At 69.1% G+C, this 225806-nt stretch carries 225 protein-coding genes, 1 tRNA gene, 5 pseudogenes and 1 riboswitch (2 of these 232 only partly in view); of the genes and pseudogenes, 124 read left to right on the top strand and 107 right to left on the bottom strand.

The features are described 5' to 3' along the window. Window positions 1-373, bottom strand: the beginning of a protein-coding gene (locus tag ACUZ2Y_RS17380) for an SIS domain-containing protein (RefSeq protein WP_476320074.1). Its footprint begins 650 nt before the window's first position; the window shows 373 of its 1023 coding nt (coding positions 1-373); its start codon is at window positions 371-373; its stop codon lies beyond the left edge, outside the window. Between the two features lie 137 nt (window positions 374-510). Between ACUZ2Y_RS17380 and ACUZ2Y_RS17375 the strand changes: the two genes are divergently transcribed. Both ACUZ2Y_RS17375 and ACUZ2Y_RS17370 read left to right on the top strand, forming a co-directional pair. Beyond that, window positions 511-1263, top strand: coding sequence for a GntR family transcriptional regulator (locus tag ACUZ2Y_RS17375; RefSeq protein WP_476320071.1), 753 nt, complete (start codon window positions 511-513; stop codon window positions 1261-1263). Beyond that, window positions 1260-2735 carry an MFS transporter gene (locus ACUZ2Y_RS17370; protein WP_476320068.1) on the top strand — a complete coding sequence of 492 codons (1476 nt, stop codon included), beginning with the start codon at window positions 1260-1262 and terminating at the stop codon, window positions 2733-2735. The genes ACUZ2Y_RS17375 and ACUZ2Y_RS17370 overlap by 4 nt, the downstream gene beginning before the upstream one ends. Before the next feature lie 4 nt (window positions 2736-2739). Here the strand turns inward: ACUZ2Y_RS17370 and ACUZ2Y_RS17365 are convergent, their stop codons facing one another. The 8 genes from ACUZ2Y_RS17365 to ACUZ2Y_RS17330 form a co-directional block, all read right to left on the bottom strand. Beyond that, window positions 2740-3282, bottom strand: a complete 543-nt coding sequence (locus ACUZ2Y_RS17365; RefSeq protein WP_476320066.1) for a hypothetical protein — start codon at window positions 3280-3282, stop codon at window positions 2740-2742. Window positions 3283-3284: 2 nt separating this feature from the next. Beyond that, window positions 3285-3731, bottom strand: coding sequence for a SitI3 family protein (locus tag ACUZ2Y_RS17360; RefSeq protein ID WP_476320064.1), 447 nt, complete (start codon window positions 3729-3731; stop codon window positions 3285-3287). Between the two features lie 16 nt (window positions 3732-3747). Next, window positions 3748-4443 carry a CdiA C-terminal domain-containing protein gene (locus ACUZ2Y_RS17355; protein ID WP_476320062.1) on the bottom strand — a complete coding sequence of 232 codons (696 nt, stop codon included), beginning with the start codon at window positions 4441-4443 and terminating at the stop codon, window positions 3748-3750. Window positions 4444-4449: 6 nt separating this feature from the next. Continuing rightward, window positions 4450-5151, bottom strand: coding sequence for a WXG100 family type VII secretion target (locus tag ACUZ2Y_RS17350; protein ID WP_476320060.1), 702 nt, complete (start codon window positions 5149-5151; stop codon window positions 4450-4452). Next, a complete protein-coding gene (locus ACUZ2Y_RS17345; protein WP_476320058.1) occupies window positions 5148-5465 on the bottom strand; it encodes a type VII secretion target in 318 nt (105 codons plus the stop codon). The genes ACUZ2Y_RS17350 and ACUZ2Y_RS17345 overlap by 4 nt, the downstream gene beginning before the upstream one ends. Before the next feature lie 3 nt (window positions 5466-5468). Then, complete coding sequence (locus ACUZ2Y_RS17340; RefSeq protein WP_476320055.1) at window positions 5469-5939, bottom strand: YbaB/EbfC family nucleoid-associated protein; 471 nt, start codon at window positions 5937-5939, stop codon at window positions 5469-5471. A gap of 196 nt (window positions 5940-6135) precedes the next feature. Then, window positions 6136-6813 (bottom strand): hypothetical protein, encoded by a 678-nt coding sequence (locus ACUZ2Y_RS17335; protein WP_476320053.1) that lies wholly within the window; start codon window positions 6811-6813, stop codon window positions 6136-6138. Window positions 6814-6849: 36 nt separating this feature from the next. After that, window positions 6850-7470: a metallopeptidase domain-containing protein gene (locus tag ACUZ2Y_RS17330; protein WP_476320051.1), complete on the bottom strand. Its 621-nt coding sequence runs from the start codon at window positions 7468-7470 to the stop codon at window positions 6850-6852. Between the two features lie 103 nt (window positions 7471-7573). On the opposite strand from ACUZ2Y_RS17330, the gene ACUZ2Y_RS17325 reads away from it, so the two are divergent. Further along, window positions 7574-8395 (top strand): AfsR/SARP family transcriptional regulator, encoded by an 822-nt coding sequence (locus ACUZ2Y_RS17325; protein WP_476320049.1) that lies wholly within the window; start codon window positions 7574-7576, stop codon window positions 8393-8395. Here the strand turns inward: ACUZ2Y_RS17325 and ACUZ2Y_RS17320 are convergent. The 5 genes from ACUZ2Y_RS17320 to ACUZ2Y_RS17300 all read right to left on the bottom strand — a co-directional run bounded on the left by ACUZ2Y_RS17320 (window position 8385) and on the right by ACUZ2Y_RS17300 (window position 11697). Further along, a complete protein-coding gene (locus tag ACUZ2Y_RS17320; RefSeq protein WP_476320047.1) occupies window positions 8385-9338 on the bottom strand; it encodes a threonine ammonia-lyase in 954 nt (317 codons plus the stop codon). The genes ACUZ2Y_RS17325 and ACUZ2Y_RS17320 overlap by 11 nt on opposite strands. Before the next feature lie 165 nt (window positions 9339-9503). Beyond that, a complete protein-coding gene (locus ACUZ2Y_RS17315; RefSeq protein ID WP_476320045.1) occupies window positions 9504-9911 on the bottom strand; it encodes an Imm1 family immunity protein in 408 nt (135 codons plus the stop codon). Continuing rightward, on the bottom strand, window positions 9902-10633 hold the full coding sequence (locus tag ACUZ2Y_RS17310) for a DddA-like double-stranded DNA deaminase toxin (protein WP_476320043.1): 732 nt from the start codon (window positions 10631-10633) through the stop codon (window positions 9902-9904). The genes ACUZ2Y_RS17315 and ACUZ2Y_RS17310 overlap by 10 nt, the downstream gene beginning before the upstream one ends. A gap of 19 nt (window positions 10634-10652) precedes the next feature. After that, window positions 10653-10832: a DUF397 domain-containing protein gene (locus ACUZ2Y_RS17305; RefSeq protein ID WP_476320041.1), complete on the bottom strand. Its 180-nt coding sequence runs from the start codon at window positions 10830-10832 to the stop codon at window positions 10653-10655. Beyond that, complete coding sequence (locus ACUZ2Y_RS17300) at window positions 10798-11697, bottom strand: helix-turn-helix domain-containing protein (protein WP_476320038.1); 900 nt, start codon at window positions 11695-11697, stop codon at window positions 10798-10800. Before ACUZ2Y_RS17300 ends, ACUZ2Y_RS17305 begins: the two co-directional genes overlap by 35 nt. Window positions 11698-12111: 414 nt before the next feature. Between ACUZ2Y_RS17300 and ACUZ2Y_RS17295 the strand changes: the two genes are divergently transcribed. Then, window positions 12112-13194 carry a type IV toxin-antitoxin system AbiEi family antitoxin domain-containing protein gene (locus ACUZ2Y_RS17295; RefSeq protein WP_476320036.1) on the top strand — a complete coding sequence of 361 codons (1083 nt, stop codon included), beginning with the start codon at window positions 12112-12114 and terminating at the stop codon, window positions 13192-13194. 13 nt (window positions 13195-13207) lie between these two features. Further along, complete coding sequence (locus ACUZ2Y_RS17290; protein WP_476320034.1) at window positions 13208-14125, top strand: nucleotidyl transferase AbiEii/AbiGii toxin family protein; 918 nt, start codon at window positions 13208-13210, stop codon at window positions 14123-14125. A 54-nt stretch (window positions 14126-14179) separates the two neighbouring features. Here the strand turns inward: ACUZ2Y_RS17290 and thiE are convergent, their stop codons facing one another. Continuing rightward, the gene (gene thiE, locus ACUZ2Y_RS17285) at window positions 14180-14827 is read right to left on the bottom strand and encodes a thiamine phosphate synthase (protein WP_476320032.1); all 648 of its coding nucleotides are present in this window, start codon (window positions 14825-14827) and stop codon (window positions 14180-14182) included. A gap of 28 nt (window positions 14828-14855) precedes the next feature. Then, window positions 14856-14962: riboswitch (TPP riboswitch) on the top strand. A 3-nt stretch (window positions 14963-14965) separates the two neighbouring features. Between thiE and thiO the strand changes: the two genes are divergently transcribed. Genes thiO through ACUZ2Y_RS17265 form a run of 4 tightly spaced genes read left to right on the top strand, consistent with a single transcriptional unit; the run spans window position 14966 to window position 17511 of the window. Next, window positions 14966-16081 (top strand): glycine oxidase ThiO, encoded by a 1116-nt coding sequence (gene thiO, locus ACUZ2Y_RS17280; protein WP_476320030.1) that lies wholly within the window; start codon window positions 14966-14968, stop codon window positions 16079-16081. After that, on the top strand, window positions 16078-16278 hold the full coding sequence (gene thiS / locus ACUZ2Y_RS17275; protein WP_476320028.1) for a sulfur carrier protein ThiS: 201 nt from the start codon (window positions 16078-16080) through the stop codon (window positions 16276-16278). The genes thiO and thiS overlap by 4 nt, the downstream gene beginning before the upstream one ends. A gap of 1 nt (window position 16279) precedes the next feature. Next, window positions 16280-17035, top strand: coding sequence for a thiazole synthase (gene thiG, locus ACUZ2Y_RS17270; protein ID WP_476320026.1), 756 nt, complete (start codon window positions 16280-16282; stop codon window positions 17033-17035). 29 nt (window positions 17036-17064) lie between these two features. Continuing rightward, window positions 17065-17511, top strand: a complete 447-nt coding sequence (locus tag ACUZ2Y_RS17265) for a MarR family winged helix-turn-helix transcriptional regulator (protein WP_476320024.1) — start codon at window positions 17065-17067, stop codon at window positions 17509-17511. Here the strand turns inward: ACUZ2Y_RS17265 and ACUZ2Y_RS17260 are convergent. Genes ACUZ2Y_RS17260 through thiC form a run of 3 tightly spaced genes read right to left on the bottom strand, consistent with a single transcriptional unit; the run spans window position 17508 to window position 20815 of the window. After that, window positions 17508-18317 (bottom strand): ion transporter, encoded by an 810-nt coding sequence (locus ACUZ2Y_RS17260; protein WP_476320022.1) that lies wholly within the window; start codon window positions 18315-18317, stop codon window positions 17508-17510. The two genes, ACUZ2Y_RS17265 and ACUZ2Y_RS17260, sit on opposite strands and share 4 nt — an antisense overlap. A 9-nt stretch (window positions 18318-18326) precedes the next feature. After that, window positions 18327-19160, bottom strand: coding sequence for a bifunctional hydroxymethylpyrimidine kinase/phosphomethylpyrimidine kinase (thiD, locus tag ACUZ2Y_RS17255; RefSeq protein WP_476320020.1), 834 nt, complete (start codon window positions 19158-19160; stop codon window positions 18327-18329). Next, window positions 19160-20815 carry a phosphomethylpyrimidine synthase ThiC gene (gene thiC / locus ACUZ2Y_RS17250; RefSeq protein WP_476320018.1) on the bottom strand — a complete coding sequence of 552 codons (1656 nt, stop codon included), beginning with the start codon at window positions 20813-20815 and terminating at the stop codon, window positions 19160-19162. Before thiC ends, thiD begins: the two co-directional genes overlap by 1 nt. A 310-nt stretch (window positions 20816-21125) precedes the next feature. Here thiC and ACUZ2Y_RS17245 point away from each other — a divergent pair, with 310 nt between their 5' ends. Next, window positions 21126-21644, top strand: coding sequence for a hypothetical protein (locus tag ACUZ2Y_RS17245; protein ID WP_476320016.1), 519 nt, complete (start codon window positions 21126-21128; stop codon window positions 21642-21644). On the opposite strand, the gene ACUZ2Y_RS17240 is transcribed toward ACUZ2Y_RS17245, so the two are convergent. Continuing rightward, window positions 21641-22240, bottom strand: coding sequence for a LysE family translocator (locus tag ACUZ2Y_RS17240; protein WP_476320014.1), 600 nt, complete (start codon window positions 22238-22240; stop codon window positions 21641-21643). The genes ACUZ2Y_RS17245 and ACUZ2Y_RS17240 overlap by 4 nt on opposite strands. A 307-nt stretch (window positions 22241-22547) precedes the next feature. Then, window positions 22548-23123 carry a peptide deformylase gene (locus ACUZ2Y_RS17235; protein WP_476320012.1) on the bottom strand — a complete coding sequence of 192 codons (576 nt, stop codon included), beginning with the start codon at window positions 23121-23123 and terminating at the stop codon, window positions 22548-22550. Between the two features lie 151 nt (window positions 23124-23274). On the opposite strand from ACUZ2Y_RS17235, the gene ACUZ2Y_RS17230 reads away from it, so the two are divergent. From ACUZ2Y_RS17230 to ACUZ2Y_RS17220, 3 genes are all read left to right on the top strand, one after another. Then, window positions 23275-23589: a DUF3263 domain-containing protein gene (locus ACUZ2Y_RS17230; protein ID WP_476320010.1), complete on the top strand. Its 315-nt coding sequence runs from the start codon at window positions 23275-23277 to the stop codon at window positions 23587-23589. Continuing rightward, window positions 23586-24206 (top strand): LytR C-terminal domain-containing protein, encoded by a 621-nt coding sequence (locus ACUZ2Y_RS17225; protein WP_476320008.1) that lies wholly within the window; start codon window positions 23586-23588, stop codon window positions 24204-24206. The genes ACUZ2Y_RS17230 and ACUZ2Y_RS17225 overlap by 4 nt, the downstream gene beginning before the upstream one ends. A 270-nt stretch (window positions 24207-24476) precedes the next feature. Then, entirely contained in the window at window positions 24477-24878 is a 402-nt protein-coding gene (locus ACUZ2Y_RS17220) for an SSI family serine proteinase inhibitor (RefSeq protein ID WP_476320006.1), read from the top strand. A 37-nt stretch (window positions 24879-24915) separates the two neighbouring features. Here ACUZ2Y_RS17220 and ACUZ2Y_RS17215 read toward each other — a convergent pair whose 3' ends face one another. From ACUZ2Y_RS17215 to moeA, 4 genes are all read right to left on the bottom strand, one after another. Further along, window positions 24916-27135 (bottom strand): AAA family ATPase, encoded by a 2220-nt coding sequence (locus ACUZ2Y_RS17215; RefSeq protein ID WP_476320004.1) that lies wholly within the window; start codon window positions 27133-27135, stop codon window positions 24916-24918. A gap of 32 nt (window positions 27136-27167) precedes the next feature. After that, window positions 27168-28142 carry a CDP-diacylglycerol--serine O-phosphatidyltransferase gene (gene pssA / locus ACUZ2Y_RS17210; RefSeq protein ID WP_476320002.1) on the bottom strand — a complete coding sequence of 325 codons (975 nt, stop codon included), beginning with the start codon at window positions 28140-28142 and terminating at the stop codon, window positions 27168-27170. A gap of 3 nt (window positions 28143-28145) precedes the next feature. Continuing rightward, the gene (locus ACUZ2Y_RS17205; RefSeq protein ID WP_476320000.1) at window positions 28146-28862 is read right to left on the bottom strand and encodes a phosphatidylserine decarboxylase; all 717 of its coding nucleotides are present in this window, start codon (window positions 28860-28862) and stop codon (window positions 28146-28148) included. Window positions 28863-29249: 387 nt separating this feature from the next. Beyond that, complete coding sequence (moeA, locus tag ACUZ2Y_RS17200) at window positions 29250-30446, bottom strand: molybdopterin molybdotransferase MoeA (RefSeq protein WP_476319998.1); 1197 nt, start codon at window positions 30444-30446, stop codon at window positions 29250-29252. Window positions 30447-30600: 154 nt separating this feature from the next. Here moeA and ACUZ2Y_RS17195 point away from each other — a divergent pair, with 154 nt between their 5' ends. The 4 genes from ACUZ2Y_RS17195 (at window position 30601) to ACUZ2Y_RS17180 (ending at window position 35023) form a co-directional block, all read left to right on the top strand. Then, window positions 30601-31230 (top strand): AIM24 family protein, encoded by a 630-nt coding sequence (locus tag ACUZ2Y_RS17195; RefSeq protein ID WP_476319996.1) that lies wholly within the window; start codon window positions 30601-30603, stop codon window positions 31228-31230. Window positions 31231-31285: 55 nt separating this feature from the next. After that, window positions 31286-32515, top strand: coding sequence for a serine/threonine-protein kinase (locus tag ACUZ2Y_RS17190; RefSeq protein ID WP_476319994.1), 1230 nt, complete (start codon window positions 31286-31288; stop codon window positions 32513-32515). A 170-nt stretch (window positions 32516-32685) separates the two neighbouring features. Continuing rightward, window positions 32686-34308 carry a chaperonin GroEL gene (groL, locus tag ACUZ2Y_RS17185; RefSeq protein ID WP_476319992.1) on the top strand — a complete coding sequence of 541 codons (1623 nt, stop codon included), beginning with the start codon at window positions 32686-32688 and terminating at the stop codon, window positions 34306-34308. A gap of 130 nt (window positions 34309-34438) precedes the next feature. After that, window positions 34439-35023 (top strand): Uma2 family endonuclease, encoded by a 585-nt coding sequence (locus ACUZ2Y_RS17180; protein ID WP_476319990.1) that lies wholly within the window; start codon window positions 34439-34441, stop codon window positions 35021-35023. Here ACUZ2Y_RS17180 and ACUZ2Y_RS17175 read toward each other — a convergent pair. Next, the gene (locus tag ACUZ2Y_RS17175) at window positions 35017-35964 is read right to left on the bottom strand and encodes an o-succinylbenzoate synthase (RefSeq protein ID WP_476331890.1); all 948 of its coding nucleotides are present in this window, start codon (window positions 35962-35964) and stop codon (window positions 35017-35019) included. The genes ACUZ2Y_RS17180 and ACUZ2Y_RS17175 overlap by 7 nt on opposite strands. 44 nt (window positions 35965-36008) lie before the next feature. Between ACUZ2Y_RS17175 and ligD the strand changes: the two genes are divergently transcribed. From ligD to ACUZ2Y_RS17160, 3 genes are all read left to right on the top strand, one after another. Continuing rightward, the gene (ligD, locus tag ACUZ2Y_RS17170; protein ID WP_476319988.1) at window positions 36009-36959 is read left to right on the top strand and encodes a non-homologous end-joining DNA ligase; all 951 of its coding nucleotides are present in this window, start codon (window positions 36009-36011) and stop codon (window positions 36957-36959) included. After that, on the top strand, window positions 36952-37449 hold the full coding sequence (locus ACUZ2Y_RS17165) for an NADAR family protein (RefSeq protein WP_476319987.1): 498 nt from the start codon (window positions 36952-36954) through the stop codon (window positions 37447-37449). Before ligD ends, ACUZ2Y_RS17165 begins: the two co-directional genes overlap by 8 nt. A gap of 124 nt (window positions 37450-37573) precedes the next feature. Continuing rightward, window positions 37574-38398, top strand: a complete 825-nt coding sequence (locus ACUZ2Y_RS17160; protein ID WP_476319985.1) for a serine hydrolase domain-containing protein — start codon at window positions 37574-37576, stop codon at window positions 38396-38398. On the opposite strand, the gene ACUZ2Y_RS17155 is transcribed toward ACUZ2Y_RS17160, so the two are convergent. Further along, window positions 38369-40030 carry a DNA repair helicase XPB gene (locus ACUZ2Y_RS17155; protein WP_476319983.1) on the bottom strand — a complete coding sequence of 554 codons (1662 nt, stop codon included), beginning with the start codon at window positions 40028-40030 and terminating at the stop codon, window positions 38369-38371. The two genes, ACUZ2Y_RS17160 and ACUZ2Y_RS17155, sit on opposite strands and share 30 nt — an antisense overlap. 119 nt (window positions 40031-40149) lie before the next feature. Here ACUZ2Y_RS17155 and ACUZ2Y_RS17150 point away from each other — a divergent pair, with 119 nt between their 5' ends. The 3 genes from ACUZ2Y_RS17150 (at window position 40150) to ACUZ2Y_RS17140 (ending at window position 42572) form a co-directional block, all read left to right on the top strand. Beyond that, entirely contained in the window at window positions 40150-40683 is a 534-nt protein-coding gene (locus ACUZ2Y_RS17150; RefSeq protein ID WP_476319981.1) for an LppU/SCO3897 family protein, read from the top strand. A gap of 146 nt (window positions 40684-40829) precedes the next feature. Beyond that, complete coding sequence (locus tag ACUZ2Y_RS17145; RefSeq protein WP_476319979.1) at window positions 40830-41576, top strand: LppU/SCO3897 family protein; 747 nt, start codon at window positions 40830-40832, stop codon at window positions 41574-41576. 156 nt (window positions 41577-41732) lie between these two features. After that, window positions 41733-42572: an LppU/SCO3897 family protein gene (locus ACUZ2Y_RS17140; RefSeq protein WP_476319977.1), complete on the top strand. Its 840-nt coding sequence runs from the start codon at window positions 41733-41735 to the stop codon at window positions 42570-42572. A 65-nt stretch (window positions 42573-42637) separates the two neighbouring features. On the opposite strand, the gene ACUZ2Y_RS17135 is transcribed toward ACUZ2Y_RS17140, so the two are convergent. The 4 genes from ACUZ2Y_RS17135 to ACUZ2Y_RS17120 all read right to left on the bottom strand — a co-directional run bounded on the left by ACUZ2Y_RS17135 (window position 42638) and on the right by ACUZ2Y_RS17120 (window position 46032). Beyond that, complete coding sequence (locus ACUZ2Y_RS17135; protein WP_476319975.1) at window positions 42638-43429, bottom strand: ABC transporter ATP-binding protein; 792 nt, start codon at window positions 43427-43429, stop codon at window positions 42638-42640. Further along, window positions 43426-44208, bottom strand: coding sequence for an ABC transporter permease (locus tag ACUZ2Y_RS17130; RefSeq protein ID WP_476319973.1), 783 nt, complete (start codon window positions 44206-44208; stop codon window positions 43426-43428). The genes ACUZ2Y_RS17135 and ACUZ2Y_RS17130 overlap by 4 nt, the downstream gene beginning before the upstream one ends. Further along, window positions 44205-44951, bottom strand: a complete 747-nt coding sequence (locus tag ACUZ2Y_RS17125) for an ABC transporter permease (protein WP_476319971.1) — start codon at window positions 44949-44951, stop codon at window positions 44205-44207. Before ACUZ2Y_RS17125 ends, ACUZ2Y_RS17130 begins: the two co-directional genes overlap by 4 nt. A 67-nt stretch (window positions 44952-45018) precedes the next feature. Then, window positions 45019-46032: an ABC transporter substrate-binding protein gene (locus ACUZ2Y_RS17120; RefSeq protein ID WP_476319969.1), complete on the bottom strand. Its 1014-nt coding sequence runs from the start codon at window positions 46030-46032 to the stop codon at window positions 45019-45021. 653 nt (window positions 46033-46685) lie between these two features. Here ACUZ2Y_RS17120 and ACUZ2Y_RS17115 point away from each other — a divergent pair. Genes ACUZ2Y_RS17115 through ACUZ2Y_RS17100 form a run of 4 tightly spaced genes read left to right on the top strand, consistent with a single transcriptional unit; the run spans window position 46686 to window position 51365 of the window. Further along, entirely contained in the window at window positions 46686-49640 is a 2955-nt protein-coding gene (locus ACUZ2Y_RS17115; RefSeq protein WP_476319967.1) for a sensor histidine kinase, read from the top strand. Then, window positions 49637-50062 carry a roadblock/LC7 domain-containing protein gene (locus ACUZ2Y_RS17110; RefSeq protein WP_476319965.1) on the top strand — a complete coding sequence of 142 codons (426 nt, stop codon included), beginning with the start codon at window positions 49637-49639 and terminating at the stop codon, window positions 50060-50062. Before ACUZ2Y_RS17115 ends, ACUZ2Y_RS17110 begins: the two co-directional genes overlap by 4 nt. Window positions 50063-50086: 24 nt before the next feature. After that, window positions 50087-50779, top strand: coding sequence for a DUF742 domain-containing protein (locus ACUZ2Y_RS17105; protein ID WP_476319963.1), 693 nt, complete (start codon window positions 50087-50089; stop codon window positions 50777-50779). Further along, the gene (locus tag ACUZ2Y_RS17100; RefSeq protein WP_091379336.1) at window positions 50760-51365 is read left to right on the top strand and encodes a GTP-binding protein; all 606 of its coding nucleotides are present in this window, start codon (window positions 50760-50762) and stop codon (window positions 51363-51365) included. The genes ACUZ2Y_RS17105 and ACUZ2Y_RS17100 overlap by 20 nt, the downstream gene beginning before the upstream one ends. 221 nt (window positions 51366-51586) lie before the next feature. Here ACUZ2Y_RS17100 and ACUZ2Y_RS17095 read toward each other — a convergent pair whose 3' ends face one another. Beyond that, a complete protein-coding gene (locus ACUZ2Y_RS17095; RefSeq protein ID WP_476319960.1) occupies window positions 51587-53827 on the bottom strand; it encodes a helicase-associated domain-containing protein in 2241 nt (746 codons plus the stop codon). A gap of 78 nt (window positions 53828-53905) precedes the next feature. On the opposite strand from ACUZ2Y_RS17095, the gene ACUZ2Y_RS17090 reads away from it, so the two are divergent. From ACUZ2Y_RS17090 to ACUZ2Y_RS17075, 4 genes are all read left to right on the top strand, one after another. Next, window positions 53906-54094, top strand: a complete 189-nt coding sequence (locus tag ACUZ2Y_RS17090; RefSeq protein ID WP_476319958.1) for a hypothetical protein — start codon at window positions 53906-53908, stop codon at window positions 54092-54094. A gap of 120 nt (window positions 54095-54214) precedes the next feature. Then, on the top strand, window positions 54215-55609 hold the full coding sequence (locus ACUZ2Y_RS17085; protein ID WP_476319956.1) for an NAD-dependent malic enzyme: 1395 nt from the start codon (window positions 54215-54217) through the stop codon (window positions 55607-55609). A gap of 16 nt (window positions 55610-55625) precedes the next feature. Then, window positions 55626-56105 (top strand): cyclic pyranopterin monophosphate synthase MoaC, encoded by a 480-nt coding sequence (moaC, locus tag ACUZ2Y_RS17080; RefSeq protein WP_476319954.1) that lies wholly within the window; start codon window positions 55626-55628, stop codon window positions 56103-56105. After that, complete coding sequence (locus tag ACUZ2Y_RS17075; RefSeq protein WP_476319952.1) at window positions 56102-57016, top strand: molybdenum cofactor biosynthesis protein MoaE; 915 nt, start codon at window positions 56102-56104, stop codon at window positions 57014-57016. The genes moaC and ACUZ2Y_RS17075 overlap by 4 nt, the downstream gene beginning before the upstream one ends. 107 nt (window positions 57017-57123) lie before the next feature. On the opposite strand, the gene ACUZ2Y_RS17070 is transcribed toward ACUZ2Y_RS17075, so the two are convergent. From ACUZ2Y_RS17070 to moaA, 3 genes are all read right to left on the bottom strand, one after another. Continuing rightward, on the bottom strand, window positions 57124-57777 hold the full coding sequence (locus ACUZ2Y_RS17070) for a transglycosylase family protein (protein ID WP_476319950.1): 654 nt from the start codon (window positions 57775-57777) through the stop codon (window positions 57124-57126). A 442-nt stretch (window positions 57778-58219) separates the two neighbouring features. Continuing rightward, entirely contained in the window at window positions 58220-58480 is a 261-nt protein-coding gene (locus ACUZ2Y_RS17065; RefSeq protein ID WP_476319948.1) for a MoaD/ThiS family protein, read from the bottom strand. Beyond that, a complete protein-coding gene (gene moaA / locus ACUZ2Y_RS17060) occupies window positions 58477-59532 on the bottom strand; it encodes a GTP 3',8-cyclase MoaA (protein ID WP_476319946.1) in 1056 nt (351 codons plus the stop codon). Before moaA ends, ACUZ2Y_RS17065 begins: the two co-directional genes overlap by 4 nt. Window positions 59533-59670: 138 nt before the next feature. Here moaA and ACUZ2Y_RS17055 point away from each other — a divergent pair, with 138 nt between their 5' ends. The 6 genes from ACUZ2Y_RS17055 (at window position 59671) to ACUZ2Y_RS17030 (ending at window position 64452) form a co-directional block, all read left to right on the top strand. Continuing rightward, window positions 59671-60063 (top strand): TOBE domain-containing protein, encoded by a 393-nt coding sequence (locus ACUZ2Y_RS17055; RefSeq protein ID WP_476319943.1) that lies wholly within the window; start codon window positions 59671-59673, stop codon window positions 60061-60063. Further along, on the top strand, window positions 60063-60773 hold the full coding sequence (modA, locus tag ACUZ2Y_RS17050; RefSeq protein WP_476331888.1) for a molybdate ABC transporter substrate-binding protein: 711 nt from the start codon (window positions 60063-60065) through the stop codon (window positions 60771-60773). The genes ACUZ2Y_RS17055 and modA overlap by 1 nt, the downstream gene beginning before the upstream one ends. Before the next feature lie 161 nt (window positions 60774-60934). Next, window positions 60935-61708 carry an ABC transporter permease gene (locus ACUZ2Y_RS17045; protein WP_476319941.1) on the top strand — a complete coding sequence of 258 codons (774 nt, stop codon included), beginning with the start codon at window positions 60935-60937 and terminating at the stop codon, window positions 61706-61708. Next, window positions 61705-62781: a sulfate/molybdate ABC transporter ATP-binding protein gene (locus tag ACUZ2Y_RS17040; RefSeq protein WP_476319939.1), complete on the top strand. Its 1077-nt coding sequence runs from the start codon at window positions 61705-61707 to the stop codon at window positions 62779-62781. Before ACUZ2Y_RS17045 ends, ACUZ2Y_RS17040 begins: the two co-directional genes overlap by 4 nt. A gap of 9 nt (window positions 62782-62790) precedes the next feature. Next, window positions 62791-63591 (top strand): HAD-IIA family hydrolase, encoded by an 801-nt coding sequence (locus ACUZ2Y_RS17035; protein WP_476319937.1) that lies wholly within the window; start codon window positions 62791-62793, stop codon window positions 63589-63591. Window positions 63592-63657: 66 nt separating this feature from the next. Then, the gene (locus ACUZ2Y_RS17030) at window positions 63658-64452 is read left to right on the top strand and encodes a metallophosphoesterase family protein (RefSeq protein ID WP_476331887.1); all 795 of its coding nucleotides are present in this window, start codon (window positions 63658-63660) and stop codon (window positions 64450-64452) included. Here ACUZ2Y_RS17030 and ACUZ2Y_RS17025 read toward each other — a convergent pair. Both ACUZ2Y_RS17025 and ACUZ2Y_RS17020 read right to left on the bottom strand, forming a co-directional pair. Further along, window positions 64449-64742 (bottom strand): helix-turn-helix domain-containing protein, encoded by a 294-nt coding sequence (locus ACUZ2Y_RS17025; protein WP_476319935.1) that lies wholly within the window; start codon window positions 64740-64742, stop codon window positions 64449-64451. The two genes, ACUZ2Y_RS17030 and ACUZ2Y_RS17025, sit on opposite strands and share 4 nt — an antisense overlap. 141 nt (window positions 64743-64883) lie before the next feature. Further along, window positions 64884-65258 carry a YccF domain-containing protein gene (locus tag ACUZ2Y_RS17020; protein WP_476319933.1) on the bottom strand — a complete coding sequence of 125 codons (375 nt, stop codon included), beginning with the start codon at window positions 65256-65258 and terminating at the stop codon, window positions 64884-64886. A 92-nt stretch (window positions 65259-65350) separates the two neighbouring features. On the opposite strand from ACUZ2Y_RS17020, the gene ACUZ2Y_RS17015 reads away from it, so the two are divergent. Then, entirely contained in the window at window positions 65351-66970 is a 1620-nt protein-coding gene (locus ACUZ2Y_RS17015) for an AMP-binding protein (RefSeq protein ID WP_476319930.1), read from the top strand. A gap of 103 nt (window positions 66971-67073) precedes the next feature. After that, window positions 67074-67460, top strand: coding sequence for a VOC family protein (locus ACUZ2Y_RS17010; protein WP_476319927.1), 387 nt, complete (start codon window positions 67074-67076; stop codon window positions 67458-67460). A 9-nt stretch (window positions 67461-67469) separates the two neighbouring features. Here the strand turns inward: ACUZ2Y_RS17010 and ACUZ2Y_RS17005 are convergent, their stop codons facing one another. Further along, window positions 67470-68693 carry an Nramp family divalent metal transporter gene (locus tag ACUZ2Y_RS17005; protein WP_476319925.1) on the bottom strand — a complete coding sequence of 408 codons (1224 nt, stop codon included), beginning with the start codon at window positions 68691-68693 and terminating at the stop codon, window positions 67470-67472. 154 nt (window positions 68694-68847) lie between these two features. Here ACUZ2Y_RS17005 and ACUZ2Y_RS17000 point away from each other — a divergent pair, with 154 nt between their 5' ends. Together ACUZ2Y_RS17000 and ACUZ2Y_RS16995 are read left to right on the top strand one after the other, a co-directional pair. Beyond that, window positions 68848-69453, top strand: coding sequence for a TetR/AcrR family transcriptional regulator (locus ACUZ2Y_RS17000; protein ID WP_476319923.1), 606 nt, complete (start codon window positions 68848-68850; stop codon window positions 69451-69453). Then, entirely contained in the window at window positions 69450-70067 is a 618-nt protein-coding gene (locus ACUZ2Y_RS16995) for an HAD family hydrolase (RefSeq protein ID WP_476319921.1), read from the top strand. Before ACUZ2Y_RS17000 ends, ACUZ2Y_RS16995 begins: the two co-directional genes overlap by 4 nt. On the opposite strand, the gene ACUZ2Y_RS16990 is transcribed toward ACUZ2Y_RS16995, so the two are convergent. Then, on the bottom strand, window positions 70046-70237 hold the full coding sequence (locus ACUZ2Y_RS16990; RefSeq protein WP_476319919.1) for a hypothetical protein: 192 nt from the start codon (window positions 70235-70237) through the stop codon (window positions 70046-70048). The two genes, ACUZ2Y_RS16995 and ACUZ2Y_RS16990, sit on opposite strands and share 22 nt — an antisense overlap. Before the next feature lie 187 nt (window positions 70238-70424). Between ACUZ2Y_RS16990 and ACUZ2Y_RS16985 the strand changes: the two genes are divergently transcribed. Next, window positions 70425-70811, top strand: a complete 387-nt coding sequence (locus tag ACUZ2Y_RS16985) for a cold-shock protein (RefSeq protein ID WP_091379276.1) — start codon at window positions 70425-70427, stop codon at window positions 70809-70811. Between the two features lie 5 nt (window positions 70812-70816). Here ACUZ2Y_RS16985 and ACUZ2Y_RS16980 read toward each other — a convergent pair whose 3' ends face one another. The 3 genes from ACUZ2Y_RS16980 to ACUZ2Y_RS16970 all read right to left on the bottom strand — a co-directional run bounded on the left by ACUZ2Y_RS16980 (window position 70817) and on the right by ACUZ2Y_RS16970 (window position 73854). After that, window positions 70817-71266: a DUF2771 family protein gene (locus ACUZ2Y_RS16980; RefSeq protein ID WP_476319916.1), complete on the bottom strand. Its 450-nt coding sequence runs from the start codon at window positions 71264-71266 to the stop codon at window positions 70817-70819. Between the two features lie 9 nt (window positions 71267-71275). Next, window positions 71276-72982 (bottom strand): MFS transporter, encoded by a 1707-nt coding sequence (locus ACUZ2Y_RS16975; RefSeq protein ID WP_476319913.1) that lies wholly within the window; start codon window positions 72980-72982, stop codon window positions 71276-71278. Between the two features lie 80 nt (window positions 72983-73062). Then, window positions 73063-73854 carry a glutaminyl-peptide cyclotransferase gene (locus tag ACUZ2Y_RS16970; RefSeq protein WP_476319910.1) on the bottom strand — a complete coding sequence of 264 codons (792 nt, stop codon included), beginning with the start codon at window positions 73852-73854 and terminating at the stop codon, window positions 73063-73065. Window positions 73855-73912: 58 nt separating this feature from the next. Between ACUZ2Y_RS16970 and ACUZ2Y_RS16965 the strand changes: the two genes are divergently transcribed. Together ACUZ2Y_RS16965 and ACUZ2Y_RS16960 are read left to right on the top strand one after the other, a co-directional pair. Next, window positions 73913-75616: a DUF3027 domain-containing protein gene (locus ACUZ2Y_RS16965; RefSeq protein WP_476319907.1), complete on the top strand. Its 1704-nt coding sequence runs from the start codon at window positions 73913-73915 to the stop codon at window positions 75614-75616. After that, window positions 75613-78708, top strand: coding sequence for a sacsin N-terminal ATP-binding-like domain-containing protein (locus tag ACUZ2Y_RS16960; RefSeq protein WP_476319904.1), 3096 nt, complete (start codon window positions 75613-75615; stop codon window positions 78706-78708). Before ACUZ2Y_RS16965 ends, ACUZ2Y_RS16960 begins: the two co-directional genes overlap by 4 nt. On the opposite strand, the gene ACUZ2Y_RS16955 is transcribed toward ACUZ2Y_RS16960, so the two are convergent. After that, on the bottom strand, window positions 78705-78965 hold the full coding sequence (locus ACUZ2Y_RS16955; RefSeq protein WP_476319901.1) for a DUF2530 domain-containing protein: 261 nt from the start codon (window positions 78963-78965) through the stop codon (window positions 78705-78707). The genes ACUZ2Y_RS16960 and ACUZ2Y_RS16955 overlap by 4 nt on opposite strands. 17 nt (window positions 78966-78982) lie before the next feature. On the opposite strand from ACUZ2Y_RS16955, the gene ACUZ2Y_RS16950 reads away from it, so the two are divergent. Next, window positions 78983-80473: an NCS2 family permease gene (locus ACUZ2Y_RS16950; RefSeq protein WP_476319898.1), complete on the top strand. Its 1491-nt coding sequence runs from the start codon at window positions 78983-78985 to the stop codon at window positions 80471-80473. Window positions 80474-80788: 315 nt separating this feature from the next. Next, window positions 80789-82075: an MFS transporter gene (locus tag ACUZ2Y_RS16945; RefSeq protein ID WP_476331884.1), complete on the top strand. Its 1287-nt coding sequence runs from the start codon at window positions 80789-80791 to the stop codon at window positions 82073-82075. A gap of 140 nt (window positions 82076-82215) precedes the next feature. Here ACUZ2Y_RS16945 and ACUZ2Y_RS16940 read toward each other — a convergent pair whose 3' ends face one another. Beyond that, window positions 82216-82851, bottom strand: a complete 636-nt coding sequence (locus tag ACUZ2Y_RS16940; RefSeq protein ID WP_476319896.1) for a superoxide dismutase — start codon at window positions 82849-82851, stop codon at window positions 82216-82218. Window positions 82852-82930: 79 nt separating this feature from the next. Continuing rightward, window positions 82931-84427 carry a glutamate-cysteine ligase family protein gene (locus ACUZ2Y_RS16935; RefSeq protein WP_476331883.1) on the bottom strand — a complete coding sequence of 499 codons (1497 nt, stop codon included), beginning with the start codon at window positions 84425-84427 and terminating at the stop codon, window positions 82931-82933. A 177-nt stretch (window positions 84428-84604) separates the two neighbouring features. On the opposite strand from ACUZ2Y_RS16935, the gene ACUZ2Y_RS16930 reads away from it, so the two are divergent. The 5 genes from ACUZ2Y_RS16930 (at window position 84605) to ACUZ2Y_RS16910 (ending at window position 87288) form a co-directional block, all read left to right on the top strand. Then, entirely contained in the window at window positions 84605-85435 is an 831-nt protein-coding gene (locus ACUZ2Y_RS16930) for a TrmH family RNA methyltransferase (protein WP_476331881.1), read from the top strand. Beyond that, complete coding sequence (locus ACUZ2Y_RS16925; protein WP_476319894.1) at window positions 85413-86000, top strand: DUF2537 domain-containing protein; 588 nt, start codon at window positions 85413-85415, stop codon at window positions 85998-86000. The genes ACUZ2Y_RS16930 and ACUZ2Y_RS16925 overlap by 23 nt, the downstream gene beginning before the upstream one ends. Before the next feature lie 63 nt (window positions 86001-86063). Beyond that, on the top strand, window positions 86064-86393 hold the full coding sequence (locus ACUZ2Y_RS16920; RefSeq protein WP_476319892.1) for an ArsR/SmtB family transcription factor: 330 nt from the start codon (window positions 86064-86066) through the stop codon (window positions 86391-86393). Next, window positions 86393-86872: an SRPBCC family protein gene (locus ACUZ2Y_RS16915; RefSeq protein ID WP_476319889.1), complete on the top strand. Its 480-nt coding sequence runs from the start codon at window positions 86393-86395 to the stop codon at window positions 86870-86872. The genes ACUZ2Y_RS16920 and ACUZ2Y_RS16915 overlap by 1 nt, the downstream gene beginning before the upstream one ends. 2 nt (window positions 86873-86874) lie before the next feature. Next, window positions 86875-87288 carry a VOC family protein gene (locus ACUZ2Y_RS16910; protein ID WP_476319887.1) on the top strand — a complete coding sequence of 138 codons (414 nt, stop codon included), beginning with the start codon at window positions 86875-86877 and terminating at the stop codon, window positions 87286-87288. A gap of 58 nt (window positions 87289-87346) precedes the next feature. On the opposite strand, the gene ACUZ2Y_RS16905 is transcribed toward ACUZ2Y_RS16910, so the two are convergent. The 4 genes from ACUZ2Y_RS16905 to ACUZ2Y_RS16890 all read right to left on the bottom strand — a co-directional run bounded on the left by ACUZ2Y_RS16905 (window position 87347) and on the right by ACUZ2Y_RS16890 (window position 92371). Beyond that, entirely contained in the window at window positions 87347-87922 is a 576-nt protein-coding gene (locus ACUZ2Y_RS16905; protein ID WP_476319884.1) for a dihydrofolate reductase family protein, read from the bottom strand. 117 nt (window positions 87923-88039) lie between these two features. Further along, on the bottom strand, window positions 88040-89917 hold the full coding sequence (locus ACUZ2Y_RS16900) for an ABC transporter ATP-binding protein (RefSeq protein ID WP_476319882.1): 1878 nt from the start codon (window positions 89915-89917) through the stop codon (window positions 88040-88042). Continuing rightward, window positions 89914-91680 carry an ABC transporter ATP-binding protein gene (locus ACUZ2Y_RS16895; protein ID WP_476319880.1) on the bottom strand — a complete coding sequence of 589 codons (1767 nt, stop codon included), beginning with the start codon at window positions 91678-91680 and terminating at the stop codon, window positions 89914-89916. The genes ACUZ2Y_RS16900 and ACUZ2Y_RS16895 overlap by 4 nt, the downstream gene beginning before the upstream one ends. Before the next feature lie 118 nt (window positions 91681-91798). Then, window positions 91799-92371: a dihydrofolate reductase family protein gene (locus tag ACUZ2Y_RS16890; RefSeq protein WP_476319878.1), complete on the bottom strand. Its 573-nt coding sequence runs from the start codon at window positions 92369-92371 to the stop codon at window positions 91799-91801. A 165-nt stretch (window positions 92372-92536) separates the two neighbouring features. On the opposite strand from ACUZ2Y_RS16890, the gene ACUZ2Y_RS16885 reads away from it, so the two are divergent. The 5 genes from ACUZ2Y_RS16885 to ACUZ2Y_RS16865 all read left to right on the top strand — a co-directional run bounded on the left by ACUZ2Y_RS16885 (window position 92537) and on the right by ACUZ2Y_RS16865 (window position 95116). Then, window positions 92537-92782 carry a hypothetical protein gene (locus tag ACUZ2Y_RS16885; RefSeq protein WP_476319875.1) on the top strand — a complete coding sequence of 82 codons (246 nt, stop codon included), beginning with the start codon at window positions 92537-92539 and terminating at the stop codon, window positions 92780-92782. 158 nt (window positions 92783-92940) lie between these two features. Beyond that, window positions 92941-93276: a helix-turn-helix domain-containing protein gene (locus ACUZ2Y_RS16880; RefSeq protein ID WP_476319873.1), complete on the top strand. Its 336-nt coding sequence runs from the start codon at window positions 92941-92943 to the stop codon at window positions 93274-93276. 79 nt (window positions 93277-93355) lie between these two features. Then, on the top strand, window positions 93356-94159 hold the full coding sequence (locus ACUZ2Y_RS16875; RefSeq protein WP_476319871.1) for an ImmA/IrrE family metallo-endopeptidase: 804 nt from the start codon (window positions 93356-93358) through the stop codon (window positions 94157-94159). Beyond that, on the top strand, window positions 94156-94770 hold the full coding sequence (locus tag ACUZ2Y_RS16870; protein ID WP_476319869.1) for a PIN domain-containing protein: 615 nt from the start codon (window positions 94156-94158) through the stop codon (window positions 94768-94770). Before ACUZ2Y_RS16875 ends, ACUZ2Y_RS16870 begins: the two co-directional genes overlap by 4 nt. A gap of 67 nt (window positions 94771-94837) precedes the next feature. Next, on the top strand, window positions 94838-95116 hold the full coding sequence (locus ACUZ2Y_RS16865) for a hypothetical protein (RefSeq protein ID WP_476319867.1): 279 nt from the start codon (window positions 94838-94840) through the stop codon (window positions 95114-95116). Here the strand turns inward: ACUZ2Y_RS16865 and ACUZ2Y_RS16860 are convergent. The 12 genes and pseudogenes from ACUZ2Y_RS16860 to ACUZ2Y_RS16805 all read right to left on the bottom strand — a co-directional run. Continuing rightward, a pseudogene (locus ACUZ2Y_RS16860) lies at window positions 95113-95715 on the bottom strand (MFS transporter); the annotation flags it as partial. The gene ACUZ2Y_RS16865 and the pseudogene ACUZ2Y_RS16860 overlap by 4 nt on opposite strands. 201 nt (window positions 95716-95916) lie before the next feature. Next, on the bottom strand, window positions 95917-96909 hold the full coding sequence (sepH, locus tag ACUZ2Y_RS16855) for a septation protein SepH (RefSeq protein WP_476319865.1): 993 nt from the start codon (window positions 96907-96909) through the stop codon (window positions 95917-95919). Window positions 96910-97085: 176 nt separating this feature from the next. Further along, the gene (gene serC, locus ACUZ2Y_RS16850) at window positions 97086-98222 is read right to left on the bottom strand and encodes a phosphoserine transaminase (RefSeq protein ID WP_476319863.1); all 1137 of its coding nucleotides are present in this window, start codon (window positions 98220-98222) and stop codon (window positions 97086-97088) included. A gap of 176 nt (window positions 98223-98398) precedes the next feature. Then, on the bottom strand, window positions 98399-98944 hold the full coding sequence (locus ACUZ2Y_RS16845) for a DUF8189 domain-containing protein (RefSeq protein ID WP_476319860.1): 546 nt from the start codon (window positions 98942-98944) through the stop codon (window positions 98399-98401). 112 nt (window positions 98945-99056) lie between these two features. Next, window positions 99057-100418: a serine hydrolase domain-containing protein gene (locus tag ACUZ2Y_RS16840; RefSeq protein WP_476319858.1), complete on the bottom strand. Its 1362-nt coding sequence runs from the start codon at window positions 100416-100418 to the stop codon at window positions 99057-99059. A 22-nt stretch (window positions 100419-100440) separates the two neighbouring features. Next, entirely contained in the window at window positions 100441-101058 is a 618-nt protein-coding gene (locus ACUZ2Y_RS16835) for a response regulator (protein ID WP_476319856.1), read from the bottom strand. Next, a complete protein-coding gene (locus ACUZ2Y_RS16830; RefSeq protein WP_476319854.1) occupies window positions 101055-102200 on the bottom strand; it encodes a sensor histidine kinase in 1146 nt (381 codons plus the stop codon). The genes ACUZ2Y_RS16835 and ACUZ2Y_RS16830 overlap by 4 nt, the downstream gene beginning before the upstream one ends. Continuing rightward, window positions 102197-103009, bottom strand: coding sequence for an ABC transporter permease (locus ACUZ2Y_RS16825; protein WP_476319852.1), 813 nt, complete (start codon window positions 103007-103009; stop codon window positions 102197-102199). Before ACUZ2Y_RS16825 ends, ACUZ2Y_RS16830 begins: the two co-directional genes overlap by 4 nt. Next, window positions 103006-103836, bottom strand: coding sequence for an ABC transporter ATP-binding protein (locus ACUZ2Y_RS16820; RefSeq protein WP_476319850.1), 831 nt, complete (start codon window positions 103834-103836; stop codon window positions 103006-103008). The genes ACUZ2Y_RS16825 and ACUZ2Y_RS16820 overlap by 4 nt, the downstream gene beginning before the upstream one ends. 59 nt (window positions 103837-103895) lie before the next feature. Continuing rightward, window positions 103896-104075, bottom strand: a complete 180-nt coding sequence (locus ACUZ2Y_RS16815) for a DUF397 domain-containing protein (protein ID WP_476319848.1) — start codon at window positions 104073-104075, stop codon at window positions 103896-103898. Window positions 104076-104080: 5 nt separating this feature from the next. Continuing rightward, on the bottom strand, window positions 104081-104914 hold the full coding sequence (locus tag ACUZ2Y_RS16810) for a helix-turn-helix domain-containing protein (protein WP_476319846.1): 834 nt from the start codon (window positions 104912-104914) through the stop codon (window positions 104081-104083). A 76-nt stretch (window positions 104915-104990) separates the two neighbouring features. Continuing rightward, entirely contained in the window at window positions 104991-106157 is a 1167-nt protein-coding gene (locus tag ACUZ2Y_RS16805; RefSeq protein WP_476319844.1) for a citrate synthase 2, read from the bottom strand. Window positions 106158-106479: 322 nt separating this feature from the next. Here ACUZ2Y_RS16805 and pdxH point away from each other — a divergent pair, with 322 nt between their 5' ends. The 5 genes from pdxH to ACUZ2Y_RS16780 all read left to right on the top strand — a co-directional run bounded on the left by pdxH (window position 106480) and on the right by ACUZ2Y_RS16780 (window position 112091). After that, window positions 106480-107139 (top strand): pyridoxamine 5'-phosphate oxidase, encoded by a 660-nt coding sequence (pdxH, locus tag ACUZ2Y_RS16800; RefSeq protein WP_476319841.1) that lies wholly within the window; start codon window positions 106480-106482, stop codon window positions 107137-107139. 101 nt (window positions 107140-107240) lie between these two features. Continuing rightward, a complete protein-coding gene (locus ACUZ2Y_RS16795) occupies window positions 107241-108359 on the top strand; it encodes a hypothetical protein (RefSeq protein ID WP_476319839.1) in 1119 nt (372 codons plus the stop codon). Window positions 108360-108418: 59 nt separating this feature from the next. After that, the gene (locus ACUZ2Y_RS16790) at window positions 108419-109294 is read left to right on the top strand and encodes a hypothetical protein (RefSeq protein WP_476319837.1); all 876 of its coding nucleotides are present in this window, start codon (window positions 108419-108421) and stop codon (window positions 109292-109294) included. Between the two features lie 125 nt (window positions 109295-109419). Continuing rightward, a complete protein-coding gene (locus ACUZ2Y_RS16785) occupies window positions 109420-110670 on the top strand; it encodes an MFS transporter (protein ID WP_476319835.1) in 1251 nt (416 codons plus the stop codon). A gap of 38 nt (window positions 110671-110708) precedes the next feature. Then, window positions 110709-112091: an APC family permease gene (locus ACUZ2Y_RS16780; RefSeq protein WP_476319833.1), complete on the top strand. Its 1383-nt coding sequence runs from the start codon at window positions 110709-110711 to the stop codon at window positions 112089-112091. Here the strand turns inward: ACUZ2Y_RS16780 and ACUZ2Y_RS16775 are convergent. Together ACUZ2Y_RS16775 and ACUZ2Y_RS16770 are read right to left on the bottom strand one after the other, a co-directional pair. Further along, a complete protein-coding gene (locus ACUZ2Y_RS16775; protein WP_476319831.1) occupies window positions 112080-112916 on the bottom strand; it encodes an MBL fold metallo-hydrolase in 837 nt (278 codons plus the stop codon). The genes ACUZ2Y_RS16780 and ACUZ2Y_RS16775 overlap by 12 nt on opposite strands. 2 nt (window positions 112917-112918) lie before the next feature. Further along, a complete protein-coding gene (locus ACUZ2Y_RS16770; RefSeq protein ID WP_476319829.1) occupies window positions 112919-113476 on the bottom strand; it encodes a TetR/AcrR family transcriptional regulator in 558 nt (185 codons plus the stop codon). A 55-nt stretch (window positions 113477-113531) separates the two neighbouring features. Between ACUZ2Y_RS16770 and ACUZ2Y_RS16765 the strand changes: the two genes are divergently transcribed. Next, entirely contained in the window at window positions 113532-114431 is a 900-nt protein-coding gene (locus ACUZ2Y_RS16765; RefSeq protein ID WP_476319827.1) for an aldose 1-epimerase family protein, read from the top strand. Further along, window positions 114428-115642 carry an amidohydrolase gene (locus ACUZ2Y_RS16760; RefSeq protein WP_476319825.1) on the top strand — a complete coding sequence of 405 codons (1215 nt, stop codon included), beginning with the start codon at window positions 114428-114430 and terminating at the stop codon, window positions 115640-115642. Before ACUZ2Y_RS16765 ends, ACUZ2Y_RS16760 begins: the two co-directional genes overlap by 4 nt. A gap of 214 nt (window positions 115643-115856) precedes the next feature. Here the strand turns inward: ACUZ2Y_RS16760 and ACUZ2Y_RS16755 are convergent, their stop codons facing one another. Beyond that, window positions 115857-116477: a hypothetical protein gene (locus tag ACUZ2Y_RS16755; protein ID WP_476319823.1), complete on the bottom strand. Its 621-nt coding sequence runs from the start codon at window positions 116475-116477 to the stop codon at window positions 115857-115859. 98 nt (window positions 116478-116575) lie between these two features. Next, on the bottom strand, window positions 116576-117721 hold the full coding sequence (locus ACUZ2Y_RS16750; RefSeq protein ID WP_476319821.1) for an acyl-CoA dehydrogenase family protein: 1146 nt from the start codon (window positions 117719-117721) through the stop codon (window positions 116576-116578). A gap of 83 nt (window positions 117722-117804) precedes the next feature. Between ACUZ2Y_RS16750 and ACUZ2Y_RS16745 the strand changes: the two genes are divergently transcribed. Together ACUZ2Y_RS16745 and ACUZ2Y_RS16740 are read left to right on the top strand one after the other, a co-directional pair. Beyond that, complete coding sequence (locus ACUZ2Y_RS16745; RefSeq protein ID WP_476319818.1) at window positions 117805-118392, top strand: TetR/AcrR family transcriptional regulator; 588 nt, start codon at window positions 117805-117807, stop codon at window positions 118390-118392. Between the two features lie 178 nt (window positions 118393-118570). After that, window positions 118571-119887: a citrate synthase gene (locus ACUZ2Y_RS16740; protein WP_476319816.1), complete on the top strand. Its 1317-nt coding sequence runs from the start codon at window positions 118571-118573 to the stop codon at window positions 119885-119887. On the opposite strand, the gene ACUZ2Y_RS16735 is transcribed toward ACUZ2Y_RS16740, so the two are convergent. Further along, on the bottom strand, window positions 119863-120480 hold the full coding sequence (locus tag ACUZ2Y_RS16735; RefSeq protein WP_476319813.1) for a hypothetical protein: 618 nt from the start codon (window positions 120478-120480) through the stop codon (window positions 119863-119865). The two genes, ACUZ2Y_RS16740 and ACUZ2Y_RS16735, sit on opposite strands and share 25 nt — an antisense overlap. Before the next feature lie 74 nt (window positions 120481-120554). Here ACUZ2Y_RS16735 and ACUZ2Y_RS16730 point away from each other — a divergent pair, with 74 nt between their 5' ends. Beyond that, the gene (locus ACUZ2Y_RS16730) at window positions 120555-121841 is read left to right on the top strand and encodes a cryptochrome/photolyase family protein (RefSeq protein WP_476319810.1); all 1287 of its coding nucleotides are present in this window, start codon (window positions 120555-120557) and stop codon (window positions 121839-121841) included. Here ACUZ2Y_RS16730 and ACUZ2Y_RS16725 read toward each other — a convergent pair. Together ACUZ2Y_RS16725 and ACUZ2Y_RS16720 are read right to left on the bottom strand one after the other, a co-directional pair. Next, window positions 121838-123037: an ABC transporter permease gene (locus ACUZ2Y_RS16725; RefSeq protein ID WP_476319808.1), complete on the bottom strand. Its 1200-nt coding sequence runs from the start codon at window positions 123035-123037 to the stop codon at window positions 121838-121840. The two genes, ACUZ2Y_RS16730 and ACUZ2Y_RS16725, sit on opposite strands and share 4 nt — an antisense overlap. Continuing rightward, window positions 123034-123942 (bottom strand): ABC transporter ATP-binding protein, encoded by a 909-nt coding sequence (locus ACUZ2Y_RS16720; RefSeq protein WP_476319805.1) that lies wholly within the window; start codon window positions 123940-123942, stop codon window positions 123034-123036. Before ACUZ2Y_RS16720 ends, ACUZ2Y_RS16725 begins: the two co-directional genes overlap by 4 nt. Before the next feature lie 179 nt (window positions 123943-124121). On the opposite strand from ACUZ2Y_RS16720, the gene ACUZ2Y_RS16715 reads away from it, so the two are divergent. The 4 genes from ACUZ2Y_RS16715 (at window position 124122) to ACUZ2Y_RS16700 (ending at window position 127098) form a co-directional block, all read left to right on the top strand. After that, a complete protein-coding gene (locus ACUZ2Y_RS16715) occupies window positions 124122-124559 on the top strand; it encodes a YbaB/EbfC family nucleoid-associated protein (protein WP_476319803.1) in 438 nt (145 codons plus the stop codon). Between the two features lie 15 nt (window positions 124560-124574). Next, on the top strand, window positions 124575-124880 hold the full coding sequence (locus ACUZ2Y_RS16710; protein ID WP_476319801.1) for a type VII secretion target: 306 nt from the start codon (window positions 124575-124577) through the stop codon (window positions 124878-124880). Beyond that, window positions 124877-126331: a WXG100 family type VII secretion target gene (locus ACUZ2Y_RS16705; protein WP_476319799.1), complete on the top strand. Its 1455-nt coding sequence runs from the start codon at window positions 124877-124879 to the stop codon at window positions 126329-126331. Before ACUZ2Y_RS16710 ends, ACUZ2Y_RS16705 begins: the two co-directional genes overlap by 4 nt. 140 nt (window positions 126332-126471) lie before the next feature. Further along, a complete protein-coding gene (locus ACUZ2Y_RS16700; protein WP_476319797.1) occupies window positions 126472-127098 on the top strand; it encodes a hypothetical protein in 627 nt (208 codons plus the stop codon). A gap of 1 nt (window position 127099) precedes the next feature. Here the strand turns inward: ACUZ2Y_RS16700 and ACUZ2Y_RS16695 are convergent, their stop codons facing one another. Continuing rightward, a complete protein-coding gene (locus ACUZ2Y_RS16695) occupies window positions 127100-128650 on the bottom strand; it encodes a glycerol-3-phosphate dehydrogenase/oxidase (RefSeq protein ID WP_476319795.1) in 1551 nt (516 codons plus the stop codon). Beyond that, complete coding sequence (locus tag ACUZ2Y_RS16690; RefSeq protein ID WP_476319793.1) at window positions 128647-129255, bottom strand: TetR/AcrR family transcriptional regulator; 609 nt, start codon at window positions 129253-129255, stop codon at window positions 128647-128649. Before ACUZ2Y_RS16690 ends, ACUZ2Y_RS16695 begins: the two co-directional genes overlap by 4 nt. Before the next feature lie 17 nt (window positions 129256-129272). Between ACUZ2Y_RS16690 and ACUZ2Y_RS16685 the strand changes: the two genes are divergently transcribed. Next, window positions 129273-130919: an FAD-binding oxidoreductase gene (locus tag ACUZ2Y_RS16685; RefSeq protein WP_476319792.1), complete on the top strand. Its 1647-nt coding sequence runs from the start codon at window positions 129273-129275 to the stop codon at window positions 130917-130919. Here ACUZ2Y_RS16685 and ACUZ2Y_RS16680 read toward each other — a convergent pair. The 5 genes from ACUZ2Y_RS16680 to ACUZ2Y_RS16660 all read right to left on the bottom strand — a co-directional run bounded on the left by ACUZ2Y_RS16680 (window position 130916) and on the right by ACUZ2Y_RS16660 (window position 135534). Beyond that, the gene (locus ACUZ2Y_RS16680; RefSeq protein WP_476319790.1) at window positions 130916-131281 is read right to left on the bottom strand and encodes a hypothetical protein; all 366 of its coding nucleotides are present in this window, start codon (window positions 131279-131281) and stop codon (window positions 130916-130918) included. The genes ACUZ2Y_RS16685 and ACUZ2Y_RS16680 overlap by 4 nt on opposite strands. Before the next feature lie 378 nt (window positions 131282-131659). Continuing rightward, window positions 131660-132028 carry a PRC-barrel domain-containing protein gene (locus ACUZ2Y_RS16675; RefSeq protein WP_476319788.1) on the bottom strand — a complete coding sequence of 123 codons (369 nt, stop codon included), beginning with the start codon at window positions 132026-132028 and terminating at the stop codon, window positions 131660-131662. Between the two features lie 196 nt (window positions 132029-132224). Further along, window positions 132225-133244 (bottom strand): gamma-glutamylcyclotransferase family protein, encoded by a 1020-nt coding sequence (locus tag ACUZ2Y_RS16670; RefSeq protein WP_476319786.1) that lies wholly within the window; start codon window positions 133242-133244, stop codon window positions 132225-132227. A 5-nt stretch (window positions 133245-133249) separates the two neighbouring features. Continuing rightward, the gene (locus ACUZ2Y_RS16665; RefSeq protein ID WP_476319784.1) at window positions 133250-133747 is read right to left on the bottom strand and encodes a helix-turn-helix transcriptional regulator; all 498 of its coding nucleotides are present in this window, start codon (window positions 133745-133747) and stop codon (window positions 133250-133252) included. Window positions 133748-133896: 149 nt separating this feature from the next. Next, window positions 133897-135534 carry a long-chain fatty acid--CoA ligase gene (locus tag ACUZ2Y_RS16660; protein WP_476319782.1) on the bottom strand — a complete coding sequence of 546 codons (1638 nt, stop codon included), beginning with the start codon at window positions 135532-135534 and terminating at the stop codon, window positions 133897-133899. Window positions 135535-135923: 389 nt separating this feature from the next. Here ACUZ2Y_RS16660 and mihF point away from each other — a divergent pair, with 389 nt between their 5' ends. The 6 genes from mihF to pgfA all read left to right on the top strand — a co-directional run bounded on the left by mihF (window position 135924) and on the right by pgfA (window position 142547). After that, window positions 135924-136235: an integration host factor, actinobacterial type gene (gene mihF, locus ACUZ2Y_RS16655; RefSeq protein ID WP_091379082.1), complete on the top strand. Its 312-nt coding sequence runs from the start codon at window positions 135924-135926 to the stop codon at window positions 136233-136235. A 102-nt stretch (window positions 136236-136337) separates the two neighbouring features. Next, window positions 136338-137459, top strand: coding sequence for an isochorismate synthase (locus ACUZ2Y_RS16650; RefSeq protein ID WP_476319779.1), 1122 nt, complete (start codon window positions 136338-136340; stop codon window positions 137457-137459). Window positions 137460-137597: 138 nt separating this feature from the next. Further along, on the top strand, window positions 137598-138806 hold the full coding sequence (locus tag ACUZ2Y_RS16645; protein ID WP_476319777.1) for a PucR family transcriptional regulator: 1209 nt from the start codon (window positions 137598-137600) through the stop codon (window positions 138804-138806). Between the two features lie 378 nt (window positions 138807-139184). Further along, a complete protein-coding gene (locus ACUZ2Y_RS16640; protein WP_476319776.1) occupies window positions 139185-139967 on the top strand; it encodes a dolichyl-phosphate beta-glucosyltransferase in 783 nt (260 codons plus the stop codon). Continuing rightward, window positions 139967-141364, top strand: a complete 1398-nt coding sequence (locus tag ACUZ2Y_RS16635; protein WP_476319774.1) for a glycosyltransferase family 4 protein — start codon at window positions 139967-139969, stop codon at window positions 141362-141364. Before ACUZ2Y_RS16640 ends, ACUZ2Y_RS16635 begins: the two co-directional genes overlap by 1 nt. 142 nt (window positions 141365-141506) lie before the next feature. Beyond that, window positions 141507-142547, top strand: a complete 1041-nt coding sequence (pgfA, locus tag ACUZ2Y_RS16630) for a cell envelope lipid trafficking protein PgfA (RefSeq protein ID WP_476319772.1) — start codon at window positions 141507-141509, stop codon at window positions 142545-142547. Window positions 142548-142569: 22 nt separating this feature from the next. On the opposite strand, the gene ACUZ2Y_RS16625 is transcribed toward pgfA, so the two are convergent. From ACUZ2Y_RS16625 to ACUZ2Y_RS16610, 4 genes are all read right to left on the bottom strand, one after another. After that, window positions 142570-143274, bottom strand: coding sequence for a class I SAM-dependent methyltransferase (locus ACUZ2Y_RS16625; RefSeq protein ID WP_476331879.1), 705 nt, complete (start codon window positions 143272-143274; stop codon window positions 142570-142572). 136 nt (window positions 143275-143410) lie between these two features. Continuing rightward, the gene (locus ACUZ2Y_RS16620) at window positions 143411-144424 is read right to left on the bottom strand and encodes a hypothetical protein (protein WP_476319770.1); all 1014 of its coding nucleotides are present in this window, start codon (window positions 144422-144424) and stop codon (window positions 143411-143413) included. A 3-nt stretch (window positions 144425-144427) separates the two neighbouring features. Next, window positions 144428-144601, bottom strand: a complete 174-nt coding sequence (locus ACUZ2Y_RS16615; RefSeq protein WP_476319768.1) for a DUF2613 family protein — start codon at window positions 144599-144601, stop codon at window positions 144428-144430. A 4-nt stretch (window positions 144602-144605) separates the two neighbouring features. Next, window positions 144606-146300: an MmpA family trehalose lipid delivery protein gene (locus tag ACUZ2Y_RS16610; RefSeq protein WP_476319767.1), complete on the bottom strand. Its 1695-nt coding sequence runs from the start codon at window positions 146298-146300 to the stop codon at window positions 144606-144608. A gap of 130 nt (window positions 146301-146430) precedes the next feature. On the opposite strand from ACUZ2Y_RS16610, the gene ACUZ2Y_RS16605 reads away from it, so the two are divergent. Continuing rightward, window positions 146431-147600 (top strand): lipopolysaccharide biosynthesis protein, encoded by a 1170-nt coding sequence (locus ACUZ2Y_RS16605; RefSeq protein ID WP_476319765.1) that lies wholly within the window; start codon window positions 146431-146433, stop codon window positions 147598-147600. Window positions 147601-147738: 138 nt separating this feature from the next. Here the strand turns inward: ACUZ2Y_RS16605 and ACUZ2Y_RS16600 are convergent, their stop codons facing one another. From ACUZ2Y_RS16600 to ACUZ2Y_RS16570, 7 genes are all read right to left on the bottom strand, one after another. Next, complete coding sequence (locus ACUZ2Y_RS16600) at window positions 147739-151830, bottom strand: alpha-(1->3)-arabinofuranosyltransferase (RefSeq protein ID WP_476319763.1); 4092 nt, start codon at window positions 151828-151830, stop codon at window positions 147739-147741. 28 nt (window positions 151831-151858) lie between these two features. After that, window positions 151859-152611, bottom strand: coding sequence for a class I SAM-dependent methyltransferase (locus tag ACUZ2Y_RS16595; protein ID WP_476319761.1), 753 nt, complete (start codon window positions 152609-152611; stop codon window positions 151859-151861). 10 nt (window positions 152612-152621) lie between these two features. Next, complete coding sequence (locus ACUZ2Y_RS16590; RefSeq protein ID WP_476319759.1) at window positions 152622-154313, bottom strand: substrate-binding and VWA domain-containing protein; 1692 nt, start codon at window positions 154311-154313, stop codon at window positions 152622-152624. Between the two features lie 147 nt (window positions 154314-154460). Then, window positions 154461-156272 (bottom strand): hypothetical protein, encoded by a 1812-nt coding sequence (locus ACUZ2Y_RS16585; RefSeq protein WP_476319757.1) that lies wholly within the window; start codon window positions 156270-156272, stop codon window positions 154461-154463. A 92-nt stretch (window positions 156273-156364) separates the two neighbouring features. Further along, window positions 156365-158053, bottom strand: a complete 1689-nt coding sequence (locus ACUZ2Y_RS16580; RefSeq protein ID WP_476319755.1) for a substrate-binding and VWA domain-containing protein — start codon at window positions 158051-158053, stop codon at window positions 156365-156367. A 52-nt stretch (window positions 158054-158105) separates the two neighbouring features. After that, complete coding sequence (locus ACUZ2Y_RS16575) at window positions 158106-159908, bottom strand: AMP-dependent synthetase/ligase (protein WP_476319753.1); 1803 nt, start codon at window positions 159906-159908, stop codon at window positions 158106-158108. A gap of 173 nt (window positions 159909-160081) precedes the next feature. Further along, window positions 160082-161038, bottom strand: a complete 957-nt coding sequence (locus tag ACUZ2Y_RS16570) for a helix-turn-helix domain-containing protein (RefSeq protein WP_476319751.1) — start codon at window positions 161036-161038, stop codon at window positions 160082-160084. Between the two features lie 28 nt (window positions 161039-161066). Here ACUZ2Y_RS16570 and ACUZ2Y_RS16565 point away from each other — a divergent pair, with 28 nt between their 5' ends. Continuing rightward, window positions 161067-162119 carry a saccharopine dehydrogenase NADP-binding domain-containing protein gene (locus ACUZ2Y_RS16565; protein ID WP_476331877.1) on the top strand — a complete coding sequence of 351 codons (1053 nt, stop codon included), beginning with the start codon at window positions 161067-161069 and terminating at the stop codon, window positions 162117-162119. Window positions 162120-162184: 65 nt separating this feature from the next. Here the strand turns inward: ACUZ2Y_RS16565 and ACUZ2Y_RS16560 are convergent, their stop codons facing one another. The 6 genes and pseudogenes from ACUZ2Y_RS16560 to ACUZ2Y_RS16535 all read right to left on the bottom strand — a co-directional run bounded on the left by ACUZ2Y_RS16560 (window position 162185) and on the right by ACUZ2Y_RS16535 (window position 169255). After that, the gene (locus tag ACUZ2Y_RS16560; RefSeq protein WP_476331875.1) at window positions 162185-162427 is read right to left on the bottom strand and encodes a proprotein convertase P-domain-containing protein; all 243 of its coding nucleotides are present in this window, start codon (window positions 162425-162427) and stop codon (window positions 162185-162187) included. A 138-nt stretch (window positions 162428-162565) separates the two neighbouring features. Next, a pseudogene (locus ACUZ2Y_RS16555) lies at window positions 162566-163357 on the bottom strand (S1 family peptidase); the annotation flags it as partial. Between the two features lie 196 nt (window positions 163358-163553). After that, the gene (locus tag ACUZ2Y_RS16550; RefSeq protein WP_476319749.1) at window positions 163554-164735 is read right to left on the bottom strand and encodes a trypsin-like serine protease; all 1182 of its coding nucleotides are present in this window, start codon (window positions 164733-164735) and stop codon (window positions 163554-163556) included. Window positions 164736-164901: 166 nt separating this feature from the next. Further along, on the bottom strand, window positions 164902-166575 hold the full coding sequence (locus ACUZ2Y_RS16545) for a M14 family metallopeptidase (RefSeq protein ID WP_476319746.1): 1674 nt from the start codon (window positions 166573-166575) through the stop codon (window positions 164902-164904). 209 nt (window positions 166576-166784) lie between these two features. After that, window positions 166785-168338: a succinic semialdehyde dehydrogenase gene (locus ACUZ2Y_RS16540; RefSeq protein WP_476319744.1), complete on the bottom strand. Its 1554-nt coding sequence runs from the start codon at window positions 168336-168338 to the stop codon at window positions 166785-166787. Then, entirely contained in the window at window positions 168335-169255 is a 921-nt protein-coding gene (locus ACUZ2Y_RS16535; protein WP_476319742.1) for an SDR family oxidoreductase, read from the bottom strand. Before ACUZ2Y_RS16535 ends, ACUZ2Y_RS16540 begins: the two co-directional genes overlap by 4 nt. A gap of 715 nt (window positions 169256-169970) precedes the next feature. On the opposite strand from ACUZ2Y_RS16535, the gene ACUZ2Y_RS16530 reads away from it, so the two are divergent. Next, window positions 169971-171713, top strand: coding sequence for a S8 family peptidase (locus ACUZ2Y_RS16530; RefSeq protein ID WP_476319741.1), 1743 nt, complete (start codon window positions 169971-169973; stop codon window positions 171711-171713). Between the two features lie 72 nt (window positions 171714-171785). Here the strand turns inward: ACUZ2Y_RS16530 and ACUZ2Y_RS16525 are convergent, their stop codons facing one another. Then, the gene (locus tag ACUZ2Y_RS16525) at window positions 171786-174680 is read right to left on the bottom strand and encodes a helix-turn-helix transcriptional regulator (RefSeq protein ID WP_476319739.1); all 2895 of its coding nucleotides are present in this window, start codon (window positions 174678-174680) and stop codon (window positions 171786-171788) included. Between the two features lie 340 nt (window positions 174681-175020). Between ACUZ2Y_RS16525 and ACUZ2Y_RS16520 the strand changes: the two genes are divergently transcribed. Then, entirely contained in the window at window positions 175021-176610 is a 1590-nt protein-coding gene (locus ACUZ2Y_RS16520; RefSeq protein ID WP_476319737.1) for a S8 family peptidase, read from the top strand. 100 nt (window positions 176611-176710) lie between these two features. Here ACUZ2Y_RS16520 and ACUZ2Y_RS16515 read toward each other — a convergent pair whose 3' ends face one another. After that, the gene (locus ACUZ2Y_RS16515; RefSeq protein ID WP_476319735.1) at window positions 176711-177643 is read right to left on the bottom strand and encodes a hypothetical protein; all 933 of its coding nucleotides are present in this window, start codon (window positions 177641-177643) and stop codon (window positions 176711-176713) included. An 87-nt stretch (window positions 177644-177730) separates the two neighbouring features. Then, window positions 177731-180229 (bottom strand): trypsin-like serine protease, encoded by a 2499-nt coding sequence (locus ACUZ2Y_RS16510; RefSeq protein WP_476319732.1) that lies wholly within the window; start codon window positions 180227-180229, stop codon window positions 177731-177733. A gap of 169 nt (window positions 180230-180398) precedes the next feature. Between ACUZ2Y_RS16510 and ACUZ2Y_RS16505 the strand changes: the two genes are divergently transcribed. The 3 genes from ACUZ2Y_RS16505 to ACUZ2Y_RS16495 are packed head-to-tail and all read left to right on the top strand — an operon-like array spanning window position 180399 to window position 182670. Further along, window positions 180399-181217 carry a helix-turn-helix domain-containing GNAT family N-acetyltransferase gene (locus tag ACUZ2Y_RS16505; protein WP_476319730.1) on the top strand — a complete coding sequence of 273 codons (819 nt, stop codon included), beginning with the start codon at window positions 180399-180401 and terminating at the stop codon, window positions 181215-181217. After that, window positions 181217-181633, top strand: a complete 417-nt coding sequence (locus tag ACUZ2Y_RS16500; protein ID WP_476319727.1) for a very short patch repair endonuclease — start codon at window positions 181217-181219, stop codon at window positions 181631-181633. Before ACUZ2Y_RS16505 ends, ACUZ2Y_RS16500 begins: the two co-directional genes overlap by 1 nt. A gap of 5 nt (window positions 181634-181638) precedes the next feature. After that, on the top strand, window positions 181639-182670 hold the full coding sequence (locus ACUZ2Y_RS16495; RefSeq protein ID WP_476319725.1) for a DNA cytosine methyltransferase: 1032 nt from the start codon (window positions 181639-181641) through the stop codon (window positions 182668-182670). A 504-nt stretch (window positions 182671-183174) separates the two neighbouring features. Here ACUZ2Y_RS16495 and ACUZ2Y_RS16490 read toward each other — a convergent pair. After that, a complete protein-coding gene (locus ACUZ2Y_RS16490; protein WP_476319723.1) occupies window positions 183175-183420 on the bottom strand; it encodes a maleylpyruvate isomerase mycothiol-dependent enzyme family protein in 246 nt (81 codons plus the stop codon). A gap of 150 nt (window positions 183421-183570) precedes the next feature. On the opposite strand from ACUZ2Y_RS16490, the gene ACUZ2Y_RS16485 reads away from it, so the two are divergent. The 5 genes from ACUZ2Y_RS16485 (at window position 183571) to ACUZ2Y_RS16465 (ending at window position 187956) form a co-directional block, all read left to right on the top strand. Continuing rightward, window positions 183571-184026: a MarR family winged helix-turn-helix transcriptional regulator gene (locus ACUZ2Y_RS16485; protein WP_476319721.1), complete on the top strand. Its 456-nt coding sequence runs from the start codon at window positions 183571-183573 to the stop codon at window positions 184024-184026. A gap of 50 nt (window positions 184027-184076) precedes the next feature. Beyond that, the gene (locus tag ACUZ2Y_RS16480) at window positions 184077-184631 is read left to right on the top strand and encodes a PadR family transcriptional regulator (RefSeq protein ID WP_476319719.1); all 555 of its coding nucleotides are present in this window, start codon (window positions 184077-184079) and stop codon (window positions 184629-184631) included. Continuing rightward, a complete protein-coding gene (locus ACUZ2Y_RS16475) occupies window positions 184628-186643 on the top strand; it encodes an oxidoreductase (protein WP_476319717.1) in 2016 nt (671 codons plus the stop codon). Before ACUZ2Y_RS16480 ends, ACUZ2Y_RS16475 begins: the two co-directional genes overlap by 4 nt. Before the next feature lie 219 nt (window positions 186644-186862). Further along, on the top strand, window positions 186863-187198 hold the full coding sequence (locus tag ACUZ2Y_RS16470; RefSeq protein WP_476319715.1) for a hypothetical protein: 336 nt from the start codon (window positions 186863-186865) through the stop codon (window positions 187196-187198). A gap of 212 nt (window positions 187199-187410) precedes the next feature. Next, window positions 187411-187956, top strand: coding sequence for a helix-turn-helix domain-containing protein (locus tag ACUZ2Y_RS16465; protein ID WP_476319713.1), 546 nt, complete (start codon window positions 187411-187413; stop codon window positions 187954-187956). A 1001-nt stretch (window positions 187957-188957) separates the two neighbouring features. Here the strand turns inward: ACUZ2Y_RS16465 and ACUZ2Y_RS16460 are convergent. After that, the gene (locus tag ACUZ2Y_RS16460; RefSeq protein WP_476319711.1) at window positions 188958-190169 is read right to left on the bottom strand and encodes a M12 family metallo-peptidase; all 1212 of its coding nucleotides are present in this window, start codon (window positions 190167-190169) and stop codon (window positions 188958-188960) included. 245 nt (window positions 190170-190414) lie between these two features. Between ACUZ2Y_RS16460 and ACUZ2Y_RS16455 the strand changes: the two genes are divergently transcribed. Both ACUZ2Y_RS16455 and ACUZ2Y_RS16450 read left to right on the top strand, forming a co-directional pair. Beyond that, the gene (locus tag ACUZ2Y_RS16455; protein WP_476319709.1) at window positions 190415-190960 is read left to right on the top strand and encodes a DUF4291 domain-containing protein; all 546 of its coding nucleotides are present in this window, start codon (window positions 190415-190417) and stop codon (window positions 190958-190960) included. A 933-nt stretch (window positions 190961-191893) separates the two neighbouring features. Continuing rightward, entirely contained in the window at window positions 191894-192457 is a 564-nt protein-coding gene (locus tag ACUZ2Y_RS16450) for an HD domain-containing protein (RefSeq protein WP_476319707.1), read from the top strand. Here ACUZ2Y_RS16450 and ACUZ2Y_RS16445 read toward each other — a convergent pair. Both ACUZ2Y_RS16445 and ACUZ2Y_RS16440 read right to left on the bottom strand, forming a co-directional pair. Continuing rightward, window positions 192445-192921: an NUDIX hydrolase gene (locus ACUZ2Y_RS16445; RefSeq protein WP_476319705.1), complete on the bottom strand. Its 477-nt coding sequence runs from the start codon at window positions 192919-192921 to the stop codon at window positions 192445-192447. The genes ACUZ2Y_RS16450 and ACUZ2Y_RS16445 overlap by 13 nt on opposite strands. Then, entirely contained in the window at window positions 192914-193660 is a 747-nt protein-coding gene (locus tag ACUZ2Y_RS16440) for a helix-turn-helix domain-containing protein (RefSeq protein ID WP_476319703.1), read from the bottom strand. The genes ACUZ2Y_RS16445 and ACUZ2Y_RS16440 overlap by 8 nt, the downstream gene beginning before the upstream one ends. Before the next feature lie 153 nt (window positions 193661-193813). Here ACUZ2Y_RS16440 and ACUZ2Y_RS16435 point away from each other — a divergent pair, with 153 nt between their 5' ends. The 14 genes from ACUZ2Y_RS16435 (at window position 193814) to ACUZ2Y_RS16370 (ending at window position 204350) form a co-directional block, all read left to right on the top strand. Then, window positions 193814-193993 (top strand): hypothetical protein, encoded by a 180-nt coding sequence (locus ACUZ2Y_RS16435; RefSeq protein WP_476319701.1) that lies wholly within the window; start codon window positions 193814-193816, stop codon window positions 193991-193993. Window positions 193994-194492: 499 nt separating this feature from the next. Then, window positions 194493-194723 carry a hypothetical protein gene (locus ACUZ2Y_RS16430; RefSeq protein ID WP_476319699.1) on the top strand — a complete coding sequence of 77 codons (231 nt, stop codon included), beginning with the start codon at window positions 194493-194495 and terminating at the stop codon, window positions 194721-194723. Between the two features lie 347 nt (window positions 194724-195070). Further along, on the top strand, window positions 195071-195400 hold the full coding sequence (locus ACUZ2Y_RS16425) for an HNH endonuclease family protein (RefSeq protein ID WP_476319697.1): 330 nt from the start codon (window positions 195071-195073) through the stop codon (window positions 195398-195400). Beyond that, a complete protein-coding gene (locus ACUZ2Y_RS16420) occupies window positions 195397-195696 on the top strand; it encodes a hypothetical protein (RefSeq protein WP_476319695.1) in 300 nt (99 codons plus the stop codon). Before ACUZ2Y_RS16425 ends, ACUZ2Y_RS16420 begins: the two co-directional genes overlap by 4 nt. Beyond that, window positions 195693-195995: a hypothetical protein gene (locus tag ACUZ2Y_RS16415; RefSeq protein ID WP_476319693.1), complete on the top strand. Its 303-nt coding sequence runs from the start codon at window positions 195693-195695 to the stop codon at window positions 195993-195995. The genes ACUZ2Y_RS16420 and ACUZ2Y_RS16415 overlap by 4 nt, the downstream gene beginning before the upstream one ends. A 207-nt stretch (window positions 195996-196202) precedes the next feature. Further along, the gene (locus tag ACUZ2Y_RS16410; RefSeq protein ID WP_476319691.1) at window positions 196203-196553 is read left to right on the top strand and encodes a hypothetical protein; all 351 of its coding nucleotides are present in this window, start codon (window positions 196203-196205) and stop codon (window positions 196551-196553) included. After that, window positions 196553-196714: a hypothetical protein gene (locus tag ACUZ2Y_RS16405; RefSeq protein ID WP_476319689.1), complete on the top strand. Its 162-nt coding sequence runs from the start codon at window positions 196553-196555 to the stop codon at window positions 196712-196714. Before ACUZ2Y_RS16410 ends, ACUZ2Y_RS16405 begins: the two co-directional genes overlap by 1 nt. After that, window positions 196711-197628 carry a hypothetical protein gene (locus ACUZ2Y_RS16400; RefSeq protein WP_476319687.1) on the top strand — a complete coding sequence of 306 codons (918 nt, stop codon included), beginning with the start codon at window positions 196711-196713 and terminating at the stop codon, window positions 197626-197628. Before ACUZ2Y_RS16405 ends, ACUZ2Y_RS16400 begins: the two co-directional genes overlap by 4 nt. Next, window positions 197628-199862, top strand: a complete 2235-nt coding sequence (locus ACUZ2Y_RS16395; RefSeq protein ID WP_476319685.1) for an FtsK/SpoIIIE domain-containing protein — start codon at window positions 197628-197630, stop codon at window positions 199860-199862. The genes ACUZ2Y_RS16400 and ACUZ2Y_RS16395 overlap by 1 nt, the downstream gene beginning before the upstream one ends. Window positions 199863-200076: 214 nt before the next feature. Then, entirely contained in the window at window positions 200077-200589 is a 513-nt protein-coding gene (locus tag ACUZ2Y_RS16390; RefSeq protein WP_476319683.1) for a hypothetical protein, read from the top strand. Further along, window positions 200586-201518, top strand: coding sequence for a DNA cytosine methyltransferase (locus ACUZ2Y_RS16385; protein ID WP_476319680.1), 933 nt, complete (start codon window positions 200586-200588; stop codon window positions 201516-201518). The genes ACUZ2Y_RS16390 and ACUZ2Y_RS16385 overlap by 4 nt, the downstream gene beginning before the upstream one ends. An 89-nt stretch (window positions 201519-201607) precedes the next feature. Further along, window positions 201608-202762, top strand: a complete 1155-nt coding sequence (locus ACUZ2Y_RS16380; RefSeq protein ID WP_476331873.1) for a DUF3631 domain-containing protein — start codon at window positions 201608-201610, stop codon at window positions 202760-202762. 2 nt (window positions 202763-202764) lie between these two features. Continuing rightward, window positions 202765-202950 carry a helix-turn-helix transcriptional regulator gene (locus tag ACUZ2Y_RS16375; protein WP_476319678.1) on the top strand — a complete coding sequence of 62 codons (186 nt, stop codon included), beginning with the start codon at window positions 202765-202767 and terminating at the stop codon, window positions 202948-202950. Continuing rightward, window positions 202950-204350, top strand: a complete 1401-nt coding sequence (locus tag ACUZ2Y_RS16370) for a tyrosine-type recombinase/integrase (RefSeq protein WP_476319676.1) — start codon at window positions 202950-202952, stop codon at window positions 204348-204350. Before ACUZ2Y_RS16375 ends, ACUZ2Y_RS16370 begins: the two co-directional genes overlap by 1 nt. A gap of 145 nt (window positions 204351-204495) precedes the next feature. Here the strand turns inward: ACUZ2Y_RS16370 and ACUZ2Y_RS16365 are convergent. Next, window positions 204496-204571, bottom strand: a tRNA-Arg gene (locus ACUZ2Y_RS16365). Between the two features lie 93 nt (window positions 204572-204664). Here ACUZ2Y_RS16365 and ACUZ2Y_RS16360 point away from each other — a divergent pair. The 3 genes and pseudogenes from ACUZ2Y_RS16360 to ACUZ2Y_RS16350 all read left to right on the top strand — a co-directional run bounded on the left by ACUZ2Y_RS16360 (window position 204665) and on the right by ACUZ2Y_RS16350 (window position 207499). Then, window positions 204665-205601 (top strand): annotated as a pseudogene (locus tag ACUZ2Y_RS16360) (ABC transporter ATP-binding protein). Next, entirely contained in the window at window positions 205598-206779 is a 1182-nt protein-coding gene (locus ACUZ2Y_RS16355; RefSeq protein ID WP_476319674.1) for an ABC transporter permease, read from the top strand. The pseudogene ACUZ2Y_RS16360 and the gene ACUZ2Y_RS16355 overlap by 4 nt, the downstream one beginning before the upstream one ends. Window positions 206780-206851: 72 nt before the next feature. Further along, window positions 206852-207499, top strand: a complete 648-nt coding sequence (locus tag ACUZ2Y_RS16350; protein ID WP_476319672.1) for a response regulator — start codon at window positions 206852-206854, stop codon at window positions 207497-207499. On the opposite strand, the gene ACUZ2Y_RS16345 is transcribed toward ACUZ2Y_RS16350, so the two are convergent. From ACUZ2Y_RS16345 to rpmB, 5 genes are all read right to left on the bottom strand, one after another. Continuing rightward, complete coding sequence (locus tag ACUZ2Y_RS16345) at window positions 207496-208986, bottom strand: GGDEF domain-containing protein (RefSeq protein WP_476319670.1); 1491 nt, start codon at window positions 208984-208986, stop codon at window positions 207496-207498. The genes ACUZ2Y_RS16350 and ACUZ2Y_RS16345 overlap by 4 nt on opposite strands. Before the next feature lie 109 nt (window positions 208987-209095). Beyond that, window positions 209096-209338, bottom strand: a complete 243-nt coding sequence (rpsR, locus tag ACUZ2Y_RS16340) for a 30S ribosomal protein S18 (RefSeq protein ID WP_476319668.1) — start codon at window positions 209336-209338, stop codon at window positions 209096-209098. 5 nt (window positions 209339-209343) lie between these two features. Next, a complete protein-coding gene (gene rpsN / locus ACUZ2Y_RS16335; protein WP_476319665.1) occupies window positions 209344-209649 on the bottom strand; it encodes a 30S ribosomal protein S14 in 306 nt (101 codons plus the stop codon). Beyond that, window positions 209649-209813 carry a 50S ribosomal protein L33 gene (gene rpmG / locus ACUZ2Y_RS16330; protein WP_476319663.1) on the bottom strand — a complete coding sequence of 55 codons (165 nt, stop codon included), beginning with the start codon at window positions 209811-209813 and terminating at the stop codon, window positions 209649-209651. The genes rpsN and rpmG overlap by 1 nt, the downstream gene beginning before the upstream one ends. Then, window positions 209813-210049, bottom strand: coding sequence for a 50S ribosomal protein L28 (gene rpmB / locus ACUZ2Y_RS16325; RefSeq protein WP_476319661.1), 237 nt, complete (start codon window positions 210047-210049; stop codon window positions 209813-209815). Before rpmB ends, rpmG begins: the two co-directional genes overlap by 1 nt. 95 nt (window positions 210050-210144) lie before the next feature. Here rpmB and mrf point away from each other — a divergent pair, with 95 nt between their 5' ends. From mrf to ACUZ2Y_RS16300, 5 genes and pseudogenes are all read left to right on the top strand, one after another. Then, window positions 210145-211380 (top strand): ribosome hibernation factor-recruiting GTPase MRF, encoded by a 1236-nt coding sequence (mrf, locus tag ACUZ2Y_RS16320; protein ID WP_476319659.1) that lies wholly within the window; start codon window positions 210145-210147, stop codon window positions 211378-211380. Beyond that, window positions 211377-211640 (top strand): type B 50S ribosomal protein L31, encoded by a 264-nt coding sequence (locus ACUZ2Y_RS16315; protein WP_476319656.1) that lies wholly within the window; start codon window positions 211377-211379, stop codon window positions 211638-211640. The genes mrf and ACUZ2Y_RS16315 overlap by 4 nt, the downstream gene beginning before the upstream one ends. Further along, window positions 211640-211801 carry a 50S ribosomal protein L32 gene (gene rpmF, locus ACUZ2Y_RS16310; protein WP_476319654.1) on the top strand — a complete coding sequence of 54 codons (162 nt, stop codon included), beginning with the start codon at window positions 211640-211642 and terminating at the stop codon, window positions 211799-211801. Before ACUZ2Y_RS16315 ends, rpmF begins: the two co-directional genes overlap by 1 nt. 38 nt (window positions 211802-211839) lie before the next feature. Beyond that, window positions 211840-213479 (top strand): annotated as a pseudogene (locus tag ACUZ2Y_RS16305) (helix-turn-helix transcriptional regulator). A gap of 60 nt (window positions 213480-213539) precedes the next feature. Beyond that, window positions 213540-213755 (top strand): hypothetical protein, encoded by a 216-nt coding sequence (locus tag ACUZ2Y_RS16300; RefSeq protein WP_476319652.1) that lies wholly within the window; start codon window positions 213540-213542, stop codon window positions 213753-213755. A 377-nt stretch (window positions 213756-214132) separates the two neighbouring features. On the opposite strand, the gene ACUZ2Y_RS16295 is transcribed toward ACUZ2Y_RS16300, so the two are convergent. Then, window positions 214133-214315 carry a recombinase family protein gene (locus ACUZ2Y_RS16295; protein ID WP_476331871.1) on the bottom strand — a complete coding sequence of 61 codons (183 nt, stop codon included), beginning with the start codon at window positions 214313-214315 and terminating at the stop codon, window positions 214133-214135. Between the two features lie 30 nt (window positions 214316-214345). Next, a pseudogene (locus tag ACUZ2Y_RS16290) lies at window positions 214346-214618 on the bottom strand (recombinase family protein); the annotation flags it as partial. A 79-nt stretch (window positions 214619-214697) separates the two neighbouring features. On the opposite strand from ACUZ2Y_RS16290, the gene ACUZ2Y_RS16285 reads away from it, so the two are divergent. Further along, window positions 214698-215555, top strand: a complete 858-nt coding sequence (locus tag ACUZ2Y_RS16285; protein WP_476319649.1) for an alpha/beta fold hydrolase — start codon at window positions 214698-214700, stop codon at window positions 215553-215555. Here the strand turns inward: ACUZ2Y_RS16285 and ACUZ2Y_RS16280 are convergent. Beyond that, on the bottom strand, window positions 215552-216199 hold the full coding sequence (locus ACUZ2Y_RS16280) for a histidine phosphatase family protein (protein ID WP_476319643.1): 648 nt from the start codon (window positions 216197-216199) through the stop codon (window positions 215552-215554). The genes ACUZ2Y_RS16285 and ACUZ2Y_RS16280 overlap by 4 nt on opposite strands. Window positions 216200-216263: 64 nt before the next feature. Between ACUZ2Y_RS16280 and ACUZ2Y_RS16275 the strand changes: the two genes are divergently transcribed. The 10 genes from ACUZ2Y_RS16275 to ACUZ2Y_RS16230 form a co-directional block, all read left to right on the top strand. Beyond that, window positions 216264-216587: an EthD family reductase gene (locus ACUZ2Y_RS16275; RefSeq protein WP_476319640.1), complete on the top strand. Its 324-nt coding sequence runs from the start codon at window positions 216264-216266 to the stop codon at window positions 216585-216587. A gap of 2 nt (window positions 216588-216589) precedes the next feature. Next, the gene (locus ACUZ2Y_RS16270) at window positions 216590-217429 is read left to right on the top strand and encodes a 3-hydroxyacyl-CoA dehydrogenase family protein (protein ID WP_476331869.1); all 840 of its coding nucleotides are present in this window, start codon (window positions 216590-216592) and stop codon (window positions 217427-217429) included. Next, entirely contained in the window at window positions 217426-218565 is a 1140-nt protein-coding gene (locus ACUZ2Y_RS16265; RefSeq protein WP_476319637.1) for a GNAT family N-acetyltransferase, read from the top strand. The genes ACUZ2Y_RS16270 and ACUZ2Y_RS16265 overlap by 4 nt, the downstream gene beginning before the upstream one ends. Window positions 218566-218604: 39 nt before the next feature. After that, a complete protein-coding gene (locus ACUZ2Y_RS16260; RefSeq protein ID WP_476319635.1) occupies window positions 218605-219417 on the top strand; it encodes a MerR family transcriptional regulator in 813 nt (270 codons plus the stop codon). A 327-nt stretch (window positions 219418-219744) separates the two neighbouring features. Beyond that, the gene (locus ACUZ2Y_RS16255; protein ID WP_476319633.1) at window positions 219745-220353 is read left to right on the top strand and encodes a trimeric intracellular cation channel family protein; all 609 of its coding nucleotides are present in this window, start codon (window positions 219745-219747) and stop codon (window positions 220351-220353) included. A 223-nt stretch (window positions 220354-220576) separates the two neighbouring features. Then, window positions 220577-221284 (top strand): response regulator transcription factor, encoded by a 708-nt coding sequence (locus ACUZ2Y_RS16250; protein ID WP_091378887.1) that lies wholly within the window; start codon window positions 220577-220579, stop codon window positions 221282-221284. Next, window positions 221284-222696: a sensor histidine kinase gene (locus ACUZ2Y_RS16245; protein WP_476319629.1), complete on the top strand. Its 1413-nt coding sequence runs from the start codon at window positions 221284-221286 to the stop codon at window positions 222694-222696. The genes ACUZ2Y_RS16250 and ACUZ2Y_RS16245 overlap by 1 nt, the downstream gene beginning before the upstream one ends. 41 nt (window positions 222697-222737) lie before the next feature. Next, window positions 222738-223535, top strand: coding sequence for a DeoR/GlpR family DNA-binding transcription regulator (locus tag ACUZ2Y_RS16240; protein ID WP_476319627.1), 798 nt, complete (start codon window positions 222738-222740; stop codon window positions 223533-223535). Continuing rightward, window positions 223532-224638, top strand: coding sequence for a galactose-1-phosphate uridylyltransferase (gene galT / locus ACUZ2Y_RS16235; RefSeq protein WP_476319625.1), 1107 nt, complete (start codon window positions 223532-223534; stop codon window positions 224636-224638). Before ACUZ2Y_RS16240 ends, galT begins: the two co-directional genes overlap by 4 nt. Window positions 224639-224658: 20 nt before the next feature. Beyond that, window positions 224659-225806: the 5' portion of a S1C family serine protease gene (locus ACUZ2Y_RS16230; protein WP_476319623.1), read on the top strand. It continues 565 nt past the right edge of the window; 1148 of the gene's 1713 nt are visible here — the first part of the coding sequence; its start codon is at window positions 224659-224661; its stop codon lies beyond the right edge, outside the window.

Below are 225806 nucleotides of genomic sequence, written 5' to 3'. Positions count from 1 at the left end.
TCACCGCGACGGTGAGTGCTCCCCGCGCGCGAGCGGCGAGCGTGGCCTCCACGAGATCCGGGGAGCCGCCGCTCTGGCTGACCGTCACGTAGAGCACGTCGGTGAGATCCGGCTCCGCGCGATACAACGTCGTGGTCGAGGGCGACACCAAGCCCGCGGGCAGCTTGAGCAGCACTTCTGTCAGATATTTCGCGTAGAGCGCGGCGTGGTCGCTGGACCCGCGCGCGGCGAACAACGCGAACCTGGGCCGCCGCGCGGCGATCAGTGAGCCCACTTTCGCGATGTCGCCGCGGCGGGACATGATGCCCGCGAAGACCGCGGGCTGCTGATCGATCTCCGCCCGCATCGACTCGCCCGGTCGGTGTTCCGTCATCCGCCATCCCTTCGCTAAGGTCTAGACCAATCGTAGAGAAGTGGACTCCCGAGGGCAATCCCGCGGGTGCGAGAGCGGGAACGACGTGCGACAGGGCATTCTGTAGGCGGGCTGAGTAGCGGGTAGTGGGAGGACACATGTTGGAGATGTCCGAGGCCGAGGGGCAGGACACTGTCGCGCGCGCCCAGCGGGAGCCGAAGTACTGGGGGCTCAAGCGGCACCTGCTTGACCTGCTCAACTCGCTGCCCGCAGGCTCGCCCATCCCGACCGAGCGGTCGCTGGCCACCGAGTTCGACGTCTCCCGCACGACGGTCCGCCAGGCGCTCGCCGAGCTGACCGTCGAAGGCCGCCTGCTGCGGGTCCAGGGCAAGGGCACGTTCGCCGCGGAGCCCAAGGTCGCGCAGCGGCTGCAGCTGTCCTCCTACACCGAGGACATGCGCGCCCAGGGCCGCGAGCCGTCGTCGAAGCTGCTGGAGGTCTCGGAGATCGCCGCGGAGGCCGACCTGGCCCGCCTGCTCAACATCCGCGCGGGCGCCAAGGTGCTGCGGCTGCACCGGCTGCGGCTGGCCGACGGCGAGCCGATGGCCATCGAGTCCACCCACCTGCCGCTGGGCCGGTTCCGGGGTCTGCGCCGCTACGTCGCCGACGGCGGCTCGCTCTACCAGGTGCTGCGCGAGCGGTTCGGCGTCGAGATGGGCCACGCGGAGGAGACCATCGAGACCGCGCTGTGCGGTCCGCAGGAAGCCGACCTGCTCGGGGCCGACGTCGGGATGCCCATGCTGCTGCTGTCTCGGCACTCGTTCGACACCGATGAGCAGCCCGTGGAGTGGGTGCGGTCGATCTATCGGGGCGACCGGTACAAGTTCGTGGCGACGCTTAATCGCCCGTGATCACCGACGTCCGCTGGGGCACCCCCGCCGCCCGCGGGGTGATCGCCACAACGATCCTCGGCTCCGGCATGGCGATGCTGGACGGCACGATCGTCAACGTCGCGCTGCCGCGCATCGGGGATGAACTCGACGCCTCGGTCGCCGGTCTGCAGTGGATTCTCGACGGCTACCTGCTCGCGCTGGCCTCGCTGATCCTGGTCGCGGGCGCGCTGGGGGACCGCTTCGGCAGGCGGCGGGTGTTCCTGATCGGCGTCGTCTGGTTCGGCGCCGCCTCCGTCCTCTGTGGGCTCGCGCAGAGCACGGAGATGCTGGTCGCCGCCCGGGTGCTCCAAGGTGTCGGTGGCGCGTTGCTGACGCCGGGGTCGCTGGCGATCCTGCAGTCGGTGTTCCACCGTGAGGACCGCGCCCGCGCGATCGGCGCATGGTCCGGTCTCGGCGGCATCGCGGCGGCGGCGGGTCCGCTCGTCGGCGGGCTGCTGGTGCAGGCCTGGTCGTGGCGGCTGGCGTTCCTGATCAACGTCCCGGTCGCGGTGTATTGCGTGTGGATGGCGCTCCGGTTCGTGCCGGAAACCCGCGACGAGGAGTCCGCGGGCCCGATCGACCTGTTCGGGTCGGCCCTCGGCGCGCTCGGTCTGGCTGGGCTCACCGCCGCGCTGGTAGAGGCGCCGGTCCGGGGTCTGGACTGGCTGGTGCTCAGCGCGGGGATCACCGGGTTCGTCGCCCTCGTGGCATTCGTCCAGCGCCAGCGTCGCGGCCACGACCCGCTGGTACCGCCCGCGCTCTTCGCCGACCGGACCTTCGTGATCGCCAATGGCCTCACGTTCGCGGTCTACGCCGCGCTCGGCGGTGTCTTCATGCTCATGGGGCTGCAGCTGCAGATCTCGCTTGGCTACTCGCCGGTGGCCGCGGGCGTCGCAGGCGTGCCGATCACCATCGTGATGCTGCTGCTGTCCGCCCGGTTCGGCGCGCTGGCGTCGAAGTACGGGCCGCGGTGGTTCCTCGTCAGCGGCCCGATGTTGGTCGCCGCCGCGACCCTGCTGCTGATGCGGGTCGAGCCGGGGGCGAGCTATCTCGGCGCCGTGCTGCCCGCGGTGACCCTCTTCGGGCTCGGTCTCGCGGTTGTCGTCGCCCCGGTGACCGCGACCGTGCTCGCCGCCGCGCCGGACCGATACGCCGGTGTCGCGTCGGGCGTGAACAACGCCATCGCGCGAACCGGCGGTTTGCTCGCAGTCGCGGTGTTGCCTGCTGCTGCCGGACTCACGGGCGCCGCCTACGCCGACCCGGTCGCGCTCACCGCGGGCTGGCGGACGGCCCTGCTGATCTGCGCCGGGCTCACCGTCGTCGGCGGCCTGCTCGCGCTCGGGGTCCGGGGGAACGTATTGGCCGTCGAGGAACACGCTCCCGAGGCGCCCCACCCCGGCGACTGCATGTGCTGCTCGGTGGACGCGCCTCCCACCCACATCAAGCCCTGATGTGTCAGAGCCGCTGTTCCTGTTCGGTCAGCACCAGGTTCATGTTGGCGGCTACCTTGTCGGCGCGGTGGCGGGCTTCCTCGCGGGTGGCGCACCGCAGGTCGAACTCGTCGGTGGTCATGATGACCAGCGACCGGCCGCGCCCGGCCAGGATCAGGGCGAACACGTCGAGGTAGTCACCGATGCCGAACCAGCCGGTCACGACCTCGATGAACAGCGGCAACTCGGGGACGTTCGCGCGGTTCTCCAGCGGAACCAAGCTGAGCCATTCCTCGTCGCCGCGGTTGTCCATGGCCAGGTCGGGCTCGGTGTCCCAGCGGATTTCCTCCCGCCGAACCAGCCCTCGGCAGGAGAGCCCCTCCTGGGCGTAGGACAGCGTGACGAACCCAGCGGGGGACTCCAGGACCAGGGTTCCGGGCAGCGGGATCGTGCCGTCCGCGGACACGGTCGCCAGTTGCCACAGCCCGGTCACGGTCACGCCGAGCAAAGCACGCACATAGGGCGTCAGTTCGCCGGAGGCGACGAGACCGGCTGGTTTCGCGAACAATCTCAGTTGAACGCCAACGACGCACGCTCATACGGTTGCGACAGAAGGGCTTGCTGCTGCGGTTTCCACAACTCGCCGTTGATGGTCACCCGTCCATCACGGCGGAGCAACCACACCTCGTCATGTTCGAAATGGAGCACGGCGTCACCCGATATCCTGGCCAGGACGCCGAGAACGAGGCGGAGCATGTCGGTTTCCTGAGACTCGAAGTCGCCGGACTTGCTCAGTCCGAAGTAGACGTCGATCGTCGGGGCGAACCCGAACTGCGCCTCCACTGGATCCGGCGGGTCGTACTCGGCGACCTCGACCTCGAACCACCCGCCACCGCGCAGTGACCCCTTGGCGCCCTGATGATCACCAATGGCGTCCGCGGCCGCGTCCAGCATCGCTGACACGACAGCGTTGGGGGCGACTGACGCCCCTATTTGGAGTTTGTAGGTGATGGACACGGGCTACCTCCTGTCGTTACTGAGGGAACGCATTGATGATGTTGCCGTCCTTGTCGATGATCTTGACCTCGTCAAGCCCTTTGACATGCGGGAGGAGGGCCTTCATCTCCTCCACCGTCATCGGGCTCCGCTCCAAGTTGATGACGATACTGCCTGACTGCTTTTTGGCTTTGTCCTTGAGTTCACTGCGGATGTTGTCACGGTTTCCGCTGCTCGGCGCGTAACAATCCCAGAGCTTCCCGTCGATGTTGTAGTCCGGGTCACTGGTACCGTTTCGTCCCTTTTCGCCGGTGTTCTGGCTGATCTTGTAGCCCGCCCTGGCGAGAATGGTCGCCGAGTCGTTCTCGATCCGGTGACCCTCGCGCTGTTTCGGGCTACCGACTTCTGTGTTGGTCGGCGTTCCGCCGGGCCGGGCGTTCGGGTTCGGCGCGTTGGACGGTTGGGTATGCCCCGGCTGGCTCGGTGTGGTCGATTCACCGGGCTTGCCTTGCTCACCGCCCGGTCGTCCCTGCTTGGCGATCTCGGCGGTGGTGTCCTGGGCTTTGCCCACATCACTGCTCGCGTCGACTTTGCCCGTGCGCTGCGCCGGTTTTCCGTCCCCGCTCCCTGGCTTGCCGCCGGGAGGTGGATTGGGGCCGTCACCCCCGCCGGGGTTGCGGCGGTGCAGGGCGAGTCGGACGACGAGCGCGAGGATCGCGAGGAGTCTGATCACGTCCGCCTACCCGTTGAGGAGTTTGGTGAGGTTGGTGAGGCTGGTGATCAGGCCCGTGGTGTAGACGAGGATGCGCCCGACCCACTTGACCACGGCCGCGACGATCTGGCAGGCGATCACCGGGATCGTGACGACGAAAATCGCCTCGACCGCCCAGACGATGACGCGCGCGACCAGGTCGGCGATCAGGTCGCGGACGATCTCCCGGGTCATCTCGACCAGGCCGCCCGCGCCTTCCGTGGCGGCCGCCATGGCCGCGGAGATGGCGGCGAGCCCACCGATGGCGTCGACATTGTTGACCATCATCGCGCGGTAGGCGTCCGACGCCTCGCCCTGCCAGTCGGGCATGTCGTCGGACAGGAAGGTGCCCAGTTCCGTGGACATGGCGTGGAGTTCGGTGGCCATGTTGGTCCAGGTCGCGGCGTGGGAGCTGACCAGGTCGGGTTTGCCGGTCAGCTCGTCGAGCATCTCGCGCAGCGGTTCGAAGTACTCCATGGCCCAGCCGAGGCCGTTGGCCAGCAGCGCGCTGATCGGGTCCAGCACGGTGGCGGCCACCTCGACCGCGAGCGTCGCCCCGGCGAGTGCGTCGTCAACCCAGCCTTCGCTCTTGATGGCGTCGACCAAGCCCTCGATGCTGTCGGCCAGGCCGGATCCGGTCCACACCTCGCGACTGGACTCGACCGGGGCGACCAGGGAAGGCTCGGTCACAGCAGGCCTCCGGAGGCCGAGGTGATCCTGCTGGTGTTGCTGTCCTCGATGGCCTCGTACTCCGTGGCGGTGTCACCAAGGGCCTTGACCACCAGAGCGAGGTTCTCCTCGACGTAGGCGAACAGCTCGTCCTGCCTGACGTGCTTGCCTTCCAGCACCCCGGAGATCCACCCGCACAGCAGTCCATACGCCTGGTCGTCTTGCGTTATGTGCGCGCTGGCGGACTTGACCGCGCCGAAGCGCGCCTGGATCGCCGCCACGTTCGCCGCGTGTTTACGGATCTGCTCGACGTCGACGTTGTATCCCTCGCCCACTGGTCACTCCCTCCCCAGAATGGACTGGTCACCGAAATCGTCGTCGTCGACAGCGGGCCGGGTGTTGCGCGCCGGCGGGGCCGCCGCCTGATCCGCGGCAGGCATGTCACGCAGCCTGGCAACGCTCTCGGCGATCGCCCGCGCCGCGGGCGACTCCGTTCCCACGGTCTCGGCGACGATCTCCTGGGACCGATCGGCCAACTGGGTCCGGGCCTGCCTCAGCGTGGCCATGATGGTCTGCGCCACCACCGACGGCGCCGCCCGCTGGATCCGGTCGGTCAGCCGCAGGTCCACCACCGCGCCGGTCGAGTCGACGGTGACCTCGGCCATCCCGCCGGGGTCACTGGCGGTGACCCGCACCGCCCCTAGTCGCTCGCCCATCGCCTGGGTGTCGGCGGCCAGCTTGTCGATGCGGCTCTTCCACGCGGCCAGGCGCTCCCGGGCGCCGTCCGGATCAAGAACATTGTCGTTCACGCCGTCCCCCGAATCGCCAGTGTCGGACGCTCTTGATCGTGACTATAGGCAGCGCGACACCCACACGAAGGCGAAACGAGCCATTCTCCAATGCCGGCCACGTTGATCAGCACGCGCGCGGTGGACACGCCGCCCACCCATATCAAGCCGCGACGGCCGCCGCCAGGGTTGCCCGGCGGCGGCCGTCTCAGCGTGCTCAGCCGACCGCGTTCCTGACCCGCTCACGCAGCTGGCTCATCGACTTGATCTCGGTCCACTGGCCTTCGAGTTCCTCGATGCCGCCGAGCAGCTTCCCGCCGTCCTCGAAGACGATGCCCAGGACGTCCGGGATCATCAGCTTCGCACCCGTGGGCAGGCCCTTGCCCGCGTCGCGGGACTTGGCCTTCCCGTCGTCCTCACGCAGGAAGAGCATCACCGGCGTGCCCGCGGGGATCGACTGGCGCCATTTGTCCAGCGAGTTGACCGGCGTGCCCGTGGCGTCGTTGTAGCGGCCGCCCTGCCACAGCTCGACGTAGACGAAGCCGTTCTTGACCTGGTCGGCGCCCTTGAGCTTGTCGGTGACCTTCACCCGCAGCACGACGTTCATCAGCGCGTACGGGTCGGCCTCGCTGTCGAAGGTCTCCCGGCCCTGCTCGATGCCGTCGACCGTGCCCGCGACGATCGCGTCGTGGCGGTTGGACTTCACCAGCGCCTCAGGAGTGGCCGCGGGCTCGACGTCGTTGTCCGCGCCGCGCAGGACGCTCACGTCAAGTCCGGCCTGCTGCACGGCGGCGGCTGGTCTCGCCTCGGTCGTGCTGTTGGTGGACGCGCCGCATGCCGCGGTTCCGAGCGCGGCGGCCAGCAGGATCACCGGCCCGATCAGCCTTTTCTTCACTTCGGCTCCCTTGGTGGTCGTTGTAGGCATCGGCGATCAGAACCAGGCGTTGATGTGGTCGCGGTGGTGTGCGGTCCACGTGCGGGTCCACGCGGCCGAGGACGTCCCGGTCCAGCCCGAGCGCTGGCAGCTGTCGACATACGGCGACGGGTAGTGGTCCAGGCCGAGGGTGTGGCCGAGCTCGTGGCAGGCGGTCTTGCGCCACTGGTTCGACTCGTAGGTCGAGCTTGCGTAGTAGTCGCGGACGAGCGCGCCGTTGATCTTCACGAAGTACCGGTCGCAGCGGGCTGGGGACGTGTTCGCCCAGAACACCACGCACTGCGCCGAGCCGATCCACGAGTCGCTGGTGGTGCCTTCCTCGCGCCAGACGACGTCGGTCTGGCCTGCGCCGTCGAGATCGCAAGTGGCGTGGTACTGCCGGTTCGCGTCGGTCGCGTCAGTCATGTAGACCATCGCGTTGTACATCTGGGTCTTCACCGCGTCCGACGGGTCGATCACCGAGTAGCAGTAGTTGTGGTAGCCCGTGTCCGGCCGGAAGTTGCTGTTGAACGGCCAGGTGTCGGCCGAAGCCGTGCCCGCCGTGGCGACCGCGATGAGCGGCGCGACGATCACCGCCGCCCCCGATAGCCGGGCGAGCTGCTTGAGTACCCGTCCCATTTGACCTCCATTTTCCGAATACCGATGCGGGAGCCGCGTCGGGTTTGACTCGTCGAACGGTTCCGGGGGGCGGTTGTGGAACGGTTGGAACAGGGGAGGCCGAATGGAGTACCGAGTCCTTGGCGCGCTGGAGGCGCTCGACGGGGCCCGTGTCGTGGAGCTGTCGCCGCGGTTGCGTGACCTGCTGGCGGTGCTGCTGGGCAGGGCGGGCGAACCGGTGTCGGTCGGCCGGATCGCGGAGGCGATGTGGGGTTCGGCGCCACCTAGATCGGCGGCGAAGACCATCCAGGTTTATATCCACCACCTGCGCCGCGCGCTGGGTGGGCGATTAGAGGTGGAACACCGAGGCGGCGGATACGTTCTCGCCGAACACAAGGAACTGGACGCGGAGCGGTTCGCGGACCTCTCGGCCCAGGGCTACACGGCCCTCGCCGAACACGACCACGACCGGGCCGTGCACCTCTTCCGCCGGGCGCTGTACCTGTGGCGCGGCCCAGCGTTCGACGGCCAGGAAAGCCTCCCGATCGTCCGCGAGGAGGCAGCGCGCCTGGACGCGCTGCGCCAGCGGGTGACCGAGGACCGGGTCGAGGCGGAGCTGGCCCTGGGGCACCACCGCGACCTGGTCGCCGAGCTCATGGTGGCGGTGGCGGCCAATCCGCTGCGGGAGCGGCTGCGCGCGCACCTGATGATCGCGCTGCACCGGTCGGGGCGGCGGGCGGAGGCGCTGGCGGTGTACCGGGAGGGCAGGCTGCTGCTCGCCCGTGAGCTCGGCCTCGACCCGGGAACCGACCTCCGCCGCGCCGAACACCTGATCCTGACCGACGCGGCCGAGGGCCTGACCATGCGGTGCCCGAACTGCAGCGCGTCAATCTCATTGCGCCACAACGCTTCTCGGACAGCGCGCCGGTCGAGGATCAGCGGCTGAGCAGGTCGGCGAGCAACTCGGTGTCGATGTTGCCGCCGGAGACCACGGCCACCGTGCGGCCCTTGGGCAACTCGCCCGCGCGGTAGAGATACCCGGCTGTGGCCACCGCGCCGCTGGGCTCGGCGACCAGGTTCGACTTGTGCGCCAGGAGGGCGACGGTTTCTCGGATCTCGTCTTCGGAGACGGTGACGATGCCGTCCACGAAAGCCTGCTGGTGGGCGAAAGTCAGCGGCGACGGCTGCGAGCGCAAGCCGTCGGCGATGGTCCGGTTGCGGTCGTCCACCGACCACGACACCAGCTCACCGGCGTTGAGACTCGCCGCCGTGTCGGCCGCCAGTTCTGGCTCCACGGCCCAGACCTGCGCCGTTGGTCGGAGTGCCTTGATCGCCGCCGCGACACCGGAGATCAGCCCGCCGCCACTCACCGGAACGAGAACGAGGTCGACGTCGGGCAGGTCCGCGATGATCTCCAGACCGATGGTGCCCTGGCCCGCGATGACGTCCGGGTGGTCGAACGGCGGGATCAACGTGGCACCGCGCTCGGCGACGATCTCGTCGGCGACCGCCTCCCGCTGCCCGACCTCGGAGAGGACGACGTCGGCCCCGTGGGCGCGGGTCGCGTCGACCTTGACCTGCGGGGTGTCCTTGGGCACCACGATCCACGCCTGAACCCCGAACATCTTCGCCGCGTACGCCACGGCCTGGGCGTGATTGCCGCTGGAGTAGGCGACGACGCCCTTGGCCCGCTGTTCGTCGGTGAGCTTCGCGATGGCGTTGTAGGCGCCGCGGATCTTGAAGGCGCCGATGGGCTGGAGGTTCTCCGGCTTGAGCCACAGCGGGCGGTCCGGGTCGGACCAGAGGCAGGTCAGCAGGGGTGTGCGGGTGGCAGCACCCGCGATCCGCTTCGCGGCGGCACGGATGTCGTCGATCGTCACGAGGTTCACGGCTCCAGTGTGCCTGGTCCGTGAATGTGAATTACTGGGTGAAGGGTGCAGCCAAACGGACCTATTACCGGCAGTGATCGCGCAATACCGTCACGTTATCGCCACTGGCGACGAACGTGAGGGCGCCCGTGGGCGAGCCGCCAACCCTGCTCGGCTCGCCCACACTCACGTTCGGATGATGGTGGGACGGCCACCCGTCGCCATGAACTCCCGAAGCCCGCGCCGGACGTCGGCGAGCGGAACCTCGGTATTGCCCGCGATCTCGCTGGCGCTGCCGACGTACACATAGGTCACGACGTCATCGCGACTCTGGTCGCCTCGGGTCCAGCCACCGTCGGCGGCCATGTAGAAGATGAACCCACGTTCTTGACCAAGACCGACGTGCATCGCGGGCGAAGTGGGATTACCGGCGACGCTTACTTCGATCATGGGGGGCGCGGAATGAGACCTGGTCTCCTCCAACACTCGATCCACGAAGGCGTCGAGGTCGTCCGGAGTCGCGACGACGATCGCGGGATCACCCTCGCCACGATCGTTGGCGGTATCCTGGTCGTACCAGATCTCTAGCGCCACCACGGTTTCTTGCCTCCGGTGAACGTCTGTCTGTAGCCGGGACCATGCACAGTCATGGAGTAGCCCTCGGGCAGGATAGCCGGCAACAACACCTCGCACCCGAATCGACCCGGGCAGGGCCGGTTGTTGATGACGACCTCCGTGTGTCGCTGCGAATCTCGCACCATTCGCGCGGCAAGTTTGATCTCGACGTGGGTCACTGCGACCGGCTCAGCGGGTAGCGGGATCTTGGCTTCCTGCAGTATTCGCCACGCCTCGGCAGAATCATCGTCGCGCCCGCTGACTGCTTCGCGAATGCGCCCCTCTTCATCCACCCACCGCCCGTGCGTTTTCTTGCCGGTCGGATTCGGCTTCGGCACTGCGGGTGGCAGGGCATCGCTGAGTTCGGCGACCTTCTCGGACGGTAGCGCGGGGCACGATGTCCCCACTGACGTGCTGGTCATCGAATGGGGTGCCGAGGTGACGCCTGCTCCGATGTCGGTCAGGTATTGCTCGACACGACTGTTCACGGACTCGGCGACTGCGAGTGCCTGTCGAAGTTGTTCTTCACCGTCCTGCCGTTGGGTGACCGCGCGGGGGAGCTCGGGTGCGTGGCTGCCGTGGGCTACTTGATCGAGCGCAGCGCGTGACTCTCCTAGCAAGCGGATGGCGTCATGTACGAGCGCGATGGGCAGGTCCGCGAGGGCCTTCCGAAGGGCGGCACCCAGGTCGGCGACGGACATGTCTGCCGCCTCCCGGGTGCTAGTCGCGAGCCAGATGCGTGACGAAAGTGGCCCAGGACTGGGCGGTCACGGTGACCGTGGGACCAGTGGTGTTCTTCGAATCGCGGATTCCAGCGTGATCGAGATCGAGCGAGACCTCGACGCAGGAACCTTCGGGAACATCGCTAAAGCTGCTCTTGCGCCATCTGGCTCGCGTCATCCCAGCTGCCTTCCGCCCGGTCGTACTCATCCGCCAGCTTGGCGAGGAGCACCCGGGATTCTCCCGCATCGAGCGCGAGGCCGGCTAGCTGCCGGTTGAGGGAGCGGTAGGCGCCGACATAGTCGAGGTCTTCCAGGAACAGGCCCCCGACAGGCCCGTCGAGGTAGGCGAGAGTGCGGTACTTCGGGAAGCCGAACAATTGAAACGGCCCACCAAGCGAGGCTCGGTCGCGAGCCGATGTGGGCACGATGCGGATCGAGATGTTCCATTGGTCCGCAAGGAAGAGCATCGCGAGCAATTGCTCGGTCATGATCCGGTAGGTGCCGACCTCCAACCGCAACGCCCGCTCTTGGATGAAGAAGATGAACTTGGCTGGGTTGTTGCGGAACAGGATGCGCTGCCGCTCCATCCGCGCTTGCACGCGCGCTGCGCGGTGCTCCTCCGAGATGTCGGCGCGGTCGAACAACGCGCGGGCGTAGGCCTCGGTCTGCAACAGACCAGGGATCAGCTCCGGCTCGTAGCTGACGGACTTGCTCGCGCTGCTCTCGTGGAAGATCAATGATCGCAGCGAATGGCCCATCCACTGCCCGTGCGGGCACAGCCAGTACCCGCGATCATCGTTTCTCGCCCGGCAGGCGTCGATCAGTTTCCGCACGTCCTTGTAGTGGGCGCCGCAGGCTGCCATGTAGTGCACGATTTCGGTCTCTGTGGTCGTCCCGCGATACCCGGTCTCCAACCGGTGCAAGCAGGCAGTGGAATACCCGAGCTTCGGGCTGAGTTCGCGCAGAGTCAGCCCCGCGGCCTCCCGGTAGCTCCGCAGAAGATCGCCCAGCTCACGCGCGCCCGCTCGGTTCCTCGCTCCCATTGGGCCCACGCTAGGGAAGCCGCACACCTCCGCGCGCTACTTCGCGGGGGAATCCACCCCATCGCGCTAGCCGTTTCACCCCGGGAAATCGGTGGTGTCGTCTGGCCACGCGGGTGGCCGCCGAACACCCGGACATCGACAGCGATCTCGCCGAGCGAATTGTCGATTAGGCGTTGGCGTTCCTGGCCGCGGCCGCCGTCAACCTGGGCGAGGGGTTGTCGCCCAGCAAGCTTGTCGATCTCGGCTGGCATCAGCTCATCCTGTCGACGAAGGACTACGCCTCCCTCTGTGATCGGTTATGCTCCTGGCGGCTGACCCGACTACCAATGACAGCATCGAAAATCACATGTCGAGAGCAACGTTAGTAACATCTATGGGTTACTAACGTTGCGCTTGGTATGTGATAATCGTTGTGTGGACCTGGTGAACGCGATGGAGGCGATGGCCGACCACACCACCGAACAGTGGGGTCTTATCACTGCGGCCCAGGCCAAGACGGTGGGCGTGGACGGTATGACGCTGCAGCGCGCCGTCGAGGCGGGTCTGCTCGAGAGGGTTCGCCGCGGCTGTTACCTCGCCACGGCAGCCACCATGCCTAAACACCTCCAGCCCAAGGCTGTGTGGCTCGCGCTGAACCCGACTGTCCCGGCCTGGGATCGTCCGGATCTCGACCCCGACGGCGGGGTGATCTCGCACAGCTCGGCTGCCCTGATCCACGACATCGGCGACCTTCGCGCGGACATCGTCAAGATCACGGTCCCGCGACGGCGGGTGACCCGCGAGCAGGACGTGAGTCCGCGTCGTGCGGAGCTGACCGAGGACGATGTTGAAATCGTCGACGGTCTACCCGTGACCACCGTGCCGCGCACCATCGTTGACCACCTGGCCGACCACGTCGACGGCGGTCACGTCGGCGCGATGATCTACCACGCCGCTCGCCGCGGCCTGGTCGACCTCGACCAGTTGGCTGATAGGGCAGGAACGTACGCGCGTCGATATGGCCTGGCCCGAGGTAACGGTCGGGGCCTAATCGAGTACCTGCTCGCTCAGGCTGGACGCAGCCTCGCCGATCTTGTCGCCCCCGACGGACTCGTACGCACTTCAGACCTACAGAACATCTTGGCAACGCTGCCCAGGACATCCCCGCCCATGTCGGTTATGTCGATCAATGCTGGACTCGCGCAGGTGCTGGAATCCCTTCAAGGGGCCGTTCCGGCTGCGGAGCTTCTCGGGAAGCTGTCCGGGCCGTTGTCGGGTATGGGTACGCTCGCGCGGCTGTTGGAGGCCCTACCGCAGCCGCAGTCGCAAGTCGAGGGCCTTCTCGGGTCTTTGTCGCAGCTTGAGGTGCTCCACCGGCAGGCCGATCTGCTTCGAGCGCTCGGGTTGCCGGACTCGGCGCGATCATCGAACATCATGGACGCGGCGCTAGCGGCCGCGAGCGCCGAGGCCGCGCGGTCCGCGGCGATGCCTGGCGAGGACGACGAGGACTCACCCTGATGGATTCACCCTGGTGGATTCACCCGCCGCGGCGCGGCGACGGCTCAATCACCTAGCCCAAAACCACGCCCGTACCACCGGGCAAAACAGTACGAGCTTGGTCGAGCGCTACGTCTATGACCGGCTGTTGGCCCGTCTGGCCACTCATGACGCTGATGGCTGGCTGGTCAAGGGAGGCCAAGCCCTCCTCCGTCGCTATCCGCAGGCCCGTCACACCCGAGATCTCGATCTGCTCCACCTGTCGTCGTCGAACGCCGATCTTGACGACGCCGTCGCGGTCCTTCGTGCGGGCGCCGCTCTCGACCTCGGCGACCATCTCCGCTACGTCTATCGCGACACCGCGACCGCGTCGAAAGGCGGGCAAGCTCGCCGTGTTCGATTCGTCCAGCACTACGGGCGTACCGCGCTGAACACGATCAGCGTCGACCTCGTCGTCGGCCATTCGCCGTTCGGTCAGCCCACCACCCGCTGCCTGCGGTCGTGCGTACCCGGCCTGGAAGATGGGCAATGGCCGGATGTCCATCTGTACCCGATCATCGACCACGTCGCGGACAAAATCTCCGCCATGTACGAGCGGCACGGCCCGCAGGCCATCCCGTCCTCGCGCTCACACGACCTGGTCGACCTGCTACTGATCATTCTGAGCGAGACCATCGACGGCGCCATGATGCACACTGCCCTGCACGCCGAGGTCAACCGCCGCCTGCGACGCGGCACCGTGCTGGTCCTGCCCGCTGAGTTCCATGTTCCCGGCGGCGAGACATGGCGGACAGGCTATGCCCGCGACGCCCACGGCGTCACCGGACTGGAGCACCACCAGACCCTCGACACGGCCGCCAACCTTGCCGACGCGTTCGTCACTCCTCTGCTGTCCTCAACCCCACCCGGATGCTGGACGCCGACTCATCTGCGGTGGCGTGACCTGCCATGACCCTGCGCCTGAATTGGTCGAAGGTCTTCACGAGAGCGCGGGCGACGGTGGAATCTAGGTGGTCAGACGCTTGACAAGCGCTTGCGCGGCGGCTTTCGGGTCCTCGGCCTCCGTGATCGCGCGGACGACGACAACGCGAGTCGCGCCGGCGGCTAGAACCTCCGGGAGTCGGTCGCCGTCGATGCCGCCGATGGCGAACCAAGGGCGCGCTGGACCCATCGCGGCAGTCGCGCGGACCAGGTCGAGGCCGGGGGCGGTGCGGCCGGGCTTGGTGGGGGTCGGCCAGCAGGGGCCGGTGCAGAAGTAGTCCACGCCAGGCTCCGACGCCGCCGCTGTGGCCTGTGCCACATCGTGGGTTGAGCGGCCGATCACGACGTCGTCCCCGACGATGCGGCGGGCCAGGGCGACCGGGATGTCGTCCTGACCCAGGTGCAGCACGTCCGCCTGGGCGGCCAACGCCACGTCCGCGCGGTCATTGACCGACAGCAGGGCCCCATGCGCGGCGCAGACCTCGGCGAGTTCCGCCAAGACGCGCAGCTCTGGGCCTGCTTCCAGTGACTTGTCTCGCAGTTGGACGATGTCGACGCCGCCTGCGAGGGCCGCGTCTACGAACGCCGCGAGGTCCGGGCGGTTGGGAGTGCACAGGTAGAGGCGGGCTTCCGCGAGCTTTCGCCTGATCTGGTCACCATCAAGTCCTGGCATGAAGCTGACGGTAGTGCGCTACGGTGGAGGCTGGTCGCACGGGAGTCCGGGTACGGGCTGAGAGGGAGCTGGATCGCTCCGACCGTCGAACCTGATCCGGGTCATGCCGGCGCAGGGAGCGTGATGGTGGTGAAAGACATGCGTGACGAGCGCGTCGCCGTTGTGGGCGGTGGCGTTATCGGGCTGTCCGTGGCCTGGCGGCTCGCCGAGTCCGGGTACCCGGTCGTCCTGATCGACCCCTTGCCGACGCGGGGAGCTTCCTGGGTGGCGGGCGGGATGTTGGCGCCGGTCACCGAGTCGTGGCCCGGCGAGGAAGACGTTCTCGCTCTGGGTGCCGAATCGCTCACGCAGTGGCCTGATTTCGCCCAAAAGCTGCAGCCCTTCGGCGAGATCGGTCTCCGGACCGAGGGAACCCTCGCACTGGCGCTTGACGCCGCGGATGTCGGCACGCTTGATGTTCTCGCGGACCACCTGCTCAACTTGGGCCGTGTGGTCGAGCGGCTCACCGGCCGCCAGGTGCGGGCCCTGGAGCCGACGATCGGACCACGTGTCCGAAGTGGACTATCCGTTCCTGGCGATCTTGCGGTGGACAACAGGAACCTGCTCCTCGCGCTGCGTCAAGCGGCCGCCGAGGCCGGGGTCGAGTTCGTGGCCGAGCGGGCGACGGCGGTGCGGCCGGGGCTGGTCGAACTCGGTGAGTCCTTTATGGACTGTTCGGTGGCGGTCATCGCCGCAGGCGCCTGGAGCACCGGACTGCACCCGGCCCTCGAAGCCGTGACGCGGCCGGTGAAGGGGGAGATTCTGCGGCTGCGCACCCGGCACGGCACGCTTCCCTTGCCCACGCGGACGATCCGAGCGCACGTCGAGTCTCGGCCGGTCTATCTCGTGCCCCGGGCCGACGGTGAACTCGTTCTCGGCGCGACCCAGCACGAGGTCGGCTACGACGAGGACGTGACCGTCGGCGGTGTCCGTGACCTGCTCTCCGACGCCGAGCAGGTCCTGCCGGGCATCGCCGAGTACGCGCTGACCGAATGCGCCGCCGGTCTCCGCGCCGGGAGCAAGGACAACCTGCCGCTCATCGGCTGGCTCGAACCCGGCGTGCTCGCCGCCACCGGACATCACCGCAACGGTCTGCTGCTGGCCCCGGCGACCGCCGCCGCGGTCCTCCACATCCTGCGCGACGGCGCGGCCCCCGAGTACGCACGAGCGGCCGACCCGTCCCGTTTCCGGACCACGCAAGGAAGGACGCGATGAGGATCGAACTCAACGGCAGCCCCCGCGAGGTCGCCGACGGAACCACGATCACCGACCTGCTCACCGCGCTCCAGTTGCCCGCCAACGGAATCGCGGTCGCGCTCGACGGCGCGGTGGTGCCCCGCGCCGACCACGCCCGGGCGCCGGTGTCCGAGGGCTCTGTCGTGGAGATCCTGACCGCTGTGCAGGGAGGCTGACATGGACGACCCATTGGTCATCGCCGACCGGGAGTACTCCTCCCGGCTGATCACCGGCACCGGCGGCGCCGCGAACCTCTCCGTGCTGGAGCGCGCGCTCGTCGCCTCGGGCACCGAGCTGACCACGGTGTCGCTGCGCCGAGTCGACACCGCGGGCGGGTCCGGTGTGCTGGAAGTGTTGCGGCGACTGGGAATCGACCCGCTGCCGAACACCGCGGGCTGCCGCACCGCCGCCGAGGCCGTGCTCACCGCCCGCCTGGCAAGGGAAGCGCTCGGCACGAACTGGATCAAACTCGAGGTCATCGCCGACGACAAAACCCTGCTGCCTGACCCGATCGACCTGCTCGACGCCGCGACCACCCTGGTCGACGACGGGTTCGTCGTGCTGCCCTACACCAACGACGACCCGGTTCTCGCCCTGCGGCTGGAGGAGGTCGGCTGCGCCGCGGTCATGCCGCTCGGGTCGCCGATCGGCACCGGTCTGGGCATCCGCAACCCGCACAACATCGAGCTGATCGTGGCCCGTGCCGGGGTCCCGGTGATCCTCGACGCGGGCATCGGAACCGCATCGGACGCCGCGCTCGCCATGGAGCTGGGCTGCTCGGCGGTGCTGTTGGCGACAGCCGTCACCAGGGCCACGGACCCCGAGAAGATGGCCACGGCGATGCGCTCCGCGGTCGTCGCGGGCCGCCTCGCCCGGCAGGCGGGCCGCATACCGCAGCGGTTCTGGGCCCAGGCATCGAGCCCTCCCCGATGAATCTCGGGTGGCGCGCGGCACAATGAGGTATGACATCGGACGCCGAGCAGACCGCGGGTGACGTTCCCGCGCGTCTCTACCTGGCCATCGGGCGACTGTCCCGCTCGCTGCGCCGCTCGGGCAGCCCCGGCCTCGGGCACGGCTCGATCTCCGCGCTGTCGACGCTGGTCGCCTGCGGCGAGCTCCGATTGGGCGACCTCGCGGGCAAAGAAGGCGTGGCCGCCCCCACCATGTCGCGGATCGTCGCGAGCCTGGTCGAGTCCGGCCTGGCCCGCCGCGAGCCGGACGTCGCCGACCGGCGCGCGTTCCTGGTCCAGGCGACCGAGGAAGGCGAGCGCGTCGTCTCCGGTGTCCGCTCGACGCGGGTGCACGAGCTCGGCCGAAGGCTGGAGCGGCTGCCCGCCGACCAAATGGAACGGCTGGTCGCGGCCATCCCCGTCCTCGAAGCCCTGTTGGCAGAAGAACAGAAGTCCTAACGCTCCTCGGCGAGCGTCCGCATCGCGGTGACCTCTTCGCGCAGTGCGCGGATCTCGGTGAGCAGCAGCTGGTCGGACGCGGCCTGCGCGGCGGCGTTCTTCTCCTCCGCCTCCAGCACGTCGTCGGTCATCTCCTGTTCCATGCCGCTCACGACGACGGCGATGAACAGGTTGAGCACCGCGAAGCTCGACACCAGGATGTAGACGACGAAGAAGATCCACGCCATCGGCTGCTCTTTCATCAGCTCCCGGGCGATGTCCGGCCACGCCTCACCGGTCATGACCTGGAACAGCGTGAACAACGACGTGCCGAGGTCGCCGAAGTTCTCCGGCTGGACCGGCCCGAACATCTTGGTCGCCATCACTCCGGCGACATAGAGGATCAGCGCCAGCAGCGCCATGATCGACATCATCCCCGGGATCGACCGCAGCAGGCCGCTGACGACGCGCCGCATCGCGGGGACCATCGAGATCAGCCGCAGCATCCGCAGCACGCGCATCGCGCGCAGCACCGAGAACGGGCCGCTCGCGGGGACCACGGCGATCCCGACGATGATCAGGTCGAAGACGTTCCATGGGTCGCGGAAGAACCTCAAACCGAAGGCGTAGAGCCGGAGTGCGAGTTCGACGACGAAGATCGCCAGCGCGACGCGGTCCAGAAAGGTGAGGACGGTGCCGACCTGGTCGACGACCGCTTTCGACGTCTCCAGGCCGAGCGTGACGGCGTTGAGCAGAATGACGGCGATGATGAACTGCTGAAACCGTCGGTGCGTGACGAGTACCCGGATTGCTTCGCGCGTGATCACCCGGACACCCTAGGGCGTCAGAAAATCACCGGCATCGGGCAGCCGCCACAGCGGGGACACCGGGCCGACGCCACCGCCCAGCGGGTATGCCGCGCGCACCGACCGGGTGATGAAGTCTTTGCCCGCCTTGACCGCGCTCACCATGTCGTTGCCTTTGGCGAGGGCCGCGGTGATCGATGACGCGAGCGTGTCGCCGCTGCCGTGCGTGTGCTTGACGTCGTAGCGCGGGCCGATCAGCTCGATGAAATCCGTGCCGTCGTAGAGCAAGTCCAGGCACTCGGCGTCGTCCCACATGTGGCCGCCCTTGACCAGCACCCATTGCGGGCCGAAGTCCGCCAACGCCTTCGCCGCGTCGCGTTGCTGCTCGCGGGTGCGGACGTCGAGGCCGGTGAGCAGCCGCACCTCGTCGAGATTGGGCGTGACCAGGCTGGCCCGGGGGAACAGCTCGGTGCGGATCGCGTCGAGTGCTTCCCCGGCCAGCAGTGGGTTTCCGTGCATGGACGCGGCCACCGGATCGATCACCAGCGGGGTTCCGGACCGTCCGATGTGGACTCGGTCGCAGGCGGCGGCCACCGCGGAGATGATCTCCGCGGTGGCCAGCATGCCCGTCTTCGCCGCCTGCACGCCGATGTCGGTCGCGACCGCCTCGATCTGCGCGGCCACCACCTCCGGCGGGATGGTGTGGACTCCCGTGACACCAAGGGAGTTCTGCACCGTCACCGCCGTGATCGCGGTCATCCCGTGGACCCCGCAGGCGAAGAACGTCCGCAGGTCGGCCTGGATGCCCGCGCCACCACCGGAATCGGACCCGGCGATGGTCAGGACGCGAGGCGGCGTTCGCATTACTTGGTGTCGACGACAGGCAGGTAGACCTGCTTGCCGTGGTCGACGAACTCGGTCGACATCTCCGCCATGCCCGCCTCGATGGCCTCCACAGAGGACAGACCGTGTTCCTCGGCGTACTTGCGCACGTCCTGGGTGATCTTCATCGAGCAGAACTTCGGGCCGCACATCGAGCAGAAGTGCGCCGTCTTGGCCGGTTCCGCGGGCAGCGTCTCGTCGTGGAACGAGCGCGCGGTGTCCGGGTCGAGCGAGAGGTTGAACTGGTCCTGCCAGCGGAACTCGAAACGCGCCTTGGACAGCGCGTCGTCGCGTTCCTGGGCGCGCGGGTGGCCCTTGGCGAGGTCGGCGGCGTGCGCGGCGATCTTGTAGGTGATCACGCCGACCTTCACGTCGTCGCGGTTGGGCAGGCCCAGGTGCTCCTTCGGCGTGACGTAGCAGAGCATCGCGGTGCCCAGCCAGCCGATCTGCGCCGCGCCGATGGCGGAGGTGATGTGGTCGTACCCAGGGGCAATGTCCGTCGCGAGTGGACCGAGGGTGTAGAACGGCGCCTCGCCGCAGAGTTCCTCTTCGAGGCGGACGTTCTCGGCGATCTTGTGCATCGGCACGTGGCCGGGGCCCTCGATCATCACCTGGACGTCCTTGGCGCGCGCGATGTGCGTCAGCTCGCCCAGCGTGCGCAACTCGGCGAACTGGGCCTCGTCGTTGGCGTCGGCGATCGAGCCGGGGCGCAGGCCGTCGCCGAGAGAGAAGGTGACGTCGTACTCGCGCAGGATGTCGCAGAGTTCCTCGAAGTGCGTGTAAAGGAAGCTCTCCTTGTGGTGCGCCAGGCACCACGCGGCCATGATCGACCCGCCGCGTGAGACGATGCCGGTGACCCGCTTGGCCGTCAGCGGCACGTAGCGCAGCAGCACGCCCGCGTGCACGGTCATGTAGTCGACGCCCTGCTCGCACTGCTCGATCACCGTGTCGCGGTAGATCTCCCACGTGAGCTTGGACGGGTCGCTGTCGACCTTCTCCAGCGCCTGGTAGATCGGCACGGTCCCGATCGGCACGGGCGAGTTGCGCATGATCCACTCGCGGGTCTCGTGGATCCGCTTTCCGGTCGACAGGTCCATGATCGTGTCGGCGCCCCAGCGAGCCGCCCACACCATCTTGTCGACCTCGTCCTCGATCGACGACGACACGGCGGAGTTGCCGATGTTCGCGTTGATCTTGACCAGGAAGTTCTTGCCGATGATCGCAGGCTCGGACTCGGGGTGGTTGCGATTGACCGGGATGACCGCGCGGCCGATCGCCACCTCGTCGCGGACGAACTCGGGGGTCACGCCCTCGCGCTCGGCGCAGAACCGCATCTCCTTGGTGATGATCCCGGCCTTGGCGTAGGCCAACTGCGTCACCGCGCCGTTCACCGGCTCCCGCTCGGCGATCCAGCTCTCCCGCAGCTTGTCGAGTCCATTGTGGACATCGATGGTCGCGTTCTCGTCGGTGTATGGGCCGGAGGTGTCATACAGATCCACTTGCTCACCGTTGGTGAGGTCCACGCGTCGGATCGGAATGCGCAGGCCATCGCCCACGTCCCGGTAGGCCTTGTGCGACCCGATGATCGGGCCGGTGGTCACGGTGGGCCGCACGGAACGGTCGTCAAGAGCGGTCAACGGAAATCCTCCCTACGCCGGCATTACCCGGTCAGGTTCATCGGTCGGCGGCACCGGGTCCAAGACGTGGACACCAGCCGCCCTCTCAGCCCGCCATGGCGCGAGCTCCCGCGTTCTTTTGTGCAGTTGTCCACTCGAACCTAGTCGGCGGACGCGGCGTTGCCAACCGAGCACTAATCTTCCTCACATGCCGCAGCCGTACCCGCCTGGAGCCCGGCGCCTCGGACGACCTGCCTCGGCCGTTCCCTGCACGTCATGCGGCGAACTCATAGGCCGCGGTTACCTGGTGTGCGCGACCTGCACGGAGCGTGTGGACGCCTACTGGACAGCGGACTGGGCCGCGCTGCTCGACACCGAAGGCGTCGTCGCGGGCGACCCCGAGGAGCGGGACCTGGTGGCCCGCGTCTTCGGCGCCGAACCGGGCGCCTTCCCGTGGACCTGCACCGACTGGGCGTTGCGGCTCACGGTCTGCCCGACGTGCCGGGCCGAACTGGGGACCGGCGACAGCGGCTGCCTGGCCTGCGCGGGCGCCGACCAGGCCCGATGGGCGTGGGACTACGCCGCGATGCCCACGGCGATGACGTACAACGAGCACTCCCTGCGCGTCACCATCGCCGGCCTGCGCGCCGCCCACCGCCGCCGCGACACCCAGGTGGCGTACTGGCGGTTGTCGCTGCCGTTCCTGCTCACCGGCGAGCCGATCAGCAAGGTCCAGGCCCAGCGGGTGCGCACCTTCTTGTTAGCCGACCGCGAGGACGAGCTGACATCGACCGCTTCGTACGCCGAGATGGCCGCCCTGCCCGACCTGCCGTGGCGGGCCCTGGCCTAGGTCTCCAGCGCCAGCCGGACACCCAGCGCGATCAGGACGGCCCCGGAGAACCGCTCCAGCCGCGTCCGCACCTCGGTGCGCCGCAGCCACCCCATCACGCGGGTGAGCAGGGCGATCACCAGCAGGTACCAGACGGTGTCGATCACCACCCAGAGCCCGGCGAGGGCGAGCAGCACCCAGTTCGGCGCATCGGGGGAGACGAACTGCGGGAGGAACGAGATGGCGAACACGGCGAGCTTCGGGTTCGCCAGGTTGACCAGCAGGCCCGCGCGGAAACCGGAACCGCCCGTCACCTCGGTCTCGGTGTGCTCGTGTCTGCCGAACAACGCCTTGACGCCGAACCAGACCAGCACACCGACGCCGACGATCCGCAGCCCTTGGTAGGCGATCTCGGACGCCACCAGCAGCACCGACAACCCCAGCCCGGCCGCGACCGCCCACACGGTGACGCCGACCTCCATACCCGCCATCGTCGCCAGCGCACCGCGGCGGCCGCCGCGGATCGCCTGTCGCAGCAGCATCGCGGTGCCGACCCCGGGCACCATGGCGAGCAGGAACGAGGCGATGAGGAAGGCGAGGAAACCGGACCAAGTCACCCAGGCATGGTGCGACACCCCCACCCCAGCTCGCCACACCTTTTCGCGAGTCGCCCCGCCAGGCAAACGAGTCGCCCCTTCCGGCAACCGAGTTCAACCGTCAGGCAAGTGAGTTCAACCGTCAGGCAAGTGAGTTCAACCGTCAGGCAAGTGAGTTCGACGTTCGCGCGGTCTGGCCCGTCACCGGCGTGCACACGCACTGCCTGAACGTCGAACTCACTTGCCCGACGGTTGAACTCACTTGCCCGACGGTTGAACTCGGTTGCTGGAAGGGGCGACTCGTTCGCTGGAAGGGGCGACTCGCGGGTCAGTCGTCGGCGAAGGGGTCTTCGGTGGTGGACGGGTCCCAGGACAGGCCGGGGACGCCCCACTTGTTCGCCTTCACTGCCCGCTTGGCCTCGCGCTGGTTGCGGCCGACGAGGCGGTTCAGGTAGAGGAAGCCGTCGAGGTGGTCGGTCTCGTGCTGCAGGCAGCGCGCGAAGAAGCCGGTGCCCTCGACCTCGATGGGCGACCCGTCGACGTCCTGGCCGGTGACTTTCGCCCAGTCGGCGCGGCCGGTGGGGAAGGACTCGCCGGGGACCGACAGGCAGCCCTCGTAGTCGTCGTCCGGGTCGGGCATGCCGTCGGGGATCTCCGACGTCGTCAGCACGGGGTTGACCACCGTGCCGCGGTGCCGCACGCCATCGTCGTCCGGGCAGTCGTAGACGAACACGCGCCGCGCGAACCCGATCTGGTTGGCGGCCAGGCCGACGCCGTTGGCCGCCTCCATCGTCTCGAACATGTCGGCGACCAGAGTCTTGAGTTCGTCGTCGAACCGGTCGATCGGCGTGGTCGGAGCGTGCAGGACGGGGTCGCCGACGATCCGGATCGGGTGAACTGTCATACGGGCAGGGTAGTTATTGCGCGTTGACGGACGCGCCGAGGACATGACGATCACATCGGGTGGTGACGTGGTGTAATGGCGCCTGAGGATCACACCTGTGTGATTCCGGTGCGGGAGCACGGATTCGCCAGACCGTGAGGCGAGGAGCCAGATGAACACCGCTGAGGCATCGGCCTTTTCGGACCCGCGACCCACGCGGGCGAAAGCGTCCAGCGGGCTCAGTGAGCGAGATCACACGATCTTGGCTTTCGAGCGACAGTGGTGGAAGTGCGCGGGCTCCAAGGAGCAGGCGATCCGCGAGCTGTTCGAGATGTCGAGCACCAGGTACTACCAGGTACTCAACGACCTGATCGAAAAGACCGAAGCCTTGGCCGTCGACCCGATGCTGGTGAAGCGACTGCGCCGGATGCGGTCGACCAGGTACAGCGCGCGGTCCGTGCGGAGACTGGGATTGGAATCGCGATGACCACAGACCCGTCCGTGGCGCGTCCGGGCAAGATCGCCGGTCTCGTCTTGATCGGTGTCGCCGCCGTGGCCACCGTTCTCGGTGTCGTCACACTGCTCGGCGGCAACGGCGACAGCGAGGCAGGCCAACAACCGCAGAGTTCGGCGCCCGCCGCGTCGCAGCCCTCCGTCGCGCCGCCATCGACCTCAGGGTCGTCCTCGGGCACGTCGTCGTCCTCGGCCGCGCCGACCACGACGACCGCTCCACCCGCCACGACGCCCCCGCCTGCCAGTACCGCGCCCGCGCCGGGCTCGGGTCAGCCGGGCACACCGTCCACAAAGGACCAACCGGTCCGGATCTACAACAACAGCACGATCGCCGACTTGGCCTCCCGTGCGCAAAACGATCTCTCCGGCCACGGCTGGAACGTCATCGAGACCGGGAACTACTCGCAGGGGATCATCCCGACGACGACCGTGTACTTCGTTCCCGGCACCGCCGAGGAGGCTGCCGCGCGGGCGCTGGCGGCGGAGTTCGGTATTCGCTCCGAGCCGCGTTTCGACGGCATCAAGGATTCGAGTCCTGGTCTTATCCTGATCGTCACCAAAGATTATCGCGGCGCGGCGGGCAAGGAATAACTTCCTTTGACCGGAAACGGCTTCCGATAAAGGAAGCGGTGGGCTCGGCGGTCCGTAGCGCCCCGGCCTGCAGGGCGTCCACCAGCGGCAAGGTTCTTTAACCCGGCCGCTTGCGCCATTCGGTGGGCGGCCATCGGGCGACAATTGTGCGGCCGGTCACGGGCGAAAGGAAGAATCGCGCCCGGGTTGCGATGTTTTTTCATCGGCCTACTCTCGAATTCGTTCGGTCATCGATCATGACCGCGAAACCACGAGAGGGTTGACTGACCTATGTTGCGCAAGGTCCTTATCTTCGCTTTCGCCGCCGCTACCGCGGTGGCGACGGCTCAGCCTGCTTCGGCGACGCCCACCGCGGTGGCACCGGTGGCCGCAGTGTCGTCGCTAGTCCTCACCTACCAGCACGAGGGCGACCCCATGCGGGTCGGCACGCTGCGCTGCGAGCCCGCGGGCGGGCACCACCGCAGCCCGGAGACCGCCTGCGCCCAGCTCGCCTCGGTGGCGGGCGACTTCACCGCGCTGCTGGTGCACCCGGACCGGATGTGCACGATGCACGTCGACCCGGTGCGCGTCACCGCGACCGGGACCTGGGGCGGCCGCCGCGTCTCCTACGACGAGACGTTCGGCAACGCGTGCCAGCTCTTCGTCGAGACCGGCGCTGTCTTCGCCATCTGACCGAACCGGACCGGCGGGGCGACCCCCCGCCGGTCTGTCAGGCCTTGCGGGACTCGGCGTAGGCCTCCAGGGTCGCGAGCTGCGCCGGGTCCAGCGACGGGCGCACCTTCTCCCGCGCCTGATCCAGATGTCCCGCGGTCACCTCGGCCGCGTCCAAGCTCTCGCGCATCGCGGTGAGGGCCGCCTCCCGCAGGACGGCGGCGCAGTCGGCCGCCGAGTAGCCCTCCAGCCGCTTGGCGAACTCGACCAGGTCGACGTCCGGCGCCAGCGGGATGTTGCGGGCGGTCGCCTGCAGGATGGCCGCGCGGGCCTCGGCGTCCGGCGGCGGCACGTAGATCAGCCGCTCCAGCCTGCCGGGGCGCAGCAGCGCGGGATCGACCAGCTCAGGGCGGTTCGTCGCGCCGACGACCACCACGTCGCGCAGCGGCTCCACGCCGTCGAGCTCGGTCAGCAGGGCCGCGACGACCCGGTCGGAGACGCCCGAGTCCGACGACTGGCCGCGGCGCGGCGCCAAGGCGTCGATCTCGTCGAGGAAGATCAGCGCGGGCGCGGCCTCGGCGGCGCGGCGGAACAGCTCGCGGACGGCGCGCTCGGACTCGCCGACCCACTTGTCCATGAGCTCCGCGCCCTTGACCGACAGCACGTTGAGCTGCCCGCTGCCCGCCAGCGCGCGGACCAGGAACGTCTTGCCGCCGCCGGGCGGACCGTAGAGCAGCACGCCGCGCGGCGGGGCGACGCCCAGGCGGGCGAAGGAATCCGGGTAGCGCAGCGGCCACAGCACCGCCTCGGTGAGCGCCTGCTTGGTCTCCACCATGTCGCCGACGTCTTCGAGCGCGATGTTGCCGGTGCGCAGGGTGTCCGAAGTAGACATCGAGGTCGGGCGGACGGTGTCGAGGGCGCCGAGGATGTCCGCTGACTCGATGCGCGGGTCTTCGGCGTCCTTGTGCCGCAGCGCCGCGCGGATGGCGGCCTCGCGGCGCAGTGCGATCAGGTCGGCGGCGACGAAGCCGGGGGTGCGCTCGGCGATCGCCGCGTAGTCCACATCGGACACGACCGGCACGTCGCGGAACAGCACGCGCAGCAGCTCGGTGCGGGTCTTGCCGTCGGGCAGCGTCAGCCGCAGCTCGCGGTCGATCAGCTCGACACCGCGGACCCGGGGGTCGATGGCCTCGGGGTGGGCGGTCGTCGCGACCAGCGCGACTCGCGGGATGGCGATGGCGGCGCGCAGCGAGTCCAGCACCACGGTCGCGACCGGGGGTGGGGTGGTGGCGGGCAGCAGGGCGTCGATGTCGGTGATCAGCAGGACGCCTGCCTTGCCCGCGTCGGAGTGCGCGCGGATCTCCGCGATCGCGCTGTCCACCAGGGCCGCGGTCGACCTCGCTTCCAGGACGGCGGCGGTGGGACCCGACAGTTCGACGACGGCGGCGTCCACCGAGTGGGCGACCGAGCGGACGACGGTCGACTTCCCGACCCCCTCCGGGCCGGTGACCAGCGCGCCGAGGCGAGGCGCGGCGCCGAGTTTCGCCAGCAGTTCCGGGCGGGTGAACGCCAACTCGAACCATTCGCCGAGCGCGCGGGCGGCGTCTTGGGCACCCACCAAGTCAGCGATGGGCGTTGGTGGTTCCGCAGGGACGGGTGGGGCAGGTCGGACGGGCGTCGTGGCGACCGGGGCGGGTGCGCGCTCGCCCGTGCGCGGGCCGTCCCGCCAGCCGACCACAGTGGACGGATGCACGGTGACCGCGCCCGGCGGGTCGGTCGCGGTGATCGTGAGCAGCTCGTTGGTCCACGTCATGCCGATTGCCCGCGACAGCTTGCCGCGCACCGCCGAGACGTCCGTGCCGGGCGGCGGGGACAGGTCTTGCGGCAGCAGCGACACCGCGTCGCCCGCCGTGAGGACCTTGCCGACCAGAGCCAACCGGACGGTCTCCGGGGTCAGCGAGGTCGTGGCCAGGCGCGAACCCGCGACGGTCACCGAACGCGCGGGGGCGACGTCGACCTGCGCGACGACGACCTCGGCGCCCTCGGTGACACCGAGGTTGGACATGGTCACGTCGTCGAGCAGGATCACCCCGGTCGGCCCCGCCGGGTCACCTTCGGCGGCCAGCGCGGAACTGACGCGCGCGCCGGTGAGTTGGACGGCGTCCCAGTGCCGCACGCCGAGGGCGTCGAGCACTTCCCGGTGCAGCCGCACCACCCCGCGCCGGGTGTCGAGCGCGGACGGGGAAAGCCGGGCGGTCAGCGTGATCTGTGATCCCACGCCGCGAGCCTAGAGCTTGTCGCTCTTGGACGTCAGCGCGACTGCTCGCGCCGCAGCCCCGTGCGCCGCCAGCCGCGCCTGCGGACCGGGCCCGCCACGCTCGGCTCGGGCGCCGGGGGCGCCCCCTGCTGTCCGCCGTTGCGGCTGGGCAGCCGGACCGCGCGCTTGGCCGCGCCCGCGACCCGGTGCAGCGGCGGCCGCAGCCCGATCCGGCGCTGCGTGCCGTGCTCGCGCTTGATCGCGCGACGCTCCTTCGACGGCACGTCCCACGCTTCGGGGTGGTTGGCCAGCCAGCGCTTGCGCCGCACCGCGAACGGGATGTGGACCAGGTAGAGCACCAGGGCGACGGCCAGCGCGATCATCGGGTAGGTGATCACCGCGGCGGCGAGCAGACCCACGCCCACCAGCATCGGCGCCACCGCGCGCGGCGAGACCTTGACCGACTTCACCGACAGCGTCGGGATGCGGCTGATCAGCAGTGTGGCGACGGCCACGGTCCACAGCGCGATGAACGGCTTGGACTGCCACCACACGTCGCGGGGGCCGTACTCGATGGTCAGCATCATCGGCAGCAGCGCGAGCAGACCGCCGGCGGGCGCCGGGACGCCGACGAAGAACTCCTTGGCGTACGGCGGCTGCTCGGTGTCGTCGAGCAGTGTGTTGAACCGGGCCAGGCGCAGGATCATGCACACCGCGAAGATCAGGGCGATGCCCCAGCCCAGGCGGTTGTCCGGGAACTTCCAGACGTAGATCACCAGCGCCGGCGCGACACCGAACGAGATGGCGTCGGCCAGCGAGTCCAGCTCGGCGCCCATCTTGCTGGTCGCGTCGAGGAGCCGGGCGATGCGGCCGTCGAGGCTGTCCAGGATGGCCGCGACGCCGATGGCCGCGATCACCGCGGCCCACTGACCGCGCATGGCGAAGTGGACGGCCGAGAGCCCGGCGCACATCGCCAGGACGGTTATCGCGTTGGGCAGCAGGCGCACTCCGGGTGACGCAGGCGCCATCGGTCAGCGCTCCGCGGCGGGCAGTTCGGCCAGCACGGTCTCGCCGCCGATGGTCCGCTGACCAGCTTCGACGAGCACCCGGCTGCCCGTGGGCACGTAGAGGTCCACGCGGGAGCCGAAGCGGATGAGGCCGTACGTGGTGCCGGCGTTGACCTTGTCGCCGTCGGCGACCTGGCAGATGATCCGCCGCGCGACAAGGCCGGCGATCTGCACGACGGCCAGGTCGTGGCCGTCGATGGTGTGGATGTGCAGGCTGTTGCGCTCGTTGACCTCGCTGGCCGCGTCCAGGTCGGCGGAGAGGAACTCGCCGTCCTTGTGGATCGCGCGCACGACCTGGCCGGTCGCGGGGGAGCGCTGGACGTGCACGTCGAACACCGAGAGGAACACGCTGATCCGCAGCATCGGGTTGTCGCCCAGGTCGAGCTCGGCGGGCGGAACAGCCTCGATGACGTGGGAGACGGTGCCGTCGGCGGGCGCCACCGCGATCCCCGGCCGCTGCGGGGTGACCCGCTTGGGCTCGCGGAAGAACCACGCCAGCCACGCGGTGAACACACCGCTGAGAACCCCGACCCGACGCGAACGGCGTCGGATCATCAGCGTCGCCATAAGCGCGCCGATGACAAACGGCCGACCGCCCGGGTGGACCGGCGGGATGATGCTTTTGGTCAGCTCGACCGCGTGCTTGAAGGCATCGGACGGGGGCTGCGACGGGGCGGACATCAGGTGGCTGGTTTCCTCGCGACTCGGCCGGATTTGCCCACACGCTACGCCAAGAGTCGTATAGACCGAGATCTGACCGGCCTGGAAACACAGGGCACCCGACCAGCCCGTGCGCCCCCCGACGGCGCACGGCACCGATCGGATGCCCCGTTGCGGAGCCATTCGATTCTACGCGCCCACACCCGGCTGATCAATCCGACCGGTGAGCGGACGATTACTTGCTGTCGCGATCTTACCGAAGCGTCCCGAGGCAGGCCCACGCGGTCTCCGGCGCTCACCGACAGCCCTCAGCGTTCGCCGAGTGTGTCCCGACCCACCGCGCCCTCCCTGAACGTGACCGCGTTCGGACGTGCGGAGAATGGGCCGCTCGGCCGGCGTGGGGCGGGTTTAATCGAGCAAGATCAGGTCTACCTTGTCGCCCGCTTTGACCTGTTCGATGCCCACCGGGATTTCGATCAGGCAGTTCGATGCGGCGAAAGCGGACAGTAGGTGCGATCCCGGGCCGCCGACCGGCATCACCTCCACCATTCCGTCATCGTGGCGGGCTCGTCGATATTGGGTCTTCGTGCCCGGTGACGACATATCCACCGTCGCCCGGGCCTGGGCGCGGGGGCGGTTTATGACCCGGTGCCCTAAAGCGCCCAGCAATGCGGGGCGGACGAACAGTTCGAAAGACAGGGCCGCGCTCACCGGGTTGCCCGGCAGGGTCAGTACCGGGAGGCCGAGGAAGGTCCCGAAGCCCTGGGGGCCGCCGGGTTGCATCGCGACCCGCACGAATTCGACGCCGTGGCCGGTGAGGGCGTCCTTGACGACCTCGTACGCGCCCGCGCTCACGCCGCCCGAGGTGATCAGGAGGTCGGCGCCTGGTGCGTGTTCGGCGACTACCGCGCGGAATTTGTCGACGTCGTCGGGGACGAACCGGAGGACGGTCGCGCTGCCGCCGATCTCGCGAACCGCGGCGGCGATGAGGACGCTGTTCGACTCATAGATGTGGCCTGGCGGCAGGGGTTCGCCCGCCGCGACCAGTTCCGACCCTGTCGAGAGCACGATGACGCGCGGGGGCCTGCGGACCGGGAGAGTGCCGAGGCCGACCGCCGCCGCCAGGCCCAATTGCGGGGGGCCGAGCACGGTGCCCGTGTGTAGGACCGTGACGCCTTCCACGACGTCCTCGCCCGTTCGGCGAAGGTGCTTGCCTGCGGGGACCGACGAGGTGATGTGCACGGTCTCCGTCCCGGCGTCGGTCAGCTCGACCTGCACGACCGCGTCCGCCCCCGGGGGCAAGGGTGCGCCGGTCATGATCCGGTGGGCCGTGCCCGGCTCCAGCGGTTGTACGTCGGTGCGGCCTGCCGGGATGTCGTCGGCGACCGGCAGCGTGACCGGCGCGTCGGCTATGTCCTCAGCGCGGACCGCGTAGCCGTCCATGGCGGAGTTGTCGAAGGGCGGCAGCGACACCCCGGCCACCACGTCCTCGGCCAGGACCAGGCCCAGGCAGTCGGCGAGCGGGACGGACACGACGGGCAGCGGCGGCAGGAGTGCGGCGACTTGGTCGCGGTACTCCCCGGCCGTGTAGGTGCGTTTTGCCACGCGACCATCCTTCCTTATCGCCGGCGGCGTTCGAGTACCGTCGCGCCGACGGAAAGTCACCTAGGGGACCGTGACGGCGACTGACCGCGGTCACCGCCACTCCGCGCCTGTTCCCCGGTAGGTGACCAACCTCAGAATTTCGGGGAGGCGCGCAGTGCAGGTCCGTACTCGGCACACGCCGGCTTTTGGCGTGGCACGGCTCATGTTGGCGCCTGGGGAAGCGGTTCAGGCCGACTACTCGGCGCTGCTGGCCACCAGTTTCGGTGTGCTGGTCGACCAGCGTCGTGAAGGCGGCCGGTCCAAGGGCAGACCCACCGTGTTCACCGCCCCCGCCGAGGGTGGCTGGGTCGACGTCGCCCCTGCTCTGCCCGGCGAGGTCTACGCGCTCGACCTGGACGGGACCGCGGGTTGGTGTGTCGCCCGCGGCGTCGGGCTCGCCGTCGCGAGCACCCTGCGGGTCGATCCGAGCTGGCCCAGCTTCCACGCCCTCTTCGGCGCCGAGCACGGCTTCCTCGAACACGTCAGCGGCGTCGGCACCATGGTCCTGGCCGTCTGCGGCGCCCTCGACGTGGCGACTCTGGAACCCGGCGAAGCCATCACGGTCGACCCGGCGAGCGTGCTGGCCTACAGCGACGGCACCCAGTGCAGGCTGCGCGCCGTCAGCCAGTCCGGCCCGCAGTCGGTGCGCACCGGCGAGGGTTTGATGCTCGACATCGCCGGCCCGGGCAGGCTCCTCACGCAGACCAGGACCCCCCGGGCGATGGCGGGCTGGCTCGCCCGCTGAATGGATCTCACGGAACCGGACGTGGGCGTCACAACGCCCACGTTAGGCTCCTCGCGTGTCGGAGGACCTCACTGGACGTCGCCTAGGGCATTACCGCATCGACGGAGTGCTCGGCAAGGGCGGAATGAGCGTGATGTATCGCGCCACCGACGTCAGACTCGGGCGCAAGGTCGCGCTCAAGGTCATCGCCGAACACCTCACCGAGGACCCAGAGTTCCGTGAGCGGTTCGTCGACGAGGCCCGCAACACCTCGGCCATCGACCACTCCAACGTGGTGCCGCTCTACGACTTCGGTGAGGTCGACGGGCTGCTCTACATCGCGATGCGGCTCGTCGAGGGCGCCGACATGGCGAGCCTGGTCAAGGACGGCCCGATGGCGCCGCAGCGGGCGATCAGCCTGCTCAGCCAGGTCGCCGAGGCCCTCGACAACCTGCACGAACGCGGCCTGGTGCACCTCGACGTCAAGCCGGCCAACGTGCTGGTCACCTCGCGCGAGTCGGCCACCGAGCATGTCTACGTCGCCGACTTCGGCCTGACCCGGCGCGGCGCCACCGGCCACCGCACCCGCGGCGGCGACTTCCTCGGCTCGCCGACCTACGCCGCGCCCGAGCACCTGCGCGGTGAGCCGGTCGACGGCCGCACCGACGCGTACTCGCTGGCCTGCGTCCTGTTCGCCTGCCTCAGCGGCCGCCCGCCCTTCCAGGGGCAGGTGTCCGAGGTCATCCAGGGCCACCTCAACCGCGAGGCCCCGAGGCTGACCGACTTCGCCCCCGGCCTGCCGCCCGCGATCGACGACGTCGTGCGGCGCGGCATGTCCAAGCAGCCCGGCCAGCGCTACGTCAGCTGCCGTGAGCTGATCGCCGCCGCCCGCCAGGCGCTGTCCGCCCCGCCCCGGCAGGCACCCCAGCAGCAGCGGCCCGTGCAGCAGCAGACGTTCCAGCAGTTCCCCACACCGCCGCGACCGCCGCAGCAGACCTCCCATGCCGAGCCGGTGCGGCTGCGTCCGCCGGTCCCCGCCGGGGCCGCGGCCTTCGGCAAGGAGCGCGGCGGCCACCGCTGGGTCGCTCCGGTGCTGGTCGGGCTGGTGGCGATCGGCCTGATCATCGGCGCCATCGTGTTCCTCTCGCCGAAAGAGGACGACCCCGGGGGCGGCGGCGGGACGTCCACGACCGGTCCCTCGATCCCGGTCGGACCGGACGAGTCCGGCGGGCCGTCGGGCAGTTCGAAGCCCACGACCCGCAAGACGCTGCCGTCCATCTCGCTTGTGGCGCCGCCCTCCAACTGAGGGTCGTTTCTTGCACTCGACGGCTGAGAGTGCTAAAACCGAGTTAGCACTCGGCCTCTCCGAGTGCCAAAGGTCGGGACGGTGAGGCCGGCGTTATCGCCGGGCGTCCGTCGCGGGCACCGAGCCTGGCCACGCTTTCGTGTTTCCACCCAACGGAGGACCACACCGCAATGGCCAAGTTGATCGCGTTTGACGAGGACGCGCGTCGCGGTCTCGAGCGCGGACTGAACATCCTCGCCGACGCCGTCAAGGTGACGCTCGGCCCCAGGGGTCGCAACGTCGTGCTCGAGAAGAAGTGGGGCGCGCCGACCATCACCAATGATGGCGTCTCCATCGCCAAGGAAATCGAGCTTGAGGACCCCTGGGAGAAGATCGGGGCCGAGCTCGTCAAGGAAGTTGCCAAGAAGACCGACGACGTCGCGGGTGACGGCACCACCACCGCCACCGTGCTGGCCCAGGCCCTGGTTCGCGAAGGCCTGCGCAACGTCGCGGCCGGTGCGGACCCGCTGTCCCTGAAGAGGGGCATCGAGCAGGCCGTCGAGGCTGTCATCGAGCAGCTGCACAAGAACGCCAAGGAGGTCGAGACCAAGGAGCAGATCGCCGCGACGGCGAGCATCTCCGCGGGCGACACCACCATCGGCGAGCTGATCGCCGAGGCGCTCGACAAGGTCGGCAAGGAAGGCGTCATCACCGTCGAGGAGAGCAACGCGCTCGGTATGGAGCTTGAGCTCACCGAGGGTATGCGCTTCGACAAGGGCTACATCTCCGGTTACTTCGTGACCGACCCCGAGCGTCAGGAAGCGGTCCTCGAGGACCCGTACATCCTGCTGTTCGGCGGCAAGATCTCCTCGGTCAAGGACCTGCTCCCGCTGCTGGAGAAGGTCATGCAGGGCGGCAAGCCGCTGCTGATCATCTCCGAGGACGTCGAGGGCGAGGCCCTGGCCACGCTGGTCGTCAACAAGATCCGCGGCACCTTCAAGTCCGTCGCCGTCAAGGCGCCGGGCTTCGGCGACCGCCGCAAGGCGATCCTGCAGGACATCGCGATCCTGACCGGCGGCCAGGTCATCTCCGAGGACGTGGGCCTCAGGCTGGAGAACGCCGACATCTCGCTGCTGGGCAAGGCCCGCAAGGTCGTCGTCACCAAGGACGAGACCACCGTCGTCGAGGGTGCGGGTGACGCCGAGCAGATCCAGGGTCGCGTCAACCAGATCCGCGCCGAGATCGAGAAGTCGGACTCGGACTACGACCGCGAGAAGCTCCAGGAGCGTCTGGCCAAGCTCGCGGGTGGTGTCGCGGTCATCAAGGCCGGTGCCGCCACCGAGGTCGAGCTCAAGGAGCGCAAGCACCGCATCGAAGACGCGGTCCGCAACGCCAAGGCCGCCGTGGAAGAGGGCATCGTCCCCGGTGGTGGCGTCGCGCTGCTGCAGGCCGCCGAAGCCGCTTTCGCGGGCCTGAAGCTCGAGGGCGACGAGGCCACTGGCGCCAACATCGTCCGCGTGGCCGTCGAGGCGCCGCTCAAGCAGATCGCGATCAACGCCGGTCTCGAGGGTGGCGTCGTGGTGGAGAAGGTCAAGGGCCTCCCGCAGGGCCACGGCCTCAACGCCGCGACCGGTGTCTACGAGGACCTGCTCGCCGCCGGCGTGCCGGACCCGACCAAGGTCACCCGCTCGGCGCTGCAGAACGCCGCGTCGATCGCCGCGCTGTTCCTCACGACCGAGTGCGTCGTGGCGGACAAGCCGGAGAGGGCCGGAGCCGCCCCCCAGGGCGACCCGACCGGTGGCATGGACTTCTAAGTCCAGTCCAACCTGTTCCACGAGCGAAGGCCCGGTCCACTGGACCGGGCCTTCGCCCGTTCAGCGAGATCGAGACCTGCAGGACTGGGTATGGGACACTGGCTCAGTATCAACTCTGGAGGTGAGGGCAGTGTCCGCCGCAGTCGACCACGGGATGATGGGCCCCTACACCGTTGAGGACTGGTTGGCGATGGATCCGCCAATAGACGGGTCACGCCTCGAATTGCTCTGGGGACATCTGCACATGAGCCCTGCCCCGGCTGGCCAACACCAGACTGCCGCGGTCAATCTGCTCTTCATTGTGAAGCGGGCACTCCGTGCCGCGGAACGATCTGACTTGTTTGTGGCCACTGCGGTCAATGTGCGCATTTCCACGGCGTGGCGGACGGCGTTGATCCCGGATGTCGTGGTCCTCACGAGGAAGCCGGTGGGGGTCAGCTTCGGCGCGGAGGAGTTGGTGCTTGCCGTCGAGATCTGGTCGCCCGGCAATCGCCGGGAAGAGCGGGAGACCAAGATGGCGGCTTACGCCGCGGCAGGCGTGCCATTCTTGTGGACCATCGATCAAGGCGACGAACTGCGCGGATGGAGGCTCGTCGCCTACCGGCTGACAGAGGGTCGCTACGTCGAGGAGAACGCCGTTCAAGCGTATGAGCCCGCGACGATTACCGCGTCGCCGGTGTCCATCAAGTTGGATCTGAGCGAGCTCGACTACTGACCTTGTGACCGCAATTGGAGCTTGGCCAGCCGGTCCAGGCGGGTGTGCCACCGGGTCTCGATTTCGTCGGTGACGTGCGGCGTCGCGTCGGGGGTCGGTGCGCTCGTCGGGACGGTGAGGTAGCCGTCGACCGGGCGAAGCGGGTGGGTGGTCACGTCGGTGGTGAGCAGCGACAGGGTGGCCAGGCCGCAGGCGTAGTCCAGTTCCGGCAGGGCCGCCGCCAACGCGATGCCCGCAGCCAGGCCGACACTGGTCTCCAAGGCCGATGAGACCACGCACGGCAGGCCGCACGCCTCCGCGACCGCGAGCGCGCGCCGCACGCCGCCGAGGGGGGCGACTTTCAGCACCGCGATGTCCGCTGCCCCTGCCACCGCGACCCGCAGCGGGTCCTCCGCACGGCGGATGGACTCGTCGGCGGCGATGCGGACGTCGACTCGTTTGCGGACCGCGGCGAGTTCCTCGATCGTCTTCGACGGCTGTTCGACGTACTCCAAGCCGCCTGCCGCCTTGTCCAGCTCACGGATCGCCTTGACCGCCGTGTCGATGTCCCACGCGCCGTTGGCGTCGACCCGGATCAGGCCGCTGGGGCCCAGGGCGTCGCGGACCGTGGCGAGGCGGTCGCAGTCGTCGGACAGTGACGAGCCGGGGTCGGCGACCTTGACCTTGGCGGTCCCACACCCCGAGGCCGAGACGATCTCGGCGGCACGCTCCGGGGAGACGACGGGGACCGTGCAGTTCACCGGGACGCGGTCGCGGACCGGCGAAGGCCAGCCGACGTCCGCGGCCTCCCGGGCGCTCGCCAGCCAGGGGGCGGACTCGGCGTCGTCGTAGTCCCAGAACGGGCAGAACTCGCCCCAGCCCGCGGGTCCGCGCAGCAGCATCCCCTCGCGAACCATGATGCCGCGGAACTTCGTCCGCATCGGAATCGCGTACACCCGCACGTCTTCAGCCACCGGATCATCCTGGCACGCGCTAGCTTGCCTTCATGGCAACCAAGTCCCCCGCGGTGGAGCTTGAGGTTGGTCACCGGACCGTGCGGGTCAGCAACCCCGATCGGGTGTACTTCCCGGCCAGGGGCGAGACGAAGCTCGACCTCGTCAACTACTACCTCTCCGTGGGCGACGGCATCGTCCGCGCGCTGCGGGAGCGGCCGTGCATGCTGCACCGCTTCCCGGAGGGGGTCGCGGGGGAGAAGGTCCACCAGAAGCGGGTTCCGCATGGTGCGCCGCCGTGGTTGGAGACCGTGCGGGTGGAGTTCCCGCGCTACAAGCGGCACGCCTACGAGCTGTGCGTCACCGAGGTGGCACACGTGATCTGGGCCGTGCAGATGTCCACCGTCGAATTCCACCCGTGGAACTCCCGCCGCGCCGACACCGAGAAGCCCGACGAGTGGCGGATCGACCTCGACCCCGGCCCGGAGTGCGACTACGCCACGGTCCGCCGCGTCGCCCATGTCGCCCACGAGGTGCTCGACGACCTGGGTGCGGTCGGATGGCCGAAGACATCCGGCGGCAAAGGCCTGCACATCTACGTGCGGATCGAGCCGAACTGGGGTTTCCAGGACGTCCGCCGGGCGGCCCTGGCGTTCGCCCACGAGGTCGAACGGCGCGCGCCTGACGACGTCACGACTACCTGGTGGCGCAAGGACCGCGACCCCGCCCAGCTGTTCGTCGACTACAACCAGAACGCCCGCGACCACACCATCGCCTCGGCCTACTCCGTGCGCGGCGTGCCGGAGGCCAGGGTGTCGGCCCCGATCGCCTGGAATGAGATTGACGACGCACTCCCCGGTGACTTCACTATCGCCACCATGCCCGCCCGGTTCGCCGAACTGGGCGACCTGCACGAGGGCATCGACGACGCCGTCTTCGCCATCGACGAACTGCTGGAGTGGGCCGACCGCGACGGCGTCGACCCGGGGGAGCCCGATGACTGAGTACCTGTTCTTCTGGGGCCACCGCCCCCTGCCCGACGGCCGCATCGGCAAGCCATGCCTGAGCCAGTGGTGGCCCGCGGAGTTCACCGTCGACGGTGAGCGATACCCGACCGCCGAGCATTTCATGATGGTCGGCAAGGCCCGCCTCTTCGGCGATGAGGAGTGCGCCACCAAGATCTTCGCCGCACCCACACCGGACGCGGCCAAGAGCCTGGGCCGCAAGGTGCGGGGCTTCGACGACAAACTCTGGACCGAACACCGCTACGACATCGTCGTGCGTGGCACGGAAGCGAAGTTCAGCCAGAACCCTCCGCTGCACGGCTACCTCGTCGGCACCGGGAACGCTGTGATCGTCGAGGCCAGCCCGGTGGACCCGATCTGGGGCATCGGCCTGGCAGCGGACAGCCCCGACGCCCGCCACCCGCAACGCTGGCGAGGACTCAACCTCCTCGGCAAGGCCCTGATGGATGTGCGCGACCGCCTTCGGTGAGGAACGCTCCGGACCATGCCCAAGATGGCTGTCTGGGTGCGGCGGCTGTGGGTGGTGGTCCTGTGTGCCTTCGTGTGGTGACCTGCGCGGGCGGGTGCTGATTCTGGACTCGTAGGGTGGTGCCATGCGGAGTTTGGGTTTGGTCGAGCAGTGGCCGGTCGACAACGCGGCCGTGGCGGTTGTCGGGGCTGACGGGCGGGTGCTGGGGACCTACGGGGATCAGGACAGGGTCTTCCGACTGGCGTCCGTGACCAAACCCCTCGTTGCCTACGGAGTGCTTGTCGCCATTGAGGAAGGTGCGGTCGAGTGGGATCAGCCCGCCGGGCCTGAAGGCTCCACTGTGCGCCACCTGATCGCCCACACCGCTGGTCTCGCCTTTGGCTCACCGACCGTGCAAGCACCGCCCGGGCAGCGGCGGATCTACTCCAATGCCGGGTTCGAGGTGTTGGCCGAGTTCATCCATGAATCGACCGGCATCCCGTTCGCCGAGTACCTGGCGGAAGGGGTGTTCGTGCCGCTGGGGATGGGGGCGTCGGTGCTCGTCGGGTCGGCGGGGGCTGGGGCCGAATCGACGTGTGGTGACCTCGCTCGGTTTGCCGCCGAGCTGCAGGCGCCCACTCTTGTGTCCAAGGAACTGATGGCCGAAGCGTCGTCGGTCGCCTTCCCTGGCCTCAACGGTGTGCTTCCTGGCTACGGCAACAAGAAGCCCAACGACTGGGGGCTCGGGTTCGAGATCCGGGACGGCAAGAGTCCACATTGGACCGGCACCGAAAGCTCGCCCCGCACGTTTGGCCACTTCGGACAGTCCGGGACGTTCCTCTGGGTCGATCCCGAAGCCCAGGCCGCCTGTATTGCGCTGGCCGACCGGGACTTCGGGCCGTGGGCGATCGAGGCTTGGACGCCCTTCACCGACGCCGTGCTAGCTGATCTCCGGGATGGGCGGGCCTAGCAAGTCATCCGCGTCGCAGATTCGGTAGGCGTAGCCCTGTTCGGCCAGGAAGCGCTGGCGGTGAGCGGCGTACTCGGTGTCGAGGGTGTCTCGGGCGACCACCGAGTAGAAGTGAGCCTGTCGGCCGTCTCCCTTGGGGCGCAACAGCCTTCCGAGACGTTGGGCTTCCTCCTGGCGTGAGCCGAAGGTGCCGGACACCTGAACCGCCACCGACGCCTCGGGCAGGTCGATGGAGAAGTTGGCGACCTTCGACACCACCAGCGTTGGCAGCTCACCCTTGCGGAAAGCGTCGAACAGGGCTTCGCGCTCCTTGTTCTTCGTCGATCCCTGGATGATCGGGGCGTTGAGGGCCTCGCCGAGTTCCTCCAACTGGTCGAGGTACGCACCAATCACCAGTGCGGGCTCGCCCGGATGTCGGTCCAAAATGGACTGGACGACGGGAAGCTTCGTCTTCGCCGTGGAGCACAGCTTGTAGCGGGTCTCGGGTTCGGCAGTCGCGTACTCCAGTCGCTCGTTCTCCGTGAGCGTCACCCGGACCTCGGTGCACTCCGCCGGGGCGATCCAGCCCTGCTCCTCGATGTCGCGCCACGGCACGTCATAGCGCTTCGGGCCGATGAGGGAGAACACGTCGCCCTCGCGGCCGTCCTCGCGGACCAGCGTCGCGGTCAGGCCCAGCCGACGCCGGGACTGCAGGTCGGCGGTCATCCGGAACACCGGCGCGGGCAGCAGGTGGACCTCGTCGTAGACCACCAGACCCCAGTCGCGGGAGTCGAACAGCTCCAGGTGCCGGTACTCACCGCGGGTCTTGCGGGTGACGACCTGGTAGGTGGCGATGGTGACCGGGCGGATCTCCTTGCGCTCGCCGGAGTACTCGCCGATCTCCTCCTCGGTCAGCGACGTCCGCGCGATCAGCTCCCGCTTCCACTGCCTGCCGGACACCGTGTTGGTCACCAGGATCAGCGTCGTCGCCTGCGCCTGCGCCATCGCCGCCGCCCCGACCAGCGTCTTTCCCGCGCCACACGGCAGCACGACGACACCGGAGCCGCCCGCCCAGAACGAGTCGACCGCCATCCGCTGGTAGTCGCGCAACTCCCAGCCGTCCTGCACCAGCGAGATCGCGTGCGCCTCACCGTCGACGTAGCCTGCGTGGTCCTCGGCGGGCCAGCCGACCTTGAGCAGCAGCTGCTTGAGCCTGCCGCGCTCGCTCGGGTGCACGACCACGGTGTCCTGGTCGATGCGCGCCCCCAGCATCGGGGAGATCTTCTTGTTGCGCAGCACCTCCTCAAGGACCGCGCGGTCGATGGACGTCATGACCAGTCCGTGCACCGGGCTGTTCTGCAAGGTCAGCCGCCCGAACCGGCCCATCGTGTCGACGATGTCGATCAGCAGCGGCTGCGGCACCGGGTACCGCGAGTAGGTCTCCAGCGCGTCGACGACCTGTTCGGCGTCGTGACCGGCGGCGCGGGCGTTCCACAGGGCCAGCGGGGTGACCCGGTAGGTGTGGATGTGCTCGGGCGCGCGCTCCAGTTCGGCGAACGGCGCGATGGCCATTCGGGCGTCCTTCGAGCTGGGATGGTCGATCTCCAGCAGCAGGGTTTTGTCGGACTGCACGATCAGGGGGCCGTCGGTCACCCCACCAGTGTCGCAAACTCCGACATCAAGGCCACAGTTCGGTAACCGGGCCTGCCCCGGGCGGGTACCTGGCGGCTACCGTCCACGCTGCCCATCCACCGGTCCCAGCAGAGGCGAACATGAGCAACCCAGTTGACCAGGAGCAGACCCAAGCCGAGCCCAAGCGGCGTAAGAGCCTGCCGATCTGGGTCATCGCCCTGGTCGCCGCACTGGTGCTGGCCGGTGTGGGCTTCGGCGCCTACCAGGTGTTCTTCGCCAAGGACACGGCCGCGCCGGGCGAGTGCGCCTCGGTGAGCGGCACCGACGACGCCGCGAAGCTGACGATCGTCGACTGCGCCGAGAAGTCCGCCATCTTCAAGGTCGCGATCAAGAAGGACAAGGCCGAGACGAGCTGCCCCGAGGGCGCCTACCGCGAGGTGCGTGACGAGAAGAACCTGATCTGCCTGATGCCGAACTTCGTCGCGGGCAGCTGCTACGAGTCCGACGAGCCCAACCAGGCGTTCAAGGTCGGCTCCTGTGAGAGCCCCGAGGCTATCAAGATCACCAAGGTGATCAACGGCACCACCGACCCGTCCGGCTGCCCCAACAGCAACGGCCTGGGCTACCCCGAGCCGAAGACGGTGTTCTGCATCGAGACACCCGGCATTTCCTGACTGTTCCGATCAGACGGCCACCCCGGGCACCCTGGGTGGCCATTTGCCGTAGGCGGTGTCGGACCTGACCGCTATTCTCGCGCCGCTGGTGCTTCGGGCCGGCGTGTTCGCAGTTTCACCGCCGCCGGGAAGCCCAGAGGTAGACGATGTCCCACCCGCATGACCCGGGTCAGTTCGGATCCCCGCCCAACGGCCCGCCGTACGGCCCGGGCCCGCAGCAGCCGCCGACCGACCCCTACGGCTGGCAGCCTGTGTTCCCCGGTGAGCCGGTCCCCCCGGCGGGCGGCAACAAGGCCGTGTGGATCGCGATCGCCGTGGTCGTCGCGCTCGGCCTCGGTTTGGGCGCGTTCTTCGTGTTCACCAAGAAGGATCCCGCGCCCGCCGCCGCGCCGCCCGCGACCAGCCAGGCGAAGTCCGTGACGTCGCCGCCGAAGACCACCACCGCGAAGCCGAAGAAGACCGCCGACCGGATCGCGACGGCGGGCGTGGGCGACTGCGTCAAGGTCAACGACGACAGCGCCGAGGACGCCGACGTCGACCCGCTCGACTGCGCCAAGCCCGACGCGGTGTTCAAGATCGCCAAGAAGCTGGCGAGCGGCGCCGCGACCTGTCCCACCGACAGCGACTACCTCGAGTACGAGGAGACCGGCAGGCTCGGCCCCGGGTTCTCACTGTGCCTGATGCTCAACGCGAAGGCGGGCGAGTGCTTCACCGACCTGGAGGAGGCCGACCAGGCGAAGAAAGTCGCCTGCGCCGACCCGGCGGTCAAATTCGAGGTGCTTGAGATCGTCGATGGTGGAACCGGCCCCGAGGACTGCGCGTCCTCTGAAGTGGACAACGGGTTCATCTACGCCGAACCCAAGATGGTGATCTGCGGCAAGTCACGGAAGTGATCCTCCGGGCGACTTGAGGGTGAGGGGCCGGAGAACGCGCCGGCCTTTCCCGCGTTTCACCGCACGGTGTCCGACCCCCGCGTTAGATTGGCCCGCCGCTGGTTCGCCGCCGGTAGGCCCGTCAACTCCCGCTGTTCGAACTCCACGAGGTGCACGATGTCCAACCCGCAGCAGCCGGGCCCGTTCGGATCGCCCCAGGGCGGACCGCAGCCGCCGTACAACCAGGGGCCGCCGACGCCTCCCGGGGGCCAGCCGCCGCCGCCGTATGGTCAGCAGCCTGGCCAGCAGCCGCCCCCGCCGTATGGCCAGCAGCCCGGCCAGCAGCAGCCGCCCTTCGGCCAGCAGCCGGGGCAGCAACAGCCGCCACCGTTCGGCCAGCAGCCGCAGCAGCCGCAGCAGCCCGACCAGCCCTACGGCCAGCAGCCGCCGCCGTTCGGCCAGGAGCCGATGCCGCCGGGATTCGTGCCGCCGCCGTCGGGCCCGAACAAGGGCAAGACCGTCAAGATCGTGCTCATCCTGGTCGCGATCGTGGCGGTCGGCATCGGCGGGTTCTTCGTGTTCAACAAGTCGGCGGCGTCCGCCGAGGTCGGCGACTGCATCAAGGTCAAGAATGACAGCGCCACCAACGCCGACGTCGAGAAGATCGACTGCACGAAGCCCGAAGCGGTGTTCAAGGTCGCCAAGAAGCTCGACAGCGCGTCGGCGAGCTGCCCGAGCGACGGCGACTACGTGAAGTACGAGCAGAGCAGCAGGCGCGGTAGCGGCGGGTTCTCGCTGTGCCTGATGCTCAACGCCAAGCAGGGCGAGTGCTTCACCGACCTGGACAAGGCAGCCGAGGCCAAGAAGGTCACCTGCAGTGACCCGAATGTCCGGTTCGAGGTGCTCGAGGTCGTCGAGGGCAAGAACGACCCCGAGGCGTGCACCGCCGAGGGCGTCGACGCGGGGTTCCTCTACAGCGACCCCAAGGTCTCCATCTGCGGCAAGTCAAGGACCTGATCTAGCCACAAAGGAATGCCCCCGGCCACGGCCGGGGGCATTCCTCGTTCAGCGGAAGTGTGTCGTCAGTGGACGGTCTCGGTCGAGGGCGCCGACTGCAGCAGCCCCGCCACCTTCGCCCGCAGCTCGACGAATTCATCCGACGAGCGGGTGGTGATCTGGTCGCGCTCCTCGCCCAGGCCGACGTCGAGCGCGGCGACCACCCGGGCGGGCGACTTCGACAGCACCAGCACCCGGTCGCCCAGGTAGACGCTCTCGTCGATGTCGTGGGTGACCAGCAGCACCGTCGTGTCCTGCTCGCGCCGCACGCGCAGCAGCAGGTCCTCCAGCTCGAAGCGGGTCTGCGCGTCCACCGAGGCGAACGGCTCGTCCATCAGCAGCAGGGCGGGCCGGTAGGCTAGGGCGCGGGCGATGGCGACGCGCTGCTGCATGCCGCCGGAGAGCTGCCACGGGTACTTGCGGCCCGCGTTCTCCAGGCCGACCGCGGCCAGCGCCTCGCCCGCCCGGGCGGTGCGCTCGGCCTTCGACAGCTCACGCAGCGGGAACTCCACGTTCCGCTGGACGGTCAGCCACGGGAACAGTGACCGGCTGTAGTCCTGGAACACCACGGCCAGGTCCGCGGGCACGCCGTCGACCGGGGTGCCGTGCAGCGAGACCGTGCCCCGGGTCGGCCGGATCAGTCCCGAGATCGACCGCAGCAGGGTCGACTTGCCGCAGCCGGACGGGCCGACGACGCAGACGAGCTCGCCCGCCTCGACGGTGAACGTCAGGCCGTCGATGGCGTCGTGGGCGCCGTCCTTGGCCTGGTAGGTGTGGCCGAGGTCGGCCACATCGAGCATTGTCTTGGCCACGGTCATCCTCCGGTCGCCTGCGACAGCGTCTCGAACGAGTGCTTCGGCTGCCAGGCCAAAGCACGGCGTTCGAACATCAGCAGCAGCGTGTTGAACAGGTAGCCGAGCACGCCGAGCAGCACGATCCACGCCCACATCGCGGGCAGGTCGTAGTCACGCTGGGCGCGCACCAGCTGGTTGCCGATGCCGTTGGTCGAGCCGACCAGCTCGCCGATGACCATCAGGATCAGCGAGATCGACAGGCTCAGCCGCAGCCCGGCGAAGATCTTCGGCGCCGCCGACGGCAGCACCACACCCAGGGTCCACTGTGCCTTCGACAGTCGGAACGCCCGCGCGGTCTCGACCTTCGTCGCGTCCACGCCCCGGGCGCCGTCGACGGTGTTCAGCAGCACCGGCCAGATCGCCCCGAAGACGATCGTGGGCAGCTGCATGCTCGTCACGCCGACGGTGGCGATGAAGAACGGGACCAGCAGCGGCGGCGGGATCGACCGCATGAAGTTGAACAGCGGGCCCAGGTAGGCCATCGCCGTGCGGGACCGGCCGAGCAGCAGGCCGAGGGCGATGCCGATGATCGCCGACAGCGCGAAGCCGCCGAGCATCCGGCCGACACCGGGCACGATGTGTTCGCCGAACGCGCTCGAGAACCACACGTCGGCCGCGGTGCGGGCGATTCGCGACGGCGGCGGGAAGAACACATCGGCGGCGGACCTGGTCACCAACTCCCAGACCGTGACCGCGATGGCGAACACGACCCAGCGCTGGGCGAAAGTCCCGAAGCGTTTCACGAGGCGTCTCCCCGAGGGGCATTCCAGGCGAACAGCTTGGCGTTCAGCCGCTCCAGCCCCGCATTCGCCGCGTAGCCGACCAGGCCTGCGATGACGGTGCCCGCGAGCACTTGGTCCATGTGCGCCCCGCCGCTGTTGGCCTCCATGATGAACTGCCCCAGCCCCTTGGTGCCGCCCGCGAACAGCTCGGTGGAGACCACCACGGCCAGGGCGATGGCGAATGAGAGCCGCACCCCGGTCAGCACGAAGGGCGCCGCGCTGGGCAGCGCGATCCGGGTCAGCACGGCCAGCCTGCCGGTGCCGAACGCGCGGGCCGTCTCCACGTGCAGCGGGTCGAGTTCGTCGAGGGCGTACATGGTGTTGAACAGGATCGGCCACAGCGCGCTGTAGACCGCGAGCGCGATCTTCGTGTCCGGGCCGGTGCCGGTGATCAGCAGGGCCAGCGGGATCAGCGCGACCGACGGGATCGGCCGGAGAAATTCGACCACCGTCATGCACGCCCGGCGCACCAGCGGGATGCTGCCGAGCACCAGACCGCTCGGGACCGCGATCAGGATCGCGATCAACAGCGCTATAACGGTGGCCAGGACGGTGGCCAGCAGCGCCCGGAGAAATGTCTCGTCGCCGAGCAGGCCCACCATGGTCGGCAGGACCTCGCTCGGGGGACGCAGGTAGAGCCCCGGAACCAGACCGGTCTGGCTGGCCACTTCCCAGATGAGGAAGAGGCCCGCCAGACCGATCAAGCTTGCGGGAACCCGTCGAGTTCCACTCACTGTGCTCGGCTTCCGGAAGGAAGCCCACCCCCTACCGCTACTTGCCCGCAGAACCGTTCGGGATCATCGTCTTGACGTCGAGGTGACCCTTGATCACACCGAACTCTTCCATCAGGTTCGCCACGCGCTGGATGCGGTTGGCCTCAAGGGAGGTCGAGTACGTGGAGATGGTGACCAACTGGGCGGTCTGCTGGTCGATCTTGGCGTACTTGACGAACATGGGCTCCATCTTGGAGCGGTCGGTCGCCTCGGCGTGCGCCTTGGCCAGCGCGCGCTGGAACGCGGCGATGGTGTTGGGGCTGGTGCTGGCGAACTTGCCCTGGCCGCCGATCGCGACGTAACCCGACATCGGGATCTCCGCGGTGGGGCCGGACGCGCCGTCGAACACCGGGACGGCGCCGATCTTCTTCATGGAGTTGGTGACCCAGGGCTCGACCATGACCGCGGCGTCGACGTCGCCCTTCTGCAGGGCGCCCATCATCTCCGGCAGCGGCATCTCGATCCACTTGACCTGGTTGTAGTCCACGCCCTGGTTCTTCAGGACGGACATCGGCGCCAGGTCGGTGAAGCTGTTGCGGCCGGTGATCGCGATCCGCTTGCCGGGCGCGTCGGACGGCTTCTTGAAGGTGGAGTCCTTCAGGGTCACCACGACGAGGTGGCCGGGCTTCGCCGAGAGCGCGTCGGCGACGATCTTGAAGTCGGCCAGCTTCTTGCTCTGCGCGAGCAGCGGCGCCGGGTAGGACGCGAACGCGATGTCGACGTCACCGTTGATGACGCCGTTGATGCTGGCCGGCCCGGAGGCCATGACCTGGGCTTCGACCTCGAGGCCCTGCTCCTTGAAGTAGCCCTGCTCGATGGCGCGGTAGAACGGCGCGACGTCGACGACGGGCAGTACTCCGACCTTGATCTTGGCCTTCTCCACTCCGCCCGGCCCCTGCTGGGCGCCGTCGGATCCGTCCTCGCCGCCGAGCAGCGAGCAGCCGCTGGCCAGCAGGGCCACCGCGAGTGCGGCGATCGGCAGACGGGCACGGGAGAACCGTCTGGTGGTCACGCTTCGGAGCATTGGAGCCTCTCCTCATAGGAGGTCGGTTTTGTCGAGGTGTTACCCCCCTCGGCCATCAAGGGGCCACTCTATGGTCCGTTGGGACCGAGTCACAATGAGTGCGCGCCAGATGTCTTGGGGTGAACTCTCTCACTGAATCGGGTGGAGCCGTTGACCCAAGTGGGCGAATTGCTCCAGAGCTCTGACCAGGGCCTAACGGTGTGTAATGGCACACTCGGGGTACGCCCCCTAGCGCTGCCATCTGGGTGATCAAATGGCTGGAATAGTCCATAGTTCCATCACTCATGGGGACTGTTGCTACTGCTAAGTACCTGATAAGGGCTGTGATGATGCCCTGGAAGGGTTACATCGCCGCTGAGACTTCGCTACCTTCTGTGTCCAACAGGTGAGGCGCACGTTCGTCCGAGCGGCGCGGAGAGCAGGCGCGCATGGTCGTCGGTAACGTCGGGCCGAGTCGGTCCGACATCTTGCGGCAAGCGTCACTGCTTCGGGCTACCGCGATGCGCCGCGTCCTTAACTGGGGTAGTTGTCCGTTCGAGCTAGCCGAGTAACGGGCTACTGGCTCAGATGCAAGGAGTGTGCAGGCAGTGCCCGATCACACCGCTGGGGCCGAGCTAGGCCCTGGGAAATTCGGTGGCGTCGTGTCCGACCGGGATGCGGCGCGATCCGCCGCGCCCAAGACGCCCGGCCGTAAGACGGTCGAGGGCGGTTCCCGCTGGTGGCTGCGCAACTGGCGCCTGCGGACCAAGCTGATCGCGGTCCTCATGGTCCCGGTCATCACCGCCATCGCCCTTGGCGTGCTCCGCGCCGACAACGAGCTGCAGCGCGCCGCCGACTTCGACGAAGCCGCCGCGGACATCAGCTCGACCCTCGACGTCGTCGCGCTCGTCCACGAGCTGCAGAACGAACGTAACCTGGTCGTCGCCCACGTCGCGGGCAAGCGACAGGGTGATGTCGGCAACATCCAGGCTCAGTTCCAGAAGACCAACGCCACCCTCGCCCGGCTCGCGCAGGCCGCCAAGACCGTCGAGGCCGAGCGGGAGGACGCCCGGCTGCTGATGCCGCTGGCGAACCGCCTCACCGCCGTCGAGTCGGTCCGCACCGCCGCGATGAGCAGCGAATACCCCGACGTCGGCGTCTACGGCGCCTACACCTCCCTGCTGGAGGCCGTGCTGGCCGCGGGCTCGGAGTTCACCGCCTCGCTCGGCGACCCGGAGATCAACCGCCTCGCCAGCGCCGCGCTCAGCGTCGTGGAGAGCAAGGAATTCCTGGGCAGGCAGAACTCGATCCTGATGATCGCCGCCATCCGGGACAACTTCCCCTCCGGCATGCTCGAACTCGCCCGCGGCGCCGAGGCCAGCTACGCCGCCGCCGTCGCCAACTTCCGCGCCAACGCCGAGCCGGTCGAGTCGCAGTTCTACTCCGACACCTTCTCCGGCGCCGAGGTCGACCACCGCGAGTCCACCAAGCAGCTCGCCTTCCACCACGCCTCGCGCGACCTGCCCCTGGGCATCTCGATCGACTCGCTGCGCGAGGACGCCCGGGCCACCGCCGAGGCGCTGCGCAAGGTCGAGATCTCGCTGCTGGAGAAGCTGCGGTCGAAGGCCATCGCGGCTGCCGACACGGCCAAGGCCGACGCCTGGCGCGACGCGGCGATCGTCCTCGCCGCCGTGTTGCTCGCCCTGATCGTCACCCTGATCGTCGCCCGCTCGCTGCTGGTCCCGCTGCGCGTGCTCCGTCGCGACGCCCTGGACGTGGCGAACCGGCGACTGCCCGAGACGGTGCAGCGAATCCTCGCCGACCCGGACCCGGTCGAAGCCGCCAAGAACGCGGTCGAGCCGGTCCCGGTGTTCACCCGCGAGGAGACCGGCCAGCTCGCCCGCTCCTTCGACGCCGTGCACGACCAGGCGGTCCGGATGGCGACCGAGCAGGCGCTGCTGCGCGACAACATCAACTCGATCTTCGTCAACCTCTCCCGGCGCAGCCAGACGCTCGTCGAGCGCCAGCTGTCGCTGATCGACCGGCTCGAACAGGACGAGCAGGACCCCGACCAGCTCGCCAGCCTCTTCGAGCTCGACCACCTCGCCACCCGGATGCGACGGAACTCGGAAAGCCTGCTGGTGCTCTCCGGCTCCGGCCTGAGCCGCCAGCTCAGCCGCCCGGTGCCCGCCGCCGAGGTCGTCGGCGCCGCGGTCTCCGAGGTCGAGCAGTACGCCCGCATCGAGGTGCTGTCCGCCCCGGACATCGCCGTGCAGGGCCGCGCCGTCTCCGACCTCGTCCACCTGATCGCCGAGCTGCTGGACAACGCGACCTCCTTCTCCGAGCCGGAGAAGAAGGTCTACGTCCGGATGGCGGTGACCAGGAAGAAGGAACTCGCCATCCAGATCACCGACTCCGGTGTCGGGATGAACGAGGACGAGATCGAGAACGCCAACACCCGCCTCGCCGACCCGCCCGACCTCGACGTCGCGGTGACCAGGCGGATGGGTCTCTACGTGGTCGCCCGGCTGGCCAAGCGACACGACATCATCGTGCGGCTGCGCGACAACGAGGACATCGAGGGCGGCCTGATCGCCCGGATCACCGTCCCCGCGGGCCTGGTCCACGGCTCGGGCGCCCCGGCGCAGACGAACAACATCATCTCGCCGATCAGCCTCCCGCCCGCCATCGGCGACACGGCGGCAAAGGCCAGCGGCATCGCGGGCGCGTTCACCGGCAGCATGCCGCGACTGCGCTCCGACGGCGGTGTGGTGGCCGAGTCCCCGGTGGAGCGCTCCGCCGAGCAGGTCACCGGCTACCCGCCGTTCCAGCCGAGCTTCGGCGCGTCGAAGATCGACGACACCGGCGGCTGGGGTCCCCCCGCGTCCCCGGAGGAGATCAACTCCGCGCTCAACGGCCACATCTACGACGACTCGGGCGTCGGACTGTTCGGCACCCCGATGCCGGAACAGCCCTACGACGACGAGGCCAACGGCGCCTACGCCTACGAGCCGTCGCCCCGGCCCGCCGAGCAGACCCACGGCGGCGACGCCCCCACGGAGCGGCTGCCGATCTACGAAGCCGTCCTGTCGCAGTGGTTCGAAGCGGGCGACACCGGCTCCACGCCCGCCGCCAACGGCAACCCGCCCGCGAACGGCACCATCAACGGCGCACTGACCCCGGCCGAGCCCGAAGCGGCCCACCGCGCGGAGCGCACGGCCGAGGCCGTCGAGGCGCCCGCGGCGGCGGTCGAGCCCGAGCCCGAGCCGGAGCCCGAACCGGCCCCCGTCATCGATCCCTGGGTTTCCCCTGGTGACGACGGTTGGCAGCGGGCCCGTGCACTGCTCGACCACAGTGCTGACACCATGACTACCGCAGGACTGCCCAAGCGGGTCCCCAAAGCCCACTTGGTCCCCGGTTCGGCAGCGCCAAGGGAGGAGACCACCGGTGAACAGCCGGCGGTGCCTCCACTGCCTCCCCGCACGGCGGACGCGATCCGCGGCCGCATGTCGAGCTTCCAACAGGGGGTTCGGCGGGGCCGACACGCCCTGGTCGACGCTTACCCTGGTGACCAGACCGGTTCAGACGAGAGCCGCCAAGACGAGGAGCAGGAGTGACGACCGCGTCAGTACAGCAGCCCGGCAGCTTCGGGTGGCTCATCACCGATTTTGTTCGCCAGGTCCCCGGCGCCGCGCACGCCGTGGTGGTCTCCGCCGACGGACTGCTGTTGGCCGGATCGCAGGGCTTGCCCCGCGACCGCGCTGAACAGCTCTCCGCGGTGGCGTCCGGCCTGGTGAGTCTCACCGCCGGTGCCGCGAGGTGCTTCGAAGCGGGCGGAGTCAACCAGACCGTGGTCGAGATGGACCGCGGTTACCTGTTCCTGATGTCGATCTCGGACGGCTCGTGCCTCGCGGTGCTCGCCGCCCCGAACTGCGACATCGGACTGGTCGCCTACGAGATGACCCTCCTGGTCGAACGAGTCGGCCAGCAGATGACGCCCGAGCTGCGCGCGCAGCTTCAGGGCTCGCAGCGCAGGTAATCGAGACGGCGGGGTGAGAGCGCGATGAGTACGGGGCGCCGGGCGACCGGCAGGCGTACCGAGGACGACTTCTCCTACCGGGACCTGTTCGGCTCGGACTCCCGCTTCGGCGAATCCGACCTCGACGAACCCCTGGATGAGCCCGAGCGGAGGCTGACGGAGATGTCGGAACGCGGCTGGGAGGACCTGCCCGAACATGGCATCGGCGACCCGCCGAACCGGTTCGACATCGACGGGTTCCGGGCGAGGCTCTTCGGCGGGCCGAGCGCGGGCCTCTACGGCGACTCGGGTATCCCCGCGCAGTCCGACTGGGACAGCAAGGAGATCCCCGCGGTTCCGACGTTCGACCCGGAGCCGGAGCACGACCCGCTGCAGGAAACCGGTTCGCTGGTGCGTCCGTACACCAAGACCGGTGGCCGGACCCGCTCCGACTACGATCTTGCGATCGAAGCCCTGGTCTCCACCAGTGACCGAGGCCGGGTCCCGGACGCGGCGGTGCGCCCGGAGCACAGATCCATCTGCGGCCTGTGCCTGGATACCCGTTCGGTCGCCGAGGTCGCCGCCCACCTGCGGCTGCCGCTCGGCGTCGCCCGGGTCCTGATCGGGGACATGGCGGGAATGGGCCTGGTCTCGATCCACCAGAGCGGCATGGTCGTGGGCGACCGGCCGTCGATCGAATTCATGGAAAGGGTGCTCAGTGGGCTCCGCAGGCTCTAGTCCTCTCAGCGCGCGTGGCGCGGCACCGCAGCCGACCACCTCGGCCAAGATCGTGGTCGCCGGTGGGTTCGGCGTGGGCAAGACGACCCTGGTCGGCTCGGTCTCCGAGATCGTGCCGCTGACCACCGAGGCCGTCATGACCGAGGCCAGCGTGGACGTCGACGACCTGTCGTCGACGCCGAACAAGACGACCACCACGGTGGCGATGGACTTCGGTCGCGTCTCGCTCGACTCCGACCTGATCCTGTACCTGTTCGGTACACCGGGTCAGCACCGATTCTGGTTCATGTGGGACGACCTGGTCCGCGGCGCCATCGGCGCCATCGTCCTGGTCGACACCCGGCGCCTGGCCGACGCGTTCGCGTCCATCGACTTCTTCGAGGACCGCGGACTGCCGTACATCATCGCGCTGAACTGCTTCGACCGCGTTCTGCACCACCGCATCGACGACGTGCGCGACGCGCTCACCGTCGAGCCCTCGGTGCCGATCGTGACCACCGACGCGCGTGACCGCGACTCCACCAAGGAAGCGCTCATCACCCTCGTCCAACACGCCATGCAACAACGCATGTCCCGCGCCGTCTAATTTCGCGAACTGTTCCGCCTCCCCGAAATTCAAAGTTTGGGTCACCCTGGCGAGCGGTCGCCGCGGATTGTCGGCAACCGTGGTCGGCCGCCGTCATGGTGCCCCTTGGGTGGCGGTATGCGGTGCCTTCAGGTCTCAACAAGCCCGCGAGTCCCCATTTCTCGACACTGAGTTCTCACTTCAACTGAGAACTCGTTGTCGGGAGATGGGGACTCGCGTGTTCAGTCGTCGACTAGGGCTGCGCTGGTTATGCGGTGGACGGGGAGGCGGTGTAGGTCGTCGCCGGTGGGGTCGTGGCCTTCGACTACGCCGCCGCCTAGGCGGACTGGGATCAGGACGCGCTGCACGGCGCTGCCGTGGCCGTCGACCATGCCGATCCACACCTTGCTGCCGTCCTGGATGGCCGTCTTGAGCAGGGCCATCACCTCCGCCGGATTCGCCCCGCCGGAACTCGGCGACACCGGGCGGCTGCGCCTGCTCTCCGCCGCCCGGTCGCCCGCGCGCATGCTCCGCACGATCTCGACCAGCTGCTCCGGGTCGGCCACACGCGTGCCCGCGGGCCTGCGCAGCGCCCGCGTGGCCGTCTGCACCCGCCTGCCCGTGGGGCGCAGGTCGACTACCTGGCCGTCGACGTCCTCCGCCGCCGGGGCGAACCCGGCCGCGCGCAGCTCGTCGAGGATCTCCAGCAGCGGCAGCGGGCTGATCAGCACGGTCGGCGCGATCCGGCGCAGCCGCAGCGATGCCGCCGCCGGGTGCGCGGCGACCTCCGCGACCAGCGCCGGGTCGTCGCAGCGCAGGAACGACGTGGCCGCGCCGCCGCGCAGCCTGCCGTGCCTGCGGGCGACGTCGTCGATCAGGTAGGTCAGTGACTGCGGGATCGGTGTGCGGGACCGCAGGCGGAACAGTTCGTGCAGGTCAGCGGCAGTGCGGCCGACGTCGAGCGCGCGCCGGATAGACGTCTCCGACACGCGGTAGACCGTGGCGCTGCCCGCGGACTCGACGTCGGCGACCTCCCCGACCCGGGCGGCGAGGTGCGGTTCGAGCACGCCGGGGGCGACGACGGTCAGGTCGGCCTGAACCAGGAAGTGGTCGATCGGCTCCGGCATCGCCTCGGCCATCCGCTTCGCCGCGGCCGCCGCACCTTCGTCGAGCAGCGCCCGGCCTGCCCCGCTCACCGCGCCGAGCGCGACGATGCCGAGGGCGGAGGCCTCGGTGAGGGTCCAGCGGACGATCTCGTCGCGCAGCCTTCCGCCGCGCCGGGGTGCGCGCCAGGCCAGGATGGCGGCGAGCTCGTCGGGTGAGGCGATGCCGGTGCCGGGTTTGAGGTCGGCGAGGGCGGTCAGCACCCGCAGCCGCTCCAGCGGCGCGACCGGGCGGCGCAGGTCCTCCGACAGCGGCGCGAGCAGCTTCTCCTTGCCGTCGCGCAGGCCGCCGAGGCCGGGCAGCCGCGGCAGGTCGAGCCACGCGGCCGCGAGGGTCGCCCAGCGGTTGGCGGGGGAGGCGGCGAGCCAGAGGTCGGCGTGGTTGGTCGGCACCCACTCGGGGGTCACGGTGTCGGTCTCGGCGACCAGGCTCGCGCCGAACGCCAGTTCCGTGAGCATGCTCGCCTGCCGCTCGCTGATGTCGAGGGCCTTGGTCAGCCGCCGCACGTCGCGCACGCCCAGGCCGCCGGACTTGAGCGTCGTGGCGGGGTCGTCGGACCACATGTGGATGAGGGCTTCCATGTGCCGCAACACTTCGAGCGTCTCACTCGCCGCCGTAGCGTCCACAGTGGACTGCTTGTGCGCGGTGGTGTGCAACGTCGGTTCGGTGAGGGTGCCGGTGCGCTCGCGGCGCACGGCGAGCCCCACCTCGCGCGGCAGCTCGACGGTCTGTGCGTCCACCCGCACCAGCAGGCCGCGGGCGAGCAGCCGCTGGATCGGGGTCCGCGCGTCGGCCAGCGGGAGGATCTCCGCGGCGTCCTTCGTGCGGCCGACCGGCTGCCCGTGCGCGAGGGCGGTGACGACCTTGCGCTCGTCGTCCTCGATCTCGGCCAGCAGCACGGACACGTCGACGTCGGTGAGCGAAGGCGAGGACCGCCCGAGTCCGCCGGGGTAGAGGCCGCCTGCTTCCCGGGCGGCGGGGACCAGGCTGATCCCGTCGTCGTCGCCCCAGGCGAGGATCATGCCGCGCAGCGTGTCCGCGGCTTCCCTGAGCCGTTCGGGCGGCACGTCGAGCAGGCCGTCGAGCGGGACGGGCTGCTTGTCGGCACCCGCTGTGAGCAGGGCGTCGAGCACGGCGAGGGTGAAGGTGTCGAGCCCTTCGGCCGCTCTGGCCACGGACGCTCGGGTCCCGGCCCTGGTGGCGAGCACCGTGGTGTCGGCGGGCCGCGGTGTGGCCAGATCAGGCCGCAGGCGCAGCACCTCGGCCAGCGCCTCGTCGTCCCGGGCGCGCAGCCAATCGGTGAGCGTGGTGCTGGACACCCTGACCACGGTATACGGCCCGGCCTTCCGGTAATCTCCGTACTCGCGAAACCTGTTCGCGAGCACCTAGGAGGAGCCGTGGCGAAGGCCGCCAAGAGCCACCGTGTCGACCCGCACTGGGTGGGGGACGACGACCACGGCACGCACCCGGTCAGCGAGCTGACGTCGGACCGCCAGGGCGCGCTCTCGCCCTACGGCGACGTCACGTTCCCGCTGGAGAAGGTGCCCTACCAGCACCCGGTCACGGAGATCAACAAAACTCGCTGACCCGCGGCCACGGGAGTGGGCGTGACATGCGCCTACTACCCGTCGGTACACAGAATGTGATCACGCCACCGCGCTAGGCTCGCTCCATTCCAGACGCTGCCGTCTTGCTTGGAGCCTCGCATGCCAGTCCCCGGTCCCGGCTACTCCATCACCGTCCGCGTGGAAGCACCGCCCTCGGCGAGTGCGGCGGGGGACCTGGCGGGGGCCATCGGCCGGGTCGGCGGCGTCATCACGGCGTTCGACGTCGTCGAGTCGCACAGCGACCGGATCGTCGTCGACATCACGTGCAACGCGGTGTCGGCCAACCATGCCCGCGACATCACCGAGGCGCTGGAAGTGCTGCCGGGTGTGGTCGTGCGCAAGGTGTCCGACCGCACCTTCCTCATGCACCTCGGCGGCAAGATCGAGGTCAACGCCAAGGTCGCGCTCCGCAACCGTGACGACCTCTCCCGCGCGTACACGCCGGGTGTCGCCCGCATCTGCCAGGCCATCGCCGACAACCCGGACGACGCGCGGCGCCTGACCATCAAGCGCAACACCGTCGCCGTGGTCACCGACGGGTCGGCCGTGCTGGGCCTGGGCAACCTCGGGCCCGCCGCCGCGCTGCCGGTGATGGAGGGCAAGGCGGCGCTGTTCAAGAAGTTCGCGGGCGTCGACGCCTGGCCGGTGTGCCTGGACACCCAGGACACCGAGGAGATCATCCGGACCGTGCAGCTCATCGCGCCGGTCTACGGCGGCATCAACCTCGAGGACATCGCCGCGCCGCGCTGTTTCGAGATCGAGGCCCGGCTGCGCGACCTGCTCGACATCCCCGTCTTCCACGACGACCAGCACGGCACCGCGATCTGCGTCGTCGCCGCGCTCCGCAACGCGCTTCGCGTCGTGGGCAAGGACATGGCCGACACCAAGATCGTGGTGTGCGGGGTGGGCGCCGCGGGCTCGGCCATCATCCGGCTGCTGCTGCGCCGCGGGCCCGCCGACATCGTCGCCGTCGACGTCGACGGCATCGTCCACTCCGGACGCGGCGACGGCGACGACAACCTGAAGTGGGTCGCGGCCAACACGAACCGCGAGAACAAGGCAGGCAACCTGCACGACGCGCTGGTCGGCGCCGACGTGTTCATCGGTGTGTCCGCCCCCAACCTGTTCGGCGCGGAACAGGTCGCGACGATGGCCCCGGACCCGGTGGTGTTCGCCCTGGCCAACCCGGACCCGGAGATCGACCCGCTCGAAGCGCAGAAGCACGCCGCCGTGGTCGCGACCGGCCGTTCGGACTACCCGAACCAGATCAACAACGTGCTGGCCTTCCCTGGCGTCTTCCGCGGCCTGCTCGACGCCCAGGCCCGCGGCATCACCGACACGATGCTGCTCGCCGCCGCCGACGCCATCGCCGACGTGGTGGACGGCGACAAGCTCAACGCCTCGTTCATCGTCCCCAGCGTCTTCGACCCGGCGGTCGCGGCCGCCGTCGCCGAGGCCGTGCGCAAGGCTGCGGGCACGTCCCACTCGGGTTGAGTACTAGCATCGGTTCGTGGGCGAACTGAGTCATGTTGATGCCGGCGGCGCGGCCAGGATGGTCGACGTCTCCGCCAAGGACGTCACCGCGCGCACCGCGGTGGCCAGCGGGGTTGTCAGAACCACCGAGGAAGTAGTCGCGCTGCTGCGGCGTGACGGCTTGCCCAAGGGTGACGCGCTCGCCACGGCCCGGATCGCCGGGATCATGGCGGCGAAGAAGACCTCGGAGCTGGTGCCGCTGTGCCACCCGATCGCCATCTCCGGCGTCCGGGTGGACTTCGACCTCGACGGGCCGGAGGTGCGGATCTCGGCGACCGTGCGGACCAACGACCGCACCGGCGTCGAGATGGAGGCCCTCACCGCCGTCGCGGTCTGCGGGCTCACCCTGCACGACATGATCAAGGCCGTCGACCCGGCCGCCGTGCTCGACGCGGTCCGCGTGGAGCGCAAGGACGGCGGAAAGAGCGGCACCTGGGTCCGGGAGGAGCAGCCGTGAGCACCGCACACGTCATCACCGCGTCCAACAGGGCGGCTGCCGGGGTATATGAGGACAAGACCGGCCCGGTCATCGTCGCGTGGCTGCGTGAGCGCGGCTTCGACGTCCCGGACCCGGTGGTGGTGCGGGACGGCGCCCCGGTCGAGACGGCCCTGCGGGCGGCTGTCGCCGCCGGGGTGGATGTCGTGGTGACCACGGGCGGCACGGGCCTCACGCCGACCGACGGCACGCCGGAGGCGACGCGGGCGGTCCTGGACTACGAGATCCCGGGCCTCGCCGACGCCATCCGGGCCGCCGGCTTGCCCAAGGTGCCGACCGCGGTGCTGTCCCGAGGCCTGGCCGGGGTCGCCGGGCGCACGCTCGTGGTGAACCTGCCGGGGTCCTCCGGCGGCGTCCGCGACGGTCTGAGTGTGCTGGAGCCGGTCCTGGCCCACGCCGTGGACCAACTGCGCGGCGGCGACCACCCGCGGCCGGTTGAGGCGCCCACCACGGCCCAGGTGCTGCGGGCCGACATCAGCGAGTCCACCATCAGCGTCGAGGAACACGCGGCCCTGGTGGAACACGCCGCCGCGGGCGCTGTGGTGACGTTCGCGGGGGTTGTCCGGGACCACGACCACGGCCGGGGCGTCCGAGGCCTGAGCTACGAGGGCCACCCCAACGCGAAGGACATCGTCGCCGAAGTGGCCGCCGACATCGCCACACGCCCCGGCGTCCGGGCGATCGCCGTGAGCCACCGCATCGGCGACCTGGCGATCGGCGACGTGGCCTTGGCGTGCGCGGTTGCCGCGGAGCACCGGCGAGAGGCCTTCGTGGCCTGCGCGGACCTGGTTGACGAGGTGAAGGCCCGGCTGCCGATCTGGAAGCACCAACTCTTCACCGACGGCACTGACGAATGGGTCAACTGCCCCTGACCACCCAAACAGCACCCACCCGGCGCGAACAAAGAACCGGACCCTCACCGCCGGGGGGTGGCGGTGAGGGTCCGGAGCTGGGGCCCCACTACAGCGGGGCGTCGAACTTACTTGGTGGCGATCTTCTGACCCACGAGGATCAGGTTCGGGTCACCGATGTAGCTCTTGTTCTTCTCGTGCAGGGACTGCCAGCCGCCGGTCACGTTCAGCTGCTTGGCGATCTGCGACAGGGTGTCACCCGCGACGACGGTGTAGTCGCCCGCCGGGTTCGACTGCGACAGCGCCACCGGGGCGGCGGGGGCCGCGACCTTGGGGGCGGTCACCTTGGGCGCCGCGGCCTTGGGGGCAGCGGGCTTCGTCACGGCCTTCTTCGGGGCGGCGGCGGGCTTCTTCGCGACGGCGGCGGTCGAACCGGCCCGCTTGCCGCAGGTCGGCCACGCGCCGATGCCCTGGCCCTGGAGGACGTTCTCCGCGACGCGGATCTGCTCCGCGCGGGAGGCCTGGTGGGCCATGCCCGACCCGCCGTACGCCCGCCAGGTGCTGGCACTGAACTGCAGGCCGCCGTAGTAGCCGTTGCCGGTATTGATGCTCCAGTTGCCGCCGCTCTCGCACTGGGCGATGGCGTCCCAGTTGACGCTGCTGGCGGAGGCGGGGGCGGCGACGGCGACCATCGGGACGCCGATCGCGACACCCGCGACGATGACGCGGGCGATGGTGCGCTTGGCGGAGGACGGCTTGCGGTGCTTGCCTAGGTAGGACATGGGGGTCTCTCCTCCCGCGCCTGCGAGCGGTGTCGCTGGGGGCGGGCCCGACTTCGGCCCGGCCGGGACTCTCACCCGGCTGCCACGCCTCGCGTGCCGAAGCACGTTCGTCGTGGTCCCTCGCCCCTGTCCGGAAGTTCGCTTTCGCTCGGGGTTGGTTCCCGAGAGGCCGCCGGACAGGACTTGGCGCTACGGACTCCCGGGTAGTGCGTGACTGGTCGGGGCCAGCCAGGAAGCGACGGTACGTAACCGGGAGGGGATTCGGAAATTATGCAAGCTGTGACCGTCGTCACAGTAACGCTGGGCAAACCGACTTCGATGGCGGTGAATCCGCAGGTCAGGGAGTTAAGTTTCGCTGTTATTATTCCGTGTCCTGCTCGAGATAATTCACGCTAGGTGAGGTTTGGCTCACGTCGATTCGGCGTGTTGGGCCGTTCGGGACTCAGCCGCCCGCGAAGGGTGGAAGCACGTCGAGCACAGTTCCGTCGCTCAGTGGAACCGATCGGTCGCGCACGGCAACCCCGTCGAGCAGGAAACTCGAAGCCAGCAGGACCCGGGAGAGCGCCTCGCCGTGGCGTCCGGAGAGTTCGCCCAGCGCGTCGGCGACCGTGGACCCGGCGGGAAATCCCACGGTCTCCTCGGACACGCCCGCGGCGGCTCGCGCCCCGGCGAAGTACCGGACCGTCGCAGTCGTCACGCTCATCCCCCGATCGCGCTCATCGGCCGCAGCGGCTGGGCGAAGCCCGCGTCGTTGATCTGGTGCCCCGCGAGTTTGGCCCACATCGTGGCCCGCCACAGCTCGGCGATCTCCGCGTCGTCGGCACCGGCCCGCAGCGGCGCGCGCAGATCGGTCTCCGACTGGCTGAACAGGCACGAGCGCAGCGCGCCGTCGGCGGTCAGCCGGGTGCGGTCGCAGTCGCCGCAGAACGGGCGCGTCACCGAGGCGATGACGCCGACCTCGGCGGGTCCGCCGTCGACCAGCCACCGCTCGGCGGGGGCCGCGCCGCGCGGGCTCGGGCTCTCGGTCAGCTCGAACTCTTCGCGAAGCATCTCGAGAATGCGCTCGGCGGTGATCATCTGCGTGCGATTCCAACCGTGCTGTGGGTCGAGAGGCATCTGCTCGATGAACCGGAGGTGATAGCCGTGGTCCACGCAGTACCGAAGCAGCGACGCGGCTTCGTCGTCGTTGACCCCCGGCAGCAGCACCGCGTTGACCTTGACCGGCGTCAGCCCGGCGTCACGCGCGGCGGCGAGGCCGTCGAGCACGTCGGAGAGCCGGTCGCGGCGGGTGATCTCCTGGAACCGCTCGGGTCGGAGGGTGTCGAGGGAGACGTTGATCCGGTCGAGCCCGGCGTCGACCAGCGCCTGCGCGCGGCGCACCAGCCCGATTCCGTTGGTCGTCATCGAGATCCGCGGCCGGGGGGAGAGGGCTGCGGTGCCGGCGATGATCTTCTCGATGCCCTTGCGCAGGGTCGGCTCGCCGCCGGTGAACCGGACGTTGGTGATGCCGAGGGTCTCCACGGCGATGCGGATCAGCCTGCCGAGTTCGTCCTCGTCGAGCATCTCGCCGCCGGGCATCCAGTCGAGGCCTTCGGCGGGCATGCAGTAGGTGCAGCGCAGGTTGCAGCGGTCAGTGAGCGACACCCGCAGGTCCGCGGCGACCCGGCCGAACCGGTCGATCAGCGCGGGGTTGTCCGGGCGTGGCGCACTAGACGTGCCGGGTATTGCCGGAAGTCCTAGATCAACCGCTGTCACCCGATCCAGGGTAGTCGCGATTTCACCGAATGGGCTGACGCGCCCGCCATCTGAGCACGACCGCGAAGCTGGTGTCCAACCGCGATTGCGGGTCAAATTGTCTTATCAGGACGCGGTTGCGGAGGTTAGGCTCCGTCCATGCCGTACTTCCGGTTATCCGAAGTCGCCCGCCTGCTCGGCGTCAGTGACGACACTGTCCGCCGATGGGTGGACGCAGGCCACCTTCGGGCGGACTCCGACGCCGCCGGGCGCAAGGTCGTGGAGGGCTCGGTTCTCGCCGAATTCGCCCGGACCCAGGCCCGCGAGATCCCCGACCCCACCGCGGGCGGGCGGTCCGCGCGCAACCGGTTCGTCGGACTGGTGACCGAGGTCGTGGCCGACAAGGTCATGGCCCAGGTGGAGATGCAGTGCGGTCCCCACCGGGTGGTGTCGCTGATGAGCGCGGAGGCGGTCCGGGAGCTCGGTCTGGAACCGGGCGTGCTCGCCGTCGCGTATGTGAAAGCCACCCAAGTAGTAGTGGAGACGCCGTGATCAAGCCCCTGCTCCTGGCCGCCGCCCTGCTCGCGGGGTGTGGGACCAGCGCGGGCTCGGCCCAGACGACCGTGACCGTTTTCGCCGCGGCCTCGCTGACCGAGTCGTTCACCGCCCTGGAGAAGCGATTCGAGGCTGACAACCCCGGCGTCGACGTGCGACTCAACTTCGCGGGCTCATCCGCGCTCGCCCAACAGATCGCCAACGGCGCCGACGCCGACGTTTTCGCCGCGGCGGACGAGACCACGGTCGCGCGCGTGGCCGAGCACCTGGAAAGCCCGGCGGTGTTCGCCACCAACCGCCTTACCATCGCTGTCCCGCGCGGCAACCCCGCCAAGATCACCGGCCTCGCCGACCTGACCCGCCCGGACGTGACGGTCGTCGTCTGCGCACCCCAAGTCCCCTGCGGCGCGGCGACCCGCAAGGTCGCCCCGGACCTGCGGCCTGCCAGCGAAGAACAGGACGTGAAGGCGGTGCTGACCAAGGTGGCGGCGGGGGAGGCGGACGCCGGCTTGGTCTACGTCACCGACACCCGCTCAGGAAAGGTCGACGCCATCGACTTCCCGGAGTCGGCGTCGGCGGTCAACAAGTACCCGATCGCGCTCACCAAACAGCCCCCGAACGCACCGCTCGCCCGCCGCTTCGTCGACCTGGTGCTGAGCCCGGCTGGCCAGAACGAGCTGGTCAGGGCAGGTTTCGGCAAGCCATGACCACGCCATCCACAGGGCGCCCCGGTTATCCACAGCCACCCCGCACCCCCTCCTCACCGCCCCCCACCGCCGATAGACTGGCCAAGGGCCGTCCCCCCAGGGAAGGGCGGGGGCCGCGCTGGTTTCGGGCGGCGACGAGAGACGGGCGGGGGCCGTCGTGGGTGCCGGGGGTGTTGTGGGCGCCCGCGGTGCTCGGGTTGGCGGTCGTGGTGTTGCCGCTGGTCGGGCTTCTGGTCCGCGCGGATCTGGGGAACTGGGTCGAGCACGTCACCAGTCCCGGCGCGATGGCCGCGCTGGGGCTCTCGTTGCGGACCGCGGCCATGTCGACCGTCCTCTGTGTACTCCTCGGCGGTCCCCTCGCGGTCGTGCTCGCACGTGCGCGCGTTCCGGGGGTTCGGGTTCTGCGCGCGGTGGTGTTGCTTCCGTTGGTGCTGCCGCCGGTTGTCGGTGGGCTCGCACTCCTCTATCTCCTCGGCCGCTCCGGGTTCGCCGGTCACGCACTCGATTTGGCGTTCGGTATCCGCGTTCCCTATACGACCGCCGCGGTCGTGATCGCGCAGACCTTTGTGGCCATGCCGTTCCTGGTCGTCGGGCTCGAAGGGGCGCTACGGACCGCGGGGGAGCGGTACGAAGCCGTCGCCGCGACCCTCGGGGCTCGGCCGTGGACGGTGTTCCGGCGGGTCACGGTGCCGCTCCTGTTGCCCGCCATCGGCTCCGGCGTCGTCCTTTCCTTCGCCCGCGCGCTCGGCGAGTTCGGGGCCACGATCACCTTCGCGGGCAGCCTCGAAGGGGTGACCCGCACGCTCCCGCTGCAGGTCTACCTCCTCGGTGAGACCGATGTGGACGGTGCGATCGCCGTGTCCCTTCTCTTGGTCCTGGTGGCGATCGCGGTGATCGTCGTGGCCCGCCCGCGTGCGGTGGAGCGGGTGCCGTGACCGGGCTGCGCGCGGAATTCGTGCTGTCCCAAGGGGATTTCCGGCTCCAAGTGGACCTGCGCACCGAGCCGGGGGAGGTGATCGCCGTCCTCGGGCCCAACGGCTCCGGCAAGTCCACCCTCCTCGACGTCCTCGCCGGCCTGCGCCAGCCCGATTCCGGGGTGGTCGCCGTCGACAACAAGACGCTGACCGACACCGCGGGCGGCGTGCGGGTGCCGCCGCACCGTCGGGGTGTCGGCCTGCTCGCCCAGGAGGCCCTGCTCTTCCCGCACCTCACCGCACTGGCGAACGTCGAGTTCGGACCGCGTGTGCAGGGCAAGGACCACACCGCCGCCCGCCGGTGGCTCGACGACGTCGGCGCAGGCGACCTCGCCGACCGCAGGCCGCGCGCCCTCTCCGGCGGACAGGCGCAACGGGTCGCGCTGGCCCGGGCGCTCGCCGCCGACCCCGCGCTCCTCCTGCTCGACGAGCCGTTCGCCGCGCTCGACGTCGACGCCGCCCCCGCCCTGCGCGGCGTGGTCCGCCGCGTCCTGCGGGACCGTGCGGCCGTGCTGGTCACCCACGACCCGCTCGACGCGCTCGCCATCGCCGACCGGATCGTCGTCCTGGCCGACGGGACGGTGGTCGAACAGGGCCCGACTCGCGAAGTCCTCTCCCGGCCGCGCACCCCGTTCACCGCCCGCGTCGCCGGGCTCGACCTGGTCGCGGGCACTGCCTGCCCGGAGGGGCTGCGCACCGCGGACGGCGCGCTCATCGCGGGTTCCGGTGGCGCCGCGATCAGCGGTGAGCCGGCGGTCGCCGTGTTCCGGCCCGCCGACGTCGCGGTCTACACCGAACGGATCCACGGCAGCCCGCGCAACGTGTTCGAGGCGTCGGTGACCGCGATGGAGCCGCACGGCGACGTCGTGCGGCTCCGGGTCGCGGGCGGTCCGTCGTGGGTGTCCGGCCTGGCCGCGGACCTGACCGTGGGCGCAGTCGCCGAACTCACAATCGAGCCCGGATCTCGCGTCTACCTCGCGGTGAAGGCGACCGAGGTCCGCGTCCACCCCGCCGTGGCCGATCCGGCTGGGTAGCCTCACGACATGAGTGGGCCCTGGACGTACCTCATGGACATGGACGGGGTGCTGGTGCACGAGGAGCACCTCATCCCCGGCGCGGACGCGGTGATCGCCGAGCTCACCGCGGCCGAGACACCGTTCCTGGTGTTGACCAACAACTCGATCTACACCCCGCGTGACCTGCGGGCCCGCCTGCTGCGCACCGGGCTCGACGTGCCCGAGTCCTCGATCTGGACGTCCGCGTTGGCCACGGCGAAGTTCCTCGACAGCCAGCGCCCCGGCGGCTCGGCGTTCGTCATCGGCGAGGCCGGGCTGACCACCGCGCTGCACGAGATCGGCTACACCCTCACCGAGCGCGACCCGGACTACGTGGTCCTCGGCGAGACCCGGACGTACAGCGTCGCCGCGATCACCCACGCGATTCGGCTCATTGTGGACGGCGCGCGCTTCATCGCCACCAACCCCGACGCCGCGGGACCGAGTCGCGAAGGGCTGACGCCCGCCACCGGCGCTGTCGCCGCGCTGATCGAGAAGGCCACCGGCCGTTCACCGTATTTCGTGGGCAAGCCAAACCCGCTGATGATGCGCTCCGGCCTGAACTCGCTCGGCGCGCACTCGGAGAACACGCTGATGATCGGTGACCGGATGGACACCGACATGCTCAGCGGCCTGGAGGCGGGCCTGCGCACGATCCTCGTCCTCACCGGCATCTCCACCCGGGAGACCGCCGACCGGTTCCCGTTCCGCCCGACCCGGGTGATCGACTCGATCGCCGACCTGGTCGGTCAGACGAAGGACCCCTTTCCGGTGGACGTAGAAGGATGATCAGCGGATACCTGCGCATCGCGAGCGAGGCTCGCCTATCGTCGGACCGTGCAGGAAGAAAGATCCATGCCGCGCACCTACGTCGTCGGTGACGTCCACGGGCACCGCGACGAACTCCTCGACGCGCTCCGGTCCGCGGGACTCCTCGACGACGACGACGCCTGGGCGGGCGGCGACGCGCACGTGTGGTTCCTCGGCGACTTCGTCGACCGCGGCCCGGACGGCATCGGCGTCATCGACCTGGTCATCCGCCTCGCCACCGAAGCGAACAAAGCGGGCGGCAGGGTCGAGACCCTGCTCGGCAACCACGAGATCCTGCTGCTCGGCATGCACAAGTTCGGCGACACGGAGGTCCCGTCCGACTTCGGCCCACGCAGCTTCGCGCGCAGCTGGGAGATGAACGGCGGCATGGTGAGCGACCAGGAGGCGCTCACCGACGACCACGTGTCGTGGCTGCTCGACCGGCCGGTCCTCGCGCTCGTCGGCGAACACCTGCTGATGCACTCCGACACCCTCGAGTACCTCAACTGGGGCCCGGACATCGACGCCATCAACACCGCCGTCACGGACGTCCTGCGGTCCGACGACCTCGTCGACTGGTGGGAGGTCTGGCGCCGGATGACGACCCGGTACGCCTTCCGCGGGCCACATGGGGAACAGGTGGCGGACGACCTGCTGGCCGCGCTCGGCGGGAGTCAGGTCGTCCACGGGCACAGCGTGATCGCCGACCAGGTCGGCAGGCTGCCGGTGGAGATCGACGGCCCGCACGAGTACGCGGGCGGCAAGGCGCTGGGCGTGGACGCCGGGGTGTTCGTGGGCGGGCCGTGTCTGGTCGTCGAGCTTCCGTGGAAACCGGACTAGGCGACGGACTTCGGGTTCAGCTCGACCACCAATTCAGCGTCCAACGCGGTGGCTAGCCGTTCGAGCACGGGGATGGTGGGAACGGTCCCACCCGCCTCGAACCGCGCGATCGCGGGCTGCGTCATCTCGGCCGCCTCAGCGAGCCGCGATTGCGTCCACCCGCGTGCTTCCCGCATCTCCCGCACTGCTTTGCCAAGCTCGAAAGCCAGCCGCGCCGCCTCATACGCTTCGGCCGCGCCCGGCTCCGCCATCCGCCGATCACGAAGCCCGCGCCAGTCCTGGTCCGACACCTGCCTCACTCCTCCGCCGTGTGTTCCTGATCGACACCGAGCCGCAACGCCTGCCGAGCTCGACTGACCTCGCGTTCTTCCCGCATCCGAGTCTTGCGGAACGCGGTAAGCAGCACGATCCGCCAGTCGTAGGTCCTGGTGCTAGTCGACCGGGACGATTCGGGCGCCCAGAGGTACCAGCGACACCGGGATCATCTTGAAGTTCGCGATCCCCAACGGAATCCCGATGATCGTCACGCACAGCGCGAGCCCCGTGACGATGTGGCCGATCGCCAGCCACCAGCCGGCGAAGACGATCCAGATGATGTTGCCGATCACCGACGGCGTGCCGGCGTCCATGCGCGGTTCGATGGTGCGACCGAAGGGCCAGAGGGCGTAGTTGGCGATCCGGAACGACGCGAGGCCGAAGGGGATCGTGATGATCAGGACGCAGCAGATGATTCCGGCGAGGACGTAGCCGATGGCCATCCAGAAGCCACACAGCACGAGCCAGATCAGGTTCAGGATGAGTCGCACAAGGTCATTGTCCTCGTCCGCTCCCGTTGGAGATGTGCAGGCCGCGCGTTTGTGAGGAGGATGGCCCGAACGAGTCGAGAGGAGCGCGTCGCATGGGTTTGCCGAGTTACGCCTCAGGGACGTCCGCCGTGCCGTTGCTCGGGGACACGATCGGGGGAAACTTCGACCGGACCGTGGCCGCCCACCCGGACCGCGAAGCTCTCGTGGACCGCGCCTCGAACCGCCGGTGGACCTACCGGGAACTCGCGAACGAGGTCGACGCGGTCGCGCGGGGACTCATCCACCTCGGTGTCGGCAAGGGCGACCGGGTCGGGATCTGGGCGCCGAACTGCGCCGAGTGGGTGTTCACCCAGTACGCGACGGCGAAGATCGGCGCGATCCTGGTCAACATCAACCCGGCCTACCGGGTCCACGAGCTGAAGTACGTCCTCAACCAGGCCGGAATCCGGACCATCGTCGCCGCGCCGGAGTTCAAGACGTCCGACTACGCCGCGATGATCGACGAAGTGCGCCCCGAGTGCCCCGGCCTGACCGACGTCGTCCTCATCGGCCGCGACTCGTGGGACGCCCTGGTCGGCCACGACGGTGAGCTGCCCGAGATCGCCCTCTCCGCCGACGACCCGATCAACATCCAGTACACCTCCGGCACGACCGGCTTCCCCAAGGGCGCGACCCTCTCGCACCACAACATCCTCAACAACGGCTACTTCGTCGGCGAGCTGTGCGGGTACACCGAGCACGACCGGATCTGCATTCCCGTGCCCTTCTACCACTGCTTCGGCATGGTCATGGGCAACCTCGCGGCCACCTCCCACGGCGCCTGCATGGTCATCCCAGCGCCCGCTTTCGACCCCAAGGCGACGCTGGCCGCGGTGGCGGAGGAGAAGTGCACCTCCCTCTACGGCGTCCCGACCATGTTCATCGCGGCCCTCGCCGAACCCGGCGTCGACGAGGTCGACCTGAGCGCGCTGCGCACCGGGATCATGGCCGGGTCGCCGTGCCCGGTCGAGGTGATGAAGCAGGTCGTCGAGCGGCTCGGGATGGCCGAGGTGGCCATTTGCTACGGCATGACCGAGACCTCACCGGTGTCCACCCAGACCCGCGCCGACGACAGCGTCGACCGCCGGGTGTCCACGGTCGGCCGGGTCCACCCGCACCTCGAGGTCAAGATCGTCGACCCCGACACCGGCCTGACCGTCCCGCGCGGTGAGCCCGGCGAGTTCTGCACCCGCGGCTACTCGGTGATGCTCGGCTACTGGGAGCAGCCGGAGAAGACCGCCGAGGCCATCGACAGCGCCCGCTGGATGCACACCGGCGACCTCGCGGTGATGGACGACGAGGGCTACCTCAACATCACCGGCCGGATCAAGGACATGGTCATCCGCGGCGGCGAGAACATCTACCCGCGCGAGATCGAGGAGTTCCTCTACACCCACCCCGACGTGCTCGACGCCCAGGTCATCGGCGTCCCCGACGAGCGCTACGGCGAGGAGCTGATGGCGTGGATCCGAATGAAGGCAGGCGCCGAGCCGCTGACCGCGGAGTCGGTGCGCGAGTTCTGCGCGGGCAAGCTCGCCCACTACAAGATCCCGCGCTACGTCCACGTCGTCGAGGAGTTCCCGATGACGGTCACCGGCAAGATCCGCAAGGTCGAGATGCGCCAGGCGGCCGCCGAGTTGCTCGGCCTGGACACCGACGTCCGGCACGCCTAGCGAACGGGTCGACACAGGGCGTTGGACCCGTTGCGCGGCAAGCGAACTGGGCGCAGCATGAGTTGGCCGCGCCGCCCGGCGCGGAGTGGACCAGGGAGGTCCCATGCTCACCAAGTCAGCTATCACCACCATGCTCCCGGTGTCCGACGTGGACCGTGCCAGTCGGTTCTACGGTGAGACCCTCGGCCTGACCCTGCGCGGCAAGGGCCCCGACGGCGCCCCGTACTTCGCCGCGGGCATGGGCGACGCCATCGGCCTGTTGCCTGCCAAGGACACCGCGCCCAGCAAGCACACCGTCCTGAGCTTCGAGGTCGCCGACGTGGCCGCGGAGATCAAGGAACTCGAAGGCCGCGGCGTGCGGTTCGAGGACTACGACCTGCCCGACCTGCACACCGAGAACCACATCGCGGACATGGGCGGCGAGAAGGCGGCCTGGTTCGCCGACTCCGAGGGCAACATCCTCTGCCTGCACCAGGACCGGGTCACCTAGTCAGCTGGTTCAGTCGGTCACCGTCAGCCACACCAGCCCGGCGTCGAGCACGATCACCACGGCGGTGACCACCCAGACCACCGCCGTGACCGCCGGGTGGTTCGTCCGCGCGCCCATCAGCGCCCGGCGCGAGGTGAGGATGACCAGCGGGATCAGCGCGAACGGCAGGCCGAACGACAACACGACCTGCGTGCCGACGAGCGTCCGCGTCGGGTCGTCGGCGATCGTCAGCAAGGCGATGGCGGGCACCAGGGTGAACAGCCTGCGCACGGCCATGGGGACCCGTTTGAGCAACAGGCCGGACATCACGACCGCGCCCGCGTGCGTGCTGACCGCCGTCGACGCGAGGCCCGATGCGAGCAGGCCGACCGCGAACAGCAGGGCGAACACCGGGCCGAGGTGTTCGCCGAGGGCGGCGTGCGCCCCGGCCAGGCAGTCCACATCGGACTCCGCGGGCAGCGCGCCCGCGGCGAGCATCAGCACCGCGATGTTGACCAGGCCGGCCAGCGACATCGCCGTGGCCACGTCGGCGCGGGTCGTGCGCAGCGCCCGGGTCAGGCCTTCCGCGCTGGCCCGTGCACCGCGGTCCTTGGCCAGCGCCGAGTGCAGGTACACCGCGTGCGGCATCACGGTCGCGCCGAGGATGCCGACCATCAGCCACAGGCTGTCCGGCCCGATGTAGCGCGGGGTGACGCCGGAGATGATGTCGGCGTCCGACGGCGGCGCCGCGAACAGGCCTGCCAGGAAGCCGATCCCGACGATCGCCAGCAGGGCCACCACCACGTGCTCGAACTTGCGCTGACCCGCTTGGTCGCGCATCACGAGCAGCCCGGTGGACACCGTCCCGGTGATCAGGCCGCCGAGCAGCAGCGGCAAGTCGAACAGCAGGTGCAGCGCGATCGCCCCGCCGAGCACCTCGGCCAGCCCGGTCGCCACCAGGACCAGTTCCGCCTGCGCCCAGTAGGCCAGCCGGGCCGGGGTGCCGAGCCGGTCGCGCACCGCTTCCGGCAGGGACTGGCCGGTGACCAGGCCCAGCTTCGCGGCGAGGTACTGGATCATGCCCGCGAGGACCGTGGTGCCGATGACCACCCACAGCAGCGCGTACCCGTGGCGGGCGCCCGCGGCGGTGCTGGTGGCGACGTTCCCGGGGTCGACGTAGGCGATGGCGGCGACGAAACCGGGTCCGATCAGCGGGGCGCCCGCGCGAACGCGGCTGCCTGCGGTAGTCGCCAAGTCGGCTCCCCCTCTCGCACAGGCGAGCTTGGACACCTGATGTTGTTCTGTCAACCATCTCCCTCGTATACGCGCTCAGAAGTCGGATTCCGGTGGACGACCGGTCACTTGTCCAGACAGTTGACATTCCTGGTATGGCTGTAATCTCGGGCGCATGACTGTTCGTGTGCCTTACGCGGAGGCGGCGAAAGCGCTCCTGCGCGAGACCTTGCTGACCGCCGCGGGCGACGTGCTCCGCGAGCGCAGCTGGCCGGACACGACCATGGCCGACGTCGCCAAGGCCGCCGGGGTGAGCAGGCAGACCCTCTACAAGGAGTTCGGGTCCCGGCAGGGCTTCGCCCAGGCCTACATCCTGCGGGAGGCCGACCGGTTCCTGACCGCGGTCGAGGCGGCCGTCGCCGCCAACGTCGACTCGCCGACCGACGCGGTCACCGCCGCTCTTGAGGTGTTCCTCACCGCCGCGGCCGACGAGCCGCTGATCAAGGCCATCGTCGCCGGCGACGGCAGTGACGGCCTGCTCGAACTGGTCACCAACCACGCGGGCCCGATCCTGTCCGCCGCCACCCACCGGCTCACGGCGTGTCTGGTCGACAGCTGGCCCGCCGCCGCACCCGCGGACCTCGGGCTTGTCGCCGAGAACATGGTCCGGCTCGCGGTCAGCCACGCCGCCTCCCCGTCGGGCCCGCCCGCCGAGACCGCGCGGTCGGTCTCCGCGGTGGTCGGCCCGGCCGTCGACCACTTCATCGGGGTCGCGAGGTGAGCCTCGCCATCGGCTTCGACCTCGACATGACCTTGATCGACCCCCGGCCCGGCATGGTGCTGCTGATGAACACTCTCGCCGCCGAGACGGGTTTGGAGCTGCCCGGCGAGCACTTCGCGGAGAACCTCGGGCCGCCGCTCGACATGATCTTCCGCGGCTACGGCGCCCCGGAGGAGCGGGTGACCGAGCTGGTCGCGCGGTTCCGCTTCCTCTACCCGGACATCGTCGTGCCCGCGACCGTGGCCATGGCCGGGGCGGCCGCCGCGCTCGCCGCGGTTCGGGCCCACGGTGGCCGCACGCTCGTGCTGACTGGCAAGTACACGTCCAACGCCGCCCTGCACCTCGCCGCGCTGAGCTGGGAGGTCGACGTGCTCGTCGGCGGCCTGTGGGCCGAGGGCAAGGGAGTCGAGCTGGTCAAACACCAGGGGTCGGTGTACGTGGGTGACCACGGTGGCGACATGGTGGGCGCGGTGGCGGCGGGCGCGGTCGGCGTCGGCGTGACCACCGGGCCCTGTGACGCGGAGACGCTACTGGCGGCGGGCGCCGACGTGGTCCTGAGCAGCCTGGACGAGTTCCCGGCGTGGCTGGACGGTCACCTGCGCCGCACGGCGTGACCGACGCCGAGGATCAGCCCCAGCGGCAGGCCCATCGTCACCATCCACAGCCACGGCGCCTGCTTGTCCATGGCGGCCAGCACGAAAATCGCGACGACGGCCACCAGTCCGATCGCGAACAGGACGAACGCGATCGTGAGCATCCGGCTGCCGCGTGCGGTTTCGGTCATGTGTCCAGGATAGTTCGGCGCCTGATCGGTAACGCCGCGGTGGTGTGGATACGAAGTAACCCGAGCGCCCATCTTTGGCCTACTCTGGAGAGACGCGCCCCGGCACGCCCAGGGCGCGTTCGTCTTGCGTGGGACGCGGTCCGCGTGTGCGCGGGCGGGACAAGTCGACGAGGGAACGGTGAGATCAGTGCCGACCGGCAAGGTCAAGTGGTACGACTCGGAGAAGGGTTTCGGGTTCGTCACGCAGGATGGCGGTGAGGACGTCTACGTCCGCTCCTCCGCCCTGCCCGCGGGAGTCGAAGGGCTCAAGGCGGGCCAGCGCATCGAGTTCGGGGTGGCCGACGGCCGCCGCGGGCCGCAGGCGCTGTCCGTGCGGCTCATCGACGCTCCGCCGTCGGTCGTCGAAGCCCAGCGCAGGCCCGCTGAGGAGCTGCACGGCTTGGTCGAAGACATGATCAAGATGCTGGAGTCGGTCATCCAGCCCGACCTGCAGCGCGGGCGTTACCCGGACCGCAAGGTCACCAAGCGCATCTCCGAGGTCGTCCGCGCCGTGGCCCGGGAGCTTGACCCGTAAACGAGCTAGTTCACTTCCATTACCCATTGTCCGACGCGCAGAAGCTGGTCGCCGTTCACGACGGCCAGCTTCTGCACGGCCGCGAACAGCAACTGGTCCGCTGAGTCCGGCAGTTCCAGCGTGTACGCGTGCTGCTTGTTGGCCGGGAGGAAGATCCGGCTGCTCGCGTCGACGCGCTTGCCGTCGCGGTCGAGGTAGGAGAACAGCACGCCCCAGGGCTCCTCGGCGATGTCGGACGACACCGACACCTGCACGACCTTGCCCGGGCGGATCTTCAGGCCGACCAACGCCTCCGGGTTCTCATCGCACGTCCGCTCGCTGATGTCGCACAGGATCTGCGGCGTCGCGCGGACGGCGTTGCCGTCGGCGTAGAACGTGACGTCGGGCGGCGGCGGGGTCGCCGAGCACCCGGCCAGCAGGGCGAGGGCGACGGCGGTGGTGAGGACTCGGCGCACGTGGCGACCCTACGGCCCGGCCCGCCGGGGCGGCGGTGGTGGGCCTTCGTGCAGTGTCGCGGGTCGCAGACCGGGCATCCGGGAACGGCCGGGGCGCACCGGGCGGTCGCCGCCGAGGCCGGGGATCAGCGTCTGCCCGCGGCGTGACAGCAGCGTCTGCGTCAGGCCGATCGCCAGCATCACCGACACCACCAGGAAACCGACCCACCAGATCGGCGGCAGCAGCACTCCCACCGCGCCGCCGAATACCCAGCCGAGCTGCAGCACCGTCTCCGACCGGCCGAAAGCCGACGCCCGGGACTCCTCGGGCAGGTCATCCTGGATGACCGCGTCGAGGCTGTTCTTCGCCAGCGCGCTCGCGACCGCGCCGACCAGGCCGACTATGGCGGCAGCCGCGATGCCCGCGGTGAACGCGGCGATGACCGTCGAGGTGAGCGCACCCATCACGCACCCGAGCACGACCTGCTCCGGCCGTCCGACGTGGACACGGGCGCCGACGGCGTTGCCCGCGAAGCTGCCGATGCCCGCCGCGCCGGCGATGATGCCGAGGAGCACCAGCTGCTGGACGGCGTCGGTCTCGTTCTCCGCGCGGACCGCGAACGCGGCGAACATCATCAGGAACCCGGTGAGCACCCGGATTGTCCCGTTGCCCCACAGCGACACCACGACATGTCGGCCCATGGGCTGGCGTTTGGGTTTGTCCGGGTGGGCGCTGATCGACGCGGGCACCTCGCCCTCGGTGACCTCCACCCACGCCGGGATGCGCAACGCCTGGAAGGCGCCCGCCAGGCAGATCACCGTGGCGAACCACAGCGCGCCGGGGGAGCCGAAGATGTTGGCGAACAGCGCCGCGACCCCGCCGAACACCGCACCCGCCGCGAGGCCGAACACCGTCAGCCGGGCGTTGGTCTTGGCGAGGGTGATCTCCGGTGGCAGCACTCTCGGTGTGACCGCCGCCTTGAGCACGGTGAACGATTTCGACAACACCATCTTGCCTAGCGCCGCCGGGTAGAGCAGCCAGCTGTCGAAGTTGAACGCCATGATCACGCACATCAGCGCCTGGCCTGCCGCCGCGACGCACATGGCGAGCCTGCGGCCGCGCTGCAGCCGGTCGAGCATCGGGCCGATGACCGGCGCCAGCAGCGCGAACGGGGCCACGGTGATCAACAGGTAGAGGGCGACCTTGCCTTTGCTCTCACCGCTCGCGGCGGAGAAGAACAAGGTGTTCGCCAGGGCCACGGCCAGCGCCGCGTCGCCCGCGTAGTTGAACATCGTCGCGTAGGTCAGCGCGGACAGGCCGGACTTGTCGGCGCCGTCGGCGTGGGCCGCGCGCTTGAACGCCGCGACCGCCTGGCCGGTCAGCTGCTTGCTGCGCAGCGCGGCGACCCGGGTGACGGTGAGCTTCTTCGGGTACTGCGGCGGTGGCGGCCGGTCGTTCGGGGGCGGGGTCTCGCGCGGCGGTGGGTAGCCCCCGACGTCGCCGTAGGTCTCGTACTCGGGGTGTTCGAACCTGCGCGTCGGGGGGCGGTGGGCCGGGATGGCGTCGGTTTGCGGTTCCTCGCGGCGCCACGGCGGCACCTGCCGGGGGGCGGCGCGCGTCGGCGGCTCGGCGGGCGGCTGGTAGCCCCACCGCTTCTGGCCTTTCCGGGCCGCGCCTCTCGCGTCGCCCGGGCGGCCGCGGCCGGGTGGCGGGTGATCGGCGGAACCGGAGCGCATCACGTAATCCATCCTGCCGTACTGGAGTGCTTCCGGGTGGTTAGACGTGCGAGGTCGACGATGGATGCGCGACGAAAGTCTCAGCCGTCGAAGCGGATGCGGAACATCTTGGGCCAGAGCTTTCCGGTCACCAGGAACTCGTCGGTCCCCGGGACGTTCGCGATGCCGTTGAGGACGTCGGCCCCCGCCCGCTGCTCGCGCGGGAACAGGGCCGAGAGGTCGGCGACGCCAGTGAGCCTGCCCGAGGCCGGGTCGATCCGGACGATCTGGTCGGTCTGCCACACGTTCGCGTAGACCGCGCCGTCGACACACTCCAGTTCGTTGAGTCGCGTCACCGGTCCGTCCTCGCCCGCGACCCTGACCTCGCCGCGCGGCTCGAAGGTGTCCGGGTCGCGAAAGGTGAGCTTGTCGGTGCCGTCGCTCATGACCAGCCGGTGGCCGCCGTCGTCGAAGCAGAGTCCCCAGCCCTCACCCTGGTACTCGACTTGGCGTCGTTCGGCGAAGTTCACCCGGTCGCGCTCGATGGCGACGCCGTCCTGCCAGGTGATCTGCCAGATGCGGTCGCCCACGATGGTGATGCCCTCGCCGAAGAGCTCCGCGGGGAGCGCGCTGCGCTGCCTCACGGCACCGGTGGTCGGGTCGGTCGCGCGGATCTCGGACTGGCCGACCAGGCCGGTGCCCTCGTAGAGGACACCGTCGACGAGTTCGAGGCCCTGGGTGAACGCGGCGACATCGTGGGGGCGGTCTTCGAGCACTTCGACGGTCAGTTTCGTCGGGCTCGCGGCGGGCGGCCGGATGGGTTCGGTGGGCGCCGAACAGCCCGCGGCGAGGCAGGCCAGGGCCAGAGAGGCGGCGAGGCGACGGGCGATCACGGTTCTAGCGTGGCATGGCTGTCGAAGCCCCGATGGGCGTGGGGCACAATCGTGCGTGATGAGCCCGATGCCAGCACAAGAAGCCGTGACCGACCCCGCGCTGCTAGCGGCGGTCGACTTCGCGCGCGCCGCCGCCCAGGAACAGGCAGGCGCGGAGGTCGGTACTCACGTCGCGGCCGAGCCTGAGGACTCCAACGCCGTCACCCACCTCTTCGAAGCCGACAAACCCGGCTACCGGGGCTGGCGCTGGGCGGTCACCGTCTCGAGCGCGGGCCCGGACACGACGGTCACGGTCAGCGAGGTCGTGCTGCTGCCCGGCCCAGACGCCCTCACGGCGCCGCCCTGGGTGCCGTGGCAGGAGCGCGTGCAGGCAGGCGACCTCGGCGTCGGCGACCTGCTCCCCACCGCCCCCGACGACCCGCGACTGGCGCCGTCGTACATCGGCTCGGACGACCCGTACGTCGAGGAGACAGCCCTCGAGATCGGCCTCGGCCGTCCCCGGGTCATGTCCCGCCTGGGCCGCGTCGAGGCCGCGGAACGCTGGCAGGCGAGCGACTTCGGCCCCGAAGCGGACATGGCCCGAAGCGCCCCCGCCCACTGCGGCACCTGCGCGTTCTACCTCCAGATCACCGGCGCCCTCGGCGCCGCCTTCGGCGTCTGCGGAAACGAGATCGCCCCCGCCGACGGCCGCGTGGTGCACGCGGAATACGGCTGCGGCGCCCACTCGGAGGCGGAGGTCGAACAGATCTCCCCAGTCCTCGTCGCCGACCTCATCTACGACGACGCCACCCTGGACTACGAGCCCGCGGAGCGCGCGACCAAACCGGCCGCGGCATCCACGCCCGCCGAAGCTGCAGAAGGGGATGAGTCCGAGCCCACGGCAGCCAGCACCACCGGCTCCGACCAGCAGTTTCGCAACAACCACGACGAAGAAATCACCGCCGCAGCCCCCCAAGAAACACCCCCGCCCACCCTGGGGGGACAGCCCTTGGACAGTCTATCGGCGGAAGGGGCCGCGGAGGGTTTCGTGGCCGAGCCTGTGGATGAAGCTGGCGAGCTGTGGACAGATGGTGGCGCGGCTGGCGGAGGCGGCTCGGGTGCTGGTGAAGTTGATGCGGAACCGGTGGGCGGCTCGCCGGAACCGGTGAGTGCCGACGCGCTTGATGACGACCTCGCGGTGGATGTCGCCGCGGCTGACCTGTCGGACGAGTCGGCGTCGGAGGAGACGGTGATCGGCGATGTCATCGAACCCGTCACCGGCGAGGACGACGACGCGCCCGTGACCGGTATGGCCGTGGACGAGCTCGTGATCGACGAGCCGGCCGCCGACGCCGCGGACGAGGAGCCTCAGGCCGCGGTCGACGCGGCCGAGTCCGTGGTGCCCGACGTGGACGAGCCCGCCAGTGCTGAGCTTGCGAACGCTGATGAGCAGGCCACCGCCGACGAGCCCACCGCCGACGAACCGGCGGTGGATGAGCCTGTCACCGCGGAGTCGGAGCGGGCCGCGGACGAGCAGCCCGCGGCTGCCGAGTTGGCGCTTGTGGTGGATGAGCCCGCCGCTGGTGAGCTGAGCGCCGACGCCCCTGCTGAGCCTGAGGTGGATGTGCCTGTCGCTGGTGAGTCGGCGAGTGACGCTTCGGCCGAGTCCGTGGTGCCTGAGGTGGATGAGGCTGTCGCTGGTGAGTCGACCAGTGACGCTGCGGCCGAGTCCGTGGTGCCTGGTGTGGATGGGTCTGGCGACGAGTCCGACCCGGTCAGGTGAGCGGGCTCGATCCGTTCGACACGGCTGCCCTTCGGGCGGCGGTGTTGTCGGCTTGGACCGCCTCACCCACGCGGTTCCGCGAGGACGCCAACGCTGAGGAAGACCTCTACCTCGGCGGCTACCGCGACCGGCTCCTAGTCGAGCTCGCGCAGAACGCCGCGGATGCCGCTGAGGGCAGCGGGGTTCTGCGGGTGTCCCTTGTGGACAACGAACTTCGGGCCGCGAACACCGGGCGACCCTTGGACACAGCCGGTGTGGCGGCGCTGGCCTCGCTGCGGGCTTCGGCCAAGGCTGGTGGGGTCGGTCAGTTCGGTGTCGGGTTCGCCGCCGTCCTCGCGGTCACCGACGCGCCGCGGGTGGTTTCGGTTGATGGGGGTGTCGCGTTCTCCGCGGACGACACGCGCGGGGCGGTGGCCGAGATTCCGGCGCTGGCCGCGCGGGTCGCCGAGCGGGCCGGGCGGGTTCCCGTGCTCCGGCTGGTCTGGCCCGTGGACGAGACGCCGCCTGCGGGGTTCGCCACCGAGGTTCGACTCCCGCTGCGCGCCGACGTCGACGGGGCCGCGTTGCTCGCCGGGTTCGCCGAGCAGGCCGTGGACCTGCTGCTGGCTCTCCCTGGCCTGCACCGCATCGAGATCGACGACGCCGTCTGGGAACGCGCCGAGGAGCCGATCCCGACCCCCGCGCCCACCAAGGCAACCACCCCAGCCGACGCCGTCTGGGACCGTGCTGAGGAGCAGGCACCCGCGCTCGACGCCGTCTGGGAACCCGCCGAGGAGCCGATCCCGACCCTCGCGCCCACCGCCGACGAAGGCCTGACAGCCCGATCCGCCGCCATCAGGCAGCCGGGCGAGGGTGCGCGGGTCGAGATCCGTGGCCCCGAAGGCGTTTCCGCCTGGCTGGTGTACCGAGTCGAAGGCACGCTCGGCCAAGACATCGCCGACACCCTCGGCGTCGAAGCCCGTCCACATTGGACAGCCTGCTGGGCCGTCCCCGTCGACGGCGACGGCATCCCCCGCCCGCAGACCGCCGACGTCCTGCACGCCCCCACGCCCACCGACGACCGGCTCTCCCTCCCGGCCCGCCTCGTGGCGACGCTGCCGATCGAGCCCACGCGCAGGCGGGTGCGGCCCGGGCCTGCCGCCGACGCGGTGCTGGCCGAGGCCGCGAAGGCGTACCCCGATCTCGTGCGACTCGTCGCCGACGAGTGGCGCACAACCCTTGTGCCGCAAGCCGGTTTCCCGTTGTCCGAAGTGGATGACCGGCTCCGGGAAATGCTCCTGGCTGAACTGCGGCAAGCGGAATGGTTGCCCGCCAAGGGTGAACACCGCGCGCCCGCCCGTTCGAAGGTGCTCGACGTCGAAGCCGAAGGGCTCGCCGAGCTCCTCTCCGACGTCCTCCCCGATCTCCTCGACGGCTCGCTATCCGCCCAAAAGCACACCGCTTCCCTTGCCGCGCTTGACGTCCCGCGCATCCGGCTGGCTGAGATGGTGGAGGTGATCACCGGCATCACCCGCCCGCCGACCTGGTGGCGCGACCTGTACACCGCCCTCGCCCCGATCGTCGACACCGACCCCGGGGCGCGCGCCGAACTCGGCGGCCTCCCCGTCCCGCTGGCCGACGGCCGCACTCTCCCCGGTCCCCGGGGCACAGTTCTGCTCGACGGCGCCGCCGACCTGCTCGACCTGTTGGCGCACACCGAAGTCGGCGCGCTCCGGGTCGTCCACGCCGACGCCGCGCACCCGGTCCTGGAAAAGCTCGGCGCCCACGTCGGCGTGCCGATCGACGTGCTCGACGGGCTCCAAGAGACCGTCGAAAGCAGCCTGGACGACGCCGAGTCCGGTGTGGACACTTCCGGTCTGGTCTCGGTCGTGCTCCGCCTGGTCCGCGATTCCGGTGTCCGCGTGGGCGACAAGCCCTGGCTCGGCGCGTTGGCGCTGCCCGATTCCGTGGGCGACTGGCGCCGGGCCGACGAACTCGCGCTGCCCGGCTCACCCCTGCTCGACGTGCTCGACGAAGACTCGCCGGTCGGTGTCCTCAGCGCCGATCTCGCCGCCCAGTGGCCGGAATCCGTCCTGATCGCGCTCGGCGTGCTCGACGCCTTCGCGCTGGTCGTCGACGAGAACCCCAACGGGCCCGACCACGACCTGGCCGACGAAGCCGACTGGTGGGACGCCAGCCCCGACCCGCCCAGCCGGGTCATCGCCGTGCGCGACCTCGACCTCGTCACCGAGGACGCCTGGCCCCGCGCGCTGGCCCTGCTGGCGAGCGAACCCGACACCTGGCGGGCGCTGCACGAAGCCGGTGGCTACACCGGCTGGTGGATCTCCCGGCACGCCGTCATCGGCGGCGCCGCCCCGGGCGAGTGGCGGATGCCCGAAGCCCGTGCGCTGGCCGGACTCTATGACGAGGTGCCTGACGTCGGTGTCGACCCGCGGGTCCTCGCCGCGATCGGCGTCCGCACCGAGCTGACGATCGACAGCCCCGAAGACGCCGAGGAACTGCTGGGGAGGCTCGGCGACTTCGACCGCGCCGTCAACCCCGGCACCGTCCTGCGCGCCCACGCCGCGCTCGCCGAGGCGGTCGTTGACGAGGTCATCGAACCGGCCGACGTCCGTCCGCCCGCGGGGGCCCGCACGCTCGCCGGAACCGTGAAAGACGAGTGCTCCGTCCTCGACGCCCCCTGGCTGCTCGCGGTCGTCGGCGAAGACTCGGTCATCTCCGCGGGCCCCGACTTCGCGCTCGCGGAAGCCCTCGCGGACCTGCTCGACCTGCCGCTCGCGTCCGAAGAGGTCGCCGGAGAACCCGCGCCCGCGGGGGAGTTCGTGCCCTGGGCCGACCTGGGCGCTGTCGCGGCGGCCTGCGACCTGCTCGGGGTCGACGTGCCCGAAGGCGGCGCGATGGTCCACGACAAACTGGTCATCCGGTGCGCCGACGGCGACCACCCAGCGCCATGGTGGGTCCACGACGGCATCGCGCACTGCGAGGACACCCCGCAGGCGCTGGCCCGCGCGCTGGCCTGGACGACGGACCGCTGGCTCGACCGGCACACACTCGCCGAACTCATCGAAGACCCGGCGAACCATCTGATCTAATCGACTTTCTGCGCGCCCCGGGAGCCGCGAAGAGACGCTCGGCGCTGCCAAAACATGATCAGGGCACCTACGATGCCCAAAGCGGTGCCCGACACGGCCGTCCACAGCCACACCCGTGGAACCGTGTCGGCGATCAGCAGGGCCACCGCGGCGAGGAACCAGAGACCGGTGCCGACGTACACGATGGGACCCAGCGCCAGCAGCCGCCCCGGAAGCGGCGGCGGCGGACGCAGAGTCTGAGTGTGTTCCTCGGCCACATCCCGGAGGTTACGGCATGGCCGAGCGCGAGCAGCACCGCGAAGCACCAGAGCAGGAAGAGGCGAGCAGGTCCGCCCTGGACCGCTTCTTCAAAATCAGCGAACGCGGCTCGACCCCGGCCCGCGAGGTGCGCGGCGGGCTCGTCACGTTCGTCACGATGGCCTACATCATCGTCCTCAACCCGCTGATCATCGGCAGCTTCGCCGCGGACGACGCCGCCGCGCACCGGGACCTCTTCGGCGCGATCCTCCCGGTGAACCAGGTCGCCGCGGCCACGGCGTTGGTCGCGGGCGTCCTGACCATCCTCTTCGGACTCGTCGCGAACTACCCGTTCGCGCTGGCCACCGGCCTGGGTATCAACACCCTGGTCGCGGTCACGATCGCCCCGCAGATGACCTGGCCGGAAGCCATGGGCCTGGTCGTCATCAACGGCCTGGTCGTGCTGCTCCTGGTCGTCACCGGCGTGCGGACCGTGGTCTTCAACGCCGTGCCCGCCTCGCTCAAGTCGGCGATCGCGGTCGGCATCGGCCTGTTCATCGCCCTGATCGGACTCGTCGACGCCGGGTTCGTGCGCAGGCTGCCCGACTCGGCGAACACTCCGGTCCCGGTCGGGCTCGGCATCAACGGCTCGATCGCGTCCTGGCCGACGCTGGTGTTCGTGATCGGGCTGATCGTGATGGGCATCCTCGTCGCCAAGCGGGTCAAGGGCGCCATCCTGCTCGGCGTCCTCACCGGGACGGTTCTCTCGATCGTCATCGAGGCGATCGTCAAGGCGGGCCCGTCGATGGGCACCAACCCGAAGGGCTGGAACCTCGGTTACCCGTCGCTGCCGGACACCGTCGTCGACCTGCCCGACCTGTCGCTGCTCGGCGATATCTCGTTCGGCGCGTGGTGGCGGGTGCCCGCGATCACCGCCGCGCTGCTGGTGTTCACGTTGGTGCTGACCGACTTCTTCGACACCATCGGCACGATGACCGGTCTGGCCAAGGAAGCCGGACTGATCAAAAAGGACGGTGAGCTGCCCAACGTCAGCAAGGCCCTGTTCGTCGACGGCCTCGGCGCCGTCGCGGGCGGTGCCGCGTCGACAAGTTCGAACACCGTCTACATCGAATCCGCCGCGGGCATCGCGGAAGGCGCGCGCACGGGTCTGGCCAACGTGGTCACCGGTCTGCTGTTCCTGCTGGCGATGTTCTTCACCCCGCTCTACCAAGTGGTGCCGATCGAGGCGGCGGCGCCCGCGCTGGTGGTGGTCGGGGCGATGATGATGGGGCAGATCCGGGAGATCGACTTCAGCGACTTCAGCATCGCCCTGCCCGCATTCCTGACGATCGTGGTCATGCCGTTCACGTACTCGATCGCCAACGGCATCGGCGCGGGCTTCGTCAGCTATGTGCTGCTGCGCCTGGTCACCGGCCGCGCTCGCGGGGTGCATCCGCTGCTGTGGGTGGTGGCGGTGGCCTTCATCGTCTACTTCGCCATCGGCCCGATCCAGGCCGCGTTCGCATAAGGCCGTTCAGGAGTCCGCTCTTGCGTACCGCGGCCGGCCGTTGGGCCGGTAGGCCTGGATCGTCACTCCCTTTGGGGATCAGAAGACGTGCCCGACCTAGTGGTCCACCGCACGATCGAGTGCGGCGGCCGGTATTAGTGAGGTATGCTAACCATCATCGAGTCAGCCCCGGTCGGACGTGTGCTGACCACCTGAATCATGCGTGCGCGGCCGGGATCATCTACGGGATGGCGGTAACGCGAACCAGTGCGGGCACACGCGGGTGACACCCGAGAGCAGCAGTCCGAACGCACGTCACACCTACCCGCGCCACGGCTGCGCCCCGATCCCGCACCCCCGGCTCTCTCCGGGACGTTCTCCTCCCTGCGGATTCGCAACTACCGGCTCTTCGCCGCCGGGAACCTCGCCTCGAACCTTGGCACCTGGATGCAGCGCATCGCCCAGGACTGGCTGGTCCTGGTGCTCAGCGGGCACAACCCGGTCGCGCTCGGGATCGCCGCCGCGCTGCAGTTCGCGCCGACGATCCTGCTCTCGCTGTGGGCGGGTGTCCTGGCCGACCGGCTGGACAAGCGCAAGCTGCTGATCGGCGTGCAGATCGGCGTCGCCGCGTGCGCGCTGGTGCTCGGTGTCCTCGACGTCACCGGCCTGGTCGAGGTCTGGCACGTCTACATCCTGTGCTTCGTGGTCGGCGTTTTCTTCGCGATCGAGGTGCCGGTCCGGCAGTCGTTCGTCGCCGAGATCGTCGGCCGCTCGCAGGTCACCAACGCCATCGCGCTCAACTCGACCGGGTTCAACCTCGCCCGGGTGGTCGGTCCCGCGATCGCCGGTCTGATGATCGTGCTGATCGGCACCGGCTGGCTGTTCCTCGCCAACGCCGTGCTGACGCTGGCCGTCGTCGGCAGCCTCGTCCGCATGCGGACCGCCGAGCTGCACCGCACGCCGAAGATCCCGCGCAAGCCGGGACAGCTCATGGCGGGCCTGCGCTACGTGCGCAAACGCCCTGACATCATGACCGTGATGGTGCTCGTCTTCTTCGTCAGCACCTTCGGGATGACCTTCTTCGTGACCCTCGCGGTGGTCGCCGCAAACGTTTTCGGCAAGGACGCGGCCGGGTACGGCGTGCTGTCGACCGCCTTGGCCGTCGGCACCCTGGCGGGCGCGCTCCTCGCGGCCCGGCGCAGCTCGAACGGCAGGCCGCGGACCCGGCTGCTGCTCGGTGCGGCGTTCGCGTTCGGGGTGCTGGAGGTCGTGGTCGGCCTGATGCCGACGTACACCACCTTCGCGATCGCCCTGTTCCCCGTCGGCCTGGCGCTGATGACCTTCATGACCACCGCGAACGCCACCGTGCAGCTCGCCGTCGCGCCGGAGATGCGTGGCCGGGTGATGGGCCTCTACATGCTGGTCTTCCTGGGTGGCAATCCCGTGGGGGCGCCGATGGTGGGCTGGATGGCCCAGCAGTGGGGCGCGCGGTCGCCGCTCTACATCGGCGGGTCGATCGCGGCGCTGACCGCGGTGGCCTGTGGGGTGTTCTTGGTCCGCCGCGGCGGGGTCAAACTGCCCGCGCCGAGATGGCGTCGACAACGGGTATTGCGGAGGAAGTGAAGTTAGGCTAACCTAAGTCTCGTCGCCTCGTGGTGGGGGTGGCAGTCAGTTCGGGAACAGAGAGACCCCGCTCCGTGCGTCCGGAGCGGGGTCTCGCCGTTTCGGCGGGCGGCTTGTCGGAGCGGGCCCGCCTGGTCTGGCTACGTCGCCGGGGCGGGCGGACGCAGGCCGTTGGCGCCCGCGCGGGCCGCGTCGAACCGGGCGGCCACGTCGGCCCAGTTCACGATGTCCCACAGGCGCTCGATGTAGTCGACCTTCACGTTCCTGTACTGCAGGTAGTACGCGTGCTCCCACGCGTCGAAGACCAGTAGCGGCGTGGTCGCGATCGACAGGTTCGAGTGGTGGTCCTTGAGCTGCTGGGTGATCAGCCGCTCGCCGACCGGGTCCCACGCGAGCACTCCCCACCCCGAGCCCTGGATGGTCGCGGACACCGCGCTGAGCTGGGCGCGCAGGCCGTCGAACGAGCCGAAGTGCTCGTCGACGGCCGCGGCCAGCTCGCCGGTCGGCTTGTCGCCGCCGTCCGGGCTCAGGTTCTTCCACCATTGGTTGTGCAGCGTGTGGCCTGCCAGGTTGAACGCCAGCGCGGCCTCCAGTCCGGCGATGGAACCGAAGTCGCCCTTGTCGCGCGCCTCGGCGATCTTGTCCAGGGTGTCGTTCGCGCCCTTGGCGTAGGCGGCGTGGTGTTTGCCGTGGTGCAACTCGTTGATCTCGGCGGTGATCACCGGTTCGAGCTGGTCGTAGTCGTAGTCCAGGTCGGGCAGGACGTAGGGAGCCACAACTCTCCTCGCGTGTTGTTGCCAGTTAGTTCTAACTGCAATTTACTGGCAACTAGTCGTCCGGTGTGGCTCGGGGTGATCAGTCCTCGGGCCAGGTGTGGACCGGCTCGCCCTCGGTGCTCAGCTCGATGTAGCGGCGCAGCATTTCGGTGAGGGCGGCGTCGCGGTCCATTCCGCGGGCTTCAAGGTGGGCGACCACGGCGCGCTGCCAGGTCGACCCGGTGCGTCTGGACAGGCAGCGCTGCTCGATCACGCCGAGGTACCGCTCACGCCAGAAGTCGGGCACCCCGCAGTCGACCAGCCCGTCGTGCGCCATCGGCAGCAGCTTGCGCAGCACCAGTTCGTCCGGCGGGATCCAGCCCATGCCCGGCCAGTAGAGCTGGGTGTCGAACGCGTGCCGGGCGCCGGAGTAGAGGTTCTCCTCGGCGGCCTGGAACGACATCTGTGTCCACACTGGACGCTCTTCGTTCGTCAGCGCGCGCTGGGCGCCATAGAAGAAGGCGGCATTGGCCATCAGGTCGATGACCGTGGGACCCGATGGCAGCACCCGGTTCTCGACGCGCAGGTGGGGGACGCCGTCCATGACGTCGTACACCGGCCGGTTCCAGCGCCAGATGGTGCCGTTGTGCAGCCGCAGCTCGGCGAGCTTGGGCGCCCGCCCGGAATCCAGTGCCTCGAACGGGTCTTCCTCGTCGACTTCCGGGAGCAGGCCGGGGAAGTAGCGCGCGTTCTCCTCGAACAGGTCGAAGATCGACGTGATCCACCGCTCGCCGAACCACACCCGCGGCCGCACGCCCTGGTTCTTGAGTTCCTGCGGCCGGGTGTCGGTGGCCTGCTGGAACAGCGGGATCCGGGTCTCGTGCCACAACGCCTTGCGCAGCAGGAAAGGCGAGTTGGCGGCGAGCGCGACCTGAATCCCCGCAAGGCACTGCGCGGCGTTCCAGTTCGGCGCGAACTTGTCCGGTGGCACCTGCAGATGCAGCTGCGCCGACGTGCACGCCGACTCGGCCAGGATCGAATCCTGCAGGCTGCGCAGGCGTTCCACGCGCTGACCGGGCAGCGCGGTGCCTTCGATGTTGAGCAGCATCTCCTCGCCGCGCGCGGCGAAGATCTGGTCGTTGAGCTTGCGGTAGCGCGGACTCTGTGAGAGCCACTTCGACTGGAAGTGCTCGCTGCGCAGCGTGGGCAGGGTGCCGATCATGACGAGCGTGGCGCCCGCGTCCTGCGCCTTCTCGCCCGCGTCGGCGAGGGTCGCGCGCAACTCGGTCTCCAGATCCGGCGATTGGTCCCCGCGCAACGGCCTGGGCCGAACGTTGAGTTCGAGATTGTGCTGGCCGAGTTCGGTCGTGTAGCAAGGGTCGTCGATCTTCTCCAGCACTGTGGTGTTGAGCATGGCGGGTCGCAGTGACCTGTCGACCAGGCTCAGTTCGATCTCCAAACCCATCCACGGCGGGGACTCCGCGAATCCGCCTTCGTTGAGCATCCGCTCCAACGCGTCGAGACACCGCTGCACTTTCTGGCGGTATCGCTGCCGGTCCTCCTGGCTGAACGCATCGGTCGTGATGTCCTGCCCCATGCCGCCCTCCCCGTCGAGCCGGAATTCGTCCGGCATCTGTGCGGGAAGCCAACGTTCGCACAGGGTTGTGGTCCTTGCTAGCGGCCAAATTGGTGCCGTGAGTTATATCGATGTCACGCTGAGCAAGCAGTGTCGGTTGCCGCCCGGTTCGGGCTCGACCATGCGAAACTGCGCGGTGTGGCGCAGGTGATCGAGGTGACCGATCCGTCGGATCCGAGGCTGGACGACTTCCGGGACTTGTCGTCCGCGGACCGGCGTCCGGACCGGCCCGGCGGGCGCGGTCTCGTGCTCGCCGAAGGGGTCGTCGTCGTGCAGCGGCTGCTCGCCTCGCGGTACCCCGTCCGGGGACTCCTCGGGGTGCGGCGCCGGATCGAGGCGTTAGGCCCCGAACTCGACGGGCTCGACGTGCCCGCGTACGTGGCAACGGCTGAGGTCATGGCCGAGACCGTCGGCTTCCACCTCAACCGCGGGGTGCTCGCCGCGGCCGACCGCGCGGCTCCGCCCGATGTCGTCCAGTTGGCTGCCGATGCCCGGGTTCTGGCCGTCCTCGAAGGGGTCGGCGACCACGAGAACCTGGGGTCGATCTTCCGCAACGCGGCGGCCCTCGGCGTGGACGGCGTGCTGCTCGGTCCGGGCTGCAGCGACCCCCTCTACCGGCGCAGTGTCCGGGTCTCGATGGGGCATGTGCTGGCGGTGCCGTTCGCCCCGCTCGAACCGTGGCCCGATGGGCTCAAATGGTTGCGCGACAGCGGATTTCGGGTGTTGGCGCTCACTCCCGCGGCCGGTTCGGTACCGCTGTCCGAGGCCGTCCGACCCGGCGAACGGGTGGCGGTGCTGCTGGGGTCCGAGGGGCCCGGTCTGACCGAGGAGGCCATCGCCGCGGCGGACGCCGCGGTGCGCATCCCGATGGCGGGCGGGGTCGACTCGCTGAATGTGGCGACCGCGGGGGCGGTCGCCTTCTACGCGCTTGGTGGAGGGGACGACGGTGGAGTTGCACGCCAGGGATGAGCGGGCGGTGCTGGTCGGTCACGACGGCACGGCCGAACGCGAGGTCGACCCGGACAGTCTCGCCTTGGGCGCCGACCTCGCGGCGTCGCTGCACGAGTGGGCGCGGGTGGTCGGGGCCGTGGACCGCAGTGAGGCGGGGGAGCCGGGTCAGGCCGGGTTCGTCGTGTCGCGGCGGGGCAGGCAGCTCGCGAGCCGGGTCGCGACAGCCATGGGGCGTCCGATCAGCTACGTGGACCCGCTCACCGGCGAGGTGTCCGTGATCGAGCCCGCCGAGCGCCCGAGCGCGCAGCGGCAGCGGCGCCCCGAACCGACGCCGTGGCTCACCGGGCTGACTGTCGCGTTCTTCGCTTTCGTCTTCGTCTCCGTCGCGATCAACGGGCTCGCGGTGACTCTCGCCGAGACCAGCCCACTGCTGGGCGTCGGGTCGAACATCGTGGTCACCGCGGGCCTGCTGCCCTCGATCTGGCTGGCCAGGCGCACCCCGGTCCTGCGGTGGCTGGCGGTCGGCACGGCCGCGGGCATCGCCGTCGGCTGGATCGGGCTGCCGTTCATCCTGTTCGGCTGACTTGACGTGCGGGCGTCGTCGGGCGTATAAATCCAATCGGTTATACAACCGAGAGGTTATGGAATGGCTGTCGACCAGCTGGACGCGACCTTCGCCGCGCTCGCCGACCCGACCCGGCGGGCGATCCTCAAGCGGCTCAAGTCGGGCGATGCCACCGTCATGGAACTGGCCGCGCCGTTCGAGATGAGCCAGCCCGCGATCTCCAAGCACCTCAAGGTGTTGGAGCGGGCCGGTTTGATCTCCCGCGGCCGCGACGCGCAACGGCGCCCGTGCAGGCTGGAACCGGGTCCGCTCAAGGCGGCGACGGACTGGCTGGAGAACTACCGCCGCTACTGGGAAGAGCAGTACCAACGCCTCGACGCACTGCTCGACGTGCTCAAAGAGGAGACCTGATGACCGTCACGATCACCACCCCGGCACCCACCGAATTGGCGGTGACCCGCTCGTTCAACGCACCACGAGCTTTGGTCTTCGGCGCTTTGACCAAGCCCGAACTGTTGAAGCGCTGGCTCGGTGCCCAGGGTTGGAACTTGATCGAGTGCACCGTCGACCTCCGCGTCGGCGGCGACTGGCGGTTCGTCCATCAGGGCCCGGGCGGCATGAAGATGGGCCACGGCGGCGTATACCGGGAAATCGCCGCCCCTTCGCGACTCGTGTACACGGAGTCGTATGACGATCAGTGGTTCGAGGGCGAAGCCCTGATCACCGCGTCGCTGACGGAAACCGCAGGCCAAACCACCGTCCACACGGTCCTGCGTTTCGCCTCGCAGGAGATCCGAGACCTGGTCGCGGCATCCCCGATGGAATCCGGATTGAACCACGGCTACGCACGACTTGACGATGTGCTGGCCTCAGTGTCGAAAGCAGGCTGACCATGAACTGGACCCTCGAAGTCGTTGTCGTACCGGTCACCGACGTGGCCCGCGCCAAGGAGTTCTACGCTGAAACCCTCGGCTTCAACGTCGACCACGACACCTTCGTCAGCGAAGAGATGCACGTCATCCAGCTGACACCACCGGGGTCGGGCTGCTCGATCGTCATCGGCAAGGGCGTGGGAGTGATGGAACCTGGCTCCCTGCAGGGCTTGCAGCTTGTGGTGAACGACTTGCGGGCCGCGCACAAGCAGCTGACTGAGCGTGGGGTGGAAGTCAGCGAGGTCCGGGTAGCGGGCCCGAACGGTTTCGAACCGGCTGTTGAGGGGGACGAACTGAACAACGCGGGCTTCTGCTTCTTCACCGACCCGGACGGAAACGGTTGGGCAGTGCAGCAAATCACCGCCCGGCCCTGACCTGGGGAACGCCTGCCCGGGGTCGACCGCTGAACGGGCCGACCCCGGCGTGGGCTGGTCAGCGGGTGACGTCGTAGATCAGCTTCTGGATCCCGTTGGCGTAGGACTCGCTCTCGACGAGCTTGAGGTTCTGCTTGTCCTTGTCGGCGGCGCTGAACAGCTGCTTGCCCGCGCCGAGCAGGACCGGGAAGACGAGCAGGTGGTAACGGTCGATCAGGCCCGCGTCGGACAGGGCGCGGTTCAGGGAGGCGCTGCCGTGGACCATGATCGCTCCGCCCTCGGTCTCCTTGAGTGCGGCGACGTCGTCGAGCGAACGGAGGATGGTGATCTCGCCCCAGTTGGACACCAGGTCCCGCTCCTGCAGCGTGGTCGACACGACGTATTTCGGCATCGCGTTGTAGCCCGCGAACTCCTCGGTCATGGTCGGCCACACCGGCGAGAACGCCTGGTAGCTGACACGGCCCATCATCATGGCCGACGCCTCACCCTGCTCTCGGCCCTTGAGCCCGTATGCGGCCTCGTCGAACTCGATGTCGTTGAAGGTCCAGCCCGAGTTGCGGTAACCCGGCTCACCGCCGGGTGCCTCGACGACACCGTCGAGCGAGACGAAGGCGGTGGTGATCAGGGTGCGCATTGGTAGCTCCTTGGTTGTTCAGCTGTGCTGTCATCAGTGCGACGAACGGGAGGTGTGCCGAATCGACACCTCGCGCCGAAAAGTTCTGACGCGTCGATTCGCCACCTTGGTGCTCGGTCAGGCCAGGGAATCCTGCCAGGCGGTGTGGAGGTCCGCGAAGTGACCGGTGTTCGCGATCAAGTCCGCTGGGGTGCCGTCCTCCACGATTCGGCCATCGGCCACCACGAGCACCCGGTCGGCGATCAAGACCGTCGACAGGCGGTGGGCGATGATCAACGCCGTGCGGTCCGCCAACACCGACTCCAGTGCCGTCTGGACTGCCCGTTCCGTCGGCACGTCCAAGCTCGAAGTAGCCTCGTCCAGCACCAGAACCGCTGGGTCCGCAAGGAAAGCGCGCGAGAAGGCGACCATCTGGCGTTGGCCCGCCGACAGCCTGCCCCCTCGCTTGCGGACGTCGGTGTCGTAGCCCTCCGGCAGTGCCTCGATGAACGTGTGGGCGCCCACCGCCTGTGTCGCTGCTTCGATCTCCAGGCGGGAGGCGTCGGGACGGCCGAGGGCGACGTTGTCCGCGACCGAGCCGGCGAACAGGAAGTTCTCCTGGGTCACCATCACCACCGACCGGCGAAGGTCCACATCGGACACTGACCGCAGGTCGATCCCATCCAGCAGTACCGCGCCGGATGACGGGTCGTAGAAGCGGGCGACGAGCTTGGCCACAGTTGACTTGCCCGCGCCGGTCGCGCCCACCAACGCCACCGTTTGGCCTGCCGGGATGGTCAGGTCGAACTTCGGCAGGACCACCGGGCCCGTCGCGGAGTAGCGGAACTCCACCTGGGCGAACTCCACCGACCGGCCGCCCGCGTGTGGTGGCAGGGTGACGGGGTCCTTCGGGTCCAGGACGTCGGGCTCCTCCTCCAGCAGGCCGGAGATCTTCTCCAGGGCGGCGGTCGCCGAGGTGTAGGAGTTGGCGACCATGGCCAGGTCGTCCAGCGGGTCATAGAACCGGCGCAAGTACAGGGTGAACGCCGTGAGGACACCAAGTTCCAGCCCGCCGTTGGCAACCCGGTAGGCGCCGATGGCCAGGACCACGGCCAGCGACAGGTTGCCCACCAACCGAACCGTCATGGTGAACCGTGCGACCACGTTGAGAGCCGTGCTGTTCGCGCCGCGGAAACTTTCGTTCAATTCATCCATAATGGACTCGTTGCGGGATTCGCGGCGGAAGGCCTGTACGGCACGCATGCCGTTCATGGTCTCGACGAACTGGACGATGATCTTCGCGATCGCGCCGCGGGTGTCGCGGTAGGCCTGGCCCGAGTTGCGGTAGAACCATCTGGTCACCAGCAAAAGCGGGATGAAGCCGGCGAGCACCAGCAGGGCCATCGGGGTGTCCAGCACGAGCAGCAGCACCGCGATACCCACGACGGACAGGATGGCCGACAGCAGGTCGTCGAGGCCGTCCTCCAGCAGGTCGTCGAGGGAGTCGAGGTCGCTGGTGAGCCTGGAGATCACCTTCCCGGACGTGTAGGACTCGTGGAACGACAGCGAAAGCCGTTGCGAGTGCCGGAAAATGCGCATCCGCAGGTCCAGCAGCACGTCCTCGCCGATCCGCCCGGACAGCCGGAGGAACAGGTACCGCAGCCCGGCCGAACCGACGCTGGTGATGACGTACGTGGCCACGCACCACGCCATCACCGAGGGATCGCCGTCGATCGCCGCGGGGATGCCGGAGTCGATGGCGATCGCGATGATCAGTGGGCCCGCCAGGGTCGCGGCGTTGTCGGCCACGACGAACAGCAGCGCGAGCAGCGCCTGCCCCAGGTGCGGGCGGATCAACGAGCGCAGCAGCGTGCGGGAGCGCGCCTTTAGCTTGAGGCTCGTCGCGTACGCGACCTCCTCGGTGTCCTCGGCGGCGACCCCGCGCCAGGCCTCGGCCTCACGCGGGCTCTCGACGCTGTCCTTGGCGTGGTCGGCGGCGTCCTGCGGCGCGCTCACGTGCTCACCTCCTCGCGGTCCAAAGTGGACAAAAGAGCCCGGTAGTCTTCGTTGTTCGCCAACAGGTCCGAGTGGTTGCCGACGGCAACAATGCGCCCGCCGTCGAGCATCGCGACCCGGTCGGCCAACTGCACGGTGCTCGGCCGGTGGGCCACCACCAACGCGGTCACGTCCTTGAGCACACTGCGCAGCGCGTGTTCGACCTCCGCCTCGGTGTGCACGTCGAGCGCCGACAGCGGGTCATCGAGCACGAGGACCTGCGGCCTGCCGACCACCGCTCGGGCGAGGGCGAGCCGCTGTCGCTGGCCGCCGGACAGCGACAAGCCCTGCTCGCCGATCCGTGTGTCCAGCCCCCACGGCAGGTTGTCGACGAACTCCTCCGCCTGCGCGATCCGCAGGGCCTCGCGGACCTGTGCGTCGGTCACGTCCTCCGCGCCGAGTGCCACGTTCTCCCGGACGCTCGCGGAGAACAGCACCGGCTCCTCGAATGCCGTCGCGACCGCGGTGCGCAGGTCGTCGAGCGTCAGGTCCCGCACGTCCACGCCGTCGATCGTGACCCGCCCGGCCGTCACGTCGGCCAGCCGCGGCACCAGCGCGGTGAGCGTCGTCTTGCCCGACCCGGTCGACCCGACCAGCGCGATCGTCTCGCCCGGGCGCACGTCGAGGTCGATCCCGCGCAGGGTGTCCCGCTCGGCGCCCGGGTACCGGAAGTGGACGTTCTCGAACCGAAGGCTGCCCACACCGTCGGCGGGCAGGCGCTTCGGCTCGGCCGGATCGGTCACGGTGACCTCGGCGTCGCGGACTTCCCAGTACCGCTCACACGCCGTCGCGGCGTCGTTGGTCTCCGCCAGCAACCACCCGATCGAGTCGGTCGGCCAGCGCAGATACGTCGCCACCGTGATGCCCGCAACCAGGGTGCCAACCGTCATCGACCCCTCGACGACGCCGGTCGCACCGAACAGCAGCATGGCCCCGATCCCCAGCTCGGGCAGCATGATGATCGCCGCCCACAGGATTGCCAGGACCCGGATCTTGTGCAGCTCCGTCTTCCGCAGCTCCTTCGCCTCCGCCGCGAACCGCTCCGCCAGGTGCCCGCCGCGCCCGAAGGCCTTGAGCACCCGGATGCCCAGGACCGATTCCTCGACGGTTGTCGCCAAATCGCCGGCTTGGTCCTGCGAACGCCGCGACAGCACCGAGTACTTCGACTCGTACTGCGTGGAGATCAGCACCAGCGGCGCAGTGCAGATCAGCGTGATGAGTCCGAGGGTGGGGGACAGGACGAACAGCACCGTGAGCCCGGCCAGCAGCGTCAGGGTGTTCACCACCAGGAAGACCACCCCGAACGCGATGTACCGGCGCAAGGTGGACAGGTCCGACACCGCCCGGGACAGCAGCTGCCCGGACTGCCACCGGTCGTGGAACGCGATCGGCAGCCGCTGCAGGTGCTGGTAGAGGTCCATCCGCAGGGCGGCCTCGACCTGCGTGCTCGGCCGCACGATGAGCTTGCGGCGCACGTAGAACAGGACCGCCTCAGCGGACCCGAGCGCCGCCACCGCCAGCACCAGCCAAGGCAGCAAAGAGGTGTCCCGCGCGGCGACGGGACCGTCGAGGATGCGCATGATGATCAGCGGGATCGTCAGACCGCACACCATCGAGCCGAGCACAGCCACCGCGGAGCCGATCATCCGCCCGCGGACCGGTCGCAGGTACGGCACGAGCCTGAGCAGCACCCAGACCCGAGTGCCCTGCCGCCGCGTGTCCATGAGGCCCCCTGTCGCCTCGATTGACGGTAGCCACGGAGCGTGTCCGGGTCATCTGAATTACGAGCGTGCCCCCTCCAGCGCGGTAGAGGTCAAGCCGTGGGTTGTGTCTGGTGGTGGCTCAGCGACGGACGCGGTAGCGGATGTGGGTGGCCTCCGGCGTGTCGATCACCCGGACGATCTCCAACTCGATCTCCGCGGGCAAGACGTCGAACAGCCGACGGCCACGACCGAGCAGCACCGGGATCTGATGAATCTGCACCTCATCGAGCACCCCGGCCTCGAGCGCCCGTTGCCCGGTGTACGCGCCGCGCACCTGCACATCCCGGTCCCCGGCGGCGGCCTTCGCCTGCGCCATCGCGCTTTCGATTCCGTCGGTCACGTACGTCACCAGCGGATAACCCCAACGCGCTGCCGGACCGGGCGGCCGGTGACTGGGCACGAAGATCGGAAGACCGCCGTGATCGCCGCCCCAGTGGTCCATGAGCTCGGCTGTGCGCCGTCCCGAGAGGACCGCACCCGCGGCGTTCCACTCGTCCTGGAATTGCCTGGTCACCTCGGACAGCGGGCCGGACTCCCCGGCCGCGTCGGCCCACTTGTGCAGCCGCTCGCCGTCCTCGCCGCCGAGGAAGTCATCTGGATCGGCGATGTACCCGTCGAGCGACACCGACATGTCGAGCACTGACTTGGACATTGCGCACTCCTGCTGTCTCGATCTGTTCCGCGCTGACATCTGTGCGACGATCGGCGCGCGCCGGGATCGACCAGCTTGGCCGAATTCCTCCAAGCGTGCGCTGGTGACAGCGACTCACACCGTCGAAGTCAAGCCGTCCTTTGTAGAGCACGGCATGATGGAATCATGACTCGACCGCAAGCCGTGCGCTTCCTGCGCACTGAGCCGAGCATGGCCTTCACCGGGGGCCGGTTGCTGGCGCTGCGTGACGGGGTGGTTTACGTCCTCGCCCCTGATGGGTGGGCCCGGCTGGGCCGGGAACGGCCGTCGACCGCGGTGTGGATCGAACGGGAAGCCGCCGAGGACTGGTGCGAGCTGGAGGGCTGGGACCTGCACCTGCTCGACGCTGTGCCGGTTCCGGGGATGCTCTAGAGCTGCGCCTGACAGTTCGACACCGAGTCGGTCCGAGCGTTTGATCCAGGGCATCTGGCTGATCCCACCGGGCCGCTCAGGATGGCGCCCCATCTCGCGCCGAGCTACACTGAATCATATGCATCGATCATGATTCAGTCTTGGAATGGATGGTTAGGGTGACGACTGGGATCGGCGCGCTGATTGAGCGTGCCCGTGTTGCCGCGGGTATTAGCCAGCGTGCCCTTGCGGACGCGACCGGTATCTCGCAGCCCACTTTGTCGCGGATCATCTCGGGGGATCGGCAGGCGAAGATGCCGGAGGTGGTGGCGATCGCGTGGGCAACCGGGCATACGGTCGCCCAACTCACCGAGGCTCGGACGGTGGCCGACCGGACGCAGTCCGTGGCACGAGCAACTAACGACGCTGACATGGATCGCATGCGGGAGGCGCTGCTGCATTTCGTGGAACTGAACGACTACCTGGATGACCAGTTCATCCCGAACACGGTCTGACACGAGGTAGATGACCTTGAACGCCGAGACTGAGGGACGTACCGCCGCGGCGCGGTTCCGTCGGGACCACCATTTGGGCGTGCAGCCGCTGGGTGACCTTGTGGCGGTCATCGAGCAGGCGACGGGGTTCGACGTGGCCATCCTCGACGTAGGCCCGGATGAGCACGGCCTCACGATGCGGGATCCGGTGCGCGACGCCGTGTTCATCGGTGTCGCACGCACCCGAAACGCGATGCGGCAACGCAGCACGCTCGCCCATGAACTCGGGCACGTGCTGTTCGAGGACTGGGCAGACGCACCCGCGGGCAATCGGAGAGGCCGGCCCGCTGCGGAGATTCGGGCCGACGTCTTCGCTCGGCACCTGCTCGTGCCGGTCGAGGGCTTGCGAGAGTTCCTCGGAAACCGAAAGTCGATGACCCGATCCACCCTCTCTACGATCGTTCAGCGCTTCCTCGTATCACCACAGATCGCGGCTATTGCGCTGAATCAGGCCGGATACATCGATGAGGCCACAAAACAGGAGTGGAAGGCGTTGACCGCGCCACAGTTGGCCGCCCGGTTCGGGTGGAGCGACCAGTACCGCGCGTTGCAGACCGACTCCGATCAGAGGAGAGCGCCGCAACGACTGCTTGCCCGCGCCATCAGCGGCTACGCGGAGGGGGTGCTGTCCGCGCAGGCAATCGCCACCTTGCGCGGCATCACGCTGGAGGCCGCTGAGGCGGACTTGCGCGAGGCGGATGTCGTGCCCGCCGAGCATCCGATCGCGTGGGCCGATCCCGCGGAATTGCCTGACGTGCAAGTGGACCTGGCGGCATTGGATGAGGCTCTCAACAACCCGGACGATGATGACCATCAGACAGTCGCGGAGAGTGCCGCGGAATGAGTCACCGGCCGATCATCGACGCCGGACCCGGCCTGAACTTCTTCTCTATCAACCAGGAGCGTCTCCTCATTGGCGTCCTTGGGAAGCTCAGCGCCCCAGAGACCGTGCGGAACGAGGTGGTTCGCAAGTCCGAGCAGGATGGACGCTTCCGCGCCGCCGCCGCGGTCTGGTGCAAGTTGACACCCACATGGATGGAGGTGCTCTCCGATGACCAGACACCCGAACTCGCGGCTGTCGTCCACCGGATCACCCGGCAACCCATGGAACAACGGCTGAAACACCCGAAAGACCTGGGCGAGACCATGGTCATCGCGCACGCGGTGGTCGCCGCTGAAGCAGGCGAGACAGTAACCGTGCTCATCGATGAGGGGGAAGGGACAATTACTGTCACTTCAGAAATCAACCGGCTCCGAAGACTCCGTGCCAGTGGTCGTGTTGTCGGGTCGATCAGGCTGGTGAGCACGCTGACAGTGCTGGAGCGCGCTGCGGGCAGTCAGCACATCCCCGACAAGCCCGCGATGCAGACCATCTATGCCCGCCTGCGCGGCCTGGATGACGGCCTACCGCCGATAGAAAAAACCAACCTTCTGAAGTCTGCGCGCTGGTGCTGAGATGTTGCGGATCCGACCAGGTCACAGTGACGGTTCGGCGGTGCTCCATCAGTTGGCGACACCTCGAATGAGCAAATGGGACCGCGACGCCATTGACCTGGTCGAGCCGGGTTTCATCGAGTTCGTCCGGGACGGGAGCGGCCAGTTCGGCTTCTTTCCCGTCCCTGGCAGGCTGGACTACCGTCCGGTCGAGCGGGACGGCCGGACCGGTGTCGAGTCCACCTGGGAGGGTGACGAGGGCGGCCAGGTTAGCGGGCGCGGCAGGGCGACTCTTGTCGACGACGAGACGATCAATGGGCGTCTGTTCTTCCACATGGGACGACTCAAGTTTCCGGGGATGCTCTAGCCGCGGGCCGGGCTCGGGGCCGACTCAGGCTCGGGCCGTGGTGTGTGGTCGTGCCGGGGCAGCAGCAGCGGAGTCGCGAGCATGACCACGCCCGCGACGGCGATCGCGGTGCGGGTGCTGGTGAGTCCCGCCAACACGCCCCACAGCGCGGTCAGGGCCGCGGTGGTGGCTTTGCTGGTGATCGACCACGCGGACAGGGTGCGGGCGATTCGGTCCGACGGGAGCTGGTCGAGCCGGTAGGTGGCGAACACCGGGTTGAACAGGCCCATGCAGGTGATCAGCCCGAACTCGACGCCGATGACCAACGCCAGGCCGGTGACGCCGGGGTGGATGAAGGCCAGCCCGAGCAGCCAGCAGGCGCGCAGGGTGCCCGCGGTGAGCATGACCCGGTGCCGCCCGAACCGTTCGACCACACCGTGGGACAGCCGCGCGCCGATGAGGCCGCCGACGCAGGGGAGCGCGAACGCCAGGCCGTACTCCCATGGCGTGAACCCGAGTTCACCCAGCATCAGGACGGCGATGAGCGGAGCGCAGGCCATGATCAGGCCGCTGACCAGGATCGTGTTGAACAGCAGCAGGCGCAGGGTCGGGTGGGCGAGGCGACGCACCCGACGACGAGCCCTGCGAAGACCACCGTCGCAAGTACGAGTTGCCAGTCGTCGTGGACCATGGAGGGACGGCTGACCAAGCCGTTGTGTTGAACGTCGCCGCGTGGCGGCGGCGGGAGCCCTGACGGCGCTAGGTCGGACATGCGAAAAGGCGGCCCCCAGACATCTGGGGACCGCCTTCTCGTCGGTCGGTCAGCCCCGGTTGGAGCGGGTGCCGAGCAGGACGTCCTCCCACGAGGGGACGATCGGCCGGGCCTTCTTGCTCGCCTTCGGCCGCCGGGGCGGTTCAGGCTTGCGGGCGGGCTCGTCGATCAGGGCGTTCTCCGGCTCGTCGCTTTCGCGGGGGGCAGGCTCTTCCTCGACGGACTCGGCCGTGGCCTGCTCCTCGACGATCTCGGCGGGAGCTTCCTCGACTGTGTCCACCAATTCCTCCACCTGCGGAGCGGGCTCCGGGGTCAGTTCGAAATCTTCCACCACGAAGTCCGTCGTGGGCGCCTCCGAGCCGTTGACCGCCGCGGGCAGTTCGGCCGGACGCTCAGCCGTGTCCAGGTCCATGGCCGCCTGGGCGAGCTGGGTGACCGGGCGGACCGTGCGCAGCGGACGGTTGGGCTGGGGGTCGAGCAGGTCGCGGGCGTGGTCGTCCAGCGGGGTGACCGTGCCGCCGTGGGCGCCGGGGTGGAACGACCAGTGGGCGCGGTTGAGCGACCTACCGGCCGTCCAGCTCAGCTGCACGACCCACTTGTTGTCCTCGCCGCGCCACGAGTCCCAGTTGGCGACCGCGTAGTCCTGGCCGCGCAGGCCGAAGGAGTGCGCGACGACCTCGCCGAGCGTCTGCACGTCCGGGCCGTCTTCACGGATCGGGTGTGCGCGTTGGGCGAGGTCGGCGGTGCGGGACCGCTCCAGTAATACCGGGTAGGCGTAACGCTCGACCTTGTGAGTCGGGACGCCCGCCGCCTCGGCGACCTGCTCCACGGACTCTCCGGCACGGATACGGGTCTGGATCTCTCGTGGACGCATCTGGCTCTCCAGCTCGATTTCGATCTGGCCGAGTCGGGTGACGTCTCCTCGGGCGGCCGCACGCAGCCGCTCGTCCGCGGGAAGAGTGAAACGCTCGCCACGCGCCGAGTCTTCGCAGATGACGGTCTTGCCGTCATCTCCGAGCCCGACGACCCGCAGCGCGCGCATCGTGCACCTCCATACGATCTGAGCAGACTTCACTCGCCAGCGTCCCACGGTAGATCGGCGAGTCGCCTTGACGAACTAGGCGCGCCGTTACCCAAGGGATATCCCGAATGATCTTGCCGTATTCGAACGTGCGGCGCACCAAGGTTGTGATCGTTCACCCGTTCGCGTATCTGGGCCTAGCCCAGGCGCTCCACGACCCAATCGATGGCGCTGGTCAGCAGGCTCACGTCGTCCGGTTCGATCGCCGGGAACATCGCCACGCGCAGCTGGTTGCGGCCGAGCTTGCGGTACGGCTCGACGTCGACGATGCCGTTGGCGCGCAGGACCTTCGCCACCTGGGCGGCGTCGACCGCGTCGGTGAAGTCGATCGTGCCGACGACCTGCGAGCGGTGCGCCGGGTCGGCGACGAACGGCGTGGTGAACTCGCCCTTCTCGGCCCAGCTGTACAGCCTGCTCGACGAGTCCTTGGTGCGCGCGACAGTCCAGTCGAGGCCGCCGTTGCCCAGCATCCAGTCGATCTGCTCGGCCAGCAGGAACAGCGTCGAGATAGCCGGGGTGTTGTAGGTCTGGTCTTTGACCGAGTTGTCGACAGCGGTGGTGAGCGACAGGAACTCGGGGATCCAGCGGTCCGACGCGCCGATTTCCGCGACCCGGGCCAGCGCGGCCGGGCTCATCAGCGCCAGCCAGAGACCGCCGTCGGAGGCGAAGGACTTCTGCGGCGCGAAGTAGTAGACGTCGAAGTCCTCGGCCTTGACCGGCAGGCCGCCCGCGCCGGAGGTGGCGTCGATGGCGACCAGCGCGTCACCGGACCCCGCGGGGCGCACGATCGGCATCTGCACGCCGGTGGAGGTCTCGTTGTGCGCCCAGCCGACCAGGTCGGTGCCCTCGGCGTAGGCGATCTCGGGCGCGGTGCCCGGCTCGGCCTTGACCACGACCGGCTCGCCCAGGAACGGCGCGCCCTTGGTCACGGCGGCGAACTTCGACGAGAACTCGCCGTTGGTGAAGTGCTGCGAGCGCTCGCGCACCAGGCCGAACGCGGCCGCGTCCCAGAACGCGGTGGCGCCGCCGTTGCCCAGCACGACCTCGTAGCCCTCGGGCAGCGAGAACAGCTCACGCAGGCCGCCGCGCACCCGCCCGACCAGCGACTGGACCGGCTTCTGCCGGTGGGAGGTGCCGAGCAGCTTGGCGCCCTCGGTGGCCAGCGCGGCCACCTGCTCCGGGCGGACCTTCGAGGGTCCGCAGCCGAAGCGCCCGTCGGAGGGCAGCAGTTCGGCGGGCAGCACCAGCGTGCTCGGGTCGGCGGTCTGGGTCATCTCTTCGGCGCCTTTCGGTACTGCGACGACTGTGGGACCCCGGCGACGGTGACGGGCTGTCCCCAGTCTCGCACGACCGCTCAGACCCGCCACACGATGACCGGCAGGCGGGAAAGGTGCTGGTCGGACGGGGCGAGCCCCGCGTCCACCATGGACGCGGGGCTCACCGTGCGTGCCTAGTACCAGCCGGTCCACGGGCCGGAGGACGGCGCGGACTGCGCCTTGCAGTGATAGATGTTGTCCGGCCCCCAGGCGCAGACCTCGATGCGCCCGTCCCACAGGTAGTGGGCGTCGGGGGAGCTGACGAGGTAGCCGCCGAGGCCACCCCAGCCGCTCCAGCCGCCGGGCGCGCCTGCCTGCTGCCAGATGTGGTACATCTGGTTGCCGCCGCCGATGCCGAACACCTCGAGCGCGCAGTTGGTGTTCCGCGCGACGTCGACGTCGTACATCAGCCATCCGCCCAGGCCGACCCAGCCCGACCACGCGCCCCCGGGGCTCACCTGGTAGCGGTGGATGAGGGTGCGGGCGGAGGAAATCGTGAACTCCTCCCACCGGCCGTCGCAGTTCTGGATGCCGACGATCGTGCCCGCCGCGGTGGCGGTGGTGACGGACTCGGCGGGCGGCGGGGCCGCGTTCGCCGGTGTGGCGATGACAAGTGTCGCGAGCAGGCTTGCCCCCGCGGCCAATGCGACCCCGAAAGCCTTGAGACGTGTGGACAACAAGGTGTTCTCCCTCCCCGGAAAGACGCTGGGGCGGTCATGGCCCCGGCGCCGGGCCCGGTGGTCCGAGCTCCACGTCAAGGATGTCGATCACTTGTTGCCAAAAACTTGCCGGCTACTCGCGGGTGCGCCAGCCGGTCTCGTCGACGCCGCCGGGGATGGCGTCGGGGGTGCCGTACGGCTCGCGGGTGAAGACGAAGGTGGCCAGGTCGAAGTGGCTGGGGGCGCCGTCGGCGTCGCGGTGCAGGACCAGGGTCTCGCCCGCGTAGTAGCCGTCGAGGCCGGTCCAGGTGTCGCGGCCTTCCGGGCGGAAGCGGGACTGCCTGCCGACACCGGAGACCGGGGCCAGTCGCAGCCAGCCCTCGGGCAGCAGCCGCAGCAGGTACGGGGTCGGGCCCCAGTGCCACAGGCCGGTGAGGCTCAGCAGCTCCGGGTCGGCCTCGGCCATCGGCTCCCACTCGGCGGGCAGCGCCGGCTCCAGCTCCTCGACCAGGTTGATCAGGTCGTGCGACAGGCCGACGACCGGCACCCCGGCGGTCGAGTTGGCCATGGTCAGCGCGCCCGTGCCGGTGCGCCAGTCGATGAGCGCGCTCGCCAGGAAGCCGGGCATCGAGCCGCTGTGGCCCGACAGGCGCCGACCGCCCAGGCGCATCGCCTCGAAGCCGAGGCCGTAGCCCATGGTCCACGCGTCGTTGTCGTCCACGTGGACCGGCGTGCGCATCTCCGCGACGGTGTCGGGGTGCAGCACGTCGCCGGTGTCCCCGCCGATGAAGCGGACCCAGCGGGCCAGGTCGTGCACCGTCGACCACAGCTGCCCGGCCGGGGCCATGGCGCCCGCGTCCGGGGTGGGCTCGTTGAGCAGGACGTCGGCGAAGGGGTGCACAGCCCATCCGAGCGCGGCGGGCGCCTCCGGCTGCGGGGTGGTGCGAGTCATGCCGAGGGGCGCGAGGATCTCGGTGTCGAGCGCCTTGAGCCAGCTGGTTTCGCGCACGCGCGCGACCAGTTCACCGAGGACGCCGTAGCCGACGTTCGTGTAGTGGAACCGCGCGCCGGAGCGGTGGCGCAGCGCGTTCTGGGTGAGGCTGGTCTGCAGCGCCGTCCAGTCGTCGCCTACGGCGCGCTCCCACCACAGACCGGGCGACTCCGAGGTCAGGCCTGCGGTGTGCGAGAGCAGCTGCGCGATGGTGACGTCGCCGAACGACGTGCCCTGCAGGTGCTTGTCGAGCGGGTCGTTCAGGTCGAGCAGGCCCTCGTCGCGCAGCCGCATGACCAGGACCGCGATGAACGTCTTGGTGATCGACCCGATCCGGTACTGGGTGTCGGTGGTCGGCGCCTGGCCGTCGACCTTGCCCCGGGCCCCCGTCCAGACCACGGCGCCGTCGCGGACGACAGCCGCGACCAAGGAGGGGGCGCGGCTCTCCGCCTGCGCCGTCGCGATCCGGCGGAGCAGGGCGAAGTCGGTTGTCTGCTGCAGCATGGAATGAATTGTGGGTCATAAATCAACCCAATAACCCCATGGAGATGGCCTTTGTGACCGCGGCCGTCCGGTCCGAGACGCCAAGTTTATCGAACGATCGAACCAAATGGGTCTTTACAGTCGCCTCGCTGATGTGTAACGCCCGGCCGACGTCGGCATTGGTCATGCCCTGCCCGACCAGCTTGAGGACCTCCCGCTCCCGCGCGGAAAGTGCCTGCTTGGCGGGGGTGCGGACACTGCGGACGAGCTTCCCGGCGACCGACGGCGCGAGCACCGTCTCACCTCGGCTGGCGGCCCGGACGGCGTCGGCCAATTCCATGGTGGACGCGTCTTTCAACAGATATCCGGACGCGCCCGCCTCGACCGCGCGCAAAATGTCCGTATCCGTTTCGTAGGTAGTGAGCACCACCACCGCGGAACCACCCTCGGCGACGATCTTCGCGGTCGCGCCCGCGCCGTCGAGACCGGGCATCCGCAGGTCCATCAGGATCACCTGCGGGCGCAGCGCGCGGGCCACGGCCACCGCTTCCTCACCGGAGCCCGCCTCGCCGACGACGGTCAGGTCGGGTTCGGCTTCGAGCATCCCGCGCAGCCCCGCGCGGACCACCGGGTGGTCGTCCACCAGCAGCACCGTGATCATCCGAGCACCTCCACCGTCACCGTGGTCCCCGCGCCCGATGCGGATCGGACCGACACCGTCGCGGCCACCTGCTCCGCCCGCGCGCGCATGCCGCGCAGCCCGAACCCGCCGGTCTGGCCGTCCGGGTCGAAGCCCACACCGTCGTCGGTGACGCGCAAAGTGACTCCCTGGTCGGTCTGGGTGAGGCTGACGTCCACGCTGGACGCCGCCGCGTGTTTGCGGACGTTGGCCAGCGCCTCCTGCGCCGCGCGCAGCAGCAGGACCTCCACACCGGTCGGCAGCGGCGCGGCGCCCTCGGCGTGGAACCGCGCGTCGACCCCGGTCTCGGCGCGCAGCCGCTCGACCTGCCTGCCCAGCGCGTCGGCGAGCGACCCGCCGGACAGCGCGGACGGTGCCAGGGCCGCGACCAAAGCCCGTGCCTCGGCGAGGTTTTCCCGCGCGGTCCGCGCCGCCAGGTCGAGCAGCCGCCGGGCCTTCTCGGAGTCCACTTCGGACTCCGCGGCCTGCACCAGGGTGATGATGCTGGTGAAGCCCTGGGCGAGGGTGTCGTGGATCTCGCCCGCCAGCCGGGCCCGCTCGGCGTTAACCCCGGCCTCATGGGACAGCCGCGCCACCTCCGCGCGGCTGCTCTCCAACTCGGTGATCAGCACGGCCCGCTCCTCGCTCTGACGCACGATCCGGTGGATGTAGGTGCCGATGAGCAGGGAGAACGCCAGACCGAAGAACGCCAGACCGAAGTCGTGCGGTCCGAAGGAAACGCCTGCGACGAGCGCGGAGAAGATCGGCGGCAAGATGTTGAACAGCGCGACGAGCGGCGCGGAGATCCGCAGCCGGAAGGTCATGAACACCATCGGGCAGATCATGAACAGCGCGTAGGTGCTCACCGGGGTGAACGCGACGGCGGTGAAGAACAGGGCGGCCAGCCCCGCGACGAACACCGTGCCCCGCGGGTTGTCGTCGGTGAGGATGACCCGGCGGCCGTACAGGCCGTACCACGCGACGAGCGCGGTCAGGGCGATCAGCGCCCCCGCCTGCCGGTCGACGGGCTGGGTGCCGGTCACGACGAGCACCACGACCGCGGCGTAACCGAGCGCGAAGTACACGTCCCAGATCCACCGCGCCCGGTCCCACGCCTGCGTCATCCGGCTCGCCGCTCGCTCCACCGGAACGTCAGCAGGCACAGCACCAGACCGATCACGCACCACGCCCCCAAGACCAGTGCCGTCATCCCGTGCTCCCATGAGCCCGCCACCTCCCCGACCATCATGCTGTCCGGCAGGAACACCGAGCGGAAGCCCTGGCCCATCCACTTGACCGGGAAGAACGACGCGACGGTCACCATCGGGCCGGGCAGCACCGAGATGTGCACGAAGATGCCGGAGGTGAACTGCAGCGCGATCACCGGCAGGTTCAGCACCGCGGGCGCGCTCTTGCCGGACTTGGCCAGCGAACTGGCGGCGATACCCAGCAGCGTGCAACTCAGGACAGACAGAGCGAGCAGCCAAGCCAGTGTCAGCCAACGCGCCGGGTCGGTGGGCAACGACAGGTCAAAGAGCAGCACGCCGACAGCGAGCAGCAGGATCACTTCGGCCAGTGTCGCCACCGCGACCAGGACGATCTTGCCGACGAAGTACGCGCTCGCGGTGACCGGTGTGCCGCGCAGGCGTTTTAGCGTGCCGTCCTCGCGGTCGATCGCGATGCCGACGCCGGTGGTCAGGAAGGCCGTCGACAGGATTCCGTAGGCGATCATGCTGGCGGCGAAGACCTGGCTCATCGGCACGGTCAGGCCCGGGTCGGTCTTGTTGAAGATCGAGCCGAGCAGGATCAGCAGGAAGGCAGGGAAGGCGAAGGTGAAGATCACGGCTTCCTTGGCGCGGAAGAACATGCGGAGTTCGGCCTGACCCCTCGACAGGCCGACGCTCGCGGTTCCGGGAAGAGCTCCGGTGCTCATGCCTTCGCTCCGATCAGGTCGAGATAGACGTCTTCCAGCGTCGGCTGGTGCACCCGCAGACCGGTGATCTCCCGCCCGGCCAGCGCGACGACGGCGCCGGTCGGATCGTCTGTCTGGAGTTCGTGGGGGCCGGTGTGGTCGGTCCAGGTGACGGTGGCCTGCGCGGTCTCGCGCCCGCCGAGCGTCGCGGGCGTCCCCTCGGCGACGATGCGCCCGTCCGCGATCACCGCCAGGCGGCTCGCGAGGGCTTCGGCCTCGTCGAGGTAGTGGGTGGTGAGCAGGATGGTCGTGCCGTCGCCTGCCAAGGTCCGCACGAGGTCCCAGAACTGGCGGCGGGCCTGCGGGTCGAACCCGGTAGTCGGCTCATCGAGGAAGAGCAGTTCGGGGTTGCCGACGATCCCTAGAGCGACGTCCACGCGCCTGCGTTGTCCCCCCGACAACGACCTGATGCGCGCGTTCGCTTTCTCGGTAAGGCCGCAGACGTCGATGACATCGGTGACAGACCGGGGATTCGGGTAATAACCGGCGTAGTGCTTGACCGTCTCGGCGACGGTCAGCTCGGCGCTGTCGGTCGCGGTTTGCAGGACGATCCCGATGCGGGAGCGCCAGTGCCTGCCTGCTTTGCCGGGGTCCTCGCCGAGGACGGTGGCGTCGCCGCTGGTGCGGTGGCGGTGGCCTTCGAGGATTTCGACGGTGGTGGTCTTGCCTGCGCCGTTAGGACCCAGGAGGGCGAAGACCTCGCCCTTGGCGACGTGGAGGTCGATGCCTGCCACGGCGGTGTTGTCGCCGTAGTTCTTGCGTAAGCCGCGGACTTCGATCGCGTTCATGACTCGATCGTTTCCCGGGACCGGCAGGCCCAGGGACGCCCGAAGCACTGAACCTCATGTCATCCGATCGGTTGACACTCCGCGAGGAGATGAGGAGTCCAGGACGACACGGGGAGGCGCAGCATGCCCGAATCGGGAGCCTTGGAGTCACGCAGGCGAACCTCGGTCGAGTAGGCCACCTCGACACAGTCTGCTTGGGCTCCATCGCTGAAGCTGGACTTCCGCCACTCTCCGCGCATGCGTTTCAGCTCCGTTCATGGTCCGCCGCAACCATGGCCAGCAAGTTCACCGAATCGGTGGAATCGAAAGCCATCTTTGCCAGCCTAACCGCCTCGTTGCGGAGCATGCGACTGCCGCCCGGGTTGTCGAGAAAGCCTGAAACGGCTCGGTGCTCGACGTAGACGAGCGGTGGTGCGTCGGCGAATCCGAGGACGTTGAAGGTGCCGGGGCTGCTGTATTGGCTGTATTTGAAGGGGATCACGCGAATCTCGATGTTGGGCAGCTTCGCCCGTTCGATCAACTGCCGGATCTGTGTGGCCATCACGTGGGAGCCGCCTATGGGCCTGCGCAGCGTGGCTTCGTCGAGGACGGCGAGGTAGTCGGGCGCACCGGGCTTGGTGAGGACCTTCTGCCGCTCCAACCGATCGGCCAGGAGCTTCGGCACGTCCTCAGACATGACGTCATTGATGATTGCCTGCGCATAGGCCTGGGTTTGGAGCAGTCCAGGGACGTTGGCCGGGGCGAAGTTGAAGATCGAGGAGGCCTGCGACTCGAAGTTGGCCAAGGCGGGCACCAGCTCCTTGAGCTGATGATCGGTCTCCAGCCAGCCGGGTGCGGTCACCGTCTCGACCAAAGCCATGATCCGCTTGCGTTCCTTGCCGACCACGCCGTAGATCGCCAGCATGGCCGACACTTCTGCCACCGTGGCGGACCGTCTGGCTTTCTCGATCCGGTTCAGGGTGGCGCTCGAAACACCGATTCGGTCGGCGGCTTGCCGTGTCGTCAACCCCGCCCGCACGCGCAGGGCTGCCAGTTCCGTCCCCAGGGCACGCATTCGCGCCGGAAGGCGATCGCTCATCCGCCAATGTGATCAGCGGCGGGGTGTCACCGCAAACTCCACGAACGGATGAGCGATCTCCAGGGGTGAAACAGGATCAGTGGTGGGCGATGTTGTCCCAGCCCTCGACCTCTTCCGGCTTACGAGGGGCGGGGCCGATGTACTTCGCGGCCGGACGGACCAGCTTGCCCGTGCGCTTCTGCTCCATGATGTGCGCGCACCAACCAGCAGTCCGGGCACAGGTGAACATCGCGGGCATCATGTGCGGCGGGACCTGGGCGAAGTCCAGAATCACCGCGGCCCAGAACTCGACGTTGGTCTCGATCGCGCGGTCCGGGCGTCGCTCGCGCAGTTCCTCCAGCGCGGCCTGCTCCAGGGCCACCGCCACGTCGTAGCGCTCGGCACCCAGTTCCTTGCAGGTGCGGCGCAGCACGCGGGCGCGTGGGTCCTCGGCCCGGTAGACCCGGTGGCCGAAGCCCATCAACCGCTCCTTGCGGTCGAGGATGCCCTTGACGAACTTGCGGGCGTCGCCGTTCTTCTCGACCTCTTCGAGCATCGGCAGCACGCGGGCCGGGGCGCCGCCGTGCAGCGGGCCGGACATGGCGCCGATCGCACCCGACAGCGAAGCCGCGACGTCGGCGCCGGTGGAGGCGATGACGCGGGCGGTGAAGGTGGAGGCGTTGAGGCCGTGCTCGGCGCCGGAGACCCAGTACGCGTCGACTGCCTGGACGTGCTTGGGGTCGGGCTCGCCGCGCCAGCGGGTCATGAAGCGCTCGGTGATCGAGTTGCACTCGTCGATGCGCTTCTGCGGGACCGCGGGCTGGTGGATGCCGCGCGCGGACTGCGCCACGTACGACAGGGCCATGACCGACGCGCGGGCGAGCTGGTCGCGCGCTTCGTCGTCGGAGATGTCGAGCAGCGGCTGGTAACCCCAGATCGGGGCGAGCATGGCGAGACCGGCCTGCACATCGACCCGGACGTCGCCGGAGTGCACGGGCAGCGGGAACGGCTCGGCGGGCGGCAGGCCCGGCCCGAAACGGCCGTCGACCAGCAGGGCCCACACGTTGCCGAATGTCACGTGGCCGACGAGATCCTCGATGTCGACACCGCGGTAGCGCAGGGCGCCGCCGTCACGGTCCGGCTCGGCGATCTCCGTGCGGAAGGCGATGACGCCTTCGAGGCCGGGGCGGAAACCGTCATCCGGTTCTACCGCCGCCGCAAGTGTCTTATCTGCTTTGTCGATGTCCTGCACTGCGTTGTGCATTGTCTCGCCTTTCGCGCCATGTCCCCGACGGATTCGCGCAGCGGCAGCGGCGTCAAGACAGGTCGCCGTCGCCGAGCACCACTGCACGGCTGGGCAAACCTTGCTCCTCATACCACCCGGTTAGCAATCGTTCACGGCGGTGTCTTCGGTCACGATCCAGTGGATCGATTCAGCTTGTTGACCTTCAACAGCCTGTAACACGGGTGAGCACGATCGTTCGATTGGCGTGGCAGCTGTCACCGGCCGGGCGGTTTCCGTTCACCTCGATTACCCGTAACGTCCCTTGTCGGCGGGATCCGACGGGTTGGCGGAGGAGATACGGATGGCGGACGGCGACATCACCTTGGAACTGCCGACCATGCGGGTGGCCTACAAACAGGGTGCGCTCACCGAGACCGACCTGGCGACGACTTGGCACGAGCAGCTGCAGCTCTGGCTCGACGCGGCCCGCCAGGCAGGTGTCGCCGAGCCGAACGCCATGGTCCTGGCGACCGCCAACGCCGAGGGAATGCCGTCCTCGCGCGCTGTCCTGGCCAAGGGCCTTGACGAGCGTGGCCTGGTGTTCTTCACCAACTACACCTCCGCGAAGAGTCACGACCTGATGGCCACCCGGTACGCGTCGGCGACCTTCCCGTGGTTCGCGATGCACCGGCAGGCCACCATCCGCGGCACGGTCGAGAAGGTGTCGGCCGCCGAGACCGCCGAGTACTGGGCCAAGCGCCCCCGCGGCTCGCAGCTCGGGGCTTGGGCTTCGCCGCAGTCGATCGTCGTCAACGGCCGCGCCACCCTGGAGACCGCGCTGGCCAACGTCGAGCGCCGGTTCGCCGACGCCGAGACCGTGCCGGTGCCACCCCATTGGGGTGGTTGGCGGATCCAGCCGGAGGTCGTCGAGTTCTGGCAGGGCAGGCAGGACCGCATGCACGACCGCCTCCGCTTCCAACTGACCCGCGACGGCTGGCGAGTCCAACGCCTAGGCCCGTAACTCCGCCTATTGTGGCTGCCAACTGACCAAGCTTGCCAAAATCGCCAATTTGTCACCTCGTGGCAAGTGGTGGCATTTGGCAAGTTCTGTAGGCTGCGGGCATGGCTTGGTCTCTGATGGACGAAGAGCGACTGCTCCGCGATGGGGTCGCGGCCCTCCGCGCGGTGCTGGGCCCCACCTGGAGCGTCCAGCAGTTGATCGACGGCGAGAAGTCTGATCAAGGCTACGACGCCGTGTGGGGCGTAGCTCGCCAGACGCCGGGCGAACAGGTTGGGACCATCTTCGTCAACGCGAAGGCGAAACTCACGCCAGCCGCTGTCAAACACGTGCGTCTATCTGAGGCTCACGAGGTCGTCGCGAACTCGACAACCCTGTTGCTTGCACCTTGGTTGAGTCCGCGAACCCGTGAGGTCCTTGAAGAGCGCGGCTTCGACTATCTCGACTTGACAGGCAATATCTCAATTCGACTTGACCGCCCGACGGTCGTCATCAGGACCGAGGGCACCCGACAAGACCCCTCGCCTCCTCAGTCGCCGAAGCGGAGCCTGTCGGGGGCGACAGCCGGACGGCTAGTCCGCGAACTCGTCGATTTCGAGCCGCCGCGGAAGCCCCGGGAACTTGCCACGGCCGCAGGTGTGAGCGAGAGCTACGTGTCCCGTCTGCTCGACATCATGGGCGAAGAAGCACTGATCGATCGTGAAGGCAAGATGATCACCCACATCCATTGGGTGGGACTTCTCAGGGCGAGGGGGTCCAGCCATCAGCTCATGAAGACCAACCGTGTGGTGTCCCTCGTGGCACGCCAAGGGCGCAAGCGGCTGTTGGATCGTCTTCGTGAGGGAAATCATCGTCATCGCCTACTGATGACAGGCACCTTTGCTGCGGCCGCGTTCGCCCCAATCGCTGTCGGCGGCCCATTGATGGCTTACGTGCCACCGTCTTTGCGTGTGGTCGAAGAGATTTCCGCCGACCTGTCGTTGACTCAGGCCGATCACACAGGCGATGCCGACATCCAGTTGCTCGTTCCCTCCCAGGAAGGAGGTGTGTTCGACCGGCCGCACCCCGCCCAGGTCGACGGGATCGACTGCGTCGGACTCAGTCAGCTCGTGCTCGATTGCCTGAGCGGGCCTGGCCGAATGCCTGCTGAAGGGGAAGCCCTGCTCGACTGGATGACGGGATCGGAAAGTCGGTGGCGGCTACCTAGCCCAATCGGGGACTGAGGTCATGCTCTAACTTGATCAGTTCAGTTCTCAAGGGACAAGGTGTGGGGGCCTCACGCGTGTCAAAGATCCCAGCGGGCGTCAACGACCATCAAGAGCTCACAGTCGTCGCGCGACGAGTGCTGCTCGATGCTCTGGAAGCGCTGGCAAGTCAGGCGAGCGCTGTGACGATTGTCGGCGCCCAGGCCGTCTACCTCCGCAGCGTCGACGTCGAACTCGCCGTGGCGTCCTTTACCAGCGACGCCGATCTCGGTCTCGATCCTGACCATCTCGCTGACGCTCCACTTCTCGAACAGGCGATGGCCGATGCGGGTTTCGTTCGGGCTGAGCAGAACCACGTCGGAGCCTGGCTCCGATCAGCGGTCGTCGACGGGCGACCGATCAACATTCCTGTCGACCTTCTCGTTCCTGAGGCGTTCGCGGGGCGCGGAAGTCGCAGCGTCGCGATCCCGCCACACGACAAGCTGTCGGCACGACGGGTGCCCGGGATCGAAGCCGCAGTCGTCGACCATGACGTCATGGAGGTGGTGAGCTTGGATCCCGTCGCCGACACGCGCGCTGTCCGAGCGCAGGTGGCCGGCCCAGCCGCCCTGCTCATCGCCAAGGCATTCAAGATCCGGCAACGCGCGGATGAGAAAGGGCAGGTACGTCTCACTGACAAGGACGCCGGTGATGTCGTCCGTCTGATGATGTCGGATATCGGGCAGCCCGCCGAGGTGGCCGATCGGATTCTGCGCCTACAGACAGACCCGCGCACCGTCGAGACCACCAAGATCGGACTCGGGTACCTGGACGAACTGTTCGCGACTCGTACTGCCCTGGGGACTGGGATGGCGGTGCGGGCGCTGGCCCCGGACGACAGCGTTCTCAGGTTGGCGCCGGCGTACATGCGCGATCTGAAATCCGAACTGCGCGCCGCCTCGCTGTCGAATTGATCGGCGGATGGGACTCTGGTCGCTCGTATGCGCCAGTTGGTGAAAATCACGCGAGAAGTGGGTGTTAGTTGTCCTAGGCTAACGAAGTGACTCTCGACGCCGAGCCTCGCTCTCGATTCCGGACGATGTTCGGCAATGCCCTTATCGACGTCCGGCCGCTGCGGATCAAGGGTTACCGCCGGCTCTGGGTCTCCACTGCCGTCACCGCCGTGGGCAGCCAGCTGACCGCTGTGGCCGTCCCCAAGCAGGTCTACGACCTCACCGGCTCGTCCGCCTGGGTCGGCATCGCCGGCGCGGTCGGGCTGGTTCCACTCCTCATCTTCGGTCTCTGGGGTGGGGCCATCGCGGACGCGCATGACCGGCGGACCGTCATGATCGTCACCAACATCGGGGTCGCCGTGACCTCCGGCCTGCTGTGGCTTCAAGCGTTCGTGTCGCTGGGGTCGGTGTGGACCGTGCTGGCCCTGCTTGGGCTCCAACAGGCCTTCGTCGCGGTCAACATGCCGACCCGCAGCGCCGCCATCGCGCGGCTGGTGCCGGAGGAGCTGATCCCGCAGGCGAACGCGCTCGGCTTCACCACCTTCACCTTCGGCATGGTGTTCGGGCCGCTCGCCGCGGGCGCGCTGATTCCGCTGCTCGGTTTGTCCACTTTGTACCTTGTGGACACCGTCGCGCTGGTGCTCGCGCTGTGGATGGTGACCCTGCTGCCCAAGCTGCCGCCGGGGGAGGGCTCCTCCCGTAAAGCCGGCCTGACCGACATCGCCGACGGCTTCCGCTACCTGCGCGGACGCAACATCCTGCTCGTGTCCTTCCTGGTCGACATCATCGCGATGGTCGCCGGGATGCCCCGCGCGCTGTTCCCGGAGATGGCCGAGCGCACCTTCGGCGACCCGCCCGGCGGCGGGCTCGCGCTGGGCTGGCTCTACGCCGCCATCCCCATCGGCTCCGCGCTGTTCGGCATCTTCTCCGGATGGTTCGCCCGGATGCCCCGGCAGGGCGCGGTGATCACCATCTCCATCATCGTGTGGGGACTGGCGATGGTCGGCTTCGGACTGACCACCGCCCTCTGGCTCGCGGTCGTCTTCCTGGCGATCGGCGGCGGCGCGGACCTGATCAGCGCGGTGCACCGCAGCTCGATGCTGCAAACCGAGGCCACCGACGAGATGCGCGGCCGGATGCAGGGCGTGTTCACCGTCGTCGTCGCGGGTGGGCCGCGCATCGCCGACGTCCTGCACGGGTGGGGCGGCGCCGCGCTGGGCACGGCCGCGGCGGCCACGATCGGCGGAGTCCTGGTGGTGGCCTTGACTATCGCCACGGTCGTGGCGGTCCCGAAATTCTGGCGCTACCGGTTCGAACCGCGGGCGGTCGGTGTTTGACCTTGTGCGACGGTAGTCGGTGGGACAGTCTCTAGTGCATGGTTGACCAACCGAAATCGATCACCGTCGAGTCCGGGGACCAGGCCCAACCGGAACTCAAGCGGGTCATCGGACCCGGGCTGCTGCTGTTGTTCGTGGTCGGCGACATCATCGGCACGGGCGTGTACGCCCTCACCGGGACGGTCGCGGGCAAGGTCGGCGGCGCGCTGTGGCTGCCGTTCCTGATCGCGTTCCTCGTCGCCTTCCTGACCGCGTTCAGCTACTTGGAACTCGTCGGGAAGTATCCGCGGGCCGCCGGTGCGGCGCTCTACACGCACCGCGCGTTCAAGATCCAGTTCCTGACGTTCATGGTCGCGTTCGCGGTGATGTCGTCGGGCATCACCTCCGCCGCGTCGGCCGCGCAGGCGTTCGGCAACACCTACCTGCGCAAGCTGATGGGTGACTCGCTCACCATCCCGACCGTGTGGATCGCGGTCGGGTTCATCCTGCTGCTGGCCGCGGTCAACTTCCGCGGTGTCGCGGAATCGCTGTGGGCCAACGTGGTCCTGACGATGATCGAGCTGTCCGGGCTGCTGATCGTGATCGTGATCGGCTTCTACGCGATCACCCAGGGCCAAGGCGAGCCCGGTCGCCTGCTGGAGATCGACACCGCCAACCAGACCCCGTTCATCGCGGTCACCTCCGCCACGGCGCTGGCGTTCTTCGCGATGGTCGGCTTCGAGGACTCGGTCAACATGGCCGAGGAATGCCGCGAACCCGTCCGAATCTTCCCCAAGGCGATGCTGATCGGCATGGGCGTCGCGGCCACGATCTACGTCCTGGTCGCCCTCACGTCGTCGTTGCTGCTGCCCGCCAACGAGCTGTCGGCGGCGAAGAGCGACGCGCTCCTGCGGGTCGTCGCGGCCGGGGCGCCGGACTTCCCGCTGTGGGTGTTCGCGCTGATCGGCCTGCTGGCGGTCATCAACTCGGCGCTGATCAACATGCTGATGGCGAGCCGACTCGTCTACGGCATGGCCAACGAGCGGATCATCCCGCGCGCCTTCGGGACGGTGCACCCGTTCCGCCGCACGCCGTGGGTGTCGATCCTGTTCACCAGCCTGATCGCGGTGGCCCTGGTCGCGTCGGTCGACATCACCCTGCTCGGCGGGACGACGTCGCTGTTGCTGCTGGTGGTGTTCACCGTGGTCAACGTCGCCGTGCTGGTGCTGCGCAAGGACCCGGTGGAGCACAACCACTTCCGCGCGCCCACGATTCTCCCGGTGATCGGCGCTGTCACCTGCGCCTTCCTGGCGAGCCCGCTTTCGGGCAGGCCCGCCAGGGAGTACGTCATCGCCGCGATCCTGCTGGGGATCGGGGTCGTGCTGTGGGGCGTCAACCACCTGGTGTTCAGCTCGCGAGAGCCCGCCCGGTCAGACGACTGAGCCCGCCAGTCGGCGCAGCTCGACGGCGTCGTGCGCGGAGAACACGGTGACCTCGTCGCCGTGGTCGCGGACCAGGTCCCGCAGCCGGGCCTGGTTCGCGACCCGAGCCTTGCCGTCCACCTGCATGATCTTCTCGAACGCGCCCATCAGCGGCGGGCAGCTCGGCTTCGCCGGGTCGACCTGGCCGCGGTTGAAGTAGGCGTCGCCCGCGTGCAGCAGCCAGCCCGAGCCGGTGTCGACCGCGACGCCGACATGGCCGCGCGTGTGGCCTTCGAGCGGCACCAGCAGGAAGTCCTCTGGCAGGCCGACCAGGCCGCGCACCGCTCGCATGCCGAACCACTCGTCGCCGCCACCGGCCTGGTAGATCTCCCACTTCGGGCCGTGCGCCCACTGCGCGGCACGGAACCGCTGCCGTTCGCGCACAGTCGCCTGCGCGGTCGCGATCTTGTGCTCCGGCTCGTACACGTGCACGGTGGCGCTTTGGAAGTCACGCAAGCCGCCCGCGTGGTCGAGGTCCATGTGCGTCAGGATGATGTGCCGGACGTCGGATGCCTTGTGGCCCAACGCCTCCACCTGCCGGATCGCCGACGTCGACGGGTCGGCAACCGGGCGGACCAGGTGCACGAACTCGCGGGGGAGCGAACCCGGCAGCCGCGCCAGGTCGGTCTCGCCGAAGCCGGTGTCGACCAGGACCAAGCCCTGTTCGCTTTCCACGAGCAGCACATGGCAGACCATGTTCGCCGCGCGGAGGTAGCCCGGTTCGCCGTCGAGCAGCTTGCCGCCCGGCGGGCGCATCGAACCGCAGTTCAGGTGGTGTACGCGCACGTTCAGCGTCCTTTCAACAGTGTTCGCATGGTCTTGCCGACCGCGTGGAGGGGCGCGGTGTCACGGCGGGTGCGGGCCAACAGCTGCGCGCCCTCCAGGGCGGCGAGCAGCGTGGTGGCGACATCGTCGGCGTCGGGAATGTCTTGTGCCACAAGGAAATCGCGCACCACGCCCTGCCAGGAGGCGAACGCGGACACGCAGGCTTCGCGCACCATGTCGCCGCCGTCCGGCGCGACCGTCCCGATAGGACAGCCGAGGTCGAAATCGGAGGCGACCAGGTGCTCAGCGAGCCCCTGGATCACCGCGTCAAGGCCTGCCGTCGGGTCGGCGGCGGCGTTGAGGGTGGCGGAGACCCAGTCGCACAGCTCGCCCGCCGCGAGGGCGACCGCTTCCGCTGCGAGTTGTTCTTTGCCGCCGGGGAAGTGGAAGTACAGCGAGCCCTTGGGGAGGCCGCCTTCGGCGAGGACCTGGTTGAGGCCCGTGCCGTGGTAGCCCTGGGTGCGGAACAGGGTCGCCGCGGTCCGCAGCGTCCGTTCGCGGGTGTCGGTGCGCTTGCCCATGGTCGTACTATACAGACCGGTCTAGTAATGTCGAGCCCGCGTAGGCTCCTGATACATGGCCGATGAGTACGAGATCACGTATGCCGGAGCCCGGGCCGTCATCACCGCCACCGGCGCGACACTGCGCGTCTTCGAGGTCGACGGCGTGTCCTATCTGGAGACCTTCCCCGCCGACGAGCCCGCGCCGATGGGGTCCGGCGCCGTCCTGGTCCCGTGGCCCAACCGGACGGCGGGCGCGGTGTGGACCTACAACGGCGAGCCGCAGCACCTCGCGGTGAGTGAGCCCGCGCGCGGCAACGCCAGCCATGGCCTGGTGCGCAAGGAAACCTGGTCGGCCACGGTCGAGGAGGACTCGTCGGTCACGCTGGAGCTGACAATCGGCGACCGGCCCGGCTGGCCGTTCCGGTTCCGCACCACCGTCACCTACGCGCTCGACGTCGAGGGACTCGCCGTCACCCACACCGTGCACAACCTCGCCGACCAGCCGATGCCGTTCGGTGTCGGCACTCACCCGTACCCGCGCCCCGGGCGGGCCGACGCGGACGACTGCGTCCTCACCCTGGCCGCCACCACCCACCTGCCGCTCGACCCGGAACGCATGGTGCCCACGGGCCCGGCCGTCCCGGACGACTCGTTCGCCGACGGCAAGCCGTTGCGCGGCACCACCCTCGACGACGCCTTCGGCGGCTGCGTCCCCGGGCTCGACGGCCTGGTCCGCCACTCGCTGCGCGGCCCGGGCGGCGGCGTGGAGCTCTGGGCCGACCCGGTGTTCGGCTGGGTGCAGGTGTACACGCCGGAGTCGTTCCCCGGCAAGGAATCCGGGCGGGCCGTCGCCATCGAGCCGATGACCTGCCCGCCGGACGCGCTCAACTCGGGCATCGATCTGCTGCAGGTCCGCCCGCGCGAGACATGGTCGGCGTCGTGGGGCCTCCGACCTATACAGTCGATTTCGTGACTATCGCGGTAACGAACGGATATGTGGTCCCGGTCGATGGCGAGCCCATCCACGGCGGAACCGTCCTGATCGACAACGGCAAGATCGTGGCCGTCGGCGCGGATGTGGACGTCCCCGACGACGCGGAGATCATCGACGCCGGGGGCCGCTGGGTGCTGCCCGGCTTCGTCGAGGCGCACGCCCATGTCGGCGTCTACGAGGAGGGCGAGGGCTGGGCGGGGCAGGACACCAACGAGATGACCGACCCGGTCACCGCGAAGGTCCGCGCCATCGACGCCATCAACCCCGACGACGAGGGTTTCCGCGACGCGCTGTCCGGCGGGGTGACCACGCTCGTGGTGAAACCCGGTTCCGGCAACGTGATCGGTGGGCACACGGTCGCGGTGAAGGCCTGGGGCCGCACCGTCGAGGACATGCTGCTGCGGGACCCGGTGAGCATGAAGAGCGCGCTCGGCGAGAACCCGAAGCGCGTCTATGGCGACAAGAAAGTCATGCCGTCGACCCGGCTCGGCGTCGCCGCGATCATCCGCGAAGCACTGACGAAGGCGCAGGATTACAAGGCGCGCAAGGAACACGCGGCGGGCGAGGGCAAGCCGTTCGACCGCGACCTGACGAATGAGGCGCTCGTCGCGGTGCTCGACGGCGACCTGCCGTGGTGCCAGCACGCGCACCGGGCCGACGACATCGCCACCGCGATCCGGCTCGCCGACGAGTTCGGCTACCGGCTGGTGATCAACCACGGGACCGAGGCGCACCTGTTGGCCGACCTGCTCGCCGAGCGGGACATCCCGGTGGTGAGCGGACCGCTGATCGTCGGCCGGTCCAAGGTGGAGGTCCGCAGGCGCGACTTCCGCAACCCCGGCATCCTGGCCCGCGCGGGCGTGCGGATCGCGCTGACCACCGACGCGCCGGTCGTGCCCATCAACTTCCTGGTGCACCAGGCGACTTTCGCGGTGAAGGAAGGACTTGACCCGGTCGAGGCGATCCGCTCGATCACCGTGAACCCGGCGGAGATGCTCGACCTCGGCGACCGCGTGGGCGCGCTCAAGCCCGGCCTCGACGCCGACATCGTGATCTGGTCCGGCGACCCGCTCGACGTGATGAGCCGGGCGATGCGGGTCTTCATCGAGGGCCGCGATGTCTACCACTTCGACGAGACCACCGGCCTGGGCGTCACCAAGCCCGCCTTCTACACCGAACCCCGCCCCTAACCCGCGAGTCGCCCCTCCCGGCAAGTGAGTCGCCCCTTCCGGCAAGTGAGTCGCCCCTTCCGGCAAGTGAATTCAACATTCGAGCAGCGAACGGACTTTCGAGGTCGCCAATCGGTGCGGCGAACCGCTGCCTGAATGTTGCACTCACTTGCCGGAAGGGGCGACTCACTTGCCGGAAGGGGCGACTCACTTGCCGGGAGGGGCGACTCGCGGGTCAGGCGGAGGAGTTGACTACCTGGAGGACGGTGCGCTCCGGGTTCTGGCCGCAGCCGTAGAGCACGCTCGCGACGATGTACGGGTCGTGCTCGCGCAGCGGCTCGTTGCGCTGGCGGTAGACGTGTTCCAGCAGCGCGCGCTGCTTGTCCGGGTGCATGGCGAAGAAGTCGCGGCACGAGGTGTTGCCGTCCGGCTCGGGCTCCTCGGTCAGCTCGACGTACGCGGCGCGGCCGCCGATGATCAAGCCGGCGGCCGCGAGCACCGAGGCCGCGATGATCGCGATCCGCTTGCCGTTGAACCCGGACGGCTCGCCCGCGGGCTCCGAGCCCGCGGGCGGCGCGATGTTCGTCGCCCGCACCATTCCGGTGATCAGGTCGCGGAACTGCGGGTCGTCACGGAACTGGTGGTTGAGCACGCCGACGAGCGGTCTGCGCCGGGCGGGGGCGTTCGGTTCGGCGGCGAACAGGTCGAACGTGCCCGCCGTCCCGGTCCGCCGCAGCCTGCCGATCACCGCGTCGAACAGCGTGTCCGCCGCGCGGTGGTGCGGGGCGTCGATGGTCATCCTGGCTCTTTGCGCCAGGATCTCCACCACGTGCTCCGCCAGTGTCGGAAAGCTCATCGAACCCCCACGTCTAGGGACAGACTTCCGTATACCGGTGAGATCGTCCGATGCCGGGCGAGCGTAAGTCTGACGGCGGCGCGGATATTCGACCACAATTAGCTCACGCGCAGTTGCCGCGCGATCACCATTCGCTGTATTTGGTTCGTCCCCTCAAAAATCTGCGGGACCTTGGCCTCCCGCATGTAACGCTCGACCGGGAAATCACGCGTGTAGCCCGCTCCACCCAGGACCTGCACCGCGTCGGTTGTGACCTTCATCGCGGCGTCCGTCGCCACCAGCTTCGCGATCGAGGCCTGCCGCAGGAACGGCAACCCGCGGTCGCGCCTGCGGGCGGCTTCCAAATAGGTCGCCCGGGCCGACTCGACGGCGGCGGCCATGTCGGCGAGAAGGAACTCGACGCCCTGGAAGTCGATGATCGCCTTGCCGAACTGGACCCGCTGCTTGGCGTAGGCGACGGCCTCGTCGAGCGCGGCCTGGGCCAGGCCCACCGCGCAGGCGGCGATGCCGAGGCGGCCGGAGTTGAGGGCGACGAGGGCGATCTTGAAGCCCTGGCCCTCGGCGCCGAGGAGCCGGTCGGCGTCGACCCGGGCGCCGTCGAAGATCATCTGGGCGGTGGTGGAGCCGGTGAGACCCATCTTGCGTTCCGGCGCGGCGGCGGACAGACCCGGTGTGTCGGCGTCGACGAGCAGGCAGCTGATGCCCTTCCCACCGTCATCGGAGGTGCGGACCATGGTCGTGTAGAAGTCTGCGTGGCCCGCGTGGGTGATCCACGCCTTGGTGCCGTTGACCACGTACTGATCGCCGTCGCGGACCGCTTTCGTGGACAGCGCCGCCGCGTCGGAGCCCGCGTGGGTCTCCGACAGGGCGTACGCGCCGAGCAGGTCGCCGCCGAGCATGTCCGGCAGGAACCGTTCGCGCTGCTCATCGCTGCCGTACTCGGCCAACGCGAAGCAGGACATGGTGTGCACCGAGAGGCCGACGCCGACCGACATCCAGGCCGAGGCGATCTCTTCGAGGACCTGCAGGTAGACCTCGTAGGACAGCGCCGCGCCGCCCCACTTCTCCGCGTACGGGAGGCCAAGGAGGCCGCTGCGGCCGAGCAGCTTGAACTGCTCGCGCGGGAAGCGTTCCTCTTCCTCGTACTGGCTCGCCAGCGGCGCGAGTTCGTCGCGCGCGATCTCGCGGGTCAGCTTCAGGAGGTCTTCCGCCTCGGTGTTGGGCAGCAGACGCTCGGCGGGCATGCGGGACCTCCGGTACTAAGACCTGTACTGACGGACATCCCAGAGTACTGTTCCGGTCCCGGGACTGTCGATACGCTGCACGTATGACCAGGCGCTCGCCCACCGCCCGGCAGGCCGCCCTGCTGGAGGAACTGCTGACCCTGTTCCTGCGTGAGGGCTTCGCCGAGTCGACCCTGGACGACTTCGCCGCGCGCCTGCACTGCTCGAAGTCGACGCTGTACGCGCTCGCGCCGAGCAAGGAGCAACTCGCCGGCAAGGTCGTCGGCCACTTCTTCCGCGGCGCCACCGAGCGCATCGAGAAGGACGTCGCGGAGGCCCAGGACGCCCGCGACCGGGTGGTTCGCTACCTGGTCGGTGCGGGGGCGGAGATGAGCCGCGCGACCGCGAAGTTCGTCGCCGACGTCGCCGCGTTCCCCTCCACCCGGCGGGTCTACGAGCGCAACGCCCAAGCCGCCGCCGCCCGCATCCGCGCGTTCATCCAGGAGGGCGTCGCCGAGGGGCTCTTCCGCGACGTCCACGCCCGGCTCGTCGGCGAGATGGTCGGGTGGCTGATCGAAGGGATCCAGACCGGTGTCCTCGGGGCCCGGGCCGAGGTATCCGATGCCGAGGCGTTCGCCGCGCTGGCGGATCTGGTGCTCGGTGGCCTGGACTCAGGACGATCGAGTCTGTGATACGTGTCCCAACGGACGCCGAGGGGCCGGTTCACGGGTGTCCGAAGGGCGCGTGGACCACTAGCGTGGGGGGCTCAGGACCCCAACGGGGCGGTGCTGTGGCGCGGCGGTTCGCCGCTGCTCGCGCACCCGACGGCCACGTACCGGCGCCCCGCTACCGAGTGTGAGAGGTACGTCCATGCCCGACGGGACCGCAGCGCCCACCGGCACCGAGCAGTCCGCCGCCTTCCGCTACCCGGGTGGCGAGCACGAGATGGCGGTTGTTCCCGCCACTGACGGCACCTCAGGTGTCGACCTGGGCAAGTTGCTGGCCAAGACCGGTCTGGTGACCCTTGACCCCGGCTTCGTGAACACCGCGGCGTGCTCGTCGGCGATCACCTACATCGACGGCGACGCGGGCATCCTGCGCTACCGCGGGTACCCGATCGAGCAGCTGGCCGAGAAGTCGTCGTTCCTTGAGGTCAGCTACCTGCTGATCTACGGCGAGCTGCCCACGGCGGCCGAGCTCGACGACTTCACCCACAAGATCAGCAGGCACACCCTGCTGCACGAGGACCTGAAGCGGTTCTTCGACGGCTTCCCGCGCGACGCGCACCCCATGCCGGTGCTGTCGTCGGCGGTGTCGGCGCTGTCGACGTTCTACCAGGACAGCCTAAACCCGTTCGACCCGAACCAGGTCGAGATCTCCACCATCCGGCTGCTGGCCAAGCTGCCGACGATCGCGGCGTACGCCTACAAGAAGTCGGTCGGCCAGCCGTTCCTCTACCCGGACAACTCCCTTGGCCTGGTGGAGAACTTCCTGCGGATGACCTTCGGCTTCCCGGCCGAGAACTACGACGTCGACCCCGACCTTGTACGCGCGCTCGACCTGCTGTTCATCCTGCACGCCGACCACGAGCAGAACTGCTCCACCTCCACGGTGCGGCTGGTCGGCTCGTCGGAGGCGAACCTCTTCGCGAGCATCTCCGCTGGAATAAACGCACTCTTCGGACCCCTGCACGGCGGCGCGAACAGCGCGGTGCTGGAGATGCTCGAAGGCATCCGCGACAGCGGCGGCGACGTCCAGGCGTTCGTCAACAAGGTCAAGAACAAAGAAGACGGCGTCAAACTCATGGGCTTCGGCCACCGGGTCTACAAGAACTACGACCCGCGTGCCGCGATCATCAAGAAGACCGCCGACGACATCCTCAACAAGCTCGGCGGCGACGACTCGCTGCTCGACATCGCGAAGCAGCTTGAGGAGCACGCGCTGTCGGACGACTACTTCGTCTCCCGCAAGCTCTACCCGAACGTGGACTTCTACACGGGTCTGATCTACCGGGCGATGGGCTTCCCGACGAAGTTCTTCACGGTGCTGTTCGCCCTGGGTCGGCTCCCGGGCTGGATCGCCCACTGGCGCGAGATGATGAACGACCCGGCCACCAAGATCGGCCGCCCGCGTCAGGTCTACATCGGACAGACGGAGCGCGACTACCGGCCGGTCGCCGAGCGCTGACTTCTTCGCTTCGCCAGGGCCGCCTCGATCGTCGGGGCGGCCCTTTTGTTGGGCGACAAGGGAATGTTGGCCTCCGCGGCCTTGCGGTAGTCGTCGCCGAGAGCCGCGACTCGGGTGTAGAGGTAGCGGACGCGCGGGATCAGTGTCGGGTCGATCTCGGTGCAGACCCACAGCAGATCAATGCAGTGGAATTGATCCGTCCGGCTGCCGGTTTCCAGGTATTCGGCATACAGGGGAAACCCGCGGACGGCCTCGGCCCGGATGTCGGCATAGAGCCCGGGAAGCTTGGCGGCCGAGCCGACCGCGCCGCCGCCGATCTGGAAGAGCAGTTCCAGGATCACGGTCCGGCCCGCGGGTGTCGCCGAGATCAGCCCGCTCACCAGACAGGCGCAGGCCTGCGCCGCGCCGGGCTGGGCGTTGCCCTGGATCACGACGGTGTTGTCGATCCGGTACAGCAGGCGGTTGGCCGCGGCCCGGTCCGGTGCGTTGACCAGCGCGCGGATGGCACCGGGGACCCCGGCGTAGTCGGACCTCATCGTCTCAGGCAACCGGGCAGGCGCGGCCCAGTCATGGCGTTCGATTTCCCAGTCCACGGTCATTCCTCCCCCGTGTCGATCGGGCAAGAGTACGCAGGCGAGTGGTGACGACTGTGTGTAGCGTTCGCCGTATGGCCGCCCCGTCCATTGTCTGGTTCCGCCGCGACCTGCGTACCGGTGATCATCCCGCGCTGCTCGCGGCGGCGGAACGCTCGCCCTCGGCCGTGGGGCTGTTCGTGCTCGACGACGTTCTCCTCGCGCCCGCTGGGAAGCCTCGGGTCGACTTCCTCCACGGCTGTCTGCGCGACCTGAACGACCAGCTCGGTGGTCGGCTGATGGCCGTGCGCGGAAAGCCGGCCGAGGTGGTGCCTCGGGTCGTGGCGGAGTTCGGTGCCGGGTCGGTGCACGTGTCCGCGGACATGGGGCCGTACGGCCGGGAACGCGACGCGGCGGTGGAGGCGGCGCTGGAGGTGGACTTCGTCCGGACCGGGTCGCCGTACGCGGTGGCGCCGGGGCGGGTGCGCAAGGCCGACGGTGAGCCGTACAAGGTGTTCACGCCGTTCAAGCGGGCCTGGCTCGACCACGGCTGGCGGGCACCCGAGGACACCAATTCGTCCACAGTGGACTGGGTCGACGCCGGGACTGGATTGCCCGACGGTGAATCGCACGGTGAGCGGGATGCTTTGCTCGCGTGGGAAGATTTCCGCGACCGCCTCGATGACTACGCGCGTGATCGGGACCGGCCGGACCGGGACGGCACGAGCCGGATGTCGGCGTACTTGCGTTGGGGCTGCGTGCATCCCCGCACCCTGTTGGCCGACCTCGGCGAGGCCCACGACGTCTACCGGTCCGAACTCGCCTGGCGCGAGTTCTACGCCGACGTGTTGTGGCACCGACCGGAAACGGCCCGCACCAACTACGACAAGAAGTTCGACCGCATCACCCACGACACCGACACCGACCTGTTCGGCGCGTGGTGCCAAGGCAAGACCGGGTTCCCCATCGTCGACGCCGGGATGCGCCAGCTGCTCGCCGAGGGGTGGATGCACAACCGGGTGCGGATGATCGTCGCCAGCTTCCTGGTGAAAGACCTGCACCTGCCGTGGTGGTGGGGCGCCCGGCATTTCATGCGCCACCTGATCGACGGCGACCTCGCGTCCAACCAGCACGGCTGGCAGTGGACGGCGGGCTCGGGAACCGATGCGGCGCCGTACTTCCGGGTGTTCAACCCGACTTCCCAGGGCGAGAAGTTCGACCCGAACGGCGACTACGTGCGCCGCTACGTCCCCGAACTCCGGGATATACCGGGGAAAGCGGTACACAAGCCGTCCAGTGTCCATGGCTACCCGGAGCCGATCGTCGATCACGCGCAGGAGCGGCAGGTCGCGCTCGACCGGTACGCGGCGATCAAAACCTAGGGTCGCAACGCGTCCCGCAGTTTGAGGCGGGAGCCGGTGCGCAGCGCGGCACCCGCGTAGACGCGGCCGCCGAGCCACGCGAGTCCGGCGACCGAGACGAGCGTCAACGCCATCGACAGGGCGATCTGCCAGCCCGCCACCGCGTCCAGCGCGATCCGGCCGGGCATGAGGATCGGGGCGAACGGCGGCAGCAGCGACAACACCGTCGTCGCCGTTCCGCTGGGCGCCCGCGACAGCAGGCCGAAGCCGAGGACGAAGGCCAACACCAGCACCATGGTCACCGGCAGCAGCACCGCCTGCGTCTCCTCCTGGCGGGACACCAGCGAGCCCGCTGAGGCGAAAACCGTGGCGTAGAACAGATATCCGAGCAGATACCAGACCAGGCCCCAGACCAGCGTGCCAGTGGCGGCGCCGGTGATGGTCAGGACGTCGGTCGCGGTGGCGAGGACCAAGCCGACCGTGCCGATCACCGCGAACTGGGTCAGTCCCACCAGGCCGAGGCCGAGCACCTTGCCCAGCAGCAGCTGCCACGGCCGGACCGTGGCGAGCAGGATCTCCACGACCCGGCTCGACTTCTCCTCCACGACCCCTTGCGCCACCATCGTTCCGTACAGCAGCAGGGCCATGTAGAGCATCGCCACGATGACCAGGGCGACCGCGAGCCGCTGGTCGTGGTTCGGGTCCGTGGGGCCGAGCGCCCGCACGTCGACCGTCGCGTCGGCCACCGTCGCCAGCACCTGGTCGGGGTCGAGGTCTTCCACGGCGGCGAGCTGGGCGCGCAGGACTTGCTCCTGCACCAACGTGTTCAGCGCTTTGCGCAGGTCTTCGTCGAGGTTCTCCCGGACCAGCACCCGCAGCGCCGACGGTGCGCCGCTGACCAGCACGTCCAGCTCGCCGTCGGCGACCATCGCCTCGCCCGTCGCGAGGTCGTCGACCGTGCTGGTGCGCACGGTGAAGCGCGCGGCCTCCGCTTCCGCGGCGAGCCTGCCCGCGATCGACGTCGCCTGCCCGGACAGGCCCACCCGGCTGGTGGACTCGCCCGCGAACAGGGTGCTCTGCATCAGCACGAAGCCGATCAGCACGGCCAGCGAGACCACGGTGCCGATCAGGAAGGACTTGGTGCGCAGCCTCGTGTTGAGTTCTCGGCGGGCGACCAGCCACACGGTGCGCGAAGCGGACAGGTCCCGGCCGGTCACGAGTCAGCTCCAACCACGTCGCGGAACAGTTCGGTCAGGGACGGGCGGTGTCTGCTGAACTCGTGCACCGGCCCGGTGGCGAGCGCGGCGGCGAGGACCGGCTGGTCGTCGGCGCCGTCGGCCAGCCGCAGTCTCGTCCGGCCGTCCTCACAGTCGACGACGGACACGCCCTCGACGCCGTCGGCCCACCCGGGCGCGGCCGCGGGGGCGTGCACCACGAGGGTGGTCCCGCTCCCGGCCCGAAGCTCGTCGACGGTTCCGCAGGCCACCATCCGGCCGTCGCGGATGATCCCGATCCGGTCGCACAGGCGCTCCACCAGATCGAGCTGGTGGCTGGAGAACACCACGGGGACACCGGTGTCGGCCCGCTCGCGCAGGATCGTGGCCAGCACGTCGACTGCGATCGGGTCGAGCCCGGAGAACGGCTCGTCGAGCACCAGCACGTCCGGCTCGTGGACCAGCGCCGCGGCCAGCTGCACGCGCTGCTGGTTGCCCAGGCTCAGCTTCTGCACCTCGTCGTCGCGGTGCTCGCGCAGGCCGAGGCGGGCGATCCAGGTCTCGGCGTTGCGGTGGGCCTCGTTGACGCCGAAACCATGCAGCTCCGCCAGATAGACGAGCTGGTCGAGAACCTTCATCCGCGGGTAGAGGCCGCGCTCCTCGGGCAGGTAGCCGAACCGCCTGCGCGCCGAGTGGTCCAGCGCGACGCCGTTCCAGCGGATCTCGCCCGCGTCGGCGGCGGTCACCCCGAGCATGATCCGCATGGTGGTGGTCTTGCCCGCGCCGTTGCCGCCGACGAAGCCGAACAGCTCACCGCCGGGGACCTCGAAGGTGAGGCGGTCGCAGGCCAGGACGTCGCCGTAGCGCTTGGAGACCCGGTCGATCTCCAGCACCGCCGCAACAGGCACGCCGACCCCTTCCCGCCTTCACCGTCTTGGCCAGTATTCCGTGTCCCGGTGACGAGCGGTGGTCCGGCCGGGTGCGCCTGCAAACGAGTTGACCAATTCCTCCCCGGAGGGGAACCGATCGGAGGATCCTCCGTCCAAGATTTGCGAATGATCCTGGTTGGACCATTGGAGGGGCGAGGATGAACCCTGAGCAGTGGCTCGCGCAGTACGACGAGAAACTGAAGCAGGCCGCGGCCGGTGCGGCGAAAGCCGACAAGGCGCTGCGGGAAGTCGGCGGGTCGGCGACGTCGCAGGACGGTGAGATCACCGTCCGGGTGAACGCCAGCGGCGCGACCACCGGCTTGGTGCTGCGCCCGGGGGTGCGCGACATCGAGCCCGAACACCTCGCGCGGCAGATCCTGGAGCTCACCCGGCAGGCGCAGCGCGTCGCCGGGGAGCAGGTCGTCGTGGCCATGCAGGAGTTCATCGGCGACGGGGCCGCGCTCGATGTGGTGAAGGCGCACCTGCCCGAGGGCCACACGAGCGACGGCGCCGAGGAGCCGATGAACCTGGAACTCAAGCGCGACACCAGGGCCGACGACGAGTACTTCGAAAACCCACCCGAAGTCGTCAACTAGGAAACGGCGGATCACATGGGCAACGGTTTCTCCGTCAACGTGGCCGAGGTTCGGGTGCACTCCCGTACCGTCGCGGCCTGCGCGTCGCAGGTGCGGTCGGCCACCGGCTCCGCACAGGCGGTGACGGACGGCGCGTACGGCGTCATCGGACAGTTCTTCGCCTCGGCGATCCTCAGCGCGTGCGGGGACGTCGTGCAGGGCATCGCGAAGGTCGCGACCGCCGTCGACGACGTGCGTGAGGGCCTGCAGGCCGTGGCGGACCAGTACTCCAGCATCGACGCCGACATCGCGGCGACCCTCGGCGGGAAGGCGGGCGCATGACCACCACCACGAGTTCGGCGCCCACCGCCGAACAGGGCGCAGCCAACCTGACCAACGACGTCCGCAGCGCCAAGGACGCCATCGAGCGCGGCGACTGGCTCGACGCGGGCATGGCGATCAGCAACGTGGCGATGGACGTCATCAGCATCGCGGGCGACCCGCTGGGCGCGGCGGCGGGCGCCGGGTTCGGCTGGATCATCGAGCACATCTCGTTCCTGCGTGAGCCGTTCGACGCCCTGCTCGGCGACGTCAACTCGATCACGGGCAGCGCGCAGGGCTGGATGAAGGCAGGCCAGGAGATCAGCGGGGTCGCCGAGCGCTACCGGGAGGCCGCGCGCACCGAGACGTGCAACTGGCAAGGCCCGGCAAGCGATTCCTACCGTGGCGCCAGCGCCACCCAGGCCCAAGGGCTCGACGCACTGGCCCAGGTCAGCCAGGGCATCGGCCAGGCCATCCAGGGTGCGGGCCAGCTGCTCGCCGAGGTGCGCAAGACGGTTCTGGACTTCATCAACAAGTGTGTACAGAAGGTCATCCAGATCATCATCCAGGCGCTGGCCGAGGCGTGGGCGAGCTTCGGCGCCAGCATCGCCAAAGGCATCGTGCAGTCGGTGGCCCAGGCGGTGCAGACCGCGCAGAAGATCATCGGCAAGATCCAGAAGTTCATCTCGTCGCTGCAGAAGATCATGCAGACGGTGCAGAAGATCGTGAACCTGGCCAAGGCGGTCAAGCAGCTGCTGGAGACCATCGGCGGCCGGGCCAACCGCACCCAGGGCGCCAACACCACCCAGCCCGCGGCCATCGACACCACCGGCATCGACGCGGCGGCGAACCGTCAGTACAGCCAGGCGACCGCGCCCGCCGGGAACTACAGCCAGACCACGCATCGGGACTACAACTACGACCAGTACCGGCCGGGCACGTCGACGACCCAGCCGAACTACACGCACACCGCGCAGCCGGTGCCCAGCCGCTACCAGCCGCCGATCGGTGTCGGCACGAGCGGACCGAGCTACCCGACCACCGGTGCTCCCGGCCAGGTCACGCCCGCGCCGAGCTTCGGCCCCAGTGGCCCGCCACCGGATCAGGGTGCCCCGGCGTCGCGGGTCGACCGCGCCCGCTGGATCGGCGACGCCGTGGAGATCCTGATCAACCACGGGGTCGAGCCGTCGAAGATCGACGCGGAGCAGATCGCCCGCATCGTCGACCGCGCCTCGGGTGGCAACCCGCACGCGATGGACATGCAGGACCCCAACGCGGCCAACGGATTCCCGCCCAAGGGGTTGACGCAGATCACCGACCCGGTGTTCCAGCAGCACCAGGTGCCCGGCCACCCGAACATCTGGGCGCCGGTGGACAACATGCTCGCCGGAGTCATGTATTTCCTGGCGCAGTGGGGGTCGCTGGTCGAGGCGCTCGACTCGTTCGGGCCGCCCACGATGTCACGGTCGTAGTCGGTCAGGCGGTCCCGCCTCGGGAGCGGGACCGCCTGCTTTGTCACGGTTCGGACTCGGTGGCAACCAGGGTCCGGGCGGTGGCGTGTTCCTGGTGTCGACGGCCCACAAGGTGGCCGCCAGAGCTCCAGGAGCACACCATGTCTTTGTACCGCAAGGGAATCACGCTTATCGCCGCTGTCACTCTCGGCGGTTTCGCGCTCGTGGGCTGCACGTCCGCTTCGGTCGGCGCGGGTTCTTCGGGTGCGACGACCACGTCGGCCACCTCCGCCACGACCGCCGTGACCACGACCGTCGCGAGTCCGGTTCCCAGCACTTCGTCCGCTCCGCCCGGCACGGTCACCAAGGCCCCGGCCACGCCGACGCTCGGACCGGACGGGTTCGGCGCCCTCAAGCTCGGGATGTCGCGGGCCAAGGCCCTCGCCACCGGCCTGATCACCGACGCCCCCGCGGTGCAGGCCGGCTGCGCCAGGCACGCGTACAAGGCGCATGAGATCGCGAGGAACGGCCATCTGGTCATGATCTCGTCGACCAGGGGCGTGTCGGCGATCTTCGCCGCGGAGGGCATGACCACGCCGGAGGGGATTCGTCTCGGTTCGGCCAGGGAGCAGGTCTACAAGGCATATCCCGCGATCGAGCGGGCCCCCAACGAATTCCGGGTCAAGGTTCCGGGCAATGCCGAGGCCTACTACATGATGGGGTTCGACGAGTCCGGCGCACTTCGCGACCTCGGCCTGGTGTTCAACCACCAGGAGTGCTTCGGCTGAGTCAGGCTTGCTGGGTGAGTCCGTTCAGCGCGCGGGCGACGAGGTCGGTCACCGCGGGCATGGCGACCTCCAGATCGGCTGGGACCAAACCGATGCGGGAGCGGCGGTGCAGGACATCCGCGGCGTCCAGCGCGCCTTCCTGGCGGACCGCCCACACGACTTCCGCGGCGGTCAACGGGATTCCCGGTGCGACCGGCTCGGCGAGGGTCGGGTCGAGTTCGCCCATGGCATGGATAGTGGCGGCCTCGGTGCCGTAGCGGAACCGCAGCCGGGTCGGGGCGTCCACAGTGGACAACTCGGCCCGGGGGGCGGCGCCGACCAAGGGGAGTGACTTCGTCATCGAGGGGCCCGCGGGGAGGTCCAGGGCGTCGACGGCGTCGGCGGCCATCTTGCGGTAGGTGGTGAGTTTGCCACCGACGACGGTGACCACGCCGTTGGGTGCCCGGACGACGGCGTGGTGGCGGGAGAGGTCGGCGCTTCGCTTGCTGGTGCCGGGGATGTCGATCAGGGGGCGAAGACCGGCGAAGCGGCCGAGGATGTCGTCGCGGGTCAACGGGTGTTCCAGGACGCTGGAGGCCACGTCGAGCAGGAAGTCCACATCGGACTCCGGGACGGTGGGCACGTCGGGGATCTCGCCGTCGACCGGCTCGTCGGTCAGGCCGAGGTAGACGCGGCCGTCGGCCTGGGGCAGGACCAGGGCGTAGCGACCGAAGTGGCCGGGGACCGGCACGGTCAGCGCTGTGTGCGAGATGCCCATGCGCGCGCCGTCGAGGACCAAGTGGGAACCGCGGGACGGGCGTAGGCGCACCGAGTCGACCAGAGTGCCTGCCCAGACGCCCGCGGCGTTGATCACGCTGCGGGCCTGGATGTCGATCGGGTGGCCGGTGAGTTCGTCGACGACCTCGGCGCCGCTTCCGGTCAGCGTCAGCACGCGGGCTCGGGTGATGATTCGGGCGCCGAAGCCCGCCGCTGTGCGGGCGAGGGCCACGACCAGGCGGGCGTCGTCGACGAGTTGGCCGTCGAAGGACAGCAGGCCGCCGCGCAGGCCGGTGCGGCGCAGGCCCGGGGCCAGGGCCAGCGCTTCCGGCCCGGACACCTTGTGCGGGCGGGGAAGCAGGCTCGACGGGGTGCGCGCGACCCGGCGCAGGACGTCGCCCGCGCTCAGGCCGGCGAAGATGAGTCCGGCGTCGCGAGTGGACACTTCGGGCAGCAGGGGGACCAGCTGTGGCAACCCCCGGGTGAGGTGCGGGGCGGTGCGGGTCATGAGGATGCCGCGTTCGACGGCGCTCTCGTGGGCCAGGCCGACATCGCCTTTCGCCAGGTAGCGCAGGCCGCCGTGGACGAGCTTGCTCGACCAGCGCGACGTGCCGAAGGCGAGGTCCTGCGCCTCGACGAGGGCGACCGACAAGCCCCGGGAGGCGGCGTCGAGCGCCACGCCCGCCCCGGTGACCCCGCCGCCGACGACGAGCACGTCGACGACCTCGCCCGCGGCGAGCGCGTCCAGGTCGTTGGCTCGCCGCTGGGCGTTGAGGGCGGTGTTGCGCTGGGTCATGGCTGCTCCGGTCGCAGACTTGTGTCGAGTATGTGGGTGAGTTCGCCGAACAGCAGGTCGGAGTCGACGTCGGCGGTCGCGGGGGCGTGCGACAGGGCGAACGACTGCAGCAGCAGCAGGGTCGCGCGGGCCTGGGCGGCCGCGTCGGCGCGGCGGACCGAACCGTCCTCGTGGCCCGCGACGAGTTGCGCCTGCAGGAAGTACTCGGCGAGCCGCTGGGTCGAGCCGAGGCGCTCGACGACGTAGGGCAGCACGAGCGCGCCGTCGCGGTCGAGGATCGTGCGCATCAGCGGGTCGGCGACGAGCGCGCGGATGCTTGCCACCGCGCCGCCGACCAGTCGTTCCCGGGCGGTCGGCAGGCCGCTGACATCTTGCTGCGCCTCGTCGAGGATGAGGGCGAACTCCCTGGTCATCAAGGCCGTGATGAGGGTTCGGACGTCGGGGAACCGGCGGTAGAGCGTCATCCGGCTGACCTCGGCCCGGCGCGCGACATCGGTCAGGGTGGTGCGCCCGACGCCTTGGTCGAGGACACAGGCGCGGGCGGCGTCGAGGAGGATGTCGTCATCCACCCGTGCGGGAGAAGTTGTGTGACGTTTCGCCGTCATGTGTCACACTCTAGCTCGTGAACCTGCCTGTGGACCACCTTGACCACCTCGTCCGGGGAAGCTGGACGCCGTCCGGCGGCGGCGACGCCGACCTGCCCGAGCACGCGGCCAAGTGGCTCGCCGCACGCACCGGCCTGGTCGCCCGGGACACACCCGCCGCGCCGGACTCCGCGCTCGCGGTCGCCGATTCCGCCCTGGCCGACGCCGCCCGCGCCGCCTTGGCCGCCGTGGTCGGCGACGAGCACGTGCTGCTCGACCGCGAAGCCCGACTCGGCCGGACCGGCGGGCTGTCCTACCTCGACCTGCTGCGCCACCGCGGCGGCGGCGAGGTCACCGCGCCCGACGCGATCGTGGTGCCCGCGGATCCTTCGCAGGTGCAGCGGGTCATCGAGGTGTGCGCCGAGCATGGTGTCGGCGTCGTCCCGTTCGGCGGCGGCACCTCTGTCGTCGGTGGCGTGCAGGCGTTGCGCGGCGACAAGACGTCGGTGGTGGTGCTCGACCTGATGCGTCTCGACCAGCTCGTGTCGGTCGACCCGGTCTCCCGGGTCGCGGTGCTGCAGGCGGGCGTCGTCGCGCCGGAAGCCGAGCGGCTCCTGGGCGAGCACGGGTTCACCCTCGGCCACTTCCCGCAGTCGTTCGAGCGCGCCACCATCGGCGGCTTCGCCGCGACCCGCTCGTCCGGTCAGGCCTCGGCGGGCTACGGCCGGTTCGAGGACATGGTCGAAGGCGTCCGCCTCGCCACCCCACGCGGTGAGTGGCGGGTCGGGGTCTCGCCCGCGTCGGCCGCCGGACCGGACCTCAAGCAGCTCATCGTCGGCAGTGAGGGCGCCTTCGGTGTGATCACCGAGGTGACCGTCCGGGTGCGCCCCATCCCCGCTTTCGACCGCTACGAGGGCTTCGTCCTCGACGGCTGGTCCGCGGGCGCCGAGGCCGTCCGAGCACTCGCCCAGAACGGCGCGCGCGGCACTGTCACCCGGCTGTCGGACCCCACCGAGACCGAGGTCGGCTTCGCCCTCAAGGGCGGCTGGAAGCTGACCGCCGTCCGCGCCTACCTCAGGGCACGCGGCATCACCGAACCCTGCCTGCTCATCATCGGCTGGGAAGGCCGCACCAAGGCCGACCTGGCCGCCGCCCGCCGCGCCACCCTGCGCACGCTGCGCAAGCACAAGACCGTCTCACTCGGCCAGGCCGCAGGCGCCGCCTGGCGCCACGGCCGATTCGCCGGCCCCCGCCAGCGCGACGCCCTGATGGACGCCGGGGTGTGCGTCGAGACCCTGGAGACCGCCACCTACTGGTCAAAACTCCATGCCCTCCGGGACACCGTCCGGGACGCACTGACCACCTCGCTGACCGCCGATGGTCACCAGCCCGTCGTCGCCTGCCACATCTCCCATACCTACGAAACTGGCGCCTCCCTCTACTTCACGACCCTGGTGCCGCGCGACCTCGAAGACCCGGTTGCCCAGTGGGCGAAGGCCAAGCAGGCCGCCTGCGAAGCGATCTCCACCGACTCCCTCGGGACGATCTCCCACCACCACGCCACCGGAGTCGACCACGCGCCTTACCTGCCGCGCGAGATCGGCGCGCTGGGTGTGGACGTGTTGGGTGCGGTGAAGCGGGAACTCGACCCGGAGGGCGTGCTCAACCCGGGCAAGCTCATCTAGGGCAAGGGCGCCGGGGCGCGGCGACGAACCACCCCCAACCCGACCCCAGAGATCAACCCCCCGAACAGCAGTGCCCACGACACCGTGGTCCGCTCACTGATCGCGCGCTCGCATAAATCGATGTAGGCGACCGTCATCGGCCGGGAATCCTCCCCCAGCCCGTTGACGATCGACCGTGTCTCCGCCCCGCCGAAGGTGTTGCCGCAGGAGACCTTCGGCCGCGCCAAGTCGGCGTTCGCCACCCGGACCGGTACGAGCGCCAGGACCAGGCCCAGCAGGAGCGCGGCCACCGACAGCACGGCGGCGAACCGGCGGGGGCTGAGGGTGATCCGGTCCAGCGGGTCTTCGAGTTCGGTGCTCATGGGGTGATCCTGGCAAAGTTCCGGCGATCGTGGAGAAATCCATCCACAGACACCGCTTTCCGTATGGGAAAGCAGTGTCGTGCACGGTCTCCCGGGAGACGCCGCTCGACCGCAGGGTCTTCTCGTGCGATTCCACGTCGTGGCTACCGGGTCCGGTCTTTGCCGCAGACCAAGGCGTTCATCGATGCCGGCCTGGCGACTGAACGGGTCGTCGAAAACCGATGGCCGGGACGTGGCGCGCTGTTCGGTGGGATCGCGGTGTTCCTGGTCGGCACGGTCTGGCTGGGACTCAGGCCGCGGAAGCGCCCAACCGAATAGACTCGATCGAATAGAGAAGGCCAGATGGGCGGCGGTGGGACTCGCCGCCGCCCACCGGGATCAGGACGCCGGTTGGCGGCGTGGCGGAATATCCGAGGGTTTCGGGGTGCGCTGCACCGGGATCGGTGGAGGGGCTTCGGGCAGTCCGTAATAGCGATAAAGCGCCATCGCCTCGGCTGCTGACAGTGTGCCCGCGGCCTGCGGGGCGTTTTTCACCTTGTCCAATCCGACGTCCACCTGCAGGCCCTGGTCGCCTGGGTGTGCGCCGGTCAGGGGGACGAAACTTTCCTTGGGGCCGAACAGGCCGGTCTTCACCGTCACCCAACCGGGTTCATGGGTGGAGCCGTCGAGGTACACCGTCCCGACCCGGCCGATCTTGCGGCCTTGTGGGTCGTACACATCGTGGCCGATCAGGTCCTGCGGTCTCATGCGGACACGGTCACTCCACTGGGCCCCATCCGCAACCGCGAGCAAGCAAACCGCCTCACCCGCGCCTGGTCGAGAGTTGGACCAAAAGAAGGGTGAGCGCGCCCTGTTCGTGTGGTTCACGCCCGATCCAGCGGGAAACAGGTGACCTTTCGTAGATCAAACCGCCCTTCGTCCCCGTTGGTGGTGTCCACCTGGATCACCCCATCGGGGGGTGTGATGGCCAGGGCTCGGCCAGCGCGATCAAGCCCTCGTCCGGGGCGATCCACTCATAGGTCCAGCACAGCGAACCGTCGTCCAGGACCGCGCGGATCCGGCGGTACTGCGATCCCTCGTACTCGTCGATCACGGCGAGTGACTCCGCCGAGGCCAGATCGATCACCCAGCCGGACACGCCGGGGCCGTCGCCGAGCCGCAGGGCCGGGTAGCCCTGGCCGGTGTCGAACAGCTGTCCCCGGACCCGCGTGCGGCGCGGAGGGCCGACCGCCCGTGGGGCGAGCACGTCCCACGCCGACGCTCCGGGTTGCAGGGTGCCGTAGACGAACAGCGAGCCCGGGTAGTCCCGCGGGTCCGGGTCGCCGGTGACCAGGTCCACGGTCAGGCCGTCCGTGGTGGCGGCGACGCCCGAGGACGCCGGGGAGGAGCACCGGACCATGGCGCCGTCGACCAGCAACGGGCGGCGGGCCGGGGTCGCGCCGACGTAGGCGAGGACCCGGTCGAGGACGGCGCCGTTCTCCAGCGTGACCCGGCCGGTGCGAACCCGGGCCAGGTGGTGGCGCTCGCCGCGGCCTTCGCCTCGGTCGAGCGCTCTGACCTGCGTGGGAGTCGCCAGCAGCACCGCGTGCGACTCCGTTCCCGGCAGGGCCGCGAGGACCGCGGGCCGGGAGGAGTCGACGACCCGCAGACCCGCCGCCCACACCGCCGCCAGACCATCGCAGCGCGCCCGCAGGACGACCATCGGGCCCGGCATCTCCAGCTCGGCACGCAGCCAGGTCAGCTTGGACGGGCACGCGTTCGACCCGTAGGCCAGCACCGGCACCCGTTCGGCCTGGACCGGCCCACCGTGCTCGGTGAGCCAGGCGTCGAGTTCCACATCGCCGACCCGCCAGCCCGCCGGGTCGGCGCGGAGCGGCCAGCCGTGGCCGTCGACGTGCACGTAGGAGAACGTGGGGCAGCCGCCGGGATACGGCAGCGCGGGGTAGTCGGCATCCGAGAACACGGGGCTTACTTCTGCTCTTCGGCTTCCAGTTCGGCGATGAAGTCCGACCAGAACTCCTCGACGACCCGCTCGAACCGGATTCCCAGTTCCAGGGACTTCACCTGCCACCGGTCGGCGTGGTTGATGATCTGCTCGTGCTGTTCGAGATAGCCGTCCGCCCGGGCCTTGTGCGAGGCGTGCCGGGCCCTGGCCAGTGCGAGCAGGTCGCCCTCGTCGCCGAAGGACGTGAAGAAGAGCTTGAGCAGACCGAGGTCGCGGACCTCCGTCTGCTCCGGGGTCGGCGAGGCCAGCCACGTCGCCAGCGCCTCGCGGCCCTGCGGGGTGATCGAGTAGGTCCGCTTGCGCCTGCCGCCCTCCTCGACGGACGCGGTGACCAAGCCGTCCTCGGCCAGGCGCGCGGGTTCGTCATAGAGCTGCGAATGGGCGAACGCCCAGAAGTTGCCGATCGTGAATCCGACCCGCTGCTTGAGGTCGTAACTCGTGGCGGGGCCGTGCGACAGCATCCCGAGCACAACGTACGAGGTCGCGTTGAGCTTGCGGTCTCGCGGAGACGTGGCGGGCAGGGTGGGTCACCTCCTGGATCTGCGCAAACCCTACATAGTCGGTTGAGCGTGCGCGCCCGATCGGCTACCCCACCCTGCCCGGTCGGTGGTCAGTCCAGGTGGCGGACGTCGAGCTTGCCCTCGGCGTGCTGGGCGCGCAGGACCTTCTTGTCGAACTTGCCGACGCTGGTCTTGGGCACCTCGGAGACGAACGTCCAGTTCTCCGGCAGCTGCCACTTGGCGACCTTGTCGGAGAGGAAGTCACGCAGCTCGGCGGGCTCCGCCGTGGCGCCCTCGCGCAGCACGACGGCCACCAGCGGGCGCTCGTCCCACTTGTCGTCCGGCACGCCGATGACCGCGGCCTCGGCGATCGCCGGGTGGCCCATCACGTGGTTCTCCAGCTCGACCGAGGAGATCCACTCGCCGCCGGACTTGATGATGTCCTTGGAGCGGTCGGTCAGGGTGAGGAAGCCGTCCGGGGTCAGCGTGCCGACGTCGCCGGTGCGCAGCCAGCCGTCGTCGAACTTCTCGGCGCCTTCGCCGTCCTCTTCGAGCCGGTAATACGACCCGGTGATCCACGGTCCGGCCACCTCCAGCTCACCGACGCTCTCGCCGTCCCACGGCAGCTCTTCGCCGTTGTCACCGACGAGCCGGGCCGTGACGCCCGCGGGCAGCCTGCCCTGCGTGTAGCGGTAGGCCCAGGTCTCCGACTCGGACAGTCCGACCGGCGGGCGGCACAGCGTGCCCAGCGGCGAGGTCTCGGTCATGCCCCAGGCGTGCACGATGTGGACGCCGTACTTCTCGGCGAAGGTGTGCATCATCGACGGCGGGCAGGCCGCGCCGCCGACGATGACCTCGCGCAGCGAGCTGAGGTCGGCCGGGTGCTGGTCGAGATAGGCGAGCACGCCCTGCCAGATCGTCGGCACGGCGGCCGAGTGGGTCGGCCGGGTGGCCTCGATGAGCTTGGCCAGCGGCTCGGGCTGCAGGAACCGGTCGGGCATGATCAGCGAGGCGCCGCACATGAACGCCGCGTACGGCATGCCCCAGGACATCGCGTGGAACTGCGGGACGATCACCAGCGAGCGGTCCCCGGACGACAGGCCCATGCCGTCGGCCGCGCAGACCTGCATCGAGTGCAGCCAGATCGACCGGTGCGAGTAGACGACGCCCTTGGGGTTGCCGGTGGTGCCCGAGGTGTAACACATCGCGGCGGCGGAGCGTTCGTCGATCTCCGGCCACTCGAACTCATCAGACTGCGCCGCGAGGAGTTGGTCGTAAGAGTGAACCCGCACGCCCTCGGGCGCGGTGAGCCCGGCGGCGTCGCCGTTGGCCACGATGACGTGCTTGACCGTCTCGAACGTCGGCAGGACCTTCGCCAGCAGTGGCGCGATGGTCGCGTCGACGATGACGACGTGGTCCTCGGCGTGGTTGGCGATGTAGGTCAGCTGCTCGGGGAACAGCCGGACGTTGAGGGTGTGCAGCACCGCGCCCATGGCGGGCACCGCGAGGTACGCGGTGAGGTGCTCGGCGTTGTTCCACATGAACGTCGCGACCCGCTGGTCACCGGTCACACCGAGGCCGCGCAGGGCGTTGGCCAGCCGGGCGGACTGGGCTCCGACCTCGGCGAACGTGGTCGTGCGGCCCTCCGTCCCGGTCCAGGTCACGACCTCGCCGCCGGCGTGCACGGTGGACCCGTGACGCAGCAGCGTGGCGATGGACAGCTGGGCGTCCTGCATGGTGCTCAACATCGTCGATCAAGCTCCCTGGGGTGGTGACGGCGCGGCCGTCGAACGCGGAATCGGCCCCCGACTACTGGCTGGTAATGAGCAACGATAGTGCGCCTGGGGCCGCCGCGACATCACCGAAACCCGGACTTTCCTCATGTTGATCTTGCTGTCACGCTGTGTCGCGACACCCGGTCGGGGTGCTCCCAGCAGGAGGTTTCTGCGTGTCGGGGGTATGTTGCCCAACGAGGTGTCGTTTACTGGTGAAAGGCATCCGGCGACCGGGGTCGCATCCATAGTGGAGGGTGGGATCTGTTTCCCTCCTCAGTGACCCTCGGTAGCCAAAGGTGTACGCCAGACAACTTGTCTGACCCTCCGCTACCGCGGCGGGTGAAGAAGGAAGGACTACCACGTTGGCTCTGCCCACGTTGACTCCCGAGCAGCGCGCTGACGCGCTCGCCAAGGCAGCCGAGGCACGCAAGGCGCGCTCCGAGCTGCTGGCGTCGATCAAGTCCGGTGAGCGGACCATCGCGTCTGTGCTCGGCAAGGCCAAGGACGACAAGACCATCGGCAAGACCAAGGTCGCGGCGCTGCTCAAGGCCGTGCCGGGTCTGGGTGCGGTGAAGGTCGCCGCCCTGCTGGAGCAGTCCGGCATCGACCCGGACCGCCGCGCGGCGGGCCTGGGCGACCGGCAGCGCGCAGCGCTGATCGACGCGCTCAACTGATTCGCCCATCACCGCTGGTGGGCGGCGGCGACGCCGTCCGCCGGCGGTGGCGGTGGGCAAGGCCATACCGCGGGCGGCCCCCCGGCTGGGCATGATGGACCTGTGACAGCCGACAGACCGCCAGCACTGGTCGAGGACTACCGGCCGGGTGATTTCCTGCTCGCCGGACCGTCGACCACCTTGCTTGCCACCGGGTGCCAGGCTGTCGTCACCGAACCGGACCCCGACGAATTGGCGGCCCGGGTAGGAAAGCTGCTGCTCGACACGGCCGTGCCGGTCGCCGTCGGTGTCCTCCCGTTCGACGGGGACGCCCAGCCCAGACTTGTCATCCCGGCGGAGGTCCGCCGTGGCGGACCCGCGTCCTCGATGTCGACCACGCCCTGGACCCACGCGCCGCGAGTCACGCCGATTCCCGAACCCGCGGCCTACGCGCACGCTGTCGAACAGGTCGTCCGCAGGCTGCGGAACGACCCTGACCTGCGCAAAGTCGTCTTGGCGCGTGCCATCGAGCTCGAATTCGACGCCGCGGTCGACATCGCCCGCCTGCTTCCCGGCCTCGCCGCGGCCAACCCGATCGGCTTCACCTACGCCGCCGACCTCGACGGCCGCACCCTGCTCGGCGCCAGCCCCGAACTGCTGCTCCGCCGCACCGGCGACCAAGTCGTGTCCAACCCCCTGGCAGGGTCAGTACCCCGGGGTGCCGACTCGGTCGCCGACGAGAAGGTCGCGGCCGCGTTGCTGGCCTCGGCCAAGGACCAAAGCGAACACCGTGTGGTGGTGGAGGCCGTGGTCGAAGTGCTGCGGCCGTTCTGCAGGCGGCTGACCGTCCCGGCGACACCGTCGCTGGTCAAGACGCCGAGCGTGTGGCACCTGTCGACTCGCGTCACCGGTGAGCTCATCGACCCGGACGTATCGGCGCTGCGGTTGGCCGCGGCCCTGCACCCGACGCCCGCGGTCTGTGGGACGCCGACCGCGGCGGCCCGCGCGGTCATCGCCGAGCATGAGCCGTTCGACCGCGGTTTCTACAGCGGGGTGGTCGGCTGGTGCGACGCGGCGGGCGACGGCGAGTGGGTCGTGGCGATCCGCTGCGCGGAGGTCGACGCGGCTCGGATGCGCCTGTTCGCCGGCGCGGGGATCATGCCGGATTCCGTGCCCGCCGCGGAACTGGCCGAGACCGACGCCAAGTTCCGCACGCTGCTGGCCGCCCTCGGCGTGACCCTCTGACCTGCGAAGATCATCGCGTAACCAGTCCCGAACGGCGTCGTTGAACCCGGTGACGCCCGCGGTCACGAATTGGTACCCGTGGGTAATCTGAACTTCGTTCGGTATTAATAAGGGCGGACGAAGGCTACAGTCGTGCCCGTGGGAGCCCCGACGTTAACGTCGCCGCTGCCTCCCGAGCTGCTCGACTTGGCGCGACAGCTGCTGGCGAGGCTGCCGGAACTTGCCTCCGAACTGGCCGCCCTCCTCAGCGAGAAAGAGGAGTTCTACCGCCGGGTGAACGCCAGCGCGCCGGACGAGCTGCGCAAGGTGTGCGAGGTCAACCTGCGCAACGCCTTCACCGCGTTCATCGAGGGCAAGGACGCCTCCGTCGAGGCCGTTCGCAAGACCGGGCTCGCGCAGGCCAGGCAGGGAATCCCGCTCTCGGCGGTGCTGCGCGCCTTCCGGATCGCGGGCACTTTCACCTACGAGACGCTGATGGAGCGGGCCATCCCGCCCGGCATCATCACCCCGGAACAGCTGCTGCCGGTCAGCACGACCGTGTGGCGCATCATCGACAGCTATTCGGCGGTCATCACCGCGGCGTACAGCGAGTTCGAGGCGCACTCGGCGCGCTACGACGAGAAGGCCCGCCTCGGGCTCATCGACGGGCTGCTCGACGGCCGGTTCACCAAGCAGGCCGAGCTCGACGACGCGGCGAAGGCGCTGAACCTGCCGCAGGCGGGGACGTTCGTAGTCGTGTTCTGCGACCGGACTCCCGGCGCCGAGCGGTCCGCCGCACTGGTCGATCCCCGGCGCTGGCGGATGGTGTGGCGCAGCCTGCCCGAGGCCGAGATCGGCATCGTCGCCGTCGAGCGGGCCACCGACCTTCGTGCATTGCGCGATGCGCTCGACAGCTCGGGTCACGGCATCGGCATGAGTCCACCGGTGTCCGGGCCGCGGCGGATCCCGGCGGCGCTGCGCCGCGCGCGGATCGCCCGGCGCTGCCTGGCCGCGGGCGAGACCGGGGTCGTCGGATTCGGCGACCAGCCACTCACCACGCTGGTCGCGGGCAGCCGCGAACTGGCCCGGGAACTGGCCCGCGAGGTGCTTTCCGGCGTGCTGGAGCTGCCGAAGGCGGAGCAGGACGTGCTGCTGAAGACGCTGCATGCCTGGTACGCCGAGGGCGGCTCGGCGAAATCGACCGCGGCCCGGCTTTTCGTCCATCCGAATACCGTGCGCTACCGCATTCGCCGGATTCAGGAGCTCACCAAGCGTGACCTCGCGGACCCGCGCAGCATCGCCGAGCTTTACGCCTCGGTGGAGACCGCGCGGCTCGATCCGACACTTGGCGCAGCGGCTGACGCCTGAACGGTCCAGATCATTCATCGGTAAATCACTTTGTGCGATGCTCTGCGTTCGCGCTGTGCGCGCAATCCGCCGGCTCGACCCGTTCCCGGGTCAACGATCCGCGATGAAACGCGTTGTGCCGCCTTGTTCCGGGTAACAGTCTTGTTTGGAGATATAGGCCATTTGGTCCAATTGAATTGGGCTGAATGGTCTTATCTGACTGACCTGAATCAACCTTCGACTCTTACTGTGACCCCCGTCACGAAATTGACCCGACGGGTGCGGCACTACCGTTGGGTAACTTCACGGCGGATGTGACCCCGGTCTCACTCTAGGAGGACCTTTGCGAGCCGTTCCCGGTTCCCCCAGGCGCTCCATGGCCATCTCGAGGGATGTCCGATGAGGACACTCCCGACGGGGACTCTGCTGTCAGTCGTCGTGCCGGTCCTCAATGAGGAACGGCGGCTCCCCGCCACCCTGGTCGGCCTGGCCTACGCGCTGCGCGGGTTCTCCCGGCGCACCGAGATCGTCGTGGTCGACAACGGCAGCACCGACCGCAGCGCCGAGATCGTGCGCGCTCACCGTGCCGGTCCCGTGCCGATCCGGATCATCGACTGCGCCGAGCGCGGCAAGGGCGCCGCGGTCCGCGCGGGCGTCCTCGCCACCGACAGCTCCTTCGTCGGATTCTGCGACGCGGACCTGGCCACCAACATGGACGCGCTGACGCCGACGCTGGACTGCCTCTACCAGGGCGTGAATGTCGTGGTCGGCTCGCGGGCGCACCCGATGTCGGATGTCCGCGCGCGACACAGCATGGTCCGGCAGGTCGGCGCGTGGGCGTTCCGGCGCGCGGTCGGCTCGCTGGTGCCGAACGTGAGCGACACCCAGTGCGGCTTCAAGTTCTTCGACCGGGACACCGCGGAGAGGATCTTCCTTCCGCTGCGCACCACCGGTTTCGCGTTCGACGTCGAGCTGCTCGCGCGGGCCCGGCGCTCCGGCGCGGTGATCGCCGAGCTGCCGGTGCGCTGGACCGACGTTCCCGGATCGACGTTCAGCCCGATGCGCGACGGCTACCGCAGTTTCGCCGCCCTGCGCGAGATCCGGGAGCTGCTCGACCGTGAGGCGCACGTTCCCGCGCGCCGGGTCATCACCGCCGACGCGGCGATCGCGGAGGTCGCGTAGTGACTGAAGCGCTCAATTCCTTGCGCGGTGCGCGGATCGTGGTCGTCAACTGGCGCGACCGCGGGCACCGCCTCGCCGGCGGTGCCGAGGAGTACGCCGTGCGGGTCGCCGAGGCGATGGCCCGCGCCGGCGCGTCGGTCACCTTCCTGACCGCCCGCGATGAGGGGCAGACCCCGGGCGAGCGCTCCGACACGCTCACCACCGTTCGCCGCGGCGGACAGTGGACGGTCTACCTCTGGGCGCTGCTGTGGTTGCTGCGCAACCGAAGGCGCGTCGACGTGGTGGTCGACTGCCAGAACGGCATCCCGTTCTTCAGCCCGCTCGTCCTCGCCCGGCGCACCCGGGTCGTGCTGCTGATGCACCACGTGCACGACGCCCAGTTCGCCGTGCACTTCCCGCCTTGGCTGGCCGCCGTCGGCCGGTGGCTGGAAGGTCCGGCCGCCCGCCGGGTCTACCGCGCCGCCGTCACGGTCGCGGTGTCGCCGTCGACGGTGCACGCGATGCGCGCCCGGCTCGGCTGGACCGGCCCGGTGTACGTGGTGCCCAACGGTATGGACCAGGCGCCGAAGTCCCGGGTCGAGCGTGAACCCGAACCGACGCTGGTGTGTCTGGGCAGGCTGGTGACGCACAAGCGGGTCGACCGTCTCATCAGCACAGTCGAGGCGCTCGCCGAGCGCTGGCCGACGCTGCGGCTGCACATCGTCGGTGGCGGGCCGGAAGAGCAGGCCCTGCGCACGCTCGCCGCCCGCCTCGACGGCGCCGTCGAAGTACACGGGTATGTCGACAGCGCCACGAAATCGGCTCTGCTGGGCCGTTCCTGGCTCAACGTCACCCTGTCCGACGGCGAGGGCTGGGGACTCGCGGTCGTCGAGGCGGCCGCGCACGGCGTGCCCACGCTCTGCCGGGACGTCGACGGGCTGCGCGACTCGGTGCGCCACGGCGACACCGGCTGGCTCGTCCCGAACGGCGCCGACCTCACCCAAGCCGTGGACCGGGTGCTCGCCGACCTCGCCGACCCGGCCCGCGCCGAGGCGGTGGCCAAGGCGTGCCAGGACTGGGCGACCCGGTTCGACTGGGCCGCGACCGGTGCGCGGTTCACCGCTCTCGTGGCCGCTTTGCGGGCCGGTCTGAAAATCGGCGAATGGCAGCCGGGAATGCCCGAGGCGATCATCGCGGAATTTCCCGCAGACACCGAGCCGCATCAGCCGACATCGGTCGGGACGCGGTCCGGGACCGACGGAATCGGCCAGTGGACTTTGGTCGAGCAATGCCACGGCGGCAACCTGCTCGCCGAGCTCGAACGTGCTGGTCGGACCGGTGTCACGGTCCGGGCGGCGGCCGATGCGGAACGGCTGCTGGGCGGGTCCATGCGAAATCCCCGGGAAGGTGTGACATGAGGCCTGGAACATAACGGATTGGCTGGATCGGCCATTCAGCAGTGTCGCGAACAGCCTTCCACGACGTACATTCCGCAGGTATTACCGCCGAGTAAGAAACAGTTGTCGACCGTTTCACGGTCAGGAAATACAGGAGGACCCTTTGCGTCGCGTCATCACCTTCGTCCTGCTCGGTCTGGGGGTGTTCGCGGTTGCCACCGGCCTGTTGCTGAAGCTCTACGCCTACCCCAGACTGGCCAAGGTTCCGCACAACATCGACGCCAAATCCGTCGCGCAGGGAAGTGGCATCACCGCGCTCGTCTACGTGCCCAACGGCTCGTCGGTGAAGCCCGAGATCCGCGAGAACCTGAGCCTGACCTCGACCACGAAGGTCACCGGCGACCTCAGTCAGCCGGAGGTCACGCGCGACAGCGACGTCACGTCCTGGGTCGAGTCGTCCATCGTCAAGGACGACGCGAGCAAGCTGACGGTCACCGCGGGCCTGCGCCGGATCTGCCTGGACCGGCACACCGGCGAAGCCGTCGTGCCGTGCGAAGGCCAGTACTACGAGGACGAACTCGAGAAGCGCGTCGGTGCCAGCCGTGGGGATCTGCAGCAGCCGGGGCTGAACTTCAAGTTCCCGTTCGGCACCGAACAGCGCCCGTACAAGTGGTACGACACCGAGGTGAAGAAGGCTGTCGACGCGAAGTTCGAAGGCGTCGAACAGATCAAGGGCCTCGAGGTCTACCGGTTCGCCCTGAGCGTGCCGCCGACGAAGATCTCCGAACGCAAGGTCCCCGGCAGCCTGATCGGCCGCGATGGCGAACCCACGGTGGCGGTGGACCTGTACTACGAGGCCAGCCGCACGCTGTGGGTCGAGCCGACGACCGGCGCGATCATCTCCGGCCGCCAGGACGGCAAGCAGGAGCTGCGCACGCCGGATCAGCAGGCGGGCGAAGGCACCTACGTGTTCAACGGGACGCTGCAGCTCACCGACGAGACGGTCAGCAAGAACGCGGCGGAGGCGGAGAAGAACCTCTCCAAGCTGTTCGCGATCACCACGCTGCCGACGATCCTGTGGATCTCCGGCGCCGTGCTCATCCTGGTCGCGCTGGCGATGCTGGTGTTCGGCGGCAGTCCGCAACCGGCTCGCGGGCTCGGCAACCCGCCGACCCGGCGGCAGGGCGTCGGCGCGGGAGTCTGAAAAGGACGGACGGGGACGCCGGTCAGGCGTCCCCGTTCTTTCGCAGCACTAACACGAGGTTCCAGGACGCGACCTCACGCAGGCCGGGCACGCGCACGATCCACGTCGCCCACGACGGGTGGTAGCGGGGGAATGCCTGGACCAGCGTCGCCTCATCGCACTTCTTGGCCCACTTGATCGCCGCGCCGATGGAGAATGCGAACAGGCTCTCGCCGAACTTGTTCTTGGGTTCTTCGCCATTCTTCTCGGTGAATCGGCGGCGCGCGTAATGGCCGCCGAGGAAATGCCAAGGCGATGTCTCGTGGCCGCCCCATGGCGAATACCACGGGGTGAACGACATGAAGACCGTGCCGCCGGGCTTGGTCACCCGGACCATCTCGTCGAGCATCACGTGCGGCGTCGGGACGTGTTCGAGGACGTTGGACGAATAGCAGATGTCGACCGACCCGGTGCGCACCGGCAATTCGGTGCCGCTGGCCCGGATCATGTTCTCACCATGCTGCCCACGTGCGGAAAGCTCACCGACGTCGGGGTCGAGGCCCAGGTAGTGGGCGCCCGCGGCGCGGAAGGCGTCGGAGAAGTAGCCCGGCCCGCCACCCACGTCGAGGATGATCCGGCCGTCGAGATCGGCGTAGGAGTTCACCTGGCGGGCGGAATCCTCGGCGAGCGTCTGATAGAACGTGTCGCGGTCGGTCTGTTCATTTCGGAATGCCTTGAACAGTCGCACGGACCGGTCCAGCGTCGCGGAGAACGGGAGGGTGTTCGTCATCGATAACGACGTCCTTCGGTGCGGACCGACAATAAACTCGATGATACCGGGAAATACCGCGAAGTAGCCAAAATCGGTTCGAGAAAACCGTCAGTCATCCGCGCAGTTCGGTGACCAGGTCGGCCAACAGGGTGCCCGCGGCCTCGGTGTCGAAATCGCGGGCGCGGACGCGCACGGTGATCGTCGTCGTGTCCGCCACGGTGACCGCGCCGAACGCGACCGCGGAGCGACCGCTCGCCGCGGGGTGGAAGGCCAGCGTGCGCACGACGTCCGAAGTGGACACGGCGCCCAGGTTGGACACCAGGAAGCTCGATCCGAGACGGTTGGCGAGCAGTCGGGTGCCCAGCGTGGTGAGCAGACCGGGAGTGTCGGGGAACTGTGGCTCCGGGCCCTGTTCGGCCAGCGCCTGGCTGATGTGCCGCTGGTCGGTGGATTCCAGTGGCAGGCGCAGGAAAGCGCTCTCGTCGCAGGGCGCGATGTCGTCCCCGCCGCGCCGGGAGACGCCGACGGCGGCGACGAGCCGGGCCGTGCCCGCGTCGTGGCGCTGGTTCCACGCCGTCACGGCGGTGGCCGCGGCGGCGGTGAGTTTGCTTGTGCCTGCCCGAATCCGCGGTTCGTGGCGGGTCAGGAGCAACTCGCCGGGCTCTTGTCCCCGCACGCTCGGCTCGACCCTCGCGGGCGGGTGGAGCAGCGCTTCGGTGACGCGGCGGGCGGCCGAGCGGAGGAACGACTCGCCCGCGGGACGGTCGGCGACACCGACCGCGCCGGAGGTCACCGGGATGTCGAGGGCCGCCCCGAGCAGGGCGAGCAGGCCGAGCCCGTCGCACGCGCCGTGATGGGCGGCGATGAGCAGCTCATGTGGGCCTACCGCGGCCCTGACCAGGGAATCGTCTGGCGCGTAATGGGTTTCCGCGAACTGGCGGCGCAGGTCGTCGAGCGACTCCGCCTCGGCCACGTCCGGTGTCGGGCCGAGGTGGGGGAATCTGGCGCCCACCTCGTCGAGGCCGCGCCGGACCGACGCCGGATCGGGCTGGGAAGCCAGGTCGGCGTGCAGCAGGATGCTCCAGCTGACTGTCGGATCACCGAAGCCCGACGTGGCCGCGGCCACCGGTCAGGGGGTGCCGTAGTTGACGACGCCGTTGTCCCCGTTGCCCTTCGGCCGGTCGCGCAGGTCCAGCTTGCTCTCGCTGTCGGGGCTCGCGGCGCTGGTGACCCCGAACGTGACGCCGGTGGCCAGGCCGAGGCCGACCAGAACCGCCACCAGTGCTGCAACGATCTTGCCCACCTGATTACTCCTCGCGCCGGGTCAGTCCGCTCAATCTACCGGTCGGTAACGCCAGCCACAACCAGCTCAGAGTCACGATCAGCAACGCGCTGAAGTCGGCCAGCAGCACGGGAAACCGCGTTGGGCCGACTGCCGTAGCCGTGTCCACCGGGCCGGGCACCCGGTACAGGGTCAACCACTCTCCGCGATACTGCTCCGCCAGTGGCTCAAGGACTTCCGGGTCGAGAACTCCCGGTGTGCCGTGTTCGACCAGGACCCAGCCGATGCCGACCGCGCCGAGGTCGCCGTGCACGGCAAGGGTTTCGCGGATCGGCGGGAGCCTGGTGTCCTCACCGGCCACCGGGCGGCCGCCCACGTAGACGGTGTCGTCGATGACCGTGGTCTTCGGCAGAATCCTTGGTGCGGGGTCGAGTTGGGTTCGGTCGTCGTTCCAACCGAACCGTCGGAACGTCGACAGCGGCAGCGTCAGCACGTCTCCCGGCCGGGCATCGGCCAGCAGGACGCCGCGAACATCGGCCCAGTCCTGGGGATAGTGGACTGTCTCAAGTCGGCCGAAGCCGGCGAAAGCCAGGTCCGGCATGGAGATCACCGGCAGCAGCGCGGCGGCGGCGAGCGCGGCGAGACGTCCGCGAGGCAGGTGGCGAACCGCTTGCTCGGTGGCGACGGCGAATCCCAATGCCAGTGGGAGAGCCCACCAGGCCACCCATTTTTGGGCGTCGCGCAGGAGTCCCGCGCCCGGGATCTCGCTGACCGCCCAGCGCAGGATCTCGGCGCCGACCGGGATCGTGCCCAGCACGGCGAGGACCACGCCGAGAGCGCCGAGTCCGAGGATGGCGACGGCCGGTTCCCAGCGGCGGGCCAACTCCCGGCACCCGAGCAGCGCCACGACAGTCACGGCGATGGTGAGGATCGGGACCAGCGGCAGCTCCCGGCTCGCGGGGACGACTTCACTGTTCCAGAACCCGCCGAGTCCCAGCACGCTGGTGACGGCACCGCCCCAGTTCTCCGCCCGCGCGTCGAACAGCGCCACGGCGTCCGGTGAGGACACACCCGGCCGCAGGATCGACGGCACCCACCACGGCGCGTTCAGCACGGTGACCGCGGCGAGCGTCGGCAGGGCGCGGCGCCACCCGGCGGCGGCGAAAGCGGTGCCTGCGGCAAGAAGTCCGCCGGTCGGGGTCAGCACGGCGGGCGCGGACCAGGCGACCAGCCGCACCCACGCCTTGGGTTCCCCGCGGCGCAGCGCGAGCCCGGCCGCGGCGATCCACGGCAGGCAGGCGTAGGCCAGCAGGTAGGGCCAGTGGCCCATGAACAGGCGCTCGGCGAGGTAGGCGGTCCAGCCGTAGCCGACGGCGGCCACGAGCCGGACGCCGGTGGACTCGGTGGGCACCAGCCTGCCCGCGCCAAGCGGACCGAGGAAGAACGCGAGGAGCAGGATCAGCTTCTGGACGAGGTCGCCCGGAAGCACGTGGGTGAGGCCCGCGATCACCGCGTCGGCGGGGACCGAGCGGGCCGGGGCGGAGCCGAGGCCGAGGCTGTCGGGCACCAGCGACTGGGTCGGGCTGAAGACCATGTCGTAGTTCAGGACGAACCCGCCGCCGAGTAGCGGACCCACGATGACCAGCGATAACAGCGCGCTTACAGCCGGTAGGGCCGACCGGCGCAGCCACGTTGGACCGTTCAGACCTGGATCGGTCACGCCTGTTCTCCGAGGGTTTTGGCCGCTAGAGTCTTCTAAATTACCGGCAAGTAACCAGAAGGGCGCGCCCTTGACGGTCAGCGGTTCGAATGAGGCTACGCCCGCCCTCGGGCGCGGCAGATTCGATGCCGTGCTGGTCGCGGGCGCGCTCGGTGTCAACAACGTCGCCAGCTACCTGCTCACCCTCGTGGCGGCTCGGCTGCTCGTCCCCGCGGCGTTCGGCGAACTAGGCTCACTGCTCGCGATCCTGGTGATCGGCGCGGTCCCCGCGCTGGGCCTGCAGACTGTGGTGGCGTTGCGGGTGGCAGGCGACTTGTCGCCCCGGCCGCCGGGTCCGCTGACGGCCCTGGGATTCGGCACGAGTGTGTCGATCATGGTCGTCGCGTTCCTGAGCACGCCGCTGTTCGTCTGGCTGCTGCACCTCGACGGCCCCGGCGCGATGCTGTTCCTCGCGCTCGCGCTGGGACCCATCACGCTCAACGGACTCTGGTACGGCACTCTCCAAGGCGCCCAACGCTTCGGCACGATGTCGCGACTGGTGGTGACCGAAGGTGTGGGCCGCATCGGCGGCACGCTGGTGGGTCTGATGATCACGCGAACGCCCACGGGCGCACTGGCGGGGGCGGCGGCGGGCGCGGTGGTGGTGGCGTTCGTCGGGTGGCTGATCTGCGGGAAGCCTCGGCCGACTCGGCTTGACATCGCACATGTGCGCGACGTGCTGCACGCGGCGCAGGCGTTGCTCGCGTTGGTGCTGCTGGTGAATCTCGATCTGGTGCTGGCTCGGCACACGCTGCCCGAGGACGTCGCAGGCGCGTACGCGGTGGGAGCGGTGCTCACGAAGATCGCTTACTGGCTGCCGTACGCCATCGCGATTGTCGTGCTGCCCAGGTTGGCCAGCGATGAGGGCAGGCGGCGGGTGATCCCGTTGGCGCTGGGACTGTGCGCCGCGCTCAACGCGATCGTGGTGGGCGGTTCCGCGTTGTTCGGGGAGCTTGGGGTGCGGCTGATCGGTGGGGCGAAGTACGCCTCCAGCGTGGTTCCGCTGTGGGAGTTCGCGCTGGTGGGGTCTTTGTTGTCGCTGGTGCAGATCTTGTTGTTCTCGCGGATCGCCAGCGCCGATCGGCGGTCCACGGCGTTGACGTGGGTGGCTGTCCTCGTGGAGATCGGGTTGGTTGTGGTCTGGCTCAACGGGACTTTGACCAACGTGGTCACGGCAGCGGTGATCGCCACTGGGGCTCTTGCGGTGGCCGGCGCGGCAGTGGAGTTGCGCTCCCGCCGTGTTCCGGTTGCGGTGGCTTGATTTAAGCGCGCTTGCACGGGACCCGGCTCTGTTCGGTGAGCTTTGGGGCCTGGGTCATCGGCGGGCGCGATCGTGAATGTCGCACTCGCTTGCCGGAGCGGGCGACTCACTTGCCTGGCGGGGCGACTCGCGAGCGGGTCACGCGTGCTTGGGTGGGGTGGCGGGGTCCTTGTCGAAGTACGGGATTCGTGCCGCCACGACGGCGGCGATCGCCACGAGGATCGCGCCTTGGGCGGTGGCGCCGTAGGCCCATTCCTGGCCGTGGTCCAGCAGTCTGCCGAGGACCGCGGTGACCGTGGCGACCGTCATCCCCGCTGCCGCCAACGCCATCGAGATCGCCCGCCGGTATGTCGGGAACAGGCTTCGGAGCAGTAGGCAGGCGATCAACAGGACTACCGCGAGCATGCCGCCCATCGTCGCCAGCAGGGCGATCAGGGCAATCGGTACCCAGCGTTCGCCTGCGGGAGCTGAGGAAAGATCCGTGCGGCGTCGTGACGGGAATAGGACCAGGGCGATCAAGCCCAGGACGGCGACCAGGCCGATCAGGAGTCGCAGGCGGTAGGAGGTGTCGGGGGCGAAGGTCAGGTTCACCGTCACCGGGCCGCCCTCGGGCAGGACCCACGCCTGCTGCCAGCCGTCGACCCTGGTCCGCGGCAAGGTTTGTCCGTCCACTGTGGCTTCCCAGCCGTCGTTCGCGTTCTCCGGGACCGCGAGGACAGCCTTAGGTCCCGCGGCGACGGTCAGCGAGCGGGACGCGGCTTCCCAGGACTTGATCTCCACCGCACGCGCGCTGGGCGACGGTGACGGCATGCCCACCGGGGTCAGCCACAGGTCTTGGACGATGAAGCTGTCCGACCGGTGGGTGCGCACCTCGTGCTCGTCCGCGCGCAGGTCGACGCCGCCCGTCAGGTCGGCGCACGTGCCCAACGGGAGGGCGCGGTGGTTGTCGAGGTCGTCGAGGGTGCCGGAAACCGTTGTGGCGTACTCGAATTGGTCGATCCGCAGGCTGGGACCCGACCCGCAGGGAATCGTGAAGGGTGTGTCGGCGCCGATTCTCGGCAGGTTCGCGCCCGCCAGGGTGACGGTGCTGATGCCGGTGGGCTTGGCCCGCTCCTCCTCGCGACCGCGGGTGATCTTGATGTCCACCCGGTCCGTGGTGCCGTGGTAGTCCACGGTGCCATCGGTGAACACCGGCAGCCGCACGGTCCCGGCGGCGCTCTGGATCTCCACTTCGGCCGGTGGGGTGGCGCCGGAGTCGGGGTGGGTGGTCAAGGTCAGGCCGGTGATGGCGGTTTCCTTGTCCCACTTCAGCCGCAGGACCGGGTTCAGGTCGGTGTAGTCGGCGATCCACGTCGTCGCGGGGTCGTCGTCGATGGCCGCCAGGGGGCCTGCCGCCGGGTCGCCCGCGAGTTGGGTGGACGCCGAGACGTCGAGGCCGGGGACCTGGATCGGGGCGCGGGCGCCCGCGGCGGGCAGGACCCGGCCCGAGACGGTGTAGGTGGCGTCGGTCGAGGTGCGGAACAGGCGGTGCACGCCGTCCGGTTCCTCACCGAAGCGGGTCAGGCCGGAGTCGCAGCGGGTCTTGCCTTCCTCACGGACACACGAGTAGCTGGGCAGCGCGCCGCGGGTGAAGGCGAAAGCGGTGCGCTGGTCGGCTTTCGGCGCGACGTCGGCCGGAACACGCAGGGCGCGTTCGGCTTCGACGCCGGGAATGGTGATCTCGGCGATGCCGACGTTGCCGGTGGTCCGGTCCGCCGCGACGCCCAGGATGGTGACGCGCACGGTGCTGGTGAGGCCGGGGGCGACGGTGAACAGCTGCGGGTCCTGGCCGCGTTCGACGTCGCGGGTCACCGAACCCTTGTCGGTGGTGATCTGGACCCGGGTGACCGGCCAGCCAAGGCGGGAGTCGTCGACGACGCGCAGCGCGATCTGGTCGACCACCCGCGGGGTGTCGAGTTCGACCTCCAGCCACTGGCCCGTGGGCCCGCGCAGGCTGGAGGACTGCCAGGCGGTGTACGGGTCGCCGTCGATCGCGGCGAACGGCATCGACGACGGGTCGGACCCGCGGACCGCGTCGGCGAAGCTGGCCGCCGAGGACGCCGTGACCCCGCGAATCCCGCGGTAGGTGGCCAGCGTTCGGTGCTCGATGCCCTCGAACGGCACCACGTCGATCGCGGGCCGCACCTGGCGGGCCTTCTCGTCCTCGGTCAGTGTCTGGCTCAGGTTGTCGCGCACCCGGCCGACATTGCGCTCGCGGTAGCGCAGACCGTCGGTGACCAGCCAGTCCCGCGCGTCGGGCGCACCGCCGTCGCCCGCCATGACGGTCGGCCGGGTCGGGTCGAGCAGGCGTGAGTCGAGCAGCGGCAGCAGCGACTCGGGGCCGCCGCTGACCGTGGCGACCTGGTCGCTGGGCACGGCCACCGCGAGCGGCACGGTCCGCTTGACTTCGTAGACCTCGATCGCCTGCGCGGCGGGAGCGTGTTCGTCGATGCCGCTCGTGCCCGCGCGAACCTCCGGGCCGAACCCGGCGACCCGCTCGATCCCGGGTGACCCGCGCAGCGCCGAACGCAGCATCGACAGCGGCGGCGCGCCCGTGGTGTCCCGGTCGATGTCGTTGCGCAGCATCAGGAACCGGTGTCCGGAGCGGGCCAGGAAGTCGGCCAGCCCGGGAGCGCCGCGGCCGTCGGCCAGGGCGTCCTCCACGGCGTCCATCAGCCGGGTGTTGCCCTCGGAGCCGAGCGGGATCTGGCTGCGCAGCGCCCACGGCGAGCGGGCCAGCGACTGCGCGGGCTCGTCGATCGTCCGGCCCCACGTGTACTCGCCGAACCCGGTGCCCGGGATCAGCAGCGTCCGCGCGTCCTTGTCCTCCTCGGCGAGCCAGGTCATCGCCGTGCGCCAGTAGTCGGGGACCTCGTCCCAGCCCGGACCCGGCCGCAGGGTGAACAGCCACGCGGGGGCCGCGGTGATCAGGACCAGCAGGAACCCGACGGCGAGCCGCGCCCGCGTCGCCCACAGGCCGGAGGCCTTGCGGGCCAGGCCGGGCAGCCGCCCGGAGATCGCGTGCATGAAGCCGAGCACCAGCGGCAGCCGAAGACCCGGCTCGAACTTGTGCACGTTGCGCAGCGGCGCGAGCGGGCCGTCGAGCAGGGCCCGGACGGACTCGGAGAACGGGCTGTCGAGGGTGCCGACGTAGCCGATGGTCAGGAACGTGACCCCGGCGACGACGCCGAGGGTGAGGAACAGCCGCTCCGGCAGCCGCGAGCGGACCAGCCCGAGCAGCCCGATCGCGGCGACCACACCGGTGGCCAGCATCAGGATCGGGTTGTCGATCAGCATGAACCCTGACGGCCACCACGGCGTGCCCTGCACGACGTAGGCGACCCACTGGTTCGTCCCGCGCAGCACCTGGAACAGCGAGGTCGGCGTGGTCGTGTTGGTCGCCGACTCGACGTAGTCGACGAACGGGAGGCTGTACTCGCCGAGCAGGGCCAGCGGCAGGAACCACCACAGGACCGCGAGGACGACGCAGCCGAACCACCACAGCACCAGCCGCACGTGCTCGCGGGTCCACTGCCGGGTGAGCAGCCACAGCCCGGGCAGCACCAAAGCGAGGACCACGACCGCGCCGTTGACCCCGCCCATGCAGACGATCGCCAGCGCCGAGAGCCCGGCGGCACGCCGGGGCGAGCCGATGCGCTCGACCCGGATCAGCGGCAGCAGCACCCACGGCAGCATGACCGCGGCGAGCATCTCCGCCGAGAGCGGACCGATCTCGGTGAGCATCCGCGGCGCCAGCGCGTAGGCAAGCGCGCCGAGGTACCGCGCGGGTTCGGTGCCGATGCGCAGCGAGCGGGCCACGGCGAGGACACCGCCGAAGGCCAGGCACAGCAGCAAACCGCACCACAGCCGCTGCACGATCCACGGCGGCAGCCCGACGGCCTGGCCCAGGGCGAAGAACGGACCCATCGGGAACAGGTAGCCGTAGGCCTGGTTCTGCAGCTCGCCGCCGGTCGCGGCCGGGTTCCACAGGTGCAGCGCGCGGCCGAGGAACGCGATCGGGTCGACGGCGAGGTCGAGTTTGGTGTCGAACGTGGTCCGGCCGGGCCGCTGCAGGAAGGAGAGCAGCATCAGGGCGGCCATGACCCAGGCGGTGAGGCTGCGCGGCAGACCGGCCAGCCACGCGCGAAAGCGCGCCGGCCGACCCTGGGTCGGTTCCCGCGTCGTCGCCATCGGAGGAATGTTAGGCCGAACCGCCTGCTCAGTGCTCAGTCGTGCCGCCCAGCTTGCGGATCACGTAGCGGCTGGACTGCCAGTGTGTCTCCGGCTCGTCGGTCGTGATCGCCGCGACGACCTCGGCGCCGTGCGCGGACACCACGGCCGAGACCTTGGCGGGCGGCAGCGCGGTCATCCGCATCGGCGCGGGGTAGCGCAGCACGAGCTTCTGGCCGAGCCGGACCATCCGGTACGGCGCGAGCCGCCAGATCGTGCCCTTGAGTGTCCACAGCGGACGGGTCGTGCACTGCAGGACGGCCACCGCGCCCGGCCGCAGCACCCGGACGAACTCGGCCAGGTAGTCGGCGATGACCTTGGCGGGCAGGTGCTGCAGGACCAGCTCCGAGTACACCAGGTCGAAGCTGTTGCTGGTGAACACGTGCAGGTCGGGCACCTCGTTGAGGACGAACTGGCACCTGCCGTCGGAGCGGTCGAGCGCGCGGGCGGTGTCCAGCATGGGCACCGAGACATCCACGCCGACCACTTCGTCGGCGTACTCGGCCAGCGCCTGGGAGAGCCTGCCCGCGCCGCAGCCGAAGTCGAGCACCCGCGACCACTTGGTCGGCAGGCCCAGCTGGTGCAGCCAGTCGCGGGCCCGGGCGACGTCGCGTCGGCCTAGCTCCAGGAAGTCGTCGATCTCCCAGCGGCCGCCGCGCTTGTCGGTGGCGACGTGCACCGCCCACAGCGGGTCCTGCGCGCCCAGCTCGGTCCAGTCGCGTTTGACCTCTTCGAAAGTCAATGTCGGTCCCTCAGCTTCCGGGCGTGGGCTTGCACGCGGGCGGTTGGCATAGGAGCTTGCTCAGCGCGGCGTAGAAGATCTCCGCGATCTTGGAGGGGTCCGGGGTGGAGAAGGCCTGGCCGTCGGTGGCGGCGCTGATGGCCTGCAGCTCGCCGACGTCGATGTCGGGGCCGATGCCGATGCCGATGACCGCGATCGGTCGCTTGGGGTCGGCCAGGGCGCCGAGCTCGGCGAGCAGCTGCTCGCGGCTGATGCCGTCGCGGTCCTCGTTCTTGCCGTCGGTCATGACGACGACGAGGTTGATCCGCCCGGGCTCCCAGTTCTGCCGGGCCGACTTGTAGGCCGCGAGTGTGCTGTCGTAGAGCCCGGTCGCGCCCTTGGTCTGGTTCTCGATGCTCCGCACGGTCGGGATGGCGTTCGCCGCGAGGTGGTCGCTGACCGGGCGGACCGGCAGCAGTTCCCGGTAATCCTTGTCGCCGTCGAGGTTGGTGGAGAAGATCCAGAGGCCGATCTTGGTGGTGCCCTTGAACAGGCGGATGCCCAGTTCGGCCGCGTCCAGGGTGACCGCCATCCGGGTCCGCCCGGTGCCCGGCACCTGCTCGGCCATCGACCCGGACACGTCGAGCAGGACCTGGATGCGAGCGCTGAGGTTGACCCCGGCCCACTCGTTGAGGACCCGGTCGACCTCGTCACTGTCCGGCAGTGCGACTGGCGGCACCTGGTCGGCCGCGACGCGGTTGTCCTGCGACCGGTCGCGCAGGACGTCCCCGGCGGGGCCGCGGAAGCCCGCCGCACCGAGCAGTTCCCTCGCCTGCGAGCCCAGCATCCTGGACAGGAACCGCTCCGCCACCGTGCGCTTCTCGCCGGTCGTCGCGGGCAGCACGACGTACGGGTAGTCCAGCGACGGCGGCGGCGGGTCGGCGTACGCGGCGACGAGCTTGGTCGAGCTCTGCTTGGCGTTGTGCCGCAGCACCGCGGTCTCCGAACTCGGGAAGGCCGAGAGCGGCGGGTGTGGGCTGGTGGTGCCGGGCAGCCGGGCGAACAGGTCCGAGGACTGGGGCACGGTGTTGGCCGAGAGCTTGCGCAGCGTCGAGGTGGTGGCCGCCGCGTCGTTGCCCTTGGGCTCGGCGATGGTGAACAGGGTCGACGCGCCGATCGGGTCGCGGGCCGGGTCGGGGAAGCCAAGCGCGTCCAGCACCAAGGTGTCGGCGGTCAGCTCGGCCCAGGTCGGCCGGGTCGCAGGCCAGCCGAACTGGCCCGCGAGGTCGTCGGTGACGGCGAGAACGACCGGCGAGGACGCGATCCGGGTGCCTTCGATCGGCGTCTGCCAGGCGCCGTTGGACTGCGCGCGGCGCAGCCACAGCGTCGACTCGGGGATCCACACGTCGGGTGGCTCGGAACCGTCGGACACCGCGAGCGACTCCGCGACGCCCGAGGACTCGCGGCTGGTGACCCGCACGTCGTAGCAGTCGTCGCCCGCTTCGAGGATGTCGCGGCCGACCTGGGTGATCACCGGGGCGATGTCCGGCGACGCGGCGACGGTCAGCGACGTGACCCGCTCGCAGTCCGAGGCGCCGAGGGTGTCGCGGAGGAAGTCGAAACTGAGCCAGCCCACCAGGGCGGCGACGAGGAGGAGGCTGAGCGCCACGACGGAAGACCGGTGCGTCGCCGCCCGCCCGCCGCCCGGCGAGTGTCGCCCCATCCTCGATCCTCCTCCGACGCTTTCGTCGGAAGATACCCGTTATTTCATTCGCAATGAAGCGAATGTGCCAATGGGTGGAATTATGGTGGGGTCGCGGAATTTGATTGTGGGCGGGAACAAAGTGCATTGTTCGCCGGAACAACGCGACTATCCAATCGGTTCCCCGATGACCACCCCGACCAGGCAGGCGGCGGTGGCGCCCGGCGCCCGGCGGAGATCGATCCGGTCGAATTCGGCGTCGGTGACCAATTGCAACAAATGCACACCCTCCTGTAGCGGAAGGGTGAATGCCGCATGGCCCGCGTTGATCGTCACCGGCCCGGCGGCGGAGGTGAAGTACTCCAGTCGGATGAGCCGTTTGCCCTTCACCGGGCCCGACAGCGGGACGAGCGTGGTCTGGTCGGTGACCGGGTAGCCGCACTCGGGCACCGGGCCCGCCTTGCCGACGACGGCGTTGACGACGCCTTTGACCTCGTGGGGCTTGCCCTTGGCGTCGAGCACGTAGATGGTCGCGGTCGGCTCGTCGAACCGGGGCGCGTCGGGCAGCAGGCCGACCACCCGCGAGGTGCGGCCCTGGTCGCCGAACCAGTAGATCATCACGTTGCTCGGCACGATCGCGTCGTAGACGACCATGTCCGGCTGCTGCCGAAGGGCGGCGCTCGCGGTCTCGACGTAGGTGCGCGACGCGGAGAACTGCAGGTTGGGGGAGAGCCGCACGGTGCTCACGGTGCCCCCGGCGAGCAGGACGGCGGTCAACGCCACCAGTCCGACGTGCAGGGAGCGCCCGGGGATCCGGGCGGGTCGAGCGCCGTCCGCGCCCAGGGGCGGCAGGTAGGCGAAGGCCGCGCACAGGGCGAGGACCGCGACGGCGTCGGCGATGTAGCGGATGTCCAGGCCGATCATCGGGCCGATCAGCGGCATCCGGGCCAGGGCCACCAGGACGACGTCAACAGCCAGGTAGCCGGCCAGCAGGGTCCAGGCCCAGGCCGCGCGACCCCGGCCGACGACCAGGCCGCCGACCACGAGGGCGAGCGCGGCCAGTCCGCCGAGGAGCTTCAGCGCGGCCACCGGCACGGCCAGCGCGGGCGAGCCCTCGAACACCGAACTCGCCACCGGAAAGCCCAGCGTCGGGGTGAACAGGGTGTCGACCACCATCAGCCGGGTCAGCTCCACCACCTGCGCGCTGCTGATCTCGGTCTCGTGCACGGGCGCCGTGGCGAGTCCGAAGTAGACGACGGCGTAGACCGCGAGCAGCCCGAGGTGGATGAGCCACAGCTTGCGGTGCGCGAGCCAGGCCCGGGCGATCCCGGGGCCGAGCAGGACCGTGATGCCGAAGATCAGGCCGACGAACAGTGCGGCCTTCTCGAAGAAGGCCATGCCCACGACCGTCCACACCAGAGTCGCGATGGCGTCGCGGCGGCGTCCGGTGCGCAGGTAGCCGACGTGGCGGTACAGGGCGGAGAACATGGCCAGCAGCAACGGAAGCAGCTGCAGGGCGTAGGCCCACCACATGGTCGAGGCGAGGATCACCGGGGAGGCCGCGACCACACCGAACGGCAGCAGCAGCGCCGCACGCGGGCCGAAACAGCGGACCAGCAGCCGCCAGAACACGACGAGCGCGGCCAGGTGCACCACGACCAGCGGAGCCATCGCGACGGCGAAGTTCAACGGCGCCACCGCGGTGACGACCCAGGCGATGAGGAACAGACCGGGGGCGATGTGGCCGTTGTAGTTCTGGAACAGGTAGCCGACGTCGAGCGGACTGCCTTGCGCGGCCAGGTAGGTGATCAGGAAGTCGTCGTGCACGAAGAACCCGCCGGCGAGGAACCACAGGTGGATTCCGAACGGCACCCCCGCGATGGCCATGGCCGCGAGCCCGAGCCGAGACGGCAGCTGGATGGTCAGCGATCGCTCACGCACGTTCTTGTGCCTGCCGGACGCCCGTTCGAGCACGGTCACGGTCACACCCCCCTTTGGCTCAGGCCCCCCGACCCGCGCCTAGTTCACCCGAACGGACCGCTCAGAGCAAACCCCACGAGGTCACTCGCGAGTCAAGACCCGGGTTTGCAGGTCGGTGGCTGGCACAGGAGCTTGCTCAGCGCCGCGTAGAAGATGTCGCCGATCTTGGTGGGGTCCGGGGTGGTGAAGGCCTGGCCGCCGGTGGCCTTGGAGATCGCGTCGAGTTCGGCGACGTCGATGTCGGGGCCGATGCCGATGCCGACGACCACCAGGGGGCGGCGCGGGTCCTGCAGCTTGGCCAGCTCGGCGAGCAGCTGGTCGCGGCTGATGCCGTTGGGGTCTTCGTTCTTGCCGTCGGTCAGCACGACCACAACGTTGATCCGCCCGGCCTCCCAGTTCGCCCGGCCCGACTGGTATGCGGCGAGAACGCTGTCATACAGGCCGGTCGCGCCGCCCTGGATGGACTTGACGTCGCGCAGCTTCGCGATCGCGCCGCTCGCCTTGTGGTCGGTCACCGTCTCGACCGGGAGCAGCTCGCGGTAGTCCTTGTCGCCGTCGAGGTTGGTGGAGAACAGCCAGATGCCGAACCTGCTCGTCGGCCGGAACAGGCCGATCCCGAGTTCCGCCGCGCGCAGGGTGACGGCCATCCGGTCGAGTCCGGTGCCGGGCACCGGTTCGGCCATGGAGCCCGACACGTCGAGCAGCACCTGCATGCGGGAGTTCAGGTTCACCCCGGCCCACTGGTTGAGCAGCTGGTCCACGTCGGCCGACGCGGGCAGCGGCACGTGCTCGATCGGCGCCGCCGTCGTGCGCTTGTCCTGGGACCGGTCCCGCAGCGCCTTGCCGTCCGCGGCGCGGAAACCGGCGTCGGCGAACGACGTCACCGCCGCGGGGTCCAGCAGCTTGTCGAGCAACTTCTGCGCCAGCTCGCGCTTGGCGCCGCTCGCCTTCGGCAGCACCGTGTACGGGAAGTCCAGCGACGGCACGGCCGGGTCGGCGTAAGACGCGACGAGTTGGCTGTCCGTCGACTTGACGTTGTGCCGCAGCAGCGCGTTCTCCGAAGTCGGGAACGCCCCCAGCGGCTCGGCGGCGCTGGTCCCGCCGGGCAGCCGCAGGAACAGGTCCGACGCCTGCGGCAGGGTGTTCACCGAGAGCCTGCGCAGCAGCGCGGTGAGCGCGGCGCCCTTGTCGTCGGCCGTGCCGGTGAGCGCGCGCACGCCGTAGAGCGTGGACACGCCGACCGGGTCGCGCGACGGGTCGGGAAGGCCCACGGAGACGTCGGTCTTCCCGAGCACCTCCGCCCAGGTCGGCGGCTTGCCCGGCCAGCCCAGCGTCGACGCGGTGTCCTCGGTCAGCGCCAGCACGACCGGCGACGAAGCCACCGACGTGCCGGTCACCGGGGTGTTCCACGCGCCCTTGTCCTGGGCGCGCTGCAGCCACAGGGTCGACTCCGGGATCCACGCGTCGGGCAGCTCGCCGCCGTCGGACAGCGCCAGCGACTCCGCGGTGGCCGCCGAGTCGCGGCTGGTCACCACGACCCGGAAGCAGGCCTCCGGCTCGGCCTCAGCCGCCCGCTTGCCCGCCTGATCGACGATGCCCGACACGTCCGGCGCGGCCGTGACCTGCAGGGACACCGTCTCGGCACAGTCGGGGCCGCCGATCCGGTCGGAGATGAAGCCGAACGCGAACCACCCGCCGATGGCGAGCACCAGCAACCCGGCCAGCAGCACCACTGGTGACCGGGTCGCCTTCGCCCTCGTGGCCGACGAATGCCGTCCCATGCGAGCCTCTCGGGTGCGTGTGGATCCTCGGAGCCTGGACCCGAGCGGTGGCCTATGAATAGAGGCTGTCGACCTCGGCGCCGAAGTCCTTCATGATCACGCGGCGCTTGAGCTTGAGCGACGGGGTGAGGTGGCCGGTCTCCGGGCTGAACTCGGTGGCCAGGATGCGGAACTTGCGCACCGACTCCGCCTTCGACACCGCCGCGTTGCCCTCGTCCACGGCCTTCTGGATCTCGGCGACCAGGTCGGCGTCGTCGACCAGGTCGGCCAGCGTGGCCTCGGCGGGCTTGTCGACCGTGGACTTCCAGTAGGTGAAGTAGTCCGGGTCGACGGTGATCAGCGCGGCGATGTACTTCTGCCCGTCGCCGACGACCATGGCCTGCGCGACCAGCGGGTGCGAGGCGATCCGGTCCTCGATGACCGCGGGGGCGACGTTCTTGCCGCCGCTGGTCACCAGGATCTCCTTCTTCCGGCCGGTGATCGACAGGAAGCCCTCGTCGTCGAGCGAGCCGAGGTCGCCGGAGGCGAACCAGCCGTCGGCGTCGATGACCTCGGCGGTGGCCGTGTCGTTGTTCCAGTAGCCCTGGAAGACCACGCCGCCCTTGATCAGGACCTCGCCGTCCTCGGCGATCTTGACCGCGACGCCCGGGATGGGCTGCCCGACGGTGCCCGCCTTGAAGTTCGTCGGCGCGTTGACCGTGGAGGCGGCGGTGGTCTCGGTGAGGCCGTAGCCCTCCAGAACGGTCAGGCCGACACCGCGGTAGAAGTGGGTGAGCCGCAGGCCGAGCGCGGCGCCGCCGGAGATGGCGTACTTCGCCTTGCCGCCCAGGGCCGCGCGCAGCTTGCTGTAGACCAGCTTGTCGAACACCGCGTGCTTGATCTTCAGGCCGAGCCCGGCCTTGCCCTCGGCCTCGCTGAACGCGATCGCGGTGGCCGCGGCGGCGTCGAAGATCTTGCCCTTGCCCGCCGCGTGCGCCTTCTGCCGGGAGCCGTTGTAGACCTTCTCCAGCACGTAGGGCACGGACAGGATGAAGGTCGGGTTGAAGCTCGCCAGGTCGTCGAGCAGCTTCTTGACGTCGGGGCCGTGGCCCATGGTCGCCCGGGCGTACACACAGCCGACCTCCACCATCCGGCCGAAGACGTGCGCGATCGGCAGGAACAGCAGGGTGGCGGCGTCCTCGGTGCTGCCCAGGCCGCGGAACAGCGGGCCCAGCACGTCGGTGGCCGCGGCGCACTCGGCGAAGAAGTTGTCGTGGGTCAGCACGCAGCCCTTGGGCTGGCCGGTGGTGCCCGAGGTGTAGATGATCGTGGCGACGTCCTCGGACTTCACGCCCGTGCGGCGCTCCTCGACCGCGGCGGTCTCGACATCGGCGCCCGCGGCGACGATCTTGTCGATCGCGCCGTCCTCGATCTGCCACACGCTCTTGAGCGCGGGCAGGGCGTCGCGGATCCCGTCGATCCGCGCCTGGTGCTCGGCGTTCTCCACGATCAGGGCGACCGCGCCCGAGTCGGACATGATCCACTGGATCTGCTCGGCGGACGACGTCACATAGATCGGCACCGGGACCGCGCCCGCGGCCCAGATGGCGAAGTCGAGCAGGGTCCACTCGTAGCGGGTCCCGGCCAGGATGGCCACCCGCTCGCCCGCGCCGACACCGGAGGCGATCAGGCCCTTGGCCACGTCGACGACCTCGCCGAGGAACGCGGTGGCGGTGACGTCGGTCCAGTCGCCCGCAGCTGAACGGCGTCGGAACGCTACGTAGTTCGGGTCTTCCTTCGCGTTGGTGTACACCAGGTCGGCAAGGCCGCCGGCCTCATCTCGCTTAGCGACGGCAGGGACGGCGAACTCGCGCATTTGCTACTCCTCCGGGCACAGAACCGCAGGCAGGTTGAGGTCACCGGCACCGACCTCACCCGCTACCTATCGGTAACTTTGTCGGTATCTTGCCTGTATCGCTCTCGCTCGGCTAGAGGACGATGACAAATCGGTACCTGCTGTCCGATGACGGACAGTGTGTAGTGCGCTGACTACGCACGCTCGGTGAGCCCGGTGCGGAAAGTCCGCCGGTACGTGTCCGGCGGGACGCCGACCGTGGCGTGGAAGTGCCTGCGCATCGTGGTCGCCGTGCCCATGCCGGTGTTGGCGGCGATCAGGTCGACGCTCTCGTCGGTCGTTTCGAGGAGTTCGCGCGCCCGCTGGATCCGCTGGGCGTGCAGCCAGCGGAGCGGGGTTGTGCCGGTGACGGCGGCGAACTGGCGCGCGAGCGTGCGCGAGCTCACATTCGCCCGCCGGGCCAGGTCTTCCACCGTGAGCGGCTCGTTCAGCCGCCCGACCACCCAGGCGAGCAGGTCGGCGAGGACGTGCTCCCGCCGTTCGGGCATCGGCGCGGTGATGAACTGGGCCTGCCCGCCAGGGCGGTGCGGGGCCACGACCAGGACGCGGGCCAGCCGGTTGGCGACCGCGGCACCGTGGTCGGTCCGCACGATGTGCAGGCACAAGTCCATGCCGGCGGCCTTGCCCGCGGAGGTGAGGATGGCGCCGTCGTCGATGTAGAGCACGCTCGGGTCGACCCGGACGCGCGGGTGGCGCCGGGCCAGGGCGTCCGCGTGCAGCCAGTGCGTGGTGGCCCGGCGTCCGTCGAGCAGGCCCGCGGCGGCGAGCACGAACGCGCCGGTGCAGATCGACACCACCCGGGCGCCGCCGTCGTAGGCCGCGCGGACCGCGTCGACCAGGTCGGGTGCGGGCTCGTCGTCGATGTCGCGGCTGGCCGGGACGATCACCGTGTCGGCGGCGGCGAGGCCGTCGAGTCCGCGGATCGCGTCGTCGGGGAACCAGCCGCGCAGCCGCGCGGGGTCCGTGCCGCAGACGGTGAAGTCGTACCAGGGATCGGCGAGGTTGCGCCGATCGACGCCGAAGACCTCGTGCGGTGCGGCGAACTCGAACAGGGAGGTTCCGTCGGGTATCGCCAGGGCCACGGAGGTCATGTCCGAAAGTGTACGTGTCGTGGCGTTCCTGCCACTCGTCGGCGATCTTCCGGACGGCGATGCTGGACAGGTGACATCACAGGGAGCAGTTGCCGTCTACGGCGCATACGGACACACCGGCCAGTTCATCGTCGCCGAGCTGCGGGATCGCGGGATGACGCCGATCCTCGCGGGCCGGGGCGCCGCCAAACTTCAGGCCGCGTTTCCTGGGGAGGAGGTGCGACCGGCGTCGGTGGACGACCCGGACTCGCTGGATGCCGCCCTGGCTGGGGCCGCGGCCGTCATCAATGCCGCCGGGCCGTTCGCTGCCACGGCGGGGCCGGTCATCGAAGCCGCTCTTCGCGCGGGCATCCCGTATCTGGATGTCGCCGCCGAGGTTGAAGCTGTCGCGGACACGTTCAAGTACGACGATCAGGCCCGTGCCGCCGGAGTCACGGTCGTGCCGGCGATGGCCTTCTATGGCGGGTTAAGCGATCTGCTGGCCACCGCCGCGATGGGTGGGTCGGACGCGGCCGACGAGATCCACATCGCTTACGCGCTGAGCAGCTGGAAGCCGACCGAGGGCACTCGCGCTTCGGGCCGGGTTTCGAAGGGGCGGCGTGATGGTGGGCGGCTGGTCTACAAGAACCAGCGGCTGGAACTTCGCACCGACAGCGCGCCGGTCACGGAGTGGGCGTTTCCCGCGCCGGTTGGGACGCAGGCCGTTCAGGCTGAGTTCACGATGGCGGACAGCGTCACTATTCCCACGCATCTCAAGGCTTCGGAGATCCACACGTACATGACCGTCTCGCCGCTCGCGGACCTGTTCGACGCTGAGGCTTCCGCTCCGTCGGCCGTTGACGACCGGAGGCGCTCCGACCAGACGTTCATGGTCGAAGTGGTTGTGCGGCAGGGGGATGTGCGGCGTCGGGCTGTTGCTCGCGGGCAGGACATCTATGCGATCTCGGCGCCGTTGGCGGTCGAGGCTGTCGAGCGTGTCCTTAGTGGACAGTTTTCGACGGGGGTTGTCTCGGCTGGTTCGGCCTTTGATGCTTGGGATTTCTTGATGTCGCTTCGAGATCTCTCGGTGGAGATCGACTAGGACTTTGTCGCTGGGTGGTTTGGGGGTCCCGACCAGGACCGGGGGGCCTGGTCGGGACCGTATTCCTAGAAGGTGAGCTTCCAGCTGTCGATGTAGCCGGTGTCGTAGCTGTAGACGTCGCGGACCTGGAGTTTCCAGGTGCCGTTGGCGACCTCGGTGGACGCGTTGACCGTGTAGGTGGTGATCACGTTGTCGGCGGAGTCGTTGCTGCTGGAGTTCTTCATGCGGTAGGCGGAGCCGTCCGGGGCGATCAGGTCGATCACCAGGTCACCGCGCCAGGTGTGCTTGATGTCCACGCCGACCTGCAAGGCTGACGGCGCGTTGCCGGTGACGCCGGTGACGGCGACCGAGCTGGTGACCGCGGCGCCCGCGTCCGGGATGTTGACGTTGTTGGTGTTTTCGAAGACCTTGCCGGTGGGCGGGGGCGTGCCGCCGCCGAGTTCGTCGGCCTTGGCCTTGATGGCCGCGGAGAGGGCGCTTACCTCGGCGTAGACACCGGGTTTGTCGGGTCGGGCGCAGCCCTCGCCCCAGGAGACGATGCCGACCTGGATCCACGCGTTGTTGGCGTCGCGGCGGACCATCGGGCCGCCGGAGTCGCCTTGGCAGGTGTCGACCCCGCCCTGGGTGAAGCCGGCGCAGATCTCGACGGCGGGCTTGAGCGACGGGTAGGAGGACTTGCAGGACGTGTCGTTGACGAACGGGACGTCGGCTTTGAGCAGGTATCGCTGCTGGCTGCCGCCCTCGGACGCGGCGCCCCAGCCCATGACGGTGAAAGTGCCGTTGTCGTAGGCGTTTGTCATCGCGATCGGCAGTTTCGCCGCGTCGGTGATCGGGCTGGAAAGCTTGATCAGCGCCCAGTCGCCGCCCGCGGAGGTCGAGTAGCCGGGGTTCTTGTAGACGTAGGAGGACGTGCGCTTGATCGCGCTGGTGCTCTGCAGGTCGACCACCCCGTAGGTGGCGGTGATGCTCGTGTTGTTGCCCGTGCCGCTCACGCAGTGCGCGGCGGTCAGGACCAGCGAGTCGGAGTACATCGCGCCGCCGCAGCCCATCGAGAGCCGGACCATCCAGGGGAATTCGCCTTGCGCCGCCGGGCTTCCGCCGACGACCTGCGGTGAGATGTCGTCCGACGGCGGCTGGGCCCCGAGGGCCTGCCCAGTCGACATGCCCACGATGGCGGCGGCTCCCACGACCACCATCGCGGTCCTGCGTAACTTCCTCATCCAGTCGCGCTTGATCATTTTGCGTCCTTTCACGAACCACAGATGCGAGTTGTGGTGCCAAACCGCGGCTGGCTGCCTCGGGCGCTTCCGCCTCCCCGAAATTTTGAGTTTTGGTCACCTGGCGTCTTATGGGCCGGTCGCAGGGGCACCGTGGTCCGGTGGCGTCACGGTGCCCCTTAGGTGCGGCCGGATAGTGGTCAGGTTGTTGGAATACTTAGAAGGTGAGCTTCCAGCTGTCGATGTAGCCGGTGTCGTAGCTGGCCACGTCCTGGACCTTGAGCTTCCAGGTGCCGTTGGCCACCTCGGTCGAGGCGTTCACCGTGTAGGTGGTGATCACATTGTCCGCGGAGTCGTTGCTGCTGGAGCTCTTCATCCGGTAGGTCGAGCCATCCGGCGCGACCAGGTCGATCACCAGGTCACCGCGCCAGGTGTGCTTGATGTCCACGTCGACCTTGAGCGTGGCAGGCGCGTTGCCGCTGACACCGGAGACCGTGATCGAGCTGGTGATCGCGGTGCCCGCGTCGGGGATGTTGACGTTGTTGGTGTTCTCGAAGACGTTGCCCGTGGGCGGGGGCGTGGTGCCGCCGCCGAGCTCGGCCGCCGCGGCCTTGATCGCCGCGGCGAAGTAGCTGACCTCGGTGTAGATGCCGTACTTGTCCGGCCGGGCGCAGCCGCTGCCCCAGGAGACGATGCCGACCTGGATCCAGGCGTTGTTGCTGTCGCGGCGGACCATCGGGCCACCGGAGTCGCCCTGGCAGGTGTCGATCTTGCCGTCCTTGTAGCCCGCGCAGATCGAGTCGGACTTCACCAGGTTCGGGTAGGACGCCGAGCCGCTGCAGACGGTGTCGCTGACGAACGGAACCTGTGCCTTGCGCAGGTAGCGCTCCTGGGTGTTGCTGCCGTCGCGGACCGAACCCCAGCCCATGACGTCGAACGTGCCGTTGTCGTAGGCGGTCGTGGTGGCGATCGGCAGCAGCGTCGCGCCGGTGATCGGGGCGTTGAGCTTGATCAGCGCCCAGTCCTTGCCCGCGGTGACGTCGGTGAAGCCGGGCGCGGAGTGCACGTAGGTGGACGTCCGCTTGACCGCGGTGGCGTCCTGCAGGTCCGCCACGCCATAGGTGACACCGATGCTGGTGTCCGGGCCGGTGCCGTCGAGGCAGTGTGCCGCGGTCAGCACGATCTGCTCGGTGTACATCGCGCCGCCGCAGCCCATCGAGAGCCGGACGAGCCAGGGGTACTCGCCCTTAGCGGCCAGGGTGCCGCCGACGACCATGGGGCTGACGTCGCCGGGCTGCGATGGCGGCGGCGCGGCGAGCGCCTGTCCCCCCACAGCGGCCAGGATGGCGGTGAGGCCCGCTGCCAGGAGCCCCGCCTTCTTCATTTTCGAGATTCGCACAGTGTTCCTTCCGTGACCGTCCGCAATCGAACACAGGGCGCCGGCGGTCGCGTGGTTGTGAATTGCCGAACCACCTGGGACTGGTGGCCGCATAAGGAGGTGCTCCGGGCCGAGTTTCGCGGTCGACCCGGAGCACCTGGGGTGTGACTGTTGCTCAGCGCTCAGCTCAGAAGGTGAGCTTCCAGCTGTCGATGTAGCCGGTGTCGTACTGGGCGACGTCCTGGACCTTGAGCTTCCAGGTGCCGTTGGCGACCTCGGTCGACGCGTTCACGGTGTAGCTCGCGATCACGTTGTCGGCCGAGTCGTTGCCCGACGAGTTCTTCAACCGGTAGGCCGTGCCGTCCGGGGCCACCAGGTCGATGACCAGGTCACCGCGCCAGGTGTGCTTGATGTCGACGTCGACCTTCAGCGTCGCCGGGGCGTTGCCCGCCTGCCCGGTGACGGTGATGTCGCTGGTGACAGCGGCGCCGGCGTCGGGGATGTTGACGTTGTTGGTGTTCTCGAAGACGGTGCCGGGCGGCGGCGTGGTGCCGTCGCAGGTCAGGCCGATCGAGCGCTTCGGGCAGTCCGAGTACTCGAGCAGGTAGAGCACGGCGGCCTTGTTGCGCGAGGTCTCGCGGGCGATGACCTCGTCACCGGGGTAGAAGCCGCCGCCGGAGGCGGATGCGGGGAACATCTCGAAGGTGTAGCCCCAGATCTTGTGGACGCCCCACAGGTAGTCGTCGATCGAGCCGTCGGTGATGTAGAGGTCCGAGGACTGCTCCGGGGTGTAGCCGTTGGTCTGCGCCATGGCGCGGCCCATCGTGGAGAAGACCTTCTGCTCTTCGACGTTGAGACCCTCGGCGGTGTCGGCGGTGGTCCAGCCGAACGGCCAGAGGACCAGCTCGCTGTAGGTGTGGAAGTCGATCGCGGTGCTGATCTGCTGCTTGCCACCGACGACCCGGCTGCGGACGAAGTCCGAGAGGACCTTGACCTCTTTCGCCGACTCCGGCGCGGTGCCGCGGTAGGTGTCGGAACTGGTGCTGCCCGAGGAACCGCCGCAGCAGCCCCACTTGTAGTTCCAGTTGCGGTTCATGTCGGTGCCGACGTACGACGAACCGGAGTTCGGCTGCCGGTTCTTGCGCCAGCTCTTGTAGGAGCCGGTGCTGATGTCGAACTCGCCGCCGTCGGGGTTGACGTCGGGCAGGATCCAGATCTCGCGGGTGTCGACCATGGACTTGACCTTGGCGTCGGTCGCGTAGCCCTCGGTGAAGGTCTTGATCAGGTAGATCGCCATCTCGACCGTCAGGTGCTCACGGGCGTGCTGGTGGTGGGTGAACAGGACCTCGGGCTCGTTCTCGTCGGCCGTCGGGTTGTCCGAGATCTTCAGCGCGTAGAGGTCGCGGTTCTCGTAGGACTTGCCGATGACCTGCTTGGTGATGATGCCGGGGTAGTTGGCGACGGCGTTGTTGATGACCGTGACCATCTCGGCGTAGTTGTGGTAGTTGGCGTCAGCGGCCGGGAAGTCGTTGGTTCCCTGGACGCCCTGCGTTCCCTGGGTCACCGCGGGAGCCGCTTCGGCCTCGACGGTGTAGCCCTGGGCCCGGATCTTGCGGACCTCGGCCGGCGTGGCGGTGATCATCAAGCGGCTGTCTTCCGTGCCGTTGATGGCCGCGCCGGTGGCCGCAATGGCGCTGCGCTGCTGGGAGTTCTTGACTCCGATGACGTGGTACTCGGCCGACGAACGGGCTTCCTGGGCGGCGGCGGCGTTCTCGCCGCTGGCAGGGTTGCCGCTCATGGAAATGATCACGGCAAAGGCGGCGAGCGCCCCGACCATGACGGACAGGCGTTTGCGATTCACGCGTGCCTCCTGCAAGGAGTGCCGGAATTTCCGACACTGGAGGGGGAGAAACTTCGCCGCGCGGACAGACTCAAACCCTCGGGTGCCCTCATGACTCATGCCCGCGCGGCTATGACAGTCGAATACTGACCGGGTGTCATGCCCATCACAAGGCTACGAGCGGCTACCGTCGTTCCCGTTTATTTCACAGACGCTTCACTTTGCGGCGATCAGCGCAAGCCGATCCGGCGCATCAGCCGCAGCGAACGCGCCATGATCCCGGTGTACCGGCCGTAGGGGATGGCCTTCGGCGGCGGGATGACCCGGACCCGTTGAACCGCGACATTCTGTGCCTCGGTGTATTTGAGCAGCCCTTCGACCCCGTGCCTTCGGCCCAATCCGGATGAGCCCATTCCGCCCATCGGCGCGTCCATGCTGGAGTAGGCCGCCGCGTGGCCGTCGTTCACGTTGACCGTCCCGGCCCGCAGCCGGTGCGCCACCCGGCTGGCGCGGTCGAGGTCGCGGCCGTAGACGCTCGCGTTGAGCCCGTAGCTGGTGTCGTTGGCCAGCGCGATCGCGTCCTCCTCGTCGCGGAACGGGTAGATCGACACCACCGGGCCGAAGGTCTCCTCGGCGAAGCACGCCATGTCGGGGGTGACGCCGGTGAGGACGGTCGGCTCGTAGAACGCCGGCCCGAGGTCCTCCCTGGACACGCCGCCGACGTGCACGGTCGCGCCCTTGGCCCGGGCGTCGTCGACATGCTCGGCCACGGCCTTGCGCTGCCTGGTGGAGATCAGGGAGCCGACGTCGCACTTGTAGTCGTAGCGGGCGCCGAGCTTGAGCGCGCGGGTCGCGTCGACGAACTTCGCGAGGAAGGCGTCGTGGACCGACTCGTGCACGTAGATCCGCTCGATGTGCATGCACAGCTGGCCGGTGTTGGCGAAGGCGCTGGTGACCGCGCCGTCGACGGCGGCGGCGACGTTCGCGTCGGGCAGCACGATCATCGGGTTCTTGCCGCCGAGTTCCAGCGAGCAGCCGATGAGCCGGGCCGCGGCCCGGGCGCCGACCTCGGCGCCGGTGCGGGTCGAGCCGGTGAAGCCCACGTAGTCGGCGTTGTCGACCAGCGCGCCGCCGACCGTCGGCCCGTCGCCGAGCACGACAGTGATCAGCCCCTCCGGCAGGCCCGCCCGGTAGAGCAGGTCCACGCCGTAGAGCGGGCTCAGCGCGGTCTGGCTGTCCGGCTTGAGCACCACCGCGTTGCCCGCCATCAGCGCCGGGATCGAGTCGGACATGCCCAGGGCGAACGGGAAGTTCCACGGCGAGATGATCCCGACGACGCCCTTGGGCTGGCGCAGCTCGGTGGCCTTGATCGCCAGCGGCATCATGCCCTTGCGGGCGCGGGGCCGCAGCAGCCGCGGCGCGGCCTTGAGGTAGTGGCTCGTGGTGATCGCGGGCTCGATCAGGTCCTCGAACGCGTAGCGGCGCGCTTTGCCGGTCTCGGCCTGGATGAGGTCGGCGATGGTCTCGCGTGCGTCGAGCACCAGCTTGTGGAACCGCTCGAACACGCCCATCCGCTCGCGCACGTCGAGCTCCGCCCAGCGCGCCTGCGGCACCCGCGCGGCGTGCACGGCGTCGGCGACGTCGCGCACGCTCGAACACGGCAGCGTGGCCAGGGTCGCGCCGGTGAAGACCTCGACGCTGGAGATGGTCTCGGTGCCGGAGGCGGCGACGTGCCGGGACAGCCGGGCGATCAGGTCGTCGGTGATGGTGGCGGGTGGGGTCATGCTCTGGTCTCCTCCGCGCCCGGGGCGCTGTGGGCGGCACGGGTCTCGTAGTCGCGTCGGGCGGCGGAGTCGAGCGCGTCGAGGAACAGGCGCTCACCGCCGAGCTTGCGGCTGAGCCACTCGCCGACCCGCCGGGGCAGCAGCGCGCCCATGCGCACCGCCGGGCCGACCGATTTGGGCACGTACACGTCGAAGCGCGGGGAGCGCAGCACGCCGACGATCGCCTCGGCGACCTGCTCGGCGGTCACCGGCTTGACGCCTTTGCTGTCCTTGAGGCCCGCCGCCAACTCGGTCCGGACGATCGCGGGCATGACGCACGAGACGTCGACCCCGGTGTCGCGCAGTTCCATCCGCAGCGCCTCGGAGAAGCCGATGACGCCGAACTTCGTCGCGCAGTAGGTCGCGCCCGCGGGAACCGGGATCCGGCCCGCCGCCGACGCCACGTTGACCACGTGACCCGATCCGCGCGGCTTCATCCGGCGCACCGCCTCGCGGCTGCCGTGGATGACCGCGTGCAGGTTCACCGCGAGCTGCGCGGTGGTGGTTCGGTCGGGCTCGTCCTCGATCAGCGCGATCGGCATGATCCCGGCGTTGTTGACCAGCACGTCGATCGGCCCGATCTCGGCTTCGACCTGGTCGAGCAGGGCGGTGAACGCGGCCCGGTCGGTCACGTCGAGCCCGTAGGCGGTCGCGCGAGTGTCGCACTCACCTGCCGGAAGGGGCGACTCGTTTGCCTGGCGGGGCGACTCGCGGGTGAGGGTGGTGGCGGTCTGGTGGGCGAGGGTGGTGTCGAGGTCGGCGATGACGACGCGCGCGCCCGCGCGGACCAGCGCGGCGGCGGTGGCCGCGCCGATGCCGCGGGCACCGCCGGTGATCACCACGACCTGGTCGGTCAGGGGCCGGGACGTTCGGGCCATCAGGGCTCCTTGTCATGGACGAGCCAGACCGGAAACGTAACCGGTTCTAATTCTCGACACCAGGGTCGACGGTGCGGCGGGCGCGCCGCGGACGGGTCGAGCATCCTCGCTAAAAAATAGGTAGGGCTACGTAGTGATCCCTGGGTTGTTCCAGGTGCCGAATGGTCGCATCGTTGTCCGCGGATGGCCGCCGACCCTGCCGGCGACATCCCCATCCGGCGGCACGGATGGCGAATGCAATGTCGGCGTCGCGCGATTTGTGGCGCTGTCGATTGGCGGAGAGAGCGGCGCCCACGCCCTCGCCTCTCTCTCCGCTGGCATTCGAATCGGTTTCGCTGAACTTCGCCGGATTGGTCCCTCAGCCGTCCGGCCTCCCTAGCGTGGCGAAAGTGTCCGATCGGCAACGGGCACGCGCTGAACTGCCCGGATGTGAGGGATTTTGGTTCTGGCGCCGTCGCGACCGAGGCGGGAAGGCCGTTTCCAGCAGGGGGCGGCCTTCCCGCCTCACAGCTATTCCTCTAGGCGAATTGAATAGCGGAAATACCCCTGGTCGGCGTATTCGATATTTCTGCTCCGGTCGGGGTAACTTCCTTGAAATGTTGCGTCGGGGCATGGATTTCAGTGCACCGGAATGCGCATCATCGTCAGTGCACCTGGGGCTTCCCTGTACCGCGCCGTCCGGCGCGGACGCCCCCTGAGTCGTTCGGAGGAATCCGTGTTCCTGCGCTCAAATACCCGGCTGCGGCGCACCGCCATGGCCGCGGCGATCAGCTTCGGTCTGGTGGTGACACCCGGCCTGGCGTTCGCGTCCACCGCCGCCCCGGCGGGCCCGGCCACCGCCGCGGCGCCGAGCAGCATCCCGACCGGCACGCGCGCCTACTTCGTGATCACCGATCCGGCCAACGTCGCCGCGGGCAAGTCCGCGGTCACCAACAGCGGCGGCACCGTCTGGAACTCCTTTGACGCCATCGGTGTCATCGTCGCGCACGCGACGGCCGCCGACTTCAAGTCGAAGGTGCGCGCGGTGACCGGCGTGCAGTACGTCGGCGCGACCCGGACCACGGACGTCCCGACCAACGCGGACACCCCGCCGATCCCGAGCAACAGCGCGGGGCAGGACCTGGGCACCGAGGCCGTGGGCTGGGACATCAAGCAGCTCAAGGCCGACCAGGCGTGGGCGACCGCTGACGGCAGCGGCGTGACCGTCGCGGTGCTCGACACCGGCGTCAACGACCAGCACAAGGACCTGGCCCCGAACTTCGACGCGAGCAAGTCCGCGTCCTGCGCCTACGGCAAGGTCGACAAGCGCGTTGGCGCTTGGCGCAGCGTCGGCTCCAGCGGCCACGGCACGCACGTCGCGGGCTCCATCGCCGCGGCCAAGGGCAACGGCGGCATCGTGGGGGTCGCTCCCGGCGCCAAGGTGTCGTCGATCCGCGTCGCCGAGCCCGCCGCCGAGCTGTTCTTCCCGGAGAACACGGTGTGCGCGTTCATGTACGCCGTCGAGGTCGGTGTGCAGGTCACGAACAACAGCTACTGGACCGACCCGTGGTACGGCCTGTGCGCCGACGAGAACGACGGTGACCTCAAGGCCATCGAGGTCGGCGTCCGCCGCGCGGTGAACCACGCCAGCGGCGCGGGCATCGTCAACCTGGTTGCCGCGGGCAACGAGAACAAGGACTACTCCGCCAAGGGATCCAGTTCGCTGAGCCCCAACGACTCGCAGCCCAAGAGCCGCAACGTCAACACCGGGTGCCCGCTGATGCCGCAGGAGGCCGAGGGCTCGACTGTCGTGGGCGGCATCGACCAGCAGGGCTCGCGGTACAACATGTCGAACTACGACACCAACGGCACGTTGGATGTCACCGCGGCCGCCGTGAACGTGAACTCGACCTCGGCCAGTGGCGGCTTCCAGCAGATGACCGGCACCTCGATGGCGTCCCCGCACGCCGCGGGCATCGCCGCGCTGGTCAAGTCGGCGTTCCCGGCTCTGAAGGGCAAGGACATCGAGAAGAAGATGAAGGAGTGCTCCGGTTCCTACACCGACCCGAAGTACTACGGCTCCGGTCTGCCGGACGCCACCAAGTGCGTCTCCGGTGGCGGAAGCGGCGGCACGAACTGGACCAACGACAACGACGTCCAGATCACCGACAACAACGTCGCCGTGACGTCCTCGGTGACGGCCAACGCGACCAGCGCGCCGTCGGCCACCTCGAAGGTCTCGGTGAACATCGTCCACACCTACCGTGGTGACCTGGTCATCGACCTGGTCGCGCCGGATGGCACCGTGTACGCCCTCAAGCCCGCCGGCCCGAGCGACTCGGCGGACAACGTGATCGCGACCTACACGGTCAACCTGTCCGGTGAGGGCATGACGGGCGAGTACAAGCTGCGCGTCCGCGACGCGTACTCGTTCGACAGCGGATACATCAACTCGTGGAAGCTGGACTTCGTCGGATAGCGACAGCACCCCAAGGCTGACGCAGTGGTCCACGGTGGCTCTCCCGCATCCCGCGGGGGAGCCACCGTGCCGTCAGCCGAAGTCCTCGGCGTGCAGCTCGCCGCGGGAGGTGACGCCGAGTTTTCGCAGCACTCTCGCCGCGTGCTGCTCGACGGTGCGGGGCGAGAGGAACAGCACGTCGGCGATCTCGCGGTTGGTGTGCCCGCCCGCGAGCAGGCGCGCGACTTCCTGCTCACGCGGGGAAAGCTCGTTGCCGTACCCGCGGCGCCCGCGTCTGGACGGCTTCACGCCGCCGACGCCGCGCAGCAGATGCCTGCACCTGGCCGCGTCCCGGGTGGCGCCCAGCGCGTCGAACGTATTGATCAAAGTGGACAGTGCGGCGGCCGCGGCTGCGCTGTCGGTGGGCAGCACGCACATCGCCTCGCGCTCGGCCACCATCGCCGCGTAGTACGGGGCGTCGATCTTCTCGTAGGCCGCGCGCGCCTGGCCATAGAACCGGGCCGCCTCGGCCAGGTCGCCGTCCGCCTCGGCGATCTCCCCGCGGCCGCTGTCGACCGCGGCCGCGCTCATCGGCGCGTCCCGGTCGCGGATACCCGCCTCGGTCTGCTCGACGATGCGCCGGGCGTCGTCCGTGCGGCCCGCCCGCAGGTAGACCGTCACCGCGACCGGCAGCAGCTCGCCCGCCCACGACCAGACGTCCTTGCGGCGCAGCAGCGCCAGCCCGCGGTCGATGTCGGCGCCCGCCTTGGTCAGGTCGTCCTGGGCCAGCCAGGTGCGGGCCAGCCCGGCGCAGCCGCCGAGGGCGATCTGGGCGATTGACTCCTGCGGCGCGTACGCCCCGGTGTCGGTGAAGTAGCTCGTCGCCTCCGCCCACTCGCCGCGCGCGCAGGCCAGCGCGCCGAGCACCAGGCTCAGCTCGCTGGCCACCGGCAGCAGGCCGTGGTACTCCTCGAGCAACCGCTCCGCGCGCTCGGCCAGGCCGGACCAGTTGCCGACGAACCAGTCCAGCCGCGCCTTGGTCGCCCGCGCCGTGCTCACCACGAACGGCGCTCCCGCGTCGTCGGCGAGCCGCAGGCCCCGGCTCAGGAAGTCCTCGCCTTGGCGGAAGTGGCCGACGCAGACGCAGGCGTCGGCGAAGTTGCAGTAGATCCGGGCCAGCTGACGCTGGCTGGACGCGCTCTCGGTCGACTGCGGCAGCCGGGTGAGCTCGCCGAATATTTTCGGGTCGCCGGTGTGCAGCCGCGACCCCAGGTTGTTGGCCAGCAGCGAGAGCCGCAGCTCCTCGTCCTCGGTGACTTCGATCAGCTCGTCGGTGCGGCGCAGCCACGGCTCGAACTCCGACATCGGGGTATCGCCCATGAAGGGCTGCCCGAGGACGGCTGTGGCCTTGGCGGTCAGCGCCGGGCGCTCGCCGCCGAGGTCGACCAGCGCCAGCTCGATCTCGGAGCGCGCCGACTCCACCCCGCCCGCCTGCCGGATCAGCAGCAGCCCGACGAACAGCCGCACCTCGCCGCGCGCGGCCTTGGACAGCCGCCGGTCGCTGAGCAGCCTGCGCAGCGTGACCGCCGGGTTGATCTGGTCGAGCCCGGTGTGCGCGACCTGGCCCAGCTTCACCGCCAGCCGGTCGACGTCGGCCGAGGACAGCGACGGCTCGGCCAGCAGCCGCTGCAGCAGCGCGGTCGCGGTGGCGGCGTCGCCGACGTCGGCGGCCCGGTCGGCGGCGGCCTCGCCGTAGCGCAGCCAGTCGGCCAGCTTTCCCGCGCGCTGGCTGTGCTCGGCGAGCTGCACCAGCGGGCGGGGGCTGACCAGGTCGAGCGCGGCGATGGCCCGCAGGTGCAGCTGCTGGCGGTCCGGGCCGCTGAGCGTGTCGTAGACGGCCTGCTGGGACAGGGCGTGGCGGAACGTGTAGTGCGCGTTGTCGGCCTCGTGCAGGACATGTCCGGCCAGCGCGTGGCCCAGCGCGGCGCGCACCCGCTGCTCGGGAATCCCGGCCACCGACCCGAGCAGCTCCGCGCCCGCGGGCACGCCCAGCACCGCCGCCGCCTGGACCAGCCGGTTGGCCGCGGTGGGCAGCTCGCTGAGCCGCTCGGCGATCGCGTCCCGCAGCAGCACCGGGACCTCCACGTTGTCCAGCAGCCTGCGCGCGGCGGCCCCGTCGGCGTGCACCGCGCCCGCCGTCGTCCGCAGCGCCCGCAGCGTCTCCTCGACCACGAACGGGATGCCCGCGGTGCGTTCGTGCAGCTTCGCGGCGAAGTCGGCGGAGACGGTCTCCTCGTCGAGGATCGCCGCGGCCAGCGACCGCACGCCCTCGGCGTCGAGCGGCGCCAGGTGGACCAGCATGCTGGTGATGCCCGTGGGCGGCCGGTACGCGGTGCCCAGCGGCATCCCGCCCGGCACGTCCTCGCGGCGGTAGGTGACCAGGACGGTCAGGTTCGGCGGCGGGTCGGCCATCAGGAACCGCAGCAGCTGCCGGGAGCCGTCGTCGGCCCAGTGCAGGTCCTCGATGATCACCAGCGTCGGGCCGACCGCGGCGAGCAGCTCGCGCACCGCGCGGAACACCCGGTGCCGGTCGGAGCGCGGGTCGCCGGACGGCGCGGGCGCCTCCGGCAGGTAATCGGCCAGCTCAGGCAGCATGGGGGCCAGGGCACCCGCCACCCGGCTCAGCGGGGGACGGCCCGCCAGCCGGTCCACGCAGCCGCCCAGGGCCTCGAGGACGGCCCCATAGGGAAATGGCTCACGCAGCGGCTGGCAGTTGCCGATGAGGACCTTGAGCGGACCCAGGCGGCCGGGACGCAGCAGCTCATGGACGAGCCTGCTTTTCCCGACACCCGCCTCGCCTTCGATCATGACCACGGCGGGCTGGCGCGTCACCGTCTCGCGCAGCGCGTCGAGCTCATGGCCGCGACCGACGAGCACCGGCGACGTGGTGCGCACAAGGCTCGCCGTCGGCTGCCGCTTCGGGACCATCCACACCCTCCCAGGCCGGTGTTCAGGATCGGTGTCAACCCGACATTCATCGGAGCCTAAGCCGAACAGGGGTGATCCGGAACTCACTTGCCGCCGCGCAACCGGCAAACCGATCTTAGCCGGCGGCCCGGGGCAGGAGAGCGAGCTCGACGTCGGTGAAAGACGGGTAGGTATACGTACCGATACCCGGATTGTTCGCGGGGCGCGTCCGGCTGAAGGTGATCGGCAGTGGCTGTCAGTTATTCACCCTGCCCGGCAGCCACGCCTCCGAGTGGGGGCGACTTGTCGCTGTCGCGGTTCACACCGCGCTCGATCCCTGCAGAGTAAGGACAGCCAAGCAATGAGGAAACTGAAGACCCCACTGAAAGCCCTGCTCGTGGGTTCCGCCGCCGTGGGTCTCGTGGCGCTGGCGGTGCCCGCGATCGCCGCGCCCGCCGACGTCGCCTCGATCTCTAACGCGGGCGCCCCTGGCACCGTTCCGGACCGCTACATCGTGGTGTTCAAGGACGACAGCGTGAGCCGGCAGTCTGTGTCGGCCAAGGCGAACGACCTGGCGGGCAAGCACGGCGGCCAGGTCAAGTTCACCTACGACTCGGTCCTGCGTGGATTCTCCGTGTCCATGAAGGAAAGCCAGGCGCTCGCGCTGGCCAAGAACCCGATGGTCAAGTACGTCGAGCAGGCGGTGTACACCACCGTCGCCGACACCCAGCAGAACCCGACGTGGGGCCTGGACCGGATCGACCAGCGCGACCTGCCGCTGAACCAGACGTTCAACTACCCCACCGACCCCGGCAAGGGCGTGCACGTCTACGTCCTCGACTCCGGCCTCAACGCCGCGCACCAGGAGTTCACCGGCCGCGTCGCCGCGGGCTACGACTTCATCGACAACGACGCCACCCCACAGGACTGCCACGGCCACGGCACGCACGTGGCGGGCACCGCGACCGGCACCACCTACGGCGTGGCGAAGAAGGCGACGCTGCACGCGGTCCGCATCCTCAACTGCCAGGGCGGCGGCACCAGCGACCAGATCCTCGGCGGGATGAACTGGGTCAAGAACAACGGCATCAAGCCCGCCGTGGTGAACTTCAGCGTCGGCTGCCAGCAGCGCTGCACCCAGCAGAGCTGGGACGACGGCGTCAAGGCCGTCATCGACAGCGGCATCCAGTGGGTCCAGGCGGCGGGCAACTCCAACGACGACTCCTGCTACTACAGCCCGCAGAGGCTGCCCGCGGCGGTCACCGTCGGCAACAGCAACCAGTCGGACGCGCGCTACACCGGCACCGGGTCGAGCAACTACGGTTCCTGCCTCGACATCTGGGCGCCCGGCACGGGCACCATCTCGGCGTCGCACTCGAGCAACACCGGCACCGCCACGATGACCGGCACCTCGATGGCGTCCCCGCACGTGGCGGGCGCGGCGGCCGTCTACCTAGGCCTGAACAACTCGGCCACCCCGGCCCAGGTGCGCGACGCGCTGGTCAACAACGGCTCCACCGGCAAGCTGACCGGCATCAACGCCGGTTCGCCGAACGTGCTGCTCTACACCGGTTTCATGAACGGCCCGGTCGACCCGGCGTGCGCCGCGCAGACCAACACCAACGACGTGGCGATCCCGGACAACAACACCGCGATCACCTCGTCAGTGACCGTGACCGGCTGCTCCGGCGCGGGCACCTCGGCCACCTCGGTGAAGGTGGACATCAACCACACCTACACCGGTGACTTGGCGATCGACCTGGTCGGCCCGACTGGAAAGGTCTTCAACCTCAAGCAGGCCGGTGGCGCCAGCTCCTCGGGGGGCGTCCACCAGACCTTCACCGTCAACACCGGCGCCGAGACGGCCAAGAACGGTGAGTGGAAGCTTCGGGTCACCGACGTCTACCGGTACGACACCGGCAACATCGACGCCTGGACCCTGACCTTCTAGACCTTTCTTAGACCTGCTGGACCTCTCCAGCCCGTGGCGCACAACTGAAGAAACCGCCCGCGGGAGGTGTCCACACCGGACACCTCCCGTCGGCGTGCCGTCACCAGCTCCAGCGGATGCCGACGATCGCGGACTTCTCATCGTGGGTCAGCAGGTGCGCGCTGTTGTACGCGCCCAAGTGCAGCTCGCCATGGTCGATCTCCGGCAGCCGGGCCGACTCGCGCCGGAACTGGCGGCACGAGGTGGGCACGGCGTCCGGGTGGAACACCACTTCCAGCAGGTATTCGCGGGCGCACTGGCGCATCGCGCGGGTGAAGTTGGTCGAGGCGGCCGCGCCGCGCCACTGGACCTCGTAGGAGAACGCCGCGGTGTCGCCGATGCGCAGCACGCGGTCGAGCAGGATCTCCGAGAGCACGAACCGTCCCGGCTCGTGCGTGCGCGTCTGGCCCGTCGCGCAGCCGCTGAGCGCGGTGATGGTCGGCAGGGCCAGATCGGTCGGCTCCGCGCGGTTGAGGACCACGCAGGTGCGCCGCCAGTCCACTTCGGACCGGACGGCCGCGTGCACGACGGTCCGGTCGTCCCGGCCGTCGCGGTCTAGGAAGTGTTGTTCGCGCATGCTCAGGAACGTCAGCTCGCCGGGGCCAGGGTCGTCGAGTTCGGCCAGCAGCGGGCCCAGCGCGCCCGCGCCGTCCCACAGGGCCTCGTGCGACTTCGTCGAGGACCTCGACGCCCAGCGGCCGCGCGGCTTTCTCGGGCCCAGCAGGGAAATCAGGTATCCGGGCGGCAGCCCGAGGACTTCCTCGATGATCGTGACCGCGCGCAGTGAGTCCGGGCGCTCGGGCCGGGTTCGGCCGCGTCGCCAGTAGCTCAGGGTCGACAGGCTCACCTTGACCTCGTGCACGCTCAGCCGCCGCTGCAGCTGTTCGAGGCTCATGCCGCTGCGGTCGATCGCCCGGGTCAGGGCGACCGGGAACGACTCCCGGACGCCCGACACGGCCACCGGGTCGCGGTGGGGTGCTGGCAGGGTGTGCATTACGTGTATTCGCCTTCCGGGAACGGAAAACGGCAGGCCCGGGAACCCCCGGACCTGCCGTTTTCGATCAGGTGGAGATCACCGAGTTCAGAGCCGGCCGGCGCTGTTCCCGGTGTAGCTGAACGAAGTGACCGTCAGGGAGTAGGTCGCCGAGCCGGTCTTGCCGTCCGCTGACCGCGCCGTGATGGTGATCGGGTGCGTGCCCGTGGGCGTCTGGAAGCTGGTGAAGATCCAGATCAGGCTGCGCCCACCCTGGGCGACCGTGGCCGGGTTGAAGTACACCTGGGTGCCCGCGGGGACACCGGAGGCGGTGAACGTCAGGTTGCCCGTGCCGCCGAGCGCGGTGGCGTAGAACTCGTTGAGGCCACCCTGGTTCTGCGAACCCGAGGACGGGGACAGGGTCACTGTCACGCCACCCGGGGTCGTGTTGCTCTCGACCTTGAGCGACACCGTCGTCGTCGCGGTCTTGCCCGAGGAGTTCGTGCCGGTGACGGTCACCGTGTAGGTGCCCACCGCCGCGCTGCTCGTGGCCGAGAGGGTCAGCGTCGAGGACGAGCCGGTCTGCACCGAGGACGGCGAGAACGACGCGGTCACGCCACTGGGCTGGCCGGAGGCGGTCAGGTTGATCGTCTCCGCGCCGTTGGAACCGGCGGTCGTGCTGATGGTGCTGGTGGTGTTCGCACCCTGCTTGACGATGACCGAGCTAGGCGACGCGCTGAGCGCGAAGCCGGTCTGCTGGCCGTTGACCGTCAGCGAGAGCGCCGCCGTCGCGGCCTTGCCCGCGGCGTTGGTGGCGGTGATGGTGATCGTGTGCGTGCCCGCCGGTGTGGTGGACGAGGTCTGCACGACGACCTTGGAGCCGTCGCCCGCCGGAACCTTGGTGGGCTGGAACGTCACGGTCGTGCCCGCGGGCTGGCCGGACGCCGACAGGGTGAGTTCCTCGGCGCCGCCGCTGCCCGCGGTGGTGGTCAGGCCGGTCGAAGCGCCGCCACCGGGGTTGACTGTGACGCTCGACGGGTCGAGCGCGACCTTGTGGTCACCGGAGGTGTCGCCCTTGACGGTCACCGAGAGGGTGGCTGTCGCGGTCTTGCCGCCGGCGTTGGTCGCGTTCAGGTCGATCGGGTAGGTGCCAGGAGCGGCCGACGACGTGGTCTCGACGATGACCTTGGCGCCGTTGCCGGTCTGCACGGTCGACGGGGAGAACGAGACGGTGACGCCGGACGGCGCGCCCTTCGCGGTCAGGGTGACCTCTTCGGGGCCGTTGCTGCCCGCCACGGTCGTCAGTCCGGCCGCGACGCCCTCACCCGGGTTGACCGCGACGCTGGTCGGGTCGACCGAGACCTTGAAGTCGCCGGTCGGGGTGCCACCGTCGGTGACGGTCAGCGAGACCGTCGACGAGTAGCCCTTGCCCGCCGCGTTCGTGCCGGTGACGGTCACGGTGTAGGTGCCGTTGGGCGCGCTCGCCGCGGCGTCGAAGGTGACCTTGGCGTTGCCGCCCGCGGTGACGTCAATCGGCTGGAAGACAGCCTGGACGCCGGACGGGAGGCCGCTCGCGGAGAGCTTGAGGCTCTCGGCGCCCGCGCTGCCCGCGACGGTGTTGACGGTCGCGGAGGCGTAGGAGCCCGCCTTGACCGACACGGTCGACGGGGTGACCGACACCGTAGGCTCGGCAGGCGTGACGGGGCCGACCTCGGTCGCGACCCAGTCGCCCATCTCGTTGTTGAGGCGGGCGTAGACGTTCCACCAGTCCCAGGTGCTCTTGCCCCAGGACGCGAGGCCGTAGATCTTGCCGTCGACCAGCAGCGGGCCGCCGCTGTCGCCGGGCAGCACGGTCACGGGACGGCCGGTGGCAGTGCCCGCGCAGATCATGGTGGCGTTGTTGAAGTTGCCGACGCTGCCACTGCCGCTGCACTCGTTGTTGACGCCGCCCTGGACGATCGGCAGTTCGGCCTTGTCGAGCGTGACGTCCTTGGTGTCGTCGTTGACGTCCTTCTTGCCATAGCCGAAGCCGAGACCCTTGCGGCCGACCAGGTTCACGTCCTTGTCCGCCGAGGTGGCGAACTTGGCGAACGTGCCGTTCAGCGGAGTGATGTCACGGTCCAGGGTGACCACCGCGACGTCGAAGCCCTGGTCGAAGTTGACGTACTTCGGGTGCTTCTTGTAGGTGACGGCCTTGGCGAACTGGAAGCCGGTGCCCGCGCCGCCCTGGTACTCCTTGAGGTCGTTCAGGCCGTAGACGAAGCTCTTCTCGCCTTGCGCGTCCGCGCAGTGCGCGGCGATGAGGATCTTGCGCGGCGCGACGAGCTCGCCGGTGCAGGTCTGGCCCTCCGGCCGCACACCACCGGCCCGGATGCCCGCGATGATCGGCGCGTACTCGCCCACCGTGGCGTCCGTTCCGCCGATGAACATCGCGCCCGCGTCCGAGCCCGGAGCGGGGTTGCCGACGGTACTGCCTTCGAACGTCGAGGCCCAGGCCTTCTTGTCCGCTTTCGTCTCGGCCGCGTTCGCGATCGAGCTCCCCAGCGGGACCAGCACCGCGGCGGCGGCCAAGGCCATTACGCCCCAGGACCGTGCTGTTGGTTTCACGATTGTTCCTTTCGGATCTGGCGAACGCTCGTCTCAGGGCAGGGATGACGGCGGTTCGCTTCTCGCCACTTTCGAGTGACGCCAGGTGAGGAACAATCAGGGGCGGTATCCGTAGGGGTACGGAACTTAATGATCCGCCCAACCATTGACGGTCGTCTATGATGTGTGCATGGCCGGACTCGATGACACGAGCGCGGAGACTTTCGCGCACTGGTTCGCATGCCTCGCCGATCCGACGCGGGTGAAAGTCCTGCACGCGGTCGCCGCCAGTCCGGCGCCCATCACCGTGGGCGCGCTCGCCGTCGACGTGGGCATCAGCCAGCCGACCTGCTCGCACCACATCCGCAAGCTGGCCGACGTCGGCTTCGTGCTCCTGCGCCGCGAGGGCACCCAGACCTTCGTCTCCGTCAACGACGCGTGCTGTGTCGGATTGCCGCACGCGGCCGAGGTCGTCATGGGCGCGCTGGCGGCGCCGAATGGCCCGATGGGTATTCCGGACGATGTCACGGTTCGCGCGATGCAGGACGACGATTGGCCGGTCGTGCGGCGCATCTTCGGTGAGGGGATAGCGACCGGGATGGCGACTTTCGAGACAAAGGTCCCCACTCGCGAGTCCCTCGACCGCAAATGGCTGCGGGAACACCGCTGGATGGCTGAACTCGACGGCGAGGCGGTCGGCTGGGCGGCGCTGGCGCCGGTGTCGAGCCGCGCCGCGTACGCCGGGGTCGCGGAAAATTCTGTGTATGTGTCGGAATCCGCGCGCGGCCGGGGAATCGGCAAGGCGTTGATCGACCGGCAGGTGCGGGCCGCCGACGATGACGGGCTGTGGACGGTCCAGGCGGCGATCTTCCCGGAGAACAAGGGGAGCATCTCGCTGCACCGCTCGGCGGGCTTCCGGGTCGTCGGCGTGCGCGACCGCATCGCCCGCCTCGAAGGCGCGTGGCGCGACACGGTCTTGATGGAGCGGCGCAGCGCCACCTGCTGCTGATGGACACCACACCCGCGACGAGCGCGCGGATGAGCAGGCAGCGGGCCCGCGACACCCAGACGGAACTGGCCCTGCGCCGGGCCCTGCACGCGCTGGGCATGCGCTACCGCGTCCACCGCCGTCCGCTTCCGGGGATACGCCGGGAGGCCGACGTGGTGTTCACGCGCGCGCGGGTCGCGGTGTTCGTCGACGGCTGCTTCTGGCACGGCTGCCCGACCCACGCGACTTGGCCCCAGCGCAACGCGGAGTTCTGGCGGACCAAGATCGAGACCAACCAGACCCGCGACCGGGCCACCGACGAGATCCTCGCGGCGGCGGGCTGGCTTGCCGTGCGGGTGTGGGAGCACGAGGACCCGCTGGTCGCCGCTCTGCGCGTGTCAGAGGCGGTGGTCGCAGGTCTAGGCCGGCTACGCTGATCGTCGTGTCGCACACCATGATCGATTTGTTCGCGGGTTGTGGCGGCATGACGTCCGGCTTCGTGGCGGCGGGCTTCACCCCGGTCTTGGCGGTCGAGCACAACCTGCACGCGGCGGCGACGTACGCGGCCAACTTCGGCGAGGACCACGTCCGCTGGGCCGACATCGCGACGGTCACCGACATCCCCCGGGCCGACGTGATCATCGGTGGCCCACCGTGCCAGGGCTTCTCCAACTTGGGCGCGCGTGATGTGGAGGACCCGCGCAACAAGCTGTGGAAGGAATACCTCCGCTTCGTGCGGGCGGCCCGGCCCCGGGCGTTCGTCATCGAGAACGTCGACCGGTTCCTGGCGTCCTCGGAGTTCGCCTTGCTGCGGGCGGAGACCGCGCCGGGCGGCCTGCTCGCCGACTACACCCTCACCCCGGGCGTGTTGCTGGCCGCGGACTTCGGGGTGCCGCAGCGGCGCAAGCGGGCGTTCGTCATCGGCTCGCGCATCGGCCCGATCCCGCTGCCTGGTGCGACGGGGGAGTGGCCCGGCGTCCGCACTGTGTTGTCGGGGCTCCCGGAGACACCGGCGCGGACGACGCTGCCGAGTTCGTCGGTGGAGTTCTTCGGACAGCGGGTGCCCGGCCGCTTCAAGAGCGCCGACCTGCACCTCGGCCGCAACCCGACGGCGATGTCATTGGAGCGCTACCGCGCGATCCCGCCGGGCGGTGGCCGCTTCGACCTCCCCGACCACCTGCTCCCACGGTGTTGGCGGGAGAAGAAGACCGGCACCACCGACGTCATGGGCCGCATGCGCTGGGACGCCCCGTCGCTGACGATCCGCACCGAGTTCTACAAGCCGGAAAAAGGCCAGTACCTCCACCCCCAGTGGCACCGCCCCATCACCCACCTCGAAGCCGCCCGCCTCCAAACCTTCCCGGACACCTTCGAGTGGTGCGGCTCCAAAATCGAGATAGCCCGCCAAATCGGCAACGCCGTCCCACCCCACCTGGCCACCGCCCTAGCCACCCACCTGACCACCCACCTCTAACCCCGCGAGTCGCCCCTCCAGGCAACCGAGTCGCCCCTCCCGGCAACTGAGTCGCCCCTCCCGGCAACTGACTTCAACACTCACGTCCCCCTCACCCTCCCCCGCGAGCCCCCGCTCACGCCCGCGAGTCCCAACCGTTCCCAACCCGCGAATCCTCACTTCCCGACCGCATGTTCCCCGATCAGCCCCGCGAGTTCCACGTTCGCGACTGCGAGTTCCCCCGTTCCCGACCGCGAGTTCTCACTTCCCGACCGCGAGTCGCACGTTCGCGACTGCGAGTCCAACGTTCAGATCCGCGAGTCCCTCGCTCAGCCCCGCGAGTCCCACGTCCACGACGGCGAGTTCTCACTTCCCGACCGTGAGTTCCACGTTCGCGACCGCGACTTCGACAGACGACCGCGAGTCCTCACCTCCCGACCGCGAGTTCTCACTTCAGGACGGCGAGTTCTCAGTTCGCCCGAACACCGTCCGCCCCAACTCCGGCACCCCATCCCCACTCAACCGCTACAAAGCCACCGACCGCCCGGTCAGCAACTGCAGCATCGCCGAGGTCGGCCCCTCCACCACCGGTCCCGTCCCCGCCGTCCACCCGGAGTCCGTCCCCACCAGCCGAAACCCGCCGAACCGCTTCCGCGCGTGGAACGGCCACCCCATCGACCACGCCCGCTCCGCCCCCACCCGCGCGGCCGCCGGTGGGATCTCGATCTCCCGGCCAAGCGGCTGCGAAATGTCCTGCGTATGGGTCAGCACGTCCAAGATCGTCGTGAGCGGCCCAGTCCCAGGCGGCGTCCGCCGCGATTCCGCCAGCGACCGCAACAGACCGACGATCTCACCGGTCGGCAGCTCGATAAGCTAAGGTGTCCTGAATATCAAGCTCCCTGAACGGTACGAGGAGACGCGGTGGAAAGCAACGGTCCGGCGAAGTCGCCGCCACCGCGCGGTCCCGAGCGGAACACCGCGGCCCTGCTTTACCAGGCCTACCTCCGGCTCGCGGAAGGCATCGACGCCCGCGCTCCCCGCGGGGACGAACGCGCGCGCCCGGCGCACGCGGCGGTCTTCATCAACATGGAGCACGACGGCATCCGGCTGACCCGGCTCGCGGAGAAGGCGCGGATGACCCCGCAGGCCATGGGGGAGCTGGTCGACGGCCTCGAAAGCTGGGGCTACCTGCTGCGCGTCCCCGATCCGTCCGACCGCCGGGCCAAGCTCATCGTCTTCACCGACCAGGGCCATGAGGCGCTGCGGGCGGCGTTCGACGCGGTCGAGGATGTCGAGGCCAGGCTGCGGGACCTGCTCGGCGCGAAGGACCTCGAACGACTCCAGCAGGCACTCATCCAGGTGGCTACCGACTTCTAGAGATATGCGTCTCGTTGCAATGCAACTCGTTGCATAGGTATCGTCGGCACATGGCGTTGGAGCACGCGATCCTGGTCTCGCTCAGCGAGCGGCCGGGGTCGGGCTATGAGCTCACCCGGCGGTTCGACAAGTCCATCGGGTTCTTCTGGCGTGCCACCCACCAGCAGATCTACCGCGTCCTCAAGCGCATGGACGACGCGGGCTGGGTGCACGTCGAGCACGTCCCGCAGGACGGCAAGCCGGACAAAAAGGTCTACACGGTCAGCGCCGAGGGCGCGGCCGAGATCTCCCGGTGGCTGGCCGAGCCCGCTCAGCCGACGGAGTTGCGCGACGAACTCGCGATCAAACTCCGCGCGGCGCACGGCGATCCGGACGCGGTCGCCGCCGAGGTCGCGCGCCACCGTGCCCAGCACGCGGAGCGGCTCGCCCTCTACGAGGCCATGGAGCGGCGCGACTTCCCCGACCGGGACGCGCTGACCGGGCCCGCACTGCATCAGTTTTTGGTCCTGCGCGGCGGAATCGGCGCCGAGCGGGGATTCGTCGCGTGGTGCGACGAGGTGTTGACGGCCCTGTGCCGTGACGCGGAGAGAGGCGAGACGCGATGAGCGAGTACCCCACCCTGCTGTCCACTGTGGACCTCGGGTTCACCACGCTGCGCAACCGGGTCGTCATGGGCTCGATGCACACCGGGCTGGAGGACCGCGCCGCCGACGTCCCGAAGCTGGCCGCGTACTTCGCCGAGCGCGCTCGCGGGGGTGTCGGCCTCATCATCACCGGTGGCTACGCGCCCAACCGCACGGGCTGGCTCAAGCCGTTCGCCTCTAAGCTGACCACCGACGCCGAGGTGCGCAGGCACCGGCAGATCACCAAGGCGGTGCACGACGAGGGCGGCAAGATCGCGCTCCAGATCCTGCACGCAGGCCGATACGCCTACCACCCGTTCAGCGCGTCCGCGTCGGCCATCAAGGCCCCGATCAACCCGTTCCGGCCGCGCGCCCTGTCGGACAGTGGAGTGCGCGCGCAGATCCGTGACTTCGTCAACTGTGCTGTGCTGGCCAAAGAAGCGGGCTATGACGGCGTCGAGATCATGGGCTCCGAGGGCTACTTCATCAACCAGTTCCTGGCGCCGCGCACGAACAAGCGCACCGACCAGTGGGGCGGGACGCCGGAGAATCGGCGCAGGCTCGCGGTCGAGATCGTCCGCCGCACCAGGCAGGCGGTCGGCGCCGACTTCATCATCGTGTACCGGCTGTCGATGGCCGAGTTCGTCGAGGACGGCCAGACCTGGGACGAGATCGTCGCGCTGGGCAAGGAAGTCGAGGCCGCGGGCGCCACGATCATCAACACCGGCATCGGCTGGCACGAGGCCCGGGTGCCGACCATCGTCACGTCCGTTCCGCGCGCGGCTTTCACCTCGGTGACGGCCCGGTTCAAGCCGCACGTGTCGATTCCCGTGGTGGCGACGAACCGGATCAACATGCCGCAGGTGGCCGAGGAGATCCTGGCCCGCGGCGACGCCGACCTGGTGTCGATGGCGCGGCCGATGCTCGCCGACCCGGAATGGGTGCGCAAGGCCGAGCAGGACCGCGCGGACGAGATCAACACGTGCATCGCGTGCAACCAGGCGTGCCTGGACCATGTCTTCAAGAACCAGAAGGCTTCCTGCATGGTCAACCCGCGCGCGGCCCGGGAGACCGAACTGGTGCTCCTGCCGACCCGCCGCGCCAAGCGCGTCGCTGTCGTCGGGGCGGGCCCGGCCGGGCTTTCGGCCGCGGTCACGGCTGGGCAGCGGGGCCATGACGTCGACCTGTTCGAGGCGCGCCCGGCGATCGGCGGCCAGTTCGACATCGCCAGCCGCATCCCCGGCAAGGAAGAGTTCACCGAGACGATTCGGTACTACACAAGGCAACTCGAGGTCACCGGCGTCAAGGTGCACCTCGACAAGAAGGTCACCGCCGAGGAGCTGATCAGCGGCGGCTACGACGAGATCGTGCTGGCGACCGGCGTCACGCCGCGGATGCCCGCCATCCCCGGCATCGACCACCGGAAAGTCTTGTCCTATGTGGACGTCGTCCGGCACGGCAAGCCGGTCGGCGAGAAGGTCGCGATCATCGGCGCGGGCGGAATCGGCGTCGACGTCAGCGAGTTCCTCACGCACAGCGAGTCCCCGACCCTCGACCTGCCCGCTTGGCAGGCCGAGTGGGGCGTCGACGACGAGGGCGCGCTGGCCAAGCCCAAGCCGGACCCGTCGCCGCGTCAGGTGTTTCTGTTGCAGCGCAAGGAAGGCCGTATCGGCGCCGGGCTCGGCAAGACCACCGGCTGGGTCCACCGTGCCGCCTTGAAGGCCAAGCGCGTCGAACAGATCCCCGGCGTCAACTACGAACGCATCGACGACGAGGGCCTGCACATCACCTTCGGCAAGGACCGCGCGAAGCCGCGCACCCTGGCCGTGGACAACGTGGTCATCTGCGCGGGCCAGGAATCCCACCGTGACCTGGCCGACACCCTCCGCGCGGCGGGCCAGCCCGTCCACCTCATCGGCGGCGCCGACGTGGCCGCGGAACTGGACGCCAAGCGGGCGATCGACCAGGGGACCAGGCTCGCCGCGGGACTCTGATTTACCCGGATACAGCCCGGTTGCGTCCCGACCGGGTGAATGCGCCGAGATGAGCGGCGGGCACGAATACCGGTCGCCGTTCGAAGATCGAAATTCACCGCTCGCCGACGAAATGCCGATAACGAACATCCCGCCACCGCGCGGTCGGGAAGATTGATGGACAGGGCATTCGATTTGTCCTGTCCATCAATCGCCTGACCAGCAAGGAGAGCGGACTGCGTGACGACACAACCATTCTGTGGCGCTGAACCACAGGAGCCCGAGTCGCACCGGGTGATGTCGGATTCCGGCAAGGAGCTTGTCTCCCTGGATGAATTGCTTTCCCTGGCGGCCACCGCCGAGCCGATCGGCCAGTCCGACGGCGTCTTGGTGGGGTGGGTCCGCCAGATCGTGAGTGAAGGATGGGGGCCCACGCTGCGGGCGGCGTTCCTGATCACCGTTCCCGCGACCGTCATGTTGGTGGCGGCGGGACTGTTTCCCGCTGTGTGCACGACGATCGCCCTGATCCTTGGCCGCGAGGCCATCCGGATCGGTCGGGTGCCGCGAGTCGCGTAAAGGGGAGACGGCAGGTTGCTGCTGGTATCAGCAACCTGCCGCCTCCGGTTCGGAACTCTGGCCCGTCGCAATGCCTTGACCGGTGTGGTGGCGGGCCAGAGGTCTGTCATAGTGCCCTAAGTTCGAGGCTTACTTTAAGGCAACTATCGGCAACAAACCAACTTCGGTGTTTTGTTCGCCTTTGGTGCTCGGGCATGCGAGATCATCGCCCCATGGCAGGCGGGGACGAGCACAGTTCATGGCCCCTCGGCCCGTTCCTCAACGAGGCAAGGCTCGCCCGGCGACTCAGCCAGAAAGCCGCCGCCGCCCGCGCGGGCCTCTCCCGGACCGCCTGGCAGCAACTGGAAAGCGGCCAACGGGCAGACGGCAACCCGGTGCGCCCCAAGACCACCACCGTCATCTCCGCCGCCATGGCCGTCGACGCCGACCCGGCCAGGGCCCTGGACCTAGCGGGCTTGGACCCGTCAGCGTTCGAACCCACCCGAGCAGGCCGTCCCGCCACCTCCTTCGCCGAGGCCCGCGCCCTCTTGGACCAGCTGACAGAACCCCAACGGCGCGCGGTGATCGACCTCCTTCGCGCGTTCGTCCACGAAACCCCCGCCGAACCCTTCCGCGAGGACACGACGTTGAGCGGCCCGGAGCCGACCAGGTCAGACACCACCGCCCCGGTCGAGTCCACGGCCGCCGAACCTGCGCCTGGCCAGCCCGAGCCACCACCTGGACCGCCTTCGGCGCGACCCGAACCTGACTCCGGCTGAGCTCGCTCCAGCCGAGCCCGATCCGACTGAACCTGCCCAGCCCCAACCTCAGGCCAGTCGCATCCCACTTCGGCCGAGCTAGTGGCCCGTCCAGCCCGGAACCCGCTCAGGCCGAGCCAATCCGGCTGAGCTCGCCAGTCGAACTCGGTCGGGCTGAGTCTTGTCCGGCTGAGCCCGCCCGAGCTTCGTCGGGCTGAGCTCGCCAGTCGAACTCGGTCGGGCTGAGTCTTGTCCGGCTGAGCCCGCCCGAGCCTCGTCCGGCTGCGCCCGAGCCGGACGAACCCTCCACCGCGAGCCCGGCGAGCCTCCGGGCTAACGCCGCCTTGCGTCCGCGTCTGGTGCGTCACCGAATCCGAACGGTCGCTCCCGGGCGCGCAAACGCTTTCGGGTGCGCTCCGCGCGCTGCCACCTGCGCGAATGCCGCTGATCCGCTCACCGCACGGTCAGTGGTCCGTTTTCGATCGCTTCAGCTGAAGTTCGCCGGGGACCTCGCCCGGCTCGCCCGCGCATCCGCGGCCTACCCACCAGCCGCCATGGATGCCCGCATGGCGCCCAGCAAGGGGACGGCCCTGAATCGTCGCGCCGTAGGACTGAGCCGCCGATCCCGCTCACCCCGGCCGCCGCCACCTCACCTACCGTCGGGTGTCCCGTTCTTTTCGCGCGTCCGCCAATGCGTCGTCCAACATCCCCCTCTCCATTGTGGGATCCAGTTCGCCCAACGGATAGCACCGTCCCCGACGCGCGACCGCCCGGCCGGCCCGATCGATCTCCACTGTCCGGAACACCACCACCGCATGGCTCACGATCCGCCCGTCGGGCAGTTTTCCTTCCGCCACAAGGAATCCGGTCAACGCCTCCCCGACGTCCCGCACACTTGCCACCGATCACCCCCGATTCCGCCGCCCCACCAGTGGATCACGATCCGCCCCGAAAAGCATCGGTCCCCGAGCCGCCTGTGGACAACTCCTGGGCGAGCGTTAGGCGCCCGACCAGGAAGTGGTTCAGCGGAACGCGGCGATGGTTGCCTTGGTCTCGTTCAGAACCCGCGCGTTGTCGCTCTTGTCGGCGGTGCCCATGGCCACGCCCTCATAGGACTTCTCTGGGTTCGACCAGTAGTTCAGCCGCGAACAGCTGGTGGGGCAGTCGTAAGCCATGATCGTGCGCCAGGCGTTCCCGTTGCGGAACCCGTGTCCGTGGGCGAATGGCGTCGTGGACGAATCCGTTTCCGGGTCGTGCCTGGCCGACTGCAGGTGCCCCAGCTCGTGCGCGAAGGTGTAGTAGCCCGTCGCACAGCCGTGGTAGACCGCCGCGAACGCCGTCGTGGCGTCGGATCCGATGCTCGATGCGAGCCCACAACCTGATTTGTCGTTGACCAGCAACACATTCACGTCGGCCTGCTGCTTGTCCCGGCTGGCGTGGATGCTGTCGAGGACGCCGTCCGCGGTATCCCGGAACCGGGCCAAGTCGGCCGTCATCTCCAGCTCCTTGTGCTGCAGCGTCTCGTAGCCGGACAGTTCCATCGTGATCCCGAAGCCCGAGTTCTCATAGCCGCGGTTCGTCTCCGCCACCGCGAGTTCGGCCAGCGCCTGCATGTCCCCGCCGAACCCGGTCGCGGCGTCACTGGTGCCGATCACCTGCACCCGGATCACCGTGTTTGCCTCAGTGGCCGCGGTGTCGGTTATCGGCACTGTCGGTGGACCCACCGGTGTCCTCGGATGGTCCGGCGGCATGCGCGACTCGTCGACTTCCGTCACCGCGTGCTCCCCGTCGGCGATCGGCTGGATCCGGTACAGCCGCCCATCGACCCGGACCGACCCCGTCACGCCGTCGCCTCGACGCACCAGGACGACCGACTCCTTCTCGTCGGACCGCACCCCGCCCGCCGGTCGCTGCCAGTCACGAATCGAGCCTTCCCACACCGTGCTGCCCAGCGCGGTCGTCCGAACCTGGTCGCGACGGGCGGTGACCCGCTGATTCCCCAGATCCAGCTCAATCGCGTCGGTCTTCGAATCGACCGCGCCCGCGTCCGCGCGTTTCGTCCACACGCCGGCGGTCCCGGGCCGCGACTCCAAGGCGGCCGTCGCCGCCACTGTGTTCTCGGTGAACAGCTCCCGCCCCGGCTTGTCCGCCGACGCCGAGGGTGCGAGCACTAAACAGGTCGCTCCCAACGCGACCGCTCCGACCATCGAGAACACTCTGGAATTCGTGCGCATCTCATATCCCTCGCAACGGGACCGCCACGCACGGCAGACGAACCGGGCGAGCCGAGACCAGGTCCGGCAGGGGACTCGACTCCCGGAAGCCCGCCGCCGCCACGGTCCATGGATGTGTGGCCCGCACGTTATCTACTCGCGGGATACATCCATAGGGAGTAACTAACTTTCCCGTTTGCCGTTTGGCGAACCTGTCTGGCCGAAACTCAGTTGTCCCGCGGTCCTGGGAAAGTCACGATCACGAGGTGGAAAAGCACCAAATCCGCGCGAAGTTCGACGCGGACACGATCACCGTCTACCAGGCTTACTCCACGGCGATCGCGGACGCGGCACTCGCCGCGGGCACGTTCGTCCCGCCGTTCAAGCGTGAGCGCATGACGTGGATCAAGCCCTCGTTCCTCTGGATGATGTACCGCTGCGGTTGGGCTACGAAGCCCGACCAAGAGCGCGTCCTCGCGATCCGCATGACCCGAGAGGGTTTCCAGTGGGCGCTGGACCACTCGTGCCCCAGCTCGCCAGGCCGAATGGACACCAAGGAGTGGCGCGGGCTGTTGAAGTCCAGCCCGGTCCGCGTCCAGTGGGACCCGGAACGCGACTTGCACCACCGGCCGCTCGCGCGGCGTTCGATCCAAATCGGACTGTCCGGCCCCGCTGTCCACCACTTCATCGACGACTGGCTCGTCGACCTGACCGACGTCACCCCACTGACCCACAAGATCGGCGCCTTGGTCCGCAAGGGCGACCTGGACTCCGCCTGCGAGCTGCTGCCTGCCGAACTGCCGTACCCGTGATGACGCGCAACCCTGGACAAGATCAAGCCCTGACCGGCTTTACGCTGGTCAGGGCTTGATTTCACCCGGCGAAAGGTGGTGCCCCCGGCAGGATTCGAACCTGCGACGCACGGTTTAGGAATGGTGAACACCACGCAGTTGCTGTAATGGCTCTGACCTGCGGGAACACGGCTGAATGACAGCGGGTGCCAGAGGCCTTCGCCACGCATTCGCCACGGGAGGGTGCGCCAGTCACCTGGTTTCGACGCGCTCCCGACCCAGGGGAAGGGGCCTAGCGGGGTTACCGCAGACGCGTCGGGCAGTGGCACCCTGGTGGGTTCCGTCTCGCCGTGTGGTGACGGAAGCCCCGCGGCCTGCTCCCCGGAAACCGCAGGTCAAGCACCCCGGTGTCCGCGAGGCTTCCGTAACCCCCGGTGGGGGCGTGGGCCACGAGCTGCGCCCCGAGCCAGAACGTGAACGCGGGGCGGGCTGGCTTGGGTCAGCGCGAGCCAAGGCATCCAATCGATGTACCAATCGCCATCTAGGTCGCCTGACGCACCTGAAACATCGGTAACTACGGTAACCACGGTAACCATGCAGGTCAGAGCCTTGCGCATCGGTAACCGGATCGGTAACCGGAGCGGGTTGATCGGTAACCGGGGGAAGTCAGGTTACCGATATGGCGAAACGGTTACCGATCCGGTTACCGATGCGCAAGGCTCTGACCTGCATGGTTACCGTGGTTACCGTAGTTACCGATGTTTCAGGACGGTCGGCCAATGCAATAGACCAATGCGTGCCTTGGGGTGCGGCCTGAGTCGTCCCACGTCGTACGCGGTTCCGCCCCGCTCCGAGTGCGCGAACCGGCCATCGGCGAGGTCGATCACGGCCAAGTCCTACCCGTCGGCCGTACTGTGGAGGCAGTGTGATTGGCAGACAAGACTAGGAGCGCGCGTGTCAGAAGGTTCCCTTCTCACGACAGCCAAGAACCTTGCGGAAGGGTTCGTCGCGCCGCTCGGACGCCGTTGGGCGCATGTGCAGGCGGTTGCAGCCCGTGCGGAAGAGTTGCGGCCTGCCGTCAGTGCAGACGATGGCGATGTGCTCGTGGCCGCCGCGTGGCTGCATGACATTGGGTACTCACCCGAGATCGGACATACGCGGTTTCATCCGTTGGACGGTGGCCGATATCTCCGCAAGGAAGGGTTTGCTGACCGGCTGGCATGTCTGGTTGCACACCATTCCGGTGCTCGATTCGAGGCCGAAGAACGCGGTTTGTCGAAGGAACTTTCGTCGTTCGATCTCGAAGACAGCCCAGTGATGGATGCCTTGGTGACCGCAGACCTCACGACCGGCCCAGATGGAACGCGTCTAAGTTACGACGAACGGATGGACGAGATTCTTCACAGGTACCCGGAAGATCACCCCGTACATCGGACGTGGGTTCGAGTACGTCACATCCTGGCACCTTCCGTTGAACGAACCGGTCGCCGCATGAATCTGGCGAGTCAGCCTAAGTAAGGCTGTGTGCGTGTGTGGTCTAGCGCGTGGTCAATGCGCATCCGCATAGACGGGTGGATCGTGAGAGCATCGAGTTCCGCTGGCGCGACCCATTGGACGGCCTTTGTCTCCGTCCCGTCTTCGCGCGGACTTCCCCCAATCCAGTGACCCTCAAAGCAAAGCGAGAACTGTTGGCGAACTTCGCCATCGTCATACGCCATGACATGACGAGGGTCGGTATATGTACCGACAAGTCGCGTGATCTCGACGTCTAGGCCGGTTTCCTCCCGAACCTCCCTGACAGCCGTATCCGTGATCCGCTCGCCCGCGTCGTGTCCGCCGCCGGGCAACGCCCATAGGTCGTTGTCCACCTTGTGAATCAGGAGTACTTCCCCTGAATCGTTGCGAACTACGACCGTGACTGATGGCACGACACTGTTAATCGCAGGAGCGGATGGGTCATCAAAATAGTCGACTCTAGCCACCTGTCACCGTCTCTTCTGTCGCGATGTTCCACACGCGGTCGAACGAGTCCATGTAATGTTGCCACATTTGACCGCCGTCAACTCGACGCAATTGCAGCACCGGATTTTGTCCGGCCATAGAGCCGAACGCGTGCCCATTGACCAGTAGCTGATCATCGAATCGGTAGAGCGAGTTGTAGAGGATCGTCCCATGGGTACGCATTTCAACGCCGGGTAGGTGCGTCACCTCGTGAAGGTAGCGGCGCATCATCTGTACCCGACCTTCCAGGCCGCCCGATGTTCCTTCCTCTGCCGCGCGTTGAATCACGGCTGACGATGTTTCTTCGCCGACAAGGAACCGGAATGTCGCACCTTCGGCCGATTTTCGACGGACGATCGGCAAGATGTTGTGTTGTTCGACAAGAAACTGCCCGGAATACACCAGGACGTCCATGTGCTCGATAACGCCGTTGATCAGGTCTGTCCACAGCGTGTAGGGAAGCGCCGACCGACTTGGGAAGACGTGCACGACTTCGTTCTCGGTACTCGCAGGTGTGTGGAGATCCTTCGCGAGCGTCGGCCACAGGTGAACCTCATCAACGCCGAGAACTTTGGCGACCAGATGACGGGTGGTTCGGTGCGGCGTCCGGTCCGTCGCCACCCATCGTTCGACGGTCTTCGGGTCGACACCGACGCGTGCCGAGAGATCAGCGACCGTCAGCCCGGCCGCGAGGATCGCCCCGCGTAGACGCTGATTCACACCAACCCCCAAGGGACGTTCCGAGGACGAATCGGGACGTTTTGGGGCGCTTGGAACGTCTCAAAGAGTCCTGCCAAACGTGGTGGGAACGTCCTTGGATCAGGCGTGAAATGGGTTCCAGCAAGGGAAGTACCGCCAACCAAGGAGATCGACATGGCTAAGAACTCGCTCCCGATGATGCCGTCCGGCAACGGCTTTCTGTCGAAGATTGTCGGACTGCTGGCCATCGCAGTGGTCGTGATCATCCTGGTCAAGAACCCGACCGGCGCGGCTGAGGTCGTGCGCACGGTCATCGACGCGGCCGTCACGTTCGTGTCCCAGGTGGCGGGCTGATGGACACGTCAGTTGTCGCCCAACCGGGCTTCAAGGGCGGCCACCCTGGACTTAAGAGCGGTCACCTCGCCCCGAAGGTGCTCAACAGGCGACTCGGATGGGGCCACTCCCCTTTCGAGTACCGCCGTGAGATGACCGGCAGGCCAGTCCAACGCAACCGACAGGGCTTCAAGGGTCCGGGGGTGCCGGTCCTTCGCTTCATAGTTCCGCTGGATCGCCCGGATGGTTGCCACGCTGACCTTCGACCGCTCTGCCAAGGTCTTCTGCGCCATACCGAGTTCGGCCATTCGGGTGTTAATCGCGCTCGCCACGCCTGCCCAATCGGCACTCACTAGCACCCTCCAAACGTAGTCCCCACCTGCGCAAATGCTAGCGCTATTGGCGCTTGCCGTCTCGCAACCAGTCATCACCCACCCGAACGTATGCAGCCATCAGATGTTCCGTGAGCGCTAGTTCTAGTGCTACGGTTAGCGCATTCAACCGGAAAGGACTTCCCGACATGGAAGCCAGCTACTACCCAGACGGCCTCACTGAGGCCGCGATTGACATCCTCTTTGCCGAGGTAGAAGCCATCACTACGCCGATGCGACGGCCGACCTCGCCGTTCGCTGACCAGATGGCGGACGTGCGGCGTGAGCGTCGCCAGGCCGCCCGCCAGGCCGCTAGCGCCGCCCGCGTTCTGTCGTTCGTCTTGCCCATGCGGATCAATGTCGAAGATGAGGCCGCGTGATGCGCGGGTTCATGGTTCGTGTGCCGCTGTTGTTTGCGGCGGTTGGTGTGTTGGTAGCGGGGTGTGTTCCCGCTGCGGGTTCGCCTAAGCCGCTGACCGCCGCCGACACCGCCGTGTTGCTTGCCGCGTTGGGTGAGCCGCGTACCGAGGACACCGGGGCGCACTACGACCGTGACGCTTGGGGTGGTTGGGCTTCCCATGGTGGGGGCTGCAACACCCGTGAGGTCGTGCTCGCCGAGCAGGCCGTGGCGGGTAGTCCGTTCAAGCGTGGCAAGGGTTGTACCCCGTTGTGCCCGGTTCCGGCAGGTTCCGCCCCTGTGCCGTGTTGGGTGTCTCGCTATGACGGTGTGTCCGTTGTGGACCCGAACGGGTTGCAGGTCGATCACGTGGTTCCGGTGAAGGAAGCGAACCGGTCCGGTGCCCGTTCCTGGTCGGCGCAGCAACGCGCCGAGTTCTACAACGACCACAGCAACCTGTTGGCGGTCACGGGCAAGTCGAACGGGTCCAAGTCGGACAAGGACCCTGGCAGGTGGAAGCCCGCTGATCGCATGTCGTGGTGCGCCTACGCCACCGCCTACGCCGGGGTGAAGGCCAAGTACCGGCTGCATGTCGACCAGGCGGAGTTGGCCGGTCTGCGGTCGATGCTGAACACCTGCCCGGCCGGTGGTGTCCGATGAGGATCACCGATGACGCGATGGTCAGCGACACCACCTCGCATGAGGCGCACACCGTGTACTCGGGTGAGACCTACGGGCCGTGGGCGGTGTCCTGGATGCCCGAGCGCCCGGTCAACCGCAACCAGGCCATCACTGCGATCACGCTGGCCGAACTGGTCGCCAAGGGCACACCCAAGCTCTACAGCCAGAGCCCGGTGTGGGACCTGATCGACTCGTTCGCCGCCGAACTGGAGTTGACCGGCCCGGACGCGGTCGGCCGTATCGCCCACCACGGCTACTGGGGTGGTACCCGATGAGCACCGTCACCCGTGTCGTCCTGCTGTTCGTCGCCGTGGTGGCCATCGCCAAGGCCAAGCCCGCCGACGATCCCGGCACGACCACGCCCTCTGTGGACTCGCACGGGTCGGACATCGAGTGGAGCGCCGACTGCGACGAGCACGGCCGCGCGTCCGACGTGGTCCCGAACACCAAGGCCGCGAGGGACGCGGCGAACGCCCGATGCGCCCAGCTTGACGAAGCCCTCGACAACACGCCGTGGCCGTCCGGGGTGTCCCAGGTGCCGCTCCCGTTCCCCATTCCGAAAGAGGACCGCTGATGGACACCGACCACACGACGCCGGGGACCGACTGCCCGAACTGCGAGTGCGAGTTCGGCCACGCACCCGGTTGCCCGCGCGGTGGGCGTACCGAGAGGAGGTGACCGCCATGTGTCCTGAGGGTTGCTACAAGCACTTCGACCCGAAGACCGGCACCTGGGTGTGCTGCAAGTGCAAGAAGTGAGAACCGATCAGGAGGTGAAACCCATGAGCACCAAGCACATCACGCAGATGAGCACCACCCGGACCGGCGTCCGAACCGCCAAGAACGACCGCCGGACCGGGGCTCCCAACCACCAGCAGGCAGAACAGGAGACCTCGATGCTAGACGCACCCGCCACTCCTACGGACAGGCTGTGGGCCGCGATGTTCGAGTCCGAGCAGGCCGAGCACCGCGCCACCACCGACTACGCGAACGGCCTGGCCCGCGACAACGCCCACCTGCGCGGCGAGATCGCCCGCCTGACCGACGCCCTCAACCGCTGCGCGCAGCGCGCCGAGGTGGACGCGGACTCGATCGCTGAGCTGCGCCACGAGATCGACGGGGGGAACCACTGATGGCCAACCACGTGCACATCGGCAAGAAGTCATGGTGGTCCGGCGAGATGACCACGTTGTGCGGGCTGAAGTTCCCCAAGGGCAAGAGCACTGCCGTGTCGTTCTTCTGGGGTGTCTGCCCGGCCTGCACGGCGGCGAAGAAGCGGGGGGCGAAGCTGTGAACACGCAGACGACGAAGGTCGCCGACACCTCCGGTGTGGGCAAGTTGCGGGCCGCTGCGGCGAACGCGGCGCAGGTGCGGGCGTTGACCACGCACCCGGATGTGGTGGCACTGCGGGCCGAACGCACTCGCACGGCCGTGGACTCGCTGTTTTGGGTGGCGATGGTGTTGGCGTTGGCGTTCACCATGGTCAACGTTCAGCAGTTCGCCGCAGAGGACGCCGCACCCGGTTCCCTGCCGTGGATCTCGGCATGGCTGCTCGACCCCATGGTGTCGCTGGTCCTGATCGCCGTGTTGCTGGCTGAACAGGTCACCGCTCGGTGGCAGGTGAAGACCGGGCCGTGGGTGCGGCGAACCAAGGTGTTCGCGTTCGCCGCCACCTACGTCATGAACACCTGGCAACCGTGGTCACACCTCGACCCCGCTGGGATCGTGCTGCACTCGGTGCCCCCGGTGATCGTGCTGCTCATCGCTGAGGCCGCCCCGCACGTCCGCGAACGCATCACCGAAGCCGTACTCGTGGCCGCCCAATCGGCCCGTGCTGACGGGGACGCGGACGCCCTGGTGGCTTCCGTCACCACACAGGAGGAGGCCGCGGGGCTTCCGTCATCGGAGCAGGTCAGCGCCGCACCGACGCGGTCGCGCCGACCGGCTTCCCGCTCTACTTCCCGCAAGCCCGCGAAGAAGACCGGCCGGTTGTTCCTGGCCGACTACGTCGCGATGGCTCGCGAACACCACACCCCCGGCCACCTGGTGACCCCGGCCTGGGTTCGTGAGCACATCCCCACGATCGGCCGCGCCACCTCGAAGAGCGTTGCCGACGCGCTCAACACCACCCCCGCCACCCAGTCCGGCGAACAGCCCGACACCACCACCACGACCGTTCCCGCCCCGGCTGAGAGGGAGGCCGCCTGATGTTCACGACCACGACCACCGCGCTTGGCACACCGGACCCTGAGGAGCCCGACGTGAACGGATCGAACGTGGTGCCCATCCGGCCCGCGACCACCGGTGACGCGGTTCCCGCGAACACCCCGGCCACCGATGACCCGTACGTTCCGCCCACCATTGTGGAGGGGGAAGAGGTCACCGACCACGGCGTGTCCGTCGACCTGCCCGCCGTGGCCGAGGACCGTTCCCTGGCCGCCCGGATTCAGGGTGCGGTTGCCGGTGCGCAGCGTCCGATCATCGCGCCGTGGCTGCGTAGCCGCGACCAGTTCACCGCGACCGCGAAGTGGGCTGCCCGCAACGCCGCGCACACCACCGCCTTTCACGCGGCGCGCTGCCCGGTCTACGCCGCGAAAGTCGCGTCGCGATCCCCGCGTGGTGCGTGGCGGCTGACCGTGGTCACGACCCAGTGGGTACGCGACACCGAGAACAAGGCGCTGCGAGAGCGCGCGGCCACCGAAGCCGTCATCCGTGGGAACCCTGAGTTGTACCTACAGATCAAGCACGACAAGCCCACTGGCCGCCTGCTCGCCGTGGCCGCCGGGGCGGTCGCGTTGGCCGCCGGTGTGTTGGTGCTGCTCGGATACGCGCCCTGGTGGGCGCAGTGGCTCGGATTCGGCACCATCGTCGGTCTGCTCGGATGGCTCGGTGGCAACCCCGACCGCCCGGTGGTCGGTGGCCGTGCCGTGGTCACCACCAAGGCGCAGAAGCTCACCAGCGACATCGTGGTGCGCGCCCTGTCCGCCCTCGGTGTCGCGGAGATCAACAAAGCCGTGGGCAAGGGCGGTAGCGGGATCACCTTCCCCGCGCCGATCTCCCGTGAGGGCAACGGGTGGCGTGCCGACGTCGACCTGCCCTACGGGGTCACCGTGTCCGACATCCTGTCCCGCCGTGCCGCACTCGCCTCCGGCCTGCGCCGCCCGCTGGGGTGTGTGTGGCCCGAGCCCGCCCACGACCAGCACGCCGGGCGCATGGTCCTGTTCGTGTCCGATGTGGACATGTCGCAGGCCAAGCCGAAGCCGTGGCCCCTGGCCTCCCGTGGCGCGGCCGACCTGTTCAAGTCGGTTCCGTTCGGCACCGACCAGCGCGGACGCCCGGTGGGCGTGGATCTCATGTACTCGAACCTGCTCATCGGGGCGATGCCCGGTGCGGGCAAGACGTTCGCGCTGCGGGTGCTGCTGCTCGCCGCCGCCCTCGACCCCACCGCGCAGTTGCGGTTGTTCGAGCTCAAGGGCTCGGGTGACCTGTCCACATTGGAGCCGGTCGCCTACCACTACGCCTCAGGCCCGGACGACGAGACCATCGAACAGACCGTGGTGTCGCTGCGTGAGGTCTACAAGGACCTCGAACGGCGTGCCAAGACCATCTCCAAGTTGCCGCGTGCGCAGTGCCCGGAGAACAAGGTCACCAAAGAGTTGGCCGCGAATCGCAAGCTTGGGCTGTTCCCGTTGGTCGTGGCCATCGACGAGTGCCAGGAACTGTTCTCCCACCCCGAGTTCGGCAAGGAAGCCGGGGAACTGTGCACCGCGATCATCAAGCGTGGTCGCGCCCTGGGGGTGATCCTGCTGCTGGCCACGCAGCGCCCGGACAAGACCAGTCTCCCAACGGCCGTGTCCGCCAACGTCGGGGTGCGGTTCTGCCTGCGCGTCATGGGACAGCTCGAAAACGACATGATCCTTGGCACCTCGATGTACCAGAACGGCATCCGGGCCACCACGTTCACCCCGAAGGACAAGGGCATCGGCTACATGGTCGGCGCGGCCGACGAACCGCAGATCGCCCGCTCCGCCTACATCGACAACCCGACCGCCGAGAAGATCATCACCCGTGCTCGTGCGCTGCGCGAGCAGGCCGGAACCCTTGCAGGACATGCCATCGGTGACGTCTCGCTCGCCGAGGACACCGCACGGGCGAACATCCTCGACGACGTCGCCGCCGTTTACGGCGCGGGTGAGGACAAACTGTGGTCGGAGACCATCGTCGCCCGGCTTACCGAGCGCCACCCCGACACCTACCGGGGCTTCACGCTCAACGCACTGGCCACCGCGCTCAAGCCGTTCACCGTCGCACCCCGGCAGGTCGAGATCCGCGACGAGACCGGCGAGAAGCGCAACAAGCGCGGCTACTACCTCGAAGCCATCGCCGACGCCATCCTCACCAACCGCCGAATCTCAACGGAGAGTGACGGCACGCAGGGCTAGCGGTTGCCGGGGTGCTAGCACTTGCAGACCGCTAGTACTAGCACCCCGTGCTAGCACCCCACACCCAGCCTGACCAGGGTGCTAGCAACTAGCAGATCCCCAGGTCAGAGCACCCGAAACCGCCCCAACCCCAGGTTCTAGGCCCATCAGCAGGGCGCTAGTCCCGACCTGCCACGCCCACATGCTGCTACTCAGCGTTACTAAAGGACATTCGATGCGAAGCCCCACGATCGACCCGGAAACCATCGTCCTGGGCACCCTCATGCAGGCCACGCCCACCCAAGCCCGCCCCACGCTCACGCGCCTGGACTACCGGGACTTCACCAACCCGCCCGCCCGGCTCACCTTCGACCTCATGGCCGCGCTCGTCACCGGCGACGTGCCCAGCCTCGACCCGGCCACTCTGCTCGGATTCGCTGAACGGGTCGGCGCGTTCAACGACACCAACCACGCGAACCTGTTGACCCGCTGGGTGTTCAACGCCTTCACCATCGCCGTCCCCTTGGTGGCGCTGGACTTTCACATCACCCGGCTGATCGAGATCGGCTACCGCCGCCGCGTCGCCGAACTCGGGACCGCCCTGGTTCAGGCCGCCGCCCGGCCCGTTCTCGCCGACCTCGACACCTTCACAGCCCGCGTCACTGCCGAACTCGCCGCCCATCGCGCCCGCGTCGACGACCAGGCCCCGGCGCTGCGTGTCGCCCGCGACAGCGGGAGGGCGGCATGAACGGCGTGACGGTATCCACCGGTGGAAAGCGTCACCGCCCCCGGCTGCTGGACCTGTGCTGCAAGGCCGGTGGCGCGTCCGCCGGATACCACGCGGCAGGCTTCGACGTGGTCGGTGTCGACATCGAACCCCAACCGCACTACCCGTTCCCGTTCATCCAGGCCGACGCGCTCACCGTCGACCTGTCCGGGTTCGACGTCATCGCCGCATCCCCACCGTGCCAGGCGTTCAGCCAGGCCACACCGGAGGACCGCCGCGACGACCACCCCGACCTCGTGGCACCCATCCGGGCGCGGCTCGCCGACGCCGTGGCCTCACCGGGAGGGCCGTGGGCGTACGTGATCGAGAACGTGCCCGGTGCGCCACTGATCGACCCAGTCACGGTGTGCGGGGACACGCTGCGCCTCGGTGTGCGCCGTCACCGCCTGTTCGAGTCGAACGTGGCGCTGCACGGCACCCCGTGCCACCACGACCGGGCAGCCGCCGCCGTGCCCGTCTACGGCACCTACGGGCAACGCAGCGGACGCCACAACGACGACACGACCGCGACCACCGAGCAGGCCCGCGCGGCGATGGGCATCGACTGGATGCCCTGGCCCGCGCTGACCCAAGCCATTCCGCCCGCGTTCACGTTCTGGCTCGGTGCGCAGCTCATGGCCCAACGCCCCGACCGGGGTGACGTAAGCCCCGCGGACACCGGGGTGCTTGACCTGGGTTTTTACGGGGAGGAGGCCGCAGGGCTTCCGTCACCACGCGGCGAGACGGAACCCACCAGGGCGCTTCCGTCACCGATCACTCACCGCGCCTGTCACTGCGGTCGCTCGCTGAGACGACCCGACACCGGGCGCTGGCCACGCCACTGCTCCCACGCCTGCCGCCAAGCCGCCTACCGCGCCCGCCAGCACGCCACCGACCGGAGGTCAGCATGAGCACCACCCCCAGGCCCGACACCATCGGAGCCGAGCTGCACGGCGAGCCGCACGCCGCTGCGCAAGCCGACCAGATCGGTCGCGACCGCATGAACAACCCCCTCCGAGTCGTCGCCAACCGTGCGCCGACCGCGTTGGATGGCGCGGTCGTGCTTGACTCGGTGCGCGCCTATCTCGCGGAATTCAACGCGTTCCCCTCCGAGCACTGCGCGCCGATGCTCGCCCTTTGGTACGCCCACACCTGGGCTGTCGAACACTTCTACGTGACCCCGCGCCTGATCTTGTCCAGCGCAGAGCCGGGCAGCGGTAAGACTCGTGTCCTCGAAGTTGCTCAGTACCTTGTTCGCGCTCCGGAAATGACCATGGGGGGCACTGCACCCGCTCTGTTCCGCATGGTCGGTCAGGGCCCGATCACCATCCTCTACGACGAGGTCGACACCGTCTTCGGTAAGGCTGGTGGCAACGAAGAGATTCGCGGAATGCTCAACGGGGGATACAAGCGGACCGCGACCATCCCTCGCTGCAAGGGCGACGCGTCCAACATCACCGTGGAACGGCACCCGATCTACGCCCCTGCCGCCCTCGCTGGAATCGCGGGTGCCATGCCCGCCACCATCACCACCCGCGCTATCACCATCCATTTGCGACGCCGACGCACCGACGAGACCGTTCGCCCCTTCCGCGAAAGGTTGGTCGAGATGGAGGCCGCGCCAATACGGGGCGCACTCTCCGAGTGGATTACTGCCATCGGCGAGCAGCTTGGTATGGCCGAACCTGTCATGCCTCCCGACGTCGCCGATCGACCGGCCGAGATCTGGGAACCACTGCTGGCCATCGCCGACGCGGCCGGAGGTCACTGGCCCACGACCGCGCGCAATGCCTGCACCCACTTCGTACACCAGACGGCACGGCAGGACGTCTCGCCCGGTGTGCGGCTGCTAGCCGACTTGCGGACCCTGTTCGCCCGACACAACGCCGACCGCCTACCCACCAAGGCGCTACTTGCCGACCTCCTCCAGATCGAGGAATCACCTTGGGGTGACTTCGACGGACGACCGTTGGATGGCCGCCGTATGGCGAAGGAGCTTTCCCGATACCACATCCGACCTGTCCCGTTCAAAACCGCAGAGGGAACGGTCAAGGGCTACACGACTCACCCGACTCAGGGACAGGCCGGGCTTATCGACGCGTGGGAGCGCTACCTGCCGAACAAGGACACCAAGAGCGAATCGGGGGAGGGGTAACCATGGCTGCAAACAAGCGACTGACCGTGGAAGACATCTGCGAGGATCTCGGCGTCTCGCGGTCCACCTTCTATGAATGGCGTGCCAAAGGGAAAGCGCCCCGCATTATTCGGCTTCCCAACGGGAAACTCCGTGTCCGCTTCGCCGACTATGAAGCATGGCTTCAAAACCTTGAGGTGGCCGCCTGATGGACGCAACGACTTATGACGTCAAAATCTGGGCGATTCGCGCCTACCGTGGGGCCAACGGAACCACCTACACCGTTCGATGGAAGGTAGGTGACCAGGTTTGGCCTAAGACGTTCAGTCACAGGGCGCTAGCCGACTCATTTCGCTCGGACCTGGTCGCGGCGGCACGAAAAGGTGAAGCATTCCGGACCAGTGACGGGCTCCCGGTCTCGAAGGCCCGCGTTGAGAACGAGATGGCCTTCTATGACTTCGCATGTCAGTACGCCGACATGAAATGGAAGGGCGCGGCTGGTACGTCGCGGCGTAGCACTGCTGAGGCGCTGGTGACTGTCACGATGGCGATGTTGGGCGATGGTCGCGGGCGGCCTGACGACAAGGCCATTCGTTCCGCGTTGTATCGGTGGGCGTTCAATACGGTCCAGCGAAGCGAAGCGCCCGATACGGCCAAGAAAGTTCTAGCGTGGGTCGCGGCCAATACGCGGCCCGTTTCGACGCTAGCGGACAGACGAGTCCTCCGGGCGGTCATGGACGCTATCGCCAGCAAGTTGGACGGAAAGCATGCGGCCGCGACTGTTGTTAGCCGAAAGCGTGCAGTGCTTTACAACGCGCTTGAATATGCCGTCGATGAGCTGGGGCTGCTCGACGCCAACCCTTTGCCGGGGCTCAAGTGGACCGCGCCCAAGATCAGCCACGAGCTTGATAGTCGAATGGCGGTCAACCCGGTCCAAGCGCGAACTTTGCTCAATGCGATCAAGGAGACGCAACGTAGCGGACCTCGCTTGCATGCGTGCTATGCGGCGTCGTACTACTCGGCATTGCGCCCCGAGGAGGCTATCGACCTGCGAGAGGACAACATCATCTTCCGCCCCCTGGTGTGGAACAAAGAGACAAAGTCGTTCGCTGCGCCGAAAGACGACTGGGCGCAGTTTCGGCTCCGCACGGCTGCGCCACACGCTGGCAAGGCGTGGACCGACTCTGGCAAGGATCGGGATGATCGATCATTGAAGCATCGGGCGGAGGGGGAGGAACGGTTCGTCCCGATCCCGCCTGAGCTGACGGTGATCCTCCGGGCGCATCTGGACGAGTTCGGGACGGGTTCTGATGGGCGCTTGTTCGAGGGAGATCGAGGCGGTGACGTGCCAGTGATCACCTACAACCGCGTGTGGCACAAGGCGCGCGCCGCGACGTTCGTCCCTGAGCTGCTGGGCACGCCACTTGCCGCCACTCCATACACGCTGCGGCACGCGGCGGTGTCGACCTGGCTGACCGGGGGAGTGACCCCGGCTCAGGTTGCCCAGTGGGCAGGGCACTCGCTAGAGGTCCTGCTGAAGGTCTACGCGAAGTGCTTGCACGGCAGGGAAACAACCGCACGGCAGCAGATGGGCGAGTCGTACCGGTAGCGGCACCGGGCTTCACCACGTATTCGCCACGAACACCCGTAGACGGTGGGGTACAGCCGGACACGGCCGGACAGCACGCGCCAGGACAAGATCAAGCCCTGACCGGCTTTACGCTGGTCAGGGCTTGATTTCACCCGGCGAAAGGTGGTGCCCCCGGCAGGATTCGAACCTGCGACGCACGGTTTAGGAAACCGATGCTCTATCCCCTGAGCTACGAGGGCGTGCGCGAACACCATACCGGGTGGGGCCGCACGGGCCTCCGGGTCCTCCACTAGGGGTGAAACCGGATGCGCGCACCTAGCCTGGGCGACAGGATGGGGCGGGCCGAGGGGGTACCGGTGGGCGATGGGCGGTTGGAGATCGATCGGATCTCCAAGAGTTTCGGGGACGTCGTCGCGCTGCGGGAGTTGGCGTTTGACGTGCGGGCTGGGGAGTTGTTCGGGTTCGTGGGGAGCAACGGGGCCGGGAAGACGACCGCCATGCGGATCGCGCTTGGGGTTCTGGCCGCGGATTCCGGGGAGGTTCGGTGGGACGGTGCGCCCGTCACCTTGGAGACGCGGCGGCGGATCGGGTACATGCCGGAGGAGCGGGGGCTCTATCCGAAGATGAAGGTGGGCGAGCAGCTCGTCTACCTTGCCCGCCTCCATGGGCTTGCGCCCGCGGCTGCTGAGCGGGCCGTCGCCGACTGGACCGAGCGGCTGGGAGTAGCCGAGCGCGTCGGTGATGAGGTGCAGAAGTTGAGTCTGGGCAACCAGCAGCGGATGCAGCTTGCCGCCGCTGGTGCATGACCCGGGGATTCTTGTGTTGGACGAGCCGTTCTCCGGGTTGGACCCGGTGGCGGTGGACGTCATGAGCGGGGTGTTGCGCGACAAGGCGAAGGCCGGTGTGCCGGTCGTGTTCTCCAGCCACCAGCTCGACCTCGTCGAGCGGCTGTGCGACCGGGTCGGCATTGTCCGGAGTGGACAGATGGTCGTCTGCGACACCGTGGACGCGTTGCGCTCGACCGGGGCCATGTAGCTGGTGGTGGACGCTCCCGCCGCGCCCCCTGGGTGGGCGGACAACCTCAGCGGGGTGGCGGTGAAGGAGCACGTGGGGTCGCGGACGGTGCTCGAACTCGGCGACGGGGTCGACGATCAGGCAGTGCTGCGCGCGGCGTTGGCGACCGGTGCGGTGACGGAGTTCAGCAGGCGGCGGCCCTCGTTGGCCGAGCTGTTCCGCAACGTCGTGGCGGCGGACGGGGTGGCGGCGTGAAGGCGTGGTCGGTAGTCGGACTGGTGGCCGGTCGCGAGGTGCGGACCCGGTTGCGGTCCAAGGCGTTCATCATCACCACGGTCGCGACGCTCGTTCTCCTCGTGGGGTTCGCGCTCGTCATGAAGCTGGCCGGTGGGGGTTCGGACTCGACGGTGGGGCTGACCGGGGGGAGCACTTCCCTTTCCGCGCCGCTCAAAGCGACCGCTGAGAGCATCGGGCAGACCGTCGAGACCCGCGAGATCCACGACGAGTCCGCCGGACGCCGACAGGTCGACGAGGGGACGCTCGACGCGCTGCTCGTGGGGGACGGGTCGAACATCGTCGTCGTGGTGAAGAAGGACATCGACGAGAAGCTGCGCGGCACCCTGAACGTGTTGGCCGGGCAGTTGGCGCTCAACCAGCAGATCGTGGACCTCGGCGGCGATCCGGCCCAGGTCGCAGGCGCTGTCGCGGGCGCCAAGGCCGAGGTGCGGCCGCTGGAACCGCCGTTCGACTACAACGGCCAGCAGCTCGTCCTCGGCATGATCGCCGGTGTGCTGATCTACATGTCCCTGCTGGTCAACGGCCAGTCCGTCGCCCAGGGCGTGGTGGAGGAGAAGTCCAGTCGGGTCGTCGAGTTGCTGTTGGCGACGATCCAGCCGTGGCAGCTGATGGCGGGCAAGGTCCTCGGCATCGGCCTGGTGGGGCTGATCCAGATGCTGGTGATCGGCGGCGTCGGGGTGGTCGCCGGGCTCGGCCTGGGCGTGCTGACGATCTCCGTCGGCTCCGCTGTCGGGACCGTCGTGTGGCTGGTGGTGTGGTTCCTGCTGGGCTTCTTCGCCTACTCGCTCGTCTTCGCCGCGCTCGGTGCGCTGGTGTCGCGGCAGGAGGACGTGGGCGGGGTGATCACGCCGCCGCTGATGTTCGTCATCCTCGGCTACGTCCTCGGCATCTCGATCCTGCCCGGGGACCCCGGGAACAAGCTGGTGGAGACCCTGTCGATCGTGCCGCTGTTCGCCCCGACGCTGATGCCGATGCGGTTGGCCATGGGCGGGGTCCCGGTGTGGCAGGCCGCGCTGTCGGTCGCCCTGGTCGTCGCGCTGATCCCGGCGCTGGTCTGGCTATCCGGCCGCATCTACCGCAACGCGGTCATGCGCAGCGGCGGCAAGGTCAGGTTGCGGGACGCGCTCAAGACATGAAAGATATTCATGTCCGATCGATCGTCTCCGCAATACGCAGTAGAGTCTCACATTGCCGACTCGGGAGGCATTGTGATCAAGGTTTTGTTGGCCGATGACGAGGATCTCGTCCGGTCCGGCCTGCGTTCCATCCTGACCAGTGCGGGCGATATCGAGGTGGTCGCCGAGTGCGACGACGGCGCCCATGTCGCCGATCTCGTGCGGCTGCACCGGCCGCACGTCGTCCTGCTCGACATCCGCATGCGGACCACCGACGGAATCGTCGCGCTCACCCGGGTAATGGAACTGGCCGACCCGCCCGCGGTGGCCATGCTCACCACGTTCGACATCGACGAGTACGTGCAGAAGGCGCTCCGGCTGGGCGCCAATGGTTTCCTGCTCAAGGACACCGAGCCGACGCAGCTCGTCAACGCCGTGCGCGACCTCGCCCGCGGCGGCGCCGTGCTCGACCCGAACGTCGCCGCCCGGGTCATCGCCGCGATGGCCGACGGGCAGCGGGCCGCCGAGCCCGCGCGCAAGCTGCTGTCGTCGCTGTCGGGCCGCGAACTCGAGGTTGTCGCGCTGATCGGCCAGGGCATGTCGAACGCCGAGATCGGCAACACACTGCACCTGTCCGAGGCCACGGTGAAGGGATACGTCTCCTCCGTGCTCGGCAAGATCGGCGCGGCGAACCGGGTGCAGGCCGCGCTTGTGGCTTACCGGGGCGGCTTGATCGGCTAGTCGCGGGTGTGGACCTCGACCCGGTTGCGGCCGCGCCGCTTCGCCCGGTAGAGCGCCACGTCGGCGTTGGCGAACAGCTTCTCCAGGGTGTCCGCGCCGTAGGCGACACCGATGCTCACCGTCGGCCGCTGCGTGGTGCCGAGCACCGCGGTCCAGTCGTGTAGGTCGACCGAGAGGCGGATCCGTTCGGCGACCGCGATGCCCACCGACGACTTCCGGCCGGTCGAGTGGTCGAAGGCCGCCTCGGTGAGCAGCACGACGAACTCGTCGCCCGCCCACCGCGCCACCACGTCGCCGACGCGGCACTCGGCGCGCAGCAGCTGGGCGATCTCGCGCAGCGCCGCGTCGCCCGCCGCGTGCCCGGCGGCGTCGTTGACCCCCTTGAACCAGTCGACGTCGATCAGCACCAGCCACGGCACCCGCCCGTTCGCCCCGGCCCGTTCGAGCACCTCGGGCGCGGTGCGTTCCAGGCCGAACCGGTTGCTCAGCCCGGTCAGCGGGTCGCTCTCCGCGGCCTCCTGCGCGGCCATCGCCTGGTGTCGCGCGCGCACCGCCAGCCTGCGCTGCTCCAGTGCCTGACCCAGGCCCTCCTGCACGGTCTCCAAGGCGGTCTGTCGGGCGGAGATGTTGCGCCGCAACGCTTCCGCCTCACCGGCTGGGTCGCCGTCGGCCCGGCAGATGTCGGCGAGATCCTGCGAATACCGCTGCACCAACGAGACATCGTTGATCCACTCGGCGTCGTCGACGGCGATGCGGGCGTGGTGGGCGGCGTCGGTGAGCTTGCCCTGCTTGCGGCGGACCGTGGAGATGACCCAGTGCCCCACCGAGTTCACCCACCGGCTGCCGACCGGCTCGGCCAGCCGCAACGCGGAGTCGGCCGTGCGCTCGGCGCGCTCCAGGTCGCCGATGCCCGCCAGGGACGCGCCGTACGCCGAGAGCAGCGCGAGGTGGACCCGCCCTTCGCTGACGAGGGTCAAACCCTCCTCGAACAACGGGATCGCCTCGCGGAACACCGCTTCCGCCGCACTCGGCGGCAGCTCGCAGGCGCGGAAGTTCAGCGTTCCCGCCAGCCCTTGCAGGCAGTGCGCCAGGACCTCGACGTCGTCACCGCTGCGGGCGACGTCCACGGCGATCCGGCTCATCTCCAGCGACGCCCGTCGGTGCCCGATGCCTTCGAGCAGGTAGCCGAGCCTGCCGAGCGTGTCGGCGGCCGAGGACCCGGTCGGGTTCTCGGTGTCGATCTCGCTCCAGCCCTCCGCGGCCAGCTCCAGCGCCAGCGGGATGCGGCGCAGCCGCCACGCCGCGACCGCCCGCCGGGTCAGCAGGGCGGCCCTGGTCCAGGGGTCGAGCCCAGGGGGCACCTTGGCGACGATCTGGTCGAACAGGGAGTTGGCCTCGTCGACGCGGCCCGCGTCCAGCAGTAGTCGCACTTCGCGGTCGGCGTTCAGCGCCTCGGTCGCGTCCGCATCGACGTCGTCCTGCCCCACACGGTCCCCGGATGTCCTCACCGAACGGCCGCCCGAGCGACGCGATCGTGGTCTGCGACACAGTAGGGGGCAGGCTACAAGGCCGCTCGGGCATGACCCGTTCGGAGTATCAGGACTTGCTGGGACCCGGGTAGGGCAGCAGCGCCATCTCGCGCGCGTTCTTGATCGCGGTCGCGACTTGCTTCTGCTGTCGCGGCGTCAATCCGCTCACCCGCCGGGACCTGATCTTGCCCCGGTCGGAGATGAACTTGCGCAGCAGCATCACATCTTTCCAATCCACTGTAGACACGCCGGCGGTCTTCAGCGGATTGGGCTTCTTCTTGCCGGGCAACCGGCGTTCTGGCTTGGCCATGGCTCCTACCAACTCGACTTGTTGACACCGGGAAGCTCGCCGCGGTGGGCCATCTCGCGCATCCGCACGCGGGACAGGCCGAACGCGCGGAGGAACCCGCGGGGCCTGCCGTCGACGGCGTCGCGGTTGCGCACGCGGGTCGGGCTGGCGTCCCGCGGCAGCTTCTGCAGCGCGATCCGGGCGGCTTCACGCTCGGCGTCGGTCGACTTCGGCGAGCGGAACGCCTCCTTGAGCTCGGCGCGGCGCTCGGCGTTGCGGGCGACGACCTGCTTGCGCTGCTCGTTCTTGGCGATCTTCGACTTCTTGGCCATCAGCGGTCCTCTTTGAACTCGACGTGGCGGCGGACCACGGGGTCGAACTTCATCAGCACCATGCGGTCCGGGTCGTTGCGCCGGTTCTTGCGGGTGACGTAGGTGAACCCGGTCCCGGCGGTGGAGCGGAGCTTGATGATCGGGCGAATCTCGTTGCGGGCCATCAGATCCGCTGTCCTTCCTTGCGCAGGCGGGCCACCACGGCCGCCACGCCCTGCTTGTCGATGGTCTTGATGCCCTTGGCCGACACCCGCAGGCGCACCCACCGGTTCTCCGACGGCAGCCAGAAGCGGCGCTGCTGGACGTTCGGGTCCCAGCGGCGCGAGGTCCGCCGGTGGGAGTGCGACACCTGCTTGCCGAACCCCGGCTTACGGCCGGTGACCTGGCAGTGAGCGGACAAGACGCCTCCTTGAAATGGGATCCGTTTTCATTATGACGCTCGCCAGGGTAGCGTCGGCGGCGTCAAGATGGAAATCGTTGTCGATAGGAGTCCACGTGTCGAACGACCGGCGCACCCGCCTGGTCCTCGTCTCCGGCCTGCACCGGGAGTCGACGGCGATGCTGTCGGCCCGCTTCATGACCGGTCTGCCCGGCACCGCCGTCGTGCACCACGACCTGCGCCGGATCGCCGAGGGGACCGTGCGCAGGCGCCTGCGGTTCGGCCGGGCCGACACCACGACCACGCTCGAACTCGCCCACGGCTGCGTGTCCTGCACCCTGCGCGAAGACCTGCTCCCGCTACTGCGCGCGCTGACCGTCGACCCGCGGATCGAGCGCGTCGTGCTGCACCTCGATCCGATGGTGGAGCCGGAACCGGTGTGCTGGGCGCTGGAGAACGTCCTCGTCGGCGACCAGACGATCGGTGACCTCGTCGACATCGAGGCGGTGGTCGGGGTCATCGACCCGCGCTCGTGGCTCGGCGACTGCTCCGGCGATGTGCCGCTGGCCGACTGCGGCATCGGCGCCCTCGACGACGACCGCACGCTCGCCCAAGTCGCCGTCGGCCAGGTCGAGTTCGCCGACGCCATCGTCACCGCGGGAACCCCCGGAGAGCCGTGGAACGCGGCCCGGGTCGGCGCGGTGCTCGACCGGCTCGCCCCCATGGCACCCCGGTTCGACCTCGGCCAGGTCGACCCGGCCGAGTTGCTCGCGGCGATCCCGGACAACGCCCGGCGCGGCGCGGCCGACGGCGCCCACGGACCGCTGCTGCGCGGGCAGCCGCCGCTGGAGTCGGACTGCGGCGTGAGCGTCACCGTCTTCCGCGACCCGCGACCCTTCCACCCGGAGCGGCTGCACGAGGCGATCGACGTCCTGCTCGACGGCGTCGTCCGCGCCCGCGGCCGGATGTGGGTGGCGAGCCAGCCCGACGTCGCGCTGTGGCTGGAGTCGGCGGGCGGCGGTCTGCGGGTCGGCCACGCGGGCGCCTGGCTCGCGACCGTCGACGACGAGGCCTGGGCCAGGGCGGACCCGGAACGCCAGGCGAAGGCCGCCCTGGAGTGGCACCCCCGCTTCGGCGACCGGCTCCAGGAGATCGTCGTGATCGCCCACCAGGCCGATCCGCACGACATCACCGCCGCGTTGACCAAGGCGCTGCTCACCGACGCCGAACTCGCCGACGAAGGCGCCTGGCCGGGCTACGCCGACCCGTTCGGCGAGTGGCACGAGGACCCGTGCGAGGACAGCGAGGCCGTCGATCTCGGCGTGCCGACCACCCGAAAGGAAGAATCATGAAACCGGGGATCCACCCGGAATACCACCCCGTGGTGTTCCAGGACCAGTCGACGGGCAAGGCGTTCCTGACCCGCTCGACGGCCACCTCCGCGAACACGGTGCGGTGGGAGGACGGCAACACCTATCCGCTGATCGTGGTGGACGTGACGTCGGACTCGCACCCATTCTGGACCGGCAACCAGCGGGTCATGGACACCGCGGGCCGCGTGGAGAAGTTCAACCGCCGCTACGGGAAGCGAGTTCGGGGAGTGGAGAGCTGATGGCCGTCCCCAAACGGAAGATGTCGCGGTCGAACACCCGCTCGCGCCGCTCGCAGTGGAAGGCCGCGGTCCCGGATCTGGTGCCCGTGACCGCCTTGGACGGCCGCAAGCTGATGGTCCCGCGCAAACTGGTCAAGGCCTACCAGCGCGGTCTGCTTTAGCCCGTGACGGCGGGGTGTCGCTGTGACACGATTCCCGTATGGCCGGGGCCGATTCGGCACCCTCACCGGCCGCGCTGGTCGCGGCGGGTGAGTCGGCCCTGTCCCAGGGCGCCTGGGATCGCGCTCGAGCCGGTTTCGAGGCCGCTCTCGCGGAGGAGACCTCACCCGAGGGACTCGATGGTCTGGCTCGCGCGCTGTGGTGGCTGGACCGCCCGGCGGAAGCTATCGACGCGCGTGTGCGCGCGTACGCGCTGTTCCGCCGTGCGGGGGATGTGGTTCGCGCGGTCCGCATAGCGTTGTGGCTGGTCCACGAGTACTCGGCCGTGCACGGGAACGAACCCGCCGCGGAGGGCTGGCTCGCCCGGGCCGAGCACCTGCTGACCGGCCAGGTCGACGTCGCCGAGCGTGGGTATCTGGACTTGGCCAAGGCCGAGCGCTGTCTGGATCCCGCGGTGGCGGCCGACCACGCCGAGACCGCGCTGGAGCTGGCTCGCGTGCTGGGCGATTCGGATCTCGAGCTCGCCGCGCTGTCCCGAATTGGGCTGGCCAAGATCACGCTGGGCGAGGTGGACGAGGGTCTGCGGCACCTCGACCAGGCCATGGCCGCGGCGAGCGGAGAGGAAGCCGCGACCTTCGAGGCGGTGGCGCGGACCTGCTGCAGCCTGGTCCTCGCCTGCGATATCGCGGGTGACGACGACCGCGTCCGCCAGTGGGGCCAGGTCATGGAGGGTTACGTCCACCGCCACAACGAACTGCCGCTGCTGAACTTCTGCCCGACGTGCGCGGCGGACCTGCTCAGTCCGGCCGAGTCCGAGGCCGAGCTGGTGCACGCCCTCGCCGAGCTGGCCGACACCGGTCAGCGATCCCGATGCGTCGATCCCGCGGTTCGGCTCTCCCGACTGCGGCTCGCGCAGGGGCGAATCGAGGAGGCCGAGGAAGCGCTCGTCGGATACGGCGGGTCGCCGACGGCGGTACGTGCCGACGCCGCGATCCGACTCGCGCGCGGTGAGCCGGCGGCCGCTGTCGCGCTGCTCGACCGGCAGCTGTCGCTGATCAGCCGATCGGGACTGCTCGCGGTTCCGTTGCTCGCCCAACTCGTCGAGGCCCAGCTCGCCGACGGCGACACCGAAAGCGCCCGGACCACGGCCGCGGAGTTGCTGCGCCTCGCCCAGTCGGGGTCGGACCGCGTCACCGCCATCGCCACCGTGGCCGCCGGTCGCGTGGCACTGGCCACAGCCGCGCCGGAGTCGATCGACCTGCTGGAACGTGGCGCGGAGCTGTTCGCCCGGTTGCGCATGCCGTACGAGGAGGCGCGTGCCCGGCTCGACCTGGCCGCCGCGCTGCGCGGCCGCGGCGGGGTACTCGCGGTCGTGCAAGCCCGGGCGGCACTCAAGGGGTTCGAGCGGCTCGGGGCGCGCCACGAAGCCGACCGGGCCGCGGCCCTGCTGCGGGACCTTGGCGTGCGGGGACGCACCGGCCCGAAGGACATCGGCCTGCTGACCGAGCGGGAGCAGGAGGTGCTGCGACTTCTCGCGCGCGGGCTCACCAACCGGGAGATCGGCGCCCGGCTTTCCTCAGCGCCAAGACAATCGAGCACCACGTCGGCGCCGTGCTGCGCAAACTCGGGGTCAAGACCCGAACCGAAGCGGCCGCCGCGCTGTCCAGGGTCGTCGAATAGACCTAGCGGACCAGGGCGCTAGCGAACCACCCAAAATCCCGCTCGCCCGGAGGCCTCACCGTGGACACCCTCGGTCTGCTCGCCCTGACCGCCGCCGCTGTTTACGTGGCGGCGTGCGCCCTCTGGCCGTTCCGCCCCTGCCCACGCTGCCACGGCAGCGGCAAGCGCCGCTCCCCGTCCGGGCGCGCGTGGCGTGACTGCCGCCGCTGCACCGGAACCGGCCGCCGTATCCGCCTCGGCAGGCGGCTGTGGGACGCGCGTGGCGGTCGCCGGTAACGATCGGCCGCCGCGAGATGATGAGCCGAGCAAAGCTGGCTCACTGAGGGAGCGCCGCAATGGATGCTGGGAATGCATAGTCCGTCGCGCCGACGGAACGCAGCTCACGCTGCCAGTTGCCCACCTTTGGCGTCCGGGTAAGCGACGCCCGATCCCCTCAACCACCTCGCGACTCATCTGACCATGAGTCGGCCGAGAGCATGAACAGTGTGCGAACCGTACGGGGTGGCCTGCCTGGTCTCGGTGGACGTTAGTCGCGACAGGCGCGGCCCTCGTCGGCGCTGAGACGTGATCCTACTTCGGTTGCCTAGTGGTCCATGAGACCTCGAAGGTCCCCCAAATTAGTGGTGCTCCTGTGCCGCATCGCAGTTCGGAGGCTAGATCATTACGGCCGCCGCGTCCTGCCCAGCTAGCACCGCTTGAACGGAACTGATTGACCAGCTCGCTTTGCCCCGCGCAGTAGGGACACCGTCTGCGGTAAGCGCTTCTGCGATGCCTCGAAGTCCGACGCCTGCGTGCCGCTCTCGCACGATGCGCTCAACGACGTGGATGGGCAACACCGAGGGGCGCCCGAGCCGGACGCCTGCGGCCCGCTTGGCGGCGAGGCCATCACGGGTGCGCTGACTGATCAGCCTACGTTCGTACTGCGCGGCCGAGGCCAGCATGTTGGACACCAACTCGCCGGACGCGGTGCTGGTGTCAACACCCGTGTCCAACATGATCAGCCGCCACCCGTTTACCCGTGAGCGGTCGAGCAGGCTGGCGAAGTCGGCAACCGACCGTGAAACGCGATCCAGCTTGCTCGCGACGAACACCGCGGCATCGCCCCGGTCGAGCCGGTTCAGCGCCTCGGTGAGAGCGGGCCGCTCTAGGGGATTTCCCCGATCCTTACCCGTCGCCGTCGGCGCAGCCTCCTTTCATCCACATCCGAAGGAGGCAGTCATGACGACATCCACGTCCATCCCCGTCGGCGACATTCAGATTGCGTGCACGGTGGTCGGAGACGGCACCCCGCTGATCGTGATTCACGGCGCGGTGGGTCTCGGAGCGACGTATATGCGTTCCCTGGACGGCTGGGCCGACGAGTTCCAGTTGGTCTACTACGACCAGCGCGGCAGCGGCGCGACCCCGTTGGGCGACCCGGCGCGGGTGTCCTTCGCCGGGGCCATCGAGGACCTGGACGGACTCCGCGCCGCCCTCGGCGTCGACCGGGTCAACCTGGTCGGCCACTCCGCGGGCGCGATCCTCGCCGCGCTCTACGCGGGGACGCGTCCCGAGTCGACCGCTTCAGTCGTGCTGCTCAACCCCGGTCCGCCGCTCATGCCCGAGCTGTTCCAGGCGTTCCAGCAGGAGATGGGTTCGCGCCGGACACCCGAGGACAACGCGGCCAGGAAGGCCATCGAGGAGTCGCCGCTGTTCGCGGCGGGCGACCCGGCGACCCTGGAGCGCCACCAGCTCAACACCTTCGCCCCGTTCTTCCGCGACCGCGCCACCATCGACACGGTGACCCTCGGATTCACCGAGATCACCGCGGCCAACGTGGGAGCCGCGCCCAGTCGCATGATGGGCTCGGTCGGCGCGCTCGACCCCATGGGCACGTTCGGCCGGATCCAGTGCCCGACGCTGGTGGTCCATTCCGAGCTTGACCCGCTGCCCGTCGAATGGGCCCACGCGCTCGTCGCCGCCATTCCCGGGGCGGACTACGTGCTGGTCGAAGGCGCGAACCACTTCGCCCACGTCGAGGACGCCGCCCAGCTGGCCAACGCCGTGCTGCCCTGGCTGACCAAGCACGCCGTCTAGAGCTGCGTGGTTTTGTCGGGGGAGTTGCGCCACTGGTCGAACGGCCGGTCCAGGGACCACGTGCCGCGGTCATAGGTCAGGATCCGGTGCGCGCAGTGCTCGGGGTTGGACAGCGACTCGAACAGGTCGATGGTCCAGGAGAACATCCGCCTGCACAGCAGCCGCATCGTGAGGCCGTGGGTGACGACGAGGGCGGTGTCGGGGTGGGTGGGGTCCGCCTCGACCCGCTGCTCGAGTTCGTTGAGGAAGCTGGCGACCCGGTCGTCGACGTCGGCGCCGGACTCGCCGTGGGCCAGCCGGTAGAAGAAGTGGCCGAACTCGTGCCGCTTCTGCTTCTGGATCTCCTGCTCGACCGGGTCCTGCAGGTTGCCCCAGTCCTGCTCGCGCAGCCGCGGCTCGGGCACCATCCGTTCCACGATCGGACCGAGACCGAGTAGTTCAAACGTCCGGGTCGTGCGCGTGTACGGGCTCACGTAGGCGGCGACCGGGCCGTCGGTAAGCAGCGCACGCAGCCGCCCGCCCTCCGCCCGCGCCTGCTCCTCGCCGCGCTGGGTCAGGGGTAGGGCGTGGTCGGGAATTCGGCAGTAGGCGAGCTCGTCGATGTTGCCGAGACTCTCGGCGTGCCGCAGCAGGATGATCCGCACGTGCCTATGGTGCCTGGAACGGACCTAATACAGTGCGGATGCCTACTCGACGTGGAGTGTCACTGTGATCAAGTACATCGCCCTGTACAAGCGCCCGGCCGATGCCGAGGACTTCGATGAGAAGTACTTCAGCTCGCACTTCCCGCTCATCGACCGGACCCCTGGCCTGCTGCGTCAGGAGGTCGCGCATGTCACGCGCACCTTCGTGCCGGGGTTCCTGGGCGAGTCCGAGCCCTACCTGATCGCGGAGCTGTACTTCGAGTCCGAGGCCGCGATGATGGCCGCGTTCAAGTCACCCGAATGGCAGGCGGCGGGTTCCAATCTGACCGAGATGGGCGGCATGGACCTGGTCGCGATGTTCGCGGCCGAGATCAAGGAGACCCAGTGAGCATGATTCCGGCGACCGTCGCGGTGATCGGCGGCGGCACGATGGGCGCGGGCATCGCGCACGTCTTCCTTGCCGCGGGCAGCCGGGTGGTGTTGGCCGAGGCCGACGCCGACCGGGCCGCCGCGGGGGCGAAGGCCGTCGAGGCGTCGCTGCGCAAGGCCGAGGAGCGCGGCAAACTCACCACGACCGCGGACGAGCTGCTGAGCGGCCTGTCCACTGTGGACAACCTGGGTGACCTTCCGGCGGACACCGCGCTCGCCGTGGAGGCGGTGCCGGAGAAGCTCGACCTCAAGCGGTCCGTGCTCGGCCAGATCGCCGACACCTGCCCGGACGCCGTGCTCGCGTCCAACACCTCGTCGCTGTCGATCACCGAGCTGGCCGCGGGGCTGCCCGGCGAGCGGGTCATCGGCATGCACTTCTTCAACCCCGTACCGGTCCAGACGCTGGTCGAGCTCGTGCACCACGCCGGGCTGTCGACCGAGGTCATCGCGCGGGTGCGCGGCTGGGCAGAGGCCCTGGGCAAGTCCGTGATCGAGGTCCGGGACTCGCCCGGCTTCGCCACCTCGCGCCTCGGCGTGGGCGTCGGGCTGGAGGCGATCCGGATGGTCGAGGAGGGCGTGGCCTCGCCGGAGGACATCGACACCGGCATGCGGCTGGGCTACGGCTGGCCGATGGGCCCGCTGCGGCTGACCGACCTCGTCGGCCTCGACGTCCGGCTGTCCATCGCCGAGCACCTCGCCCGCGAACTGGGCGACCGGTTCACCCCGCCACAGCTGCTGCGCGACAAGGTCGCCCGTGGCGAACTCGGCCGCAAGTCGGGCCAGGGCTTCTTCACGTGGTGACGATCCGGCCGTACGCGCCGGAGCACGCCGACGCCGTGCACCGGATGCGGAAGCTGGCGTTCGGCTCCCCGCGCGACGACGCCTGGGCCGCGGAGTCCGCGGCCTGGCGCGGGTTCGTCGCCGACGTCGACGGCGAGACCTGCGCGACGCTGCGGATCTGGGCCTACCGCCAGTTCTTCGGCGGCCGCGCGGTGCAGGCAGGCGGCATCGCCACCGTCGCCGTCGACCCGCACGCCCGCGGCCGGGGCGTGGCGGGCGCGCTGCTCGACGCCGCACTCGCCGGGATGCGGGAGGCCGGGCAGCCGCTGTCGATCCTGTTCGCCGCCACGCCGCCGCTCTACCGCGGCCGCGGCTGGGAACAGGTCGGGTCGGCCGAGCGGGTCCAGGTCCCGATCTCCGTCCTGGCCGCGCTGCCGCCCGGTCGCGCTCCGGTCCGCCGCGCGGCCGAGGCCGACCTCCCGGCGCTGCACCGGCTCTATCTCGACGTCGCGTCCACAGTGGACGGAATGCTGGACCGGTCGGAACCCGCTTTCCAGGTCTCCCGGATCTTCGAACTCGACATCGTCGACATCGTCCCCGGCGACGACGGCCTGCGCGGCTACGTCGCCGCGAGTCGCCCGAGCGCCAACGACCTGACGGTCTGGGACCTCGTCGCCCGTGACGCCGAGGCCGCCCTGACCCTGCTCGGCAGGCTGTCGAGCTGGGCGGGGATGGTCGAGGAGGTGTCGCTGCGCCTGGTCGACCCGGTGGTCCACGACCTGCTGCTCGGCATGCCGCGCCACCTGCCCCGGTTCGTCGAGCCGTTCATGCTGCGCGTGGTCGACCTCGCCGCCGCGGTCGAGGCCCGCGGCTGGCCGGACTACCTGCCGGACTTCGCCGTCGACCTGGAGATCACCGACGAGCACGCGCCCTGGAACGCGGGCAGGCACCGCCTGGTCCACGAGTCCGGCGTCATGCGGCTCGAACCCGGCGGCACCGGAACGGTCCGCCTGCACGCCAGAGCTCTGGGGCCATGGTTCGCGGGCACGGCGACCACGGACACCCTGCGCCGCGCCGGTGTGCTGGAAGGCGACGCGCCGATGCTCGACGCGGCGAACACCGCGCCGCGCCAACTCCGGATCGCCGATACCTTCTGAGTTTGACTTTGCCCTTGGGGCAAGGGAGACGGTGGGGACATGCACGAAGACCGCATGATGATCGGCGATTTCGCCCGACGCTCGCGGCTGTCCCCCAAGGCGCTGCGGCTCTACGACTCGCTGGGGCTGCTCAGCCCGAGCGATGTCGACCAGTTCTCCGGCTACCGCTTCTACCGGCCCGACCAGCTCGACCGCGCCCGCGGCATCGCGATGATGCGCGGCATCGGGATGTCGCTGGCCCGGATCGGGGAGGTGCTCGACCTCGACCCGGCCGACGTCGCCGTCGAGGTCGAGGCGGAGTGGCGGCGGACGGACGCCGAACACGAAGGCAGGCGCGGTCTTGTGCGGTTCTTGCTCACCACACTGACCGGAGGTACCACCGACATGTACGACGTCAAGATCCGCGAAGTCCCCGCGCAGCGGGTGCTCGCCGTCTCCCTCAACACCCTCGCCGACGCGCTGCCCGGCCACATCGGGGCCTCGATGGACCGGCTGTTCAAGCATCTCGCCGCCACCGGGGCGAGGGTGTCCGGGGCGCCGCTGGTGATCTACCACGGCGACGTCTCGACCGACTCCGACGGACCGATCGAGGTGGCCGTGCCGTTCGACGGGACCGTCCAGCCCACGGGTGGCCTCGTCGTGCGCGAGGAGCAGGCGCACGACGAGGCCTACGTGACCATCACCAAGGGCGAGGTCGTCTACCCGAACATCCTCGGGGCGTACACGGCCGTCGAGCAGTGGCTGGAAGGCCAGTCCCGCGAACCGTCCGGCTCACCGCGCGAGGTCTACTTCGCCGACTGGGACACCATCGGCGACACCGATCCCGCCGCGGATATCGCGTTTCCCTGCTGAGCGACGCGCCCGGGCCGCACGGGGTGAGCGTGTCGCCCGGGCCGGACATCATCGAAGTGATCATCGAGTCGGCTCGGCCGCAGCCGCTCACCGGCGGGGTCGTGAACCCGCCGGTGAGCGTGCCGCTCGCTTTCCGCGCACTGCTCACCCTTCAGCGGAAAGCCGGCGAACGTCATTGTTCGGCGAAATGTATTGGCGCTGTGACGTGCCTGACAACGGACGGTTTCGGCCTGGCGTTGTTTGATTTCCGGCGCACCGAATTCAATTCCGGAACTGTCACCGACGTGTTGCGCCATTCGCCCGCACGGGCGCGTAACCTGCACCTTCGTGGTGATCGTCGTATTGGAACTGGTCGGGCTCGCGGTGTTCTCCGCCTCGGGTGCGCTGGCCGCCGTGCGGGCACGGCTCGACCTGTTCGGCGTCGTCGTCCTGGGCCTCACCACCGCGCTCGGCGGCGGCATCATCCGGGACGTGCTCCTCGGCATCACCCCGCCGACGACCCTGCGCGACTGGCCTTATCTGGCCGTGCCCATCGCCACCGCGCTCGGTGTCTTCGCCTTCCATCCGCAGGTCGCCCGGCTGCGCAAGGCGGTGCTGCTCCTCGACGCGGTCGGCCTCGGCCTGTTCACCGTCTCGGGCACCGCGACCGCGCTCGCCGTCGGTGTCCCGGCGTACACGGCGTGCCTGATCGGGATGACCTCCGGCATCGGCGGCGGCGCCATGCGCGACCTGTTGCTCCGCGAGATCCCGCTGGTCCTGCGCCGGGAGATCTACGCCGTCGCCGCGCTCGCGGGCGCCGTGGTCGTCGTCGCGGGCGCCCGGCTCGGCCTGCCCTCGGTGCTGGTCACCGCGGTCGGCGCCATGCTCGTGGTGGTCATCCGGCTCGTCGCCCTGTGGCGGCGCTGGAACGTCCCAGTCGCGCATGGACTCACGTAGAGCGCGTCTGAGAACTGGCGCACGCGATAGCCGCGCCGAGGCTGGCCCCTGGCGGCACGGCCGGATGCGCCCACAGACAACTCCGGTATGAGGCCGATCCGTCCGCACCGCCAGGAACCACCTCGATCACGACTCTCGCGCACGCCAGTTCTCAGACGCGCTCTCACGACACGCCCAGGCGAGCTCTCAGGCGCATCTCAGCAGCGCAGGGAACACTGACCACATGCGCATCCTCGTAGTCGACGACGATCGGGCCGTGCGCGAGTCACTACGGCGGTCGCTGCAGTTCAACGGCTACCAGGTGGACCTCGCCAGCGACGGCAGGCAGGCCCTCGAGACAGTGCTCGGCACCGACGGCACGGGCACCCGCCCCGACGCCATGGTCCTGGACGTCATGATGCCCAGGCTCGACGGCCTGGAGGTCTGCAGGCGCCTGCGCGGCGTCGGCGACGACCTGCCGATCCTCGTGCTCACCGCCCGCGACCTGGTGTCCGACCGGGTGGCCGGGCTCGACGCGGGCGCCGACGACTACCTGCCCAAGCCGTTCGCGCTGGAGGAGCTGCTGGCCCGGCTGCGCGCCCTGCTGCGGCGGGCCACGCCCGAGCAGCCCGGCACGCCGGAAGCCGCGCCGCTGCGCTTCGCCGACCTCGAGATGGACCCGATGACCAGGGAGGTGCGCCGGGGCGAGCGGCCGATCAGCCTCACCCGCACCGAGTTCGCCCTGCTGGAGCTGCTGCTGTCGCACCCCAAGCAGGTCCTCACCCGGGGCCGCATCCTCGAAGAGGTCTGGGGCTACGACTTCCCGACCTCCGGCAACGCGCTGGAGGTCTACGTCGGCTACCTGCGCCGCAAGACCGAGGCCGACGGCGAGTCCCGGCTGATCCACACGGTCCGCGGGATCGGCTACGTGCTGCGGGAGACACCTCCCTGATGACCTTCGCCCCCGTGGGCGACGCGCCGACCGGGGAGATCCGTCAGCGCGTCTCGCTGCGCACCCGCATCGCCCTGCTCGCCGCCATGTGCGTCGGCGGCGCGGTCGCCTTGGTGTCCCTCGGCGCCTACATCACCGTCTACCGCGGCCTCTACCAGCAGATCGACGAGAACCTGACGGAGCGCGCGCAAGCGCTGGTCAACAACACCCAGGAGGTCGACGCCGGGAAGACCGAGATTCCGAGCTTCTTCCTGGAGCTGACCGACATCAAGTTCGACGTGATCGACGCGTCCGGCAGGTCCGCGTTCAACCGTCCGGTTGTACGCCCCCCGATCGGGCCCGACGAGCTTCTCGTGGCCGCGGGCGAGAAGCAGACGTCCTTTCGGACCGACGAGGCGACCGACACCCGGGTCCTGGCCATGAAGTACCCGTTCTTCGCCAGGGGCGCCGCACTCGTCCTCGCGCAGCCGCTGGAGTCCACCAAGAGCACCCTCGCCAAGCTCTCCGTCGTGCTGATCGTGATCGGCGGCTCCGGGATCATCGTCGCCGCCATCGCGGGCACGGCCGTCGCCCGCGGCAGCCTCCGACCCGTCCAGCGGCTGACCGCCGCGGCCGAAAGAGTCACTCACACGGGTGATCTACGGCCGATTCCGGTCGCGGGCGACGACGAGCTGTCCCGGCTCACCCACAGCTTCAACACCATGCTCGGCGCCGTCGCCGAGTCCCAGGAACGTCAGCGAAGACTTGTCGCGGACGCGGGCCACGAGCTGCGCACCCCGCTGACCTCGCTGCGCACCAACCTCGAACTCATGCTCGCGTCCGAGCAGCCGGGCGCGCCCTCGCTGTCGCTGCGCGACCGCCGAGACATCCACGACGACCTGCGCGCCCAGCTCGACGAGCTGACCCAGCTCATCGGCGACCTGGTCGAACTGGCCCGCGAGGACGCCGCACCGGCCGTGCAGGAACACGTCGAACTGGCCGAGGTCGTCGAGCAGGCGCTCGACCGGGCCCGCAGGCGCGCGGGCGGCGAGATCCACTTCGACGTCCGGCTGCAGCCGTGGCACCTGGTCGGCCACGCCGCGTCGCTGGAGCGTGCGGTGCTGAACCTGCTGGACAACGCGGTGAAGTTCAGCCCGCCAGGGGAGACCGTCCGGGTCGAGCTGCAGCCCATGGGCGATGGCTTCGCCTTCCTCCAGGTCGCCGACGCCGGGCCCGGCATCAGCGACGCCGACCTGCCGCACGTGTTCGACCGCTTCTACCGTTCGGAGGAGGCGCGGACCCTTCCCGGCTCCGGTTTGGGCCTCGCGATCGTGAAACAGGCCGCCGAACGGCACGGCGGATCGGTGTACGCCAGCCGCTCGGCCGACGGCGGCGCGCTGATGGCGATGCGCCTTCCGGGTAGCCCGGGGTGAGCCCTAACAAATTCCCGCGTTCGACCTTGTAGGATTATGTTGTGCTCGCACGTCAGCGACAAGAACTGATCCTGGACGAGATCCGCCGCACCGGCGCCGTCCAGGTCCACGCGCTGGTCACAAGACTCGGCGTGTCCGACATGACGGTCCGCCGAGATCTCGATGTCCTGGCCAAACGCGGGCTCCTGGAAAAGGTGCACGGGGGCGCCACCTCGGTGATCGGCCGGAGCACCGACGAGCCCGGATTCGAGGCGAAGTCGGTCCGGGCCCTCCCGGAGAAGGAAGCGGTCTCCGCCCGCGCCGCGGGCCTCATCCGGCCCGGCACCGCGATCGGGCTGTCCGCGGGCACCACCACGTGGACGTTCGCCCGGTTCCTCGCCGACATCCCGGACCTGACGGTGGTCACCAACTCGATCCGCGTCGCCGACGTCCTGCGCCACGCCGGCCGCTCCGACCGCACGGTCGTGCTCACCGGTGGCGTGCGCACCCCGTCGGACGCGCTGGTCGGCCCGGTCGCCGTGCAGTCGCTGCGATCGCTGCACCTGGACATGGTCTTCCTCGGCGTCCACGGCATGTCCGACAGCGCCGGCTACACCACGCCCAACCTCGACGAGTGCGAGACCGACCGCGCGCTGGTCGAGGCGGGCGGGCGGCTGGTCGTGCTCGCCGACCACACCAAATGGGGTGTCGTCGGCATCTCCACCATCGCCGACCTGGAGGAGGCTGACGTCCTGGTCACCGATGAGGGCATTCCGGACGACGCGCGCGAAGTGCTGCAAGAGCGCGTCGGCGAACTCGTGATCGCGTCCGTGCCCGCAGCGGTCGAGGCCGACCAGTGAGGCGGACGGAAGGCAAGCTCGCCGACGGCAGGCAGATCCTCTACTTCGACGATTCCCCCGACGCGCCCCCGCGCACGGCCGTCGACCAGCGCGACCTGACGCCCGCCGAGAACACCTCGCAGATCCGCCGCGATCCGCTGACCGGCGAGTGGGTCGCCCTCGCCGCACACCGCCAGACCCGCACGTACAAGCCGCCCGCCGGGCTGTGTCCGCTGTGTCCGTCCACCGACGACAGGCCGACCGAGATCCCGGAACCGGGCTACGACGTGGTGGTCTTCGAGAACCGCTTCCCCTCGTTCGCCCCGCATGCGACGGCCGCCACGGCGACCGGTCTCGTGCCCGCCGCGCCGGGCGTGGGCCGCTGCGAGGTGGTCTGCTTCACCGACGACCACTCGGTGTCCTTCGGGGCGCTGCCGGTCAGCCGGATCCGCACCCTCGTCGACGTCTGGGCCGACCGCACCGCCGCGCTCGGCGAGCTGCCCGGCGTCGAGCAGGTGTACCCATTCGAGAACCGCGGCGACGAGATCGGCGTGACGCTCAGCCACCCGCACGGACAGGTCTACGGCTACCCGTTCATCACTCCGCGCACCGCCCGGATGCTTGAGGTCGCCGCCGCCTACCAGGCCGAACACGGCCGCCCGGTGATGGGCGACGTCCTCGCCGCCGAACGCGCCGAGGGCACCCGGGTGCTCATCGACTCGGCCCACTGGACCGCCTTCGTGCCCGCCGCGGCACGCTGGCCGGTCGAGGTGCACCTCGTCCCACACCGCCAGGTCCCCGACCTGCCCGCGCTCACCGACGCCGAACGCGACGACTTCGCCGAGGTCTACCGGCAGGTGCTCGGCATGCTCGACGGCCTCTACGACCGTGAGCTTCCCTACATCGCGGCCTGGCACCAGGCGCCGGTCAACACCGGCCGCGACCTGGCATGGCTCCATTTGCAGGTGTTCTCGATACTGCGAACGGCCGACCGGGTGAAGTATCTTGCCGGTTCGGAGTCCGGAATGGCCGTCTGGATCAACGATGTGACCCCGGAAGACCTCGCTGTGAGATTGTCGAGTTCACGGCCTTCGCACAGGACGGTCTCAGGCGCTTCTCAGTAGACTGGCGCAAGGTAGGGGACATGACGGACGACAGGCCCGAGGACACGCCCGGGGAACCGGGACTTCAGGTCAACCCGTGGTCGGCGCAAGCCGCACGGGAGTCGGGGAACCCGGTGGAAAGGGTGCAGGGCCCAGACCACCAGGCGTTCGACCCCAGGGTGCGCGGGGTGCAGGGCCCCGCGCACCCAGGGCCGGACAACGCCGAGGGCACGACCGACCCGCAGGACCACGGCTCACGCGAGGTGCAGGGCCTCGCCGAGTCGGAAACCGGTGGCCGAGTGGCCGGGGAGCAGGGCCCCGGCCACTCGACCACCGTGGGGTACACCCGCGAGGACTACCTGGGCCGTCCGCCCGAGAACGACACAGACTCCGCCGAAGCGCAGCCGACGTTCGAGCAGCTCGCCGCCTACCCCGGCACCCAGTCCGATGGCCCGGCAGTCGCCGCGGACCCTTGGTCGGCCGGTGTGGCGAGCCCGCCGCCCAACCAGCCCGCCGTGGGACCGGAGCAGCCCGGGTATTCCGGCCGGGACCAGGTCCTCTACGGCACCGCGTTCACCGGTCACCACAGCTATGCGGGGCAGCCGGTGGCCGATCCCTACGCCCCGCCCCACCTTCCGCCGCCGCAGCGGATCGCCGCGGCCGAGCCGCCGCGCCGCAAGACCGGGGGACTGGTCGCGGGCATGACCGTGCTCGCGCTCATCGTCGGCGGTGCCGCGGGTGCCGCCGGCGGGTATCTGGTCGCCGACTCGCGCTCGCCGGTGAGCACGTCCAGCGCCTTGGACGCGCCCAAACCCGCGAAGCAGGCGTCCACGCCCGCGCCGGAGGGCTCGGTCGAGGCGGTCGCGCAGAAGGTGCTGCCCAGCGTCGTGCAGTTGCAGGTGCGTGGCCGGTCCTCCGCGGGGGAGGGGTCCGGTTTCGTCATCAGCCAGGACGGCCTGATCGTCACCAACAACCACGTCGTGGAAGCCGCCGCCGACGACGGGGAGATCGTCGCGGTGTTCCAGGACGGGCGCACCGCCAAGGCGACCATCGTCGGGCGGGACCCGTCATCGGACCTGGCCGTGGTGCGCGCGGAGCGGATCTCCGGGCTCACCGTGGTCGAACTCGGCAGCTCCGGCGACCTGCGGGTCGGCCAGAGCGTGGTCGCGATCGGCTCACCGTTCGAGCT

The organism is Actinokineospora sp. UV203 (genome assembly GCF_056323665.1).
This window is presented reverse-complemented; position numbering and strand designations above follow the sequence as displayed.

Coding starts and splice junctions, on each gene's coding strand:
- ACUZ2Y_RS16705 (WP_476319799.1), top strand. CDS start 124,877: ATGACCACCACCACGAGTTCGGCGCCCACCGCCGAACAGGGCGCAGCC.
- ACUZ2Y_RS17375 (WP_476320071.1), top strand. CDS start 511: ATGTTGGAGATGTCCGAGGCCGAGGGGCAGGACACTGTCGCGCGCGCC.
- ACUZ2Y_RS17010 (WP_476319927.1), top strand. CDS start 67,074: ATGCTCACCAAGTCAGCTATCACCACCATGCTCCCGGTGTCCGACGTG.
- ACUZ2Y_RS17310 (WP_476320043.1), bottom strand. CDS start 10,633: ATGTCCGTCGCCGACCTGGGTGCCGCCCTTCGGAAGGCCCTCGCGGAC.
- ACUZ2Y_RS16885 (WP_476319875.1), top strand. CDS start 92,537: ATGACTCGACCGCAAGCCGTGCGCTTCCTGCGCACTGAGCCGAGCATG.
- rpsN (WP_476319665.1), bottom strand. CDS start 209,649: ATGGCCAAGAAGTCGAAGATCGCCAAGAACGAGCAGCGCAAGCAGGTC.
- ACUZ2Y_RS17300 (WP_476320038.1), bottom strand. CDS start 11,697: ATGGGAGCGAGGAACCGAGCGGGCGCGCGTGAGCTGGGCGATCTTCTG.
- ACUZ2Y_RS17230 (WP_476320010.1), top strand. CDS start 23,275: ATGAACACCGCTGAGGCATCGGCCTTTTCGGACCCGCGACCCACGCGG.
- ACUZ2Y_RS16385 (WP_476319680.1), top strand. CDS start 200,586: ATGAACGGCGTGACGGTATCCACCGGTGGAAAGCGTCACCGCCCCCGG.
- ACUZ2Y_RS16795 (WP_476319839.1), top strand. CDS start 107,241: ATGGCTTGGTCTCTGATGGACGAAGAGCGACTGCTCCGCGATGGGGTC.
- ACUZ2Y_RS16480 (WP_476319719.1), top strand. CDS start 184,077: ATGGCGTTGGAGCACGCGATCCTGGTCTCGCTCAGCGAGCGGCCGGGG.
- ACUZ2Y_RS16660 (WP_476319782.1), bottom strand. CDS start 135,534: ATGTTGAGCACCATGCAGGACGCCCAGCTGTCCATCGCCACGCTGCTG.
- ACUZ2Y_RS16770 (WP_476319829.1), bottom strand. CDS start 113,476: ATGGGCAAGCGCACCGACACCCGCGAACGGACGCTGCGGACCGCGGCG.
- ACUZ2Y_RS16815 (WP_476319848.1), bottom strand. CDS start 104,075: ATGCGCGGAGAGTGGCGGAAGTCCAGCTTCAGCGATGGAGCCCAAGCA.
- ACUZ2Y_RS17235 (WP_476320012.1), bottom strand. CDS start 23,123: ATGACAGTTCACCCGATCCGGATCGTCGGCGACCCCGTCCTGCACGCT.
- ACUZ2Y_RS16465 (WP_476319713.1), top strand. CDS start 187,411: ATGGCAGGCGGGGACGAGCACAGTTCATGGCCCCTCGGCCCGTTCCTC.
- ACUZ2Y_RS17000 (WP_476319923.1), top strand. CDS start 68,848: ATGACTGTTCGTGTGCCTTACGCGGAGGCGGCGAAAGCGCTCCTGCGC.
- ACUZ2Y_RS17105 (WP_476319963.1), top strand. CDS start 50,087: ATGAGTACGGGGCGCCGGGCGACCGGCAGGCGTACCGAGGACGACTTC.
- rpmG (WP_476319663.1), bottom strand. CDS start 209,813: ATGGCCCGCAACGAGATTCGCCCGATCATCAAGCTCCGCTCCACCGCC.
- ACUZ2Y_RS16965 (WP_476319907.1), top strand. CDS start 73,913: ATGAGCCCGATGCCAGCACAAGAAGCCGTGACCGACCCCGCGCTGCTA.
- ACUZ2Y_RS17015 (WP_476319930.1), top strand. CDS start 65,351: ATGGGTTTGCCGAGTTACGCCTCAGGGACGTCCGCCGTGCCGTTGCTC.
- ACUZ2Y_RS16640 (WP_476319776.1), top strand. CDS start 139,185: ATGAGGACACTCCCGACGGGGACTCTGCTGTCAGTCGTCGTGCCGGTC.
- ACUZ2Y_RS16990 (WP_476319919.1), bottom strand. CDS start 70,237: ATGACCGAAACCGCACGCGGCAGCCGGATGCTCACGATCGCGTTCGTC.
- ACUZ2Y_RS17070 (WP_476319950.1), bottom strand. CDS start 57,777: ATGTCCTACCTAGGCAAGCACCGCAAGCCGTCCTCCGCCAAGCGCACC.
- ACUZ2Y_RS16520 (WP_476319737.1), top strand. CDS start 175,021: ATGAGGAAACTGAAGACCCCACTGAAAGCCCTGCTCGTGGGTTCCGCC.
- ACUZ2Y_RS17055 (WP_476319943.1), top strand. CDS start 59,671: ATGCCGTACTTCCGGTTATCCGAAGTCGCCCGCCTGCTCGGCGTCAGT.
- ACUZ2Y_RS16420 (WP_476319695.1), top strand. CDS start 195,397: ATGAGGATCACCGATGACGCGATGGTCAGCGACACCACCTCGCATGAG.
- ACUZ2Y_RS16500 (WP_476319727.1), top strand. CDS start 181,217: ATGGACACCACACCCGCGACGAGCGCGCGGATGAGCAGGCAGCGGGCC.
- ACUZ2Y_RS17265 (WP_476320024.1), top strand. CDS start 17,065: ATGACATCGGACGCCGAGCAGACCGCGGGTGACGTTCCCGCGCGTCTC.
- ACUZ2Y_RS16750 (WP_476319821.1), bottom strand. CDS start 117,721: ATGCCCGCCGAGCGTCTGCTGCCCAACACCGAGGCGGAAGACCTCCTG.
- ACUZ2Y_RS16570 (WP_476319751.1), bottom strand. CDS start 161,038: ATGACCTCCGTGGCCCTGGCGATACCCGACGGAACCTCCCTGTTCGAG.
- ACUZ2Y_RS16710 (WP_476319801.1), top strand. CDS start 124,575: ATGGGCAACGGTTTCTCCGTCAACGTGGCCGAGGTTCGGGTGCACTCC.
- ACUZ2Y_RS17205 (WP_476320000.1), bottom strand. CDS start 28,862: ATGTCCGCCCCGTCGCAGCCCCCGTCCGATGCCTTCAAGCACGCGGTC.
- serC (WP_476319863.1), bottom strand. CDS start 98,222: ATGACCCAGACCGCCGACCCGAGCACGCTGGTGCTGCCCGCCGAACTG.
- ACUZ2Y_RS16820 (WP_476319850.1), bottom strand. CDS start 103,836: ATGAACGCGATCGAAGTCCGCGGCTTACGCAAGAACTACGGCGACAAC.
- ACUZ2Y_RS16370 (WP_476319676.1), top strand. CDS start 202,950: ATGGACGCAACGACTTATGACGTCAAAATCTGGGCGATTCGCGCCTAC.
- ACUZ2Y_RS17085 (WP_476319956.1), top strand. CDS start 54,215: ATGCCAGTCCCCGGTCCCGGCTACTCCATCACCGTCCGCGTGGAAGCA.
- ACUZ2Y_RS16975 (WP_476319913.1), bottom strand. CDS start 72,982: ATGCGCTCCGGTTCCGCCGATCACCCGCCACCCGGCCGCGGCCGCCCG.
- ACUZ2Y_RS16865 (WP_476319867.1), top strand. CDS start 94,838: ATGAGCAAATGGGACCGCGACGCCATTGACCTGGTCGAGCCGGGTTTC.
- ACUZ2Y_RS16935 (WP_476331883.1), bottom strand. CDS start 84,427: ATGGGGCAGGACATCACGACCGATGCGTTCAGCCAGGAGGACCGGCAG.
- ACUZ2Y_RS17220 (WP_476320006.1), top strand. CDS start 24,477: ATGTTGCGCAAGGTCCTTATCTTCGCTTTCGCCGCCGCTACCGCGGTG.
- ACUZ2Y_RS16920 (WP_476319892.1), top strand. CDS start 86,064: ATGGCTGTCGACCAGCTGGACGCGACCTTCGCCGCGCTCGCCGACCCG.
- ACUZ2Y_RS17165 (WP_476319987.1), top strand. CDS start 36,952: ATGACTGAGTACCTGTTCTTCTGGGGCCACCGCCCCCTGCCCGACGGC.
- ACUZ2Y_RS16915 (WP_476319889.1), top strand. CDS start 86,393: ATGACCGTCACGATCACCACCCCGGCACCCACCGAATTGGCGGTGACC.
- ACUZ2Y_RS16250 (WP_091378887.1), top strand. CDS start 220,577: ATGCGCATCCTCGTAGTCGACGACGATCGGGCCGTGCGCGAGTCACTA.
- ACUZ2Y_RS16665 (WP_476319784.1), bottom strand. CDS start 133,747: ATGCTGTCGCACGGCCCCGCCACGAGTTACGACCTCAAGCAGCGGGTC.
- ACUZ2Y_RS17305 (WP_476320041.1), bottom strand. CDS start 10,832: ATGACGCGAGCCAGATGGCGCAAGAGCAGCTTTAGCGATGTTCCCGAA.
- ACUZ2Y_RS16785 (WP_476319835.1), top strand. CDS start 109,420: ATGTTCGGCAATGCCCTTATCGACGTCCGGCCGCTGCGGATCAAGGGT.
- thiG (WP_476320026.1), top strand. CDS start 16,280: ATGGACGACCCATTGGTCATCGCCGACCGGGAGTACTCCTCCCGGCTG.
- ligD (WP_476319988.1), top strand. CDS start 36,009: ATGGCAACCAAGTCCCCCGCGGTGGAGCTTGAGGTTGGTCACCGGACC.
- pdxH (WP_476319841.1), top strand. CDS start 106,480: ATGGCGGACGGCGACATCACCTTGGAACTGCCGACCATGCGGGTGGCC.
- ACUZ2Y_RS16805 (WP_476319844.1), bottom strand. CDS start 106,157: ATGCACAACGCAGTGCAGGACATCGACAAAGCAGATAAGACACTTGCG.
- ACUZ2Y_RS16505 (WP_476319730.1), top strand. CDS start 180,399: ATGGCCGGACTCGATGACACGAGCGCGGAGACTTTCGCGCACTGGTTC.
- ACUZ2Y_RS16765 (WP_476319827.1), top strand. CDS start 113,532: ATGGCCGATGAGTACGAGATCACGTATGCCGGAGCCCGGGCCGTCATC.
- ACUZ2Y_RS16910 (WP_476319887.1), top strand. CDS start 86,875: ATGAACTGGACCCTCGAAGTCGTTGTCGTACCGGTCACCGACGTGGCC.
- ACUZ2Y_RS16460 (WP_476319711.1), bottom strand. CDS start 190,169: ATGCGCACGAATTCCAGAGTGTTCTCGATGGTCGGAGCGGTCGCGTTG.
- ACUZ2Y_RS16680 (WP_476319790.1), bottom strand. CDS start 131,281: ATGAGCACCGAACTCGAAGACCCGCTGGACCGGATCACCCTCAGCCCC.
- rpmF (WP_476319654.1), top strand. CDS start 211,640: ATGGCCGTCCCCAAACGGAAGATGTCGCGGTCGAACACCCGCTCGCGC.
- ACUZ2Y_RS16380 (WP_476331873.1), top strand. CDS start 201,608: ATGAACAACCCCCTCCGAGTCGTCGCCAACCGTGCGCCGACCGCGTTG.
- ACUZ2Y_RS16540 (WP_476319744.1), bottom strand. CDS start 168,338: ATGACCCCACCCGCCACCATCACCGACGACCTGATCGCCCGGCTGTCC.
- ACUZ2Y_RS17145 (WP_476319979.1), top strand. CDS start 40,830: ATGTCCCACCCGCATGACCCGGGTCAGTTCGGATCCCCGCCCAACGGC.
- ACUZ2Y_RS16435 (WP_476319701.1), top strand. CDS start 193,814: ATGGCTAAGAACTCGCTCCCGATGATGCCGTCCGGCAACGGCTTTCTG.
- ACUZ2Y_RS16270 (WP_476331869.1), top strand. CDS start 216,590: ATGATTCCGGCGACCGTCGCGGTGATCGGCGGCGGCACGATGGGCGCG.
- ACUZ2Y_RS16260 (WP_476319635.1), top strand. CDS start 218,605: ATGCACGAAGACCGCATGATGATCGGCGATTTCGCCCGACGCTCGCGG.
- ACUZ2Y_RS16475 (WP_476319717.1), top strand. CDS start 184,628: ATGAGCGAGTACCCCACCCTGCTGTCCACTGTGGACCTCGGGTTCACC.
- ACUZ2Y_RS16580 (WP_476319755.1), bottom strand. CDS start 158,053: ATGGGACGGCATTCGTCGGCCACGAGGGCGAAGGCGACCCGGTCACCA.
- ACUZ2Y_RS16535 (WP_476319742.1), bottom strand. CDS start 169,255: ATGGCCCGAACGTCCCGGCCCCTGACCGACCAGGTCGTGGTGATCACC.
- ACUZ2Y_RS16590 (WP_476319759.1), bottom strand. CDS start 154,313: ATGGGGCGACACTCGCCGGGCGGCGGGCGGGCGGCGACGCACCGGTCT.
- ACUZ2Y_RS16390 (WP_476319683.1), top strand. CDS start 200,077: ATGCGAAGCCCCACGATCGACCCGGAAACCATCGTCCTGGGCACCCTC.
- ACUZ2Y_RS17035 (WP_476319937.1), top strand. CDS start 62,791: ATGAGTGGGCCCTGGACGTACCTCATGGACATGGACGGGGTGCTGGTG.
- ACUZ2Y_RS16715 (WP_476319803.1), top strand. CDS start 124,122: ATGAACCCTGAGCAGTGGCTCGCGCAGTACGACGAGAAACTGAAGCAG.
- ACUZ2Y_RS16675 (WP_476319788.1), bottom strand. CDS start 132,028: ATGAGACCGCAGGACCTGATCGGCCACGATGTGTACGACCCACAAGGC.
- ACUZ2Y_RS16870 (WP_476319869.1), top strand. CDS start 94,156: ATGAGTCACCGGCCGATCATCGACGCCGGACCCGGCCTGAACTTCTTC.
- ACUZ2Y_RS17150 (WP_476319981.1), top strand. CDS start 40,150: ATGAGCAACCCAGTTGACCAGGAGCAGACCCAAGCCGAGCCCAAGCGG.
- thiD (WP_476320020.1), bottom strand. CDS start 19,160: ATGCGAACGCCGCCTCGCGTCCTGACCATCGCCGGGTCCGATTCCGGT.
- ACUZ2Y_RS16780 (WP_476319833.1), top strand. CDS start 110,709: ATGGTTGACCAACCGAAATCGATCACCGTCGAGTCCGGGGACCAGGCC.
- ACUZ2Y_RS16890 (WP_476319878.1), bottom strand. CDS start 92,371: ATGTCCAAGTCAGTGCTCGACATGTCGGTGTCGCTCGACGGGTACATC.
- ACUZ2Y_RS16515 (WP_476319735.1), bottom strand. CDS start 177,643: ATGCACACCCTGCCAGCACCCCACCGCGACCCGGTGGCCGTGTCGGGC.
- ACUZ2Y_RS17225 (WP_476320008.1), top strand. CDS start 23,586: ATGACCACAGACCCGTCCGTGGCGCGTCCGGGCAAGATCGCCGGTCTC.
- ACUZ2Y_RS16575 (WP_476319753.1), bottom strand. CDS start 159,908: ATGCGCGAGTTCGCCGTCCCTGCCGTCGCTAAGCGAGATGAGGCCGGC.
- ACUZ2Y_RS16405 (WP_476319689.1), top strand. CDS start 196,553: ATGGCCAACCACGTGCACATCGGCAAGAAGTCATGGTGGTCCGGCGAG.
- rpsR (WP_476319668.1), bottom strand. CDS start 209,338: ATGGCCAAGCCAGAACGCCGGTTGCCCGGCAAGAAGAAGCCCAATCCG.
- ACUZ2Y_RS16840 (WP_476319858.1), bottom strand. CDS start 100,418: ATGCTGCAGCAGACAACCGACTTCGCCCTGCTCCGCCGGATCGCGACG.
- ACUZ2Y_RS16830 (WP_476319854.1), bottom strand. CDS start 102,200: ATGACGCAGGCGTGGGACCGGGCGCGGTGGATCTGGGACGTGTACTTC.
- ACUZ2Y_RS16410 (WP_476319691.1), top strand. CDS start 196,203: ATGAGCACCAAGCACATCACGCAGATGAGCACCACCCGGACCGGCGTC.
- ACUZ2Y_RS17160 (WP_476319985.1), top strand. CDS start 37,574: ATGCGGAGTTTGGGTTTGGTCGAGCAGTGGCCGGTCGACAACGCGGCC.
- ACUZ2Y_RS16905 (WP_476319884.1), bottom strand. CDS start 87,922: ATGCGCACCCTGATCACCACCGCCTTCGTCTCGCTCGACGGTGTCGTC.
- sepH (WP_476319865.1), bottom strand. CDS start 96,909: ATGCGCGCGCTGCGGGTCGTCGGGCTCGGAGATGACGGCAAGACCGTC.
- ACUZ2Y_RS16755 (WP_476319823.1), bottom strand. CDS start 116,477: ATGAGCTTTCCGACACTGGCGGAGCACGTGGTGGAGATCCTGGCGCAA.
- ACUZ2Y_RS16245 (WP_476319629.1), top strand. CDS start 221,284: ATGACCTTCGCCCCCGTGGGCGACGCGCCGACCGGGGAGATCCGTCAG.
- thiE (WP_476320032.1), bottom strand. CDS start 14,827: ATGCCAGGACTTGATGGTGACCAGATCAGGCGAAAGCTCGCGGAAGCC.
- ACUZ2Y_RS16745 (WP_476319818.1), top strand. CDS start 117,805: ATGACCAGGCGCTCGCCCACCGCCCGGCAGGCCGCCCTGCTGGAGGAA.
- pssA (WP_476320002.1), bottom strand. CDS start 28,142: ATGGCGCCTGCGTCACCCGGAGTGCGCCTGCTGCCCAACGCGATAACC.
- ACUZ2Y_RS17325 (WP_476320049.1), top strand. CDS start 7,574: ATGGAGTACCGAGTCCTTGGCGCGCTGGAGGCGCTCGACGGGGCCCGT.
- ACUZ2Y_RS17135 (WP_476319975.1), bottom strand. CDS start 43,429: ATGACCGTGGCCAAGACAATGCTCGATGTGGCCGACCTCGGCCACACC.
- ACUZ2Y_RS16950 (WP_476319898.1), top strand. CDS start 78,983: ATGGCCGAGCGCGAGCAGCACCGCGAAGCACCAGAGCAGGAAGAGGCG.
- ACUZ2Y_RS16285 (WP_476319649.1), top strand. CDS start 214,698: ATGACGACATCCACGTCCATCCCCGTCGGCGACATTCAGATTGCGTGC.
- ACUZ2Y_RS16430 (WP_476319699.1), top strand. CDS start 194,493: ATGGAAGCCAGCTACTACCCAGACGGCCTCACTGAGGCCGCGATTGAC.
- ACUZ2Y_RS17140 (WP_476319977.1), top strand. CDS start 41,733: ATGTCCAACCCGCAGCAGCCGGGCCCGTTCGGATCGCCCCAGGGCGGA.
- ACUZ2Y_RS16835 (WP_476319856.1), bottom strand. CDS start 101,058: ATGATCACGGTGCTGCTGGTGGACGACCACCCGGTGGTCCGCGCGGGG.
- groL (WP_476319992.1), top strand. CDS start 32,686: ATGGCCAAGTTGATCGCGTTTGACGAGGACGCGCGTCGCGGTCTCGAG.
- thiO (WP_476320030.1), top strand. CDS start 14,966: ATGCGTGACGAGCGCGTCGCCGTTGTGGGCGGTGGCGTTATCGGGCTG.
- ACUZ2Y_RS16525 (WP_476319739.1), bottom strand. CDS start 174,680: ATGGTCCCGAAGCGGCAGCCGACGGCGAGCCTTGTGCGCACCACGTCG.
- ACUZ2Y_RS16600 (WP_476319763.1), bottom strand. CDS start 151,830: ATGGCGACGACGCGGGAACCGACCCAGGGTCGGCCGGCGCGCTTTCGC.
- ACUZ2Y_RS16375 (WP_476319678.1), top strand. CDS start 202,765: ATGGCTGCAAACAAGCGACTGACCGTGGAAGACATCTGCGAGGATCTC.
- ACUZ2Y_RS16395 (WP_476319685.1), top strand. CDS start 197,628: ATGTTCACGACCACGACCACCGCGCTTGGCACACCGGACCCTGAGGAG.
- ACUZ2Y_RS17065 (WP_476319948.1), bottom strand. CDS start 58,480: ATGAGCGTGACGACTGCGACGGTCCGGTACTTCGCCGGGGCGCGAGCC.
- ACUZ2Y_RS16730 (WP_476319810.1), top strand. CDS start 120,555: ATGGCCGCCCCGTCCATTGTCTGGTTCCGCCGCGACCTGCGTACCGGT.
- ACUZ2Y_RS16895 (WP_476319880.1), bottom strand. CDS start 91,680: ATGGACACGCGGCGGCAGGGCACTCGGGTCTGGGTGCTGCTCAGGCTC.
- ACUZ2Y_RS17330 (WP_476320051.1), bottom strand. CDS start 7,470: ATGGGACGGGTACTCAAGCAGCTCGCCCGGCTATCGGGGGCGGCGGTG.
- ACUZ2Y_RS16690 (WP_476319793.1), bottom strand. CDS start 129,255: ATGACGGCGAAACGTCACACAACTTCTCCCGCACGGGTGGATGACGAC.
- ACUZ2Y_RS16740 (WP_476319816.1), top strand. CDS start 118,571: ATGCCCGACGGGACCGCAGCGCCCACCGGCACCGAGCAGTCCGCCGCC.
- ACUZ2Y_RS16695 (WP_476319795.1), bottom strand. CDS start 128,650: ATGACCCAGCGCAACACCGCCCTCAACGCCCAGCGGCGAGCCAACGAC.
- ACUZ2Y_RS17030 (WP_476331887.1), top strand. CDS start 63,658: ATGCCGCGCACCTACGTCGTCGGTGACGTCCACGGGCACCGCGACGAA.
- ACUZ2Y_RS16810 (WP_476319846.1), bottom strand. CDS start 104,914: ATGAGCGATCGCCTTCCGGCGCGAATGCGTGCCCTGGGGACGGAACTG.
- ACUZ2Y_RS16315 (WP_476319656.1), top strand. CDS start 211,377: ATGAAACCGGGGATCCACCCGGAATACCACCCCGTGGTGTTCCAGGAC.
- ACUZ2Y_RS16825 (WP_476319852.1), bottom strand. CDS start 103,009: ATGAGCACCGGAGCTCTTCCCGGAACCGCGAGCGTCGGCCTGTCGAGG.
- thiS (WP_476320028.1), top strand. CDS start 16,078: ATGAGGATCGAACTCAACGGCAGCCCCCGCGAGGTCGCCGACGGAACC.
- ACUZ2Y_RS16700 (WP_476319797.1), top strand. CDS start 126,472: ATGTCTTTGTACCGCAAGGGAATCACGCTTATCGCCGCTGTCACTCTC.
- ACUZ2Y_RS16415 (WP_476319693.1), top strand. CDS start 195,693: ATGAGCACCGTCACCCGTGTCGTCCTGCTGTTCGTCGCCGTGGTGGCC.